Consider the following 226,676-nt stretch of genomic DNA (forward strand, 5'->3'; position numbering starts at 1 on the left):
AGGTTGGCGGCCTTGCGCAGGCGCAGGGTGCGCAGCTCGGCCGGTACCGGACTGTCCTCCAGGCTGAGGGCGGCGGCCGACAGGGTGTCCGCCATGTTCTCCACCCAGGTCCCGCTGAGCGGGGGTTCCAGCAGGGTGAGACCGCTGACGAGTCCGGGCCGGGCCAGTGCGGCGTGCAGGGCGAGGGTCCCGCCGTAGCTGTTGCCGACCAGGTGTACGCGGCGGTGCCCCAGGCCGAGGGCGCCGAGCAGGGCGAGCAGGTCGCGTACGGCGGTGCGGCTGTCGTAGCCGGTGGCGGGGCGTTCCGTGCGGCCGTGGCCCCGCAGGTCGTAGAGGACGGCCTCATGGCCGGCCCTGGCCACCGGTACGGCCAGCGGGCAGTAGAAGGAGGAGAGGTTGTCGACGACCAGGCCGTGCAGGAACACCACGACGGGACGGTCGGGCGCGTCGGCGCCGGCGGCGGCCGGGAGCCGCTGGACATGGAAGCGGAGGGAGTTGGCGAGGACGACGGCCATCGCGCGCTCAGCCCGCTGTCGCGGACGGGCCGCCCGCCGCCACCCGCGCCAGGGACGCCTGGGTGACCCGGCCGATGTGGGAGACGAGTTCGCCGACGGACATGGCCAGGATGGCATCCATGTCCTTCTCCGCGAGGAAGCCCATCAGGTCCACGTCGGCGCCGTAGCGATGGTGGAGCAACTCGGCGAGGGCGACGAACTCCACGCTCTCCAGGGCGAGGTCCTCGTTGAACGTCGTCTTCATCGTGACCTCCTCCGCGAGGAGGTACTCGTCGCCGACGATCTCCACGAGCATGCCGGTGATCTCGGCGAGGATGTCAGGTGCCATGGCGGGTCTCCGTGAGGTGGAAGGGGGCGGCGGGCGGCGCCGCCGGGGGGCGGGGGGTCCAGGCGACGACGTGGTCGGGCGCGGTGTCGGCGAGCGGGGCGGGGGAGCCGGGAAGCATGGTGGTGCGGACCGGGTACGCGGTGCCGTCGGGAGACGTCACGACCAGCCCGCCGGGATCCGGTTCGCCGGCCACCCGCCAGTCGCGGGGGCGGCCGCCCAGCCCGGTGCCGGCCGCCTTCGCCGCGGCCTCCTTGGCGCACCACAGCGCGGTGAGGGCGGCGGAGTGCCCGTGCGCGGCGGGCCGTTCGGCGTGCTGTCCGGCCAGGCGTTCGGCGAGCCTTTCGGCGAGGCGGAGTTCGCCCGGTACGAGGGCGATCCGGACCAGCGCGTCGGGGTCCGCGGTCACCGATTCGACGTCGATGCCGACCGGGCGGCCGCCGGGGTGGGCGAGGGCGACCGCGATCCGGTCCTTGTGGGAGATCGACAACCGGAAGCCGCGGGTCAACGGCCCTTCGGCCACCGGCCTGCCGGCCGGATCGCTGCCGACCGGCACCTCGGCCGGGAACACCGGCCCGGCACCGGCGTCCCAGAGCAGCCCGCGCAGCGCGTCCTTGGCCGCGATCCGGCCCAGCAGCCAGGGCGCCCGGGCCCGCGGCGTGAGCCGCTCGTACACCTCCCGCTCGGCGGCGCCCAGGTACCGGCGCATCACCAGCTCCTGCGAGGCGGGATCGCTCCAGCGGCGCCGCGCCAGGCACCAGCCCTCCGGCCGGGGCTCGCCGATGCCACAGACCTCCGGGGTGAACTTCATCGGCCAGACCCGCTCGTCGGCGCCGAAGCGACGGTACGTCCACCCCTCGATCCGGGCCCACACCTCCCCGCCGGGCCGGCACAGCTCGACGTCCCCCCGTACGGTGACGTCCTCCACGGCACGGATCCGGGCGGTCGCGGACACCAGCTCCTGGGGCGCCGGAGGCGCCCCGTGGAACCGGACGCGGTCCACGGCGGCCGGGAACACCAGCCGGTCCACCGGGAGCCGCAGCTGCATCCAGTGCCCGAAGAGCTGCCCGGCGGCGTCGAGGAGCGCACCCGGGTCGGGCAGGGCCCGCAGCACGCCCTGGATGCCGTCCGAGCCGACCGTCCGGACCTCGTGCACCCCGGCGAAACGCGGACCGTGGAACATCCACCGGTCGCGGTAGAGAGCCGCCGCGCTCACGGGGGCCGGCCCGGCGTCGCGCAGCGGCGTGCCGTCGGGGGAGGGCGGCGCCCCGTACCGGTCGGCGAAGAGCACGACCACCGAGGCGTATGCGCCGAGCGTGACGCGCACCCGGCCGGGCCCGTCCGGGCGGACGGAGACCCGGACGTCGACGGCCGGCTCGACGGCGAGCCAGCGCAGGGCCCGTACGTCCTCGAAGCCGACGACGGCGAGGCTGGCCGGGGCGTACCGCCGGGCGGCGTCGGCCGCCAGCTCCAGCATGGTGGTCATGGGCACCACGGGGAACCGGTCGGAGTCCTCCGCCCAGCCGTCGGGCTGCAGGTACACGCAGTGGTCGCGGACGTAGGGCAGCGCGGCGAGGGAGAGCCGCAGCGTCCGCGTCCCGCCGACGCCCGCCCCGGGGCCCGGCCCCGCTCCCGGCCCGGTCACCCGCTCAGGCGCGGGGTTCAGCCCCGTGCCGGGGGTCTCCGCCTCCGGTTCGGGCCTCCGGCCCGGTCCCGGCTCGGCGGCCGCGCCCGTCTCGGCCCAGGCCTCGGCCACGGCACGGGCGGCCGCGTCGGTGTCGGCCAGGACCGCGTCCAGCGCGGACAGCAGCACCGGCCGGTCCGCGGGCGGGGCCGCCGGAGCCGGGGTGAGGAGTCCGGCCAGGGAGGCCCGGGCCGGGCCGCCCAGCCGTACGAGGGGCGACCCGAGGTCCAGCGGAACGGTACGCCCCTGGCCGGCGCCCAACGGGCTCTGCCCGCCCCCGCCCTTCGGTGCCCCGATCCCGGCTGCGGCACCGGCCCGGGACCCCGCCGAGCCCCCCGCGGGGAACGGCGCGCGGCCCTCCGTCCAGAGGGCGGCGCGGGCGCGGTCGAGGGCCGCGAGCCCGCTCAGCCGGGGCGAGGAGGCCGACACCGACAGGTGGGGGCGGTCGCGGAGGGTGTCCTCGACGAAGCCCGGCAGGCTCCCCGGGCCCAGGGTGACGAAGGTCCGCACGCCCTCCTCCTCGTACAGGGCCGTGACGAGTTCGCGGAAGCGGACCGGCTCCAGCAGGTGACGCACCACCAGGGAGCGGACGTCCTCCGGGGCCGACGGGAACGGCGCGCACGTCGTCGCCGACCACACCGGGAGCGAGCCGGGCCCCGGCGGCAGCCGGTCGAAGGCCGCCCGGACCTGGCCGAGGTACGGCTCCCACATGGGGGTGTGGAAGCCCGAACGGAACGGCAGCTCCTGCCCGAGGACCCCGTCGGCGCGCAGACGGGCCACCACGGCCGCCACCTGCTCCGGATCGCCGCAGACCACCGACTGGTGCGGGCAGTTGTCATGGCTGACCACCACCCGGTCCATGCCGTGCAGCGCGGCCCGCGCCCGCGCCGCGCCGCACCCGAGCGCCGCGTACACGAGGTCGGGGACCCGCAGGTCGTCCGGGCGGAGCGAGTCCAGGAAGGTGTCGGCCGCCTCCTGCGGATACATGCCGGCGGCCACCATCGCCGCCCACTCGCCCAGGCTGTGGCCCGCCAGCACGTCGGCCTCGACGCCGAGGGCCGGCAGGACCCGGGCGAAGAAGCGGCCGGTCCCGATCGCGTCCAGGGCCCGCTCCACCAGCGACTCCCCGCGGGTGAGCCGGGGCGGCGCCAGCGCCAGCCGTGCCGCGACGTCGTCGACGACGGGCGCGAACTCCGGCTCCAGACCGGGGAACAGGAACGCCGCCCGGCCGCCCAGCGGCCGCGGCGCGAACCACACGTCGCCGCGGCCCCGCCACGGGCGGCCGCGCGCCACCGCCTTCGCCGCCAGCGCGAGCCGCTGCGGTGTCGGCCCGACGATCGCGACCCGGCAGGGCCCCTCGCCCCCGGACACCGGGGAGGCGGCAGCCAGCCGCTCCACCAGTTCCGCCGCGCTGTCCGCGCCGATCAGGAGTACGTCGCCGGGCGTGCCAGGGCCCGCCGGCGCGGCGGCTCCGCCCAGGGGCAGGAACCGCCGGACCGGCAGCCGGGGCCGGACGGCCGCCGGGGACTCCTCCAGCACCACGTGGGCGTTGATCCCGCCGAAGCCGAAGGCGTTGACCCCGGCCCGGCGGGGCGCCGGACCCGGCTCCCACGGCTGCGCCGCGGTCACCGGCCGCATCCGGGTCCGGGCCAGGTCCGGGTGCGGCTCCTCCAGGTGCAGCGTCGGCGGCAGCACCCCCTCGTGCACCGCGAGAGCGGCCTTGATCAGGCCGGCCATGCCGGAGGCCTGCATGGTGTGGCCGAGCATCGACTTCACCGAACCGAAGCCGATCCCGGGCCCGTCCGATCCGGGCGGCCCCTCCGGCCCGGGAGGGCCGAACACCTCTGCCAGGGTTGCCAGTTCGGCGGCGTCACCCACCGGTGTGCCCGTGCCGTGCGCCTCCAGCAGCCCCAGCGCGCCCGCCTCCCGCGGGTCCAGGCCGGCCTCCCGCCAGGCCCGCTCCAGCGCACCTACCTGGCCCGCGACCAGCGGGCTCATCAGGCTCGCCGCGCGGCCGTCCCCGGCCACGCCCGTCCCGCGGACCACCGCGTACACGCGGTCGCCGTCCCGCTCGGCGTCCGCCAGCCGCTTGAGGAGGACCACGCCCGTGCCCTCGGACAACAGGGTCCCGTCGGCCCGGCGGTCGAAGGGCCGGATGCGTTCGCTCGGGCTGAGCGCCCGCAGCTGGGTGAAGACGCTCCACAGCGTCGCGATGTGGCAGTGGTGCACCGCCCCCGCGACCACGGCGTCGCAGCGCCCGGCCGCCAGCAGTCCCACGGCCTGGTCCACCGCCAGCAGGGAGGAGGCGCAGGCGGCGTCGAGGGTGTAGGCGGGGCCGCGCAGGTCCAGCCGGTTGGCGGTGCGGGCCGCCGTGAAGCTGGGGACCAGCCCGATCGACGCGTCGGGCCGTTCGGGACCCAGCGCGTCCTGGAACGCCGCACGCACGGCCGCGATGCGCCGCTCGCCCAGCTCCGGCGCCAGCTCCCGCAGGGTCTGCGCCAACTGGTGTGCCGTGCGCACCCGTTGGTCGAGCCTGGCGGTGGCCACTCCCATGAACCCGCCCCGGCCCAGCACCACCCCGACGCGCGAGCGGTCGGCCGGCAGCCGGTCCTCGCCCCCCGCGTCGGCGATCGCCTCGGCTGCCGCGTGCAGGGCCAGCATCTGGTCCGGCTCGGCACCCTCCACCGCGGCCGGCATGATCCCGAACCGCACCGGGTCGAAGACGGCGAGGCCGTCGACGAAGCCGCCGCGCCGGCAGTAGAAGCGGTCGCCGGCCGCCGGTCCGGTGGCCGCGTCCGGGTCGAAGTAGACGTCCGGATCCCAGCGTTCGGGCGGGACCTCGCCGATGCAGTCCGTACCGGCGAAGAGATTGCGGCGGTAGGCGGCCAGGTCCGCGGCCCCGGGGAAGACCGCGCCCATCCCGACGATCGCGGCGTCGGTGGGGCGGGGGCCCGCGCTCCGTCGCTCACTCACCGCCGCCCCCCTCGGCCGGCGCCGCTGCCATCAGGACGACCTGTACGTCGGCCCCGCGGGCCAGCTCGTCGAGGAACGCGGACGTGCCCGCGTCCGGCGCGAGGAGCGGGACACCACGCCGGGCGTAGGCGCGCTCCAGCTCGGGGGTGACCATCCCGCCCGCCTCGGCCGCCCAGGGCCCCCAGTCGATGCACAGCACCCGCCCGGGGAAGGACTCCGCCCAGCTGTGCGCGAGGACCGCGAGGGCGTCGTTGGCGGAGGCGTAGTCGCTCTGCCCGCGGTTCCCGTACACCCCCGCGACGCTCCCGAACAGGGCGAGGAAACGGGGCGCGGGGCACGATCCGTGCTCGGCGGCCGCGGCGGCCAGGTGTCGGGCGCCGGACACCTTGGCGGCGAACACCTCGGCGAAGTCCGCCGGCCGCTTGTCGCGCAGCAGCCCGTCGCGCAGGACGCCGGCGCCGTGCACGATGCCGTCGAGCCGTCCGTGGCGCTCCCGTACGTCGGCCACGACCGCCCGTACGGCGCGCTCGTCGGTGACGTCCGCGCAGTGGTAGCGGACGGAGGCCGCCGCGTCGGCGAGGACGTCGAGGGAGGCCCGTACCTCCCGCTCGGCGAGCACCCGGGAGGCCGCGGCCTCGATCTCGGCGGGCTTGCGCAGGCCGGAGGCGATCAGGGCGGCGCGCAGGGCGACGCGGTCCTGGGCCTGTCCGAAGGCTTCCCCGGCGGTGGAGGACAGGGGGGTGCGCCCGACGAGTTCGATGTGGCATCCGGTGGCGCGGGCCAGGGCGAGCGCGGTGCGGGCGGTGATCCCGCGGGCCCCGCCGGTGAGGAGGACGACCGAGCCCGAGTCCAGGAGGGCGGGCCGGGGGCCGGGGCCGTCGGCGGCGGGCAGGGGAGCGGGCACCGGGCGGCGGGCGACGCGGGCCCCCTCGGGGGTGTAGCCGACGGAGGCGGGGCCGTCCGGGCCGGCCGAGGCGAGTTCGGCGACGAGCTGCGAGGCGACGCGCTCCGGGTCCTCCTTGGGGTGGACGTCCACCGAGCGCACCAGTGCGGCGGGGAATTCGAGTGCGGCGCTGCGGGCGAAGCCGTGCAGGCCGGCGCCGCCGGGGCCGCCCGAGGCGGCGACGAGCAGCAGCCGGGGGATCCCGCCGGTCAGGGCGTCGCGCAGGCTCGGGAAGGCTTCGGGCAGAACCGGCTCGGCGCCTGCCCGCAGCGAGGACAGGTCCACGACCCCGTCGAGCCCGGCCCCGGCCGCCCGCAGGACGCGCGGCTCGGCGCCCACGGCCTCCAAGGCGGCGGCGACCGCGGGCGCGAGCCCCTGGTCGTCCTCCACGATCCCGATCCGCAGGCCCGCCAGGGACGCCGGGTCGCCGTCGGGGGGCGGGACGGGGGACAGGTCGACACGGAGCCGGGCGACGGACGGGACGCGGCCGGCCGGCTCCGGATCCCAGGCCGGCGTCGGGGCCGCCGCGGGGGCCGTTGCCGGCGCCGGTGCGCTGGGGTGCGGCTCGGCGGTCGGGGCGCCGGGGGCGTGGGCCACGACCCAGTCCACGATCGCGCGCAGGGTTTTGATCCGGGACAGCTCCTCGACCGCGGACTCGGCGGAGCCGCCCGGGTCCTGGGGGAGGCCGATCCGGTCGGCGAGGGCTCCGATGATCTCCACGCGCTTGATGGAGTCGATGGAGAGGTCGGCCTCCAGGTCCAGTTCGGGGTCGAGCATGTCCAGGGGGTAGCCGGTCCGGGTGTGGACGATCCCCAGGACCACGTCCATGACGTCTTCGGCGGAGCGGACGGAGGGGGGCGGGTCAGGGGACATGGCGGGGGACATGGCGGGGGACATGGCGGGGGACGGAGCGGGGTGGGGCGCCGAACGGTGCCCGGCGCCGGAGAGCCCGGCGGTGGCGCCTGCCGCGGTGGCTGACGCGGCGCCCGTCGCGGCGCCTTCGGCGGTGCGTCCGGCGGCGGTACGCCCACCGGCACCGCCTTGCCCGTCGGCGGGCCCCGCGGAGCCCAGGTAGGCGAGCAGGATGTCGCGCTGGGACTCGACCAGGGCGCGGGTCCCGCGCAGGTACTCCAGCACCGCCTCCTCGCGGCCCGGGCTCTTCCTCTCATCGGCCATCGCCGTCTCCTTCTGCTTCTCCTCGGCCGGATGGGTGTGGACGCGTCGGGCCGGGCGGAGGCCGCCCGGGACCGGGGTGCCGTCCGACGCGCGGACCAGGTGGCCGTCGACCAGCCAGCCCGGCCGGCGCGGAGGCAGGTCGGGCAGGCGCGAGGTGCGCCCCCGGAACAGCGCGTCCGGCTCCACCGGCACGCCCGCAGCCGCCAGTTCGGCCAGTGCCGTGACCAGCCGCACCAGGCCGTGCTCGCCCGGCACGTCGAGCGGCACCACCGTGTGGGGGCGCTCGCTCAGGATCCGGCCGACGAGTGCGGTCAGGACCCGGCCGGGCCCCGCCTCCACGAAGGTGCGCACACCGGCCGCGTACATGGCCTCCACCTGCTCCACGAAGCGGACCGGCTCCGCGACCTGGCGTGCGGCAAGGCCCCGTACGCCTTCGGCCGTCGCCGGATACCGGTCGGCCGTCGTGTTCGACCAGACCGGGACGCCCGGAGCGGTCACCGCCGTCTCCTCCAGCTCGGCGGCCAGCGCGGACGCCGCCCCCGCCACCACCTCGCTGTGGAACGCGCAGGCCACCGGGATCGGCTCCGCCGACAGCCCTGCCTCCCGTAGCGCGGCCACCGCCGCGGCGACGCCCGCCGAAGGGCCGGAGATCACGCACTGCCGGGGCGCGTTGTGGTTCGCGACCACGCAGCCGGACCGGGCGGCGAGATCCCGTACCTCCCGCGGCGCGGCCGACACCGCCGCCATCGCCCCCGGATCCGCACCCGCCGCCGCCAGGATCGCCGTGGCGCGCCGCTCGCTCAGCCGCAGCAGGCTCGGCATGTCGTAGGCCCCGGCCGCCCACAGAGCGGTGAGCTCCCCGTACGAGTGCCCCGCCACGCAGTCCGGCCGTACGCCGAGCCGGCCGAGCAGCAGGTGCGCCGCCGCTCCCGCCAGGCCGAGGGCCGGCTGGGCCACCCGGGTGTCGGTGACCGCGGCCCGCTGCGCGGCCCGCCCCTCGGCGGTGAACGCGGCCGGCGGGAACATGGCCGACACCACTTCCGGCGGAGCGGTCTCCAGCAGGCCGCGCAGCGCGGGGAAGGAGGTGAACAACCCGCCCAGCATGCCGGGGCGCTGGCTGCCCTGGCCGGGGAAGAGGAACGCCACGCCGCCCGGCTCCGCTCCCTCCGGCCTTACGTGGACCCCGTCGCCCGGAGTGAAGGACCGGGCCCGTTCCAGCCGGGCCGCCAGCTCGTCCAGGCCGGAGGCCACGACGGCCACCGCCACCGGGCCGGTCCCGTCGGAGGCCGTCTCCGCCGCGAGGTCCCGCAGGGCCCACGGCCGCCCGGCCGTGTCGTTCTGCTCCAGGCGCGCCGCGAGCCGCGCCATCGCGCGGGCCGCCGACCGCCGGTCCGTGCCGCGGAAGCAGAACACCTCGGCCGGCCACTCCTCCAGCCCGTGCCGGGGCTCGTCCGCGCCCCCGTACCCGGCCAGCACCGCGTGGTAGTTGGTACCGCCGAAGCCGAAGGCGCTCACCCCAGCGACACGGCGCCGCGCGGGCACGGCCCAGGGCCGGGCCTCGGTGTCGAAGGAGAAGGGGCTGCTCTCCGGCCGCCAGGCCGGGTTCGGGGTGTCGATGTGGAGGGTGGGCGGGCGGACGCCCGCGTGCACGGCCCGGGCGGCCTTGATCAGCCCGGCCAGTCCGGCCGCGCATTTGGTGTGCCCGACCTGTGACTTGACCGAACCCAGCGCGCAGGCCCCGGCGGTGGCCCCCGATGCGGTGAACAGGTCGCCCAGCACGGTCAGTTCGGTGCTGTCGCCCACCACGGTGCCGGTGCCGTGCGCTTCGACGAGACCGACGTCGGCCGGAGTGACGCCCGCTCGGGCGTACGCCCGTTCCAGGGCCCGCCGCTGGCCCTCGGGGCGCGGGGCGGTCAGCCCCAGGGACCTGCCGTCACTGGCGGCTCCCACCGCCTTGACCACGGCGTAGACCCGGTCGCCGTCGCGTTCGGCGTCCGCCAGCCGCTTCAGCACCACGGCGCCGACGCCCTCGCCGAGGGCGATCCCGTCGGCGGCGGTGTCGAAGGGCCGGCAGCGGCCGCCGGGGGACAGCGCGCGGACGGACGCGAACATCAGGTAGTCGTTGATGCCGTTGTGCACGTCGGCTCCGCCGCACAGCACCATGTCACTGTCCCCGTCGCGCAGTTGGCGGCAGGCGAGGTCGAGCGCGGCGAGGGAGGAGGCGCAGGCGGCGTCGACGGTGCAGTTCGCGCCGCCGAGGTCGAGCCGGTTGGCGACCCGGCCGGCGATGACGTTGGCGAGGATCCCGGGGAAGGAGTCCTCGGTGAGTCTCGGCAGCTGCTCGTCCAGCCCGGCCGGGAGGCCCCCGAGGTAGGCGGGGTACAGGGCGCGCAGCCCGTAGGCGCCGGCCAGTTCGGTGCCGGCCTCCGCGCCGAAGACCACCGACGTCCGGGAGCGGTCGAAGGCGCGGTCTCTTCCGTAGCCGGCGTCGTCGAGGGCCCGCGCGGAGATCTCCAGGGCCAGCAGCTGCACCGGCTCGATCGCCGGCAGGGAGGCGGGCGGGATGCCGTGCGCGAGCGCGTCGAAGGGCACGGGGGCGAGGAAGCCGCCCCAGCGGGAGGGCGTGCGCTCCCCGGCCCGGGCCGGATCGGCGTCGTAGTAGAGCGCCGGGTCCCAGCGTTCCGCCGGCACCTCGGTGACCGCGTCCGTCCCGGAGAGGACCATCGCCCAGTAGGCGGCGAGGTCCGGCGCGCCCGGGTACGCGCAGGCCATGCCCACGACGGCGATGTCGAGGGGGTCCGCCTCCGCCCGCGGTCCGCCACCCGCGGACAGTTCCCCGGCCCGCCGTTCCAGCCACGCGGCGGCGCCCTCGGTGACCTGGCCGTGCAGCTCGGCGACCGTGGTGGTCCGCGTGCGCAGGGCCGCCGCCTGGCCGAGCATGAACAGCCCGTCCGAAGCCTGCAGTTCCTCCGACACGGGGTGCGGTTCGCCGCCGCCGGGCGGCCGCCGCAGGCCCTTGCTCGCGATCCGCAGCCGGCCCAGGTTGAGCCGCTCCAGCTCCTCCCACATCTCGCGCGGTTCGGCTCCGCTCTCGGCGAGCCGCCGCCGGGTCGCCTCGAACGTCGCGGCGTACGGGGTGGACGCACAGCGGGTGGCGTGCCCGGGCGCGGTGTGCAGCAGCACGGTGTCCGTGCACTCCACCGCCGTCCGCTGGAAGCCGGGCAGTACCGCGCCCGCCGCCACGGCCTCCTCGGTGAACAGGTACGCGGTACCCATCAGCACCCCGACCCGCGCTCCCCGCGCGGCCAGCGGGGCCGCGGCCGCCACCGCCATCGCGGCGGACCGCTCGTCGTGGATGCCGCCCGCGAGCAGCACGTCCAGGGCGGCCGGGTCGGGGCAGGAGCGCAGCAGCAGCTCGATCTGCTCGTCCCAGAGGGGGAAGGAGGCACGCGGTCCGACATGCCCGCCGCACTCCAGGCCCTCGAAGACGAACCGCCGCGCCCCTTCCGCCAGACACCGCTCCAGCAGGCCCGGTGAGGGCACGTGCAGGTGCGTGCGGATTCCGGCCGCCTCCAGCGGGGCGGCCTGCGCCGGGGTGCCGCCGGCGATGACCGCGTACGGGGGGCGGGCCTCGGCCACGGCCGCGAGCTGCTCCCGCCGCAGCTCGGGCGGGGCGAAGCCGAGCAGGCCCACGCCCCACGGGAGGTCGCCGAGCCGCTCGGCGGTCTCGGCGAGGAGCCGGCGTACGTCCGCGCCCGGCGTCACGGCCAGCGCGAGGTAGGGGACTCCGCCCGCGGCGGCGACCGCCTCGGCGAAGGCCGGACGGTCGCTCACCCGGGTCATCGGTCCCTGCGCGACGGGCAGCGGCTGCCGGAGGGGCGCGGCCCGCACGGCGTCCGCCAGATGCCCGGTCACGGCTTCCCGTACGGCTCGCAGCACGCCCCCGGTGCTGCGGTGGCGGGCGGCCAGCCGGGCCGCGAAGGCGCCGTCCTGCCCGACGGGCAGGAGCTGCGTGCGCAGGTTCCGGGCGCCGAGCAGGGCGGGTACCGCCCCCTCGGGCGGGGTCAGGTCGGGGCGTGCGAACACCCGGTGCCCGTCCAGGAGCCGGGTCTGTGACCCGTCCATCGACCGCAGCGCCGAGGCCACCTCGTACGGCAGATCGGCCTCGCCCTCGACGGTCAGGGCCAGTTGTACGTCGAGCAGTACCCCGGCGGCCCCGCCCGCGACGGCGGCGGCCGCCGTGTGCGGCCCGATCCCGCCGAGCGCCAGCACGGGCACCGCGATCGCGGGATCCCCGAGGAGCTGCTGGAGCAGTACGAAGGTGGTGCTCCCGCCGACCCGGCCGCCGGCCTCGTGCCCCTTGGCGACGAGCGAGAGCGCGCCCGCCGCCGCGGCGGCGGCGGCCTCCGCCGGGCCGGTGACCTCCGCCCAGACGCGGGGCCGGCCCGCCGCGGCGGCCCAGGCGGCCACCTGCCCGGGCGTGAACGACGCGGGGTCGGCGAGCAGCACCGTGTCCACCTGCGCGGGGAGGTCCCCGGGGCCGAGGGGGCAGTGGGCGGGGATCCGCACCCCGTGCCGGCCCGCGCTCGCGCCGGGGGCGCCGGAGGCACTGCCGAGCCGGCGGCCCGTCTCGGCGAGCGCGCGTCGGGCGGCGTCCGCGTCCCGCCCGAGATCGAGCAGCCCGAGGGCCCCGGCCCGTTCGGCGGCGGTGACGATCGCCGGGCCGGGCTCCTCGAAGGGGGAGACCGCGACGACCAGGTCGCGTGCGGCAGGGGGCTGTGGGGGGTGGGGTATCACAAGCGCTCCTCTTCCAGTGCTGTGTGACATGACGCATGGCAGGACGGAAGAACGGGAGAACGAACGAGCCGGCGGACGGCGAACCGCGGGCGGCGGGCTGCGGGCGGCGATCGGGCGGGCGGGGCGGCACGGCCGGGTGGCGCGAAGGGTTGAACAACGGTCAAATCCCCGGGCGCCGCGATGCATCGTGCGGGGCCCGCTGTGCACTGTCAACAACCATGCGGAGTAAGGCAGTTCGCATTATCGGCACCCCGGGACCGCCCCGCGTGCTCCGCCCCCGGGCCTACGCCCCGCCCCCGCCGAGCCGGTGACCTGCGGCGATCAGAGACCCGTCGGGGCCGGACCACCGCCCGGGCCGACGTGCCGCGAACGCGGGGGCATGCCGCACCGGTATGCGTGGCCGCCCCCCGGGCATGGACGGCACGCCCACTTCGGGAAGTTGTTCACGGGACGGGCCCTTACGGGTACGGCCCCGCGAGGTTACCGTCCGGTCATGACGCCCACCCTCGCGCAGCTCCGGTACCTCGTCGCCGTCGCGGACTGCCGGTCCATCACCGGCGCCGCCGCCTCGGTCTTCGTCGCCCAGTCCGCCCTCTCCCGGGCCGTCCAGGCCATGGAACGGGACCTGGGCGTCGAGCTCCTCGCCCGCCGGGGAAGGGGGGTGGACCTCACACCGGAGGGGGCCCGGGTCGTCCGGCTGGCCCGCACCGTGCTCAACGCGGTGGAGGCCATCGACGACATCGGGATCTCGCACGGCAGGGACACCGGATCGGTGCTCACGCTCGTCAGCACGCCCACGCTCGCCCTGGACCTGGCCGCCGACCTGATCGTCGCCTTCACCGAACGACATCCGAACGTCGACGTACGCCTCCAGCAGCACAGCAGCCGGGAGGCGCTGGTCGAGGCGCTGACCCAGGGGCGGTCGGAGCTGGCCCTCGTCGACCTGCCCGTCGACCAGGAGCTCTCCAGCCACTTCATCCAGGAACGCGAGGTGGTACTGATCTCACCGGCCGGCTCCCGGCTGCCCGACCCGGTCCCGCTGCGCATGCTCGACGGCCTCCCGATGGTGCTGCCCACCCCGGGAACCGGCCGGCGCACCGAGATGGAGGCCATGTTCAGCTGCCTCGGGGTGCGGCCCGTGCCCTCCCTGGAGGTCGACGAACGCCTCGGCTGGGTCACGGGAGTGACGGACGGCCGCGGCTCACTCATCTGGTACCGGGACGTGGTGGTGAGGGCCTTCGGGGACCGGGCCGAGATCCGCTCCTTCACCCCGCCCCTGCTGCGCCCGGTGGGCATTGCCCACGCACGGCGGCCGCTCAGCCGAGCCGCCCGCGCCTTCATCGCACAGGCCGGGCACAAGGCCCCGGTCCGCGAGCCCGTGCGCTGACGCGCACGCGCCGGGACATGCCCTGACGGACTCAGCCCAGGCTGAGGGGGTGCTCCGGGGCGAGGTGGGCCGCGATCGCCTGGAGCACGTTCGTGCCGGCGTTCTGGACGGTGCTGCCGAGACCCTGCGTCGCCACCGTCGCGATGGCGAGCTTCCGGGACGGCAGGTAGCCGACCGTGCCCGCGTAGCCCGCGAAGGACGGATTCTGCAGGAGCCAGGTGTTCACCACGGGCAGCCCGAGGGCGAAGGCGGCGTCCCCCTTGACCGTGACGACGGGCGTCAGCTGGAGCTTGTGCGACTCGGGCGTCAGCAGCCTCCCCTCGCCGATCGCCGCGAAGGACTTCGCCATGTCCTCCAGCGTCCCGGTCATCACCGCCCCCTCCGCCATCGTCCACGACGGATCCCAGTAGGTGGAATCCTCGAACACGCCCCGCTCGTTGTCGAAGCCGTGCAGCACCGGTGCGGGGATCTCCGCCCTGGAGGAGATGGCGGTCCGGGTCAGGCCCATCGGTTCGAGGACCCTCTCGCGCATCACCTCGGCCAGGGGCCGCCCCTCCACCTTGGAGATGACGTCGCCCAACAGCACCCAGTTGGCGTGCGAGTAGGCGAATCCCGAACCGGGCGGCCGCGCCATCGGCCGGGCGACCGCGATGCGTACGAGCTCGTCGCCGGTCCAGTGCCGGAAGGGGTTCTCGTACAGATCGGCGATGAAGCCCTTGTCCGTGACGTAGTCCGCGTATCCGGAGGAGGCGGACGCCAGCATCCTCAGCGTGATCTCGTCGGCGTGCGGGAGCTCCGGGCGCCAGCGGGAGAGCTTGTCGTCGAGCGTGACCCTGCCCTCGTCGACCAGCCTGAGCAGCGCGGTCGTCATATAGGGGATGGCGACCGAGCCGATGCGGAACCGCATGTCCACCGTCGCCGGAAAGCCCGTCATGGTCTGCCCGGCCGCGGCGGTCGCGACCCGCTGCCCGTCGACCCACACTCCGGCCATCGCCGCGGTGAGCTTGTACTTCTTCAGCGCGTCCGCCACCTGCCGCGCGGTGAACTCCTCCGTGTCACCCGGCAGGCACGTGCCACCCCGGGAAACCTGCCCCACCGGGCACTGGGGGCCGGCGACCGGCGAGGGGCCGGCGGCGGCTCCGCCCGCCAGCGAAGCGGCCAGCATGAGGCCGCCCAGACAGGTGAGCGTGAAGGTCCTGGACTGTCGCACGGCGTGCCTCCACGCGGCTCGAAGGCGAAGGTCCCCCCGCCTCCCGACGGCAGGCCCCGTCCCGGACGCTAACCGCCGGCCCCGGCCGCCGCATGCCGGAACCACCGCACGGGTGACCTCCGCCGGCACTCAGCCCAGGGCCCGGACCTGGACCTCCACCGCGTGCCATCCGGTCGCCCCGTCCGGCACCGTCCCGGTACGGACCCCCGTCTGTAGGTCGCCCGTCCCGTCCGTCGCGCGGACCTCCAGCGTGTGCGGCCCGGCCGCCGCCTCCCACTCCCACACCCACTGCCGCCAGGTGTCGACGCCGTCCGCCGCCCCGAGCCGCGCCTCCTGCCAGGGGCCGCCGTCCACCCGCACCTCGACCCGCCGGATCCCCCGGTGCTGCGCCCACGCCACCCCCGCCACCGCCACCGGGCCGGGCCGCAGGGCGGCGTACGGGCGCGGGGTGTCGATCCTCGACTGCGTCTTGACCGGGGCCCGCTGCGCCCAGGACCTGCGCACCCAGTAGGCGTCGTACGCGGCGAAGGTGGTCAGCCGCAGGTCGGTCAGCCATTTGCAGGCCGAGACGTAGCCGTACAGGCCCGGTACGACCATCCGGACGGGGAAGCCGTGGGCGAAGGGAAGCGGCTCGCCGTTCATCCCCACGGCCAGCAGCGCCGCCCGGCCGTCCATCACCGTCTCGACGGGCGTGCCCAGCGTCATGCCGTCGACCGAACGGGCCACGAGCTGGTCGGCCGGCCCGCCCCGGGACGGCGGCCGCACCCCGGCCTCGCGGAGCAGGTCCGCCAGGGGTACGCCGAGCCAGCGGGCGTTGCCCGCGTACGGGCCCCCGACCTCGTTCGACACGCAGCACAGGGTGACGTCGTGTTCGACCAGGGGCCGGGCCAGCAGCTCGCGCAGGCCGAGGGTCAGGGGCCGCGACACCCCCTCGCCGTGGATGCGCAGCCGCCAGGAGTCGGCGTCCACGCGCGGCACGACCAGGGCGGTGTCCACCCGGTAGAAGTCCCGGGCGGGGGTGAGGAACGGGGACAGCCCGGGCACCCGCAGGTCCGCTCCGGCCGGCACCGGCGGTGCGGGCACGGCGGGCGGCGGCAGGACCAGGCCCGCCCGGGAGGCGGTCGCCCCGGCCGAGCCGTGGGCGCCGAGGCGCCGCCCGGCGAGACCCGCCGCGGACGACACCGCCAGGACCCCGACGACCAGCCGGCCGAAGCCGCGCCGGTCCATCGTCCACGCGCCGCCCGGCGGCGCCCCGGCCGGCCGGGGCCGGGCGGCCGCCGTGGCCAGCAGCGCCAGCACCCCGGCCGCGGTCAGGCCGCCTGCGAGGGAGGGCAGCGCGTCCTGCCAGGACCCCGCCGGCCGGCTGAGCGCCGCGGCCGCCCCCAGCAGGCCGAAGCCGCCCGCCACCGCGACCCCGGCGGGCGGGCGGCGTACGGCGAGCAGCCCGGCCCCGGCGGCGACCGCGGCCAGGACCACGACGATGCCGACCGCCAGCACCGCCTTGTCGGCGGTCCCGAACAGGCCGATGGCCCACTCCCGGACCGCCTGCGGCGTCAGGTCGACAGCAGCCGCCCCGACGGCGGCCACCGGGGAGGCCTCGGGCCGGACCGCCGCCGTGACCAGCTCGGCCACGGCGAGGCCGGCGAACGCGGCGACGAGCCCGCAGGCGGCGCCCACCACTCGGCGCGGCCCCCCGGAACGGCTCGGATCTGCCCTCACACCGCCAGTGTGCCCCCGGCCCGGGGGCTGTGGGCGCAGCCACGGGGCAGCGGCGCGTTCACACGCAGGTCAGTGCACGGGCGCCGGCGGTACCCAGCGCCCGGTGCGCGGCGCCTTCACCCCGAACTCGTCCTTCAGCTCCGCCGGGATGGCGTGGTGCATCACCCGGCCACGGGTCAGCGAGGCCAGCTCGAAGCCCGAGAGCAGCGAGCCCGCCTTGTCGAGCGCCCACTCCGCGTACGGGCTGCTGTCCTCGATGGTCTCCAGCAGCCCGAGGAACACCGGAACCGCCTTGGCCGCCGTGTCCCAGGCGGTGCGGGGGATCTCCAGCCAGTCGCCGATGGTGTCGCCGACGAGGAACCGGACGGTGGCGGGGACCATCGGGTCGAAGAGGGTGCCCGGCACCACGTCCTCGTACATGCGCATCAACTGGGCGTTGAGGCGGACCCCCTCGGGCGAGGGGCCCAGGTTGCGCAGGAGGTAGAGGTCGCAGTAGTCGCGGGCCTCGGCGAGGGTGTGCGGTACCGCCGACATGTCGCAGCCGAGCATGGCGCCCACGACCCGCCAGGCGTAGAAGTAGGCCTCGGCGCCGTCCTCGCTCATGTGGATGCCGAGCCGGTGCATCGCGTCGAGGACGAGGAGGGAGAAGCAGATCTGCCCCCCGATCATGTCCTCCTGGCAGATGGGCAGCCCGTCCTGCTCGACGTCCCAGTGGCCGCCGTGGCGCAGGTGGTGGCGGACCGCCGCGTGCAGCAGCCGCACCTTCTGCGCGGCGGGAATGAACTTGCTGCCCTCCGCGAAGGAGTTCGTCTGCATGAGGTAGGTGACGAACTGCCCGGTGTTGGCCATCCGCCGCGAGGGGTAGGCCAGGGAGTGCGTCGAGGCGAGCAGCCGGGACAGCCGGGGGATGGCGTACGTCGCGGGCATGGCCGCGAAGGACAGGCCGGTGTTGATGTGGGCCGCGTTGTCCATGAAGAACAGCCGGGCCTGCTCCATCACGTCCCAGTCCACCCAGCTGGGCGGCATGGCGGTCGCCTCGAAGTAGGAACGGGCGGACTGCGGCAGCTGCTCGGGGAGCTTGTCGCCGGTGGTGGTGAAGAACCGCATGAGGGTGTTGAGGTCGCCGACCTCCTCACGGCGGAACATCTCGGCGACGGTCTCGTCGGCGAGCGGATCGCCCTGCATGCGCAGGGCGTCGAGCGCGGCGTGGTCGTAACGGGTGCGCGCCGGGGCGGTCTTGGTGGCGTTGGCGTTCACGTCGGTCGTCCTTGTCGTGTCGTGGGGTGCGGGACCGGCCGGGCCGGTCCCGGGCGGCCTCCGCGGCGGCGGGAGCCCGGTGGCGGCGCCGGCGAGGGGGCGGTGCCGGGGCGCGGTGCCGGGGGCGCGGTGGTGGGGGGGCGCGGTGGTGGGGGGACGCGGTCGCCCGGCTACAGGGAGCGGTCGGCGGCCGTCGCGGCCAGCTCCCTCAGCGCGGACCGGGCCTCGGCGGGCATCGCCGCGAGGTCCAGCGCGGCCCCGGCCCGGCCGATGCGCTCGCGGATCATCGCCTCGACCTGCTGCCTGGCCCCGCAGCGCTCCATCAGCTCGCGGACCGAGGAGGCCTCCTCCTCGCCCAGCTCCGGATTGCCGACCAGCTTCGCGAGCAGCCGGCGGTCGTCGGGTCCGGCCGCCGCCACGGTCAGCGCGAGCAGCGCCGTGGGTTTGGCGTCCCGCAGGTCGTCCAGGTTCGACTTGCCCGTCCGCGCGGGCTCGCCGAAGGTCCCGAGCAGGTCGTCGCGCAGCTGGAAGGCCTCGCCGAGCGGGAGGCCGTAGCCGGAGAAGGCCTCCAGCAGGGCACGGGAGCCACCGCCGAGAGTGGCGCCCAGGTGCAGCGGCCGCTCCACCGTGTACTTGGCCGTCTTGAAGCGGGCGACCTCCAGGGACTCCGCCACCAGCGGCTCCCGCTCCGTACGCGCCTGGGTGCGCAGCACCTCCAGGAACTCGCCGGCCATCGTCTCGCGCAGCAGGGTGGACCAGAGCGGAACGGTCCGGGCCAGGTAGGCCCCGGGCAGTCCGCAGGAGGTGAACACGTGCCCGGCGTACCCCATCAGCAGGTCGCCGAGGATCATGGCGAGGGCGGTGGAGCGCTGCCCGTTCGCGGCGAAGGCGGCGTGCGCGGTGAGCTGCCCGTGCCGCATCCGGCTGTCGTCGATGATGTCGTCGTGGGTGCAGGCCGCGGCGTGGACGAGTTCCATCGCGGCCGCGGCCCGGATGACCCCCTCGCAGTCCGGCTGGCCGGCCGCCCGCCACCCCCAGTACAGGAAGGCGGCCCGGATCCGCTTGCCGCGGGCCAGGGACCGGCGCAACTGCTCGGACAGCGGGGTGAGTTCGGCGTGCAGGCCGAGCAGGGCCTGCTCCTCCTCGTCGGCCAGCCGGACCAGCACCTCGTCGATGCGTTCCTTGAAGCCGGTGTGGTCATGCACAGGGGCGGCCCTCGGAGGTGGTCTGCTCCGCGACGCGCCGGGCCATGGTGTCCAGGTAGTTCTCGTTGCCCATGCCCGCCCGGCGGGTGGCCAGTTCGCCGCGCTTGCGCAGCTCCACGACTCCCTCGGTGAGCAGTTCGCGCAGGTCGGCGCGGCGTAGCGCGTCCTGCGCGCGGTCGGCGGTCTGCCGCAGGTGGTCGAGGGCCAGATCGGCCGCTCCGGCGGCGAGCAGCGTCAGGAGTTCCAGGGACGCGCCCGCGGCGCCGGCGCCCCCGGGCCGCTCCTGGCGCTGCCGTTCCTGTTCCCCGTGGTATGCGGTCTGGTCGTGTTCGGTCTGGGACATGCTCGGGTGCACTCCTGGTCGCGTCGCGCCTCGTGGTGTCGGCGAAGGCGGCCGCCGGTCGCTCCGGTGGCCGCCCCTGGTCCTGCGGAGCCAGTCAACCCAGTACCGTCCCCGCGCGGCGAACCGCGACCGGTGATCTCCCCCGCACGAGCACGGAGTTTCCACCGGGAGAGTGATCATCACCGCTACGGACGATCACCACCGCCGCCTGAGGTGTAGGGGGTGTCCGGCGGATCAGGGCCGGGCCCGGGCTGTCCGGCACCGCGCGTTGCCGCGTTGTCGTCGGTCGCCGACGCTCCGCGTCGACTCCCTCCTCCGCCTTGCGATCCACGGCACCGGACAGCCCGAGCTGTCCGCCCCTGACCGCCGGACACCCCCTAGGGGTGTCCGGCGGTCAGCCGGCGGCCGCCGGAGGAAGGGCCGCCGCCACCGCCGCGGCCAGCCGGTGGGGGTCCCCGCCCGGCCGGTCCGGGTGCCGGGTGGTCCGCCGGGCCCACTCCTCCTCGAAGGCGTGCCAGTCGATCTCCCTCGGCTGGGCCTTGCGGACCAGCGCCTCGTCCAGCGCCGCGAAGTAGGCAGCCCACCGCCGGGCGTACAACTCCGAGACCAGACCGCTCCATTCACGGTTGGCGTAGTCGTGCAGGAAGCCGCCCTCGCTGGTGCTCCGCCGGCCCCACACGCTCAGCAGCGAGCGGGCGTCGTACTCGTACCGGTCCTGCTCGGCCCGGTCCGCGCCCTGGGAGCGGGCCCTGGCGAGCCAGGTCCCGAGGAGCAGGTTCGGGTCGGAGCCGGTCACCTGGTCCAACAGCCGCATGGTGTCCTGCCATTCGGCCGTCAGCGTGCGGAAGCGGGCCAGGTCCTTGGCCTCGTAGGCCGCCTTGATCCTCGGAAGCAGCACCCGCGAATGGTTGGCGAGGGCCTGCCGCGCGGTGTCCACCAGGTCGAAGCGGTAGGCGCTGGAGCCGCGCAGCGCCGGGTCCACCTTCAGCAGGTGGTCCAGGGCCCGGCGTACCGAACCGGCCGGATAGCGCATGGACTTGGGGCTCCAGTGCGCCGCCCCCGCCGCGGACAGGCTCGGCCGGGCGCTGAAGAGGCTGTCCTGCGACTCCGACCACAGCCCCGAGGAGGTGCTGTACGGGCCCTTGCGCAGCTCCTCCCAGGCGGCGGCGGCCTCGGCGTCGGGGCGGCCGTAGCGGCGGGCCGCGAAGCCGGCGAACCACGCGCGGTGGTCGATCGGCCCGGCGTCCCAGGCGAGGTCGGTGAAGAGGTCGAACGCCGCCGGATTGGTCCCGGTGGCCTCCGGCAGGTAGGCGATGCCGGCCAGCGCGCTGTTGCCCTTGGCCCGCCAGGGGCCGAAGCGTTCGAGCCACACCGAGGTGTTCGCACCGACCGTCGTGTGCCCGCCGAAGTTGTAGATGGTGCCCATCGCGTACGGGGCGCCGCCCCAGCGGGTCTCGCGGTCCAGCCGGTTGTACCGGTCGGACAGCCCGTCCAGGATCAGCAGCCGGGAGGTGTCCACCCCGGCCAGCAGCTCCGGCGTCGGGTCGTCCTGCCAGCCCAGCACGGCCCACAGCGCCCCCGGGTGCGCGGCGTGCAGCGCGGCCTGGATGGCGCCCGCCGCCGCGCCGACGTCGACGGAGCCGGTCTGCCCGCCCTCGTGCAGGGGGCTCATCCGGTACATCGTGCTGTCCCCGAACACCGCGCGCTGCTCCGCGTAGTAGGCGGCGGCCAGCTTCGCGAAGACGGGCGAGGCGGGATCCAGCCAGTCGGGGCGGTCGAAGCCCGCCCAGTCGCCCTGGGCGACCGTGGCCGCACCCGCGTTGCGGGCGGCGAAGCCGGGCGGCACGGTGCCGAAGTAGCCGGGCAGCACCGGCGTCATGCCGAGCCCGCGCAGCTGGTCGGCGATCCGTCCGCCGAGCTCGGCGCGTTCGCGCATCAGCCGCTCGGAGACCGGGCCGCCGAAGCCGCTGAGGTTCTGCAGCAGCCACCAGCTCTGGTGGGCGGGTCCGGGGATCCACTGCCGCAGTTCCTCGGCGGAGTACCCGAAGCGCTGGAGCGCCCGGTGGTACGGGTACTCCGCGCCGACCTGCACGAACACCTCGTTGATGCCGTGCAGGGCCAGCAGGTCGATCTGCCGCTGGTGTTCCTCGAAGGTGCGGTACGGGCCCGAGTACCCGTCGTCGGTGTCGTTGAGTGCGTAGCGGTGCGGGACCAGCGCACTGCGGGTGACCGGCGCCGGTACGGCCGGCAGCCGGGCGGGCAGTATGCCGATGCTGTCGCCGGGCCAGCCGATGTCGGCGCCGGCGACGTGCTGGAGGTACCAGCCCACGCCCGTGAGCAGGGTGGCCCCGGTGCTGCCGCGCACGGTGATCGCGCCGGCGGTCCCGGAGACCGTGAAGGTGTCGGCTCCGGCGGCCGGATCGGCCACCAGGGTGAACTGGCGGGCGTGCCGCGGGAGCAGCCGCTCCAGGGCGGCGCGCGCGGGCGCGGTGTCGAAGGTCGCCCCCGGCAGGAGCCGTACGCCGGCACGCGCGGACGACCCCGCGCCCGGGGCGGTGGCTCCGGGCGCGGGGGCCGCGCAGACCACGGCCAGCAGCGTCGCGCAGAGCGCGGCGAGGGCGACCGGGCGGGCGACAGGGCGGATGGCGGGCAGGTGGGTGCCGGGCAGGCGGCGCCCGCTTCGGGGCATCGGGTTCGTCATCCGTTCGCTCGGGCCGTCAGACCGGCAGGGACCAGGCCTGGTCGACCCGGTGCTCGCCGCAGGGGGTCAGCCGCAGCCGCTCGGCCGGGGCGTCGGGAGTGGCGGCCCGGGCGGGCGCGGTCAGGCACATGCCGCTCGCCTCCTCCACGAGGGACCCGTCACGCCGGTGGTGCCAGCTCTGGCCGGGCTGCCCGCTGTGCCGCGGCGCGCAGTCGGCCAGCTCCACGGCGCCGTTCTCGCCCGCCGACAGGCATTCGCCGGCCAGCCGCAGGCGGTTGTCGTCACCCAGGAACCACCGCTGGTCGGGGGCCCCGGTGCAGCCCGCCATCACGACCGCGCCGACACCGCTGGTGTTGGCCCCGTCCGCGCACCGGACGCCGTCACCGACGATCTGCCCGGTCGGAACGGCCTCGGCGCAACCGCGCGGGCTGAGCCGCCACACGGCGGTGTCATGGCCGGCCAGCTTCCCGGTCAGCGCGTCGGAGACCTCGGTGCGCGCGCCGCTCCACAGGTCCTGCGCATCGGCCGTGCACGCGTTCAGGCCGATCTCGTCCAGCGGCACCCTGATGTCGCGGGTGTTCGACGAGCGGTTGAGGACGGCCACCGCCCGGTCGCCGTTCGCGAGCGGGCGGACCAGGATCTCGAAGGTGGCGTTGGAGGAGACCACGGCGCCCTGGCGGCCCATCGGGTCCTGGTCCAGGGCGATCAGCCGGGTGTTGCCGAGGGCGTCGAGGCCCGCCGGGGTCAGCTTCGAGACGTCGGAGGACAGGATGAAGGGGGCCGCCATCATGGCCCAGAGGGCCACCTGGCTGCGGCTCTCGGCCGCCGTGAGGCCGGGGGCGCCCGCGATCAGGAAGTCGGGGTCGTTCCAGTTGCCGGGGCCCGCGTACCGGCCGAGCCACCGGTTGTAGCCGTAGTTGCCCATCACCGAACTCCACCGCGAGGTGGCGGGCGAGGCGGGGTTGTGGACCTTGATGTCCTTGCCCTCGCGCCACAGCTGGCCGGTCTCGCCGACCCAGCCGAGCACCTTGTGCCAGTCGGAGCCGCCCCACTCGCCCTGCTGGAAGTAGGCGGGGGCGGAGGCCGACAGGACCATGTCCCGGCCGCTCTCGCGCAGGGCCTTCGCGACGGCGTTGTAGGCGTCCCGGTAGGCCTGCTCCTTCGTGCGGCCCTCCGGCACCCACAGGTTGCAGCCGTCCATCTTGACGTAGTCGACCTTCCAGGACGCGAACTGCCGTGCGTCCCGGGCGTAGTGGTCCGGCCCGCCGCCCTCGGGGGCGCCGCTGCCGGGGTACTTCTCGCACGTGAGGGAACCGGCGTCCTGGTAGATGCCGAACTTAAGGCCCTTGGCGTGCAGGTACTCGCCCAGCCAGGCCATGCCGTGCGGGAACTTCGCGGTGTCGACCACCAGGTTGCCCCGCGCGTCCCGGCTCCTGGTCATCCAGCAGTCGTCCACGGTCACCGTGTCGTAGCCCTTGGCGGCGAGCCCCGTCGAGACGAGGGCGTCGGCGTTGGCGACCACCTTGGCCTCGTCGATGTCGCACATGTAGTGCGCCCAGTTGTTCCAGCCCATGGGAGGGGTGAGCGCGAGCGGGGTGTCCGAGGTCGCCCGGGGCTCGGCCGCCACCGGGGCGGGGGAGAGCGCGAGGGCGAACAGGGCGGCCGCGGTCAGGCAGGGGAGCGTTGCGCGCAGGCGAGGCGGCACGGGGTCTCCTTGACGTGGGGGCAGTCGTGCGCCCAGTGCAGCGACGCCGCTACGCAGTGTCAACGCAAGTCGCTGGTTGTCGGCTGATGACCAGCAATATGGCTGCAATCGATGTCACACGAAAGAGGAGATACGGCGTATGATACGATGTATCTTATGCCGAGGAGTTCCGACGCCCTGGACCGCGCCACCCCCGGGGCCATCGCCGCCGCCGCGCTGCGGATCCTCGACGAGGAGGGGCCGCAGCGCCTCAGCTTCCGCACCCTCGCCGACCGGCTCGGCGTCTCCCACGCCACCGTCCAGCGCCGCTGCGCGGACCTCGCCGGACTGCTCGACCTGTGCACCGAGCACCTGGCCGCACAGCTCCCCGAGATCCCCGCCGGAACGGACTGGGCCGAGGCCACCGAGCAGCGCTTCCGCGCGCTGTACCTGCTCCTCACCGCCCACCCCGGCCTGCTCGTGCTGCGCGGCGGCCGGCCCTGGCTCGGGCGGCAGCTGCTGGCCCGCCTCGTCGAGCCCGCCCTCGCCGACAGCGTCGCCGCGGGGATGACCGTCACCGAGGCGATCAGCGCGTACCGCCGCATGTACCTGCTCACCCTGGGCAGCGCCGCCTTCGTCGACCACCGGGATCCGGCTGCCGCCACCTCCGCCTCGCGCGCCGCCCTGGCCGCACTCGACCCCGAGGAGTTCCCCGTGCTCTCCGGCGGACTGCCCGACGTACTGCCGGCCCTCACGGACCACGAGGTGTACTACGGCGCCCTGCGCCAGCTGATCCAGGCCGCCCGGCCCGCCACCTGATGGGGAGACCGACCATGAAGCGACCGCAGAACGCGCAGGACACGCACCCGCACCCGCACGGGGGGCACCCGCACCGGCAGCACCCGCGGCGGCTCGACTACGCGGCCGTGCGGGCAGCCGCCGCGCGCATCGCCGGCGGGGTGCGGCCCGTCACGGTGGCTCCCGCGGCCGACGGCGTCTGGTACGCCCTGGAGTACCTCCAGCACACCGGCACCTTCAAGGCGCGCGGCGCCCGCAACTTCCTCGCCGCCCACCACGAGGCCGGCACCCTCCCGGCCGCCGGCGTCACCATCGCCTCCGGCGGCAACGCCGGGCTCGCCTGCGCCTGGGCCGCCCGTGCGCTCGACGTACCCGCCACGGTGTTCCTGCCCGCCAACGCCCCCCGCGTGAAGGTGGACCGGCTGCGCGGCTACGGGGCCGGCGTCCGCCTCGTCGGCGACCGGTACGCCGAAGCACAGGCCGCCTGCCAGGAGTTCGCCGCCGCGAGCGGCGCGCTCAGCAGCCACGCCTACGACCACCCGCTCATCGCGGCCGGCGCCGGGACCCTGCTCGACGAGATCCGCGAGGCCCTGCCCGGGCTGGACACCGTGGTCGTGGCGGTGGGCGGCGGCGGACTGTTCGCGGGAGTGGCCACGGCCGCGCGCGAGCACGGCGTACGGGTGGTGGCGGCCGAACCGGAGAACTGCCGGGCCCTGAACGCGGCCCTGGAGGCGGGCCGGGTCGTCGACGTCACCGTGGACTCGGTGGCGGCCGACTCCCTGGGGGCCACCCGCGTCTCGGCCGACGCGCTGGCGGCGGCGCAGGAGAAGAACGTCACCTCGGTCCTCGTGGCGGACGAGGCGATCACGGCCGCGCGGCGCGCCGTGTGGGAGGAGCACCGGATCGTGGTCGAGGCCGGCGCGGCCACCGCCCTGGCGGCGTACCACGGCGCGCCGGAGCCGCTGGGGGAGCGGGTCGCCGTCGTCCTCTGCGGGGCCAACACCGACCCCGGGGACCTGACCGGCCCCGTCGCCTGAAGCCGGGGGCCGCGGTCGGGCGGTGGCGGCCGGGCGCCGAGGGACTGAGGCCGGGTCAGGCGCTGCCCCCGCCCCCGCCCTCGCGGCTCTCACCCTGGCCCTCCCCGGCCCCGCCCTCCTCAGCCCCGCCCTCCCGGCCCTCGTCCTCCCGGCCCTCGTCCCGGCTCTCGCGGACGACGACCACCGTGCAGGCGGCGTACTGCACGACCTGCTGGCTCACCGAGCCCAGCAGCGCGCCCTTGAAGCCGCCGTACCCGCGGGTCCCCACCACCATCAGCTCCGCTTCCTTCGAGGCGTCCACCAGGATCTGCGCCGGCGGACCCTGCTCGACGCGGCGGAAGACCGGCACGCCGGGGGAGGCGCCGACGGCCGCGGTGACGGTGTCCGCCAGCTTCCGGCGGGCCGCCTCCTCGGCCGTCGACGCAACCTGTTCGGCGAACTGTGCCTCCGCCATACCGAGGGCGAAGGGGTTGCGGTTCCAGTCCCAGGCCATGACGGCGTGCACCCGGCCGCCGATCAGCCGGGCCTGCTCCACGGCCCAGCGCACCGCCCGCCTGGAGTGGCCGGAGCCGTCCACGCCGACGACGATCAGAGGCTCGATGGGGGGCTCACTCACGGTGGGTTCCTCTCGCTTCGCCCGGAAGGTCGTTCTTGTCCCTGTATACACGCCCCGCGGGGGTCGGCCTCGAACGACGATCGTTGCGGCGGGTGACGACTTTCGAGGACAGCCCGCACCCCCTGCCCCTTGCGAGGGTGTGAGCGTCCAGGCGATCGCCGCCGGACGCGAAGCGACTTGGAGGAACGGGCGTGGCTCAGCGCAAGGGTTGTCTGATCGGCTGCGGAATAGCGCTGGTGCTGGGCATCGGCGTGCTCGCCGTAGTGGTCTTCGGCATGGGCAAGGTCCTCGACATGGCCGAGAAGACCGTGGTCGACCCCGCGGTCTACGAGGGCGTGAAGGTCGGCGACGCGGAGAACGACGTCCGCGCGAAGCTCCCGTCGGGCGAGAGCTTCGTCAAGGAGGCCCTCAAGGAGGGTGGTCCGGCCGAGCCCGAAGGCAGCACCTGCGCCTGGTACATCTCCGGCGCCGACACCGAGCTGGGCGCGGAAACGGTGTTCCGCTTCTGCTTCAAGGACGGCAAGCTCGCCGAGAAGACCAAGTACCCCATGAAGTGAAGCAGGACCGGGCGGCCGGTCCCGTCGATCCGGCAGGCACGGCCAAGGGTGCGGGCGTCGGCCGCCCGCGGCGGCCGTCAGCCGCCCGGGGCCGGCGCGGCGGCTCCCGCCGCGTTGCGGATGTCCCGGGGCGCCCGCCCGTCCCACCGCCGCACCGCCCGCCGCAGCGCGCGCAGGTCGCTGTACCCGACCTGGGCCGCGATCAGGTGGAGCGGCAGGTCGGTGCCGCGCAGCAGCTCCATCGTCCGTTCCTGGCGCACGGATTCGACCTCCTCGCGCCAGGTCGTACCCAGCTCGCGCAGCCGCCGCTGCAGCGTCCGCGGGCTCATCGCGAGCCGCCCCGCCACGTACTCCAGGTTCACGCTGCCCTCCCGGAAGGCACCGGCGAGAACCATCCGGAAGCTGTCCTGCCAGAGCACCACCGGCTGCGCGGCCGCCAGGGTCAGCCGCGCCTGGTGCGCCAGGAGGCGGTCCAGGCCCGGCTGCGCCTTGGGCAGCGGCGCGCGTACGTCGTCGTCGTGGAAGGTGATCGAGTTGTACGGGGCCCCGAAGTCGATGCGGGTGGTGCCGAACAGCTCCGCCAGCCGGCGGTACGCGCGGGGCGCGCCGTGCGTGACGCCGACGCGCAGCGGGACCAGAGCGCGGCCGGTCGCGGCCCGCGCCCGGGTCAGGAACATCGCCAGCGCGAACCAGTCGATGGCCTCGACCACGTCCGGCCCCCAACTGCCCGTCGCGTGCCGGATGGTGAAGGTCCGCCCGTCCTCCTCGACGAGAAGCTTCTCGTTGGCCGGGTCGGCGATGACGGCGTTGTACTCCACCACCTGGCGCAGCGAGTCCCGAAGGCTGGGGCCGCTGGTGACCAGGTAGTCCCACAGGCCGAAGGTGCCGATCGGCGCCTCCTCGGCGAGCAGCGCGCCGACCGCCGTCCCCGCCTCGGAGAGCGTCAGCTCCTCCCACACGGCGAGCGCCGACGGGGTCGAGACCCGGGCCAGGTCGTTGCCCAGCACCTCCGGGCCCAGGTCGTGGAACCGGGCCAACCTGTCCGTGCCCGCGCCCGTGCCCGTGCGGCGCACGGCGCCGACGACGAAACGGGCGAGGTGCACGGAGACGGTTCCGCGGGCGTGATGAGACTGCATGGTCGGGTGACGCTACCAGCCGGCCGGACCAGCGGGCCCGTCCGGCCCGCAGCACGGCGCGGGGGGCCCGCCCCGGCGGCGCGAAACCGCCCCCACCTGGCGGGAAGCCGCTCCGGGATGGCGTCGGTGGTCCCCTCGCTGACGCGTGCAGGTCCTTATGGCCGCCCACGGCACCTGCCTACGGTGGCGTGGACCACGGCATGACCGACCGAGTCGAAGGACCCGACGTGACGTTCTCACCTGCCCACTGGCAGAGCCGCCTCGACGCGTTGCGCGCCGCCCACCACGTACCCGGCGCCACCCTCGCGGTGTTCACCGACGGGCGGATCCACGAACTGGCGAGCGGCCTGCTGCACCGCGGAACAGGCGTGGAGGCCACCACCGACTCGGTGTTCCAGCTCGGCTCGATAGCCAAGGTCTACACCGCCACCCTGGTCATGCAGCTCGTCGACGCCGGCCAACTGGACCTGGACACGCCCGTCTGCGAGATCCTGCCGGAGTTCCGCCCGGCCGGATCCCCCTCGGCGGTCAGGGCGATCACCGTGCGTCGGCTGCTCAGCCACACCAGCGGCCTGACCGGTGACTTCACCCACGACGGCGGGCGCGGCGACGACTGCCTGGCCGCATACGTGAGCGCCGCCCGCGACATCGCGCTCGACTGCCCGCCGGGCACCGCCGTCTCCTACAGCAGCGTCGGCTACAACGTCCTCGGCCGCATCGTCGAGGTCGTCACCGGACGCACCTGGGACCAGGCGCTGAAGGAGCGGATCGTCGCCCCCCTGGGCCTGACCCGCACCATGACGCTGCCCGAGGAGGCGCTGGCCTTCCGTACGGCGATGGGCCACCTCCCGGGCGACGGGCCGGAGCCCGAACCGGCGCCGGCCTGGGACATGATGCCCCGCTCGGCCGGACCGTACGGACGTGTCCTGGCGAGCGCCGGCGACGTGCTGCGGCTGGCCAAGATGCACCTCGACGGCGGCGCCACCGCGGACGGCACGCAGGTCCTCGGCGCCCGCGCCGTCGCTGCCATGCAGCGGTGGGAGGTCGACGTCCCCGACCGGTGGACCGTGAGCGCGGACGGCTGGGGGCTGGGCTGGTCGCTCTACGACTGGAACGGCGTCCCGGGCTACGGCCACGACGGCGCCGCCACCGGCCAGTACGGCTACCTGCGCGTCGTCCCCGGCGCCGACGTCATCGCCGTCCTGCTCACCAACGGCGGCGGCGCCCGCCGCCTCTACACCGACCTGTTCCGCGAGCTCCTCGCCGACCTGGCCGAAGTCCGGACGCCCCCCGCCTTCGCACCGCCCGCACACCCGCCGACGGTCGACATGACCCCGCTCCTGGGCACCTACCGGCGCCAGGGCGTCGTCATCACGGTCTCCGCCGGACCCGGCGGATCCCCCCACCTGCGCTACGAGTTCGCCGACGGCATGCGGGACTTCTCGCCGCCCCTGGAACTCGACCTCGTGCCCCTCAGCGCGACGGTCTTCGCCGCGGCCGGCCCCGGCCCCTCCATCGGCGAGAGCTGGCTGCCGGTCGTCTTCGCCGCCCTCGTCGACGGCACCCCCTGCTGCTACATCGGCATGCGCTGCGCCCCCCGCACCTCCCCCCGCTGACGCGCACGGGCGGGGTCGGGGAGACGGTCGGCAAGGGGTCGAAAGCAGCCGGGCGCGAAGGTCCGCCGGTGGATCGGCGCGCCCCGCCGCGCCCTTCGTGCTGAAGCGCATCAGTCCAGCTCACAGGGGGTGAGAGCGGCCGGGTTTGGGGGTTGTCCTCCCGGCGGTGCGGGGATCCGGGCCCGTGCGTCCTCGGCCAGGGGCGGCTCGGCCTCATTGACGGGGTCCTGGCCTCTGGCGACCGTGGGCACCGCCTCCGGCGACGAGGCCGGACTTCTGCGAAGGCGGCGAGGATGACCCGTTCGAACCCGTTCCGTACGGCCGTTGCCGCGCTGGCGGCCGGCGCCCTGATGTCGACCGCCGCGTGCGGGCTCGGCGGCGCCGGCGCGGGGGAGGCGAAGGAGGCCGAGAGAACGGGCAAGGCGGCCGGGGAGATCACCTTCCGCACCCTCCAGCTCAAGCCCGCCTTCACCGGCTACGTACAGGCCGTCATCGACGCCTTCGAGGAGAAGTACCCCGAGGTGAAGGTCGACTGGGAGGACGTGCCGGGCGACGGCTACAACGAGAAGCTCGTCGCCGACGCGCAGGCGGGCACCCTTCCGGACGTCGTCAACCTCTCGACCGACTCCTTCCAGCTGCTCGGCGACCGCGGCCTGCTCGCCGACGTCGCGAAGCTCGGCGGGGACACGGCCGGGGAGTACGTACCGGGAGCCTGGGAGCAGTTCAAGCTGCCCGGCAGGGGCGACAGCGTCTACGCCTACCCCTGGTACGTGACCCCGGAGATCCTCACCTACAACAGGGAGCTCTTCGAGAGGTCCGGCCTGGATCCGGCCGCGCCGCCCACCAGCGTGGAGCAGTTCTTCGACTACGCCGAACAGATCGCCGCCCGGTCCGGCGGCCGGTACTCCGCCTTCATGGCCGACCCCAAGGGCCGCCTGCCGGGCGACTGGCAGAAGATGGGCGTCCCCCTGCTCAGCCCTCGCAAGGACCGGTTCACCTTCGACACCGACAAGGCCGTCGAATGGGTGGAGCGGATGAAGGACCTCTACGCCAAGGGCGCCATGCCCAAGGAGTCCCTCCTGAAGTCCGACGACATCAACCAGCTCTACGGCGGCGGCAAACTCGTCTTCGGTCCGGGCTCCCCGGGATTCGTCAAGGACATCAAGCGCAACGCCCCGCAGGTGTACGCCAAGACGCAGGTCGCGGGAGCCGTCACCGGCCGCCTCGGCCACATCGGCATCTACGCCCAGTCCCTCGGCATCCGGAAGGACACCGAACACCCGGACGCGGCCGTCGAGTTCGCGAAGTGGGTCACCAACGGCCCGAACCAGGTGGAGTTCTCCAGGAAGGCCACCATCTACCCCTCCAACGCGCGAGGCCTCGCCGACCCGTTCTTCGCCGACAGGGGCGACGGCAGGGACGCCGAGACGCTCGCCCGCGCGGTCGGCGCCGAGCAGCTGAAGAGCGCCGCCCTCGACGCCAACACCCCCGTCCAGTGGACCAACCAGGTCGGCGACGCCGTCGTACGCGAGGTGCAGAAGGCCATCAAGGGCGAGCAGGACGCCCGGACGGCGGTGAAGAGGGCCGAGGAAGCGGCGAACCGGCTCCTCGCCGACGCGGCCCGCCCGTGACGGCCGGCGGCGGCGACACCGGACTGCCCCACCGCACGTGGTGGACCCCGTACCTCTTCCTCGCCCCCGGCCTGGTGATGGTGCTGCTGTTCAGCCTGTGGCCGTTCGTCAACACCGTCGTCCTCTCCTTCACCGACGCCCGGATCCTGCGCGGGGGCGGCTACGTCGGCCTCGACAACTACCGGCGAGCCCTCGCCGACCCCGGCTTCTGGGTCGCGACCGGCAACAGCGTGCTCTACCTCGTGGTCGTCGTCCCCTGCCTGGTCCTGCTGCCGCTGGCCCTCGCCGTCCTCGTCCAGGCAGAGATCCCCGGCATCGGATTCTTCCGCTCCGCCTTCTACACCCCGGTGATCGCCTCCGCCGTCGTCGTCGGGCTGATCTGGCAGTGGGTCCTGCGCAGCGACGGCCTCGTCAACACCGTCTTCCGGCGGCTCCACCTGGTCTCCGAGCCGGTCCCGTTCCTGACGGACAGCACGATGCTGCTGGTCTCCGCGATGATCGTGACCGTGTGGAAGGGCCTGGGCTACTACATGGTCTTCTACCTCGCGGCCCTCGGGAACGTCCCCGCCTCCCTCCACGAGGCCGCCGCGATCGACGGCGCCGGTCCCGTCCGCCGCTTCTTCAGCATCACCGTCCCCCAGGTGAAGCCGATGATGCTCCTCGTCGGAACCCTCTCCGCCATCTCGGCGCTACGTGTCTTCACCGAGATCTACATCCTCGGCGGGGAGGGCGGCGGGCCCGGCGGCGGAGCCCGCACCCTGCCGTTCCTCATCCGCCAGGTGGGCCTCGGCTTCTCCGGCGAGACCGGCTACGCCTGCGCCGTGTCGATCCTGCTGTTCCTCCTCACCCTCGTCTTCAGCCTGCTGGGCCGCCGCCTGACCAAGGGGGACGAGGCATGACCGCGCCCCCTCCGCCCCGGCGCGGCCGCGACCCGGTACGCCGCCGGCTCGGCCCGGCCGCCCGGTACGCCACGCTGCTGCTCATGCTCGTGGTCATGCTGGGTCCGATCGCCTGGCAGTTCCTGACCTCGATCCGCGGCCGCACCGAGAACGTGTACGACGGCGTACTGCCCACACAGCCCACCCTCGACAACTACGTCCGCGTCGCCGAGTCCTTCCCACTGCTCCAGTACGCCGGCAACACTCTCGTCGTCGCGGCCCTCGCGGTCACCTCGAACCTGGTCTTCGCCGCGATGGGCGGCTACGCCCTCTCCCGCGCCGCCTGGAAGGGCCGCGAGGTCGTCTTCACCGTCCTCGTCGCCACCCTGATGTTCCCCTTCGAGTCCGTGATGATCTCGATGTTCCTCACGGTCCGTGAGATGGGCCTGGTCGACACCCTCGTCGGGGTCTGGCTGCCCGGCGCGGTCTCCGTCCTCAACATCATGGTCATGCGCGCGGCCTTCCTCGCCGTGCCCAGGGAGGTCGAGGAGGCCGCCGTCCTGGACGGGGCGGGCGAGTGGACCCGCTTCACCCGGGTCTTCGTCCCTTCCGCCAAGGGCGCTCTGGCCGTCGTCTGCATCACCAGCTTCATGGGTGCCTGGGACGACTTCCTGTGGCCGCTGCTGGTCCTCACCGACAGCGACCACTACACCCTCCAGCTAGGCCTGAAAACCCTGGCCGGCGCCACCACCGTCAACGACCAGCGGCTCATCGCGGCGGGCGCGATGGCGGCGCTCCTGCCGATGATGCTGCTCTTCTTCGCCCTCCAGCGTTTCTTCTTCAAGGGCGTGGGCGAGGGAGCCGTCAAGCTGTGAACCGTACCGCCCGACCCGCCCGCGCCCGCATGCCCTCCGTACCGACGACCACCACCTCCGGGAGCAGGAGCAGCTGTCATGCATGACGACCGCAGCATCACCGAGCACCGCCTCCGCCGGGTCCTCCACGAGCGCATCAGGCCCGCCGTCCACTCCAGCCCGCTCCCGCTGACCGTCGAGCGCTGGGACGCGCCGGGCGAGCCCGTACCCGTCGCCGAGGGCCTGGCGGCACCCTACGAGCCCTGCGCACCCGGCGACACGTGGGGTCCGGCCTGGGGCACCACCTGGTTCAAGGTCACCGGAACGGTCCCCGCCGCATGGGCCGGACGGACCGTGGAGGCCGTCCTCGACCTCGGCTTCGACCGGATGATGCCCGGCTTCCAGTGCGAGGGCCTGGTCCACCGCGCCGACGGCACCGGGATCAAGGCGCTCAACCCGTACAACGACTGGGTACGCGTGGCCGACCGCGCCGAGGGCGGCGAGCGGATCGAATGGTACGTCGAGGCCGCCGCCAATCCGGTCCTCGTCGACCACCGCGCCACCTACGAGGGCGACCTGCGCACCAGTGGTGACCGGCCCCTCTACCGCCTCGCCCGGATGGATCTCACCCTCTTCGAGACCGAGGTCTGGGAGCTGGTCCAGGACCTCGACGTGCTCTACGAGCTCATGACGCAGCTCGACACCGGCGACGCCCGCCGGTACGAGATCCTGCGCGCCCTCGGCGCCGCCCTGGACGCGGTCGACCTCTCCGACGTGCCCGGCACGGCGGCCGCCGCCCGCGCACACCTCGCCGACGTCCTCGCAGCCCCCGCCAACGCCTCCGCGCACCGCATCAGCGCCGTCGGCCACGCCCACATCGACTCCGCATGGCTGTGGCCGCTGCGCGAGACGGTACGCAAGGTGGCGCGGACCGTCTCCAACATGGTCCACCTCATGGACGGCCACCCCGACCTCGTCTTCGCGATGTCGCAGGCGCAGCAGCTCGACTGGATCAAAACCCACCGGCCCGAGCTCTTCGAACGCGTCAAGAAGAAGGTCGCGGACGGCCAGTTCGTGCCGGTCGGCGGCATGTGGGTGGAGTCCGACACCAACATGGTCGGCGGCGAGGCGATGGCCCGCCAGTTCCTCTACGGCAAGAAGTTCTTCCTCGACGAGTTCGGCATCGACACGCACAACGTCTGGCTGCCCGACTCCTTCGGCTACACCGCCGCCATGCCGCAGCTCGTCCGGCTCTCCGGCTCCCGGTGGTTCCTGACCCAGAAGATCTGCTGGTCCCAGGTGAACGACTTCCCCCACCACACCTTCTGGTGGGAGGGCATCGACGGCAGCCGCGTCTTCACGCACTTCCCGCCCGTAGACACCTACAACTCCGACCTCGGCGGCGCCCAGATGGCGCACGCCGCCCGCAACTACCGCGAGAAGGGCCGGGGTTCACGATCGCTGGTGCCCTTCGGCTGGGGCGACGGCGGCGGCGGCCCCACCCGCGAGCACCTCGCACGCGCCCGCCGCCAGCGCGACCTCGAAGGCTCGCCGCGCATCGAGATCGAACGGCCCGACGCCTTCTTCGAGAAGGCCCGCGCCGAGTACGAGGACGCGCCCGTATGGGCCGGCGAGCTCTACCTGGAGCTGCACCGCGGCACCTACACCTCCCAGGCCAAGACCAAACAGGGCAACCGGCGCAGCGAATCCCTGCTGCGCGAGGCCGAGTTGTGGGCGGCGACCGCCGCCGTCCGGGTGCCGGGATACGCCTACCCGTACGAGGACCTGGAGCGCATCTGGAAGACGGTGCTGCTCCACCAGTTCCACGACATCCTGCCGGGGTCCTCCATCGCCTGGGTGCACCGCGAGGCCCGCGAGACGTACGGACGGGTGGCGCAGGAGCTGCGGGACATCACCCTCGCCGCTCAGCGGGCGCTGGCGGGGGAGGGCACCGAGGAGCTGGTCTTCAACTGCGCCCCGCACGCCCGCCGCGGCATCCCGGCGGGCGGAGCGGGCCGCCCGGCGCAGCCGCCGGAGCCGGTCACGGTGGAGGAGCGGCACGGCGGCGGACACGTCCTGGCCAACGGCCTGCTGGTGGTGGAGATCGACGCCCGCGGACTGGTCGTCTCCGTCCACGACCTCCGGGCGCGCCGCGAGGCGGTCGCCCCGGGGCGCGCGGCGAACCTGCTGCAGATCCACCCCGACTTCCCCAACATGTGGGACGCCTGGGACGTCGACGAGTTCTACCGCAACAACGTCACCGACCTCGACGACCTCGACGGCCTGGACGGTTTGGAGGTCGCCGAGAGCGGACCCCGGTCGGCGACGGTACGGGTGACCCGCTCCTTCGGGCGCTCCCGGGCGGTCCAGCAGATCACGCTGAGGGCGGGGGCGAAGACGCTCGACATCGTCACCGACGTCGACTGGCACGAGACGGAGAAGTTCCTGAAGGCAGCCTTCCCGCTGGACGTGAAGGCCGACCGGACGGCGTCGGAGACGCAGTTCGGGCACGTCTACCGGGCCACCCACACCAACACCTCGTGGGAGGCGGCCAAGTTCGAGATCTGCGCCCACCGCTGGATCCACGCGGAGGAGCCCGGTTGGGGCGTGGCCCTCCTCAACGACTCCACGTACGGGCACGACGTGACCCGCGACGTACGGCCCGACGGCGGGCAGACCACCACCGTACGGCTCTCCCTGCTGCGGGCCCCGCGCTACCCGGACCCGGAGACCGACCAGGGCGCCCACACCCTGCGGTTCTCGCTGGCGCCCGGCGCGGGGATCGGCGACGCGGTCCGTGAGGGCCACGCGCTGAACCTGCCGGAACGCACCGTGCCAGGTGCCGGCCCGGTCGCCCCGCTGCTGGCGGTGGACTCGGACGCGGTGGTGGTCGAGGCGGTCAAGCTCGCCGAGGACCGCGGCGGCGACGTGATCGTCCGCCTCTACGAGTCCCGCGGCGGCCGTGCCACGGCCACCCTCACGGCGAGCTTCCCGATCACGGGCGCGGTCGAGAGCGACCTGCTGGAACGGCCCCTCGCGGGATCGGCGGTGGGCGTTCCCACCCCGGCCGACACCGTCCCGCTGACCCTGCGCCCCTTCCAGATCGTCACCCTCCGCCTCCGCCGCCCCTGACCGCCCCGGCGGACCCCGGCCCGACCCCCTCGGGCCGGGACACCGCCGCCAGCGCGTCGCGCAGTGCCTGCAGGCGCTCGGTGGTCGGCGCCGGCGCCAGCCGGTCGAGCAGGTCGAGCAGGTCGAGCCCCTGGGCGGGGTCGACGCTCCCGTAGCTGTCGTGGTGCCCGCGCAGGACGGCACGGAAGACGGCGTGGTGGAGGGCGGGCACACGGGCGGCCGCCCGCAAGGTGGCGACCTTGTCGCCCCAGGGCACGGGGCCCGAGTGCTCCAGCACCCGCCGGGCCCGGCGCAGCAGGGGTTCCGGGGCGCCGGGCAGCAGCCGCTCGCGGTCGTCGCCCAGCACCTCGGCGAAGGCCTCGGCCGCGGTGGGGGCGTACTCGAACCAGTCGAACCAGAGCGAGCAGGTGATCGCCTCGTGCTCGCGCTCGGACTCCAGCCGGCGGCGGTAGCCGCCCCACAGCAGTTCCGCCGGTAGCGGACCCTGCGGGCCCAGGTGCGCGCTGTGGATCTGATGGGTCACCAGCGGATGCCACCCGAGCAGGTCCATGAGCCCGAGGGCCACCCGCAGCCGGCCCGGGACATCGAGCGAGTCGTCGGTGAAGGCGAGACAGCCGAGGTGGTCGCACACGTCCCGCGTCGTGAGCACCCGGGCCGGCGGCTCGGCGTCGTACCAGGTGTCCGGGCCGGTCTGCGTGACGCCGTCCTCGGCGAGCCAGCGCCGGGCCAGCTCTGCGTCGGACACGCCGTCGGGCGCGTGCCCGGGGGAGTCGGTCATCCGGCTCACGCTACGCGGGGCGGCGTGAACTCCGCCACAGGGGGGCGGGGCGCCCGGGCCCAGGAACGGGGAAAGGGGCCCCGCTGCCTCCCAGCTGGTTATGCACCTAGTTGCAAAACCGCGTGCGGCTCGCTAGAACAGGTTCATCACCCCGCGCGAGGAGGCACACCCGATGAGCACGCCCAGTTCCCAGAGCCGGTACCCGCACCTGCTGACCCCCCTGGACCTCGGCTTCACCACCCTCCCGAACCGCGTGATCATGGGGTCCATGCACACCGGCCTCGAAGAGCACGAGGGCGGCTTCGAGCGCCTCGCCGCCTTCTACGCCGAGCGGGCCCGCGGCGGCGCCGGCCTCATCGTCACCGGCGGCATAGCCCCCAACGACGCCGGCCGCCCCTTCGAGGGGGGTTCCCGCCTCACCACCGAGGAGGAGGCCGCCGAGCACCGGGTGATCACCGACGCCGTGCACGCCGAGGGCGGGAAGATCGCGATGCAGATCCTCCACTTCGGCCGCTACGCCTACCACAAGGACCTGGTCGCCCCCAGCGCCATCCAGGCCCCCATCAGCCCCTTCGTCCCCAACGAGCTCTCCGGCGCCGAGGTCGAGCAGACGGTGGAGGACTTCGTCCGCGCCGCCCGCCTCGCCAAGCTCGCCGGCTACGACGGCGTCGAGATCATGGGCTCCGAGGGCTACCTGGTCAACGAGTTCATCGCCGCCGCCACGAACAAGCGCACCGACCGCTGGGGCGGCGCCTACGAGAACCGCGTCCGCTTCCCGCTGGAGATCGTCCGCCGCACCCGCCAGGCCGTCGGCGAGGACTTCATCCTGATCTACCGCCTCTCCATGCTCGACCTGATCCCGGGCGGCTCCACCCTCGACGAGGTGGTCCACCTGGCCAAGGAGATCGAGGCGGCCGGCGCCACCATCATCAACACCGGCATCGGCTGGCACGAGGCCCGCATCCCCACCATCGCCACCTCCGTCCCGCGCGGCGCCTACACCTGGGTCACCAAGCGGCTGATGGGCGCGGTCTCCGTCCCGCTCGTCACCAGCAACCGCATCAACACCCCGGAGATCGCCGAGGAACTGCTCGCCGACGGCCGCGCCGACCTCGTCTCCCTGGCCCGCCCCTTCCTCGCCGACGCCGACTTCGTCGCCAAGGCCGCGGCCGGCCGCCCCGAGACCATCAACACCTGCATCGGCTGCAACCAGGCCTGCCTCGACCACACCTTCAGCGGCAAGATCACCAGCTGCCTGGTCAACCCGCTCGCCTGCCACGAGACCGAGCTCGTGCTGTCGCCCACCCAGCTGAAGAAGCGCGTCGCCGTCGTCGGCGCCGGCCCGGCCGGCCTCGCCTGCGCGGTCTCCGCCGCCGAACGCGGCCACGCCGTCACCCTCTTCGAAGCCTCCGGCCACATCGGCGGACAGCTCGACATCGCCCGCCGTATTCCGGGCAAGGAGGAGTTCGAGGAGACCATCCGCTACTTCGGCACCCAGCTCGCGGCCCACGCCATCGACGTCCGCCTCGACACCCGCGCCGACGTCGAGACCCTCCGGGGCTACGACGAGGTCGTCGTCGCCACCGGTGTCACCCCCCGCACCCCCGACATCGAGGGCGTGGACCACGCCAACGTCGTCAGCTACCTCGACGTGCTGCGCGACGGCGCCCCCGTCGGCGAGCGCGTCGCAGTCGTCGGCGCCGGCGGCATCGGCTTCGACGTCGCCGAATACCTCACCGACAGCGGCGAGGGCGCCTCCCAGGACCCGGACGTCTACTTCCGCCACTGGGGCGTGGACACCGCCTACACCGGACCCGGCGGCCTCACCGCCCCCGAGCGGCCCGCGCCGCCGCGCCAGGTCCACCTGCTCCAGCGCAAGGCCACCAAGGTCGGCGCCGGCCTCGGCACCACCACCGGCTGGATCCACCGCGCCGAGCTCAAGCACCGCGGGGTCGTCTCCGTCGCCGGAGCCTCCTACGACCGCATCGACGACGAGGGCCTGCACATCACCGTCGGCGACGAGCAGCGCCTCGTACCCGCCGACACCGTCGTCCTGTGCACCGGGCAGGAGCCGCGCCGTGACCTGTACGAGGCCCTGCGCGCGGCCGGCGTCGACGCCCACCTGATCGGCGGCGCCGACGTGGCGGCCGAGCTCGACGCCAAGCGCGCCATCCGCCAGGGCACGGAGCTGGCCGCGAAGCTCTGACCGAAAGGGGATTGTGGCGGTCCGGGCGGGCCGCCACAATCTCCCGGTGACGTTCTCTCCCGCAGACGCAGACAAGATCCTCGCCGACAACTTCGCCCCCTGGGTGCTCGCCCTCGGACTGACCGTCCAGGAGACCGGCGAGCGGCACGCCGTCCTGCGGCTGCCCTGGTCCGCGGAGCTCGCCCGCGACGGCGGCGGCCTCTCCGGTCAGGCCATGATGGCCGCCGCCGACACCGCCACCGTCATCGCGATCTCCGCCGCGCGCGGCGGGTACGGCCCGATGACCACCGTCCAGCAGTCGACGAGCTTCCAGCGCCCGGTCGTCGACGCCGACGTACTGATCCACGTACGGGTCACCAAGCTCGGCAGGCGCATGGCCTTCGCCGACATCACCCTGACCCCCGAAGGCGCCGGCGAACCGGCCGCCACGGCCTCCACCGTCTACGCCCTGCTCGGCTGACGGCCCCCGCCGCACGCGCGGACGCCCCCTGCCCCGGCCGCCTGGATCCGGCGGCCGGGGCAGGGGGCGTCGTCCCGGGCCGGACTCCCGGCCCGGATCAGAACCGCCCGGGAGCCCCCGGGAGGGGCACCGGACCGGAACGGCCCGAACCGCGCTTCCCGGCCGCGTCCGCCGGCGGGTTCTGGCAGGTCACGTCCTGGGCGGGCAGCCGGCCCGTGGCCAGGTACGCGTTCACCGGGGCGTTGGCGCAGGAGGCGGCGTCGAAGAGGTACACGCCGTGCCCCTCACCGCCGCCCGCCAGCACCATCCGCGAGCCCTTGAGCGCCCGGTGCAGGCCCTGGCCGCTGGTCAGCGGGGTCTGCGAGTCCCACTCGTTCTGCACCGTCAGCACGTTCGCCTTCTTGTGCATCGGCGTCGCCGACTCCGCCGGCCGGTCCCAGAAGGCGCACGGCTTGATGTTGGACGCGAAGTCCCCGTACAGCGGGTACCTGGCCTTGTCCTTCGCCGCGTCGCGCTCGTACTGCTCGGTGTAGCGGGGCCAGCTGCCGGTGTCCCCGCAGACCACGGCCCAGAAGACGGCCGTGCCGTTGTCCGGGGCGGGCTGCTCCGCCGCCCGGCCGAGCAGCTGCAGCTTCAGCCCCCGCACGTCCGTGCCCGCCGCCTGCGGCCTGCCCTCGGCCGCGGCCTTCAGGGCCGCGATCAGCGGCGTGGCCTGCGCCGGGTAGAAGAACACCCCGCGCGCGGACCGGATCATGTCCCCGGTGACCTTCGTGCCCTCGAAGTCGATCGGCTCGCGGTCCGCGCGCTCCACCAGCCCCCAGAACGTGGCGGAGACCTCCGCGGGGTCGTCACCGAGCCCGAACTCGCCCGACCGCTGCGCCGCCCACCGCGTCCACCGCGCGAAGGCGGGCTCGGCCTCGGTGGCCCACACCTGGATCATCCCGCGCCAGATCCGCTGCGGGTCCACCCCGCTGTCGAGCACGAAGCGGTCGGTGCGCTCCGGGTACATCTGCGAGTACACCGCGCCCAGATAGGTCCCGTACGAGTAGCCCAGATACGAGATCTTCCCCTCGCCCAGCACCGCGCGGATGGTGTCCATGTCGCGCGCCGTGTTGCGGGTGGTGATGTGGGGGAGTACCGCGCCGGACTTCTCACGGCACTTGTCGGCGACGGTGCGCGCCCATGCCACGTCGGAGGGGAAGGTCTCGGCACGGTAGGGGCGGTCGAAGTGCTGCTCGGCGTCCTCCAGCCCGCAGGTGATGGGGCTGCTGCCACCGACCCCGCGGGGGTCGAAGCCGATCAGGTCGTAGCCCTCCCGTACCTCTTTGGGCATCAACCCGTCCATCAGCAGCGGCAGATCGAGACCGGAGCCGCCGGGGCCGCCCGGGTTCAGCAGCAGGACGCCGTGCCGCTTGGCCGGGTTCTCGCTCTTCATCCGGGACATCGCGATGTCGATCGTGGGGCCCTCGGGGCGCCTGTAGTCGAGCGGGACCCTGATCGTGGCGCACTCGTACGAGGCCGGCTGCTCGGGGCTGCACCGCTGCCATGCGGGCTTCTGCCGGAGGTGCTCGGCCGCGGGGGCCGCAGCCGCCTGCGCCGAGGCCAGCAGGGGGACGGTGGTGGCGATGAGTCCGGCGGTGGCGAGCAGTGGTGTGAGGTGTTTCAGGCGCACGGAGCCAGTCCTTTCGGAGGAAGTCGCGTACACCTCAAGCCTGTTGGACAGGAAGGCTCGGCGGAATCATCCCGAAGGGCCGAGCCGTGTGCTCCTCGCGAATGAGCCGGTATCAGGACAATGGCCGACGCGCCGTCATCGCGCCGGCCGCCAACTCAGCTGCCCACGGCGGGAGTCGGCTGGTGGCCGGTGTGCTCGGAGGGCGTCGCGGCGCCGGAGGGAGCGGTGTGCCCGGGGCCGGTGTGCCCGGAGGAGGAGCCGCCGCCGTGCTCGGTACCGGTCTCCACGGATCCGCCGAGCCGTTCGCGCAGCGCGTTGAGAGCGTCCGCCGACTGGGTGGTGACGACCCACCGGTCGCCCACCAGGTAGACCCCGCCGTACGCCCGGGCCTCGTCCAGCCAGGCGCGCAGCCCCTGCTGGGCGGCGAACGTGGCCATGCGGAAGGCGCCCTGAGCGGTCTGGCAGCCGCCCTGCCGCAACTCGTCCGCCTCCACGCCCACTTCGGCGGTGCAGCCGATGGCCGTGGCGATCTCCTCGATCGAGATGCCGGGAGCGGCCGGAGTGGCAGGGGCGGTCGGTGTGGCCGGGGCGTCCGCGGCGGCCTCCTTCGCCGAGCCGGCCGGCGAGGTGGTGTCGCCCGCGCACCCCCCGCACAGCAGCACGGCGGCGCACACCGCGGCGGCGGCCGCGAGCGACGGGCGGATCCGGTGGGCGGGGCGGGCTGTGGACGGCATGGAGACCTCGCGGGCTGATCGGGAAAAGGAGTCGTGGTGCCCGGGAGGGGAGGGGCCCGGGCACCACGCGTCTTTCGGGGGTGTCGTACTGCTTCAGTGGAACGGGGAGCCCATGGGGGCGGGCCGGCCGTCCCGGCCTCAGCCGGTGGCCGTCACCTTCTTGCCCTTGTCGGACACCGCGAACCAGACGCCCTGCTTGCCCTGTCCGTTGATGTCACCCGGCTCCTTGTCGCCGGTGAAGGTGTACATCGGCCAGCAGTCGATCGTCAGCTGTTCGGTGCCGTCAGGCCGCTTGAACGTGCCCACCAATTCGGCGGGAATTCCCTTCACCAATTCCTTGTCCACAGCCGAGACGGGCTTCCACGTATTGAGGCAGGCGCCCAGGCAGTTCGTCTTCATCGGCCATGCGCTGTCCTTGTCGAACCGGTAGAGCGTGCGGCCCTCCGCGTCCGAGAGGATGGGGCCGAGCTTGGTGTTCCGGTTGACGCCGATCGGGTCCGCCTTCGCCTGCTCCTGCCCGCCGGCCTGGCCCGCGCCGGAGCCCGCACCCGCACCGCCGCCCGCGCTCGGGTCGGCACCGGAGCCCGCACCGCCGCCGGCCTTGGCGGGCTTGCCGTCCGGGGCCAGGACGTGCCAGGTGCCGCCGACGCCCTCACCGAGGGTGTCGCCCGCCTTGGTGTCCTTCGCGTAGCGGTACACCGGCCAGCCGTCCAGCGTCAACTGCTTGGTCCCATCAGCCCGTTCGACGGATCCGAGCAGGGTCTTGTCGATGCCCTCACCGGCCGAGGCGTCGTCCGCGGGGACGGCCGGCCAGGCAGTGGCGCAGTCGCCCTCACAGTTGGACTTCGGGGGCTTGGGGGTGTCCTTGTCGAACCGGTAGAGCGTGAAGCCCGCGCTGTCGGTGACCGTCGATCCGAGCTCCGTGGACGCCCTGACCTTCAGCTCCCCGGCCGGGCCGGCCTTGACGCTGTCGGCCGCCGGGACCGCGCCCGAACCGCCTCCGTATCCGTCGTAGCCGGAGCCCGCCTGTTTGCTGTCGCCCACCGGCTGGACCGAATCACCCTTTCCCGCGGAGTTGTCGCCCCCACCACAGGCGGCGGTCAGCATCAATACCGCGACGGCCGACCCGGCGAATACTCCACGACGCATCTTCTTCACGATCTCTCCTTCGAGTCAGGATTCGCGTTCTCGTGCCTTGGGTAATTTCTACGGGGCCAGTGGCGGACTATGTCGATCTCCTTGGGAATTTGTCAGATCGCGCCAACATTGAACCGGGGGAAGTTGGTTCAGTCCTGCATACGCAGCGCCAGCGCCGGGCACCGGCGCACCGCGCGCTGCGCCTTCTGCCGCAGCTGCGCGGGCACGGGCATCGAAGCCTGGGACGGGTATCCGTCCGCGTCGAGCCGTACGACGTCCGGGAGGATGTCCACGCACAGCCCGTGGCCCCTGCACAGGGTCCAGTCCACCACCAGCCGCTCCTCCGGGGTCTCCTCCTTCGGCAGGGGCAGTGCCCCCACCACCCGCCGGCCGCAGCCGCTGCCGAGCGCGTGGTCGCGGAACTCGTCCGGGAACGCCGCGAGCGCCGAGGCCACGAAGGCCGCGGTCCCGTCCGGATGGCTGCACGCGCCGCGGCGCCGTACCACCTTCATCCGGGCTTCGATGGTTTCCAGAGCCGTTCTGCCCCCGCCCCTGACCGCGTCCTCCAGTACGTCGGCCAGCGCGGGCAGCCCCCGGAAGCAGGGGCCGCACTGGCCGGCGGTCTCGTCCGCCATCCACCGGGCCACCTTGGCCACCTCACCGGCCGGGCAGGTGTCCTCCGGCAGGGGCAGCACCGCGCCCGCGCCCAGGACCGCGTCGAAGGCAGCGAGGGATCCGCGGGAGAGATCGGCGATGCGCGCCGACCCCGGATCCAGCCATTTGCCGTGGTAGCCGCCCACCAGGACACCCTGGCCCGGATCGAGGCCGCACAGTTCCAGCACGTACGCCAGTGAGGTGCCCAGGGGAGCCTCGACGACCGTCTTGCCGGCGATGGTCAGCATGACGGTGCCGGGCTCGGACGGCAGGCCGACGGACCGGTAGTCCAGCGCGCCGAGCCGTGCCGCGACGGCGAGCTGGGCGTAGGTCTCGGTGTTCGAGAACAGGGTGGGCAGGCCGCCCAGGCCCCGCTCGCTCGTCCGGATCTTCTGCCCCGACGGCAGCGTCGGCCCGCCGTTCAGGCCGTTCACCATGGAGGTGCTCTCACCTGTCACGAAGCGTTCGGGCAGAGCCTGTACGCGCACCTGGCGGCCGGCGGGTCCGCGCTCGGCGACGGCCGCGCGGAGCGACTGCTCCACGTCGGGCCGGGTGACACCCACCACGACGTCCTCGGCGCCGATCGCCGCAGCGGCCAGCAGGGCCCCGTCGAGCACCAGGTGCGGGACGTGCAGCAGCAGCGCCTTGTCCTTGAGGCAACTGGGCTCGCCCTCACTGGCGTTGACGACGACAGCGGTCCCCGCGTCGCGGCCGGCCGCGCTCATGACGGCGCGCAGCTTCCGGGCGAAGGGGAACCCGGCTCCGCCGCGTCCCCGCAGGTCGATGTTCTCGGCGAGGTCGACGAGCTCGTCCGGCCGGTAGCGCGGCATCGATCCGTGCGTGGTCAGATGCGCCACACGGTCCAGCCGGGGCGCCTGGTCGAGGCCGGCCAGCAGTCTGGGAGCGCCCACACAGCCGAGGCTTGGGCGCGGGAAGCCGCTCACAGCCGCCACTCCCGGGTGGCGAACTGGTCGCCGTCCACACCGGTGCCGCCGCCCATGCCCCGGCCGGCGTCCATGTAGGCGCCGGCCGGGTCCGCCGCGTACACGGCCGTCAGAGCGGGACCGTCGTCCGACGGCGGAGCGGCCGGACCGGTGAACTTCTCCCGGGAGCTCGACGCCCGCGCGCGCGGTTCACGCCGCGGCCGGGGGACGGCGGCCACGACGGGCTGCTGCGCAACGCCTGCCACGCCGGGGATGCCCACCGGCTCCTCGGCCATCCTGGCCTTGACGCGGAAGGCGAGCACGGCCGCGACGCCGAGCAGGCACAGGCCGTACGACACCGTGACATAGAGGTCGGCGGCGCGCCCCGCCTTCAACCCGTGGACCAGCGAGGCACCCCACGCGGGGTAGGCGGCGAAGTGCAGGGCACGCCACCACAGGGACCGGCCGTTGGTGGCGAACACGCTGCGCACCGCGCCGGAGACCGCGACGGCGACGAAGAGGTATCCGGCCAGGCTGCCGAGCCCGACCAGCACCGGCTGCCCGACGTCGGTGAACGGCAGCGCCGCGGCGGACGCGCTCGTCCGCTGTTCCGCGACCTTCACCCAGATGTGCAGGGCCAGGAAGCCCAGGCCGGACACGGCGAGACCGCGGTGCACGCCCTGAGCCAGCAGCCGGTGGCCCGACTTCAGCAACAGCCGGTCGGTGGAGACCACTCCCCACAGGACCGTCGAGGTGAGCGAGACGAGCGAGAGCACGCCCGCCCCGAAGTCGAGGAACTCCCACAACTGGGAGAAGGCGCCGGCGCGGGCGGCCACGGTGACGGAGGCGATGGCCGCGCCGACGGCGCAGATGGCGCCCGGACTCATCCGTCCGGACGTGGGCAGGAGTGAGGGCCGCCGAACGGCCCTCCGTCCGGCGGTCGGAGCCGATGCCGCGTGTCGGCTCTTACGGCGGGCCCTGTGTGGGCGAGGCATGTGCGGCTGGGGCAAGGGCATCCAGGTCTCCTGTGCGCCTGGGCACCGAGCGATCCACCTGGCGCTCGGGACCCCGGGGGTCGTTGTCGTTCTCTGCCCGGCCGCGCTGTGAAACTCCGCGCCGGCCGAGGGAACTTGGGGCCGGAGTGCAGCAGCATCGTGGAGCTGCACATCAGCTCCACAGGATTTATCGAAACGTGATAATTTCTCGCAGCGTGTCTCCGGCGCATCGAACAACACCGGAAGATTCCCCTCCAGCGGAGGTTGCGACAGGCCGCCGCTCCGCTCGCCGTCTACGCGTCCCGGAAGGCAAAAACCAGGCAAAGTCGCGGGATCGCGGGTGGCCGGACCTCTCTCAGGAGGGAGTACGAGGGCCGTAACTCTCCTGTCGAACAGAGAAGTTGACGCGAGACGCAACCTCGGCGGGTCTGCCGCTCTTCCCCGGGCAGGCCTCACCCCGGCACGAACGAGGAAAACGATGTGCGAACTTCTGAACCGCATCTGGTCCCGCCCCCGAGGCGAGTGGACGCGCGTCCTGCGCAGGGAACTCCCCGCACTGGCCGCCGAGATAGTGGAGGAGCTTCTGCATGGAATTCCGGAATTTTCCGCACTTGTCGATGACAACGATGCCATTGACGCAGAGTTGCTCCGGCAGAGGGTGGAAGAGGCACTCCTCACCACTCTCGGATACAAGGACCGATCCCTGGAACAAACGGACGAGTACGAGGATCTGGCGGAGAACCAGGTCGAAACCGAGCCCGCGCGCGGGCTCAAGACGGTGGGCCGGAGCGCGGCCGGCAGCAGGGAGGCGCCGTATGAATGCGAGATAACGCATGAGGGCCGGCGGGACGACATCCGTGAGGAGGCCCGCCCCGGCTCCCGCGGCGGTGTCCGCGACACGGCCCGGCAGCGCCTGCGAGTGAACCACGGTGAGGAAACGGAGGAGGCCGTTGAAGGCAACCGGCCGGGCGAACGGGCCCGCCAGGAGCTGTTCAGGACCCTCACCGACGACCGCGTCGCGTCCGACAGCTCCCTCACCGAACTCGCCGAGGCGGCCGGATGGCCCCTCCCGCTGGCCGTACGGGCCATTGTTCCGGCCACGCCCGGCGAGGCCCAGCAGCTCGCGAGCGCCATGGACGACGCCCTCGTCGGGATGTTCGCCGGCCGGCCGTGCCTGCTGGTCCCGAGCCCTGACCCGGAGGTGCGCGTACCGCTGGAGCACCTTCTGCGCGGGCGGTTCGCGGCCGTCGGCCACGCCGTCCCGCTCCGGGACACGGCCTCGTCCCTGCGCTGGGCCCTGCGTCTGGCGGCGCTGACGCCCAGCCGTCCGGGCCTGGAGGCCAGGCCCGTCTTCGTCGACGACCACCTCTCCACACTGCTCCTGCTGCAGGACGAACCCCTCGCCCACGCTCTCGCCGCCCGCTGGCTGCGACCCCTCGCCGACCTGACCCCGCGCCAGAGCGAGCGGCTGGAGGTGACCCTGCTCGCCTGGCTCGAAGGCGGCGGCGCCCCCGAGGCCGCCAAGGCCCTCAGCGTGCACCCGCAGACCGTTCGGTACCGCATGCGCCAGCTGGAGAAGCTCTTCGGAACCGGCCTGCGCGATCCGCGGACCCGGTTCGAGCTGGAGATGGCCCTGCGCAGCCGCCGCCTGATGGCCCAGGTGCGGCGCCAGCATTCACGCGTGACCCGTAGGACGGCACGTGTGATCCAGGCGGACTTCACCCCGGTCGTCGTCGGCCGCATGGCCCGCGTCAACGGCCTCTGACGCAACCGAAGCGCCCGGCCCGGCCCCGTCGTCACGGGGCCGGGCCGGGCGCTTTCGTGTGCCCGTACGGACCACCCACCCCACCGTCCCCCGCCGCCTCCCCACCACCACCCCGCCGCGGCCGTCTCCGTCGACGGTCCCGCCGTCCGCCGCTCACACGCCTGCGAGGGGCGGGCGGGGACGAACCGGCGGGGGTACGGCGGTGACGGCGGTGGAAAAGGTGTGAGCGGTGTGAGCGGTGTGAAGGGGCGTGAAGGGTGTGAGCGGTGTGAACGGTGGTGCGGGGGCCGTGGGTCGGCCGGGCCGGTCCTGCCGGCCCGGCCGACGGGGCGTCCAGGCCCCCTGGTCCCGCCCTCCGTAACGGGGCCGGGGGCCCGGAACGCAAAAGAGGTGCTGGTCCGAAGCCGTCTTCGGACCAGCACCTGTCCCGGGGCGGGCGCGGGGTGAGGAAAGGGGGAGCGCCCGCCCCGGAAGTGGTTGGGGGGAACCCCGCCGCGAGGGTCAGCGGCAGCGGCGCCCGTCGTTGATGCAGCGGACGGCATTGTTCATCAGGCCGTCCGACATCACGTTGATGAAGTCGCCGTGGTCGGTCACGGGCTTGTGAAGCTGCTCCGGGAAGCTGTCCACGGCGATGCGGGAGCCCGGCGCGACCCCGTACACGATGCGCTGCACCAGCTGCGGGATGGCGGTGAAGCCCTTCTGGCAGCGGCCGTTGCGGTCGGGGAAGGCCACGTGCGTGCGGTGGTTGGCACTGTCGGCGTTGCGCCCGTCCCAGCAGCTCTGGAAGGTGAAGGTGCGCACCACGTCGCTGCCCTTGGGGCAGATCGGGTACTTGTCCTTCAGCTGCCGGTTCTCGAAGCCCGTGCAGCTCCAGGAGGCGTTGGCATTGGCGTTGCCGTTCGAGAAGGCCTTGGCGTCACCCGTGATGATGCGCATGAAGCGGGGCATGGCCTTGACCTTGCCGACGGGGCTTCCCTTGAACTCGATCGTCACCTGCTTCGGCTTCAGGATCGTGCCGACGTTGCCGTCCTGGCCGCCGCCGGGCGCCTTCGCGTCCCGCTCGACCTTGCCGTCACGCAGTCGCAGCACGGGCCAGTAGTAGGAGGACTGGTCGCCGTTGGTGCACGTGGTGCCCGCCTTGGCGAGGCTGTCGTTGGTGGAGAAGGCGTCGGTGGAGACGTTGCCCACGTAGTCGTGCATGTGGTGCGCGCCGTTGGAGACGCCGGGTGCGACGATGACGTTGTCGGGGTTGAAGTGGCCGTTGTCGTTGCGGCCGCACTGGACGCTGAAGGAGCCGTTGGAGGCGCCGCCCTGGACCCTGGGCTTGTTGACGTTCGGGCGGACCTTGGTGATGTTCACGAAGTCGCTCTTGGCCGGGCCGCTCTTGCTGCCGGCCGCGGCGGACTTGGCGTCGGCACCGGCCTTCACCGCTGCCTCGCCCGCTGCGCCGTCCTGCTCGGCGGGGGCCTTCTTCATCTCGCAGGCACTCAACTGGGCGATTTCCTGAGGCGGTTGGGCCACCCGGCCGATCGCGTCCTGGACGCCCTTGATGGTCTTCTCCCGCTGCCCCTTGAGGTCTCCGAGGAGGGCGTCGCCCTGCGCTTCACCGGCGGCGAGCCGCCGGTAGGCCTCCGCCACCTGGTCGTCCAGCTTGGCCAGGTTCGCGTCGACCTCGGGCTTGGCCTGTTCGGGTACGGAGGTGAGCTTGTCCCCGACGTCGGGACAGTCGATGGTGGTCATCAACTGTGACTTGCGGTTGCCGTCCTGGCCCGCGGACGCGTTGCCGGCGATGACGGCGACGCCGCCGCCGCCCAGCACGAGCGCGGAGACCACTCCCACGAGCTTCGTCGTCAACCGGGGGCGCTTGTGGCCCTTTTGCCTCATGCGATCACTTCACTTCGTCGGTGGGACATTGTCGGAGAGCCCGTCGAAGTCGACCAGCCCGGTGTTTTCAAGGACCGTGATGTGGTCCAGCACCGTGGCGTTGGCGGACGTGGCGAGGGCTCGCACCATGGAGTTGCGGGTCTGCGCCCGGATCCCGGCCAGCAGGCTGAACACCTTCCCGTGCGCTCGGCGCAACAGCTGGGTGAACACCCGCTCGTACTCGTCTCCCTTGGCGCGGTTCATCTGGTCCAGCCACTCCTGCTGCTGAGCGCTGGGCTGGGTGGGCAGGTCGATGCCGAGGGCCTGGCCGATCTGGATGGACTGCCGGTCCAGTTCGGCGTGGCCGTCGACGAGGTGCTCCCCGGCCGTGCGGATCGCGGGGCGGGTCCCGCGCTGCTGGGCCTGCCGGCCGGCGGGCCCCTCCCACAGCCCGGCCAGGCGGACCTTGCGGACGAAGTCGCGGTCCGCGGCCGTCAACGGCCCGTACGCCGTGCTCACCGTGCCGAGGCCGTCGTCATCGCCCGCCGCGGGTGCGGTGGTGGCGGCTGTGGCCCGGCTGCCGAACTTGTCCACGGGGACCAGCAGGGCGATCAGGGTGAGCGCCAGCGCGGTGATGACGACGCCGCTCGCGATCGAGTACCGGGTGGCCATCGACCAGCCTCGGCCGTTTCTCCGTCGCGATGACAGCAATGTGCCTCCTTGCTCCGTGGGGCCGGGAAGGTGGCGGGGCAGGGAGGTTCCGCAAGCGTCGTGCGGTGCAACACCCGCATTCCCGGGGGTGTCACGGGACGGTAGTGCCCGGCGTGACGCACTTGCCGGAGGACATCACCATCGGACAAACACTCTGGCGCTTTCCCGAAAGGCTGATATCTTCACGCGCTAGCGCCCGGGGCGCGCCTTCGGGGTCCCGTCGGCCGACGGGACCGAGCGTGGTGCTCCATGGCGGGCGGCGACGGCTGCCGCGCGCGCGTGCAGGGAGTCCCGCAGCCACTGCGGGGCCAGCACCTCCGCGTCCGGGGCGAGCTGCCACAGGGCCCACTCGGCGTGCCTACGGTCCTGGAAGGCGACCTCCATCCGCAGCCGGCCGTCGGCGTCCGTGCCCGCTTCGGCGTCCGCACCCGCTTCGGCGTCCGCGCCGGCCGCGTCGGCGAGAACGGCCACCGCGCCGGCCGCCAGCTCGTCCCGGCGCGCCGCGTCCACCCGTACCAGTACGGCGACCTGTTCGGCGCCCTCCCGGAACCGCCGGCTGCGCTCCTGCCAGGCCCGGTCCAGGTCGACCCGCTCCGGCCGCCGGGCCGGTTCGGACAGCTCCTGCGCGGCCAGGACCCGCGACAGCCGGTAGGTGCGGTCCGCGCCGGCCCGCGTGGCCAGCAGGTAGCCCTGGCCGCCCACCGTGACCAGTCCGATCGGGTCCACCGTGCGCCACCGGGCTGCCTGGTCCGCGGCCTGGTAGCGGATGCGCAGCCGGTGTCCGGCGAACACCGCGCGCCGGATCGCGGCCACCACGGCGTCGGGCAGTTCCTCCGACACCAGCCGCCGCGCGAGGGCGTCGGTGTCCGGGTCGATCAGGAGGCGCCGCGCGGCGCCCGCCGCGGCGGCCCGCTGGCTCTCGGGCAGCGCGTCGACCACCTTGCGCATGGCCGAGGCGAGCGCCGAGCCGAGCCCGAACGCCTGCGCGCCGCGCCGCGAGCCGGCGACCAGCAGGGCGAGCGCCTCGTCGTGGTTCAGCCCGGTGAGCTCGGTCCGGAAACCGGGCAGCAGGCCGAATCCGCCGTGCCGGCCGCGCTCGGCGTACACCGGCACGCCCGCCGCCGACAGTGCCTCGATGTCGCGCAGCACCGTGCGGGTCGACACCTCCAGCTCCTCCGCCAGCGCGGTCGCCGACAGCCGGCCGTGCTGCCGCAGCAGCAGTACCAGGGAGACCAGTCGATCGGCGCGCACCCGGAAACGCTAGCCGAATACATGACACTCGGTGTCGTGATTGCTTGCGAGGCTTCACCACGACACAGCACGCACAGTACGTCGCACACGAGAGGTGACCCCGCATGGCACACGCCATCGTCCATCCCGACGGCCTGCACGACCCGGCCCCCTTCGGCTACAGCCACACCGCCACCGTCCCCGCCGGTACGGAACTGGTCTTCGTCGCAGGCCAGTACGGATCGGGCCCCGACGGCGCCGTCGTCTCGGCCGATTTCACCGAGCAGGTGGAGCGGACGTTCCACAACATCGGCGTGGCCCTCGCCGCCCACGGCCTCGACCTGGGCCATGTCGTCCAGCTCCGTACGTACGTCGTGAACCACGACGTCACCAGGCTGGGGCCGATCGCCGCGGCCATACAGGATCGCTGGGGCGGCAAGCCGCCGGTGCAGACCCTCGTCGGGGTCGCGGCCCTGGCCACGCCGGACATGCTGTTCGAGGTCGAAGCCGTCGCCGCCCGACCCTGACGCCCAAGGGCTGCCCCGGGCCCGGACATGCCGGGCCCGGGGCAGCCGCGTCCTTCGATCAGGTCAGGCGGACGAAGCCGCGAGCACCGCCCCGCACGCCCCCCGCGGGCCCCGACGGGGCCGCGTGGCCGGGGCCTTCGGCTCCGGCGCGGCCGTGTGGGTGTCCGACAGGAGGGCGGCGAGGGAGGTACGGGCCCGGGCCACGCGGGAGCGGACCGTGCCGATCGGGCACCCGACGGCCGCGGCCGCCTCCGCGTAGGGCAGACCCAGCAACTGCGTGAGGACGAAGGCCTCCCGGCGCTCGGACGGGATCGCGGCCAGCAGCTCCGCCAGCGCGATCCCGTCCTCGAAGCCCGGTACGCCGTACGGCTGGGCCTGCTCGGCGGCCGCCTGCCAGTCGCAGCGGTCCGACAGCCGAGGCCGGGCGGCGGCGTGGCGAAGACTGTCCACGACGGTGCGCCGGGCTATGGACAGCAGCCAGGTACGCGCGGAGGAACGGCCTTCGAACCGGTGGAGTCCGGCGAGCGCACGCAGGAACACGTCCTGGGTGAGGTCGTCGGCCGCCTGGGCGTCGGCGCTCAGATAGGCGACGTAGCGCCAGACGTCGCGGTGGAGGGCGCGTACGAAGCGGTCGGTCTTCGCGCGGTCCCCGTCGCGGGCGGCGAGCGCCAGCCGGGTCACCGCCGCGTCGGAGTCCTCCGTGTGCCGGGCGGGACGTGAGCCGGCGGTACAGGCCTGGGGGTTCAGGGCAGGAGTCATCGCCAAAGGTCCTTATGTGCAAGGGGAGTCCGGCGCCGCATGGGCGGCGGGCCGGTGAAGGGCACGGCCTGCCCGCAGGCACGGCCGAGGGCCCGATGCGCGGCATCCACGGGTCACATGCGGGTGACGAGGTGCACGAGGTGCACGAGGTGCGGCAGTGGCATGCGAGGGGTGCGCGAGAGCGGTCGCGAACGGGGACGCGGCTTCGGGTGACCAGCTGTCACAGGACAGCGGTCGCCGTCGGCGGCCCCCGTGAGGTGATGGCATGGACGAGGGACAGCCGCCGCGGTGCGCGCGGCCCGCGCCGCCGCCGTACCCGCGCACGCGTCCGGTGGGCGACGGCTGCCGGACGCAGCAGCAGGCGCAGCGGAACCCACAGCCGCGCGCCCACGGCACGCAGCACTCGGAAGAGGGCGCGCTCGCCGTGGGCGAGCCATAACCCGCACAGCACGGCAGCCGACAGATGGACGATCAGCATCCCCGTCGACGATGCCAACACTGGCGGCAGGACCCCGGATCCGTGGTGCCCGACCCCCGCCGGGTGCACGGCCGTCGGGGCGGACGCGGCATCCGACGCCCAGAGCGCGGCATGGTGCGTGTGCCCGCCCACCACATCCGGGGACGCGGCCGGTGAAGCCGGCCCGACCAGGGACTGGGCCACCGAGAACGCCGAATGCAGCACGGCCTGCACGGCGACGGCGGCCCCCGTGACACAGAGGATCCCGCGCTCGTGCCCGGCGAGGGACCAGGCAGTCGCCGCGGCCGCGCCGAACCCGAGCGGCAGGGCCCACCAGGGCACCGCCGTCCCGGACATGAGCATGTGCCCCGTCGCCGCGAGCACCACGCAGAGGGCTGCGAACATCACAGCCCTCAGGGCGCGTAGACAGCGGACGACCGGCTCCATGGCGGGGCTCATCCTCGCACCGGCCTCCCGAGCCGCACACCGGGGTGCGCACTTCCGGACAAGTTTCCGCGGACCGGCCCACGCAGCGGCCGAACCGCCTGTCTCGTGTGGTGCAGGGCACAGCGGAACCCGGGAACCGGGCCGCCACACCACCCGACTGACTACCCGTTCGACCGAGGAGTTCAACATCGGCGCGAGGGGGACTTCGTGGTGTCGGAAGGCACGGCGACGGCATCACCGACGGGCAGGGACGGCGAGCCGGGAGGCCGCCTGACGGCGCTCCTCACCTGCGCCATGGCGTTCTCGATGCTGCAACTGTTCCTGCTCGGAGCACTCGGCCCGCGCCTCGTGGACGAACTGGGCGTGTCACCGGCCCTGTTGGGCCTGACCACCACCATCGGCTTCGGAACGGCAGCCGCCCTGTCCCCGGCCGGCGGCCGGATCGTGGACCGGATCGGCCCCCGGCGCTCCCTCGTGGCACTGCTGCTGCTCTCCGCGGCCGCACTCGCCCTGATCGGCTCCGCACCCGGCGCCGGCCTGCTGCTCGGCGCCGTCGCACTGGGCGGCGTACCGCAGGCGCTCGCCAACCCCGCCACCAACAAGGCCGTTCTCCGTGCCGTCCCGCCCGCCCGGCGGGGCGCCGTCACCGGCCTGAAGCAGTCCGGCGTGCAGCTGGGCGCCTTCGCGGCCGGCGCGCCGCTGGCCCTGCTCGCCGCCGGGATCGGCTGGCGGGGCGCCGTGTGGACGGGAGCGGCGGCCGCCCTGGTCGCCGGGCTGTGGGCGCTGCGGGTCCTGCCCGCCGACCTCCCGCCGCCGCCCGCCGAGCCCCGTACGGACCTCGTTCCGCGCGCGATGGTGGCCTGGCTGGCCGCGTTCTCCCTGTTCCTCGGCGCGGGCATCGCCTCCGTGAACACCTACCTCGCCCTCTTCGGCGCACAGCGCCTGGGCATGGGCCCGACGACAGCGGGCGCCCTGGTCGCCGTCCTGGGAGCGGCCGGGATCGCCGGGCGGGTCGGCTGGTCCAGGGCGGCCCGCCCCGGGCGCGCCGAATGGCTCCCGGCCGGGCTCGCGCTCGGCGCGCTGGGCGCGGCAGCGCTGCTGGGTGCCGCCCTGCTGCTGGGCCCGCTGGTGTGGGCCGGCGCGGTCGCCGTCGGCGTGTTCGCCGTATCCGCCAACGCCGTCTCGATGGTGCTGGTCCTCCAGCGGGCCGCCCCCGGCCGGGCCGGACAGGACTCCGCGCTGGTCGCGGCCGGGTTCTTCGCCGGATTCGCCCTGGGCCCACCGCTGTACGGGCTGCTCGCGCAGAGCGGGCGCTACGGCGCGGGCTGGCTGCTGGTGGCGGCGGAGTTCGCGGTCGCCGCGGCCGTCGCGTTCCTGTGGGCGCTGCGGGACCGGGCACGGCGCGGGACCACGGCGTGAGCGCGGAGACCGGCCGGGCACTGGAGGCGGCCGTGGAGCGGGTCGCGGTGACCGCGGCCGAGGTGGGCGACCGCTTCCCGCTGTACGCCGCCCCGGCCGACGGGCGGTGGACCACGACCGGCCGCGGCTCCTGGACCGGGGGGTTCTGGGCCGGACTGCTCTGGCTGCGGGCCCGGTACACCGGAGCCGAACCGGACCGCCGGGCCGCCGCCGCGTGCACGGCCCGGCTCGCACCGTGGGCGGAGGCCGACACCGCCACCCGCGGCCTCATCTTCTGGTACGGGACTGCACCGGCCGGCGGCGACGCCGAAGCCGCCGAGATCCGCGCCCGGGCCGCCAAGGCCTGCCTCGCCGCCTGCGACCCGGAGCTCGGGATCCTGCCGTGGGGCGGCGCCCTGGGCGGACCGCGGCTACTGGCCCGGGTGGACGCCGTACCCGGCACGGTTCCGCTCCTCGCGGACGCCGGACCGGGCGGGGCGGCCGCGGCGGCCGCGCACCTCCACCGGCACCTGGACCTCTGCCTCGGCCCACCCGGCGGCCCCTGCCTCGGCCCAGGTCTCCCTGGCGGCGCGGACGGGGGCGGCGCGTCCGCGTGGTTCCGGCCCGCCCTGCGCTTCGAGACGGCCACCGCCCGCTGGCGGCCGTGCGACGACCCGCCGCCGGGCTGGAGCCGGGGAAGGGCCTGGCTGCTCCTGGCGGTCGCCGACGCCCTGCTGCGCCCGGCCGGCACGGCGGGCGCAGCAGGCGACGCCGCCCGGCTCACCGAGGCCGCCGCCCTGCTGCTCACCCGCGGCGACGTACCGGCCGGCGAGCTGGTCCCGCCGGCCGACACCGCCCTCCCGGACGGCCCCCGCGACACCTCGGCCGCCGCGATCACGGCGGTCGCCCTGCTGAAACTGGCCCGGATCCCCGGCCCCCGCGCACAGCGGTACGCGCAGCGGGGCGCGGAGATCCTCGGCCACCTCGTCCGCTCCCACCTCACCGGCGGGGGCGGCGGCCGGCCGGCCGGAATGCTGCTGGACGGCTGCTACGACGCGGCCGCCCGGTCGGCGGTCCGGCACGAACTCGTCTGGGGCGACTTCTTCCTGACCCTCGGCCTGGCCGCCCTCCACGGCGTCGTGGACATCACCCGTATATAGGGGAGACCCGGCCTCAGTGCTCGCAGAGGGAGAACTCCCTCTCGTAGAGCTGCTCGTTGTGCTCGTCGACGAAGAACTTGCGTTCCTGCATGAGCTGTTCCCGGTACTCGCGGGCCTGCTCCAGCGTCATGGTCGAGGTCTCGGACCAGGGCTGCTGCGGCGGCACGTCGGATGTCGAGACGATCCTCCGCGAGGGGTCGACCAGGAAGAAGGCCAGGATCTTGCGGTGTCCCGGGCGCGTGGGGTCGGCGAGCCGGAACGAGTCGACGCGGTGCTGCAGGATGTTCGGGAACGCCAGGCACCGGCCCTCCGGGGTCGCGGCCGATCCCAGCACCTGGTTCAGCGCGTCCTCGTTCTCCAGGCCGTAGACCTCGCGCACGCCGTCGTCGTCGTTCTGTTCGTAGTCCGGGTCGTCGAGCGCCGCCCGGAAGCCCAGCCGGCTCTCGGTGATGTTCTCGCTGTCCCAGTAGTAGAGCGCGGTGGAGACGATCCGCTCGTTCACCATCCCCTCGACGTGCCAGGAACCGCCCGCGTACTCGGGCTTGTCCGGGGTGAGCTGGATGGTGGCGAGCTTGACGATGACCTGGAGGCCGCGCCCGCGCAGGTCGACCCGGGCGGCCTCCGCGGGCGGTTCGGGCGCGGTGAAGACCGGGGCGTCCGGGATGACCGGCCGGCGGTTCTCCGACCACTCCTCGTAGGCGTCCTCCCACTGGCTGCGGGCTTCGTTGTACGCGGCGTCGTCACTGTAGGAGGTCCGGCGCGGGTACTCCGGCTTCGAGTCGTACCAGCAGTAGGGGTTGACCTCGATCCGCAGCGGCCGCGGCTGGCGCAGATCCGTCAGCACGTTCTCCAGCAGCGGGCGCATCCGGGCGAACACGTCGGGGAGGACCGCGAGGAGTCCGGCGTGGGTCTCGGGGTGGACGTTGTTGACGTACGAACGGAAGGCCACCTCGCCGTCGTCACTGACGTCGACGTCCGTGGGCAGCCACTGGAACCTCTCCGAGAACTCGTACTTCGACCAGCGGTCCGTCGGGTTCTGCCAGGCGCTCTCGGGACCCCCGCTCACCTCCCGCACCAGACAGAACAGCGAGGGATGGACCAGGTCCAACACCTGCCCGTCCGAACCGGGATGCCAGTCCTTGTCCTCCTCGGGGACCTCCTCCAGCACCCGGACGGCCTCCCGCAGCCGGGACCTGAGCGTCTCGTCGACCAGCGTGTCCGACTGCCACACCCCGTCGACGCCCGACACCTCGACTCCGGTCTGCGGGTCCCGCAGGGCGGCGTAGTGGCGCAGTTCGTCCAGCACGTAGCGCACCTGCGCCTCGCTGAGGCCCTGGTCGACCGCCTCCCGCGTCCACCGGGCGACGATGTCGGCGTCGTCCATCTTGTCGAACCACCGCGGCTTCGCCCGGATGAGCGCGCTGCACTGCATCATCTGGAGTTCGCGCAGGATCCGGGGTTTGGCGAACGGTATGGAACGTGACGTGTTGAAGGGGAGCGGGAAGGCGGACATGCCGGTCAATTCTCTCGGACCTCCGAGTCGGTGTGCGGTGGCCGGAAGGATACTTCAGCGCACTGACACCGCCGCGCGGGCGGCCCTTCACACGCCGTGGCCGTAGCCCCGCAGGACGCGGCGCGCCACCGAGGTGATGTGCAGTTCGTCCGGGCCGTCGAGGATGCGCGCCGCTCGCCCGGTGCGCAGCAGCCCCGGCAGCGGCGTGTCCGGTCCGAGGCCGGCGGCGCCGTGGACCTGGATCGCGCAGTCCGCGACCTGCTGGAGCGTGCGCGCGGCGGCGACCTTGGCCAGCCCCACCTCCGTACGCGCGTCCCGCCCCGCGGCGATGAGCGCCACCGCCTCCCGGACGAGGGGACGCGTGGTGCGCAGGGCCAGCAGGGCGTCGAAGACGTGGGCCTGCACCAACTGCTGTTCGGCGAGCGGCCCGCGCGACCCGTCGTGCGCCGCCGCCCGCCGGCACATCAGGTCGAAGGCCCGCTGCGCCTGCCCGAGCCAGCGCAGGCAGCGCAGCGTACGGCCGAGCTGGAGCCGCTCACCGGCGATGGCCAGGGCCTCGCCGGGCTCACCGAGGAGGTGGTCGGCCGGAACCCGCACCCCGTCGAGGGCGATCTCGTACTGTCCCGCCGCTCCCAGTACGGGGAGTTCGCGCACCACGCGGAAGCCGGCGGAGTCCGTGGGCACGAGCAGCAGGGACAGGCCCTCGCGGTCCCCGTCCTCCCCGGAGGTGCGGGCCATGACGGTCACCAGGTCGGCGTCCGCCGCTCCCGAGGTGAACCACTTGCGGCCGGTGACCCGCCAGCCGCCGTCCGGGAGCCGCCGCGCGCGGGTGGCGGTCCGTAAGGGGGCGGTGCCGGGCACTCCCGGCTCGGTCATCGCGTAGCAGGCGCGGATCCCGCCGGCGACCAGCCGCTCCAGGTACGCCTCGCGGACGCCGGGCCGCCCGTGCCCGGCCAGCATCCGCACGTCCAGCAGCGGGGCGGACCCCAGTGCGGCAGGACCGTGGTCACTGGCTCCCTCTGCCTCGGCAAGCTCGGCGTACGCCGCCAAGGACAGCCCGCCGCCGCCCAGTTCGGCGGGGAGCGGCAGAGCCCACAGCCCCTCGCCGCGGGCCTCGGCGCGCAGCGCCGCCAGCGCCTCGGCGGCCGCCGGCCCGCCCGCGTCGAGCACGGGCTCCCGGGGGAACACCCGGCCGCGGACGAAGCGGGCGACCCGTTGCTCGCACGCGTCCACGACCGCGCCCGTGACCGTGACCGTGTCCGTGTCCGAGTCCGCGCCCGTGTCCGCGCCCGTGTCCGTGTCCGCTTCCGCGTCCGAGACCGTCATCAAGTCCGGGACCGCGTACGCCTCATGTCGTGCGGCTCCGCCACCGCCGCTACGGCGATCTTCCACCGTCCGCCTCCTCTTCCCCGGGAACGTCCGGGACGCGAGCGATCCGCCGGAAGGTTTCGGCTGACCCCGCGAACCCGCGGGAACTCGCACGAACGGCCGACCGACTGTCTGTTCGTGGAGCTGGTCGGGCGCACAGGCTCCCCGGTTCCCGAATCCCGCGAGACCCCGGCCGCGGCCACCGCCGCGCCAGGAGAGGAGAGGCATGGCGCCACAGGCGACCACGCACACGGTCCGGCCGCTCGACACACTGCGCTTCGACACCTCGGGCCCGCCGCAGATCACCAACGTCGTCAGCGACCACCTGCGGCTGCTCGGCGCCCGGACGGACCGCCCCGTCCACGTGGACGCGCCCGCCGCCGGCACCACACTCCACGGCGGCGGCTTCGCACCCGTGCACGCGGCCGCCACCTGGGCCGATCCCGCGAGCGGGCTCACCGACGAGGCCACGGTGCAGGCCGCCACCGGCATCATGGCCGTGCACGGGCGCCGCGACGGCACCCCGCGCGGAGCGGCCGTCGACTACGCCGCCACAGCCACCGCCGTCCTCGCGGTCCAGGGACTGCTCGCGAACCTGGTGGGCCAGTCCCGGGGCGCGGCGCCCGCCCAGGTCACCACCGGCGCGGACCGGGCCGGGCTGCTCGCCGTGTCCCAGTACCTCGCGGCCGCCGGCGCCGACGAGGGCGAGGCGGCCGACATCGCCCCCGGCGGACCGCCGTTCACCGCCGCCGACGGGACCGTCTTCGAACTGGAGACGCTCGACCCGGCAGCCTGGGCAGCCTTCTGGAAGGAGCTCGAAGCACCCGCCGACGCCCTGCGCAGCGGCTGGCGGCCCTTCCAGTTCCGCTACGCCACCGCCTGCGCGCCCCTGCCGGCAGCCCTCCACACCACCGCCCGCTCCCACGGCTGGGAACGGATCCGCCGGGCCGCGGCCGCCTCCGGTGCCGAGGTGTGCGCACTGCGCTCCCTCGCCGACCGGGCCGCCGAGTACGACGGCGCCGCCCCGTGGTCCCTCACGCCGTCGACAGCCCGCGCCCCCGCGGCCGCCGCCGACCGGCGGGCGCCGCTGCCGGCCGGGCCCCACCGTGCGCCCGGCGGGCCCCTGGCTGCCGGACCCCTGGCCGGGCTGACCGTGCTGGAGGCAGGCCGCCGGATCCAGGCGCCGCTCGCCGCGCACCTGCTCGGGCTCCTCGGCGCCGACGTGATCCGCATCGAACCGCCGGGCGGCGACCCGCTGCGCGGCATGCCCCCCGCCTGCTCCGGGATCTCCGCCCGCTGGCTCGCCCTCAACCGCGGCAAGCGGGCCATGGAGATCGACATCAAGGCGGAGGCGGACCGGGGACGGTTGCGGGAACTGGCGGCGCACGCCGACGTCTTCCTCCACAACTGGGCGCCGGGCAAGGCCGCGGCCCTCGGCCTCGACGCCGACGACCTCGCACGGGTCAATCCCGCGCTCGTCCACGCGTACACCAGCGGCTGGGCCGGTCGGCTCGACGGCGCCCCCATGGGTACGGACTTCATGGTCCAGGCCCGTACCGGGGTCGGCGAGGCCGTCCGCCCCGAAGGCGAGGTCCCCGCGCCCTCGCTGATGACCCTGCTCGACGTCATGGGCGGACTGCTGGGTGCCGAAGCCGTCCTGGCCGGGCTGCTGCTGCGCGAGCGCACGGGCCGCGGCGTACGGGTCGACTCCTCCCTGCTCGGCGCCGCCGACACGCTGACCGGCCCCGCCCTGCGCCGGGCGGCCCGCGGGCACAACCCCCGGCGGCCCGCCGGATTCCGCTACCCCCTGGCCACGGCCGACGGGTGGATCGCACCCGCCGACGCCGACGCCCGCGCCGCCGCCGGCCACGACCTGCGCGGCCTGCCCACGGCCGAGGCCCTGTCCCGGCTGCGTGAGCGCGGACTGACCGCGACCGCCGTCACCACCGAACTGTCCGACCTGCACCACGACCCGCGTTTCGCCGGCCGGGTCAGCCGCGACGCGCACGGCGCACCCGCAGTCCCCGACCCCTGGAGCTTCGCATGACCGCCGACAGGTTCTTACCGCGCGACCTGGTGCCCGCCGAACTCCGGCGTGCCTGGGTGGTCGACGGCACCTGCCCCGACCTCGACCTCTACAGCCTCTTCCGCGCACGGCAGATCGCCGACCTGCACCGCACCGCCGTCGTCGACGCCAAGGGAGAGCTCTGCTACACCGCACTCGACCGCAAGGTCCGGTGCCTGGCCACCGGCCTGCGCGACCTCGGGATCGGCCCGGGCGACGTGGTCGGCGTACAACTGCCCGACGCCCGGGCCGCCGTCATCGCCGACCTGGCGCTGGCCGCCCTCGGAGCGGTCTCGCTGCCCTTCCCCGTGGGGCGCGGCGCCCTGGAGGCCGAGGCCCTGCTGCGGCGCGCCGAGGCCGTCGCCGTCATCGCGGCGGTAGAGCACCGCGGGCTGCGGCACGCGGAGGAGTTGCGCGCCCTCGCCGGGGCCCTCCCGCACCTGCGGCACGTCATCGCCGCGGGGCGGCCCGGCACCCTGCCTGACGGAACGGTTCCGCTGTCGGAGCTGCTGCGCGGCGAGCCGCGCGGGTTCGTCCCCGCCCGTCCGGACCCCGACAGCGCCGCCCGCATCCTCGTCTCGTCCGGCTCCGAGGCCGAGCCCAAGATGGTCGCCTACTCGCACAACGCGCTGGCCGGCGGCCGCGGCAACTTCCTGGCCTCCCTCATCCCCGACGGCACCCCGCCGCGCTGTCTCTTCCTCGTCCCGCTGGCCTCCGCCTTCGGTTCCAACGGCACCGCGGTCACCCTGGCCCGGCACGGCGGCACCCTGGTGCTGCTCGACCACTTCACCGCGGACGCCGCGCTGGCCGCGGTGCGCGAACACCGGCCGACGCACGTCCTCGGCGTGCCCACCATGGTCCGCATGATGCTCGACCGCCTCGACGGGACGGGCGAGGAGCTGCCGTCGCCCACCGCGCTGGTCCTCGGCGGCGCACCGCTCGACGCGGCCACGGCGGCCGCCGCCGCAGGGGCCTTCGGCTGCCCCGTCGTCAACCTCTACGGCTCCGCCGACGGCGTCAACTGCCATACCGGACTGGACAGTACGCTTCCGCCCACGGACGGCCACGGCGTCGTCGCCGGCCGCCCCGACCCCCGGGTCGCCGAGATCCGCATCGCAGACCCCGACACCCACGAGCCGCTTCCCGAGGGCGCCCTCGGCGAGATCGTCTCCCGAGGCCCGATGACCCCGCTGTGCTACGTCGGCGCCCCCGAGCTGGACGCCCGCTACCGCACCCCCGACGGCTGGGTCCGCACCGGCGACCTCGGCTACCTCGACGCCGAGAGCGTCCTGCACGTCGTCGGCCGCCTCAAGGACATCGTCATCCGCGGCGGAGCCAACATCAGCCCCGCCGAGGTGGAACGCGAACTCACCACGCACCCCCAGGTCCGGGACGTGGCCTGCGTCGGCGTCCCCGACCCGCTGATGGGCGAGCGGCTCGCGGCCTGCGTCGTGGCCCGGGGGGCACAGGCCCCCACGCTCGCCTCACTCGCGCAACACCTCACGGGGCGCGGGCTGGAGCGGTGCAAGCATCCCGAGCGGCTGCTCGTCGTCGCGGAACTGCCCCTGACCGCCGCCGGCAAACCCGACCGCGCGGCCCTCCGCCGACGGCTGACCGAGAGCAGTGCTCTCGTATAGGACGGCCGTTGTCCGACCCGACCCCGGGCGGCACCATCGGCCCATGGGCCACGCAGAACGGGCACCCGAGCCGGAACACGCGCATGCACAGGCACACGCTTTGCGCGACATCGGCCGACGCCACCTCGACGAGCATGACGCCGAACGCTGGGCCGCGCTGATCCGGCCCGGCGTACGGCCCGCCATGGCGGACGAGGAGTGGGACGCCGCGGAGCTGCCGAACGGCGGTCCGGCTGGGCGGGCTGCCCTGGCTGCCGGACGGGACGGACTGGCCGGCCGGCCCCGACGGCGTCCCGCTCGCCTTCCGGGGAGCCGACGTCTTCCGCCACGCCGTCGACCGCATGGCCGCCGCCTCCCGGCAGGCCGCCGCCGCTCCCCGCTGGGATCTCGGCGACGTCGACCGGCTGGCCCCGCACCAGGCCAACCACCGCATCACCTCCTTCGTCGCCCGCCAGTTCGGCGCCCCGAGGACCGACAGCTCGGCAACGTGGCCGAGTTCGGCAACACCGGCGCGGCCTTTACCCCCGCCGCCGTCGCACTCCTTTCGGCAGGGCGCCCGCGAGGGCATCGACAGCATCCTCCACTGATCCGCCACCGCCCCGTCCGTTCCGCCGGCGCGGCGAACCAGGACCTGAGGCGCCCGCGGTCACCGGGCAGGCAGCACTCGGATGGGCACCGGCTCCGGGTCGGGGGACGCAAGGGTATTGATCAGATACTCAGCGCCAGGCATTGATGTCCACGATCCTGCCGGTCTGCAAGTCGATGCGGCCCTGGAAGTCACCTGCGTTGCGCGTGACCATGATCACGAGCGGTCGGCCGCTCTGGGGGAAGGCGGTGTAGAAGCCGTGCACGTCGTTCGGGTCCCTCAGCAGGTCGTGCGGCGGCTGCAGCCTGAACAGTTCCGTGCCGTCGGCCCGGTAGACCACCGCGTTGTCCGACGGGGTGAACGGTGCGCTGTTGATGGCTTCCACCACCAGCACCAGCGTCTCGTCGTACTCCCGCCACGCCAAGACGTCCTGTGGCGGAAGCTCGTACGACTTCTCGACGTCTCCGGCGGGGCCGCTCCAGCGGACTGTGGTGTCGCCCTGGGTCCAGGTGACCACGACGCCGGGATTTTCTTCTGTCACTTGGGGATCTCCGTGGGTGGGCCGACTGGGATCAGCCGGGCTCGGTCTCCGAATTCCATGATCTCTATCTGAGTCCCGCCGCCGGGCAGATGGCCTGGCTTCGGGTCCATCTGGGGTCCGATGATGCTCTCTTGGACGAGGATCGGATCACCGTCCGACATGGGGTAGCGCTGCAGGAGCGAGACGTCCGTCTTCCAGTCGGTGCGGACGGCCAACTGAGCGCGAACATACTGCTGGTTGGGGACGTCGTCGAAAGTGCGGAACCCGCCGGGTCGCGTCTGGCCCTGCGAGATCGCCATGTTGAACTCCTCCCCAGGCTTCGCGAATCGCGCGAGGATCGGCGACCCCTCCAGATGCGGCGGTTCACGCCTGGCAGCGCGAGCCCCGGCGGGTCGCCCACGGTAGCTGTAGCCGCGGCGAAGCACGGTCCGCTGGTCCGACCCGGTGGTGAGCCGGCCCACCGCGTCGAAAGTCTGGTGCAGCGCTGTGCTGTCGCCGATGCGCCGAGTCAGTTCACGGCCGGCTGCGTCACGCTCGAAGCTCAGCGTTCGGCCCGAGGCCGTGATCTTGCTGCAGTGGCCGCCCTCGTCATAGGCCCAGCGGGTCAGCGCCCCGGCGGGGGTTGTCAGGCCGGCCAGCCGGCTCAGCTCGTCGTACGTGTAGCGGACCGTACGGCCATCGACATGCTCCTCGACAAGCCGACCGTGCCGGTCGCGGATGCGGAGCAGCCTGGTGCCGTCGGAGGAGACCGCCGCTGCAAGCAGGTCGAAGACATCAAACTCGAACGTCGCGGTACCGGCGGGGGAGGTTTTGCGGACGATCCGCCGAGCACGTCGCGCTCGTAAGCGATCTCCTCGCCCAGCCCGTTCACACGTGAGCGCAGGCGACCGGCCGGGTCGTAGGAGTAGGTCAGCGTCAGGCCGTCGAAGTCGGTCTCTGAGATCAGCCGCCCCGCCGCATCGTACGCGTACTCCCAGATCAGGCCCTGGGGGTTGCGTACGCCCGTGAGTCGCAGCAACGCATCGTAGGTGTACTCGTGGCGTACGCCGTCAGGCCCGGTCCGAGCGGCGAGGAGGTCGAAGTGGGTGTACTCGAAGCGGGTCACCCCGCCTGCTGGATCGGTGAAGGCGGTGCAGTTGCCCTCGCCGTCGTACGTCCATGCCGACTCGGCGCCGTCCGGGTCCACCCGGCGGGCAGGACGTCCCTCGGGGGTCCACTCCATGGTCGTCACCCCGCCGAGCGGGTCAGTCACGCGCACGGGGCGACCGAACGCGTCCCGCTCGAACCGTGAGGTGGCGCCTAGAGCGTCCGTGATCGTGACCGGCAGGCCAGCCGCGTCGGTGGTGAAGCGTGTGACGGCGCCCAGCGGGTTGGTCACCGTGACGACATGACCGCGATCGTCATAGGCGAAGGTGGTGACGGCACCTGCCGAAGTGGTGAGCGACGTGCGGTTGCCGCGCTCATCGAAGGTCTGGCGGATGACCGTGCCGTCCGCGTTGGTCACTCTTGCGGGCAGGCCCGGTTCGTCGTACTGGGCCTGCCCGCTATGCGGCCGTCGGGTCGGATTGAGCGGGTAATCCTTCCCGCCTCGTCGTATTCCTGAAGCGAGGTGGCGCCCAGTGCGTCGGTACGGCTGAGCACGCGTCCGGCGCTGTCGTACTGGTAGCGGGGGACAGCGCCGAGCGGGTCGATCTCGGCAACGACCCGGCACCGCTCGTCGATCAGGTAGCGGCGGGTGTGCCCGTCGGCGGTGGTGACCGCCGTGACGCGCTCGCCCGTCGCCGGGTCGTGCTCGTCGTACGTGAGCGTGAGGGCGAGGTGTCCGTCGGCGCCGCCTTCCGCGATGCAGCGGTCCTGGTCGTCGTAGGTGTTTTCGTAGCGGCTGCCATTGGTGTCGATCCACGACGTGATCCGGCCGCGGTCGTCGTACGCCAGCCGCAGGGGCCGACCGGAGGAGCTGGTGACCTCAGTCAGGTTCCCGTCGGTGTAGCCATACGCGAGGACGCGCGGGCCGCCGGTCAGATGGAGAGCGGTAATGCGGCCCCCGGGTTTGCCGTTGCGGTCCTCCAGCTGGGCGATCGCCGCCAGGCCGTCCCCCTCGCCGTCCCAGCCCGCCGCCGGGGAGAACCGTAGGGAGGGGGCGGGCGCGTGCGCCGGCTGGTGTTTGGGGTGCCCATGACCGGTGCCCACCCCGCCGCGCCCCCGGCCCGCCGCCCCGTGCGCGCCCCGTGAACCGTTTGGCGGAGATTTGGGGAAACGATGGCGGCCCTCTCCAGGATGGACACGTCCGCATCACCCACTGATGTGAAGGAGATTCCCATGAAGAAGATCCAGGTCCGCAAGGCCGGTCCGGTCCGTCTGACCTCCTCGGCGTGTGACGTCTACACGAACCCCAGCTGATCGCTCAGTTGAGTCCCGGCACCTGATCGGCCGGGGTCGGCGCCGTCGTGCCCAGGACCGCCCGAGGCGACTCGGGCCGCCCGTCGGCACGACGGTGCCTCCCGGGCGGCGTGCCCCGCCCGCAGCCGGTCCGGACCGCAAGCCGAGGGAGGCTCCATGCCGGAGCACGGCATCCGCAATGAGGCAGACACGCCCCTGCCGTTCCACCCGCTGGTCTACCTGGAGGACGGCGAAGAGGTCACCATCGGGCGGCCCGACACGGACTCCTACGGGATCTTCCCGGTCGACGGCGCCCACCTCGTGCGCCGCCTCGCGGCCGGCGCCACCCCGTCGCAGGCCGCCGACTGGTACTCCGCCGAGTACGGCGAACAGGTCGACATCGACGACATCATCGGCGCCCTACGCGAACTCGGCTTCGTCCGCGAGGAGGGCGAGGAGCCCGCGCAGACGGGCCCGGTGCGCTGGCAGCGACTCGGCCGCGCCCTGTTCTCCCCGCCCGCCTGGGTCTGCTACGGGCTGATCACCGCCTGGGCGCTTTGGCGCATGATCCGCTCCCCGGACCTCGTACCGGCCGCGGAAGACATGCTGTTCAGCGAGTACTACGCCGTCATCAGCCTGGTCATGCTGGTCGCCGCGGTACCCCTGATCGCCATCCACGAGGCCTTCCACGCCTTGGCCGCCCGGCGTCTGGGCATCGGTTCCAAGACCAGGCTGTCGCACCGCTTCTACTTCCTCGTGGTCGAAACGGCCCTGGACGGGCTGGTCGCCGTGGAACGCCGCAAGCGCTACCTGCCGATCGTCGCCGGGATGGTCGTCGACATCGTCCTCGTCTCTCTCCTCGTCACCGTCGCCGACGTCGCCCGCGGCCCCGGCGGTGCCGAAACCACCGCCAGCCGCGTCTGCCTCGCGGTGGCCTTCGCCGCCGTGCTGCGGGTACTGTGGCAGTTCTTCCTCTACCTGCGCACCGACGTATACGTGCTGATCACCACCATGCTCGGCTGCGTGGACCTGCACACCACGTCCGTACGCCTGCTGCGCAACCGCTTCCTGCGACTGCGCGGGCGCACCGAGGGGCTGGCGGACGAATCCCTCTGGCACCCCGTCGACCGCCGGGCCGCCCGCTGGTACTCCTGGCTGATCGTGGCCGGCTACACCTTCAGTCTCAGCACCTTCCTGCTGGCCCTCGCCCCCGTCTTCGTGGAGATGGTCTCCGGAGCCGTCAGCCGCTTCGGCGGCGAGGGCTCCAGCTGGGTCGAGCTGCTGGATTCCTCGGCCTTCCTCATCATGGCCTTCTGGCAGAGCGCCCTCACGATCTGGATCGCCGCCCGGGAGCGTCTGCGCGGCCGCACCTCCCGCACCCACCACGTCATCGGCTGACGGGCGTCCCCGTGGGCTCGGCCCCTCCACCTCGACGAGCCACGCTCGCCCGGGCGTTCGCTTCGCGTCGGTGACCACCCGCTTCGCCAGGACCTTCGGCCGCGATCCTCGACCGGTCCGCCTGCCACGCTACCGGCCGCCACTGACAACGCCGCTTTGCCCAGCAGGCGAACCGGCTCCCTCTGTCCCGCAACGCGGGAGCTCCGTATCCTCCCCGGCCCGAAGGCCGCGGTATCCACGAAGGAGTCCTGATGACCGGCCACTACTGGATCGCGGCGCCCCTGCGCCGCGAACGTGACCGTCTGCGGGCCGGACTCGGCCTGCCCGCCCCCCTGGCCGTGGTCGACGCGCACCGTCGGCTGCGCGGACCTTACTCCGCGGCGGGCGCCCTGCTGCGCCAGGTCGCCCCCGAGGCGCTGCGCCGCATGCCCGAACTGGCCGCCCGGCACTACATCGAGCTCCAGGAGAGCACCCCGGAACTGGCGCCCCTCGTACCGCAGAGGATCCGCGCCCTGGAGAAGATGGCCGATGCCCCCGGCGAGGCCAGCCGCTACCCGGCCCGGCTGCACTCGCTGCGCGTCTCGCACGGGATCGTGGACTTCCTCCTAGCCGCCCTCCCCGGATCCGGGGACGGCCCGCGCACCCTCGTCGTGGAGAACGTGCAGCACGCCGACGTCACCGACCACGAGTTCCTCGCCGCCGCCCTGCGCCGGATCCCCGCCGAGCTTCTGACCCTGGTCGTCGCCACCGACACCGCGGAGCTCGGAGATCCGCCGGGCATGGTCTCCGTGTCCCTGCCCGCGGAACTCGCCGTGCGCACCACCCGCGTCCACCACCCCGGGGCCCCCGCGGGCGCCGACCCCGACGGGCCGACCCCCGACGGTGCCGGGTTCGGCAGCTTGGCCGAGGCCGCCGCCCGGTACGTTGCCGGCGACTGCATCAGCGACGAGCCCCCACTGCGCGCCGCGTACGAGGCCCTCACCGGACCCGAGCGCGCTGCCCTGCACGACCGCCGGGCCGAGGAGGTCGCCGGCCGCGCCGAGGAGGAGCCCTCGCTCCGGCTGGGCACCCTTCCCTACCACCTGCTGCGCGGCAGCGACGGCGACGGCGCCGGACTCGACGCCCTGCGTTGGGCCCAGCTCCGCTGCAAGTACCTGGGCCTCTATCACGCGGCGGCCGAGATGGGCGAGGAGGGCCGCCACCGTACGGGCCCCGACGTCCGGCCCGAACTGTGGTGGCCTTTCACCCGCGAGACGGGCGTGTGCCTGGCCGCCGCCGGACGGCCGGAGGAGTCCGCCGCCGTCCAGGAGGAGGCGCGCTCGCAGACCACCATGCCCAAACACCACATGAGCCTCGCCTACGAGACGGGCATGCTGTACGCCCGCCACTTCCCGCCGGAGCTGCGCGACGAGCGCAGGGCCCGCGCGTACGTCAACCAGGCCATCGCGATCTCGGACCTGCTGCCGGACCTGAAGGAACGCGCCTTCTTCTCCGTGTTCAACCGCAACGGCCTCGCCCTGGTCGAGGTCCGCGCCGGCCGCCCCGACGAGGCCCTGCGGCTGCTGGACGAGGGCATCGAGCGGCTCGACCGAGAGCTCGGCATCGGCGAGCGGACCTGGCACCGCGTCGGCCTGCGCTACAACCGCGCCCAGGTCAACGGCATGAGCGGCCGGCTGGAGGACGCCCTGGAGGACTACGCCTCCATCATGGACCTGGACCACGACTTCGCCGACCACTACTTCAACCGCGGAAGCATGCTCCGCCGGCTCGGCCGCATCGAGGAGGCCATCGCCGACTACGAGCGGGCCATCACTCTGGAATCGCCCTTCCCCGAGGTGCACTACAACCGCGGCGAGGCCCGGCTCGAACTCGGCGACCTCGACGGCGCGCTGGCCGACTTCGACCGGGCCCTCGAACTGGAGCCGGGCAACCTGGAGGCCCTCCTCGCCCGCGCGGGCCTGCTGGCCGACCAGGGCGAGGCCAAAGCGGCCCTGGCCGATGTCGAGGCCGGGCTGCTGGTCGATGCCGAGCACCCCCATCTGCTCTGCCTCCAGGGCCGGTTGTGGGGCGAGGAGGGCCGTACGGCCGAGGCCCGCGACTCCCTCGACGCGGCCCTGCGCCACGATCCGGAGCTGGCCGAGGCATGGGCGATCAAGGGCGAACTCGACTATGTGGAAGGCGACCTGACCGCCGCACTGGCCGATTTCAACCGAGCGGTGGAGCTGGAGGCCCGGCCCGAGTTCCGGTTCAACCGGGGTGTGGTTCACGAGGCGGCGGGCAGCCTGGTCCAGGCGGTGGCCGACTTCGACGCGGTCCTCGCCGTCACCGACGACGAAGAGGCGCGCAGCCGCCGGGAGACCTGCCTGCGCGCAGCCGAGCGGGCGCACCTGTAGGGGCCGGGATGGACCTTCGTCAGCAGGGGAAGCAGCAGGAGCGCCGGCGGGAGATCGAGCGGGAGCGCGGGACCGGCGGGGCCGTGTCCGGGGCCGCGTTCACCGAGGCCATGTCGCGGCTGGTCTCGGGGGTGGCGGTGGTCTCCGCCCGGAGGGGTGACGGCCGGCCCTCGGGGCTGCTCGTCTCCTCCGTCTGCTCGTACAGCGCGGCCCCGCCGTCGGTGCTCGTCGCGCTGGCGCGCACCTCCCGGACCTGCCGGGAGATCACGGCGGGGCCGGACGCGTACTTCGGAGTCCACCTGCTGGCCCGCAGCCACGCGGCGCTGGCGAAGACCTTCGCGGGCAGCTCCCGGGACAAGTTCGCCGACGTGCTCTGGGACTGGGACGGGACGGTGCCGCGGCTGTCGGGCGTCCCGGTGTACGCGAAGTGCCGTGCGGGGGCGGTGCTCCCGCACGGCGACCACGTGATCGTGGTGGGCGAGGTGGTCGGCTGCGCGGTGGCGGAGGACGACCCGCTCGTGTACTTCCGGCGGCGGCTCGACTGGAGCCTCGGCGGCTGAGCGGGGTAGGCGGGTCAGCAGGGTGAGTACGCCGGTACGCGGAGCGCGCATACCGGCGTACTGCTGTCTGCGTGCGCTGGTGTACGGCTGCGTGCGGGTACGGTCGTGCGAACCCGCAGCCGTACGTACCCATGGCCCTGCGGATGAGCGGCCGTGCGGCCCTCAGCCACCCAGCGCAGCGGGGTGGAGTGCGCCCGCCGGGCGGCAGCCGTCGTGCCGGGTGTTGTCGGGCCGGGCCCCGCTGAGCAGGGCCTGCTGGGCCGCGCGCAGGCCCGGTCCCGGTTCGATTCCGGTGTCCTCGACCACGGCGCGCCGGGCCCGGGTGTAGGCGTGCAGGGCCTCGGCGCGGCGGCCCGCGGCGGCCAGGGCGAGCATCAGCTGCTCGTGGAAGTCCTCGCGCAGCGGGTGGCGCGCGCACAGCTCCTCCAGCTCACCGACAACCTCGCGGGCCCAGCCGCTGCAGATGTCGGCGCCGATCCGGTCGTGGACGAGGGCGAGCCGTTCCTCTTCGAGCCGGACGGTGTAGTGCGCGGGCAGGCAGGCCGGTCCGAGGTCCTCGAAGGGCGTGCCCCGCCAGAGGGCCAGGGCCCGGTGAAACGACTCTGCCGCGGTGGTGCAGTGGCCCGCGGCCCGCAGTTCCCGGCCGCGCGCGGCCAGCGTGCGGAACCGGTCGAGGTCCAGTTCCCCCGGCTGTACGCGCAGCAGGTAGCCGTTGCCGGAGGTGAGCAGCAGCGGGTGCCTGCGGGGGTCGCCGCCCCCGCGGCTGTGCTCAGGGGCGAGCACACGCCGCAGCCCCGACACGTACATCTGCACGGTCGCCACGGCTGAGCGCGGAGGCCGGTCGTCCCACAACTCGCCGATCAGGGAGCAGATCGGAAAGCGGCGGTTGGCGTGCAGCAGCAGCAGCGTCAGCAGGGCGCGCCGCTTCAGGGAGCTGGGCGTGCACGACACCCCGCCCCGGCGGACTTCCAGGGGCCCCAAGATCCGGTACGTCGGCCCGTCGGCCGGCCCGCCCCCGCCGGTCGGCTCTGGGGCGGGCCCGGGACAACGGGGTAAGTCGGGGTCCGCCGGAGGGCCGTGGACGGGATCTGACGAGGATCTTTCGGTTCTGGCCAGCACTGGTCTGCCACCCCCGCGCTACCGGCGCCCTCGGGCGCACTGTCCTGTCGGCACGCGGTGGGGCTCACCGGCGCTCACGACAATGGATACGGGATCACGCGAGAGGGTGTCAGGGGCACGAACCAGCCAAATCCCAAATAAAATAGATGAACTGCGAACCGGCAGCCGTCTCGGCCGTATGCCCGCCGCATCTCGGCCAATAATCGGGGCGCCCGGCCCGGCTCGGATCTGCTCCTTGGCAGGGGCCCGCCGCAGGGTTAGCGTGCCTCGATCTCCTCCGACACGTACGTGCTTCCCGATCGTCGACCGACCGCCGACCACGGCCCTGCCGACCGGTCAGTTCGACCTGCCGTGAGAGGGCAACCCGCCATGTCCGCACGTCGTACCGCCGCGGCGACCGCCACCCTGGCCGCCGCCGCACTCGTCTCCCCGCTGCTCCTCGCCGGCCCCGCCGCCGCGGGCGACGAAGACCGGGGCCGGGCCGCCGCCCGCGGCGCCGCCCTGGCGGCGCAACTCGTCCGGGAGTCCACGGCCAAGGACGCCCTCCGGCACCTGCGGGCGTTCCAGTCGGCCGCGGACTACAACGGCGGCAACAGGGTGGCGAGTTCGAAGGGCCACGAGGCCTCGGCTGCATACGTGGAGGGGGTGCTGCGCAACGCCGGCTACGGGACCTCCCGCCAGGAGTTCGGCTTCGTCTACACCGAGGACCTCGCCGAGTCCCTCACCGTCGACTCGCCCACCCCGCGCGAGGTCACCGTCCAGCTCATGGCGTTCACCGCCCGCAGCCCCGAGGGCGGGGTCACCGGGGAGCTGGCCGTGGTCCCCGTCGACGCCGACAACACCCACGGCTGCGAGCCGGGCGACTTCGCGGCGGGCGCGTTCACCGGCAGGATCGCCCTGGTCAAGCGTGGGGGCTGCTCCTTCGCCGTCAAGCAGGGCAATGCCCACGCGGCGGGCGCGCTCGGCGCGATCGTCTACAACAACACCCCCGGCAAGATCAACGGGACCATCGGGGACTCCTCCCTCGCCCGCATCCCTACCGGCGGGATCAGCCAGGAGGACGGCGCGGCGCTGACCGCGGAGGCCGCCACCGGGCCGGTGACGGTCACCCTCGACATCCACGAACTGCGCGAGAACCGCCGCAGCTTCAACGTGGTGGCGGAGACCCGCGGCGGGGGCGCCGCCAACACGGTCCTCCTCGGCTCCTACCTCGACTCGCAGCACGGCACCCCCGGCATCAACGGCAACGGCTCCGGCTCGGCCGGGCTCCTCCAGGTCGCGTTGAAACTGGCCAAGTCGCAGGAGAAGGTGGGCAACAAGGTGCGGTTCGCCTGGTGGTCGGCGCAGGAGTTCGGCGTCGCGGGCTCGCATGCGTACCTCTCCGCCCTGACGCCGGAGCAACGCGCGCAGATCCGGCTCTACCTGAACTTCGAGACGATCGCCTCGCCGAACGGCGCGTTCTTCGTCAGCGACGGGGACGACTCTGACCGCGTCGGCGCGGGCCCCGGCCCGGAGGGCTCCGCCCAGCTGGAGAAGGGCATCACCGACTTCCTCGACGCGAAGGGCGTCCCGCACGAGGGCACCGACTTCATCGGCCTGTCGGACTACGCGCCCTTCCTCGCGGCGGGTATCCCCTCGGGAGGCACCTTCACCGGCTCCGACGGCATCAAGACCGAGGCCCAGGCGGCCAGGTTCGGCGGCCAGGCGGGCACCGCGTACGACGTGAACCACCACAACCCCGGCGACGACCTCGCCAACCTCCACATGCGTTCCTTCGACGTCAACATCGACGTCATCGCCGACGCGGCCGGCCGCTACGCGCACGATCTCGGGGCCTTGGCGGCAACTGACCGCCCGATGGCGGAGGGCCCCACCCCCGCGGTGCCGCCCGCGGCGTCCCGTGGGCCCTGCCGTGCCGTGCCGCACGGCAGGGCTCAGGAGGGGTGCCATCCGGTGGGGAGGACGGTGGCGTCGCCTCAGCCGGTGGTCCTGGTCGGTGAGCACGTCCCGGACGAGGCGGCGCAGGCCTCGGGGGCGTTGTGAACGTGGTGTCGATGACCTCGTAGGCGACCGGGAGGCGGCGGCCCGCCCGCAGGTCCTCCGGGTGCTGCGGCGGCGCCGCGGTGGTGTCGACGAGCCCGTAGTCGTGCCCGTAGTGGACGATGCGTCGCCGCGCGTCGCCCTCGCCCGTCCAGCCGGAGTTGGAGGCGGTCTCCTCCTGCTGGGTACGCCGCCAGATGCCCTCCTCCTCGAAGCGGGGCCGGTCGGCGTTCACCCGTTAGTAGGCGTGCCACCTGCGGAGCTGGGACTCGTCGAGCTGGTCAAAGACCGCGACGGGACACTGCATGACGTGTCCTCGGTTTTCTGCTTCGAGATGGTCCGCCTCACGGCAGGGCGTGTCAGCTCAGGGTGCCGACGGCGTCGGTGAGCGCGGCGGTCAGGAAGTCGATGTCCTCGTCGCTGGAGTTCAGCGGGGGCGCGACGACTGCTTCGCAAGGGCGTGGCCTGGCGCGATGTCCCCATTCAGGTCGTTGGCTGTTCAGGAGCGACTGCCTGGCGCCGACTCCGGGACTGGGCTGAGGCTGGCGTCTGGCCACGCCTGCACGAAGTGCTCCTCGCCGAACTGCGGAAGGCGAGTCGCGTGCCGGTCGACGATCAGGTGGTGTTTGCTGCCCGGCCGGCCCCGGCCGGGCCCGGTCGACCTGCGCAGGGCCGTTGTATTCCCTCTCATTGCCCGTCGCGGCGTCGCCCACGGTTCCGGCTTGGGCAAGTGCCGCTGGGTGGTCGAGCGGACCTTCGCCTGGCTCCACCAGCTCAAGCGCCTACGTATCCGCTGCGAGGTACGCGCCGACATGCACCTCGGCCTCCTTCAACTCGCCTGCAGCGTCATCTGCCTGAGACGACTCCGAACCTCATGCTGAAACGACCTCCAAGTGTCCCCCCGGGTCGGGCGGCCGCGTGGTGCTCGGGTCAGGTGTCGACCGCCGCCAGCCAGATCTCGATCTCCACGTCGCCGTCACCGATCACCATCCACTCCTGAAGGACCAGCCGCCGGTCGCCGGCCCGCCAGGTGACGGACCGTTCGCCGTCACCGCCACGCAGCAACACGGCCCGGTCGTCCGGCAGCGGGGGGCCGTAGCCGGCACGCAGGCGCTCCGCGACGGTGTCGTAGAGCTCCGCGAAGCGCTGCTCCGTCCAGTCCTGGAGGAAGGGGTACTCGGCCAGCGCCTCCGCCTCCAGGAAGACGCTCGCGACCACCCGTACCGCGCCGTGGCACAGGTCCTCCGCGTCGTCCTCGTCCAGTCCGTCGACGTCGTAGGGGTCCGCCGAGCCGGGGTGGAAGGGCCGCGGCGCACGGCCCAGGAGCTCGGCGGCGACGGCCACCGCGTCCCCTTCCCACGCGGGCCCGTGGTCCACGTACTGCCCGGTGTCGCGGAGCAACCGCGGCCGCGCCCGCTCGAAGGTTCCCGGCCCGGCGGCGCCCTCCCACACGGCCCGGCCGGCCGCGTCCCGCAGTACGACGGACGCCCCGTCGCCGGACGCCTCGACGCGGCACACGTCCCGGCCCCCGGCGTCGACGTGCACGACCGCGCCGTCGGCGGAGACGAACGCCGCGAGACCGGTGACGTCGTCGAAGCCGGCGACCCAGCCGTCCCCGTCGGTCAGCGGCTCCCGGTGCGAGGACGGCGTGAACGAGCCGTCCGTACGCAGCACCCCCCACCGCGGTGCGCCGTCGTCCACGCAGGCGACGGCCGCCCCACAGGGGGAGAAACGTTCCACCCAGGCGTAGCGCGGCCCGATCACCGGCAGCCCTGCCGGATCGACGAACCCCCGGGCGAAGCCGTCGCCGACCTTCAGCAGGCCGCACCACAGCTCCTCGTCCATCTCGCCGTCGCGGCGCAGCACCAGCTCGCCCCGGCAGTCCACGAAGCCGGCGAACGAGTCGCCCGCCCCGCCGCCGACGGCGTACGCCAGACCGTTCCCGTCGAAGGATTCCAGCAGCCGGAAGGACGGTTCGACGATCCATTCGCCCGCGGTGTCCACCAGCCCCCACAGCTCCCCGACCCGCACCGGCGCCGCCCCGCCCGCGCCGAACGGGCGCGCCCCGTCGAACCGGGGCGCGATCGCCGGGCGTCCCTCGCGGTCCACGTACCCGCAAGGCCCGCCGGTGACCGGCCGTACGGGCGCCAGGCCGGCGGGCCCGAAGGACCCGGCCGCGTCGAAGCCGCCGCCGATCACCAGCCGGCCCGTGGGATCCGCGTAGCCGGCGCCGCCCTCGGTACGGACCGCGGCCAGTCCGTGGTGGAACTCCTCCGCACCCGTGAAGCGGGCCGGCACGACCGGAGCGCCGGAGGCGTCCGCGTACCCGAACAGGCCCGCTCGGCGGAATCGGGACAGCCCCGCCCCGTCGAAGGCACCGGTCCACTCCAGCCCCGGTGCGTCGAGCCAACGGCCCCGCCCGTCCAGGTACCCCCACCGCCCGGCCAGGTCCGCCGCGGGCGCGACCAGGCCCCCGTCACCGTCCGGGTGGAACGGGCCGACGGCACCCAGTTCGGGCGCACGCACGAGCGCGCCCTCCGGGTCGACGAGCGCCAGCCGTGTCCCGAACGGTTCGCGCCCCGTCACGGGCACGGCGTACGGCGCGGACGGGACGGGGCGGTGCGGTGTCACGTACTGCTCCAGCTGCTCCAGGGGCGTTCGGGGGCCGGAGAACATTGTGGCGGAGCCCGCCGGGGGTTCAGGAGGAGCCCATGGCCTTCCTCAGCTCCGCCGCCGCGTTGCGGTAGACCGGCAGCAGATCGAGGTCGTCACCCGGGTAGTTGACGATCCGCACCTGCTTGGCACCCGAGTCCGGCAGCACCGCGCCGGTGGACATGTGGGCGTTGTCCAGCACCAGCGACGGCTTCTTCGCGGAGAGTTCGGCGAGCTGCGCCGGGGTCACGGCCTCCGGCCCGTAGGTGCCCACGGTGGTCGCGCCCGCGAGCTTCGCCGACCAGGCGGTGAAGACCTGGGCCACGACGGACGGGCTGCGGCCGCCTGGCCAGCCGGCCCGGAGCTCCTGGTTCAGCTTCGCGTACTCGGCGTCGAAGCCGGTCTTCCACCGCGCGGCGGCGTCCGCCGTACCGAACAGTGCGGCCAGACGGCCGACTTCGGCGGACACCTTGTCGGGGTCGTTGTCGAGTTCCACCTCGACCAGCTTCGCCTCGGAGCCCGCCGCCTCCTTGATCTTCGGGGCGTACGGCTCGAACGGCGCGTACAGCACGAAGTCGGCCTGGGCCACGGCGGCGAGGTCCGAGGGCCTGGGTTCGTAGTCGGGGGCGTGGTGGACCGACTGCGGCACGATGACCTTGATGTCCTGCGCGCCCGCCGCCTTCGCGAGGGCGCCCTCCCAGGTGGTCGTCACGACCACGGACGGATTGCCGGGGCGCGGGAGCCCCGGGCCCCCACCCGACGCCGACGAGGCGCCGTTCCCGCAGCCGGCGGTCAGGAGCAGGGCCGCGCTCAGTGCGAGGGCGGCAGGGACACGGACGCGGGTGCGCGCCATGAGCTGACTCTCCGTTCGGGTAAGAAGTGCACCGCGAGGACCAGCGCCCCGGCGGTCAGGACGAGGACCGGGCCGGGCGGCCAGTCCAGCCACAGGGCCAGCAGGAACCCCGTCAGGTTCACCACGATGCCGATGCCGACCGCCCACAGGGTGATCGACTTCAGCGAACCGCCCAGGCGGCGCGCGGCGAGTGCGGGCAGCAGCGTCAGCGCGTCGACCAGCAGCGCGCCGGTGAGTTTGATCGCCCCGGCGACCGCGATGGCGACCAGCACCAGGAGCGCGGCCGTCAGGGCCCGCACCGGTACGCCGGAGCACTGGGCCAGTTCGCGGTCGTACAGCAGCAGGCCGATCTCCCGCCGCCGCCACCGGAACAGGCAGGGCACGGCGACGGCGAGCACGCCCAGGACCACCAGGTCGGGCGTCCCGACGGACAGGATCGACCCCCACAACAGGGCGAAGGCACCGGACGCGTTGACCCCGGACACCGCCAGCAGCAACAGCGCCGCCGCGACCGCCAGGCTCATCAGCAGCCCCATCGCCCCCGAGAGGCCGTCCGGGGTGCCGGCGAGCGGAGCCACGCCCGCGCCGGCCAGCGCACACGCCACCAGCGCGCACAGCATGGGGTCGAGCCCGGTCAGCAGGCCCACGGCGATGCCCAGCAGGGCCACGTGCATCATCGCGAACCGGACCGGCATGATGTCGAGCCCGACGATGACGACGCCGACGACCGGCAGTGCGACGGCGGCCAGCAGCAGTGCCGCGCCCGCTCGTTGAACGGGCAGCAGCCGCAGGAGTTCACCGAGGTCGGCGGTGGCCAGGACGGTCACCGGACCTCCCGCAGCCGGCCCGCGGCCATCTCCAGTACGCGGTCGCACCGGTCCGCCAGGGCGCGGTCGTGCGTCACCACGATCAGCGTCACCGGCAGTGCGGTGAGCACGTCCGCGGCCTCCGCCTGCCCGTCGAAGTCGAGGGCGGCGGTCGGCTCGTCCGCCAGCATCAGCTCCGCGCCCGCCGCGACGCACCCGATCGCCCGGGCCAGGTACATGCGCTGCAACTGGCCGCCGGACAGGGTGTGCAGAGGCCTCCCGGTGAGCGCGCCCACGCCGAGCCGGTCCGCGGCCTCGGCCGCCTCCGCCGGGGCGCGGCTGCCGGCCAGCAGCTCGCTGCCGAGCAGGGGGAACCGCCCGGCGGCGGGCTTCTGCGGGATCCAGGCGCAGGCCCGGCGCCGCCACGCCCACTCGGCGGGGGAGCGGCCCTCCCGGCCGCCGACCAGGATCGAGCCCGCCATCTGGCGGTGCAGACCGAGGACGGCGCGCAGGAGAGTCGATTTGCCCGAGCCGTTGGTGCCGGTCAGCGCCACGCGTTCACCGGCGGCGATCTCCAGGTCCACGTCGGCGACGGCCTCCACCCGGCCGTGCCGGCAGACGACCCCCCGCATGCGCACGTCCATCCCGCCCATCACACGCCCCTCGATCGTCCTCGACTGCGCGGGACGGCGCGGCTCAGCCGCCCACGTGCCAGTAGTCGGATGCCGGGCATACGGGGTTCCCGCCGGTCCGGAGCCGCCCGCCCGCGGGGGCGGGGCGCTGATGCTCCGGACGGTCGTCCTCGGACGGGTCCTGGGCCGGGCGCCTCAGGCGGGCGGATCCTGGAGGTTCAGCTGCCAGGACACCCCGAAGCGGTCGTTCACCCAGCCGAACCGGGCGCTGAAACCGTACGAGCCCACGGGCATCAGCTCCTTGCCCTGGTCGGCGAGGGCGGCGTAGAGCCGGTCGAGCTCGGCCGCGGACCGGCACTCCACGAAGAGCGAGACGGCCGGGGTGAAGCCGAACTCGTGCTTGACGTAACTGTCGATGCACATGAAGTGCTGCCCGGCGAGCGAGAACGTCGCGCGCAGCACCGTGCCCTGCGCGCCGGGGCCGTCGGCGCCGTAGCGGGTGATGTCGACGACCTCGGAGTCTTCGAACAGGGAGGTGTAGAAGGTCATCGCCTCCTCCGCCCGGCCCTCGAACATCAGGAACGTGGTGATCTTCTGCGGTGCCGGGGTCATCGAGCCTTCCTCCGGGTGCGGGTACGTGCGTACACAGGCTGGTGCTGCGACCGCAAAAGTTCACCGGGTCACGGCACGAGGGGGTGTCCGTCGGCGTCCGTGTGATCCTTCTGCGTGGAGAACTTGTTCAGGAACACGTCGTACCGGCCGTCGGGGCGGCGGGTCAGGGTCGCCCCGTCCTGCCAGACGCCGTTCTCGGCCCACCACGGGCTGCCGAACGGATCGCCCTGGTTCTGGTGGATGTTGTGGACGCCCAGACCGGTGTCGAAGGGCTCCCCGAAGACCAGCACCGGACGGCCGACCACGAGCATCGGCTCGAAGGCGAGCGCGGCGTCGAGATTGGTCCCCGAGGCCCAGGGCCGGGAGGACTTCACCAGCCGTTCGAGCAGTCCCCGCACCCGGTCGGGCAGCCACGGCGGCCAGGATCGGCCGCGCCGCAGGGCCGGATGCCGGATGTAGTCGAGGGCGCCGGACCCGTCCGTACGGGGCAGTTCGTGGTAGCCCGGCGCCAGTGCGGCCACCGGGCCGAGCGCCTTGGCGTCCACCGTGAACACCTTCCACTGCACGCCGGTCGCCGACTCGTGACTGTCGACGTCGACGGCGCACTTGTAGCGCCCGTCCGGCGCGTCGACCCGGAGGTTGACATGGAACCACGCCCCCTCCGTGTCGGGGGTGTCCCGGAAGTGCCGGTGCAGGGTCCCGGAGAGGACGCCGTAGTGCGCGAAGGGCATGGTCCCCAGTGAAGCACCGGCCGGCACGACGGTCGCCGCGACGCGCGAAGCGGCGGCCCTCGGCCGGACGTTCTGGCCCTCGGCCGGGCCGGCACGGCCGAGCCGGCCGTCAGTAGGTGGGGCAGATGTTGGCCTGGACGGTGGCGAGGATGAGGGCGCTCTTCGTCGGGCCGAAGCCGCCCGGGTGGTTGGGGCCGATGAAACGCCGCTCGACCTGTGCGACGCGCTTGCCGGGGTCCCTCTCGTCCTTCATGGCCGCGCACTGGTCGCGTCCGCGGCTGATGGCCTTGTCTTCCTTGCCGTTCACGATCTCGGGGTCTATGCCGTTGAGGGTGGCGAGGTAGATGACGCGCTTCTCGCCCGTGGGCTCGGGTGGCAGGCCGGCGGTGTCCGAGGGGGTGGTGCCGGTGGGTGCGGCCGACGGCGTGGTCGCGACCGGCGTGGGTGCGGTGTCGGCCTCGGGATCGCTGGTGCAGCCGGTGAGGGCGAGGAGGGTGACGCCGGCCAGCAGCGTGGCAATCCTGTGTGTGCGCATCAGGACATGGTGGACGCCCGGGGCCGCGGACAGCGTGCCCCGTGACGTAGCTGTGACGCGCGGGCCCCCGCCCGAGCGCGGCCCTCGCCTCCTGCCCCCGCCCTGCCCGACGGGTCAGGGACGGGCCGGGGGCATGTCGTAGGTGACCCACATGGTGCGCGTGGCCACCTGGTCGTACTTGGCCCTCGCCCGGTGGTTGTCGTCCGCGGTGATCCAGCGGACCACGCTCCAGCCCCGCTCGGCCGCGAGGTCGCGCAGCGCCCCGAGCAGCAGGTCGGCGGCGCCGGAGCCGCGGTGCTCCGGGGCCACGAACAGGTCGTCGAGGAAGCAGCCGACCGTGGCCGACAGGGGCCGGGCGAAGGGACGGTAGTGGGCCAGGCCGAGGAGCCGGCCCGAAGCGTCCTCGGCCACCAGGGCACCGACCTCGTGGGCCGGGTCGGTCACCCACGACCACACCGTGGCGGCCGCCTCCTCGGTCTGCTCCACCTCGTAGAAGTCGGCGTAGCCCCGGTACAGGGCGCGCCACTGCGCGAAATCCCCAGGCTGCACGGCGCGCACGGTGGTGTCGGACATGGGGCTGGACTCCTGCGGTAGACGGAAGCGGAGAATCGATCATGCCGGAGTCCGGGCGTGGAGGCAGCTGCCGCGGTGTCGAACCGGAGGCCGCCGCATCGCCATCGTGGACGATGGCGCGGCGGCCGGGTCAGCCCTCGGGCGTGCTGATGTTGACGAGCCAGGTGATGCCGAAGCGGTCCGTGCACATACCGAAGACGTCGCCCCACATCTGCTTCTCCAGGGGCACCGAGACCGTGCCGCCCGCGCGGAGCCCGTCCCAGTAGCCGCGCAGCTCGGAGGCATCCTCCCCGCTGACGCTCACCGAGATGTTGTTGCCGGGCTCGTGCTGCGCCCCCGGGGGGTTGTCGGCGCCCATGAGCGTGAAACCGCCGGCGGTCTCCAGCATGCCGTGCATGATCCTGTCGGCGGCGTCGCCCGCGTCCGCGCCGCCGATGTCGCCGTACGTGTTCAGCGACAGGGTGCCGCCGAAGACCTCCTTGTAGAACTCCATGGCCTGCCGGGCGTCGCCGTCGAAGTTGATGTACGGATTGAGTCGCGAGGGCATGGCATGTTCCCTTCGTGGTGGTCTGCGGTGATTCAGGTTAGGCGAGGCGGAAGCGGCACGCCGGCAACCGTCGTGGACTCGGCGACGCCCCGTCACCAAGCTGTGAAGCTACGGCGGGACCCTGGTGCCAGGCCCGCCGGAACCGGCCCGGCCCAGTCCGCGCTCGCCGCGCCTCATCCAGGGGAACACCATGAGCATCGTTCGCAGGACCGCCGTCGCCCTCGCCGCCCTGTCCGCACTGGCCCTGACCGCATGCGGGCCCACCGGGGACGACGCCGCGGGCGGGACCGGCACGCCGTCCGCCGGCTCGACACCCAGCACGTCCCCGTCCGGCTCGGCCGGCCCGTCGAAGTCCGCGACACCGCCGGCGAAGCCGGCCAAGCCGTCGAACTCGGCCGTGTCCCCCGGTGCGAGCGCACCGGCCGGCCCGGACTTCGACGTCTTCCCGTGCAGCACCCACGACGTGGACTTCACCGCAAGCCTGGCCGAGCCCACGACCAGCAGCTACCTGCTGAAGATCACCAACAAGGGGACCAAGGCGTGCAGGGCGCTCGGGCACCCGGTCGTGACCTTCGGCAGCCTCGACGGACAGGCCACGGAACGGGGCAAGGCCCCCGGCATCGAGAACGCCATCCGGCTCGACCCGGGCGAGTCGGCCTACGCCGGACTCATGGGCGGCGCCGCCGACGGCACCGGCAAGACCGTCGGCTCGATCGCCATGACCATGAACACCGAGTCCGACCTCATGCAGACCCCGCTCGAAGCGGCCACACCCGGCCTGTACGTCTCCGCCACCAAGAACTCCGTGACCCCCTGGGTGGACAACGCCGAAGACGCCCTCAGCCTGTAGCCCCCACGGGTGACCCTGGGCGTGCTGCGGCGGGTCGGAAGCGGCGGCGGCGGGGAGCCGTCAGGAGACTTCCGGCGAGTGGAGCCGTCCCGGACGCAGAAGGAGCACTTCATGCTGGAACGAAAGCGTCGCAAGAACACCACCGACGTCACCTTCGTACTGCCCGGGGGCGACCCGCCCGGCCCCGTCAGCGTCGTGGGAAGCTTCAACGGCTGGCAGCCGGGCGCCCACGTGCTCCAACCCCGGCCCGACGGCATGCGGGCGGTGACGGTCGCGCTGCCCGCCAAGGCCACGCACTCCTTCCGCTACCTCGCCGCCGGCGACTACTGGTTCAACGACGCGGCCGCCGACGGGCACGACGGCGCCAACTGCCGCCTGAACACCTGACGTCCACCCGCTGACCGAACGCTCCGCCCCGGCACGCCCGCCGCTGCGGAGCGTTCGCACGACCCGGCCGAGGTCAACCCGCGGCTCCGGCCATCCCCACATCGGGGGATCCGCTCCGCGCCGCCCGCGCGTACGCGCCGACCACCCGCCCGGAGGTGCTACACAGCGGCATCCACCCGGAGCAACCCCAGGAGCGGACGGATGATTCAGAGCCCGGCGGGCCACCGCCGCACGGAAGGCGGAGCCGCCGTAGCGGACGGGTACGCGGACGAACACACGGATCCGTGCACCGCCGCGGACACCGCCGCCACCGGCACGGAGGCCGGCGACGCCGCCGCCACGGCCGCGCTCGCCGGTGCGACCGGCGTGGTGATGGCCCTGGTCCCCTGCACCGCGGAGAGCGCCCGGCGCGTCCTCGCCGAGGCAGCGCGGACGGCCGGCGTCACGCTCCACACCATGGCGCGCACCGCCGTCGCCACCGGCACCCGCCCGGCGGACGCTGACCCCGACTGCGAGCTGGCGCTGCGCATGGAGATCGCGAACGCCCGCAGCCCGCAACCCCCTTCACCACCGCCCCCCGGAACGCTCCTGCCGGCACCGGACGTTCTCCGCGGGCACCTGCACCACCTGCGGGCCGTACGCCGCCGTACGCTGGCCGCGCCCGACGACCCCGCGCTGCGCGCCGCCCTGGAGGACGCCGCGTACACGCTGTGCGTCCTGATGGGGCAGCGCAACACCCACAGCGCCCTGATCGCCGCCGAGGAGCGGGTGGCCGCTCACCGGCTTCCCCCGTACGCGGCACCGGACGGCCCCGCCTGATCCGCGCCGCCGCCCAGCCTCGCCACGGCCGCCAGCAGCCGGTCCCAGAACAGGTCGGCACGCAACCCGACGGCGACCCGGGCGTTCGCCGGCAGTCCCAGCGTGCCGTGCAGGTCCACCACGGTCGCACCGCGCGTGTGCCGGCCGTGGAGTTCCACGGCCACGTGCGCGTCCACGCAGGTGACCAGCCCCGGGTCGATGACCCGGGCGACCGCCACCGGGTCGTGCACCGGCGGTGCGGGGAAACCCCACAGCTGCCGGTAGGTGCCCGCGAAGAAGCCCAGCAACTCGGCGCAGATCCGCCCGAGGTCCGTGCCCAGGGCCTCGAAACGGGCGACGACCTCGGGTGTCGCGAGCGCCTGATGGGTGACGTTCAGCCCGCACATGGTCACCGGTACCCCGCTGCGGAAGACGATGTCCGCGGCCTCCGGATCGGTGTGGATGTTGAACTCGGCGGCCGGGGTGCGGTTCCCCCGGTCCGTGGAACCGCCCATCAGGACGATCTCCCTGATCCGGCCCGCCAGCTCGGGGTGGCGGGTCAGCAGCAGGGCGATGTTCGTCAGCGGAGCCGTCGGTACCAGGGTGACCGGCTCCGGGCGCCCGGCCAGGACCCGCCGCAGCAGTTCCACCGCGTGCTCGGGTTCGGGCGCCAGGGACGGCTCGGGGAAGCGGGGGCCGTCCAGCCCCGACACCCCGTGCACGTCCTCGGCCACCCGTAGCGGCTCCACCAGCGGTCCCGCGCACCCGGCGGCGACCGGGACGCCCGTGATACCGGCGACGGTGCACACCCGCAGGGCGTTCAGGGTGGTCTTCTCCACGGTCTGGTTGCCCGCCACCGTGGTCACGGCCAGCAGGTCCACCGCCGGGTCGCCCGCGGCGAGGAGGATCGCGAGGGCGTCGTCGTGCCCCGGATCGCAGTCGATGACGAGGGGAACGGGAACGGGGACGGGAAGGGGAACGGGGACGCTCACAACGGACACCTTTCCTCCGGCCGCCGCCTCCGCGGCACGGGCCACCGGTCCAGTGTGCGCACCCGGCAGCCCGACGCCGCACAGAATGGTCCGTTTCGTCCACTTGTGTTAGGAGTGAGTGCGGTGGGGCACCCGCCCTGCGACGGGAGCGGATGCCGGGGCGGCAGGCGGAGGAGCGGTGCGATGACCATGAGCAGTCGTGACGTGTTCGGTGTGCCCTGCTGGGTCAACCTCACCGCCCCGGCTCTCGCCGAGGCGGAGGACTTCTACGCCGCGGTGCTGGGCTGGACCTTCCGTACCACCCGGCTCGGCGAGGACTTCCGCGTCGCGCTGCTGGACGGACGGCCCGTCGCCTCCGTCGGCGCGCTCGCCCCGAGACTCGGCGTACCGACCGCGTGGACGCCGTACTTCGCCGTCGTCGACGCGGAGGTGACCTCCGCCCGCGTCCGTGAGCGCGGCGCGACGATGGCGGTCGGGCCGCTCGCCTTCGCCACCGGGAGGGCCGCGCTGGCCGCCGACCCCTTCGGAGCGGTCTTCGGCTTCTGGGAGGGCGAGGTCGTCCGGGAATGGCACGCCGGCGAGGAGGACGCGGAGGTCTGGGTCGAACTCCGCACCCGCGACGCGTTCGCCGCCGCCGTGTTCTACGGCGAGGTCCTGGACTGGGCCTGCGACCGGCCCGGATGCTGCGACGTCGCCTACGAGCACGACCACGTGGTGGTCCGCCGGGGCAGCCAGACCGTCGCGCGGATCGACGCCGGAGCCGTGGACAACGACCCCGACCCGCAGGTCCGGCCCCGCTGGCACGTCCACTTCGCCGTGGCCGACCTCGACGCCACCGTCGACCGGGCGGTCCGGCACGGGGGCGCCGCCGTGACGCCGGTCCGGTCCTCCGTGACGGACCGCCGGGTCACCCTCCGGGACCGCACCGGAGCGCTGTTCACTGTGAGCGAGCCCACGCTTCCGCTCCCGCGGGGGTAGCGGTTCGGGCGCCGGCCCGGGCCGGTGTGCTGGGGCTCCGCCCCAGGGCCCGCGCCGTTCCGCTCCCGCGGGGTGGCGGTTCGGGCGTCGGCCCGGGTCGGTGTGCTGGGGCTCTGCCGTTCCGCTTCCGCAGGGGGTGGCGGTTTGGGGGTGGCCCCCGGGCTGGTGGTGCTGGGGCTCTGCCCCAGGCCCCGCGCCTCAAGCGCCGGCGGGGCTGGTGTGGTGCGGGCGGTCGCGGGGACGGGCAGGGGTGTCTCCTCGGCTCGGCGAGCGCGAGCGATCACCACGGTGCCCGGCGGTGACGCCTCGTCCTGCGGGGACACCCCTGCCCGTCCCCGCTCCAACCGCGACGAGGAGGTTTCAGGAGGCGCCTTGGGCTGCTGCCGGGTACAGGCGAACGCACTGCCGTGGGGTGGGGACACGGCGGAGTGTCCCCGCAGGACGAGCGCGCACCACCGACCCACCTCCGCAATCCTGGGCACCGCGCGAGCCGAGGAGACATTCCGGCGGGGCACCACCCCACACCACCCAAGCCCCGCCGGCGATTGAGGCGCGGGGCCTGGGGCAGCGCCCCAGCACCACCGGCCCGGGGGCTACCCCGAAACCGCCACCCCCGCGGGAGCGGAACGGCGGGGCCTGCGGCCAGAGAAGCTGAGGTCGGGCCGACAATGTCAGTGGCGTGCGTCACAGTTGAGGGGAGTGTCGGCACGACCTTCGTCGAGGTGATCTCCATGCAGTACGCGATCCGGGCCGAGGGCCTGGCGAAGCGGTTCAAGCAGACCCGTGCCCTGGCCGGCGTGGACCTCCAGGTGCCCGCCGGCACCGTCCTCGGCCTGCTCGGTCCCAACGGCGCGGGCAAGACGACCGCGGTCCGGATCTTCGCCACCCTCCTTCGGCCGGACGGCGGCCGCGCCGAGGTCGCCGGGTACGACGTCGTCCGGCAGGCGGGCCGGGTCCGCTCGGTGATCGGCCTGACGGGCCAGTACGCCGCCGTCGACGAGAATCTGACCGGCACGGAGAACCTGCTGATGATCGGGCGGCTGCTCGGCATGCCGCGCGGCGCGGCCAGGGCGCGGGCCGCCGAGCTGCTCGACCGCTTCCAGTTGCGCGAGGCGGCGGTCCGGGCCGCCAAGACGTACTCGGGCGGTATGCGGCGGCGTCTCGACCTCGCGGCGAGCCTCGTGGGACGGCCGCGGATCCTCTTTCTCGACGAGCCGACCACCGGCCTCGACCCGCACAGCCGCGGCGAGGTCTGGGGCATGCTGCGGGCCCTCGTCGCGGAGGGGGTCACGGTGCTGCTGACGACGCAGTACCTGGACGAGGCAGACCGGCTGGCCGACAACATCGTGGTGATCGACAAGGGCAGCGTCATCGCCCACGGCACGCCCGACGCACTGAAGGCGCAGGTCGGCGGGCAGGTACTGCAGCTGCGGCCCGCCCACGTCGGCGACCTCGCCACGGCGCACGCCCTGCTCAGCGAGGCGGCGGGGCCCCTGGCCAAGATCGAGGGCGACGAGATCACCGTGCCCGTGAAGGACCCGGAGCTCATGCCCGCGGTGGTCCGCCGGCTCGACCAGGCGGGCGTGGCGGTGGCCGAGCTGACCCTGCGGCGCTCGTCCCTCGACGAGGTCTTCATGGTCCTGACCGGCCACCGGGCGCAGCCGCTGACCGCGGCCGGCGACGGTGACGACGAGCAGTACGCGACCGCCGGGAGCCTGTCATGACCACCGCCTCCGCGACCGACACCCTCGGCGGCAGCGGCCGGGTGAGCCCCCTGGCCGCCCTGCGCCAGACGGCGACGCTCGCCTGGCGCAGTCTGGTCTCCGTCAAGCACAACCCGCTGGAGCTCGTCGACTACAGCATTTCGCCGATCATGTTCGTCTTCCTCTTCACCTACGTCTTCGGCGGCCAGATGGCGGGCTCCCCCCAGGCGTACCTCCAGTACGCGCTCGCGGGGATCATCGTCCAGAACACGCTCTTCATGAGCATGTACACGGCCATGGCGTTGAACAGCGACCTCACCAAGGGTGTCTTCGACCGCCTTCGCAGCCTGCCGATCGCCCGCTCGGCGCCGCTCCTCGGGCGCATCGCCGCCGACCTCGCCAAGCAGCTCTGGGCGATGCTCCTGATGATCGCCCTGGGCACCCTGCTGGGCTTCGACATCACCGGCGGTGCCGCCGGTTTCGTCGCCGGGCTGCTGTTGCTCCTGGTCTTCGCCGCGGCCATGTCGTGGACGGCCGTACTGATCGGGATGCTGGCCGGGGATCCGGAGAAGGTGCAGGTCTTCGCGTTCACGCTGATCTTCCCGATCACCTTCACCAGCAGTGCGTTCGTGATGGTCGACACGATGCCGGGCTGGCTCCAGGCCTGGGTGAACGTCAATCCCGTCACCCAGCTATCGGACGCCTTCCGCGGGCTCCTGCTCGGCACCCCGGCCGGCGAGCCGATCATGTGGTCGCTGATATGGGCCGCGGGCATCGCCCTCGTCTTCGCGCCGCTGGCCATGCGGGCGTACCGCTCCCGGGTCTGACGGGACGGCCTTTCCGGGGTCAGTCAGACGACGGGGCCAGGACCACGAAGTCGGCGCCCGCCGGGTCCAGGCAGACGGCCAGCCGCCCGACGCCCTCCGCGTCCTCGGGCCCCATCTGCACGGTGCCGCCGCCGCGGGCCACCGCGGCGACCGCGGCGTCGCAGTCGGTTACGGCGAAGACCGGGTGCCAGTACGGCCGCCCCGCCGTGAGGGTGAGCTGTTCGGCGGGCAGCTCCATCACGCCGCCGTGCATGCGTTCCGCGGGCTGCCCGGCGGGCGTCACCATGGAGTAGGCGCCTCCGCCGCCCGGGAGCTCCATGTCGCTGTACCACCAGCCGAAGACCTCGCCGTAGAAGTCCTTGGCCGCCGCCGCGTCACTCGTGTACAGCTCCGTCCACGACAGCGACCCCGGCTCGTCCACCAGTTCCGCGCCCTTGGTGGTGCCCGGCTGCCAGACGGCGAACTGGCCGCCGAGCGGGTCGCTGTACTGGGCCATCCGCCCCCACTCGTCGAGGTCCCTCGGCGGTACGCGTACCGTGCCGCCGGCGCGCTCGACGGCCCGGGTGGCGGCGTCCGCGTCGGGGACGCTGTAGTAGATCATCCAGGCTGGGCGGGCGCCCTCCTCGGTGAGCCTGCCGAGGCCGGCGACGATCTTCCCGTCCTTGCGGAACACCCCGCCCTCCATGTCCTCCCCCTCGCCCATGGACTCGTAGTCCCAGCCGAGCACGGCGCCGTAGAACGCCGCCGCGGCGGGGACGTCGGGGACGCCGAGGTCGATCCAGCAGGGGGAGCCGGCGGCGAAGTCAGTGGTGATCATGGTGTTCCTCTCGCGCGGCACGCTGCGCGGCCGCGCTACTGGAGCTCGGACAGGTCGACGGTGTCGGCGGGCGCGGGGGGCTGGGGCCGGACGGGCTCGTCGAAGGCGGAGAAGGTGGCCTCGACGCGCTCGCCGGAGGCTTTGGCGCCCTGGATGCGCAGGAGGTACGGCTCGTCCTGCGTCGAGACCTGGTAGGTGCCCGTGTCGCCGCCGCGCTTCCCGGTGACCGTGATGGCCGGACGGCCGTCGACGGTGGTGGTCGAGCCCTTTTTCAGCTGCTCGTTCGCCGGTTTCGAGGAGAACTCCCTCTTGAAGTAGTCCAGATCGCAGAACTGGGCGAAGTCGCGCAGCATGATGTTGTCCGTGGTGCCGTGCAGATAGCGGCCGTTGATGAGCGCGATCGCGTCCTCCGCCGCGCCGCCCGGTACCTGGGCCCGCAGCAGCTCGTCGTCGAGCTTCATCCACACGTCGTTGCCGCGTTTGACGACGGTGGCCTTGCCGGAGCCGCCGGGAGGCGTGACCGAGCCGACGCAGTTGCCCGCCTCGTCGAACCGGATGTCCAGGCCGGTGGTGCCGGCCTTCTCGGTCACCTCGGCCACCATGCGCATGGAGGTGACCTCCGACATGGCCTTGCGCGACGCGTCGGCGATGGCCTGCGCGCTCTTGTCGGCCATCCCGTTGTCGTCGGCCAGGGCGGGACCGGTGCCGGTGGCGGCGAACACGATCAGACAGGCCGTTCCCGCGGCCGCGCGGCGGACCGCGGACGCTGCCCGGGGTGCGGACATCGGGCGTCACCTCCCTCGGGCCGCCGCCGGACGGTGACAGGTGTTCCCTGCCTTCCGGCGCAGCCGCTCACCGGATCAGCGTAGGTCCGCCCCGCGGCCGCCGCAGCCCGGGACGCCGGCGGCCGCGCCGACCTGCCCGCCTGCCGGCCCGTTCGCGCGCCGCCCTCTGCCCTTCGCCTTCAGCCGTAGACGGCCTTGTCCCATTCGCGGTCGACGGTCCTCGCCGCCCGCTCCTGCTGCGCCTCCGTGGGGAACACCGGCGTGCCCTCGACCGTCGGCAGCTTCTCGGCCGCGGCCTTGTCCAGAGTGCCGTTCTCCTCCATCGCCTCCATGAGCACCGGGCGCGCGTAGGCCATCAGCCGGATGTTCTGCCCCTCCGGGCTGAAGAGGTACTCCTGCCAGAGCCTCGCCGCGGCGGGGTGTGGGGCGTCCCTGTTGATCGCCTGCGCGTAGTACTGGGCGAAACTGCCGTCGAAGGGGATGGCGGTGCGCCAGTCCACGTCCGCGCCCTTCCTGCGGAAGTCGTCGGCGTATCCGAGGTTGAGGAAGTCCCAGTCGATGCTGATCGGCGTCTGCCCCTGCTCGATCGTGGTGGGGGTGGATTCGACCGGAATGAAGTTGCCGTTCTCGCGCAGTTCGGCGAAGAAGTCGATACCGGGCTGGATGTTGCGGAAAGAGCCCCCGTTCGCCAGGGCCGCCGCGTACACCCCGGCGAAGGCGGAGCCGGACTTCGTGGGGTTGCCGTTGAGCGCGACCTGGCCCTTGTACTCGGGCCTGCGCAGGTCGGCGAAGGTCGAGGGGCAGGTCTTGACGCGCTTGGCGTCGCAGCCGATCGAGACGTAGCCGCCGTAGTTGTTGTACCAGCGGGCCCGGGGGTCCTTCTGCTCCTCGGGGATGTCCTCGTACGCCGCCACCTCGTACGGGGCGAGCAGGCCCTGCCGGGCCGCGGGCGGGCCGAAGGTGCTGCCGACGTCGATCACGTCGGGCGCGGTCCCGTCGCGCCGGCGCTCCTTCAGGGCGTCGATCTCGTCCTGGCTGGTGCCCTCCGGGTTCTCCACCGTCACCCGGATGCCGTACTTCTTCTGGAAGCCGTCGATCAGCGCGCCGTAGCCCGCCCAGTCCCTGGGGAGGGCGATGGTGTTGAGCGTGCCCTCCTTCCTGGCCGCCGCGGCCAGTGCCGCCATACCGCCCGCGTCCGCGGCGGAGGTGGCGACGGCGGGCGCCCTGGGGGTGGCGGGGGACCCGTCTCCGCATGCGCCGAGGGGCCCCGCGGCGAGGGCGAGGCAGGCGGCGACGGCGGCTGTCCGGAGACGAGGTGTGGGCACAAAGGCTCCATAACGGGCGGCACGACTGATCAAGGCCAGCGTACGTGCGGCAGCCGCCCCGGCGCAGTCCCGGCGGGTCGCGCCCACCGCCTGTCCTCCGGCCGACGTACCGAAAGCCGTCCCTCAGCGCACCCCCGGCCCTTGCGGACTGCACCGCGGCCGTTGTCAGAACGGCTCGTCGTCCCAGGCGGCGAGGAGCGCGGCCCCCAGGTCCTCCCCGCCGGACGCGGGCTCGGCGTGGAGGACCTGCTCACTCCAGATGATCTTGCCGCGGGCGGTGTAGCGGGTGCCCCACCGCTCGGCGAACTGGGCGACGAGGAACAGACCGCGTCCTCCCTCGTCGGTGGCCTCGGCCCGGCGCAGGTGCGGGGAGGTGCTGGACCCGTCGGACACCTCGCAGACCAGGCTCCGGTCGTACAGCAGCCTCACCCGGATGGGCTGCGAACCGTAGCGGACGGCGTTGGTGATCAGCTCGCTGAGGATGAGCTCCGTGGTGAAGGCGATCTCCTCCAGACCCCATTCGGCGAGTCGGCGGGCGCAGGCGTTGCGCACCGGGGACACCGCCGCCGGATCGGACGGCACCTCCCATTCGGCGATCCGTCCGGGGTCCAGCCGACGGGTGCGGGCGACCAGCAGCGCGATGTCGTCGCTCTGCCCGCTGGGCAGCATCGCGCCGATCACCGCGGCGCAGGTCTCCTCCGGGGTCCTCGCGGGCCCGGCCAGGGCGGCGCCCAGCGCCGCCAGGCCGGCGTCGACGTCGCGGTCACGGCCCTCCAGCAACCCGTCGGTGAAGAGCACCAGCTGGGCGCCCTCGGGCACGGTGAGCACCGCGGTCTCCATGGGCATGCCGGCGCCCAGGCCCAGCGGCGGCGAGACCGGCAGCTCGGGGAAGGAGACGGCCCCGTCGGGGTTGACGACGGCGAGGCCGGGGTGGCCGGCGGTGGCGGCCGTCACCTGCCCGGAGACCGAGTCGTAGACGGCGCACAGGCAGGTGGCGCCGGTCAGCCCCTGCCACTCCTGCTCTCCGGAGCCCTCGTCGGTGTCGATGTGGGCGACCAGCTCGTCCAGATGGCTCAGGAGCTCGTCCGCGGGCAGGTCGAGCGTGGAGAAGTTGTGCATGGCCGTGCGCAGCCGGCCCATGGTGGCGGCGGCGTGCAGCCCGTGCCCGACGACATCGCCCACCACCAGCGCCACCCGGGCCCCCGGCAGCGGGATGACGTCGAACCAGTCGCCCCCCACCCCCGCCTGCGCGGGCATGTAGCGGTGGGCGACCTCGACCGCGGACTGGTCCGGTACGCCCCGGGGCAGCAGGCTGCGCTGCAGGGTGACGGCCATGGTGTGCTCGCGCGTGAAACGGCGGGCGTTGTCGACGGACAGGGCCGCCCGGGCGGTCAGCTCCTCGGCGAAGGACACGTCCTCCTCCTCGAACGGCGGGGACGGCTCCACCCGCCAGAAGCCCGCCATCCCCAGCAACACGCCGCGGGCCCGCAGCGGGACGGCGATCACGGAGTGCACGCCCTGGTCAAGCATGCGCTGGGACCGGGCGGGGTCCTGGGCCATCCAGTCCCGGGTGGCGCGCAGGTCCGCCACACGCACCGCGTGCTCCCCGGCCACCCCGATCGCCATGGGGCTGGTCGGCACGAACCGGATCAGCTCGCCGACCTCGTAGAGGGGGTGCGGGTGCTGCGCGGCGACGACGGCGGTACGGCGCATCTCCGTGCCCGGCTCGGGCGGCTCGTCGCCGTGCAGCACCGGGTCCAGGAGGTCGACCGAGGCGATGTCGGCGAACCGCGGGACCGCCACTTCCGCCAGTTCCCCGGCGGTGCGCTCCACGTCCAGGGTCGTACCGATGCGCACCCCCGCGTCGTAGAGCAGTTTCAGCCGCTCGTGGGCCACCTCGGCCCGACCCGACAGGGCCCGCAGCTCGGTGGTATCGCGCAGGGTGACCACGGTCCCCGCCTGGCCGAAGGGGGCGGTGGGCCGGATGTTCACCGCCAGCAGCCGTTCGGCGGCCATGTGCAGCTCGTCGGTCGCGGAGCGGCCCGACGCGATCGACGCCGCGAGTCCCTCCTCCAGTCCCAGCTCCGTGACGGGGCGCCCTTCCGCGTCCGCCGAGAGGTCCAGCAGCCGCCGTGCCTCGTCGTTGGCCAGCAGCAGGCGCCCGCCACCGCCCACGATCAGCACGCCCTCCCGGACCGCGTGCAGCACCGCGTCGTGGTGCTCGTACATCCTCGTCATCTCCGCCGGCCCCAGGCCGTGGGTCCGGCGCAGCAGCCGACGGCTCACCAGGGCCGTCCCGCCGGCGGACAGGGCCAGCACCAGGGCGGCGGTGCCGATGACGACGGGCAGCTGCCGGTTCACCATGCTCTGCACGTTCTGGACCGTGACGGGGGAGGAGACCACGGCGATCACCCGGTCCCGCTCGTCCTTGACGGGCACCACCGAGACGACGGACTGCCCCAGGGAGCCCTCGAACGTCTCGGTGAAGGACTTCCCGGCCGCCGCCTTGGAGAAGGGCCCGACCACGTGCTTGCCGATCTGGCGCGGATCGCTGTGGGTGAGGGTGAGCCCGTCCAGCGTGTAGACGTTGATGCCGTCGACCCCGGCGATCTTCCGGGCCGCCTGGGCGCTCGGCTGCAGCAGCGCGCTCGGGTTGGGGCTGCGCAGGGCGGCGACGATGCCGGGGGACTCCGCGAACGTACCCGCGGCGGCGAGCGTACGGTGCCGCGCGTCCAGCATGGCGTCGCTGCGGGCCTGCACCACGAGCGCCACCACCGCGGCGGCGACGAGCAGTACGACCACGACGAGCTGGAGCAGGAACACCTCGCCGGCCACGCTGCGCGCGCTCAGCAGCGAGGACAGCCGCTGCGGCTTGCGGACCCTGCCCGCCCAGGGCAGGGCGGGTTCCTGCTGGTCGGGCCCCTGCGGCTGACGTTCTGAGCGGGGACCTCCGGAGCCGGCGGAGGAGCGTGTGGCCGAGCCGGGCAGCTGACGCCGGAGATGTCCCAGGAAGACGCTCATAATCCATCTTCTAACCTCTCCGGCCCGTCGGCAGCGGGGAGCGCCACGCACCGACCCCGCACCGGGCGAAACCGGGGCCGACCGGGGGCTCCCGGGCGCAGCCCGCAGCCGTTCTGTGCGTGCGTGCCGCTACCGCGGCTGCGGCTGCGGCTGCGGCTGCGTTTGCGGGTCGGCGGGCGCCGGGCCGGTGAGCGCTTCGTCGTAGAGGCGGAACAGGCGGGGGCGCCCGGCGGCGTCGTCCGGATCCTCGCCGCCCAGGGCATCCCAGCACTCGGCGGCCAGGGCGCGGGCGCGGGTGCCGGGCCAGGGCTGGGGCAGCAGTTCGGGAGGCAGCAGGGGGTCGGGCTCCATGGCGGCGGTGAAGGATGCCGCCAGCTCCATCGCGTAGGTGAGCCGTTCGGTGCCGTTGAGCCGGCCGGGGGCGGACAGGCGGGCCGTCCGGTCCGTGGCGAGGGCGGCCAGCGCCTCATGGCGCTCGGCGATCGAGTCGAGCGGCCACAGGAGGGCGGCCAGCCGCGCCGGATCCCGCTCCTCGCCGACCCGCAGATCGCGGCTGGTGAGGCGGGTGAGGGAGGCCAGGATCCCGAGGTGGCGGGCGTGGGCCTCCACGATGTCACCGATCGCGTTCGCGGAGACGTACAGGCCGCCCTGGAGCGGGGCGGCGCCGAGGTGGAGGAGTGCGTCGCGCAGGGCGTCGCGGGCCTGCCGGGCGGTTTCGGGGACGGCGAAGGCGAACAGGTGCCAGACGCCGTCCCAGGGGGCGAGGCCCCGGTCCTGCCGGTAGGCGTGGCGGACGTACTCGACGTCGGGCGCGACGGCGCCCGTCGGGTCGGCCGTGGCGAGCAGGCGGGCCTTGCGGCCACGGCCCTCCTGGGTGAACCGGCCCTCGGCGACCAGCCGTTTGAGGCAGAGCCGGACCTGCTGATCGGTCATCCCGAGGGCTTCGGCGACGGCGTACAGCTCGCCCGCGTCGACGGTGCCGTCCTCGCGGACGAGGGCGAACACCAGGGTCCGGGTCCCGATGCCGGGGGTGGCGGGCCCTGCGGGCGGGCTGGTCGTCACTGTGCATGCTCCAAGGTGTGTCCGAGGGTGGGTTCGGTACCGGGCACGGCACCAGGCCGACAGGTATGAGCGGGGGCACGCCGGCGGGAAGGGCCGGGATGGCGGGACGGCCCTCAGATGGCTCGGTGCATCGTAGTCACCGCGCCGAAGCCCATGAGGCGCCCCAGGTACGGGGTCTGCTCGGTCCGTACGGCGCTGAAGCCGTGCCGCTCGTAGAGGGCGCGGGCCCTGGGGTTGACGTCGATCACGTCCAGCCGGATCCGGGCGCACCCGTGTTCGGCCGCGATGGCCGCGATCTCTGTCAGCAGCAGGCTGCCGATGCCCGCGCCGCGGTGTGCGGGATCGACGGCGATGCCGTCCATGACCAGCTCGCCCGGTTCCGGGGTGCGTTCGAGCAGTGCCAGCAAGGCCACCCGGGGCAGGCCGCGCAGGGTCCCGTAGGCGCCGAGCACGTCCAGCACGCCACCGCCGGTCAGCGCGCGCCCGCCGAGCCGGTAGCCGGCCACGCCCACGACCCGGTCACCGCCGGGGGCGAGGGCGACGGCGGCCCGGTCGTGGTGGAGATGCCCGGCGATGAACGCCCGGCCGCGTTCCGGCGGACCCAGGGCCGCGCCGAGCTTGCGGCCGAAGGCCTCCCAGTACAGCTCGGCGACCCGCTGCTCGGCCCCGTGGGGCACGCCGCGCCCGATGACGACTGCTGCGTCCATGACTCCTCGTTTCCCTTTCGCATTCTCCGTACGACCAGAGTACGGTCGAATCGTAAACGGTCGTTTGGGTTTCGATAGTTCTGGAGGTCGGATGGAGCGCATCCGGATGCGGCGCATGGCACGACGCATGACGCAGACGCCGCGTACGCCGAGCCGTCGCCGCCGCCGCGCGGTACCGGCCGCGCTCGCGGCGATGCTCACGCTGGTGCTCGTGGCGGCAGGCCTGGGCGGGCTGGTGGTGTGGCAGAACACCTACGAACTGCGCGAAGAAGCGGTGACGATACGCCAGGGAGGGCGCGTCCTGAACGGCGTACTGGCCCTGCCCGCACAGGGGAAGGGGCCCTACCCGCTGGTGGTGTTCGTACACGGCGACGGTCCCGTGGACGCCACCCACGACACCTTCTACCGCCCGATGTGGGAGGCCTTCGCCCGCTCCGGCCACGCCTCCCTGTCGTGGAACAAACCGGGTGTCGGCGGTGCACCGGGCGACTGGCTCGACCAGAGCATGGACGACCGCGCCGACGAAGCCGCCGACGCGATCACCTGGGCCCGCCGGCACCCGGACGTCGACGGCGCCCGGATCGGACTCTGGGGCGCAAGCCAGGCCGGCTGGGTCCTGCCCAAGATCGCCGCCAGGGACCCCGGCATCCGGTTCGCCATAGCCGTCTCACCCGCCGTCAACTGGCTCCGGCAGGGCCGCTACAACCTCCTCGCCGAGCTGAGCCGTGACGGCGCCTCCGACACGGAGGTCGCGGCCGCCCTCGCCCGCCGCGAGACCGGCCTGGAACTCCTAGCACGCGGCGCCTCCTACGAGGAGTACGTCCGCGCCGTCGGTGACCCGGAAGGCATGACCGCCGCCCGCTGGCGCTTCGCCTCCAAGAACCACACCGCCGACGTGAGCGCGGACCTGCCGGCCCTGCGCGCCACCCCCGTCCTCCTGGTGCTCGCCGGCCACGACGTCAACGTGGACATCGCCGAGACCGAAGCCGCGTACCGGCGGCTGCTTCCAGGACCGGCGCTGCAGGTCGCCCACTACCCCGACGCCGGCCACGGCCTGCTCGACCACGCCATCGAAAAATCCTCACTACGCCTCACCCTGACCGCGCTGTGCGCCCCCCGAGACCTGTTCGCCGAGGGATTCCTCGCCGACCAGGCCCGGTTCGTCTCCCGGGCGCTCGCCGCCGGCTCGTGAGGGCGTGCGTGCCGCGGGGGCGGCCTACGGCGTCAGGCGGTGGTAGGCCGATCGGGCGTGGGCGAGCCGGGCGAGAACGGTGCCCGCGCCGGCGGCCGCCAGAAGGCAGGCGATCCGGCCGAGGTCGTACGTCGCCTCCCAGGTGAGAGCACCCATGGGGGCGGTGGCGAAGGCGTTGATCACGAGCCAGCAGAGCAGGGCGGTTCCCGGCGCGGCGGTCAGCCGCGCTCCCGTGCTGACCGCGGCCACGGTGACGGAGACCGCGACCAGATCGAGGGTCGGGTCGCCCTGTCCGTCAAGGAGGTTGAAGACGACGGCCAGGGCGAAGGCGATGGCGGCCGAGACGGCCCACACGATCGAGGTCGCGGCCGGATCGGGCACAGGGCGGATGCCGGACGGGACCTGCTTCCATTCGAGCATGCAAAGCCTCCTTCGCGCGGTTCCCGCCCCTTTGCGGTCGAACCGACTGACGCCGCCGCTACTGTAACGGCGCGGAAAGCATGCCCAGTTCAGTGTGTTTTGGGGTTTGTGTCCGTCGGCAGGGCCGGCCGTGAGGGTTGCTGTCACCGGCTTCGCCGCTCGACGACCCGACACCCCCGCACGTCCCCGCACGTCCCCGCCCGGCCCCGGACGGGGGCGGCCGCGGGCGGGCCGGAGGCGTCCGTGAATACCTCGGAGGGAGCTGACCGGATCCACGATTGGCTGTAGGCTGCGGAGAACGCCCTTGACCTGCATAAAGCGGGCAGGGAGCCGACAATCCGGGAGTTTGTCCATGCTGCGCACCATGTTCAAGTCCAAGATCCACCGGGCCACCGTCACCCAGGCCGACCTGCACTATGTCGGGTCCGTGACCGTTGACGCCGATCTGCTGGACGCCGCCGACCTGCTCCCCGGGGAGCTCGTCCACATCGTGGACATCACCAACGGCGCGCGGCTGGAGACCTACGTGATCGAAGGCGAGCGCGGATCCGGCGTGATCGGGATCAACGGCGCCGCCGCCCACCTCGTGCACCCCGGCGACCTCGTCATCCTCATCAGCTACGCACAGGTCGAGGACGCCGAGGCGCGGGCGCTCAAGCCGCGCGTCGTGCACGTCGACGCCGACAACCGGATCGTCGAACTGGGCTCCGACGCCTCCGCGCCGGTACCGGGCACGGACCAGCGGCGCAGCCCCCACGCCGTAGCCGTCTGACAGGGGGCCCGGGAGCATGCCGGACAGCGCGAACACGCCGATCGGGTTCCAGGACGAGCGGGAGGCCGGGCGGCTGCTCGCCGTGGAGGACGGGAAGACCGTCGGGTTCATCGCCTACTTCGTGCTCGCCCGGGCGCCCCACGCCCTGGTGGCGGTCCACACGGTCGTCGAGCCGGGCCACGAGGGCCGGGGCATCGCGGGGGGACTGGTGAGGACCTTCTACGGACTCGCCGAAGCCGAGGGTGTGCCCGTCGTTCCGCTCTGCCCGTACGCGGCGAGCTGGGCCGCCAAACACCCCGACGAGGCGCCCGACGCGCCGGCCGGGGCCGTGGCTGCGGCGAAGGCGCAGCTGGCGGCCGACTCCGCCCTGTGGTGACGGTCGGCGGTCTGACCCTGCTGCACACCTCGGCCGTGCACGTGCCCGTCTTCGACGCGCTGCGCGACCGGCACCACCCGGGGGCCGTCCTGCGACACCTGGTGGTGCCGGAGCTGCTGGACCGGGCCCGCGCACACGGGCCGGCGTCCACGGCCCCGGCAGTGCGGGAACTGCTCGCCGAGGCCGGGCCGGGCCCCGTACTCGTCACCTGCTCCACCATCGGGGCGACCGCCGAAGCGCTCGCGCCGGCCCTCGGCGCCCCGGTGCTGCGCGTGGACCGGCCGATGGCGGCCGCGGCCGTGCGCACCGGGCCGCGCATCGCCGTCCTCGCGACCGTGGCGGCGACGCTCGCCCCGACGGCGCAGCTGCTCGCCGAGGAGGCGGCCGGCCGACCGGTGTCGGTCGCCACGCACCTCGTCCCCGGCGCGTGGGAGAGCTTCGAGGCGGGGGACATCCCCCGCTACCTCTCCCAGGTGGCCGCGGCCGCCGACGCAGTCACCGGTGCGGACGTCATCGTCCTCGCCCAGGCCTCCATGGCGGGCGCCGCGGAGCTGACCGCGACCGCGACCCCCGTGCTGTCCAGCCCCGCGCCGGGCCTGGCGGCCGCGCTCGCCCTGACGGCCGGAGCGTAGGGGCGTACGGGGCGAGATCGCGGGAAGGTGCCCCACATGGTGCGAAATGTGGAAGCGACGCAGCCGCCGGCCCCCGAGCCTGATCCGACGCCGGCGCCCACCCCGTTCCCGGACCCCGAGCCGATCCCGCGCCCCGTGCCGCCCGTGCCCGGCCCCGTCCCGGAGCCGGACCCGGTGCCCCCGCCGCCAGGACCCGCGCCGGTGCCCCAGCCCGGGCCCTGGAGCTGAGGCTGCCCAGGGGCCAGGGGCCAGGGCCCAGGGGCCAGGAGTCAGGGCCTGCCGATGACACCGCGAGCCGGTGTGATCGACAGGACGGCCACGCGTGTCAGTCCGTGCGGACCTCGGAGCGGTCGCCGCTCCAGAGGGTGTGGAACGAGCCCTCGCGGTCGGTCCGGCGGTAGGTGTGCGCCCCGAAGAAGTCGCGCTGGCCCTGGGTGAGGGCCGCCGGGAGCCGTTCCGCGCGCAGCGCGTCGTAGTAGGCGAGTGAGGCCGCGAAGGCCGGTACGGGAATGCCCGCGCCCACCGCCGCCGTGATCACGGAACGCCAGCCGTCCTGCGCCGCCCCGATCTCCTCGGCGAAACGGTCGTCCGCGAGCAGGCTCGGAAGGTCGGGCCGGGCGTCGTAGGCCTCGCGGATCCGGTCCAGGAAAGCCGCCCGGATGATGCAGCCGCCCCGCCACAGCGAGGCGACCGCGCCCAGGTCCACGTCCCAGCCGTACTCCTCGCTGCCGGCCCGGATCTGGTGGAACCCCTGCGTGTACGAGACGATCTTCGACGCGTACAGCGCCTCCTCCACCCGTGCGGCGAAGGCGTCCGCCGCCTCCGGCGACAGCGCCGCGGGCGCCGGCCCCGCGAGCCCGCGGGCGGCCGTCCGCAGATCCGCGTGGCCCGAGACGGCGCGGGCGAACACGGCCTCGGCGATCCCCGACACCGGGACCCCGAGGTCCAGGGCGATCTGCACGGTCCAGCGGCCGGTGCCCTTCTGCTCGGCGGCGTCGGCCACGACGTCGACGAACGCCCGTCCGGTCGCGGCGTCGGTGTGGGCGAGCACTTCCGCCGTGATCTCGATCAGGTACGAGTCCAGGCGCCCCCGGTTCCAGTCCCGGAAGGTCTCCGCGATCTTCGCGGGGGAGTACCCGGCGATCGCGCGCAGCAGGTGGTAGGCCTCGGCGATGAGCTGCATGTCGGCGTACTCGATGCCGTTGTGCACCATCTTGACGAAGTGTCCGGCGCCGTCGGGGCCCACGTGGGAGGTGCACGGCGTGCCGTCGGCGGCCTTCGCCGCGATCTTCTCCAGCAGCGGGCCGAGGGACTCGTACGACTCCTTCGAGCCGCCCGGCATGATACTGGGCCCGAGGAGGGCGCCCTCCTCGCCCCCCGAGATGCCCACGCCCACGAAGTGGATTCCCTGCTCGCGCAGTTCCCGCTCGCGCCGCCGGGTGTCCTCGAAGTGGGCGTTGCCGCCGTCGATGACGACGTCGCCCTCCTCCAGGAGCGGTGCGAACTCCCGGATCACGGCATCGGTCGGATCCCCGGCCTTGACCATGATGACGATGCGGCGGGGGCGCTCCAGCGCGTCGACGAACTCCTTGGCCGACTCGGCGGCCACGAACGCGCCCTCGTGGCCGAACTCCTCCACCAGGGCGGTGGTCTTCGCGGCGGTGCGGTTGTGAACGGCCACGGTGAATCCGTTGCGGGCGAAGTTGCGGGCGAGGTTGCTGCCCATGACTGCGAGGCCTGTGACGCCGATCTGGGCCGTGCTGGTGCTCATCAGTGCGCTCCTGCGTGCTTCGGTGTGCGGGCTGTGCCCGACGCTACCCCGCCACCGGCCGTGCGGCGCTCCGGCCCGTCGAGGGATTGTCAAGTTCCGCTGAAGTGCGCCCCGTTGCTCCCTTGTCGTGCAATGATCCCGGCGTTACGTTATGCGATTCCTGATGTCTCGAATGGGGGGCACCCATGGGCGTACGGGGCCGGCACCGCCGGTATCAGCCGAGCAGTATCAACCGGGCCTCGCTGGCCGTCACCGCGGGGGGCGCCGGGATCGCGCTCCCGTTCATGGGAGCCGGAGTCGCCGAAGCCGCCTCCGTGGACACCTGGGACAAGGTCGCCGCCTGCGAGTCGACGAACAACTGGCGCGTCAACACCGGCAACGGCTACTACGGCGGACTCCAGTTCAGCCAGAGCACCTGGCGGGCCTTCGGCGGCGCCGCATACGCTCCGCGCGCCGACCTGGCCACCAAGGACCAGCAGATCGCGGTCGCCGAAAAGGTCCTCAAGGGCCAGGGGCCCGGTGCCTGGCCGCACTGCGGCAAGGGCGCCGGACTCACCCGCGGCGGCCCGTCGCCGGCACTCGCGGCGCAGGTCCCCGCGCAGCCCGACGCGCGTACGCAGCCCCGGGCCCAGGAGCCGCGGACCCAGGAGCCGCAGGCCCAGCAGCCCCGGGCCCAGGAGGTGCGGACGACCGCGGCGCAGGGGAGCACGCCCCGCCCGACCGGGACCTCGGTCCTGCCCAATCCGTACGTCGTCGCGCCGGGCGACTCGCTCTCCGCGATAGCCACCGAGCAGCACGTCGAGGGCGGCTGGCAAGCGCTCTACGAGACCAACCGGGCCGTCGTCGGAGACAACCCGAACATGATCTTCCCCGGCCAGCGCCTCACGATGCGGGTCACCACCGCCCCGCCGGCCCCGCCCGCGCAGGACCCGCAGAAGCCGCCGCGCACCGCCGATCCGGTCAAGCCCGGCGGGCCGGCCGCGGAGAAGCCGGCGGAGCGGCCCGCGCCGAAGGCCGTGGAGAAGCAGACCCCGAAACCGGCCGCAAAACCGGCCGAGAAGCCCGCCGCGAAGCCGGCCGCCAAGTCCGACCAGCCCGCCTCAGCGCAGCAGAAGCCGGCCGCGGGCGGCTTCTCCGCTCCCGTCGACGCCGGCCTCGGCACCGCCTACCGCGTCTCGGGGTCCTCCTGGTCCAGCGGCTACCACACCGGCGTCGACTTCCCCGTGGCCACCGGCACCACCGTCAAGTCCGTCGGGCCCGGCCAGGTCGTCTCCGCGGGCTGGGCCGGCGCCTACGGCTACCAGGTCGTCATCCGGCACACGGACGGCCGCTACTCCCAGTACGCCCACCTCTCGGCCCTCGGAGTGAAGGCCGGCCAGCAGGTCTCCGGAGGCCAGCGCATCGGCCGATCCGGCTCGACCGGCAACAGCACCGGCCCGCACCTGCACTTCGAGATCCGCACCGGCCCCGGCTACGGCTCCGACATCGACCCCCTGAAGTACCTGCGCGGCCACGGCGTCCGCATCTGACCCGCGCACGTGCGGCGGCACGGCCGTGAGCAGGACCAGGCCGGCCGCCGCCAGCGCGCCGCTGGCCAGTGCCGCCGCCGTGCCCGCGGCCCCGTAGCGGAAGCCCTCGTCGAAGAGCGTGATGCCGACGGTGGCCGCGACCACCGGATTGACCACCGTCACCGTGGCCAGCGGCGCGGTCAGCCCGGCGCCCCGGTAGGCCGCCTGCGACAGCAGCAGCCCGGCCGACGCCAGCACCGCGATCGCCGCCAGATCCGCCCACAGGCCGCCCGGCGCGCCCACCGCGCCCGCCTCGACGCGCTCCGCGACCGACTTGGTGAACACCGAGGCCATCCCGAAGGCCGTACCGGCCGCCGCGGCCAGCAGCACGCTGCGCAGCACCACCCGGCGCATCCGGTGCGCCGCCAGGAACAGCGCCGCCACCAGCGCCCCGGTCACCACGAGCAGCAGGCCCCGCTCGCCGTCCGCCGGCAGCTGCTCCGCCCGGCCCGGCCCGCCGGTCAGCGCCAGCAGCCCGGCCAGCCCGACCGTGGCCAGCACCGCCCCGCGCCACGCCGCCGCGCCGGCCCGGCGCCCTACGAGGACGGCCGCCATCGGCAGCGCGAACACGATGGTCAGGGCCCCGAGCGGCTGGACCAGGCTCAGCGGCCCGTAGGCGAGCGCCACCACGTGCAGCAGCGCGCCCAGGCCGTTCAGTCCGACCGCGGCCCACCAGACGCCCCGCCGCAGCGGCGCGTACGGCCGGTCCGGCGTACTCGCCGCCACCCTCTCCTGGACGATCGCGCCACCCGCGTACGCCAGGGCGGACACGAGGCAGAGCAGGACCGACAGCGCCAGTGCACTCATAAGATCCACAATGCCCGACCCCTGCGCGCTATTCCTCCGCCCACAGGTGGTCACGGGTCATACTCCTGACGTAGTACGGGAGTACGCAGCGTGTCGTTCCGCCAGCGCAGCGCCACCCCGCCCGTTCCCCACCGTCACCGCGTCGATCCGTACGGTGACGGCCTGTTCGCGATGCGGGCGCAGTCCGGCCGCGGGTTTGGCTCGGGGCGTGCGGGATCCGTACAGTTTCCCTTTTGAGGACCTCCGCAGCAGGCGGATGCGGACGAGTGATCAAGGAACGGCAGCGGCCATGACGGTGACCGAAGACAGCCACGACCAGGCACAGGCCTACGGACCGGGCATCGACCCCGAGCGGCTGGCGCTCTGCCTCGACGTGCTCGCCGAACTGGACGGGATCGACGTCGACCACCCGGACGCGATCGCCGTCCGCCGCGCCACGGCCGGCGTCTACCGTACGGTCAAGCAGCGCCGCCGCCAGGAGCGCCGCGCCGCCAAGACCGCCAACGACAAGGCCGTCACCGAGGCGACCGCGACCGGCTCCGCCGAACGCATCGACGACGAGACCGAGGGCATCCTGCCCTCCTCCGTCACCGAGGCCGGCCGGATCGCCGGAATACTCCGGCGCCCGCGCTCCTGCTACGTCTGCAAGACGCGCTACGTCGAGGTCGACTACTTCTACCACCAGCTCTGCCCGGGCTGCGCCGTCGAGAACCGCGCCAAGCGGGAGGCCCGCGCCGACCTCGCCGGCAAGCGCGCGCTGCTCACCGGGGGCCGGGCCAAGATCGGCATGTACATCGCGCTGCGGCTGCTGCGCGACGGCGCCCACACCACGATCACCACGCGCTTCCCCAAGGACGCCATCCGCCGCTTCAAGGCGATGGAGGACTCGGCGGACTGGATGCACCGCCTGGAGGTCGTCGGCATCGACCTGCGCGACCCGGCCCAGGCGGTGGCCCTCGCCGACCAGGTGGCCGCGGCCGGCCCGCTCGACATCCTGATCAACAACGCGACGCAGACCGTGCGCCGCCTGCCCACCGCCTACGCGGCGCTGGTCGAGGGCGAGAGCGCCCCGCTGCCCGCCGGTGAGCTCCCCGCCCACCACGTCATCGGCGCCTTCAACTCCGGCGCGGTGGACGGCCTGGCGGCGCTGCCCGTCGGCGTGAGCGGACTGGAGGCGCAGAAGGTCGCCGACCTCGCGCTGGTCGCCGGCAACGCCAGCCTGGAGCGGCATCTCGCCGGCACCGCCATCGACGCCGGCGGCCTGCTGCCCGACGTCGTCGACAGCAACACCTGGGTGCAGACCATCGACCAGATCTCCCCGGTGGAGCTGCTCGAAACCCAGCTGTGCAACTACACGTCGCCGTTCATCCTGATCAGCGCACTCCGGCCGGCCATGGCGGAAGCCGCCCGCAAGGCCGCCAAGGGCCGCGCCTACGTCGTCAACGTCTCGGCGATGGAGGGCGTCTTCAGCCGCGGCTACAAGGGCGCGGGACACCCGAACACCAATGCCGCCAAGGCCGCGATGAACATGGTGACGCGGACCAGCGGCCAGGAGATGTTCCAGGCCGACGGCATCCTGATGACCTCGGTCGACACCGGCTGGATCACCGACGAGCGCCCCCACTACGACAAGCTGCGCCTGGCCGAGGAGGGCTTCCACGCCCCGCTCGACCTCGTCGACGGCGCGGCCCGGGTCTACGACCCGATCGTGCGCGGCGAGGCCGGCGAGGACCTGTACGGCGTCTTCCTCAAGGACTACGCCCCCGCGAACTGGTAGCCCGTAGCCCAGGCCCCTGGGCATGCCCGGAACCGACCCCCTCGGCTGACCGAGGGGGTCGGTCGCGTTCTCCGGGCCCGCCGGCCGCGCACCGGCTCCGCTACGAGTACGGCGTGTCGCGCTCCGTCACCCGTACGGAGCATCCGGCCGGCCTCGCGCGGCAGGCCCGCGAGCTGCGGTTCCCTGCCGGCGGGGAGCGGGCCGCCAGGCGCCGCCGACGCCCTCGGGGCGCGGTCGCGGCGGCTGCCGCACGGCCGTCCCGCCCAGCCCAACGGGCTTGCCGTGCACGGCACTTGGCCCTCCGGTGCGGCGGCCCCCTACCTCACCGGCCCCCTCCGCCGCGCCCCGCGCATCCGGCTCCGGGGGCGCCACCCGTGACGCCCCCGCCGACCCACCACTTGCCCGACTCGGGACGAAACTGAGTGGGCGCAGCGGTTTTTGCCTTCCTATCGAGCGGAGGTGCGCTCATATGTGTACTCTGGGGCATCAAGACGGCCCCCATCCGGGCCGCGCTCCACTAAGGCGCCACCGCGTCCGGAACCCTTGATCCCTTGCCCGGCTCGCGGTCAGCTGCCGGGTTACGCGACACAGAGGAGTGCGCGGTGACTGAAAAGACGCAGCCCGAACCGAAGTTGCTGGAGCGGACCGGACCTCGCGCCAAGACGCGGTCCGACGAACTCGGAAGCCTTGAGGTCTGGGCACGCTCCGCCCCGATCCGGCTGGCCGGGTACGAGGACGACCTGGCGGAAGCCCACATCCTGCCCGGCATCGACTAGAGGCGCCCGGCGGACAAGGGGCGGACACACCAAGCCGCCGGTCCGCCGACCTCCCCCCGCTACCCCACCCGCAGAGTGGTGACAAGCGCCCCCTCGTGCCACACCGGCCCCGGGGGCGCTGCCCTTGCCCGCTACGCCCTGAGCGTCATCGCCCAGAGCGATCACCGCTTCCACGGCCCGGTCCGCCGGGCCAGGCTGCTCGCATGAAGCTGCTGATGCTGGGTGGTACCGAATTCGTAGGACGCGTGATCACCGAGGACGCCCTCGCCCGGGGCTGGGAGGTGACCGTCTTCCACCGGGGGCACCACGCGCCCCCGCGGGGCGCCCGCGCGCTGCACGGGGACCGCACCGCCCCCGGCGGCCCGGCCGCCCTCGCGGAGGGGGAGTGGGACCTGGTCGTCGACACCTGGGGCGGCGCCCCCACGGCGGTGCGCGACAGCGCCCGCCTGCTGAGCGGCCGGGCCGGGAGGTACACGTACGTGTCCAGCCGCTCGGTGTACGCCTACCCGGCCCCCGCCGGGCTGGGCGAGGACGGCCCCCTCGTCGAGGGCTCGCCGGACGCCGCGGCGACCGCTTACGCCGAGGACAAGAGGGGCGGTGAACTGGCCGCGCTGGACGCCTTCGCCGACCGGGCCCTGCTGGTCCGCGCCGGGCTGATCCTCGGCCCCTACGAGAACGTCGGCCGACTGCCCTGGTGGCTGAACCGCATCGCGCGCGGCGGCCCGGTGCTCGCCCCCGGGCCGCGCGGACTCCCGATCCAGTACGTCGACGTACGCGACCTCGCGCGCTGGACCCTCGACGCCGCCGCGGCCGGGCTCGCGGGCCCCTACAACGCGGTGTCGCCGGCCGGGCACGCCACCATGGGCGCGCTCCTCGACGCCTGCGCCGCCGTCACCGGCTCGGACGCCGAGCTGCGCTGGACCGACCCGGAGGCGATCCTCGACGCCGGCGTGCAGCCCTGGACCGAGCTGCCGGTCTGGCTTCCCGAGGGTGAGCCGCACGACCACATGTTCGGCGGGGACGTGACCAGGGCGCTGGAAGCCGGCCTGCGGTGCCGCCCCGTCGAGGAGACCGTGGCCGACACCTGGGCCTGGCTGCGCACCCTCGGCGGCCGGGCCCCGCAGCGGGCCGACCGGCCGGCCCCCGGGATCGACGCCGGGCGGGAGGCCGCGCTACTCGGGCTCTGACAGCCGGGCGTCGGCGAGCCGGGTCGGCGGGAGGTACTCGCGCACCAGCGTGCGGTGCCACCAGGCCCCCGTCTCGCGCAGCTCCCGCCAGGTGGTGAAGCGGTAGCGGTAGAGCAGGGCGCGCACGTGCACCGGCGGCGCGTCCGGGAACGGGTTGTGGCGCAGCAGCCGCAGCGTGTCCCGGTCGCCGGCCAGCAGCCGCTCCACGAACGGCCCGAACCAGTCGCGCGCATAGCCGGGGGAGATCGCCGCGAACCACATCAGCCAGTCCAGGCGCAGGTGGTAGGGGGCGAACTGGCGGGGCAGCCTGCCCGGTTCGCCCGGCTTGCCCTTGAAGCCGTACTCCTTCCAGTCGCCGTCCTCGCGCGGCACCCGGTCCGCGGTGCCCTCGACCGCCACCTCCATGCGGACCCGCCCCACCGAGCCGAAGGCCCCGTAGGTGTTGACCAGGTGCAGCGCGTCGAAGGACCGGTTCATCACCTGGCGGCGCGAGACCATGTTGCGCACCGGGTGCCGGCTCAGAAGCAGCACCAGGGCGGTCGCCGCGCAGACCAGGACCACGAACCACACCGGAGCCGGCCGCGAGGCCGCGGCCGGGGGCGGTCCCGCGAGCCCGGTGAAGTCCACGGCCGAAACGGCGAGGGTGATCGTCAGCCAGTTCAGCCAGGCGAAGTTCCCCGAGAGCACCAGCCACAGCTGCGTCGCGATGACGGCCCCGGCGGCGTACGAGGCCACCGGCTGCGGGGTGAAGAGCAGAGCGGGGACCACCAGCTGGGTGACGTGGTTGGCGGCGCACTCCACCCGGTGCAGCGGCTTCGGCAGATGGTGGAAGAACCAGCTGAGCGGTCCCGCCATCGGCTGCGTCTCGTGGTGGAAGTCCAGGCAGGTCAGCTTGCGCCAGCAGGGGTCCCCGCGCATCTTGATCAACCCCGCCCCGAACTCCACGCGGAAGAGCACCCAGCGCAGCAGCCACAGCACCAGCACCGGCGGCCCGGCCCGGGCGTTGCCGAGGAACACGGCGAGGAAGCCCACCTCCAGCAGCAGCGACTCCCAGCCGAAGGAGTACCAGGTCTGTCCGACGTTCACGACAGAGAGGTACAGCACCCACAGCACGGCCCACATCGCCATCGCCGCGGCCAGCGGCACCTCGTCCCCCGCCCCGGCGGCCAGGGCCGCCGCCAGCGCCGCCCCGGTCCAGGCGCAGCCCGCGAAGAACCGGTCCGAGTAGTGCAGTTGGAACAGGCTCGGGGCGCGTCGGAAGGGCACGTACCGTACGTATCGCGGTACGGGCAGCATGCCGTGCGCCCCGATCAGGGCCCGGAACTGCAGGGCGGCCCCGACGAAGGCGACGAGGTAGACACCGGCCAGGGCCCGCTGGAAGACCAGCCGGGCGAGCCAGTACCCGGGAGCCGTGAACCAGTCCATCGCCTCCAGTATCCGGCCGGCCGGGCGGCGCCGGCCAGCCCGCCCGAACCACCCATCCCTGAACGCGTTCAGAAAATGCTCCGGTTGCGGCTCTCGCGAGGATGCGGCAGACAAGAGGGAGTCATCGGGGCGAAAAGGGAGAAATTCGTGAACGGACCGTCACTTCCGACACCTCGTCAGGCGTCGCGTCGTCAGGCACCGGCCGGCGCCGCCCTCTTCGCCCTGCTCGGGCTGCTCGCCGCGGCCTGCGGCGGACACGACGAGCCCACCAGCGCCGCCGGCCCCGAGAGCCAGGAGGTCTACCTCCAGCCGGTGGCCAACGTCGGCCCCAACCCCTTCACCGCCTCCTCGGCCACCGCCGAGTCGGCCCCCGTCCAGCCCCCGCTGCCCAACCCCACCGGTCAGGGCATCCGCACCGTCAACGCCGCCACCCCCGGCCTCTACGGGGGTACCCAGCGGCTCGGCAGCTGCGACGTGGAACAGCAGGTGAGCCACCTGACCGAGGACAGTGCCAAGGCCCGGGCCTTCGCCCAGGCGACCGGCATCGAGGAGGCCGGCATCCCCGACTTCCTGCGGGGCCTGACCCCCGTCGTACTGCGCGCCGACACCCGCGTCACCAACCACGGCTTCCGCGGCGGCCGCGCCGACGCCTACCAGTCCGTCCTCCAGGCCGGCACCGCCGTCCTCGTCGACGAACACGGCATGCCCCGGGTCCGGTGCGGCTGCGGCAACCCGCTGGGCTCCCCGCGCGCCGCCAAGGGCAGCCCCGTACACAAGGGCGACCCGTGGAACGGATACCAGCCCAACCAGGTCGTCGTCATCGAGCCCACCACCCACGTGATCAACAACCTGGTGATCGTCAACATCGCCGACAACACCTGGATCGAACGCAAACGCGGTGACGACGGCGCCCAGGACCGGACCCCGCAGGCCCCGCCCCCCTACGACCCGGCCGACGGCATCCCCGACGGCCCCGCCCTTCCCTCCGGTGCCGCCTCGGCCAGTCCCTGCCCGAGCACACCGGGCTCCGGAGCGGCGGACTGCCCCTCGAACCCGTCCTCCCCGAGGTCGCCGGGCGGCGACGCGCAGAGCCCCGGCCTGCCCCTGAGCCCCTCCACCCGGCCGCGCCAGCCGCAGCAGCCGCAGAAGCGGCCGCCGTCGGACCTCCCCTCGGACACCCCGTCCGACCAGCTGACCCAGAACCCGGACGAGCCGGTGCTCCCGCCGTGGCCGGGCGGATCGACCACGCAGCCCGGCGACCCGCAGGACCCGTACTCCGATCCCTCCGCCGACCCCTACACGGACCCGTACGCCGATCCGTACGCCGATCCGGACACGGACGCCACCACCGACCCGTACGCCGACCCCTACGCCGAACCGGACCTCACGCCGACCTCCGACGAGGGCCTTCCGCGGGAGAGCGCCTGACCGGCCCGTGTGTCATGGTGGACCGGTGCCGACCACCGTATCGCTGCCGGACGACTGGCCCGCACACCCGGACCGGTCGCTCTCGCTCAACCGCATGGGAAGTTTCGACTGGGACCTGGTCACCGGTCTCCTCCACATGGACGAGGCCGCCCTCGACGTCTTCGACACGACCCCCGAGGAGTACGACGGCCGGCCCGCGTCCCTCTCCCCGCGCGTCCCCCCGGCCGAGTCGGCCCGGCTCGACGCCATGGTCTCCTCCGCCCTCAAGAGCGAGGGCGACAGCTACGGCGCCTACTTCCGCATCCGCTGCCGGGACGGACGGCTGCGCTGGACACACACCCAGGGCCGCGTCATGCGCGGCCCCGACGGGCGGCCCCACCGGATCATCGGCATCGTCCGGGACGCCACCGAGGAGCTCAGCCACTCGGCGGAACGCCTCGGACTCGACGAGGAACGGCGCCGGCAGACCTCGGTGGTCGAGAGCACCACCGCCGCCCTCGCGCACGCCCGGACCGTGCAGGACGTCATCGACGCGCTCGGCGACGCCCACGGCCTGGAGCGGCTGGGCTCCATGGGCATGGTCATGGGACTCGTCGAAGCCGGCCGGATCCACCTGGTGGCCGAAGGCCCGGACGGCAGCTTCGTCCCCGGGACCCGCTACACCCGCATCGACGAGCAGTACCCGATGAGCGAGGTGGTCCGCTCCCTCCAGCCGCGCTTCCTGGACTCGGCGGAGGAGTTCGCCCAGGGCTACCCGGCGCTCTGGGCGAAGATCTCGTACATGCAGATCTCGGCGGCCGCCTACCTGCCGCTCATCGCCCAGGCCCGCCCGATCGGCGCCATCGGACTGCTCTACCAGGACAAGGACGGCTTCACCCAGGAGGAGCGCAACCTCCTCGTCGCCCTCGGCAGCAGCATCGCCCAGAGCCTCCAGCGGGCCATGCTGCTGGAACAGGAGCACGACCTCGCCGAGGGCCTCCAGCAGGCCATGCTGCCCCGGCGGATCCCGGCCGTCCCCGGCGGGGAGATCGCCGTACGCTACCGCTCCGCCCGCATGGGCCAGGACATCGGCGGCGACTGGTACGACGTCATCCCGCTGCCCGGCGGCCGGGTCGGCGCGGTCATCGGCGACGTCCAGGGCCACGACACCCACGCGGCCGCCGTCATGGGCCAGCTGCGGATCGTCCTGCGCGCCTACGCCGCCGAGGGCCACTCGCCCGGCACGGTCATGGCCAGGGCCTCCGTCTTCCTCCACGAACTGGACACCGAACGCTTCGCGACCTGCACCTACGTGGAGGCCGACCTCTCCACCGGCGTGCTCCAGATGGTCCGCGCGGGCCACATCGACCCACTGCTGCGCACCCGCGACGGGGACTGCCACCGGCTACCGGTGGACGGAGGCATGCCGCTCGGCCTGTCGGCGGAGTTCGGCCGGCTCGAATACCCCGTGACCACCGTGGAACTCGACCCGGGAGAAACGCTCCTGCTCTGCACCGACGGCCTCGTCGAACACCCCGGCGCCGACCTCGACGACGGCATCCACATGCTGGCCTCCCACATCCGCAGCGGCCCCGCCGACCTGCAGCTCCTCGCCGACCGGCTGTGCGAGATCGCCACCGAGCGCGGCGGCAACGACGACATGGCCCTCCTCCTGCTGCGCCGCCGGCCCGCACCCGCCCCGCCCGGCGGCGGCAGGCTGCAACAGCACGTGGCCCCCGGGGACCCGGAGGCCCTGGTGGCCGCCCGCCACATGATCGGGGCGGCGGTGCGCGCCTGGGGCGCGCGGGAGCGGGCCGACGAGATCGAACTGGTCGCCGACGAGCTGATCGTGAACGCGCTCATGCACACGGACGGCCCCGCCATCGTGACCCTGCGCATACTGGCCGGCCACCAGCGCAGACTGCGCGTCGAGGTCGCCGACCGCTCCAGCGCCCTCCCGCGCCGGCGGGAGGCCGGCGAGTCCGGGGTCTCGGGCCGGGGCCTGATGCTGGTGGACCGGCTGGCGGACGTGTGGGGAGTGGAGCCTCGCGGCAGCGGCAAGTGCGTGTGGTGCGAGTTCGTCATGGGCTGAGACCGGCGCCGGGAAAGGGGCCGGGGGCGGGTGACGGTGACGGTCTGGGGACGGGCCGGGGGAGGGGCCCGGGACGGGCCGGGGGACACCCGGGGAAAGTCCGTTGCGGGGACGGTGCCGGGTCCGTGAGGATCAGCGGCGATGACCGACACCATGGACGAAGTACGCCGACTGCTGAAGCAGGACGACCTGCCCGGAGCCGTACGATCCCTGCGGCCGCACGCCGAGACCGCACCGATCGCCGAACTCGCCAAGGCCACCAGGGCCCTCGCCGAGAAGGCCGGGTTCAAGGACCTGGCCGACGCCGCCCGCAAAGCCGCCAAGCGAAGCCACGAACCGCAGGCCCTCTACGACTTCGGGTACGCCTGCGTCGAGCGGGGCATCGCCTTCCTCGCCGTCGCGCCCCTGCGCGAAGCCCTCGGACTGCTCCCCGACTCGCGCACGCTCCTCGCCGAGCTGGTCTCCGCCCTGGAGGACGAGCACCGGCACACCGAGGCCGCCGCACTGCTCGCCGCCCGCGGGGACCGGCTGCCCGCCTGGCCCGAGACGTACCTCCTCGTGCACAACACCCTGTTCGCCGGCGACCTGGACACCGCCGAGAGCCTGCTGGTGGGTCTGCCGGCCCCCGAGGACCCGCAGTGGGCGCCCGCCCGGCAGCGCCAGACCCGCCAGGTCCTGCGCAGCGGCCAGGCCCGCCGCGCCCAGCGGAGCGCCGGACACCCCGACCCGCTCGGCCCGGCGGACCTGCGCGGCTGGCACTACGGCCTCACGGGCGGACTGCTCGGCACCCTGTCCCCGTACGGCTGGGACGCCGGGATGACCGGCCGGTACGCCTACCTCGGCGACACCCTCCAGCTGTGCCGCCAGGGGCTGGCCCGCCTCGGGCTCGCCCTGGACGCCGCCGGGCGCCGCCCCGGGTGCGTCTCGCTGCTGCCCGGCCGTTCCGACCGGATCCTCGGCCTCGCCGCCGCCGCGGTGCTCGGCCTGCCCGCCGTCCCCTACCGGCCGGACCGCGCGGACACCCTCGTCGTCGCGTACGACCTGGCCAAGGCCGACCCGGACCTCGTCCGCACCCTGCACGCGCGCGCCGACGGCCAGATCCTGTCCGAGCACGCCACCTGCTGGACCGGGCCGCCCGCGGTGAGCGCCGACTTCAGCACGCTGCTGTGCCAGGTCGTCGTCCCGCCCTGGCGGGACGACGACCGGCCCGAGGAGGAGATCGCCCGGGACGTCGCCGCCGCCGACCCCGCCCCCGACGGCGGCGACGGAGCGGCGCCGCCCGACCCGGACGAGGCCTTCCGCGCCTTCGCCGCAGGCGTCGCCCCCGGCTGGCTCGCGGCGCCGCGGGACCGGATCGCGTCACCCGGGCCCGTTCCCAGCTCGCGTTTCGCCTGAGGCGGCGGCAGGCTGGGACCATGCCGGAGCTGCCCGAGGTCGAGGCCCTGCGGGAGTACCTCGACGAGCACCTCACCGGGCGGGTGGTCGAGCGCGTCCTCCCGCTCGCGGTGAGCGTGCTCAAGACGTACGACCCGCCGCCGAGCGCCCTCGAAGGGCAGCCCGCCGGAGCCGTCGCCCGCCACGGGAAGTTCCTCGACCTGCGGATCGGCGACCTCCACCTCGTCACCCACCTGGCCCGCGCCGGCTGGCTGCGCTGGCAGGAGACCCTGCCGGCCCAGCCGCCCCGGCCCGGCAAGGGCCCGCTGGCCCTCCGCGTCACACTGGAGGGCGGAGGCGGCTTCGACCTCACCGAGGCCGGCACCCAGAAGCGGCTCGCCGTGTACGTGGTCCACGACCCGGGCGAGGTGCCCGGAATCGCCCGCCTCGGCCCCGATCCGCTCGCCGACTCCTTCGACCGGGACGCCTTCGCCGGCCTCCTCGCGGGGGAGCGCCGCCAGATCAAGGGCGTCCTGCGGGACCAGAGCGTCATCGCCGGAATCGGCAACGCCTACAGCGACGAGATCCTGCACGCCGCCCGGGTGTCGCCGTTCAAGCTCGCCTCTTCCTTCGACGAGGAGCAGGTCACACAGCTGTACGCCGCCGTCCGGGAAACCCTGCGCGAAGCGGTCGCCCGGGCGCACGGGGTCGCCGCCGGGAAGCTCAAGGCCGAGAAGAAGAGCGGGCTGCGCGTACACGGCCGGGCCGGCGAGCCGTGCCCGGTGTGCGGGGACACCATCCGCTCGGTCTCCTTCGCCGACTCCTCGCTGGAGTACTGCCCCACCTGCCAGACCGGCGGGAAGCCGCTCGCCGACCGGCGGCTCTCACGCCTCCTCAAATAGCGGGGCGCTGCGTAGACTCCCGCACCATGGCCGAGGAGCAGCAGCAGTCGCCGCCCCGGCGCGAGATCGTCACCGGGATGCCCCGGGGCGCTCGCCGCCGGGCGCCCGCGCACACCCCGGCCCGTTCGGAGATCTCCGAGCACACCACCCTCGGCGCCACCTACGTACGGGCCCTCATGCGCAGCCAGCTGCGCACGGGCCTCGGGGCGCTGGCCGCCCTGGTTTCGCTGGTCGGAGCCCTGCCCCTGCTGTTCGCCGCGCCGGGGGCCAGGCCGGGCCTGCTGGTCTGGCTGGTGCTGGGGCTGCTGGTGTATCCGGTGATGTGGCTGATCGCCCGGTGGTACGTCCGCCGGGCGGAGCGCAACGAGGCCGATTTCACGGGTCTGGTGATGGACCCGGGAGACAGGCCGTAGCCGTCAGAAGAGGTGCATCGCCAAGTGGCCCAGGGGCAGCCCGAGCTGCCAGGCGGGGGTCCACACGCGCGCGTTCTCGTCGAGTCCGGCCGGGTTGTCGGGGTGACCCTGCCGCCCCGGATCGAGGTTGGTGGCGAACAGCTCGGTGCCGTCCAGCCAGCGCCAGGCGGCCCGGGCCAGTTCCAGGTCGGGGTCCTCGCCGCGGCCGCGTTCCCGGGCCGCCTCGCCGAGGTCGAGGAAGCGGGTGTGTACCCAGTCGCGCCACGGGTGACCGTACGCCGTCAGCGACAGCCACTCGTCGAGTTGCGAGACCACACGGATCCCGGAGAGCTCGCCGGCGGCGTCGGAGAGGTAGACGGTCAGGGCGAGCGTGTCCCGTCCGGCCCGGAACTCCAGGGTGCTGACCGGGATCAGCCGGCCGGTCCGCAGCAGTTCGTCGGCGATGTACTCGGCATAGAGCCAGGCCATGGGCACCGCGAGCCCACCGTCGCTGGTGCCGTTCGTACCCTCGGGCTGCACCGTTCCACCTTCTCCCGCGCGTCGAGCGTCCCGTTCGTCAGCCCGAGCCTTCACCGCGCGGCTGACACGGCGGGGGATGTTTACTCAACTTGGACAGTGTTCTGTCGCATTCGATGCGCTTTGTGTCCGGTCCGCATCCCTTCGCGGCGATCCGGGACCCGTTCGCGGGAGACGGTGCTCAGGCGCCGAGGCCGTAGCCGTACCCCTGGAGGTCCTTCCTCAAGGCGCGCAGGGCGTAGTAGGTGCGGGACTTGACCGTCCCGGCCGGGATGCCGAGCTCGGCGGCGGCTTCGGCCACCGAACGGTCCCGGAAGTAGACCTGGAGCAGCACCTCGCGGTGCTCCGGCCCCAGGGACCCCACGGCCCGCCGGACGTCGATCGCCGTGACCGACCCGGCCACCGCGTCCTCGGCGGAGGGTGCCTGCTCCAGCCCCTCGGGATCCACTTCCAGCGGCCGTGACAGCCGGGCCCGCCGGGCGTCGATCGCGAGCCGCCGGGCCACCGTGAACAGCCAGGGGCGCATCGAGTCGTGTCCGCTGGCCAAGGCCTCCGGGTGCTGCCAGACCCGTACGAGGGTCTCCTGTACGAGGTCCTCCGCGCGCTGGGCGTCGCCGGCGGTGAGGCCGACCAGGAATCCGAACAGGGCCCGCCCGTGGTCGCGCTGGAGTTCCGCCAGGGCCTCGGGATCCGTACGCGGGAGGGGTGGGGAGAGCGGCACGAGTGGCTCCTTCCGGGGTGCGCGGGGGTCCATGGGTGGCGCCCCGTCCACCCTGACCTGCGCAGAGCCGACCCGGAACCGTTCCGCCCCGGTGTTGCGCCCAAGCACCCCGGTGGTCCGACGGGCGGCCGTGCCGGGCGGTGAACGGTCGAACGGCGCGGCGAACGGCAGGCCGCGCCGTGTCCGCCGTGGGAGTGGCTTCGCCGGCGGGCGCGGATCCGGTCCTTGACTTACCGCGTGTTGTTGTATGGATTGCAGATGATGACATGTCAGATAGTCATATAAATGGGGAGCCTGATTGATGACCACGCGCACCCGGCCGCGAGCGGCCGCCCTGCTCTCCGCCCTCCTGCTGTCCGCGGCGGCGGGATGCTCGGCCGCCGGGGACACCGCCCCGGCCCGCCTCGGGAACTCCGGCCCGCCGACCCCCTCCAGCGCCGGCGGGGCGCCCGCCGGCAAGGGCTTCACGCTGGTCGCGAGCGGCGACGTACTGCCGCACACCTCGGTCATCCGGCGAGCCGCGGACGACGCGCAGGACGACGGCTACGACTTCAGGCCGATGTTCTCCGGCGTCAAGGCCGTCGTCTCCGGGGCCGACCTCGCCCTCTGCCACATGGAGACCATCTACGGTGAGGAAGGTGGACCCTTCTCCGGCTACCCGGCCTTCAAGTCCCCGCCGCAGGTCGCCGACGGCCTCAAGGACACCGGTTACGACGGCTGCTCCACCGCCTCGAACCACACCCTCGACGACGGCGCCGCCGGGCTGGGCCGCACCCTCGACCGCTTCGACAAGGTCGGCCTGCGGCACGCCGGATCGGCCCGTACGGCGGCCGAGGCGGCCAAGACGACCACCTACACGGCCGGCTCGGCCAAGGTCGCGCACCTCGCCTACACCTACGACACCAACGGCTACCCGCTGCCCGACGGCCGGCCGTGGGCGGTCAACCTGATGAAGCAGGACAAGATCGTCGCGGATGCCAGAGCCGCCCGGAAGGCAGGCGCCGACGTCGTGCTGGTAAGCCTCCACTGGGGCACCGAATGGCAGACCGAACCGGACGAGACACAGATCGAGCTGGGCAGGGCGCTCACCGCCTCGCAGACCGCCGGCCGGCCCGACATCGACCTCATCCTCGGCACCCACGCGCACATCCCGCAGCCCTACGAGAAGGTCAACGGGACCTGGATCGTCTACGGCATGGGCGACCAGGTCGCCGGCGAGATGTTCAACCACACGGGCGCGCGCGACCTGCGCGGCAACTACGGCTCGATCGGCCGCTTCACCTTCGCCCCGCCGGCCGCGGCCGGGCAGCGCTGGCAGGTCACCAAGGCGGAGTTCGTACCGCAGATGATGGACCTGTCCGCCGGCCGCGTCGTCCACCTCCCCGACGCCCTGGCGAAGGACCCCGGCAGGGAGGACTACGAAACCGCCCGGGACGAGATCACCGAGGCGGTCCTCAGCCGCGGCGCCGCCAAGGACGGCCTGGTGGCCGCCTCTTGAAGAGGCTCGGTTCGCCTCCGGGGCGCCTTGTGCCGGGCTCACAGGTCCGTGCGTGCTCGAAAACCGCTCGTGCCTCGCGGTTTCCTCCGCGCGCTCGGACCTGTTCCCCCGGCGCGCCCCTTCGGCTCACTCGCCCGGGCCCGGGGTGGGCGTGTGGGCGACGGTCAGGGGACCACGGTTACCGGCCAGCGGCCCGCCTTGACCAGGCGGATCGCCACCGAGCCGATGATGCGGTGGCCCGCCTGCTCCGAGGCGCCCACCACCACCGCGTCGGCCATCAGCTCCCGCGCCGCGCTCACCAGGCCGGCGTAGGGGTCGCCGCGGAAGGTGTGGAACTCCCAGCGCACCTCGTAGATGCCCCTGAGCCGCTCCGCCGACTCGCGGATCTCGGCCACCAGACCCTCGGCGATCTCCCCGGTGGTGTCGGCCACGGGCGCGCCCAGCGCCGCCCCGGCCGGCACCACCGGCTGGACGTACACCAGCGCCAGCAGGGCGTTCTGCCGCCGCGCCAGGCCGGCCGCGTAGGCCGCCGCCCGCAGCGAGGACTCCGAACCGTCCACCCCGGCCAGGATCACCTTCGGGCCGTCGGTACCGCGTTCGAATCCCGTGTTCACGTGCTCCGTCACCCTGCGAGGATAGGCGCCTGCGTGCCGGCGGCCCCCGGCCGCTCGGCGCGCGCACCGGCGCACCCCTCCCTAGAGTGCGAACCATGAGTGCCACCGTGGAGGAGACACACGGAACCCGCAGCCGCTTCCTGAACCGGGTGCCCGACGGGTTCGGCGCGTTCTTCGGGACGATCGGCCTGCTGTGCGCACTGCTCTCGCTCTCCCCGGCGCTGCGACGGATCCTGCGGCACGTCGTGCGGTTCCTCGACCTGATCGTCGTACCGGTCAGCGCCAACCTCGCCTACGCCGTCTTCCTCTTCCTCTTCGCCGCGGCCCTCGGCACCCGCAAGAAGGTCGCCTGGTGGATGGTCGTCACCTATCTGGCCCTGCTGATCGTCGACGACCTCCTGGACATCGCCGTCGGCGACTACTGGATCGGCGTCTCCTCGATGGCCCTGGCCGTCGCCGCCATGGCCGTACTCATCGCCGCCCGCAGGGAGTTCTACGCCGCGTCCCGGCCGGGCGCCCTCTGGCACGCCCTGGTCGTGCTGGGCCTCGGCATGCTCGCCGCCGTCCTCCTCGGCTGGGCCCTCGTCGCGCTCTTCCCCGGCTCCCTGCCCCGCGGCCAATGGCTGGACTGGGCCGCCAAACAGGTCTTCGGCGGCCTCTTCTCGGCCCGGCAGTTCGACGGCCGCCCGCCCAGGCCCCTGTACTTCCTCCTCGGCCTCTTCGGCGCCGTCGCCCTGCTGAACGCCGCCGCGACCCTCTTCCGCTCCCAGCGCATGACCGCCGCCCTGCACGGCGACGAGGAACCCCGCATCCGGGCCCTCCTCGGCGCGTACGGCCGGTCCGACTCCCTCGGCTACTTCGCCACCCGGCGCGACAAGGCCGTCGTCTTCGCCCCCAACGGCAGGGCCGGCGTCACCTACCGCGTCGAAGCCGGCGTCTGCCTCGCCAGCGGCGACCCGGTGGGCGACCCCGCCGCCTGGACCCCCGCCATCGACGCCTGGCTCGCCGTGGCCGGCCGCTACGGCTGGCAGCCCGCCGTGATGGGCGCGTCCGAGGCCGGCGCCACCGCCTACGCCCGCTCCGGCCTGAGCGCACTCCAACTGGGCGACGAGGCCATCCTGCACGTCGCCCAGTTCGACCTCGACGGCCGCGACATGCGCGTCACCCGTCAGGCCGTCAACCGCGTGAAGCGGGCCGGCGCCACCACCCTCATCCGCCGCCACTCGGCCCTCTCCGAAGACGAGATGCGGACCATCATCGACCGGGCGGACCGCTGGCGCGACACCGAGACCGAACGCGGCTTCTCCATGGCCCTGGACCGGCTCGGCGACCCGGCGGACGGCGACTGCCTGCTGGTCGAGGCCTTCGACGAGCAGGGCGAGCTGATCGCCTTGCTCTCCTTCGTCCCCTGGGGCAGGGACGGTATCTCCCTGGACCTGATGCGCCGCGACCGCGCCGCGCCCAATGGGGTCATGGAGTTCATGGTCGCCGAACTGTGCGCCGCCGCCCCCGGCCTCGGAGTGCGCCGCATCTCCCTCAACTTCGCCGTCTTCCGCTCCGCCTTCGAGGAGGGCGGACGCATCGGCGCCGGCCCCGTCCTCAAGGTGTGGCGCAAGCTGCTGCTCTTCTTCTCCCGCTGGTGGCAGCTGGAGGCGCTGTACCGCTCCAACGTCAAGTACGGCCCCGAGTGGTACCCGCGGTTCCTCTGCTACCAGGACGCCGGCTCGCTCGCCCGGGTCAGCCTCGCCTCCGGCATCGCCGAGGGCTTCGTCTCCGTACCCAGCCTGCGCACCCTCTGGGGCAACGGCCATCCCAAGGGAGGCGTCACCGCCCCCGCCACCACCGAGGGACTGCCCCCCATCGAATCCCTGGGCCTCGACGCGGTGGAGGAGGAACTGCCCGGCGTCCCCGTCGAGCGGCTGCCCGAACAGGTACGCGTCCGCCACGCCAAACTCGACCGCCTCCGGGCCGCCGGCACCGACCCCTACCCGGTCGGGATCCGCCTGCGCACCCACACCGTCGCCCAGCTGAAGGCGGCCCACCCCGGCCACCCGCCCGGCGCCCGCACCACCGAGCCCGCCACCCTCGCCGGGCGCGTGATGCTCGTACGCGACCTCGGCGGCGTCGTCTTCGCCGTCCTGCGCGACTGGTCCGGCGACATACAGCTCATGCTCACCCGCGACGAGTCCGGCGCCGAAGTGCTCGACTCCTTCACCTCCCAGGTCGACTTCGGCGACCATGTGCTCGTGACCGGCGAGCCGGGCGCCAGCAGGACCGGCGAGCTCTCCCTGGTGGTCCGTTCCTGGCAGCTCACCGGCAAGTGCCTGCGCCCCCTGCCCGACAAGCGCAAGGGCCTCGCCGACCCGGAGGCCCGCGTCCGCCGCCGCTACCTCGACCTCGTCGCCAGCCCCGAGGCGCGCGACGTCGTACGGGCCCGCTCCAGCGCGGTCCAGGCCCTGCGCCAGGGCCTCCTCGACCGCGGATACCTGGAGGTCGAGACCCCGATGCTCCAGCAGATCCACGGCGGCGCCAACGCCCGGCCCTTCCGCACCCACATCAACGCCTACGACCTCGACCTGTACCTGCGCATCGCGCCCGAGCTGTACCTCAAACGGCTCTGCGTCGGCGGCATGGAGAAGGTCTTCGAGATGGGCCGCACCTTCCGCAACGAGGGCGTCTCCTACAAGCACAACCCCGAGTTCACGATGCTGGAGGCCTACCAGGCCTTCGCCGACTACGACGTCATGCTCGACCTCACCCGCGAACTGATCCAGACGGCCGCCACCGCGGCCTACGGATCCGCCGTCGCGCACAAGGCGGACGCCGACGGCAAGCTCGTCGCCCACGACATCTCCGGGACCTGGCCCGTCAAGACCATGTACGGCGCCATCAGCGAGGCCCTCGGCGAGGAGGTCGACGCCGACACCGAGGAGCACGTGCTGCGCCGCCTCTGCGACCGGGCCAAGGTGCCGCACCGACCGGAGGACACCCGCGGCGACGTGGTCCTGGAGATGTACGAGCGGCTGGTGGAGGAACGGACGAAACTCCCCACCTTCTACAAGGACTTCCCGACCGACGTCTCCCCGCTCACCCGCCAGCACCGCAAGGACCCCCGGCTCGCCGAGCGGTGGGACCTCGTCGCCTTCGGCACCGAACTCGGCACCGCCTACTCGGAGCTGACCGACCCCGTCGAACAGCGGCGCAGGCTCACCGCCCAGTCCCTGCTCGCCGCCGGCGGCGACCCCGAGGCCATGGAACTCGACAACGACTTCCTGGACGCCCTCGAATACGCGATGCCCCCGACCGGCGGCCTCGGCATCGGCGTCGACCGCCTCGTCATGTTCCTCACGGGCCTGACGATCCGCGAAACCCTCCCCTTCCCCCTGGTGAGGACGCGGCTGACCGCGAGCGCGGCTGGTCCGCCCGAGTGAGCGGGGCGGGGCGCGTCCGCGCCTCTCGACATCTGTGGGGATGTCGTTGATACGTAGTAATAATGAAAAATGACGAGCCGACAGTAGGGCGGCGCGTGCTCCTGCGCACCGCCGTCTTCCTCGGAGTCGCCGCAGCGGGACTGATCACCACCGGTAACGGCAGCGAGGGCGGTACGCCCGGAACGTCCGGCCTGCCGGGAGCGGGCGGCGCACCGGGGTCCGCCGCCGGGCCCGGCCCGAACCCCGCGGCGGGGGCGCCCGGATCCCTCCCCCGGGCCTTGCCCGAGAAGTCCTACCGGCTGCGCCCCATGACGGCGGACGCCCCTGCCCGCCCGGCCGCCGTGAAACCGGCGGTGCGGACCCGGCCCATCCTGGAACTCCCGGCCGAGGCGAGCGCCCACAGCGCGATGGTGCTGACCTTCGACGACGGGCCGGACCCCCGCTACACCCCGGCCATCCTCGACACCCTCGGCCGGTACGGCGTGCGCGCCATGTTCTTCGTCTGCGGGGAGATGGCCGCGGAGAACCGGGACCTGCTGCGCCGGATGGCCGCCGAGGGACACGTCATCGGCAACCACACCTGGACCCACCCGCTCATCCCGAAGCTCAGCCGGCCCGCCCTCGCCGCCGAGATCGGCCGCACGAGCGAGGTCGTACAGCAGGCCGTCGGAGAGGCGCCGCAGTGGTTCCGGGCACCCTACGGGGCGTGGAACCGGGCGGCCTTCGAGATCGGGGCCGAGCTGGGGATGGAACCGCTCGCCTGGACCGTGGACAGCCTGGACTGGGAGGAGCCCGGCGTGACCACGATCGTCTCCCGGGTCATGCGCGGAGCGGGCCCCCGCGCGATCGTCCTGTCGCACGACGCGGGCGGCGACCGGACGCAGAGCGTCCAGGCCATCGCCTCCTACCTGCCCCAACTGCTCGCGCGGGGCTACCGGATGACGCTGCCGACGCTGTCCGGCGTGGCGCCGCACTGAGCGCGGAGCGCGGCTGGGGAGGACGGGGGTGGGGCCGGGAGTGCCTCCCGGCCCCACCGTTCAGCGGACCTCGACCATCCGCGCGAAGACGACCACGTTGCCGTCGTACCCGCGCGCCTTGGAGTAGGCGCCGCCGCATGTGATCACGCGCAGTTCCGCGTGTCCGGTGTCCCCGTACACGCGGGCTCCGGGGAAGGCCTCCTTGGAGAACACCTCCACTCCGTACACCTCGAACACCGCAGTGCGCCCGTCGTAGCGCTCCACCTCGATGCGGTTGCCCGGTTTGACCGAGCCCAGGCCGTAGAAGACCGCCGGGCCCTGCGCGTTGTCCACGTGGCCCACGATCACCGCCGAGCCCCGCTGCCCCGGCGAGATGCCGTTGAGGTACCAGCCCGCGAGGTTGCGGTCCTGCGGCGGCGGGGCGTCGATCCAGCCCTCCGCGTCCAGCCCGACCGTCATCACCGGCGCGTCCACGTTGATCGTGGGGATCCGGATGCGCTGCACGGAGGAGTGCTCCAGCAGCTCCATGTCCGCGGGCGGCGTCGGCGGATTCGCCGGCAACTGGTCGGCCGTCACCGCGACGGCCGAGGCCGCGGTGGGCTGGGGCGGTCCGTCGTCGATGTCCACGCCGTTTCGCACCATGGCGAGGCCGCTGAGCATGACCAGGGCGATGACGCCCCACGGTGAGCGTTTGCGTGACTGCCCTGTCTCGTCCTCGCCCATCGTTCTCCCTTCCCGACGCGGGGGTCCCGACCCGCGTTCCCGTCCCACCCCTGTACGCCCTACGTCACGCACGCTAAGGCCGGGGCGGCAGGTCGGCGAGGGGGGAGGGGCGAACGGGTGGCCGCGGCCGCGGCGGGAGCCGGAAGGGGCCGGAAGAGGGCCGGGTGGGGGCCGGAAGGGATGCGCCCATCCAGGTAATCGTCACATGAATGCCTGACGGGTCGTGACCTGCGGATCCGTCAGCGCGGCGGCCCGTGCCTCGGCGTGTCGCTCAACCGGGCGGCCCAAAGCCGGACATGCGGAGATTGCGGTACGACCGGAGGGTTCGACGTGGGAGGCGTTCTCGTCGATCATCCGGGGCCGACGCTCCGGGGCGCTTTCCGCTGGAGGTTCCACCATGCGTGTCTTGCGCGCTCTTACCGTGACGGCGGCAGCCTGTGCCGCCCTCGGCCTCAGTGCCCCGCTCGCCTCCGCGAACCAGGACCCCGGGGGCCGGGGTGGGAACGGGGGTGGGAGGGGCCCCAGCAACGTCTCGGTGAACCCGTTCGCCGTGCACCAGGGGTCCACGATGCAGGTGAGCGCGGCGGGCTGCGGTCACGGCGGTACCGTCACCTCGCACGGCAACTTTTCCCCGGCCAACCTGTCGCCCGGATCGATCGGGTTCGCGACCGTGCGGATCTTCAACCACGCCTCTCCGGGCACCCACACGCTGTCGGTCAAGTGCAACGACAGCGACCTCATCGCGACGGCCCGCTTCCGGATCCTGCAGGGCAACCCCTCGCAGGGCGGTATCGGCGGATCCTTCGGCCCGTCCACCGCCGAGACGGCCATCGGCGCAGGCCTGGTCGGCGCCTCCGCGCTGGGCGCGGGCGCCCACGTGTTGCGTCGGCGCCGTCCGCTCCGCGGCCGGAGCTGACCGTCGGCCCTCACGGTCGGTCGCCCACCGTCCGCCCCAGCCGTCCGTCCGCGTCGGCCAACCGTCCGCGTCGGCCACTGCCCGCTCCCGCCGGTCGCCCCGAGTCCTCCCAGAGGATCCGGGGCGACCGGCGGTGGAAGGGCGGCTGCGGGGGGCTCAGTGCCCGCGGCCGGATGCCCTGCGGCGCAGGGCGTAGGCGGTAGCGCCCGCGGCGGCGAGGAAGAGTCCGGCTCCGGCGCCGAGTTCCAGCGGGTCCATGCCGGCCACGCTGCCGCCCAGGCCGCCGCGGACACCCAGGGACGCACCGGTCGTGACGGGGGCCGGGGCGGTGGCGGTGCCCGTCCGCGTGGAACTCGTCGTGGGCCTGGTCGTGCCGCCGGCGATCGTCAGGTCGGCCGAGCCGGTCTCCCCGTTGCACGTGAAGGAGACGGAGTAGAGGGCTCCGGGCCGGGCGTCCCGGTCCACGGTGACCCGTACGGTCTGGCCGCGCGCGATGCTCACGGTGTCGAAGACACCGGAGGAGGCAGTGGAGTAGGCGGCGTTGCAGCCGCTGACCGCGAGTACCACCTGGCCGCCGGGGGCGACGGTCGAGGGGGTGAGGGTGAAGCCGAACGAAGTGACCTGCCGGGCCCGCTTGTCGGCCCGCTGACCGGTGTACTTCTCGGCGTACTGCTCGGTCTCGGGTATGGCCTGGGCTTCGGAGCGGGCCCCGGCCGCGAACGCGGCGGGCGCTCCGAGGGCTCCGAGGGTGAGCACGGCGAACGTGGCGCCGGCACTCAGCAGGGCGGTGGCGGAGGTACGTATCGCACCCATGGTTGATTCTCCGGATCCCCGAGGAGCAGCCGCGGAACGGTTTCCGCACGTGGGGGGTCGTGCGCCTCGATGTCCGCCACGCTAGGTGCGGGTGCCGGGGCCCGCGATCAGGAACGGGCGAACGGGTCACGGCCGTAGGCCGAACCGGGGACGGGAGGCCCGTCCCCGGTTTGCCGGGCGGACTCAGCCGCCGAGATCCAGGTGCGAGAACTGTGTGAGGAACGGTTCGGCGGTGGCCGAGAGGCCCCGCCCGAACGGCGCGTCGAAGTCCCAGATCAGGAACAGCAGGAACGCGATCAGCGCACTGAACAGCCCGGCCAGCAGCAGCTCCCGGAACGAGCGCCTGATCTGCAGGGTGAAGATCAGGCCCACCGTGACCAGGGCTCCGGCGATCAGCCCGAACCAGACGACCCCCGGCATCGTGGCCCCGGCGCTCGCGCCGCGTGCGCTGCGGGCGTCGTCGGCCACCGCGACCTGGTCGACGAGCGGCTGGTAGGCCTGGCCCTCGTGGTCGGTCTGCGGCTCGTAGTCGGTGACGTCACGGCGGACACGTTCCAGCAGCTCCCCGCCGCGGTCCGTGAGTTCGCCCTCGTCGACCATCGCCTTCCACTCCTTGTCCACGACGTGGGTGACGTACGCGTCGACGTCGGCCCGGATCCTCGCCCTGACCTCGGCCGGGTAGACCTGCGAGCGGACGCTGATCTCGTGCAGGGCCTGCGCTTCCTGGCGTACGTACTCCTGGGCGGCTCCGCGGCCCTCCCAGACGCCCGCGATCGCCAGGCCCAGCACGATCGCGTAGATCACCCCGATCATCATCGTCATGTACTCGATGACGTCCGGGGTCTCGTTCGGATCGTCGTCCTCGCCGATCCTGCGGTGATTGAAGAAGGCGATGGACAGCACCACGGCGCACGCCGCGGCCATCGCGAGGGACAGGACGAGCCATTCCGACAAGATGACTCCAGATCTTTCGACGGTGGGCGGATCACCGGGGGCGCAGCGCGACGATCGCGAGCACCGCGGGAGCCGCGGTCAGCAGGGTGAAGGTCACCGGCGAGATGTGGTGCTCGACCGGTTTGCGGGTCGCGGCGCGGTACACCGGGCGGGCCACCGGCTTGCGCGGCGGCGCCGTCACCGCGGGGGGCGGCGGTGGCGCCGGGGGTGCCGCGGCCGCGACGGGCGGGGCGGGCGCCGGCTTCGGCCGTGGCGGTGCGGGCAGGACCGGCTTGGGCACGGGCCGCGGCGCCGCCCGGGGCGGCGGGGGAGCGGGCTTCGGCGGTGGCGGGGGCGGGACGGGCTTCGGCGTGGGCTTCGGCGGCGTGGGCTCCGGCTCGGGCGGCGGGGTGGGCTTCGGAGGCGGCTCCGGCGGGCACGGCGGTGGCGGCGGAGGCGGGCAGTCGGGGTGGCCGCGGTGCCCTCCGCCCCGGCCGCCACCGCGGTGTCCTCCGTGGTCGGAGCGGTGGTGGGAGCGGTGGACGAAGCGGTGGTGCGAGCGTTGCTCCGACCACCGCCCGGTACCGTGATGTCCGCCACCCGGGCCGCGTCCGCGGTCGTCGCCGGAGGTCGTCGCGACCACTGTGGCGGCGGTCGCGCCGTTGCCGGAGTCGGTCGTCGCGTAGGCGCTGCTATCAGCCACGGCCGGCGTGGCGGACAAGGCCGCCCACAGCAGGACCGGGACCGCCAGCAGGCGCCTGGCACAGGCTCTGTTCACCCCGGGAGCATGGGCCCGCGCGCCCGCGCGCACGTGGGGCTCGGCCCCGGTTCGCCTGAACGGGTGGAGTGCCGACCGGAAAGGTTTGAGCCAGCCGCGGAGCCCCCGCAGTCGAGTCCGATCATCCTCCGGTCAATTCCCAAAAGGGATTAGTCGGTACTGTTCATTTGCCCCGGAAGTGCCGCCGGGCGCCTTTGGTGTGTGACGAAGAACGGATCGCCAATTTCCGCTTTTGCTCGCCCTGTTGGTCAATGATCAGTACATTCGGCTCGGACAGGAGTCCGACCCCGCACGGACCGCCGCAGGAACAACGCTTGGAGATCCCGATGGAGCGCCCCGCCTGGGCCCCGCCAGGCATCGACATCTCGGTGCCGAGCGTGTCCCGCATCTACGATTACTACCTCGGCGGGTCCCACAATTTCGAGGTCGACCGCCGGGCGGCCCGACGCGCCATGGAATTCATGCCGGGACTGCCCAAGATCATGCAGGCGAACCGGGCGTTCATGCGCCGTGCCGTCCGGTACGCCGTCGCCGAGGGGGTCACGCAGTTCCTCGACATCGGCTCCGGCATCCCCACCTTCGGCAACGTCCACGAGATCGCCCAGGCCGCCAGCCCCGGCGCCCGCGTGGTCTACGTCGACCACGATCCGGTGGCCGTGGCGCACAGCCATGCCGTCCTCCTGGACGACGAGCACACCGGCGTCGTCTCCGCCGACCTGCGCAAGCCCAAGGAGATCCTGGCCGCCCCCGAGGTCGGACGGCTCCTCGACCTCGACCGGCCGGTCGCACTCCTCCTCGTCGCCGTCCTGCACTTCCTGGAGGACGCCGACCGCCCCTACGACGCCGTGGCAGAACTGCGCGACGCGCTGGCCCCCGGGAGCCTGCTGATCCTCACCCACGCCTCCTACGAGGGCATCCCGCTCACGCAGGAGGTCGCGGGCGGAGCCGTCGGCGTCTACCGCGACATCCGCAACCCCCTCGTCATGCGCACCGGGGAGCAGATCGCCCGCTTCTTCGAAGGGTTCGACATGGTGGAGCCCGGCCTGGTCTCCATGCCCGACTGGCGCCCGGACCGCTCCGAGGACGGGGCGGACGGCGAGACGCCGGAAGACCCCTACGCCTTCTCCGGCTACGGCGGCGTGGGACGCAGGGCGTGAGACTTCCGGCACAGACGGCGGGCGCGCCGAACACCGTCGCGGCGCCCGCGGCCGCACCCGAGCCGACCGCGCGATCCGCGGTGGCCCCCAACGGCGGCATCGAGGACCGTATCTCCCGCTTCGCCACGATCTGGGGACGGGCGATCTTCCCGGTCACCGCGACCTCGCTGACCCGGCCCGAGTTCGAACGGCACCTCGTACCGCTCACCCGGACGCTCACCGAAGCCCTGCACGCCCGGCCCTTCGACGCAGCCGTGGCACAGCGGGTGGGCGCCGAACTCGTCGCCGTGCACTGCACCGACCCCGAGGCGCTGGCCGGGACCCTCGGCGTCATCGAGTCCTACCTGGTGCTCTACTGCGGACCGGACGGACTGGAAGGCTCCGGGGTGGAGGCCACCGCCGAGTACCACTCGCGCTGCGCACGGCTCCAGCACGCCCTCGCCGCGGGGTACGCCCGGGCGCTGCGCGAACGGACCCTCAGCGAGCAGGAAGCCATCGCCCGCTCCGCGCTGACCGCCCGCACCGACGCCCAGCAGGCCCTGCACGCGAGCGAGGAACGCTTCCGGGCGGTGTTCGAGGGCGCGGCCGTCGGCATCGGCATCGCCGACCTCGACGGAAACGTCCTGGAGGTCAACGACACGCTTCTGCAGATGTTCGGCGGGCTGGAGGGGCACGTCCGCAGCCGCAACGTCAGCGAATGGGGCCACCCCGACGACACCCCGCACGTCTGGCGGATGTACGGCGAACTGGTGCGCGGCGAGCGCGAGAGCTACCGCGTGGAGAAGCCGTACTACCGCCACGACGGGACCGTGCTCTGGACCAACCTCACGGTGTCGCTGCTGCGCGACGCCGAGGGCAAGCCGCAGTACCAGCTGGCGCTGATGGAGGACACCACCGAACGCCGGCTGCTCAACCTGCGCCTGCGCTACGAGGCCACGCACGACGCCCTCACCGGACTGCCCAACCGGACGCTGTTCTTCGAGCGCCTGGAGAAGGCCCTCAGCGGCTCCGGGGGAGAGCGCTACGGCCTGTGCTATCTCGACCTCGACGGTTTCAAGGCGGTCAACGACAGCCTCGGGCACTCGGCGGGGGACCGGCTGCTGGTGGAGGTCGCCGACCGGCTGCAGAGCTGCGCGACCGGTCCCGGCGAGGTCGTCGCCCGGCTCGGCGGCGACGAGTTCGTCGCCCTGACCACCGGCTCCGACACCGAGCAGAAGGTGACCGACCTCGCGGTCCGTATCCTGACGGCCCTGTCCGCCCCGATCCGCCTGGAGGGCCGTGAGCTGTCGGTCCGCGGCAGCATCGGCATCGTCGAGGGCCGTGCCAAGGAGCGCACCCCCGCCGAGGTACTGCGCAGTGCCGACATCACCATGTACCGGGCCAAGGCGGCCGGCGGCAACCGCTTCGAGTTCGCCGACGCCGAGGCCGACGCCCGCGCCATCACCCGGCACGGTCTGACCAACGCCCTGCCGGCGGCGCTGGAGCGCGGCGAGTTCTTCATCGAGTACCAGCCGCTGGTCCACATGCGCGACGGCACCGTGCACGGCGCCGAGGCGCTGGTGCGCTGGTCGCACCCGCAGTACGGGGTGCTCGGCCCGGACCGCTTCATCCCGCTCGCCGAACGGACCGGGCTGATCGTGCCCCTCGGCCGGTGGGTCCTGGAGGAGGCCGTCCGCCAGGCCCGTGTCTGGCAGCGCGAGCACGGGGGCGCCGCCCTGCGGATCAACGTCAACCTCTCCCCGACCCAGCTTCACCACCCCGGTCTGGTCGCCGACACCGTGGCGGTGCTGGAGAAGTCCGGCCTCGCCCCGGGCGCCCTGTGCCTGGAGGTCACCGAGTCGGCCCTGATAGGAGCCGACGACGAACTGCTGGAGCCGCTGCGCCGGCTGGCCGAACTCGGCGTGGACATCGCACTCGACGACTTCGGCACCGGCTACTCCAATCTGGCCAACCTGCGGCGCCTGCCGGTCAGCGTGCTCAAACTCGACCGCTCCTTCACCCGGGGAATGCAGCAGCAGCCTGCCGACCCGGTCGACGTCAAGATCGTGGAGGGGATCGTGGCGCTGGCCCACAGCCTCGAACTCGCCGTCACCGTCGAGGGCGTGGAGACCGGCGCACAGGCCGCCCAGCTGCGCGCGCTCGGCTGCGACACCGCCCAGGGCTGGTACTACGCCCGCCCCGGGGCCCCCGACCGCATCCACACCCTGTCCCTCTCCGACGCCGTGCCGACGCCTTCCTGACCGCCGCCGCCCGGCCCGGGCCGGCGAGGGCGGCGGACCGGGCCCGGCTGAGCGCCGCCGCGTCCTCGACGCCGGTGCTCATACCGAGTCCGCCGGCCACGGGGCGCACGTGTGCGGCATCCCCGGCGAGCAGGAGCCGACACTCCCGTGAGGACAGCAGGTGCTGAACCCGGCCGGTGGTCGGGCCCGGCGCACTTGTGGGTCAGGGCATGGCGAGCCACCACGGCGATGGCCGCCGCGGACTCCGGTCCCGCGGAGGCCACCGCTGTGTCCGGGCCTGGGTTCTCACCCTGTTGCAGCACCCCCTGGGCTGCCCCCGGACACAGCTGGAAGGAAAGACATGACGGACGAGCAGGAACTGGCCGAGATCCAGCGGCGGCACTGGCAGGACACCTACGCCGCCCACCCGGGCATGTACGGCGAGGAGCCGTCCGAGCCGGCAGTTCACGCCGCGTCCGCCTTTCAGGCAGCGGGAGCACGCGACGTTCTGGAGCTGGGGGCCGGACACGGCCGGGACGCGCTGTTCTTCGCGCGTGAAGGCTTCACCGTGCAGGCGACCGACTTCAGCCCCGTCGGGCTGGAACAGCTGCGTGAGGCGGCTCGCTCCCAGGGAAGCGAAGGGCGCGTGGCCACCACGGTGCACGACGTGCGCGAGTCGCTGGCGCTGCCGGACGACTCGGTGGACGCGGTCTTCGCGCACATGCTGCTGTGCATGGCGCTGTCGACGAAGGAGATCCACGCCCTGGTCGGCGAGGTCCGCCGCGTCCTGCGGCCCGGCGGCGTGTTCGTCTACACCGTGCGGCACACCGGTGACGCCCACTACGGCACCGGCACCGCGCACGGCGACGACATCTACGAGCACGGCGGCTTCGCGGTCCACTTCTTCGGCCGCGAACTCGTCGACACCCTTGCCGACGGCTGGACCCTGAACGAGGTCCACGCATTCGAGGAAGGCGCCCTGCCCCGGCGACTGTGGCGCGTCACCCAGGCCCTCCCGCGATGACCGAGAGCGGCGCGCCGGTCCGCCGAACGCTTCTCACTCCTCGCCGACTGCGGCCGCGTCGCGCACGGGCCGTAGGCCGCCGGGCAGATCTGGCGGGGGAGAAGGAGTAGCGGCCCGGCATGTCGATGTGGTGCCGTACGAACGGCGAATGGCGGGCCGCGTACCGCGCCCCCCACGCTGCTCGCCGCCGCCCTGGAGGCGGAGTCCGTGCCGCCGCTCACCGCCCGGTCACGCCATCAGCATGCGCTGGAGTTCGCGCGCCGCGCGCGGGGGAGCCACGTCGGTGCGGTGGGCCAGCGCGATCGTCCGGCGCAGCGGCGACCCGGCCAACGGGGTCGTCCGCAGCCCCGGCCCCGCGCCGGCCACCACCATCGCCGGGACCACCGCCACGCCCAGACCGGCCCGCGCCAGGCCGAGCACCGCGTCCATCTCGCCGCCCTCCACCGTGAACGACGGCTCGAAGCCCTCCGCCCGGCAGGCGGCCACCGTCAGCTCCCGCAGGTCGTAGCCGTGCCGGAACATCACCATCGGCTCGTCGCGCAACGCGGCGATCGTCAGCTCCCGGCCCCCGCCGGGCGCCGGGAGCTTCGTCGACGACACCACCACCAGATCCTCCGTCAGCAGCTCCACCGTCGTCAGCGCCGGCGCCGAGGGCGGCAGCGGCAGGGCGATCAGCGCCAGGTCCAGCGCCCCCCGCGCCAGCTCCCGTACGAGGTCGAGCGAACCGCTCTCCTCGATCAGCAGCTCGATCCCCGGATGCGCCGTGTGGAAGGCGCGCAGCACCCCCGGCAGCAGGCCCGTGCACACGCTCGGCGTGGCCCCCAGCCGGATCCGGCCCCGCCGCAGCTGCGCCAGTTCCTGCACCTCCAGCCGCGCCGTGTCCGCGTCCGCCAGGATCCGCCGCGCCAGTGGCAGCAGCGCCTCACCCGCGTCCGTCAGCGCGATGTTGCCGCGGGCGCGGCTGAACAGCTCGGCGCCCAGCTCCCGCTCCAACGCCTTGATCTGCTGCGACAGCGACGGCTGGGCCACGTGCACCCGCTCCGCGGCCCGGGTGAAGTGCCGGGTCTCGGCGACGGCGACAAAGTACAGGAGCTGCTGAAACTGCATAGGCCATGTCTATCAAGATGACCGGCATCATGTCTTGGACCTTTCGGGTCCTCCGTCCCTACCGTCGAAGGCATGGCTCTGGCAACGCGTCCCCGGACGAGCGCCCCGTCGCTCTGGGGCTCCACCATCGGAAAGAAGACCGTCATGGCGGTCTCCGGGCTGATCATGCTCGGCTACCTGGTCGTGCACATGCTCGGCAACCTCAAGATCTTCTTCGGGGCGGACGAGTTCAACGGCTACGCCCACTGGCTGCGCACCCTCGGCTCGCCCTTCCTCCACTACGAGTGGGCCCTCTGGCTCGTCCGCGTGGTGCTCCTCGCCGCCGTCGTCGCCCATGCCGTGTCCGCCTACCAGCTCAGCCGGCTCGACATCAAGGCCCGCCCCGTCAAGTACGTCCACAAGCGCCGCCGCGCGAGCTACGCCACCCGCACCATGCGCTGGGGCGGCGTCATCCTCGGCCTGTTCATCGTGTGGCACCTGCTCGACCTCACCACGCTCACCGTCAACGAGCGCGCCTGGGCCGGGCACCCGTACGAGAACGTCCTCGCCACCTTCTCCACCTGGTACGGGAACACCGTCTACATCGTGGCGACGGCCGCACTCGGGCTGCACGTCCGGCACGGCTTCTGGAGCGCGGCCCAGACCCTCGGCGCGGGCAGCGCCCGCCGCGAGCGGACCCTGAAGGCCCTCGCGAACGGCCTTGCCGCCGTCCTCTTCGCGGGCTTCGTGTCCGTCCCCGTCGCCGTCATGACCGGAATGGTGAACTGACCGTGAGCAGCTACGCGCACCACACCACCGGCGAGCCCGTCGCCGACACCAAGGCCCCCGACGGCCCCATCGCGGACCGCTGGGACCGCCGCCGCTTCGAGGCGAAGCTCGTCAACCCCGCCAACCGCCGCAAGCACACCGTCATCGTTGTCGGCACCGGCCTGGCGGGCGGCTCGGCCGGCGCGACCCTCGCCGAACAGGGCTACCACGTCGTCCAGTTCTGCTTCTCCGACTCCCCGCGCCGGGCCCACTCCATCGCAGCCCAGGGCGGCATCAACGCCGCCAAGAACTACCGCAACGACGGCGACTCCGTTCACCGCCTCTTCTACGACACCGTCAAGGGCGGCGACTTCCGGGCCCGCGAGTCCAACGTCCACCGCCTTGCCCAGATCTCCGTCGAGATCATCGACCAGTGCGTGGCCCAGGGCGTCCCCTTCGCCCGCGAGTACGGCGGCCTCCTCGACACCCGCTCCTTCGGCGGCGTCCAGGTCTCCCGCACCTTCTACGCCCGCGGCCAGACCGGACAGCAGCTCCTCCTCGGCGCCTACCAGGCGCTCTCCCGGCAGATCGCCGCCGGCAACGTCGAGATGCACGCCCGCACCGAGATGCTGGACCTGATCGTCGTCGACGGCGTCGCCCGCGGCATCGTCGCCCGCGACCTGATCACCGGCGAGCTCTCCACCCACTACGCCGACGCCGTCGTCCTGGCGAGCGGCGGCTACGGCAACGTCTTCTACCTCTCCACCAACGCGATGAACTCCAACGCGACCGCCGTCTGGCGGGCGCACCGGCGCGGCGCCTGGTTCGCCAACCCCTGCTTCACCCAGATCCACCCCACCTGCATCCCGCGCACCGGCGACCACCAGTCCAAGCTCACCCTGATGAGCGAGTCCCTGCGCAACGACGGCCGCATCTGGGTCCCCAAGGCCAAGGGCGACACCCGCCCCGCCGCCGACATCCCCGAGGCGGAGCGCGACTACTACCTGGAGCGCATCTACCCCTCCTTCGGCAACCTCGTGCCCCGCGACATCGCCTCCCGCGCCGCCAAGAACGTCTGCGACGAGGGCCGCGGCGTCGGCCCCGGCGGGCAGGGCGTCTACCTCGACTTCGCCGACGCCATCCGCCGCATGGGCCGCGACAAGGTCGCCGAGAAGTACGGCAACCTCTTCGAGATGTACGAGCGGATCACCGCGGAGAACCCGTACGAGGTCCCCATGCGGATCTACCCCGCGGTGCACTACACGATGGGCGGCCTGTGGGTCGACTACGACCTCCAGACCACCGTCCCCGGCCTCTTCGCGATCGGCGAGGCCAACTTCTCCGACCACGGCGCCAACCGCCTCGGCGCCTCCGCCCTCATGCAGGGCCTCGCCGACGGCTACTTCGTGCTCCCCTCCACCATCAACGACTACCTCGCCCGCCACCCGCACCGCGACACCGTCGACGACACCCACCCCGGGGCCGTGGCCGCCGTACGCGAGACCCGCGAGCGGCTGGAGAGGCTGCTCGCCGTCGACGGTGACCGCACCCCCGACTCCTTCCACCGGGAGATCGGCGAACTCATGTGGGAGTACTGCGGGATGGCCCGCAGCGAGCAGGGCCTGCGCAAGGCGCTGGACCGCATCCCGCAGATCCGCGAGGAGTTCTGGCGCCGCATCAAGGTGCCCGGCAGCGGCGAGGAGTTCAACCAGTCGCTGGAGAAGGCCAACCGGATCGTCGACTACCTCGAACTCGCCGAACTGATGTGCCTCGACGCGCTCCACCGCGCCGAGTCCTGCGGCGGCCACTTCCGCGAGGAGTCCCAGACCCCGGACGGGGAGGCGGCCCGCCAGGACGAGGCCTTCGCCTACGCCGCCGCCTGGGAGTTCACCGCCACCGGCACCGCCCCCGTCCTGCACAAGGAAGACCTCGTCTTCGAGTACGTCCACCCCACCCAGCGGAGCTACGCATGAAGCTCACCCTGCGCGTCTGGCGCCAGCGCGGCGCCGACGCCCCCGGCCACATGGCCTCGTACGAGGTCGACGGCATCTCCGAGGACATGTCCTTCCTGGAAATGCTCGACACCCTCAACGAGGACCTCATCCTGCGCGGTGAGGACCCGGTCGCCTTCGACCACGACTGCCGCGAGGGCATCTGCGGAGCCTGCAGCCTCGTCATCAACGGCGACGCCCACGGCCCCGAGCGCACCACCACCTGCCAGCTCCACATGCGGTCCTTCGACGACGGCGACACCATCGACGTCGAGCCCTGGCGGGCCGCGGCGTTCCCCGTCGTCAAGGACCTCGTCGTCGACCGCGGCGCCTTCGACCGGATCATCCAGGCCGGCGGCTACATCACCGCCCCCACCGGCTCCGCTCCCGAGGCACACGCCACGGCCGTACCCAAGGCCGACGCCGACTCCGCCTTCGAACACGCCGAGTGCATCGGCTGCGGCGCATGCGTGGCGGCCTGCCCCAACGGCTCCGCGATGCTCTTCACCTCCGCCAAGGTCAACCACCTGAACGTCCTCCCGCAGGGCTCGCCCGAGCGCGAGACCCGCGTCCTGGACATGGTGGCCCGCATGGACGAGGAGGGCTTCGGCGGCTGCACCCTCACCGGCGAATGCGCCACCGCCTGCCCCAAGGGCATCCCGCTGCCGTCGATCGCGGCGATGAACAAGGAGTGGCTGCGCGCCGTCCGCAAGGGCCCCCGCTGACCGGCCGGCCGCCGGCCGGCCGCCGACCGGCCGACGGGCCGACCGACTGACGGGACGGCCCACCGGTCGGCCCGTCAACCTGGGGCCGCGATGTCATCCCCCCGGACTTGCGGGGCCCACCCGCCGGCCCGCAGCGCACGGATCCCCGTGGGATGGGGCGCGCAGGGGGGTGCGGCGCCCGATCCGAGCGCCGGTACGGGCGCCCCGGTACGCCGAGAGCGCCCCTGATCGGTGTCACCATGCGTCACGGACAGCGGGTCATGTGACGAGAGGTCTGCAACGTGATGCCTCAGGCGACCGGGGAGCCCACCCGGCAGTACCCCGACGGGCGGCACCAGCCCGCCCCCGGCCTCCCCAGCACCGCCGACACCGCCGCGCCGCGTACCGACACCGAACTCCTCATCGCAGCCTCCGTGCTGCTCGCGGACGCCGCCCTCGCCGCCAGACAGGCCGGAGCCGATCTCACCGGAGCGCTGACCGGAGGCCGCTTCGCCCTTCAGGCCCTACGCCGCCCCGCCTGGGCCCTCGGCGCGGCGCTGTCCTGCGTACGAGCCCTGACCAGCCCGGCCGGTCTCGGCTTCGCCCCCAACGGCGGCGTCATCGGCGAACTCGCCCGAGCCGCCGGCAACGTGACCCGCCGCCGGCCCGCCGCGGTCGCCATGGCGGTGGACGCCTTCGCCCTGCGCATCGAGGCGGCCACCGTCACCCACCCCAACCTGGACACCGCCCACGCCCGCCGCCTCACGGGCGCCGTCGTCGCCGGGGACCGGCTGGAGGCCGCCCGCGCCCTGCACGCCCTCGTGGAACGGCTCGGCGTCACCCGCGCCCTCACCACGGTCAGCCCCGTCATCATGGAACTCCTCGCCCTGACCGGCCTTCTGGACGAGAACCCCGTCAACGACGGCTTCTCCTGGGTGACCCTCGCGGGCGGGGTCCCCACCACCGATCCGTTCCTCGGCCTGCCCAGCTCGCTGCTCAAGTTCCTCAACCCCGGTCCCGGCCGCGCCGAGCGCGCCGACCCGGACCCGATCCTCGCCAAGGTCCTCGGCACCTCCCGCAACGACATCGTCAGCTACGTCAACGACATCGGCGCCCTCGGCAACCACGGCCTGGTCCTCCTGCGCCGCGTCGCCTGCACGGACGGCAGCGAACGGCACGTCCTGCTCCTGCCCGGCACCAGCTTCGCCCTGCTCAGCAACAGCACCCCGCAGGATCTGGTCGGTGCCTTCGACGGCTGCCTGCGCACCGACACCACCTACACCCGGGCGGCGAAGAAGCTCCTGCGCCGGGCCGGCGTGCCGGCGGGATCGGAGCTGATGCTGGTCGGACACAGCCTCGGCGGCCTGACCGCGATGAACCTGGCCGCCGACGTGGACGTCGCCTCCGAGTACCGGGTCAGCCACGTGATCACGCTCGGCTCCCCGATCGACGCCAAGCGGCCCGCCGACCACACCACCCGCGTCATCAGCCTGGTCAACAAGCACGACGTCATCCCGATGCTGGACGGCCGCGGCCCGGCCGCTCCCCACGACATCCCCGACCACTGGGTGGAACTGGCCTGGCTCGACGAGTCCTACGACTACCCGCTCTCGCACGCCCCCCAGGCCTACTCCGACAGTCTGCGCGGCGATCTGGCCCACTACCGCGAGCAGGTCAACGCGCTGATCCGGTGCTACGACGGCGAGATCACCGGCAACCAGCCGTACACGCTCCGCGACAGGTGACCGCCGTGCCCCGGCCCGCCCGCGCCGCCCGCGCCGCCCGTGCCCTTGCCCGTGCCTTCGTGTGACCCGAGGGAGACCGCCCCCCGATGACCACCCCCGCCACCGCCTGGCCACTGGAGAACGCAGTGTTCAGCGCGGCCATGCTCGCCCACCGCCTGCCCTGGGCCGATGCCCCCGCCCGCGCCCTGGGCCTGGACTCCCTCACCCGCGAGGGCGCCGCCCGCAACGTACTGGCGCACCTGCGCCACAGCCGTTCCGGACGCCCCGTCCGGCTGCGCACCCCCTTCGGCTCGTTCCTCGTCCCCCTCCGTCCGGCCGACACCGCCGGCCTCCTCGCCGAGGGAGCCGCCGCCGAAGCCCTCGGCCCCGCCGTCCGCCTCGACGCGGCCGGCCGCCGGCACGGCCTGCACCCCCACGCCCCGCTCCAGCCCCACACCGCCCCGCCGGCGGATGCGTTCTGCGAGCCGCTCGCCGAGGAACTGCGCAAGGTCGCGGCAGCACGCCGGGACGACAACGCCCTGCCGTGGAAGGTCTGGCGGCCCGGCATGCTGCGCGCCGCCCGCCGGGTGGTGGCGGGCGCCGCCGCAGCGGACGACACCCTCCTGACCGAGGTACTGATCCGCGCGTCCGCGGTCGCGGGCAGCCCCTCGTACGACAGCCGGGCGGCCGCCCTGAACCGACGGCTCGCCCCCTACCTGGCCGACCCGGACCCCTGCTCCGTCGCCGCGGGCCTGGACGGCGGCCGGGCCGCCGGGCCCGTGGTACCCACCGCCCGAACGCACGGCGAGCAGTCATCGGCGCAGGACCGGCCCGAGGAAGCCCTGGCGCACACATTGGCCGTGGTGTCCGAGGCAGCCGTCACCACCGCCCTCCAGGCGCTCGCCCTCACCGCCGCGGGCGTGCCGGGTGCCGCCGGCAGCCCGGCCGGGGCCGTGGCGCTCGCGCTTCGGCACTTCCCGCCCCTCGAAGCCGTCGTCCACCCGGTCCGCACCCGCTTCGCATGGGACGGGCTCGTCGTCGACTCGGGGACCGAGATCCTCGCGGCGCCGGGCTGGCTCGGCGCCCCCGCGCCATCCGCGGAGTGCGAGGACCCCGACACCGGCCGCCGGGACGCCGCCGTCCGACACGATGACGACGTACCGTCCCCCCTGTGCGGATCCGCGACCGGCTGCCGGGCCACCGCCTTCGCCGTCCAGGTCGCCGAGGAGATCGTCCGGTTCTTCACCGAGGACGCCCGGCCGGTCCTGCTGTCGCCCGCCCTCACCCCGGACCGCATGCCGTTCACCCTCGCCCCGCACACCCTGCTGGTAGCGCTGCCCGCTGTCGGCGATGTCCCGCCGGCCTTACGGGCCGCGGCCCCGGACGTCTGCGCGGCACGGGCCCGCGCCGGTGCGGACCGCCTCGACGAGTACGCCCGCAACCTCACCGCCTGCGCCGCCGAAACGGGCTGGAACGGTGACGAGACCGGCGAACGCTTCCGCATGCGGCTGCTGGAGCACGCCGAGCGGTGCACCCGCGCCGCCTCCGAGGTCCGCGCCGCCGCCCGCCACCTCGGCGGCTGAGGCGACAGGCGACAGGCGGCAGGGCTCGGCGGCCGGCGCCCGGGGCCGGCCGCCTCCCACCCCGCGCGGCACCGGAGCCCTACCGTACGAAGGCGTTCCGCCGTTCCCGTTCCCGCCCGACCATGTCCTGCAGCGTGTCCCGGACCTCGGCGCAGAGCCACCGCGCAGCCGCGGAGCGGGCACCGAAACCCCGCGGCCGGGCGGGCGGTGCGATCGGCTCACCGATCGTGATCAGCCACTTCGCCGGCAACGGGAAGGGCGAGGTCAGCGGAAAGCAGGGAACGTCCAGAAGCTTCGCGAGCGCCGGCACCCCACCGATCCTCGGGGAGGACTCCTCCGCCCCGATGACGCTGACCGGAACGATCGGCGCCCCGCTGTGCAAGGCCGCCACCGCGAAACCCGGGTTGAACGGCTGGAGCCGGTACCGGTCGCGGAACGGCTTCTCCAGCCCCGAGACCCCCTCCGGAAACACCACGATCAGTTCACCGGCGCTCAGGCGATGCATGGCCGACCTCGGGTCGATGGGCACGGCCCCCTTCTTCGCGGCGTACGAGCCCAGCAGCGGCAGACGGAAGACGAAGGGCGCGGCCAGCACGTGCAGGGAGCGCTGCAACGACCGGTGCAGAGCCTTCTGCAGGACGAACGCGTCCAGCCCCCACGCCCCGGAGTGGTTGGCGACGAGCACGGCCGGCCCGTCGGCGGGAATGTTCTCCAGCCCCAGCACGTCCAGCCGGAACCACTCGTCGATCAGCCATTCGAGCAGCCGTTCCCAAGCGTCCTCGCCGACGTCCCCCAACAGCCGCCGCAGGAAACGGACGTCGCTCCCGGCGACCCCGAAGACATCGGCCAAGCTTTCGGACACGGAGGCGTTCTCCCTTCCCATCCCGTCCCCTGCGCAACGCAAGGGCCGTCACCACCAACGGAGACGACCGCCGAATGATCACGGCGAGCCGCCGAATCCGGAATTCGATCTTCGGTTCGGTGGCGGTCCACACCCGCCCTGCGCCGATCGGCTGACCGGCCGGGCAGCCACCGCGCCGCGCCCCCGCGGCACCCGGGCCATGGGCGACAGTGGCCCCATGCCACAAGCCGCCGCCGGGACCGGACCACGCCGCCGAGCCGTACTGGCAGCCGCCCTCGCGCCGCTGGCCGCGGCCGGGTGCTCCGGCGGGGAGGAGCCCCGGCCCCCGGCCGCCGGGCAGCAGCCCGACGCCGAGGACGCCGTGATCATGGTGATCCGGCACGCGGAGAAGCCGTACGCCGGAGACTCCGGCCAGGACGAGGACGGCGAGGACGACCCCGGGTCGCTGGCCGGGCGCGGCTGGCGCCGCGCCGACGCACTGCCGCGGCTCTTCCCGCCGGCCCGGAGTTCCGTGCTGCCCCGCCCCGCCGCCGTCTTCGCCGCAGGCGGCAAGGCCCCCGCCCCCGCACGGTGCCGGCAGACCGTCACCGCCCTGGCCACCGCGCTGCGCACCCCCGTACGAGCCGAGTTCGCCGTCGGAGCCGAAGCCGCCCTGGCGCACGCCGCACTGGCCGGCCCCATGCCCGTACTCGTCTGCTGGGAGCACACCGGCATCCCCCGACTGGTGCGCGCCCTCGGCGCCCACCAGGTCCTCGGCCTCCCCGCCACCTGGCCGGACCGCTACGACCTGGTCTGGCAGTTCACGCGCCGCCGCGGCCAGTGGAGCTTCCGCGAACTGCCCCAGCAGCTCCTGCCCGGCGACGCCTGACCGCCCAGCCCGGGACCGCCCCGCCCCCGGACCGCCCGGATCACCGCGGCCGGGTGCCCGCCTCCAGGGCCCGCGCCAGATACGCCGCCGTCCGGCCCAGGCCAGCCGCCGCGACCTCCCGCGGGGTGCCGGCGGCGACGATCTGGCCGCCCTCCGCGCCGCCACCCGGACCCAGGTCGATCACCCAGTCCGCCCCCGCCACCACGTCCATGTCGTGCTCCACGACCACCACCGAATGCCCGGCGTCCACCAGCCCGTGCAACTGTCCCAGCAGCACCCGCACATCGGCCGGATGAAGCCCCGTCGTCGGCTCGTCCAGCACGTACAGCGTGTGGTCCCGGCGCCGGCGCTGGAGCTCCGTCGCCAGCTTGATCCGCTGCGCCTCGCCGCCCGACAGCTCGGTGGCCGGCTGCCCCAGCCGCAGGTAGCCCAGCCCGATCGCCTCCAGCGCCCGCAGGCTGCGCGCCGCCGCCGGGACACCGGCGAAGAACCCGGCCGCGGACTCCACCGTCAGCCCCAGCACCTGCGCGATGTCCAGCCCCCCGTACCGCACCTCCAGCGTCTCGGCGTTGTAGCGCGCGCCGCCGCAGTCGGGGCACGGGGCGTACGTACTCGGCAGGAACAGCAGCTCCACGGAGACGAAACCCTCGCCCTGGCACGTCTCACAGCGGCCCCCCGCCACGTTGAAGGAGAACCGGCCCGCCTTCCAGCCGCGCGCCACCGCCTCCGGAGCCTGCGTGAACAGCCTGCGCACCACGTCGAACAGCCCGGTGTACGTGGCCAGGTTGGACCGCGGGGTCCGGCCGATCGGCCTCTGGTCCACCTCCACCAGCCGCCGGACGGGAAACCCCGGATCGGCGATCCGCTCGCCGACCTCCCGGGCCAGTACCTGGCCGACCAGCGTGGACTTCCCCGAACCCGACACACCGGTCACCGCCGTGAACACCCCCAGCGGGAACGCCGCGTCGAGGCCCCGCAGGTTGTGCCGGTCCACCCCGCTCAACCGCACCTCCCCGACCGGCCCGCGCACCGCCCGGGCGGGCGCCGCCGACTCCCGCGCCGCGAAGAGGTGCCGCGCCGTCGCCGACTCCGCCACACCGGCCAGGGCGGCGGGCGGCCCGCAGTGCAGGACCCGCCCGCCGCGCTCCCCGGCCAGCGGGCCCACGTCCACCAGCCAGTCCGCGTGCCGCACCACGTCCAGATGGTGCTCGACGACGAAGACGGTGTTCCCGGCCTCCTTCAACCGGTCCAGTACGCCGAGCAGCGCCTCGGTGTCGGCGGGGTGCAGCCCAGCCGACGGCTCGTCCAGCACGTACACCACCCCGAACAGCCCCGACCGCAGCTGCGTCGCCAGCCGCAGCCGCTGCAGCTCGCCCGCGGACAGGGTCGGCGCGGTCCGGTCCAGGCTCAGGTAGCCGAGCCCCAGCTCCGTGACGGGCCCGATCCGCGACCGCAGGTCGTCGGCCAGGACCCGCGCGGCCTCCCCGTCCAGGGGCGCGGAGGCCAGTACGGCGTCCAGGTCCGTCAGCGCCAGCGACGCGAGCTGCGCGATGGTCCGCCCGGCGAAGGTGACGGCCAGGGCCTCCGGGCGCAGCCGGCGCCCCTCGCACACCGGGCACGGCGAGTCGGCGAGGAACCTCTCGGCGCGGGCCCGCAGCGTGGCGCTCCTGCTGTCGGAGAACGTCCGCATGACATAGCGGTGGGCGCTCATGTACGTGCCCTGGTAAGGCCGTTGGATCCGGTCCGCGTCCCGCACCGGGTGCACGGTCACCACCGGCTGCTCCTCGGTGAACAGGATCCACTCGCGGTCCTTCGCGGGCAGCTCCCGCCACGGCCGGTCCACGTCGTGGCCGAGCGTCCGCAGGATGTCCCGCAGGTTCTTGCCCTGCCAGGCACCAGGCCAGGCGGCGATGGCGCCCTCGCGGATCGACAGGCCGGGATCGGGGACCAGCAGCGCCTCGCTGGTGCGGTGGATCCGGCCGAGCCCGTGGCAGGAAGGGCAGGCGCCGGCCGCCGTGTTGGGCGAGAACGCGTCCGAGTCCAGCCGGGGCGCGCCCGGCGGATAGGTACCGGCCCGCGAGAACAGCATCCGCAGGGAGTTGGACAGCATCGTCACCGTACCGACCGACGAGCGCGACCCGGGGGAGGAGCGGCGCTGCTCCAGCGACACGGCGGGCGGCAGGCCGGTGACGGAGTCGACCTTCGGGGCGCCGATCTGGTGGATGAGGCGGCGGGCGTAGGGGGCCACCGACTCGAAGTACCGGCGCTGGGCCTCGGCGTACAGCGTGCCGAAGGCGAGCGAGCTCTTCCCGGAGCCGGACACCCCGGTGAACACGGTGAGCGCGTCGCGCGGGATGTCGACGTCGACGCCGCGCAGATTGTGCTCCCGGGCGCCCCGCACCCGTACGTAGGGATCGTGGCCGGTCCGGGCTTCGGCGGGCTGGTGCATTCCTCCCACTCTACGGCCCGGTCCGGGACAGTTCAGGAGGCCGTGCGGTCTTACGTCGAGGTCGTGACCAGGAGTTCGTGGCTATGTGGGGAGGCGGACGCGCAGGGCGTCGGGAAGGATCCCGCCATGCCGGCAGCAGTCGGCTTCTGTGGGCGTGTCCAGGCGCAGGCGTGCGGTGAACCGCTTGGTGCCGCCGGTCCCTGCCGCTTCGACGGTGACCCCCTGGGGCAGTTCCGCCAGCCCGTGGACGGTGTAGGTCTCCTCTCCGGTGAGGTCTAGGGAGTGTCGTCACCGGGGCGGAACTGCAGCGGCAGGACGCCCATCCCGAGCAGGTTGGAGCGGTGGATCCGCGCAAAGGCTACTTAAGGCAGTCCTGTGGCGATGACGCGGCCGCACCGATGCACCGCACGGCCGATCCGGCGAGGCTGTGGTGGCGCTACGGGCGGCAGCTGCCCGTCGCTTTGCGGCGTCGTCGCGGGCGGGGGAGTGTGGAGAGGTGATGCGTTGGAGTGCGGCGGCCCGTGCGCCCGGCGCGCTCATGCCATCGCGTGCTGGGAGCGGTGCCGAGTCATCTCCCCGAGGATTTCCAGCGCTGCGAGCGCGTATTCAGAGCCCGCTCCGACCGTGTGTCCACCAGGACAGGCACGACCTGCACGTGACCTACCACTGCTCGCGTGCCGCCAGTGGAGGGGTGCCCGTGACCGTGCGGCGGCCGAGCGGTACAAAGAGACATGACCGATCACCCGCGGGCCGGTGCCACCAGCCCTGCAGCAGATGGCGTCGACGACGTCACCCGCGCCGTACTCACCGCGTCCAGGTTGCTCGTCGCGGTTTCGGCGCGGTCGCTGGCTGCGATGGAGGACAAGGTCACCGTTCCCCAGTTCCGTATGCTTGTCGTCCTCGCCACGCGGGGGGCGACGAAGCTGGTCGTCCTCGCGGACCAGCTCGGGGTGAGCCCCTCCACGGCGATGAGGATGGTGGACCGGCTGATCACGGCCGGCTTGGCCGATCGCCGGCACAACCCGGAGAACCGCAGGGAGACGATGCTGACCGTGACGGACAGCGGCCGGCGGCTCGTCGAGGACGTGACCGCCCGCCGCCGGGCCGAGATCGCGGTGATCGTCGAGCGGATGGAGCCCGCCCAGCGTTCGGCTCTCGTGACGGCGCTGACCGCGTTCAACGAAGCCGGGGGCGAGCCGCCGGTGCCCCGTCCGGACGTCCTGCCTCACCCCCTCGGCTGGACCGACCCGCCTCGCTGACCGGGGGAGCGCCTTGTGTGAGGCTCCCGCCCCCCGCATCCTTGTGTGAACCTGGTGTGGGCGGCCGAACGGGCCGACAGCGCACGCTCAGCGCACCGCCCGGAGGAATGCCCGGGTACGTTCGTGCTGCGGCGCCTCGAACAGCTGCTCCGGAGGGCCCGACTCCAGGATCCTGCCGTTGTCGAACATGACGACCCGGTCCGAGACGTCCCGGGCGAACCCCATCTCGTGGGTCACGCACAGCAGGGTGACATCGGTGGACCCGGCGACGTCGCGCAGCACGTCCAGCACCTCCGCCACCAGCTCCGGGTCGAGCGCGGAGGTCACCTCGTCGAGCAGCAGGACGTCCGGTCGCATCGCCAGGGCGCGGGCGATGGCCACCCGCTGCTGCTGCCCTCCGGACAACCGCGTCGGATGGGCATCGTGCTTGTCGCCCAGGCCCACCAGGTCGAGCAGCTCCCGGCCGCGTTCGGCCGCCTCCTCCCGGCTCAGGCCCATGACGTGCACCGGCGCCTCGGTCACGTTCTCCAGCACCTTCATGTGCGGGAACAGGTTGAACTGCTGGAAGACCATGCCGATCCGCCGCCGGGGGGCGGACAGGTACTTCTCGTCCGCGGGGGCCAGGGAGCCGGCCCGGCCGGCCGGCATGTGGGAGTACGGCCGCCCGTCGAAGTGGATGACCCCCTCGGTGACCCGTTCCAGGGCCATCAGCAACCGCAGGACGGTGGTTTTGCCCGAGCCGCTCGGCCCGACCAGGGTCACGCGCTCGCTCCGGCCGACGCTCAGATCGAGCCCGTCGAGCACGGTGTGGTCGCCGAAGCGTTTCACCACCCCCTCGAATCGGACCATCTCCGGGCGATCGGCCCCGGTTTCAGCGGGCAAGGCGGTTCTCCAGACGTCGCGTCAGTACGGATGTGGGGTAGCTCGCCAGCAGGAAGACGAGCGCGGCGAGGGTGAACGCCTCCAGATAGGCGAAGTGGACGCTGCCGAACTCGTTCGCTCGGTGCACCATCTCCTGGACCGCGATCACCGACAGGAACGGCGTCTCCTTGAACATCGAGATCACGTAGTTGCCGAGTGCCGGAAGCACGTTGCGGACCGCCTGGGGCAGCACCACGGCCCGCCACACACGGCGCCGGGGCAGCGACAGCGCGACGGCGGCTTCCCACTGGCCCTTCGGTACCGCGTCGATCCCCGCCCGGTACACCTCACTGGTGTACGTCGCGTAGTGCAGGCCCAGGACCACGATGCCCAGCGTCAGCGCGTTCAGACCGGGGACGAGCACCCAGGCGGCGAAGAGCTGGATCATCACGGGGGTGGAGCGGATGAATTCGGCAGCCCAGCGCAGGGGCAGACCGATCCAGCGGGGTGAGGTGCGCTGGACCACGGCGAGCAGCAGCCCGAGCGACATGGCCACGGCCGAGCCCAGCACGGTGGCGTACAGGGTGGTTCTGAACCCGCTCAGGACCACGGGCAGCCCCTCGCGGGCCGTCTCCCAGGACCACATCAGGAGCCCCCGGTTTCCTGTCCCAGGCGGGACTTCGCAGCCGACTCCACTGCCTTCATGAGGGAGTTCAGGACGACGGCGAGGGCGTAGTAGATGACGAGGACGGCGAGGTAGGCCTGGGCCGTGTTCCCGGTCAGTGACCTCAGCTGGTCCATCTCGAAGGTGAGGTCGGCGATGGTGATCAGGGACAGGAGGGGCGTGGCCTTCAGTATCTGGACGAGGAGGTTGCCGAACGGCGGGATCATCTGGACCCAGGCCTGCGGCAGGATCACCCGCAGCATGCGCTGGCGCGGGCTCATCCCCAGAGCGAGGGCCGCCTCCCACTGGGTACGGGGGACCGCGTTCAGTGCACCGCGCACGACCTCGGAGCCGTAGGCGCCGAAGTTGAGACCGAAGGCCACGACGGCGCAGGCCATCGGCTCCAGCCGGAAGCCCAGCACCGGAAGCGCGAAGAACAGCCAGAAGAGCTGCACGTACAGCGAGGTACCCCGGAAGAACTCGACGGTGATCCGGGTGGGCCCGCGTACGAGCAGGCGCGGTGAGCGCGCCAGGAAGCCGAGGACGAAGGCCACCACGAGCGCCACCGCGGCGCTGAGCGCGGTCGCCTGGACCGTGACCCGTATGCCGTCGGCGATGTCGGGGAGCGAGCGGGTGAACTCGGTGACGAAGTCAGCCATCCGGGGCTCCGTCAGGCCTTGCACAGGTCGGCGGTACGGAGGGTGGCGGGTGGGATCTCCCGCTCTGTGAATCCGTACGCGCCGATCAGTGCGACGTACCGGTCCGGATCGCCGGTGATCTTGGCGAGCTCCGCGTTGAAGGCGTCCCGCAGTCCCGTGGCCCGGGGGCGGAAGACGGCTCCGCCGGGGCTGTACTGCTTGCGGCCGTCCAGCTCCGGAAGGAAGGGTTCGAGCACCTCCACGGCTGCTCCGGCATTCGTCCTGGCCAGCCAGCGCAGGGAGATCCCGGTCAGGGCGAACGCGTCGATGCGCCCCGCCACCAGCGCGTCCAGCCCGTCCTGCTGCTTCGCCAGCGACTTGACGGCGGGCTCCACGACCCCTGCCCCCTTCGCGTACGCCGCTTCGACCGCGGCGGTCAGCACACCGACCGTCGCCCCGGCTGCGGCGCAGGACTTCAGGTCGCTCAGCCCTTTCGGGTTGCCCTTGGGAACCATCAGCGCGGTGGGTGAGACGAACTCAGGCTCCGAGAAGATCACTTTCGCGCAGCGTGCGGGCGTGATCGCCATGCCCGCGCTGACGACGTCGAACCGGTCGGCGAGCAGCCCTGGGATCAGCGCGCCGAAGTCGGTCAGGGTCGGGCGCAGCTCGGCCACGCCCAGCGCCGTGAAGATCTCGCGGTGCAGCGTCGGAGCCTCCCCCGCGAGCCCGTTGCCGTCCTTGAAGCCGTACGGCGCCTCGCCGGCGAAACCCACGCGTACGAATCCCTGTTCGCGGAGCCTCGCCAGCAGATCGCCCTCGTCCCGCGGAGCACCCGTGCCCGCCTCGGTGCGAGAGCATGCCGTGGCCAGCCCCGGTGCCAGGGCCAGGCCTCCCAGGAGTCCGGCACGCGAGAGGAACCCTCGTCGGGAGAGGGCGCGGGGGGAGGGCATGTCGTTCCTTCCGGCAGGGCACGGGGGCGGCGTGTGAACGGTCGACGTGGCGGACCGGGCGCGGGCGAGGCGGCTGGGGCGTGTTGCGAAAGTGGCGTCGTCCGCCCGCAGAGCCAGACGGGACCTTCGCAACACGCCCTACGGGCGTCAGCGCACCGGTGTGAAGTCCTGGGACGCGATGAAGGACGGGCGGCGCACAGGAGCGGCGAAGGGTGCCTGCGGCCGGTTGTGCACGCTGTTGAAGACGAGGAACACGTTGCTGCGCGGGTACGGCGTGATGTTGTCTCCCGAGCCGTGCATCGCGTTGCAGTCGAACCAGGTCGCGGAGCCGGCGTTGCCGGTGAAGAGCTTGATGCCGCACGCCGAGGCGAACTTCGTCAGGGCGTCGTCGGAGGGTGTCCCGGCATCCTGCATCTGGAGCGACTTCTTGTAGTTGTCCTTCGGGGTCGCTCCGGCGCAGCCCAGGAAGGTCCGGTGCGACCCTGGCATGATCATCAGGCCGCCGTTGGACACGTGGTTGGGTGTCAGCGCGATCGACACGGAGACGGTCCGCATCTGCGGCAGGCCGTCCTCGGCGTGCCAGGTCTCGAAGTCGGAGTGCCAGTAGAAGCCGCTCGCGCCGAACCCGGGCTTGACGTTGATGCGGGACTGGTGCACGTACACGTCGGAACCCAGGATCTGGCGCGCCCGGCCCACCACGCGCGGGTCGGCGGCCAGACGAGCGAACACCTCGCTGATCCGGTGGACCTCGAAGACGGACCGGACCTCCCGCGACTTCGGCTCGACGATCGAGCGTTCGTCCTCACGTGTGTCGTCGTCGGCGATGAGCCGGTCCATCTCGGCCCGGTACTCGGCGACCTCCTCCGGAGCGATCAGCTGGTCCACCGAGACGAATCCGTCGCGCTCGTAGCTTTCCAGTTCGTGTGCCCAGAAGGGGCCCGCGGTGCCCGGCTCCGACCACACGACGGGATCCTTGCGGCCGATGAGAACCTCTTCGGCGCCGCGGGTGGGATACAGGTCCGTGGCGAGGGTGGGGAACGTGGTCATTGTGGTCTCTGCCTCTCCTTTTCGTCGGGCCTGTTCAGCCCTGGTCCGGCTCGGTGAGCAGCGGGTAGGTGCCGTTCTCGTCGTGGTCTTCGCGGCCGGTGACGGGTGGGTTGAAGACGCACAGGCAGCGGAAGTCGCGCTTGACGCGCAGGGTGTGCCGCTCGTGTCCGTCGAGCAGGTACATGGTTCCGGGCGTGATGGTGTAGCGCTCGCCCGTCTCCTCGTCGGTGAGTTCGGCCTCGCCCTCGGTGCAGACCACGGCCTCGACGTGGTGCGCGTACCACATCGACGTCTCGGTGCCGGCGTAGAGCACGGTCTCGTGGAGCGAGAACCCGACGCGTTCGCGGGCGAGGATGATGCGCTTGCTCTCCCAGGTACCCGACGCCGCCTTCACATGGCGTTCGGTTCCCTCGATGTCCCTGAATGAGCGGACGATCATGGTGTGGAGCCCTTCCTGGATGTGGGTCTGGGTGTGGGTGGTGGTCAGGCGGTCTCGTGGACGGAGCGGGCCAGGATGTCGAGCCCTTCGTCCAACTCGTCGGCGGTGATCGTGAGGGGCGGGAGCAGCTTGACCACTTCCCCCTCGGGGCCGGACGTCTCGACGAGCAGGCCGTGTTCGAAGGCCTTGCGGCAGACGGCCTCGGCTCGCTGCTTGTCGGTGAACTCGATTCCCCACACCAGTCCGCGGCCCCGGTACTCGGCCCCACTGCTCTGGTGGTCGGCACAGAGCCGGCGCAGGGCGCTCTCGACGCGTCCGCCGTGCACCAGCGTCTGCCGGCGCAGGGAGCCGTCGCCCCAGTACGAGCGCAGGGCGGCCGTCGCGGTCACGAAGGCGGGGTTGTTCCCCCGGAAGGTTCCGTTGTGCTCGCCGGGCTCCCACTGGTCCAGCTCCGGCTTGAGCAGGCAGAGGGCCATCGGGAGCCCGTACCCGCTGATGGACTTGGACACGGTGACGATGTCCGGGACGATGCCCGCCTCCTCGAAGGAGAAGAAGTCTCCTGTCCGCCCGCAGCCCATCTGCACGTCGTCGACGATGAGCAGCATGTCGCGTCGGCGGCACAGGTCTGCCAGGCCCCGCAGCCATGCGGCGCGCGCCACGTTGACACCGCCCTCGCCCTGGATGGTCTCGACGATGACGGCCGCGGGGTGGTTCAGCCCCGAGCCCTGGTCCTCCAGCAGCCGTTCGAACCAGAGGAAGTCGGGGACCTGGCCGCCGAGGTAGTTGTCGAACGGCATCGGGGTCGTGTGCACGAGCGGAACGCCGGCGCCGGCCCGTTTGAAGCTGTTGCCGGTCACGGCGAGAGAGCCGAGCGACATGCCGTGGAAGGCGTTGGTGAAGGAGACGACCGCTTCACGCCCCTTGACCTTGCGCGCCAGCTTCAGGGCGGCCTCGACGGCGTTGGTGCCGGTCGGGCCGGGGAACATCACCTTGTAGGGGAGGCCGCGCGGCTGGAGGACGGCGGACTGGAAGGTCTCCAGGAACGCGCGTTTGGCGGTGGTCGACATGTCCAGTGCGTGGGTGATGCCGTCGCGCTCGATGTATTCGAGGAGGGCCTTCTTCAGCACGGGGTTGTTGTGGCCGTAGTTGAGAGATCCGGCGCCGGCGAAGAAGTCGAGGTAGGAGCGGCCCTGCTCGTCGTGGAGCCGGCTGCCGACGGCGTGATCGAAGACGACCGGCCAGGCGCGACAGTAGCTGCGAACCTCTGACTCCAGGGTCTCGAAGACAGTCGGGGCCGGTGCGGTGATGGTCAACGTGAACTCCAGTACAGGTGTGTTGCGGTGCAGCGGTCGGTGGGCAGAGCCAGGCCGGCTGTGTTCAGAAGGAGAGGGGACCTATGCGGTACAGGACCTCTGCCTCGTGGCCTTCGTCGGGGAACTGGCCGCTTTCGAAAAGGACTTCGTGCCGTACCTGCCCGCCGTGCCGTTCGGCGTAGGAAGTGAACAGCCGCTCCGAGGCCGCGTTGTCGGGCGTCACGGTCGCCTCCAGGAACCGCAGGCCGTGTTCTTCGGCGACCCGCCGGGACAGCGCGTCGAGAAGCGCGCCCGCCACACCCAGCCCCCTCAGGGCCTCGTCTACGGCGATCTGCCAGATCAGCAGTGTCCGCGGCGCCTCGGGGCGCAGGTAGCCGCTCACGAAGCCGACCGGCTGCCCGGAGGCGTCCCGGGCCACCGCGGACGTGCCGGCGAAGTCGCGGCACCACAGCAGGTAGCTGTACGGCGAGTTCAGGTCGAGGGCTCTGGAATCGTGGGCGATCCGCCACAGGGCGGCTCCGTCGCCTGCGTTCGGGCGATCGAGGCGCAAGCCGGTGGGAAGGGCAAGGATGTCGTCTCGGTAGTGGGCCGGTTCTGCACGAGCGGTGGTCATGCGGGCCGAAGTTACCCAGCAAGGGATGAAATTGCATGGGGCCAACGGGTTACCTGAGGCGAGGCCTTGTGGTATTCGATCCGCCTCGTAGTGGGTGACCTGCGGAGCCGTTCGGCGAGGCAAGACGGTGTCAAACCGGACAGTCTGGCCCATATGCTTTCAAGGTAACGAGACTGCAACACATTTGCCTCATGCTAAGTTTGAGACTTGAATGTTATGGCATTGTCGGCCGCTCCAAGGTTTGAAGAGGCGACGCCCCGGTTACTGCGCCGCCGTTGGCGGCCGGAGTCCGAGGAGCGCCGGTACGCGCGCTGGTACGGAACGAAGCGGGCGGACTGCGTCCGGCGGCGGCGGGCTACTTCTTCGGCCGCCATGCCTTCCAGGTGGACTCGGGTGTGGTCGCCGTCTCGCCGACCGCTTCCAGTGCCACCCCGTGCGCCGAGCCCGCCTCGCCCGGCGCCTGGATGTTTCGCCGTCTGGCAAGGGGAGAGAACTGGACAGGTACCACTCGGCACGGGACTCCAGGGGGAGCATGTCCGACGCCACCGTCACCTTGGGCATAGGCGCCGCGGCCCAGGCGGCTGCTTCGCTCGTCAACACACAGCAGCAGATCCGGGCCGGTGAACGCGCCCGGGCCGAGCAGCACGAGTATGAACGAAAACAGGCCACCGCACGGTTCGACCGTGAGCTCCAGCTCGAAGCCGTCCGCCACCAACGCCAGTTCGAGCTCCGGCACCTTGAGTCCGACCTGCGCAGACAGGAGTCCCTCACCGCCCTCGGGACGCAGACTCTGTACTCCACCTACCCCGTCCCGGAGGGGCCCGGCCACCTCCGTGCGGGGCTCCAACTCCTCGCCGACGACCTGTCGGAGCTTCCGCCCCTGCTCCTGTTCCCTCCGCTGGCAGGCGCCATCGAACCGCAGTGGGCGGGCCTGCGGTCCGCAGTCCTTGCCGCTCTTCGCCGTACGCTGGGCAGCGGCGGGCTGGTCGAGACGTACGACCATCTCAACCTGTTCCCCTGGCCGCATGCCGGCCTGTACTGGAACGACCTCTACGGAGTTCCCACCTTCGTCGCGCAGATCACCCTGTTCCGCGACACCCTGGAACTCGGTATCGGCGGCTGCCACCTCGGCCCCGCCGCCACCCGAGCCGAACCGCTGCGCAGCGTCCTGCTGCACCGCCGGCGATCGGCGGGATCGTGGAACGAGCGAGCCGTCGCCGAACTGAACGCACGGACGCCCGCGGGGCACGAGCTTGCCTTACCGACCGGCCCCGACAGCCTGAACCGTCTGGAACTGGAGGTCGCGGCCCGCGCCGTCGCCGCCGTGATCACCGCGGCCGTCGACGTGTACTGGCTCGCCGGTGCGGTTCGCTATCGGCAGCGCTTCGACGACGCGGTCGCCCTTCTCGGCCCCGCATCCCTCGCCGACTGGCCCGCCGATCTCGGAGTCCCCCTCGACAGGGTCGCCGACCCGGCCTACCACCTGCTGACCGTGGCACGCCGGGAAGCCGGACGGGGTCGTGGCGCCGAGGCCCTGGCCGCCCTCGAACGCTCCCTCGCCGTCCTGGCCCATCCCGACTACGCCGTCGCCGGACCGCCCTTCCCACCACCGCCCGAATGCGCCGAACACGTCCGGGCCACGGACGCGCGCTACACCGAGGCCCTTCGCGCCACCCTCGTCGCCGTCACCGGCGTAGCCGGACCGCTTCCCGCCGGACCGGCCGCCGCCCAGGAGGTCCTCGATGAGCAGTGAACGACATGCCGGACCGGACGCCGAGCCCGACCTCGCGGCACTGACCCGCGCCCTGGACCACCACCACGCCCTGCTGCCTCAGCCGGAACCCGCCCTCGCGGACGCCCTGGAGGCCCTTCGCCGCTCCGCCGACCAAGCCCACCTCGCGGTACTGGGACCGGAGGCCGTAGGCAAGTCCACCCTGGTCAACCAACTCGTCGGCACGGATGTGACACCGGAGTCCCCGGGCCTGCCGGGCACCGTGGCTCCGGTGTACATCCGTCACGCCGACGTTCCCGCCCCTCGCTACCGCGTCCGGCGCACCGGTGGCGAGCCGGAGGACACGGGGGCCGAGGAGCTCGACGGCCGGAACGACTTCGACCGCTGGATGCTCCAGGAACACAACCGCGACAACGCGCTCGGCGTACTCAGCGGACATGTGGAGCTGTCCGTGCCGATGCTGTCCGGCGGACTCAGCCTGGTGGACCTCCCCGGCCTGTCAGGGGTGTCCGGCGCCGTCGCCGAGCAGACCGAACGGGACCTGGCGGGGCGCGCCTTCTCGGTCGTCCTGGTCTCCATGGGGCGCGCCAGTCTCAGATCCCTCCTCGACACGATCCGTGAGCTGAGGGAGGGGCCACGCCCGGCCCGGGTGGCTGCCGTCGTCTTCAACGAGGCCGATGGCCGGTTGCTCACCGCCGATCGGTTCCCCGCCACCCTGGCCATGCGCCGACAGAGCGTCACCGAGATCCTGGAGCCGCTGGACCGGGACGGCCGACTCGGCCTCGCATCCGCGAGCCTGCACTGCCTCAACCTGCTCCAGCCAGACGCGAAACACCTCGCCGACCTCCGTGACCGGCTTACCCGTTCGGTGCGGACCGAAGCCCGGCGAGCCGCCGCCGACACCACCCGCTACACCCTGCCCGTGCTGGACGCGGCACTGGACCGGCGGTCCCGCCGCGTCGCGGCCGTCCTGTCCGGGCAGGTCAACCGCCTTGAGATCGAACGCAGTGCCGACGAGGCGCTGGCGGGCCTCTCACCCCGGGGTGCCCTGTCCTCGCTGCTGACCGCGGGACGTCCCGGCAGCGGCCCGAGTGACGGGCTCCGCGCCATCGAGGCGGACCGGCGGGACCAGGACTGGAAGGACGTCGAACCCGTCTACCTGGAGGAATGCGCGAGGATCATGCGCACCCTGGACGACATCGACGAACCGCTGAAGAAGGAACTACTGATCACCAAGGACCGAGCCAAGGAGGTCAGCGCGGAAGTCGAAGAGGCCCTGGCGGCCTCCCGGGCACGGATCGCAGAGGCGACCTCGCCCGGCTTCCGGGCCCTCGCTGAAGCCCTCGACGCGGTCGCCCGGGAACGCGAGGCGTTCTTCGACGCGCGGGTCCCCACCGGCCTGCACCGCACCGCGGCCCAGGCGGGGGAGGACGCCGAGGTCGACGTGGGGGAGTACCGCTACCGCAGCGCCGGCGAGATGTTCGAGGACGTCACCTCCAACGCGGACAACGGGGTCACCTTGCAGCTGTTCGCCGCATTGGTGCTCCCCTCCGTCCACTACCTGGGCGGCGGCCATCTCGGTCACCTCCGCCGTGGCCTCAAGCGGTTCCGCGGACACGCCTCCACTCTGCTGATGGGGTCCGACGGAGCTCCGGCCCCCTCCTGGCTGGACAGTCGAACGGCGTTGATCGAGCGGGTCCGCACGGAGATGGTCCAGCGGATCAGTCATCTGGCCGGGACAGCCACGAACCGCACCGAACTGATGCTCGGCGCGCTGCGACGGCACCAACTGCGCATCGGCGAAGCCCGCACGGACATAGCCGACTGGGAGCGTCGACTGGGTCCCCTCCGTACGGCGGCGCCCGAGTCGGCCGGGTACCGCTGACCGACGGCAGCCCCGCCGCCTCGTACGGCCCACGCTCCGGTACCGGTCCCTACGGCCGGTACCGGAACGACAGGACACGCCGGCCACACCATCAGTCCTCGAAAGAGATGCCTCCCCCGTGGGTGGTGGTGTCGGTGACCGTGCCGTCCTCGACCGCACGGGACCGCTCCACGAAAGCCTGGGCCCCGGCCGCGACTTCGCCGTCCCCGACCCACTCTTCCGGGTAGCCGACCCTGACGGTCGCGTCGTACTCGGTCCGGTCGACAGCGGTGCCGTCGCGCAGCGTCTGCGTGGTGGTGTGGGAGAGCTCGCCGCCGATCGAGAAGTCCCCGGCCACCTGGAACGACTCGTCTCCACCCGACCCGTACGAGGGCTCCGTCCCCGTGAGCGACTCGGTCCCGGTGGTTGACTCGGTGCCGTTTACGGCTTCGGTCCCCGCCGAACTTTCCGTGCCGGCCCATACCCCGGCCCCCGAACCGTACGGGGTCTGCGCCTCCCAGCCGGACTCGGCACCGATCCCTCCGAAGTCCGCAGCCTCGCTGCCGTCAGCGCCTCCGGAGCCGTACGCTGCGTCCGTACCTCCCCAGCCTGCCCCGCTGTCGCCGTACGCATCCTCTGAGCCGGCCGTGCCGCCGGCTTCCCAACCGCTCTCGGCCCCGGACCCGCTCTCCATGCTGTACCCGTCCTCGGTAGCTGACATGGCACTCCTCCCTGAGACAGACGGCACCCCACGCCGGATCCCGCTTCCGCGGGCCTTCCCCCGAACCCGTCCCCGCACACGGCCCCGCCGAAATCGGGGGGCATGGCCGGAAGCCATGCTGATCGCCGCCGTCGGCAACCTACCGCCCGACGCTCTCGTCCCACCTGGACGGGTGGACGTCGGAACTGACGGCCGTGGCCCGCCGCTCGCACGCCACCTGCGCACCACGCCCTACGGCGCAGCCGCAGCACCGGTCCGGGCCGGGATCCGGATCGGGCCAGGCCGACGGGTGGCGCTGTGCGGAGTACAGCATCGCGGCCGCGCCGCGGAGGGCAGCGGTGTGTGGTTCCCGGACCGTGGTCACCGGCGCCCGCAGGCCGCCGACGAGCAGCGGGACGAGGTCGGGGCGCAGCCCGCCGTCGCCCGCCAGGAGTACGCCCCGGTTCAGCGCGGCAGCGGTCCTGGCGGTGCGGTCCTGGCGGAGCATGGCACGCACCATCGCCACGACCGCGCCACCGAGCTGTTCCGAAGGGCCGGCCCCGACCGGGTCGCCCGCACCCAGCGCGGTACCGCGTGCGTCGACGACCACGCCCCCGACCAGGAGGACGACCTCGCTGGAGTGCCGGCCGACGTCCGCCACCAGCAGCGGCCCGGTGAGATCGGCGTGCGCCGCGAGAGCCGCGGCACGGGCCGCGGACAGGCTCAGAACCGCCCGCGGGCGCAGCACGTCCACCACCGCACGAGCCCGCTCCCGGTAAGCCGGGCCGTGCATCACAGGCGTGGTGACCACGACCAGGGGACGAGCACGGCGCGGCACGTGAGGGCCGAGCAGCCGGTCGAGCCTCCGGGCCGTCTCAGGGACGTCCGGGATCGTGCCGGATCCGACCGGGTGGTGCGCGACCCGCGCATCCGGCACGTTGATGCCGGGCGTGTCGAGGACCACCCCGCGGCCGGGGACCCAGACCCGCGTGCGGGCACTGCCCATGTCAAGCGCGAGGCCGCCGTACTGAGGGAACAGCGGCCGGGACGGACTGCCGGGGGGGGGCAGGCCGACACCACGTCGGTGGACCGCGCTCATCGCCTGGCCTCCCGCACCTGCTGGCAGCGGCCGCAGTAGCGGGCCTGCGGCACGATGGCCAGGCGTTCCCGGTCGATCGGCCGCCGGCACAGGTGGCAGGTGCCGTAGCCGCCTTCGGCGATGCGCTGCAGTGCCGCTTGGACGTCGGCGAGGACCATGCGCGCCGAAGCGGCGAGTTTGACCTGCACCTCGACCCGCCCCGGGGAGCGGCGCCCCGGCGACTCCCCGGCGTGCGACGCGGCGGCGATCCTCCGCAGCTGCTCCTGTCGGAACAGGAGTTGTTCGTGCAGGTTCTCCTGCAGGGCCGCGAGGTCCTCGAACGACAGGTGCGCGTTCGGGCCGTTGACGGTCTGGTGGTTCACGACGACACCCCTTGGGAGCAGGGCGGACACGCGGACTCGACTGCCACATGGCAGTCAGGTGGTCAGACGGTTCTGGCAGGCGACGCAGTACCGCGTGTAGGGCAGGATTTCCAAGCGCTCCGCGGGGACGACATCGGAACAGCTCAGGCAGGTGCCGTAGGAGCCGTCGTCGAGGCGGGTGAACGCCTCCTCGATCTCCTTGAGCACCCGCCTGCTCGCTTCCGCCTGCGCCGTCAGCAGGTGCCCGTCGGCGCTCTGCCCGCCTCCGAGGAGGGCCTGGAGCTGGGCCGCCCGGCTGCTGCGGGCGTGTTCGAGACGTCGGCGCGCGTCCTGGGCGGACAGCCGGCCGCGGTGCGGGCCGGTCTGGGAAACGTCGAGAGGCACGGCAGAGTCCCTTCGGGTCGGCTCCGGGTGCAGGGGTCGCACCCGCTTCCACGGCAGCGCGCGGTCGGTGGACGGGGCGACCGACGTCTGGGGCGCTGCGGTCCTACGACTGTGCCCGTCGCTCCGCCGGAAAGACATGGGTGTCAGGCCCCATCTCATGCCCAGGCCATGACCATAGATCGCTTTTGAACCTTTGATGTGCGGGTCGAATGCCCTCGACATCTGTCATAAGTAAAGGCAGAGTGGCGCGTGCATGCTCGCAATCAAAGGGAGGGGGTCGCTCCGGTGTCGCTGTTCTGGCGTATCTTCGGGCTCAACGGCGTGGTGCTGGGCGCCGCGACCGCGCTACTGCTGTGGGCACCGGTGACGGTTTCGGTACCGGTACTCCTCACCGAGGCGGTGATCTTGGTGGGCGGTCTGGTCGTCATGCTCGTCGCCAACGCGGCCCTGCTGCGCTGGGGTTTGGCACCGCTGGACCGGCTCAGGGCTCTGATGGCCACCGTCGACCTGCTGCGTCCCGGCCAGCGCCTGCCCATGCCCGGCCCCCGCGGCGGGGCGGACGGCGAGATCGGCCATTTGGTCCGCGCGTTCAACGCCATGCTGGAGCGGCTGGAGCAGGAGAGGGCCGCATCCAGCGCGCGCGTAATCCTCGCCCAGGAGGCTGAGCGCCGCCGGATCGCCCAGGAACTGCACGACGAGGTCGGCCAGAGCATGACCGCGATCCTGCTGGTCCTGGGCCGTGCCGCGGACACCGCCGACGCACCCCTGCGCGAGGACCTCCAACAGGCCCGGGAGATCACCCGCGACAGCCTGGACGAGGTACGCCGCCTCGTACGCCGCCTGCGCCCGGGCGTCCTCGACGACCTGGGCCTGGTCAGCGCCCTGACCTCGCTCACCCAGGACTTCTCCACCCACACCGGTCTGCACGTCGTACGCCACTTCGAGACCGGCCTGCCCGTCCTGGAGCCCGAGACCGAACTCGTCCTGTACCGGGTGGCCCAGGAAAGCCTGACGAACACAGCCCGGCACGCCGACGCGCGCAGTGTCGGCGTGAGCCTGTACCAGGCCGACGACGCGGTGGTGCTGGAGATCGCCGACGACGGCCGCGGCATCGAGGGAGCCTGCGAGGGAGCCGGCATCCGCGGCATGCGCGAACGCGCCCTCCTCGCGGGAGCCGCCCTCCACGTCACCTCCACCCCCGGGTCAGGCACCCGCATCCGCCTCACCACCCCCGCCCTCCCGGAGCCTTGACCATGCCCGATCCCGCACCACTTCCCGATCCCGCACCCCTTCCCGACCCCGGCCACCCCCCGGCCCCGGTCACGCCCGGCCGACGACCGATCCGCATCCTGCTCGCCGACGACCACGCCCTCGTACGCCGCGGCATCCGCCTGATCCTCGACCGGGAACCGGACCTGCAGATCGTCGCCGAGGCGGGAGACGGAGCCGAAGCCGTTCAGGCGGCGCGGAGCACGGACATCGACCTGGCCGTACTCGACATCACCATGCCGCGCCTCACCGGCCTGCAGGCCGCCCGCGAGCTGGCCGCTCTCCGGCCGAACCTGCGGATCCTCATGCTCACCATGCACGACAACGAGCAGTACCTCTTCCAGGCTCTCAAGGCCGGCGCCTGCGGATACGTACCGAAATCCGTCGCGGACCGCGACCTGGTCAGCGCCTGCCGGGCCGCGATGCGCAACGAGCCGTTCCTCCACCCCGGCGGGGTGAGCGCCCTGATCCGCAACTACCTGGAGCGGGGTGTGCACGGCGGGGACGACCGCGACGGCATCCTCACCCCCCGGGAGGAGCAGGTACTCAAACTCGTGGCCGAGGGTCACTCCTCCAAGCACATGGCAGAGCTCCTGTTCATCAGCATCAAGACGGTGCACCGCCACCGGGCCAACCTGCTGCACAAACTCGGCCTCCGAGATCGGCTGGAGCTGACCCGGTACGCCATCCGCACCGGCCTCATCGAACCCTGACCCCGCGCGGGTCCCTCCCCCTTCCCCCGTCACCGGCACCCAGAGAGGACGGCGCATGCACTCCGCACCCCGCACCGCTCCAACCCCCTGGTACCGGATCGTGGCAGCACTCTGCCTGCTCCTCGCTCTCCTGACGACGGCCAATGCCGCCGCCGCACCCGACGCCCGGTCCCGGCCACCCCTCAGCGCCACTGCCGCCTCGGGCAGCGCGGAGCGCGCCCACGACGGCCTCCACGCCGACGCCCCACACGCAGAGAACGACCCCCTCCCGGTCGCGGCCCGAGAGACGCAGCCCGGCGAACGCCCGTCCGCCCCCGACCACCACGCCACCACTTCCCGTACCACCGCCGCAACCCTGGCCGCTGCCGTGCGCGCCCGGGAGCCCCGCACCACCACGACCTCGCCCAGTCCGCCACTCCACGACCGCAACCGGGCACCTCCGGCCCCTCCCGGCATCTGACACCCCCTGCAAACCCACCCCGCCGCGGCCGCACCTGCGGCTCCGCGGCCTGCCTGCCGGAGATCCCGTTGCCACGCCACCACAAGCGCTCGCTGCGCGCACGAGCGCTGCTCGCCCTCGCCGTCCTCGCCGCGGCACTGACCATCGCCCTCACCGTGCCGGTCCGCCTCGGCCTTGACCTCAGCGGCGGAACGCAGATCGTGCTGGAGACCCGCCCCACCCCGGCCACCGGCATCAGCCGTGAAGCCACCGACCGCACCCTGGAGGTCCTGCGCGGCCGCATCGACGCGCTCGGCCTCGCCGAGCCCACCCTCGTGCGCTCCGGCGACCACCGCATCATCGTCGAACTGCCCGGCGTACAGGACCCGGGCAAGGCCGCGGACGTCCTCGGCCGCACCGCACAGCTCACCATCCACGCCGTTCTGGGTCCGGCCGACACCAACGCTCCGGCGGTGCTCCCGGCAACCGAACGCGTCCTCCCCGACGAGTCGGGGCAACCCCTGCGGCTGAAGGCCGCCGCCCTGCGGGGGGACGACGTCAAGGGCGCCGCCGCCCGCTTCGACCCCCAGAACGGCACCGGGTGGCACATCACCGTCGACTTCACCGACCAAGGGTCCGCCCAGTGGGCCGAAACCACCGGCGAGGCGGCCTGCCGTCCGGTCGGCGACCACGGACGACGCATCGCCATCGTCCTCGACGACAGGATCATCTCCTCTCCGGGCATCGACCCGTCCGTCGGGTGCGGAGCCGGCATCGGGGGAGGGGGGACCCGGATCACCGGATCCTTCACCGACACCGAGGCCCGCGAACTCGCGCTGCTCATCTCCGGCGGCGCCCTCCCCGTACCCGTCGAGATCATCGAACAGCGCGTCATCGGCCCGACCCTCGGCGCCGCCGCCATCACCGCCGCCGCCTGGGCCGCCGCCATCGGCACCGCGCTGACCGCGCTGTTCGTCATCGCCGTCTACCGCCTCATGGGCCTGCTCGCCGCGCTCGCCCTCACCTGCTACGGACTCGTCTCCTACGCCGCCCTGGCCGCCCTGGGCGCCACCCTGACCCTGCCCGGCCTCGCCGGATTCGTCCTGACCATCGGCATGGCCGTGGACGCCAACGTCCTCGTCCTCGAACGCGCCCGCGAGGACTTCGCCACCCGCACGCGTCCCACCGCCCGCTCGGCTCTGACCGCCGGGTTCCGCGGGGCACTGAGCGCCATCGCCGACTCCAACATCACCACCCTGATCGCCGCGGCACTCCTCTTCGCCCTCGCTTCCGGACCGGTCCGCGGCTTCGGCGTCACCCTCGGCATCGGCGTCCTGGCATCCATGGTCAGCACCCTGTTGATCACCCGGGTGTTCGCCGAGTACGCGACGAGCCGCCCCTTCGTGCACCGCCGCCCCCGCATGACGGGCATCGCGGACACCGGCTGGATCCGGGACCGCCTGCTGCGCCGCAACCCGCACCTGATGCGCCACCCCCGCCGCTGGCTGGCCGTGTCCGCCGCCCTTCTCGTCGCCGCGGCGTCGGGTGTACTCATCCGCGGCCTCGACCTCGGCATCGAGTTCAGCGGCGGCCGGCTCATCGAGTACACCACCAGCCGCTCCGTCGACCCCGAACGCGCCCGCACCGCCCTGTCCGAGGCCGGCTTCCCCCGCACGCTCGTCCAGACGTCCGGCGACAACGAACTGACGGTCCGGGCCGAAGACCTGACGAACTCCCAAACCGGCACGGTCACCGACACCATCACCAGGCTCGGCGGCGACGCCCGGAAGATCCGCGACGAACTCGTCGGCCCCACCCTGGGCGAAGAACTGCGCCGCAACGCGCTCATCGCCCTCGGGCTCGCCCTCGCCGCCCAACTGGCCTACCTGACGGTCCGCTTCCGCTGGCGGTTCGCCACCGCGGCCGTTGCCGCACTCGCCCACGACGTGCTCATCCTCGTCGGCGTGTTCGCCTGGCTCGGCAAACCGATCGACGGCGTCTTCCTGGCAGCCCTGCTGACCGTCATCGGCTACTCGGTCAACGACTCCGTCGTCCTCTTCGACCGCATCCGCGAACTCCTGACCCCCAACCGGACCGCATCCCTGGCCCTCACAGCGAACCGGGCGATCCTTCAAACCCTCCCCCGCACGGTCAACACGGGCATGGGCGCGGCCCTCATCCTGACCGCCCTGGCCCTCCTCGCCGAGGACACCCTCACGGACTTCGCCCTGGCGCTGCTCATAGGCCTGGCCATAGGGACCTACTCCTCCGTCTTCACGGCCACCCCGACCGCCCTGACCCTGCACCCAGCGGCCCGACCCCGTACCCCGCACCGGGCAAGTGCAGTGGCTGGGCACCCGGATCAGCCCACGCGGTTCCGGTCGGCACAGCGCTGATGGTGACGTGGGTGTTGTGGGGCGAAGCGACGGACAGGACCGGCCGGCAGAGTGCCGTACCCGGGCCGCGCGCCCGTCGGGGGCTGCGGGGCAGCGCTTAGGCTGGCCGGATGAGTGAGAAGCGCCCCTCGCGGCCGTTGGCCGTCTTCGACATCGACAACACGCTGGCCGACACCGCCCACCGCCAGCACTTCCTGGAGCGCCGCCCGAGGGACTGGTCCGGGTTCTTCGCCGCGGCCCCGGCAGATCCGCCGCTCGCGCGCGGCATCGCCCTGGCGGTGGAGAGCGCCGCCGACTGCGAGGTGGTCTACCTGACCGGGCGGCCCGAGCGGTGCCGGGCCGACACGCAGGACTGGCTCACGCGGCACGGTCTGCCCGAGGGGCGGGTGTGGATGCGCGGCAACCAGGACCGGAGGCCGGCCCGGACGACCAAGCTGGAGGTGCTGGGCCGGATCGCCCGGGGTCGGGAGGTGCGCATGCTCGTGGACGACGACGAACTGGTCTGCCAGGCCGCGCGGGCGGCCGGCTTCCGCGTGGTCGTCGCCGACTGGGCGGCGGACGCGCCCGAGCTCAAGTCCGGCCAGGAGGTCGAGGGCCGGACCTGAGCGTCCAGGGCGGGGCCCTGGGAGTCCCGCCGTTGGGCCGGCCGCCCGTGGGGGAGGGCTCTCAGTCCTCGCCTTCGAGGCGGAAGCCGACCTTCAGTCCGACCTGGTAGTGGGCGATCTCCCCGTTCTCGATGTGGCCGCGCATCTGGACCACCTCGAACCAGTCCAGGTTGCGTACGGTCTGGCCCGCCCGGGCGATGCCGTTGCGGATGGCCTGATCGATGCCCTCGTGGGAGGTGCCGACGATCTCGGTCACCCGGTACGTGTGGTTGGACATGGAGTCTCCCGACAGTGGGTCGCTTTTGCCTGGTACTACGGTGCCCCAGTAAGTGCGGCTTCGCGAACTTTGAGCCAACAATCCCGAGCGAAAGACCCTTGACCGGCCTATTGGTCTATGCCAATTTCGAGCCATCCGAGACCGAGCCCCAGAAGGTGACCCTCTTGAAGATGCGCTTCCTCGCCGTGTGCACGGCTCTCGCGGCCGCGACCGCCCTGACGGGCTGCAGTCAGTGGGCCGACCCGGCGGCGGGGCGGCAGAAGGTGACGCTCTGGCTGATGAAGGGAAGCGCCTCCGAGGACTTCGTCGACCGGTTCACCGCGTCCTTCGAGCAGGAGCACCCCGAGGTCGACCTGGACGTGCGGATCCAGGAGTGGACGGGCATCGGCGAGAAGGTCAACGCCGTCCTCAAGGGGACCAGCAAGGAACCCGCCGACGTCATCGAGGTCGGGAACACCCAGGTCGCGCAGTACATCGAGACCAGGGGCCTCTCCGAGCTGACCCTTGAGGCACTGCGCGAGTGGGACAGCGGGCAATGGCTCAAGGGCCTCGCCGAGCCGGCCAGCGTCAACGGCGCCCAGTACGCCGTCCCCTGGTACGCCGCCAACCGTGTGGTCGTCTACAACAAGGACCTCTTCGCCGACGCCGGGATAAAGACCCCGCCCAAGAACCGCCAGGAGTGGATCCAGGCAACCCAGAAGCTCGACAAGGGCACCCAGCAGGGCATCTACCTCGCGGGCCAGAACTGGTACGTCCTGGCAGGCTTCGTCTGGGACGAGGGCGGCGAACTCGCCGTCGAGACCGGCGGCAGGTGGGTCGGCACCCTCGACGACGAGAAGGCCCTGGCCGGCATGGAGTTCTACAAGCAGCTCCAGGCCCTCGGGGACGGCCCCAAGGACGCCGACGAGGAGACGCCCCCTCAGTCGCAGGTCTTCGCCCGCGGCCAGGTCGCGCAGATCATCGCCACGCCCGGCCAGGCCGCCGAGATCGAGGCGGCCAACCCCGCGCTGAAGGGCAAGCTGGGGTTCTTCCCGATCCCCGGCAAGACCTCCGACAAGGCCGGTTCCGTCTTCACCGGCGGCTCCGACCTGATCATCCCGGAGCGGACCGGCAACCGGGAGGGCGCCGTCGACGTGATCACGGCCCTGATCAGCGAGAGGTGGCAGACCGAACTCGCCCGCACGATGAGCTACGTACCGAACAGGACCACGCTCGCGCACGTGGTCGAGGGCAACGAGGGCGCCGCGAACATGGCGCCCGGCGCCGCCCAGGGCCGGGCGACCCCGGCCTCCGCCCGCTGGGCCGAGGTCGAGGCGAAGAACCCGATCAAGCCGTACATGACGGCCGTGCTCACCGGCCAGGACCCCAAGCAGGCCGCCCGCGCCGCCTCCGAGGAGATCGGCCGGGTCCTCAGCTCGGACCGCTGACCCGGCGGCGCGGCCCGCCCGTCGGCCGCGGCCCGGATCCGGCCGCCCGTAGGATCCGGCCGGCCGCGCGCCCAGGCGGGACGCCGCGGCCGGCCGGACGGCAGGGGGCCGGTCAGACGCCCGGTCCGCCGGCGACCGAAAGCGACAGTGCGAAGCGGCCCGCCGCGTCCGTCCACCACTGGGTCAGTTCCAGCCCGGCCGCGGCGAGCTCCTTGCGTACGCCCTCCTGGCGGAACTTCGCGGACACCTCCGTCAGGATCTCCTCACCCGCCGCGAACGGCACCACCAGGTCCAGTGCCCGGACCTTCACCGTCAGCTCGGAGCGGGCCCGCAGCCGCATCTCGATCCACTCCTCCTCGCTGTTCCACACCGCCACGTGCTCGAAGTCGGCGGTGTGGAAGTCGGCGTCCAGCTCACGGTTGATCACGGCCAGCACGTTCTTGTTGAACTCCGCCGTCACCCCCCGCGCGTCGTCGTACGCCGTCACCAGAACGGCCTCGTCCTTCACCAGGTCCGTGCCCATCAGCAGCGCGTCGCCGGGCGACAGCATCGCCCGTACGGACGCCAGGAACACCGCCCGCTCCGGCGGCAGCAGATTGCCGACCGTGCCGCCGAGGAACACCACCAGCCGGGGTCCGGGAGAGTCCGGCAGGTGCAGCGCGGCGGTGAAATCGGCGAGCAGGGCGTGCACCCTCAGCCCCGGATGGCCGGCCAGCAGGGTCTCGGCCGCGCCGCGCAGGGCGCTCTCGCTGACGTCCACCGGTACGTAGGTGTCCAGCGCAGGCATCGCCTCGATCAGGTGCCGGGTCTTCTCCGAGGAGCCGGAGCCCAGCTCCACCAGGGTGCGGGCCCCGCTCACGGCGGCGATCTCCCGCGCCCGCTCCAGCAGGATCTCCCGCTCCGCGCGGGTCGGGTAGTACTCGGGCAGCCGGGTGATCTCCTCGAAGAGTTCGCTGCCCCGCGCGTCGTAGAACCACTTGGGCGGCAGCACCTTGGGCGTGCGGGTCAGCCCGTGCAGCACGTCGGCGCGCAGCGCGGTCTCCGCCGCGTCCTCGTCGAGGGTCCTCGTCAACTGGAAGCTGGTCACGGGCGGTTCTCCTTGAGCGGGGTCAGGCGGACCCGGGTGGGGGTGGCGGTCAGCAGGGTCCGGTCGGGCACTTCGCACCACCGGGTGTCGTCGTCGTACGGCTCGGACGCCACCACGGTGCGCCCGCCCGCGGGATCGGCCAGGTACCAGAGCGAGTCGCCCCAGGCGGTCGCGGCGATCGCCGCCCCGTCCGTCAGGAGCAGGTTCAGCCGGGAGCCGGGCGCGGCCGAGGACAGCTCCCGCACCGGCTCGGCGAGCGCCGTCCCCAGGTCGTCCCCGGCCCGCAGGCGGCGCCGCACCAGCGCCCACACCAGTGCCGAGTCCGTGCGGGCCGCCATCTGGAGCAGTTCCTCGGGCGGCAGTGCCGCAGCGAGCGGGGCTGCCGACGCGGGCCAGTTCCGCACCGCCCCGTTGTGGCTGAACAGCCACGGACCGTCCGTGAACGGAGCGGCGGCGGCCTCCCCGTCGGCCCCGGCCAGCGTGGCGTCGCGTACGGCGGCCAGTACGGCCCCGCTGCGTACGACCCGGGCGAGATCGGTGAAGGTCAGATCACCCCAGATCGGCCCGGCGCGGCGGTAGCGGGCGGGGACCGGGTCGCCCTCCGCGTACCAGCCGACGCCGAAGCCGTCGGCGTTGACCGTGCCGTGCCGCTGGCGGCGCGGCTCCCAGGACTGGCGCACCAGTGAGTGCTCGGGGTCGCTCAGCAGCCTCCCGAGTCCCACCACGGGTCCCACGTAGGCGAGATGACGGCACATCAGACGTCCCTCGCGGTGCGGAAGCCGGAGAAGATCTGCCGCCGCACCGGCAGGTCCCAGTTGCGGAAGGTGCCCCGGCAGGCCACCGGGTCCACCGCGAAGGAACCGCCCCGCAGCACCTTGTGCTCCGGGCCGAAGAACACCTCCGAGTACTCCCGGTAGGGGAAGGCCCGGAAACCCGGGTAGGGCAGGAAGTCGGAGGCCGTCCACTCCCACACGTCGCCGATCAGCTGGCGCACGCCGAGCGGGGAGGCCCCGGCCGGGTAGCTGCCCGCGCGGGACGGGCGCAGGTGGCGCTGGCCCAGGTTGGCGTGGGCGGGCGTCGGGTCGGCGTCGCCCCACGGGTAGCGGGCCGAGCGGCCGGTCGCGGGATCGAAACGGGCCGCCTTCTCCCACTCGGTCTCCGTGGGCAGCCGCCGGCCCGCCCAGCGGGCGTAGGCGTCCGCCTCGTACCAACTGACGTGCAGAACCGGTTCTTCATCGGGGACGGGCTCGGTCACACCGAAGCGGCGGCGCAGCCATTCACCACCCTCCCTGTGCCAGAACAGCGGCGCCTCGATCGAGTGGCGGCGGATCTGGTCCCAGCCGGGCGCCGCCCACCAGCGGGGCTCGTGGTAGCCGCCGTCCGCGATGAAGGCGCGGTACGCGCCGTTCGTCACCGGCAGAGTGTCCATCCAGAACGCCGCGGTCTCCCGCTGGTGCGCGGGCCGCTCGTTGTCCAGCGACCACGGCTCGGTGGAGGTCCCCATCGTGAAGGGGCCCGCCGGTATGAGGACTTCGCGGGTGCCCGGGGGATCGTAGGGTGCGTCCGGCTCCGGGGCGGCCAGCACGGGGGCACCCTGCCGCAGCTGATGCGTGATCAGCATCGTCTCATCGTGCTGCTGTTCGTGCTGCGCGATCATCCCGAAGGCGAAACCGTCGTCCAGGAGCGGGCTGCCCTCCAGCGGGGTGCGCTCCAGCAGGTCGAAGACCCGGCCGCGCACCTCGGCCGCGTACCGGCGGGCCTCCGCCGGACCCAGCAGCGGCAGCTTCGGCCGTTCAGCGCGCGGATGCTCGAAGGCGTCGTAGAGCGGGTCGATCTCCGGGCGCATCGACTCCCGCCCGTCGAGCCGGCGGAGCAGCCACAGCTCCTCCTGGTTCCCGATGTGTGCCAGGTCCCAGACCAGCGGGGACATCAGGGGGGAGTGCTGGGCGGTGAGGTCGGCGTCGGTCACCGCATCGGTGAGGGCCGCCGTCCGGGCCCGCGCGGCGGTCAGCGAGGCGGCCGCCCGTTCGCGCAGTCCGGGGTGGGATTCGGTGGTCATCGCAGGGCCTCCTTCCCCTCGGGCCGCGGCTGCGGCGGTTCGTCGCCCGGACATCGGCCGCGCAGCACGAAGCGCTCGTTGAACGCGCCGACGGTGTCCCGGACGTGTGTGCTCGCGCCGAGGCGGGGCAGCGCCTCGGCGGCCGCGCGGAAGCAGGTCCTGGCGGCCGCCCGCAGTTCCGGATCGGCCAGGGCGTGCCGGGCGGCGGACCGCCAGAGCGGATTGCGGGGCGCGGGCTCCGCACCATAGGCGTCGGCCAGGCCCTTGGCCACCCGGTAGGCGGTCTCGGCGGCCTCCGGGTCGTCGAACAGTGCGTGTACGACGGCCACCGGGACCAGCCAGCCGTCGTCACCGGGCTGCGCGTCGATCATGCGCAACTCCATGTGGCCGCGCGGGCGTACGGGCGGGAACAGCGTGGTGAGGTGGTAGTCGAGGTCCTCGGCGGTGGGCGCCCGCCGGGCCCGCCCGTCGTCGCCCGAGCGCAGCCAGTCGCGGAAGGTCGTACCGGGCGGGACGTCCCACGGCTCGCCCTCGTAGGACCGTACGCACATCACCTCGGTGTCCAGGGCCTGCCGCACCCAGCCGTCCCGCGGTCCCGCGTCCAGCGGCGGGGCGAGGGTGCGCCGGGAGTCCAGGTCGTTCCAGATCCCCTGGCGGGAGCAGCGCCAGTCGGCGTACGGGCCCTCGTGCGCGGGGGAGTTGGCGAAGGCGGCCACCAGGACCGCGCCCAGCAGATGGGCCATCCGCCAGCGCCGGCCGTGGCCGAGCACACCGGGCTCCTCGTATCCGGCGTCCACGCAGACCTGCACGGAGGCGGAGGCGCACATCATGGCGCGGCCGGCCGGGCCGGTGCGGTCGAAGTACGCCTCCATCGCGTCGTAGCGCGGGCTGTTCAGCAGCCGGTGGTACGGGAGGCGGGTGTCGCGGCCGAGGCCCCGCAGGACCAGTCCCTGCTCGTACAGGGCGGCGCGGACGGCGGTGAGGTCGTCCTGGAGCCCGTCCACGCAGCCGGTGAGGGAGGTGGCGGGGGCCGAGCTGAGTTCGAGCTGGCCGCCGGGCTCGACGGTCACCCGGGAGTTCAGGGTGAGCGCGCGGGCCGCGGCGTGCGCCGCCCGCAGCCGCTCGGGGGCCACGCGCAGGCCGGGCCGCTCGGCGTCCAGGACCAGCCATTCGAGTTCGGCACCGAGCAGACGGGGCGGGCCGGTCTTGAAGCAGATCCCGTGAATCAGGTGCTCGGCCTGGGTCTCGCCGAGCGCGGGGGAGGGGGGAGCGGTGCCTGGCGGGGGTTGCGGAACGGGTGGGTCGAGGGGCATGACCGGGGTCCTCTTCTCCTGTCGTCGGCCGTGACGTCACCCGTGCCTACCCCTCCCTCGGGCACAAAATCCTTTGCCGCCGGGGGAATGGAGTGCCGAGGATGGCGGTGTGAGCAGCAGATTGCGCGAGATCGCGCGGGAGAACGCGGAGATCCTGGCGGCCGGGGGGTACCGGACGCGGTCCGGACGGCAGATCCAGCTCGCCGCCGCCCTGGCGGACGCCAAGGCAGGAACCAGAATATATGGACCAAACCGTGCCATTCCAGGCGAAGCGGCCGTAGGGGGTGGCCGTGCGACGGCCGTCGAGGTCACCGGGGAGAGCAGTACGGTCGCCGCCCGCAGGCTCGCGGCGAACGCTCCGGCGGCGACCGGAACGGCCGGGGCGGACGCCGCGGTGGCGGTCCTGAACTTCGCGTCGGCCCGGAATCCCGGGGGCGGCTACGTCCGCGGGGCCAAGGCCCAGGAGGAGGCCCTGTGCCGCGCCTCCGCCCTGTACGAGACGCTGCTGGAGGCACCGGAGTACTACGCGGTGCACCGCGCGGAAGTCAGCACCTTCTACACCGACCGGGTGATTCACTCCCCCGGGGTGCCGGTCTTCCGCGACGACCGTGGCGTGCTGATGGAGTCGCCCTTCCTGGCCGGGTTCCTCACCTCGCCCGCTCCGAACGCGGGGACGATCCTGCGGCAGGAGCCGGAGCGGGTCGCGGAGATCCCCGGAGCGCTCGCCCGGCGTGCGGGGCTCGTCCTGGAGGTGGCGGCGTCGCACGGATACCGGAGCCTGGTCCTCGGCGCGTGGGGCTGCGGGGTGTTCCGCAACGACCCCGCGCAGGTGGCGGAAGCCTTCCGCGGGCTGCTCGCGGGCCGCTTCGAGGGCACCTTCGACCGCGTGGTCTTCGCGATCCTGGACCGCGATCCGTCCACCCGCGAGGCCTTCGAACGGGCCTTCGCCGCCTAGGGTCTGTATCGAGTTGCCCCGCGGGGCAACTCGATACAGACCCTAGCGGACCTGAGGGAGGCCCCGGGGACGCGGACGCCGCGGTGCGGCCCGGACCGGTGCAGTACGGCGGTGCGGTCGCGGCGGGAGCCGAACGGCAGGCTCCGTGCCGCGGCCGGAACGCCTGACGGGCCGCGGCCCAGACCCCTCAGGGATCGCGGGACAGCCCTCAGTGCCAGCCGTAGCGTTCCCGCAGACGGGTGACGACCAGGCCGAAGCGGCCCCGGTCCAGCGCGCAGGCCTCCCGTCGCATCCCCGACTCGTGGACCCGCAGAACCCGGTCGACGTCCACCCACGACTCCCGGCCCGCACTGTCCCACGGGCCCGTCCCGATCGGGACCCACTCGTGGTCGTGGTCGTGGCGCTTGCTGGACAGCTGGACGGCGAGCAGCGTGCGGCCGCCCGCCTCGCGGGCCACCACCAGTACCGGGCGGTCCTTGCCGCGGCCGTCGTTCTCCTCGAAGGGGACCCACGTCCATACGATCTCGCCCGGGTCGGGGTCGCCGTCGGGATCCGGCGTGTACTCGGTCCGTACCGGCCCGATGGCGCGCGGATCGGCCTCGGTGGTGGCGGTGGCGCCGTCGCGGCCCGGCTGCTCGGCGCGGCCGGCGTTGCTGTGGTGTGAAAGTGCCGTCATCCGGGCGAGGGTAGCGCCTGCCGGGGGCGGGCCGGCCGTCAGTCCGTGACCAGGGCCAGCACGAAGCCGTCGTAACCCTTGACGCCGACGGTCTGCAGGGCCGTGGCGGTGAGCCGGGGGTGACCGGCGATGAGCTCGGTGAACCGGCGCACCCCCGCTACCCGGGGGTCGGTGCCGGCGGGGTCGACCACGGCGCCGTCCCGCACGACGTTGTCGCCGATGATGACGCTGCCGGGCCGGGTGAGCCTGAGGGCCCACTCCAGGTACGTGGGGTTGGAGGGCTTGTCCGCGTCGATGAAGACCAGGTCGAAGGGGCCCGTTCCGGTCAGTCCGGGCAGCAGGTCGAGGGCCCTGCCGCGGCGGATCTCGACCCGGTCCTCCAGCCCGGCGCGGGCGATGTTGGAGGCGGCGGTGTCGGCGCACCGGTCGTCCGCCTCCAGCGTGACCAGCCGCCCGTCCTCGGGGAGCGCCCTGGCGAGCCATATGGTGCTGTAGCCGCCGAGCGTGCCGATCTCCAGAATGGTGCGGGCGCCCCTGATCCGGGCCAGGAGGTGCAGCAACTTGCCCTGGTTCGGCGCGACCTGATGGGCGGGCAGCCCCGCCGCCTCACTGGCCGCGGCTGCTGCCGCCAGTGCCTCGTCCTCGTCGACCAGCAGCCCGTCGAAGTACGCGTCGACCGCCGTCCAGGTCTGCGGGCCCACGGGTCCCCCTCCATCGCGTCCACGCCCGTGCGGGCTCGTCCTGCCCGCAGGTGCTCGTTCGCAGAGGGAACTTACAGGGTGCGCCCCTCCGCCTCGTGGTGTGCGCCCGTGCACAGCGCCCAGCAGACAAGGATGTTGATCGCGATGAGCACCAGCGCCCACAGCGGGTAGTACGGCAGCCACAGGAAGTTGGCGAAGGCGCCCAGACCGGCGACGGTGATGCCGAAGTAGCGGGCCCACAGGGCGCCGGTGGCGAGGAGGGAGCATCCGGCCGCCACGAGGGCGACACCCAGGATGAGGTGGACCCATCCCCAGCCGGTCAGGCTGAACTCGAACAGGTAGTGGCGCGTCACCACGAACAGGTCGTCACTGGCGACGGCGGCGATCCCCTCGAAGAACGCCATCGCCCCGCCGAAGATCATCAGGACCGCCGCCAGCAGGGTTCTGCCCGACGTTGCCGCGTGCCACGGGTCCGGATGCGTGCGGGCCGTCCGCGATCCGCCGGCGTCTGTGGCCATTTCTGTCTCCTTGGGTGCCAGGGCCGGACGGCCGGGCGGGCCGGGCCGGCGAGATCCCCCCTTCAGCGTGTCACGGGTGCTCACCGTCGGCATTCCGGCCTGGCGGCATTCCCCCTGGCCGCATTCCCATGGCGGCCTCCGACCTCAGGCCCCGCCCGCCCCCGGCCGCTGGCCTCTCAGCCCGGTCGCCGCGCCGCCCAGCCCTCCGCCGCCTCCACCTGCGCGGCCAGCGCCAGCAGCAGCGGCTCCGAGTCCGCCGGCCCGAGCAACTGGGCGCCCATCGGCAGCCCGTCCTCCGTCAGCCCGGCCGGGATGTTCACCCCGGGCCAGCCCAGCACGTTCCACGTCCAGGCGTAAGGGCATGCGGCGATCATCGCCCGGTCCGTGGCCATGGCCCCCATCCCGGCCAGCGCACCGATCCGTAGCGGCGGAGTGGCCGTCGTCGGGGTCACGACCACGTCGAAGCGGCCGAAGATCTCACCGACCCGCCTCTGCAGCAGGGCCTCCGCCCGGCGCGAGACCCGCAGCGCCAGACCGCCCAGCAGGCGGCCCGTCCGCACGGCCTCGTGCGTACGCGGATCCAGCAGCGACGGATCCGGCGTCCGCGCCGCCCAGTCCCGTACGCCGCTGGTCGCCCGCGGTACGAACGTCAGGCCGATCGGGCCGTACCGGGGGTCCTCCGCGATCACCTCGTGGCCCAGCGACTCCAGCCGCGCGGCCAGCCGCTCCACCGCGGAACGCACCTCCGGGTCGAGCGGCGTGGGCGTCGCGGTGAAGGCCGTTCCGAAGGAGAGCGCGATCCGCAGCCGGCGCGGGGGCCGCCGGGCCGCCTCGACCGCTGTGATGCGGGCCGGGCGGTGCAGGTCCCCGGGGTGCGGTCCGCTCGCGGCGTCCAGCAGGAGAGCCGCGTCGGCGACCGTGCGGGCCAGTACCCCGTTGACCGTCAGCCCGTTGAAGGACTCCGGCTCCGGCCAGGTGGAGATGCGCCCGCGCTGCGGTTTCACACCGACCAGGTGGGTCCAGGCGGCGGGGATCCGCACCGAGCCGGCACCGTCCGAACCGAGCGCGGCCGGAACCAGGCCCGCCGCCACGGCCGCCGCCGAACCGCCCGACGAGCCACCCGGCGTGTAGGACCGGTTCCACGGATTGCGGGTCGCTCCGAAGGCCTCTCCCTCGGTGAAGGGCCACTGCCCCAGCTCCGGCGTCTGGGTCTTGCCGACGATGACCGCTCCGGCCGCGCGCAGCCTGCGTACCGCCTCGCTGTCGGCGGTCTTCCGCGCGAAGGCGCCGGCGCAGCCGAACGAGGTGGGCTCACCGGCCACGTCCATGTCGTCCTTCACCGCGACCGGCACGCCGAGCAGCGGCAGCCGCTCGCCCGCGGCCAGCATCCGGTCCGCCGCCTCGGCCTCGGCGAGCGCCGCTTCGGCGCGGACCGTGCGGAAGGCGTTGAGCTCGGGCTGCGCCGCGGCGATCCGGCGCAGCGCCTCCTGTGTCAACTCACGTGCGGAGACACTGCCTTCGGCCAGTGCCCCGGCCATGTCGACCAGGCCGCGGGGCATCGAGGCTCCTGCTGTGGACTGCGCCGTCACGGCCGCCGTCCCGGCCGCCGTGACCGCTGCCGCGGCAGCACCGGATGACTCCGACATCGCGAACCCTCCCCCATTACCGATCGGTAGGAAAAGACCGTAGCGGGGAGGTGGCCCGAATGTCAGAGCAAGGACGAGACCTCCTCGCCCCAGCCGGCAAGCGTGTCGACGGCCCGCCAGCGGTACGGGCCCTCGACCAGGGCCGCGGCAAGGACCCGATCGCGGTGCCCGGGTATCAGCCCGGCGAGGGCAGGCAGCCGGAGCACGGCCAGGAGCAGCCCCAGCGCGGCCTCGCGGACCTCGGGCTGCCCGGCGTCGAGGAAGGGCCGGGCGGCCGCGCAGAACTCCGGGGCGAGATCGAGGAACGCCTCAAGGTCCTCCTCGTCGCCGTAAGGCCGCTCCCGCTGCGCCAAAGCCTCCACGACGGAGTCCCCGAGCCAGCTCAGCAGCCCGGCACGCAACGGGAACGGGGCCTGCGGACCGAGGTCGACCTCCTCCTGCGCGCAGCGGTCGGTCACCCGCGCGAGCGTCCGCGGATCCCCGAGGGCGGCGGCCACGAACCGGGCGGCGGGAGCCGTGGCCGTGTAGAAGACCTGCTGGCGCGTGTGGGCCTCGACCAGGGACCGGAAGGCCATGCCCTGCACGGCCGGGTCCTCGTCGAGCAGCTCCAACAGGAGCACGGGCGTGGCCGGCGCCACGTCCGGGCAGCAGTGCTCCACCGCGTTCCAGTCGGTCCGCAGCAGCAGGTCCCGCGGGTCCACAAAGGCTTCGTACTCGTCGGCGTCGCTCATGGCGCCAGTGTCGCGACCGCCACTGACACCCGGCGTCCTGATCCACCGCCGGCCGAACGGCCGGACGCCGGAGCCGGCGGTTCAGGAACCGGCCGTTCAGGAACCGGTGGCGCGGACCGAACCGGTACTGGCACCGCTGGTGTCGCCCAGGAAGCAGGTGACCTCGCGGTCACCGAGGGCCCAGGTGGCGGCCTGCGGGAAGTAGTAGTAGACCTCCAGCTTCTCCGAGAGCTGCGGGTCCTTGCCCACGTAGTCGGTCAGCAGCGTGCCGGAGCACTTCTCCTCGGCGAGCGAGGTGACCTTCTCCGTGCCCGGGTACGCACCGCCCTCCAGATCGAAGACGGCGTACGCCTCGCCCTCGTGCGGCTGGTCACAGGGCAGCACGCGCACCGAGAACGAGGCCTGGCCGCCGTCCTCGTCCTGGTAGTCCGCCAGGTCGCCGCCCGTGCTGAAGCAGTCCCCCTTGCGGATGTCGCTCACCTTGCTGGATCCCGAGCCGGTGACCTGGCCGCCGGTGTCGCGCTTCGGAGAGCCGGCGTCGTCCAGCGCTCCGGAGAGCCCGAGGATCAGGAGAATGCCGTAGAAGGCGATGGTCGCGCCGTGGATGACGATCGCCGCGACGGCGAGGCCCTTGCCCTTCTCTCCCCGCCGGCGGATCTGGGAGAGGGCCACGATGCCGAGGATCAGCGGGACCAGCGGGATCGCGCACACGAGCGACATGACGAACGCGACGATGGCCAGCGCGTTGTTCTTCTGCGGGGCCGGCGGATACCAGCCCTGCGGCCCGCCGAACGGCGCGGGCTGTCCCGGCGGGCCGTACGGTCCCGGCTGCGGGTACTGCTCGGGGTACGGCGGGGGGCCGGGCGGTATGGACATGCGCGTGGAGCTCCTTGCTCGGAGGATCGGAGGCCGCCGACGCCGGAGCGGCGGCGACGACGGCCCCCCGCCCCGTGCAGGCAGGCTTGATGGTCGCACGGGGCTCGGACACCCCGGGCGCCGGTATCCCCGCGGTGCGCGGCCCGTCCGTCGGCGCGGCTCCCGAAGGGGGCCGTTGACAGGCGGTGACCTGCGGACGGACACTGCGGGCGCGCCCCACCGGGCGTGCCCGGTGGCGTGCCCCGGTGCCCCTGCCGGCACCGGTGCGCCCGCGCCCGTACGGATCCGCCCAGGAGAGACCCCATGAGCATCCGCACCGTCCGCGACGTCTACGTCGTCGACGCCGTCCGCACCCCGATCGGCAAGTTCGGCGGCGCCCTCGCCGGGGTCCGGCCGGACGACCTGGCCGCGCACGTCGTGCGCGCGCTGGTGGACCGTACGCCCGACCTCGACCCGGCCCGTGTCGACGACGTCGTCTTCGGCGACGCCAACGGCGCGGGCGAGGACAACCGCGACGTGGCCCGCATGGCGGTACTGCTGGCCGGACTGCCGGTGACCGTCCCCGGCGTCACCGTCAACCGGCTCTGCGGATCCGGCCTGGAGGCCGTGATCCAGGCGGCCCGCGCCATCGCGCTCGGCGACGCCTCCGTGGCCATCGCCGGCGGCGTCGAGTCGATGAGCCGCGCCCCCTGGGTGGTGCAGAAGCCCGAACGGGCCTACCCCGCCGGGCACCAGCAGATGTGGTCCACCACGCTGGGCTGGCGGATGACGAACCCGCGGATGCCCGCCGAGTGGACCGGCTCCCTCGGCGAGGGCGCCGAGCTGATCGCCGACAAGTACGCCATCACCCGCGAGGCGCAGGACGCCTTCGCGCTGGAGAGCCACCGCAAGGCCGCGGCCGCCTGGGCCGCCGGCCTGTACGACGGGGAGACCGTGCCCTACGAGGGCGTGGACCTGGCGCGGGACGAGTGCATCCGCGACGGCTCCACGCCCGAGGCGCTGGCCAGGCTCAAGCCCGCCTTCCGCACGGACGGCCGGGGCACGGTCACGGCGGGCAACGCCTCCCCGCTGAACGACGGCGCGGCCGCGCTGCTGCTGACCGACGAGGCGGGCCTGGCCGCCACCGGCCGCGAACCGCTCGCCCGGATCAGCGCCTGCGCCGCCACCGGGATCGAGCCCCAGCTCTTCGGCCTCGGCCCGGTGGACGCCGTGCAGCGCGCCCTCGGCAAGGCCGGGCGCGGCCTCGGCGACCTCTCCGTCCTCGAACTCAACGAGGCGTTCGCGGCGCAGGCCCTGGGCTGCCTGGCGGCCTGGCCGGAGCTGGACCCGGCCGTCGTCAACCCGCGCGGCGGCGCCATCGCCATCGGCCACCCGCTCGGGGCATCCGGTGCCCGGCTGGCCGGCGCGGTCGCACACCAGCTGGCCGCGGCGGGCTCCGGCACCGGCATGGCGGCACTGTGCATCGGCGTCGGGCAGGGCATCGCCCTCGTCCTGGAGCGCTGATCCCCCACCCCAGGGCGTCGATCCTTTCCGGTCAGCATCCGTCGTCAACTGCCCGATAACTGAACAGAAGTGGCGCCTCCGGTCTGGCACGATGGCGCGTGCTGCCGCCCCCTCGCCCGGCATCCCGCCCATCCCCCTCCGGAGGCACCGCGCCATGCCGCTCCTCGACCCGATGCTCTGGCAGGACGGACCCACACTCACCGGCGGCGCGGCCCCGGTCGTCGAACCCGCGACCGGCCGCACCCTCGCCACCCTCGATCTCGCAGCGCCCGCCGACATCGCGGAGGCCGCCGTGCGCGCCCGGGCGGCACAGCGCGACTGGTCCCGCACCACCCACCCCGAGCGGGCCGCGGTGATGCGCCGAGCCGGAGACCTCTTCACCGCCCACGCCGACGAGCTGAGCCGGTGGCTGGTGCGCGAGTCCGGGTCGATACCCGGCAAGGCGGCCTTCGAGCTGCACGTCGCCGCGCAGGAGTGCTACGAGGCGGCGGCGCTGGCCTCGCGCCCGACCGGGCACGTGCTGCCGAGCGAGGCGCCGCGGCTGTCCTTCACCCGCCGGGTGCCGGCCGGCGTGGTCGGCGTCGTGGCCCCCTTCAACGCCCCGCTGATCCTGGCGATCCGCTCGGTCGCACCGGCTCTGGCGCTCGGCAACGCGGTGCTGCTCAAACCCGACCCGCGCACCGCCGTCTGCGGCGGACTCGCGCTCGCGGCGGTCCTCGCCGCCGCGGGGCTGCCCGACGGGCTGCTGCACGTCCTGCCCGGCGGCGCCGCCACGGGCGAGGCGGTGGTCGCCGACCCGCGGGTGCGGGTGGTCTCCTTCACCGGATCCACCGCCACCGGCCGTACCGTCGGTGAACTGGCGGGACGTCACCTCAAGCGCGCCCACCTGGAGTTGGGCGGCAACTCGGCCCTCGTCGTGCTCCGCGACGCCGACGTGGGGGCCGCCGTCGCCCAGGCCTCCTGGGGCTCCTTCTTCCACCAGGGCCAGATCTGCATGACGGCAGGCCGCCACCTCGTGCACGCCTCGCTCTACGACGAGTACGTCGAACGGCTCGCCGCGCGAGCCGAGGAACTGGCCGTGGGCGACCCGTACCGCGAGCAGGTCCACCTGGGCCCGCTGATCGACCGCGCCCAGCTGGAGCGCGTACACGCGCTGGTGGAGGCCAGCACCGCGGCGGGCGCCAAGCTCGTCGCCGGCGGCACGCACCGGGACCTCTTCTACCGGCCGACCGTGCTGGCGGGCGTCGCCGACGACACCCCCGCCTACGCCGAGGAGGTCTTCGGCCCGGTCGCACCCGTACGGTCCTTCGCGACGGAGGACGAGGCGGTGGAACTGGCCTCGGCGGGACCGTACGGCCTGTCCCTCGGGATCGTCACCCGCGACGCGGGCCGCGGACTCGACCTCGCGGAGCGGATCCCGACCGGGATCGCGCACGTCAACGACCAGACGGTCAATGACGAGGCCGTCGCACCCTTCGGCGGGGTCGGCGCCTCCGGGACGGGCGCCCGCTTCGGCGGCGAGGCGAACCTGGACGCCTTCACCGAACTGCGCTGGACCACGGCGCGCACCGCACCCGCCGGCCACCCGTTCTGAGAACGCGGCGGCGACGTGGCGGAATGTCCGGGACAGGTCGTTCGTTCAAGGAGCAGACGGCTCTATCAGGAGGTCTGGACACCGTGGCTACAGTCGAGCTCACCAAGGAAAACTTCGACCGGACGGTCAGCGAGAACCCGTTCGTCCTGATCGACTTCTGGGCGGGCTGGTGCCGACCGTGCCTGCAGTTCGCACCCGTCTACGAGAAGGCCTCGGAAGCCCACCCCGACCTGGTCTTCGCGAAGGTCGACACCGAGGCCCAGCAGGAGCTGGCCGGCGCCTTCCAGATCACCTCGATCCCGACCCTGATGATCGTCCGCGACCAGGTGGCCATCTTCGCGCAGCCGGGCGCCCTGCCGGAGGCGGCCCTGACCGACCTCATCGGGCAGGCCCGCGCCCTCGACATGGACGAGGTACGCGCCAAGATCGCCGCCTCCCAGCCCGGCGCGCAGGGCCCGGGCAGTCAGGGGCCCGGCGGCCAGGACTCCGGTAGCCAGGGGACCGGCGGCCAGGGGTCCGGCACGCCGGACGCCTGAGTACGTGACGCGACCGCCGGCCGGCGGTGAGACTGGGCCGCATGAATGAAGTCGTGGAGTACGACGTCGTGGTGCTCGGCGGAGGACCGGCCGGCGAGAACATCGTCGACCGGACCCGTGCGGCCGGGCTGAGCACGGCCCTCGTGGAGAGCGAACTGGTCGGCGGGGAGTGCTCGTACTGGGCATGCATCCCCAGCAAGGCGCTGCTGCGCCCGGTACTGGCACGGGCCGACGCCCGCCGGGTGCCGGGCCTGGCGGCAGCCGTCGAGGGCCCCCTGGACGCCGGGGCGGTGTACGCGCACCGCGACTACTGGGTCGGCGACTGGAAGGACCAGGGCCAGATCGACTGGCTCGACTCCGTCGGCGCCGACGTCCACCGCGGCCACGGCCGCCTCTTCGGCGTTCGCAAGGTGTCCGTCACCAGCCCCGAGGGCGAGCACCGGGTGCTGTCGGCCCGGCACGCGGTGGTCGTCGCCACCGGGACCCGGGCCGTGGTCCCCGACCTCCCCGGTATCGCAGGCGCCCGCCCGTGGACCAGCCGCGAGGCCACCTCCGCGCGGGAGGCCCCCGGCCGGCTGATCGTCGTGGGCGGTTCCGTGGTGGCCTGTGAGATGGCGACCGCCTGGCAGGCGCTGGGATCGCAGGTGACCCTCCTGGTACGCGGCTCCCGGCTGCTGCCGAGGATGGAGCCCTTCGCGGGGGAGCTCGTCGCCGACGCCCTGCGCGAGGCGGGCGCGGTGATCCGTACGGGCGTGGCCGTCGCGTCGGTCGTCCGGGACGGCCCGACCGGGCCCGTCGGCGTGGTGCTGGAGGGCGGCGAGGTCGTCGAGGGCGACGAACTGCTGATGGCGACGGGCCGGGCACCGCGGACCGAGGACATCGGGCTGGACACCGTCGGCCTGGCACCGGGCGGCTGGATCGGGGTCGACGAGACCTGCCAGGTGCCCGGCTTCGACTGGCTGTACGCCGTCGGGGACGTCAACCACCGCGCCCTGCTGACGCACCAGGGCAAGTACCAGGCCCGCATCGCGGGCGCCGCCATCGCGGCCCGCGCGGCGGGCACCCCGCTGGACACCGCCGCCTGGGGCGCCCACGCGGCGACCGCCGACACCCGCGCGCTGCCCCAGGCTGTCTTCACCGACCCGGAGGCCGCGGCGGTGGGCCTCAGCCTGGCCGAGGCCGAACAGGCGGGCCACCGGGTCCGCGCCGTCGACTACGACCTGTCCAAGGTCTCCGGCGCGGGGCTGTACGCCGAGGGCTACCGGGGTCGGGCCCGGATGATCGTCGACCTCGACCGCGAGGTCCTGCTGGGGGCGACCTTCGTGGGGCCCGGCGCCGCCGAGCTGGTGCACGCGGCCACGATCGCCGTCGCCGCGGAGGTCCCGATCGCACGCCTGTGGCACGCGGTTCCGGCCTTCCCGACCGTCAGCGAGATCTGGTTGCGCCTGCTGGAGGCCTACCGCGGCTGAGGCGGGGAGCGCGGAGCGCCCCGGCCGCCGCGGCAGGCCTCATTCGGCGATCTCGGTGCGTTCCCACCACTCGTACACCGTGAGCGGTCCCTCGGGCCCGTCCTGGGTCCGCGGCGTGCTCCTGAAGTGCTCGTAGCCGCCGCGGTGCGCGATTTTCAGGTCTTCTCCGGGAGGGGCGGCCTCGACGATCCGGTCCTGCAGATCGTCCGGGCCGCCCTCAAGGGCTGCCTTCTTCGCCATGCCCCCAGTGTTCCCATAGGCGCTTCCGCGCGCATCACGAAGGACGCCGTGCGTGCCCGCGGCCTCTTCGGACGAACCGTCACCTGGCGTGAATCAGCCGTACCCGCTTGATCGAAATTAGGTTAGCCTTACCTCACTTCGGTCGCTTCGGCTCGGTGCCGGCGACTCCCGATCTCAAGAAGGGTGTTCTCGTCATGCGTGCTGCCTCCCTGCCCCGAACCGCCGCCCGTGCGGCCGTCGCCACCGCCGCCGCCGTCGCGCTCGCCGTCGGCGCGGCCGGTTCCGCCTCGGCCGCCACCTCGACCCGTACGGTCACCGACGGCTCGACCACCTACGAGCTCACGGTCACGGCGCCCTCGTCCGCCGCAGCGGCCGGGCAGAACGTCACCGTCACCGGCGGCGGTTTCAACACCGCCAAGGGCATATACGTGGGCCTCTGCGCGGTCAGCGGGGCGCAGGGCGCGAGCAAGCCCACCCCCTGCCTCGGCGGCTCGGACCAGTCCGGCACCACTGGCGCCTCGCACTGGATCAACAACGTCTTCGGCGGCACCCTCGCCAACACCTCCGCGTTCGGCCCGGGCGGCACCTTCGGCGTCACCATCCACGTCAAGGCCGACCTCGGCGGCGGCCAGATCTGCGGCGAGACCGTCGAGTGCGCCATCGTCACCCGCGCCGACCACTTCAACTCCTCGAACCGCAAGTACGACGTCCACGTGCCGGTGTCCTTCAACTGACGGCCGCTGTCCCACGCCCGCTCTGCCGAAGCCCGCTCTGCCGAAGCGTGGTCCGCCCCGGACCCCGTCCGTCCGCAGCCGGTCCGTCCCGCCCGTCGACGAGGAACCCATGACGCCCCGACACCCCCTCATCCCCGGCCGCGCGGGAACCGCCTCCGCGGCGCTCGCGCTCGTGCTCGCCTCGGCCGCCGCGGGCACCCCCGCCTCGGCCGCCGCGGGTGAGGGCGGTGACGTGCCGCAGAGCACCGCGGTGTACCGGGCAACCGCGCAGTTCACCACGGCCGGCCGAGCCCGTGACCTGCTCCTGCACCCCGACTCGAAGAAGCTGTACGTCGGTTCGGACGACCTCCCCGAGACCGCGGCGGCCGACGAGAGCGGGCTGCACGTGCTGGATCCCGCCGACGGCAGGGTCATCAGCACCGTCAGCCAGGCGCCTGGGCCCACCGGCACGCCCGGCCGGCGGGCCGTGCGCCAGATCGTCGCGCCCCTGCCCGGCGACGGGGTCGTCTTCGTCTATCCGCTGCGCGGCATCGGAACCGCCAAGGACGGGGACGCCGCCGCGGCCGGTGCGTGGGTGACGGGCGCGCCCGTCACCGACGCCGCTCCGGGGCCCACGCCGTCGACGGCTCTGGTGGCGCAGGGATCCGTACTGTCGGAGGTCGACATCGCCACCGCGACCGTCAGGCGTTCCCTCACGCTGGAGGGCGGTGAACGGTTCGCCTACGACCGGGCGCGCGGCACGGTGTGGTTCACCGACCTCCGCAACCGCCGCCTGCACCGCGTGGACGCCACCGCCTTCCGGGTCACGGCGAGCTTCGAACTCCCGGTGGGCGACGGCTTCGGAGGCTTCACCGAGGTCGATCCCGAGACCGGCGCCGTGTGGGTCGGACTGGACACCTCTGTCGTCGTCCACGACACGGCCGGCCGACGGATCGGTGTCATCGAGGGCGCCGGCGGGGCGGACACGCCCCGCGCGGCCGGCTTCGACGCGGCCACGCACGAGGCCTTCGTGGTGTGGCAGGACCCCGGGGACACCTCCCAGCCGGGCAGCGACGGTGACGGCGCGCTCACCGTCCACCGCACGCGCGACCTCAAGGAGGCCGCGAAGCCCGTCGTACTCCCCGGCAACCATGCCCAGTTGGGCGATGCCGTCGTCGCCGTCCAGCCCGGCGGCGGCACCCTCTTCGTGTCGGATCCGGCCGCCGGCCGGATCACCCGGCTGGAGCGCTCCATGTCCCCCCGGGTCACCCGGAGTCCCGAGGACCGGACCGTCGCCGCGGGAGCCGAGGTCTCGCTGACCGCCCAGGCCGAGGGGACCCCGGCGCCCACCGTCGCCTGGCAGGTCAGCACGGACGACGGCCGGACCTGGCAGGCCGTGCCGGGAGCGACCTCCACCACGTACGCCTTCAAGGCCGCGACCACCGACAACGGCCGCCGCTACCGGGCGGAGTTCACCAACGACGCCGGCGTCAGCCGCACCGACCCGGCCGTGCTCACCGTCACCGCTGCCGACACCACGACCGGGGGTACGGCGGGCACCTCGAACGGGGCCGACGGCTCCGGCGGGTTCGGTGGCCCGGCCGCTTCGTCAGGTCCCGACGGATCCGCAGCCACCGTCGGCGGGGCCGGTGCGGCAATCGGTTCGACCGGGGGTTCGGCCGGCGGTTCGGCCGGCAGGGCATCCGGCACCACGGCCGGCGGTACGGGCACCACCCCCGCCGGCGGCGCGCTCGCCTCCACCGGAACGGCCGTGGCCTCCTTCGCGGGCGCCGCACTCGTGGTCACGGCGGCGGGGTGGGTACTGGTACGCCGCACCCGTCCGAACCGCGCAGGCTGAGCTCCGCGACGGGAACGACCGGACGATCCGGTCTCGTTGAAGGTGTCGACCGCCTATCCCGGCCAGAGACCCAGGAGGCACCGCACGTGATCGTGATCGCCCACCTCAGCGACGTCCACCTCGACGGTGGCCGGCGCGCGGCCAACCGCACCCGCGCCGTCATGGAGTACCTCGACGGCCTGCCCCACGACCTGGACGCCGTGCTCGTGAGCGGGGACATAGCCGACCACGGCGAGGACGCGGAGTACAAGGAGGCCGCCGAACTGCTGCGCTCGCGCCATCCCCTGGTGGTCTGCCCCGGCAACCACGACGAGCGCGCCGCCTTCCGCCGGGGACTACTGGGGGAGGAGACCCCGTCCGCGCTGCCCGTGGACCAGGTGCTGCGCGGCGACGGTTTCGTCCTCGCCGTGTGCGACTCGTCCGTCCCCGGTGCTGACCACGGCCACCTGGAGGAGCCGACGCTGGCCTGGCTGGACGGCGTCCTGTCCGACACCTCGCGGGAGACCCGGTCCTGGTCGCCTTCCACCACCCGCCGGCCGAGCTGCACACCCCGTACGTCGACGAGATCCGCCAGTTCGGCGAGGAGCGGCTCGCCGCGCTCGTCGAACGGCACCCCCACCTGACGGCGTTCCTGTGCGGGCACGCCCATACCGCGGCCGCCACCACCTTCGCGGGCCGGCCGCTCCTGGTGGCGCCCGGCGTCGTGTCCACGCTCCGGCTGCCGTGGGAGGGGCGTACCGGGTCCTCCGAGCACGTGCACCTCGACGAACCGCCGGCCGTCGCCTTCCATGTGCTCGGCGACGACGGCCGGCTGACCACCCACTACAGGGTGGTCGTCGACCGCCGGTAGCTGCGGCCGTCGCGGGTCCGCGTGAGCAGGCCTGACGTGATCAGGTAGCGCCGCAGCGCCGGGCAGTCGTCGTGGACGGTGCGCAGGGCCTCGTTCACCTCGGTCTCGGTGTACGTACGCCCCACGGTGAACAGGGTCTCGGCCAGGTGGGCCAGCAGCTGCTCCCGCCGGGCGGCCTTGCGCGGGATCACGGTGAGGCGGCCGCCGGAGAAGAGGTCGGTGACGTCCCGGCGGGCGGGGCGCGGGGCGGACTGCTGCGGGGGTTCGGTGCTCTGCGACATGGCAGCGAGCCTGCCGGGGCGCACCGGGTCCGGCAACGCAATTTCCCACCGGGGACAGGCCCGGGCCCGGCCGCCCGGACGACTCCGGGCGGACGGGCCGGGCTTCGTACGGCGGGGCTCAGGGGCCGACGGTGATGTCCTGGGCCGGGTCGGTGACGTCGGAGACCTTGTAGACCGCGTTGAAGACGGACGCGGTGGCACTGGTCGGGCAGCCGAACCCGCCGGTGACCTTGACCGGAACGGAGGCGTTGGTGAAGGTCAGGGTCGACGGGCTGCCGTTGACCCAGGTCCCGGCGACGCTCGCCGGGGCCGTCGGCGCCGCGGTGACGGTACAGGAGGCGAGTCCGGTGGTCTTGAGGACCAGCCCGCCGGTCGGCACGCTCATGGTGGCGGTGATCGGCGCGCCGTCCTGCATGGACACCGCCCACGCACCGCTGGTGGTGACCGTCGGGGTCACTCCCGGCATGCTGGAGGTGCAGGAGCTGTAGGTCGGCGGCGAGATCGGTGACGACACGGGCCCGGCCGGGTTGCTGTTGTCGGGGGCGGCCGGCACCGTTCCGGTGGAGGCCGAGACGGTGCAGGTCACCGTCACCGAACCGGCCTTGAGGGTGGCCTTCCCGCTCAGGACGGCCTGGAAGGCGTGGCCGGCCGGGGTCACGGTGGTCGACCCGGCCACGGGCACGGCCGCCGGTACGGGAGCGGCGGAGGCGGTGACCGAGGCGAGCGCTATGGCTCCGGCGGCGGCCGTCCCGAGGGCGAGCGCGGTGCGCGTGCGGCTCATGGCTGTGCTCCTTGGGGATCGGAGTGCGGGGTGGGGGGAAAGGGCGCGCCCCGGGGCGCGACCGGATCCGGTACCGGGTCCGGGGCGGGCTGCGGGGCGGGCTCCGGCCCGGCCCCGGGTGCGGTCCCGGGCTTGGCCCCGGGCTCGGCTCCAAACTGGGGTCCGGGCTCGGCTCCGGGCTGGGGTCCGGGCTCGGGTTCGGCCTGGGCTCCGGGTTGGGGTCCGGTTCCGCCGTCGGCGCGCTGGGCGGCGTACGGCTGCCAGGCGAACATCAGGCCGCCGCCGAGGATGCCGAGGAGGGTGCCGATCAGGAAGCCGCCCAGGTTGGACAGGACCAGCGCGGCGGTGGCGATCAGGGTGGTGAGGACCCCCGCGAGCGAGCGCTGGGGCGGTGAGAACCAGGCGGTGAGGCCCAGCACGACCATCACGATGCCCATCAGGACGGACGGGATCCCCGCCACGCCCTGCTGGAGCATGATCTTCAACGGTGCCAGTGGGAGGACGCAGATCCACGCCCCGGCCAGGATCGCGAGCAGCCCGCCCCAGAAGGGCCGGCTGCGCCGCCACCGGCGCCACCGCTGACGGCGGCTCAGAAGCATTCCTTCTTGCCCTTGCTGACGTTCATGCCGAGGCCGGAGAGCTTGAAGGTGCCCGCGTTCGTCGCCCACGCCGTCTGTTGGAGACCGGTGATGCGGACCGTGTCGGCCTGCTGGGCGAAGAGGTCCTGCATGCCCTGCGCGTCGGCCGGGCCCTTGTCGAGTGTGGAGGCGTCGCGGCCGATCTCGATGTTGCTGAAGACGGCGTCACCGGCGAGCTGGGTCGCGTCGACGAAGAGGTTGCTGGCCTCCACCGGGGTCTTCCCGCCGGCGGTGAGGTTGAGGGAGATGTCCCCGATCACCGGGAGCGTGGTGACGACGGACTGGCAGAGGTTGCTGAGCCGGGCTTCCCGGATGGCGGTGACGGCCACCGGGATGAGTTCGTCGCGGGCGTTGACGTCGACGCCGCCGTACTGGGCGAAGCCCTCGCCCTCCAGGCTGCTAGCCGACACCTTGAACTGCTGTCCCGACACGGCGAACGAGGCGGCCAGAACGCCCTGGGCGAGGGCGATGCCGAGGCCGGCGGTCACCGCGACGGCGGGTACGGTCAGGACGGCGAACCGGCGCCAGCGGACGCGGCCGGAGTCGCTGTGCTCGTCGGATAAGTGGGGGGAACCGGTCATGGGATCGTCCCTTATTTCGGCTGTGCACCGTTGTTACCGACGAGTTGAATGTAAGAGTGCCAATGGTGGTTGGCAAGGTTGTGCGAGTGCACCTTTTGAGCCGACTCCTACTGCTCCGTACGCAGCAGTTCGGCGACCTCCGCATCCACCCTCCGGGCCATCGCCCGCGCGAACTCCGTGGCCACGACCTCGCCGGCCACCGGCCGCAGGGCCTTCACCGCCGCCGTGACGTGCTGGAGCTGGGTGGCCGAAAGCGGCTCCAGCCCCTCGACGCCGATCACGTGCCGCCGGAACAGTCCGACGAACCGGTCCGCGAGCGCGGCCGCCTGTGCCTGGACGAACTCCCCGGCGTCCAGGATCTCCGCGAGCGGCACCCCCTGCCGCACCAGTGCCAGCGTGGCCTCCAGCAGCCGCCGGCTCGGATAGGTGACCAGGTCGCCGTCGACCGTGACGTAGCCGAGCGCCGCCGCCCGCCGGGTGTCCGCGGCGGTGGCCGTCGGGCCGAACAGCTCGCGCAGCGCGGCCCGGGTCAGCGTCACCGGCTCCTCCTGCACCCAGTCGCGGGTCATCTCCCGCTCCAGGCCCAGCAGTTGGGACAGGCCTCCGCCGTCCTCCCAGGCGCTGAGCAGCTCAGCGATGCCGTTGACCGTGTAGCCGCGCCCCAACAGGTCGCTGATCAGGCGCAGCCGGGTCAGGTGGTCGTCGGAGTACCAGGCGATCCGGCCCTCCCGGCGCGGCGGCGGGAGCAGCCCGCGCTCCTGGTAGTAGCGCAGGTTGCGCACCTTGACGCCGGCCGCCCGGGCCACGTCCTCCCGGCGGTAGCGCCCGCCCACGCCCGCCCCGCCCACGCCCGCCCCGTCACCGCCCGCCGCGCCACGGCTCGCCCCGTCCACGCCCGCCCTGTCACCGCTCGCGTCCCCCACCTGGCTGCCCACGCGGCAGAGTGTAGGACGTACCGGCAGGTCACATAGGGCGTGCGGAACGCGGACGGTCCTCCTTGACCGCCCGCAGGACCACGAACCTCGGCTCGCTCGCGACGACTTCGCTGTTGCCGAAGAGCCGGCGCAGGTGCGTGTGGTAGCCCATGTGCCGGTTGGCGACGACCCACAGCTCACCGCGCGGCCGCAGCACCTTGCGCGACTGGGCGAACATGCGCAGCGCCGTCGCGTCCGTCGTGGCCTGGTGGGAGTGGAAGGGCGGGTTGCACAGGATCAGGTCCACCGAGCCCGGGTCGAGCATGGCGACGCCGTCACCCACGAGGAAGTCGGCCCGCTCGCGCTCGCGGTGCACGTTGGCGCGGAACGTGGCCTTCGCCGAGGCGACGGCCTGGTAGGACTCGTCGGTGAACACGACCTCGGCCCGCGGGTCCGCGACGGCTACGGCGGTGCCGACGATGCCGTTGCCGCAGCCCAGGTCCACGACCCGGGCGCCGTCCGTGTTCGTCGGGATGCTCTGCAGGAAGAAGCGGGTGCCGATGTCGAGCCGGTCCGCGCAGAAGATGCCGGCGTGGTTGACGGCGGTCAGTCCGGCGCCCGACCCCGCGTCCTGGTCCAGCTTGTACGTCACCGGCCACGGGTCCTCGCCCCGCGCGGCCGTTGCGGCGCCGCCGGGCGTGCAGAAGATCAGCCGGGCCTTCTTCTCGGCGAGCGAGGTCCTGGTCGGCCCGAGGATCTTCTCGAAGAGGTTCAGCGTGGAGGTGTGGATCTCCTTGACCATGCCCGTGCCGACGACGACGGTGCCCGCGTGCACGTGCGGCGCCAGCCGGTACAGCTGGTCCTCCAGCAGCGCCAGGCTCTTGGGTACCCGCACGAGGAGTACGTCGATCCGCTCGGGCGGTGGGTCCTGCGTGGTCAGCAGCCGCACCGTGGACTTGGCGGTGCCGATCCCGGCCCGGTCCAGGTTGGCCGCGGTACCGGCCCGCGACAGGTACGAATCGGTGATCTGCGTCGGGCGGAACGCGGCCAGTGCCGTCGTCAGCGCCCCCCAGCGGTCACCGAGGATGGTGATCTGCCCGGCGCCGGCCAGGTCCACCGGACCGCGTTCTCCCGTACCGGAGTCGAGGTGGCGCAGCAGGTACTCGTCGGCGGCGTCCCAGGCCCGGAGCCGGTCGCGCGGGTCCTCGGGGAAGCGGGTGAGCTCGTAGGAGCCGAAAGGCGTGGTCAGACGGTTCATCGTGCCCCCAGGCTAACCGAGTCGGCCGCCCGGCCCCGCACGCGCGCGCTACTCGGGGAACTCGCCGGCCATCGCGGCGGCCATCCGCAGGTACGGGCGGGCCTCTCCGGGCCGCCCCAGCCGCTCCAGCGTGCGGCCGAGCATCAGCTGGGCGTAGTCCTCCACCGGCCACCGCTCCAGCACGGCGCGCAGCTCGCGCTCGGCACGCGAGAGCTGCGCCGAGTGGTAGTACGCGCGGGCCAGCAGCAGGCGCGGAGCCAGCTGCTCGGGCGCCTCGCCCGCCAGCGGCTCCAGGATGCGGGCGGCCGTCGTGTACTCGCGCGCGTCGAAGAACAACTGGGCGCGCGCCCAGCGCTCGGCCGCCGTCCCGTGCCCGAAATACCCCGTCGGCGCGTTCATCGCGTCCCTTCTGCCGTTCAGGTGGTTCGTCCGCAGCCTCCAACACGTCCGGCCGCCGGAACATTCCACTCACCGCGGCCACCCCCTCGGGGCTACGTTGTGCGCATGAGCAATCTCGATCGTCAGCCCGCTCTCTCCGCCTGCGGCGGCCGCGGTTTCGTCGTGGCCGAGCCGGTGCGCGAGCTCCTCAGCCCGCGCACGGTCAAGCTCGGGGAGTCCACCGAGGTACGCCGACTCCTGCCGAACCTGGGCCGCCGCATGGTGGGCGCCTGGTGCTTCGTGGACCACTACGGCCCGGACGACATCGCCGACGAGCCCGGCATGCAGGTCGCACCGCACCCGCACGCGGGGCTCCAGACGGTGAGCTGGCTCCACGAGGGCGAGGTGCTGCACCGCGACAGCGTCGGCAGCCTGGAGACGATCCGCCCGCGCGAGCTGGGCCTGATGACCTCCGGCCGCGGCATCAGCCACTCGGAGGAGAGCCCGCGCCCGCACGCCCGCTTCCTGCACGGGGCCCAGCTGTGGGTCGCCCTGCCCGACGCCCACCGCAACGTGGACCCGCACTTCCAGCACCACGCGGACCTGCCGCAGGTGACGGCCCCGGGCCTGACGGCGACGGTCATCCTCGGCACCCTGGACACGGCGACCTCACCCGGCACGGCGTACACCCCGATCGTCGGCGCGGACCTGGCCCTGGCGGCGGGCACGCAGACCCGCCTCCCGCTCGACCCGGACTTCGAGTACGCCGTCCTGTCGATGTCGGGCGAAGCCCACGTCGACGGCGTCCCGGTCCTCCCGGGCTCGATGCTCTACCTCGGCTGCGGCCGCACGGAACTCCCCCTGCGCGCAACCTCGGACGCGGGCCTGATGCTCCTGGGCGGCGAGCCGTTCGAGGAGGAGATCGTGATGTTCTGGAACTGGATCGGACGGTCCCAAGAGGATATCGCACAGGCCCGGGAGGACTGGATGAACGGCAGCCGTTTCGGCGAGGTGAAGGGCTACGACGGCGATCCGATTCCTGCCCCGGAACTCCCCCCAACTCGCCTGAAGCCTAGGGGAAGGGTGCGCTGAGCTGCGCTGATGTCATCACGGTGGAGCCGAGCGTAGTGACTGCCGTTTGGTTCCGCTTCCAGAGGTCTGTCAGAGGTCGACACGGTCTCTGGAGTAGCTTCTGGATCTTGAGGTCGAGTCTCATATGGATCAGGCTGTGGTCAGGTCTAGTCGAACGAATGCTGACCCTTTGCTGACTCTACTGACGAGTAGTTAGATTCCCGTAGGATCGCTAAGGCGGGCCTCCCAGGAGTAGCACGTCGCGCCGAGGGGCCCAGTTCTGGACCCTTCGGCTGTCGCGGACAGCGCCAGGTGAACTCTCTTGCGAGGATGCAGCGCGCTTTCATGCTGGTGCGGCGGCCAGCGCATGGCGTTGTGGGCAGCCAACAAAGCGGTGGGTGCTCGGCCGTACCAACGGCCTCCCTGACCGGGACCCCGGCAGACGCCTACCCGTTCGTCCACGGCGGGCGCTGATTAGGAGCGGTTGCGCACGGCTCTTGTGGTGGAGGCGTTGCCCGGAGCGTCGTAGGACTCGCTTTCCGTGTCCTGCTTGCTTGGGGCGGCTTGCATCGTGCCGGAGCTGGCCCTTGCCGAACCATGTGGAGATGGTTCAGCTGGTTACGTCCTCGTTGATCTCATCTGTGATCCAGTCATGTGGAACCAGGGCGTCGCCGTTACTGCGCCTCCAGCGGGCTTGAACGGCGCTGCGGAAGGGCTCCTCGTCGAGGTCGGCGTGTTCCATGACGATTACCTGGAACTCGCCTTGCAAGGCTTCGATGGTGCGCTGGATTGTCTTGTACAGGTTCAGTAGCGCGGCCCGGTCAGTCACAGGGGTGCCGTCGTTGGCGTCTTCGGGGTAATACACCTGGGACGGCTGATCGAGGATGAGGAAGCGAGGGACGGGGCTGCCCTGTTCGCAGAACCATTCGTGCAGGCTGAGCATGGTCGCCACGTGATACCCCATCGCGTTTTCCCCACCTCCGATCTCGGGCAGGCGAAGCGGCCCGCGCGTGGTGTCAGCCACGACCGTCAGTGCCCGCGGATCCAGCCGGATCGGGGATTCGCGATGCTCCAGGTCAAGTCTGATCGCCTTGTCCTTGATCTTTGCGCTGACCAGGGAGGTGGAGCTGCTCAGCCGGTCGTCTTGGACAGCTGTGCCGAGCTGCTCCTCCAGTTCCGTGATCTTCACGACGATGTCCTCGCGTCGGTCGATCACCTGGGGGCCCTGCTCATGGCGGGCGACCGTCTCCAAGAAGAGGCTGATGCGGCCTTGCACCACGGCAGCACGCCGCAGGGGGTCATTCTGGCCAGCCGTGAATCGCTGGCCTGCGGTCAGGGTGTCAATCTCCTCCTGATTACGGGCCAGAGAGGCGCGTAGTTCCTGCAGCGTGTTCTGTTCCGCGGCGATCAGCGCCGCGATGTCGGGGGTGCTGCTACCGATGGTTGTCATCTCGGAGTCCAGCCGGGCTAGGTCCTGCTGGATGAGGTCGAAGATTTGACCGGGCTGGGGTGTCGAGCTGCCGCACATAGGGCACTGCCCGCCCTGTTCCTCCTCGGTAGTCCGGGGATCTGGGAGGAGGCCGAGGGTGGCTAGGCGAGCATGCTGCTCGGTGGCCTGGCCGAGGAACTCGTCGTTCTCCTGGGCGATCCGCTTGAGGTTGGAGATGCGTGCTCGGGCGCGGCCGTGGGCTTGGCGAAGCCCCCTGCGGTGCTCAGTCAGAGCCGTCAGAGGGTCCTCGGACCCTGAAGGGCTCGCGTCGGGAACCGCGTTGACTGCTGCCCGGCGCAGTCCCATGAGCACCTGTGTGGCCGTCAGCAGGGCGTGGCCTCCCGGCAACGGGGCAAGTAAGCCTGCTTCTATGGCCTCAGTGAGCAAGGCGCGGGCTTGGCCAGAAGCCGGGCCCATGGTGCGGGCGGCGGCAAGTGCATTCTCCATGTCGGCCAGCTGCCGGCGTAGGAGCCGCAGATTGTGTTCGCGCAGCGCTCGCTCGGGGTCTACAGCACCCAGAAAGTACGGCAACATCGCCCTGATTGCCGCCCGGTGGAAGTCTTCGCTCTGCCCGTGGAAGAGCAGGTCCGGATTGGCCACCTCGTTTTGCTTCTGAAGGCAAAAGAACAGGGCGTGCCGGACGGAGGGCGGGATGGGCTTGGCGCTGCGCACCGCCGGGATTCTCAGCGTGTGGTCGATGCCTGCGAAGTCCGAGAGAAGGGCTTTGGAGATATCGAGCGGGGTCGCGAATGTAAGTTCGGGTGGAGGCGGGGGTTCTGCACCATAGGCCTGGGAGATGACACACATCGTGGTCGGGGCGCCTGCTTTGGCTGGGGGCGCCGGCCGGGCAACGAAGAGCTGTTGATCGCCCTTGACGAGAGTGATGGCGAAGACTCGTACGAAATTACGCAGTGTGGCGCCCTGGATGCCGTAGTCGTCGCTGGCTAGGCAGTAGTCGATGATGTTGAGCAGGGCGCTCTTCCCGCGTCGTGAGTCCCCGGTGATGATGTTCATCTGTCCGGCCTTGAACAGCACGGTGCGGATCCGTCCGTCTGCGCTGTAGATCGAGATGGCGCTGACCTGGAAAGTCACGGCCGAACTCCTAGCAGGGTCATCACAGTACTCATGCTTCCTGTGCTGGGTAGCCACCGACCCAGCATGTGCGCTGCCTGCTGGATGGCGATGACTTCTTCGGTCCGCCCGGTGACGACCCTCTTCAGCCGACCGGTTGGAAGGAACAGGAGCCCCTGATCGGTGCAGCGCACCAGCGCGGTTTGCAGGGCCATCAGTAGACCGGGGCGGACGACGGCAGCCAGCGCGGTGGCGTTCTGCGTCATATTCACCTTGACGGCCCTGTTCTCTTCCAGCCAGCGGTTCAGCCCGGTGCCGGTCGTCCTGGGTAGCCGGTCACGTATCGCCGGCTGCAGAGCCATGACGGCACTGAGTACGGCAATAGGAATAGGGCAGGGCTGGCTGTACTGAACCTCGTGCCCTTGTACTGCCCGGGCAGTGAGCACGGCCGTGAAAGCTGGGTTGTACAGCGCCCGCTCTTCACGGCTGAGGTTGGCGAACTTGCTCATTTCGAGGCGGCCTCCACGGGCTCCAGCACCGCCATCAGTCTGGCTCCGAAGTCGACGTGCCAGCCCACCCGGTAGTCGTCTGCCAGCATGTGAAATGAGCCTTTCGATACGAACGGCTCGTCACAGTCCGGGCGGATGCGCCTCTGCGCCTCACTCATCGCCCACCGGTAAATCTTTCTCGCTGCAGCCACCTTCTCGGTCTCTGCTGTCTCAGCACCGAGCTCGTCCTGCATCTCCTCGAAGAGTTCTTCCCACTCTTCGACGAGCCGGCGCTCGTAGCGGCTGATCTCGCCTGGCAGCAGGAGGTTCTCGTCGGACCAGCGAGAGCGCTGAGTGAAGGCTCTCATGTAGTCTCGGACGGCCCTGCTGATGCGCGAGCTACTGATGTCGATCAGAAGCAGCTGACCAACAAAGGCATGGTCGGTGTACTTCGAGAGGTTCGGTTCAAGGGTGGCGATGTCCTCGTCGATCGGCAGGTTCTCCGGTCGGAACTGATTGCGTTGGTCGGTGAACATCTGGTCGAACTCGCTGCCACTGATCGCGTCCATGTCCTGGGCCCGTAGCTGGCGGATGGTGCGCTGGAAGAACCAGCCTTCCAGCCGGCTCAGGAATGGGCGCGCGTACTGGTGGCCGACGGCCGTGACGGCCCGTTCCAGCAGCAGATCTTCAACCGCGTCCACATTGGGAGCCTTGCCGAACACTTGGATGCGGCCGACCATGCGTTGCCGTTGGCTGTCCGTCAGCTTGTCGAACGCCTCGAAGGCCTTCTTCAAGTCCTTGTTCGTCGAAGTCTCTCGCGCTGCTGCCAGCGCGGCGAGGGCACTGTCCTCGTTCCGGCAGCCAGAAGCCATGGGCTGCAGCATGTTGCCGACCGAGCCGCTGGGCAGCTCGGCAGTGGTAAGCAGAACCAGATCCGTCTCATCAAGGTCCAGTCGGTCACCGGTGATGGCGTGAGCCCAGATCCGCAGGGTCTTCCATAGGTCTGTGCTGGCATCTGTGAGGCTGACCCCCGGCGCCCTGTGCTTGAGTTGGTAGTAGACCGTGCCCGAGTTCGAGACCTCTTCTATGTCGTCCCCGGCCTCGATTGCTACCGACCACTCAAGCCCCCGTCCGTGATGACCGACGCAGAGGTGCAGAGCTTGGCGCAGCTGATACACGTAGCCGATAGCCGAGGCGGACGCCTCGAACGGGTCCACCTTCTCCGCCATGATTCCCCCTGGTGTACCCAAGCTCACCGAACGTGACACCGATCTTGGCACGCTAAGCCCACCCAGGACAGCCCCAGCAGCGCATTCCCGAATCTGAGCCGGAGGTGCGGCTCAGCTGACAAGATCCGATGCTGCGCGAGCCGCTTCCCGGGCCCGGGACTGAATGGTGCGGAGCTACCTGGAAGTCTCGGCGTGGGGACGGGCGTGCTATCCGCAGCCAGCGAGGCCCAGGGGACGGTTGGTGACAGTGCTCTCGATGACGGCGCACTTGGATTGCTCCATACGTACTGGCTGTCGGCATGTGCGGGCGCGGCCGGCCCGAGGCCAGGACCGCGCCGCGGATCGCGAGTAGATCCGCCTCGGAACCGGAGCTGGTGAACACCGTCCCGTCAGCGTCGGCCCCGATCGGCGCGGCAACCTGAGCGCGGGCCTTGGCGAGTGCCTGCTGGGGTTCGGTGCCGTACGGGTGGCTGCTGGAGGGGTTGCCGAAGAAACCGGTCAGGTGCGGCAGCATCGCCTCGGCCACCCGCGGGTCGACCGGGGTGATGGCGTTGTAGTCGAGGTAGACCGGCCCGCCGACGAGCGCGGGATGCGGCGGCAGGTCGCCGGGGAGAGTGTTCACGCCCTCGCCCCGACGTGCACCGGCATGTTGGCCAGGCGCCACTCCAGCATGCCGTCATTCAGCCGGATCGCCCGCCGCCCCTGGTCGGTCAGTAGCCGAACGGCGTCGTAAGCGAGCGCGCAGTACTCGCCGCGGCAGTACACGACGACCTCGGTTTCCTCGGACAGCTCGACGATGCGGTCGGACAGCTCGGCGGCGGGGATGCAGAGCGCGCCGGGGATGTGTCCGGCGAGGTACTCCTCCACCGGCCGTACGTCGAGCACCACCACGTTTCCGGCCTCGACGCGGGCCAGCAGTTCTTCGTGGGTGACCTCGGCGGCGCCGTCGATGCCCAGGTAGGCGTTCCGGGCGGCGGGGACGGCGGCCTGATGGCGGTCGGCGACCTTGCGCAGCAGGGCGAAGAGCTGGGCGACGTCGTCTCCGGCGAGCCGGTAGTGGATCCGTACGCCTTCACGGCGGGTGGCGACGAAACCGGCCTGTTTGAGCGTCTGCAGATGCGCCGATGCGGTGGTCAGGTTCAGCCCGGCGGCCTTCGCGAGCGCATCCACGGTGCGCTCGCCCTGGGCCAGCAGATCGAGCAGCTCCAAACGCTTCCCACTGGCCAGCGCCTTGCCGCTGGCCGCGAACGCGTCATACAGCGCGGCCTTGCTGCCGCTCTTGGTAACGTCCCGCATTGCTTCCTCCAAATATCTATGGATTACTGTAACTGAAGCCGGGCGGCGGTGACGCTCCTCTGCCCGGCGCGCGCTCCGGGAAGGACACCGTGATGGGTTTCGCCGACGATCACCTGAGCCCGCTGATCGACGAAGGGCTGGGCAACAGCGCGTACCTCATCGACCTGGGCGCCGGCCGCGCTCTCGCCGTCGACGCGAGCCGTGATCTGCGCGCCCTGCACACTGCGGCGGAGCGGCGCGGTCTGACGGTGGCCTACGCGGCCGATACTCACCTGCACGCCGACTTCCTCTCCGGCGCCGTCCAGCTCGGCCACGACCAGGGCGCGACGATACTGGCCTCTGCCGCGGGTAGGCGGGCCTTCGGCCACCGGGGCCTGGCCGACGGCGACGAGGTCGACCTCGGGGGTCTGACCCTGCGCGCGCTCGCCACCCCCGGGCACACCGATGAGCACCTGTCCTTCCTGCTGCTCGACGGCGACCGGGAGCTCGGAGTCTTCACGGGCGGCTCGCTGATCGTGAACTCCGCCGCCCGTACCGACCTCCTCGGCACCGACCGCACCGAGGAACTCGCCCGCGCCCAGTACTGGTCCCTCCGTCGGCTGACCGAGCTGCCCGACAGCACCGCGGTATGGCCCACGCACGGTGCCGGATCCTTCTGCTCCGCTCCTCCCGGGACCGCACGCACCTCCACGATCGGCGTGCAGAAGCAGGCGAACCCGCTGCTGGCCGCGCCCGACGAGGACACCTTCGTCGCCCAGCTGATCGAGAGTCTCGGCAGCTACCCCGCCTACTTCGACCGGCTCGGCGAGCTCAACCGGCGCGGCCCGGCGGTGCTGACGGCGGACCCCGCGCTGCCCGCCCTGTCCGCGCGGCAGGTCCGGGCGCTGATAGCCGACGGCGGCCACGTCGTCGACGTCCGCCCGGCAGCCGACTACGCCGCCGGTCACGTCCCCGGCTCCCTGTCGATCCCGCTGCGCGGCCAGTTCGCCACCTGGCTCGGCTGGCTCCTGCCCGACACCGCGCCGCTCGCCTTCGTCACGGGCGAGGCCCAGGACCTGGGCGAGCTCGTCTGGCAGGCGTACAAGATCGGGTACGAGCGCCTCGCCGGCCGCCTCGCTGGCGGGACCAGCGCCTGGGCCGCTGCTGGCCATAAGCTGGCCACCACGTCCTTCGTCACCGCCGACCGGACGAATAACCGCCCCTATGTCGACGTGCGGCAGGAATCGGAATTCGCCGCCGGTCACGTTCCCGGCGCGCTCAACATCGAACTCGGCGGCCTCACCCGCATGGCCGCGGACGCTCCAGAGGGCGCGGTCATCGCTTGCGGGCACGGCGAGCGCGCCATGACCGCCGCCAGCCTCCTCGAACGCGCCGGTCACACCGGTGTCGCCGTGCTCGACGGTGGACCGGCCGACTACGCCGCCGCCCATGGCGAGCAGCTCGTCCAGGGCACGGAGGACACGCACTCGTGAAGACCGCCCCCAACTCGACGGTGCCGACGAACGCCTCCAGCCGTCCGGTACGCCTCGGCCTGCGCGAGAACCGGCTCCAGTTCACCCTGCTGGTCATCGTCAACATCTGCGTCGGCGGCCTGGTCGGCCTGGAACGCACCACCGTCCCGCTCATCGGCTCCGAGACCTTCGGCCTCACCAGCGACCTGGCGATCTTCTCTTTCATCATCGCCTTCGGTCTCACCAAGGCCCTCACCAACCTCGCCGCCGGGGCCCTGACCGCCCGCTTCCGCCGCAAGCAACTCCTCGTCGCGGGCTGGCTGATCGGAATCCCCGTCCCCTTCGCCCTCGCCTACGCGCCGTCGTGGGGCTGGATCGTCGCGGCCAACGTCCTGCTCGGCCTGAACCAGGGTCTGACCTGGTCGATGACCGTCAACATGAAGATCGACCTCGTCGGCCCGTCACGCCGCGGACTCGCCACCGGCCTGAACGAGGCCGCCGGCTACACCGCCGTCGGCGTCACCGCACTGCTCACCGGCTACCTCGCGACCAGCTACGGCCTGCGCCCGGTCCCCGAGCTCATCGGCGTCGTCTTCGTCGTCGCGGGCCTCGCCCTGGCCCTCGTCGTCCGCGACACCGCTGCCCACGTCGCCCTCGAACTCGCCCACCACACCAGGCCCCTGCCCACCGACGAGGACACCGGCCTGAAGGCCACCTTCACCCGCACCTCCTGGCGCAACCGCTCCCTGCGCGGCGCCAGCCAGGCCGGACTGATCAACAACCTCAACGACGGACTCACCTGGGGCGTCTTCCCCCTGCTCTTCACCGACCACGGCCTCGGGCTCGCCGCTGTCGGCCTGATCAAGGGCCTCTACCCGATCCTGTGGGGGCTCGGGCAGATCCCCACCGGCCACCTCGCCGACCGCATCGGCCGCAAACCCCTGATCGTCTACGGGATGCTCGTCCAGGCCGGCGGCTTCGTCCTCGCCCTAGCCCTGCTGGACAACCCGCTTCTCGCAGGCGTCCTCTCCGCCGTCGCACTCGGCTTGGGCACGGCCATGGTCTACCCGGCCCTCATCGCGTCCATCTCGGACCACGCTCACCCGGCCTGGCGAGCCAACGCCCTTGGCACATACAGGTTCTGGCGCGACATCGGCTACGCCGCCGGCGCCCTCGTCGCCGGCGTCCTCGCCGACACCCTCGGCCTCAACGCCACCGTCGTCGCCGCCGCAGTCCTCACCGCCGCCTCCGGCTTGCTCGCCGCCCGCTGGATCACCGAGCACCGGCCCGAACCCCGCTGAACGGCTCTCGGACGTCGCCGGCCGCTCTAAGAAGCCTGTGTCAGTGAGGAGTGGTCAGACTCTGCGAGCCACAGCGGTGATCGCCGCCGCCACGGTTGTCCGCAGCTGCTGGGCGTCCGCGCCGGCACGGGAGCACAACGGCAGCGGCAGCTCGCCGGGGGAGTCGACCCGGATTCCGCAGCCGACATCCTGGCCCTCCTGGCAAACGGCGCGAATCTGCGCGTGATCCGCTCGCTGCAGCGGCACCGCGACGACATCACCGCCCGCGGCGCCCACCTGGTGGCCGTCTCCCCGCAGATCCCCGACGAGTCCCTCACATTCGCAGAGACGAGCTGGCGTTCGACGTGTTGAGCGACCTTGGCTGCGACACCCCACGCAGTACGGCCTCGCCTTCGACTTGCCCGAGGACCTGGGGCCGTGTACGAGGGCTTGGCATCGACCTCCACCGGTCCAACGCGGGCCATGCGCGCACCCGGCCTTCGTCGACACCGACTGCACCACTCGCGCCGAATCGGCCGGCGTCCTCGCGCAGCCCTGGACGCACTCGCCTGAGCGGGCCTGGTGCCGCCCCCTTGCCGACCGGCACCAGGTCGGTCCGTAGCCGGCGAACAGGTCGAGGGCCCCACCGATCGCGGTGGGGCCCTCGCTCATGTCTGGGCCCAGGTCAGGCGCGGCGTACGGTGAACGCGCACCAGGCGGTCCACTCGGACCCGGTTTTTCCGTCCTTGACGCGCACGCGCCAGCGGTAGTCGCCGTTGCTGAGCTTGCCGTCGGGCACCTGGTAGGCGGCGTCGTGGCTGGTGTCGCTGGTCAGCTGCTTGCGCAGGACTTGAGTGCCGTCGGCCGTGGCCACCTCGAAGGCGACCTTCCGGCGAGGGCCGGCCGAGCCGGGCGTCTCGACGGTGCCGGGCGGGGCCACCGACTCCAGGGTCGCGGCGAGCGTGGGGGAGCCGCTGGTGACCACCGGCTCGGCGGCCGCGCCGCAGAACTGGAACCCGGCGTAAGGGCCGCCGGATATCCGTGGCGCTGCCGGGGTCTGCAGCAGCAGGTCGGGCTTGTCCTTCAGGGCCTGGGCGGCCGCGCCGTTCGACGATCCGGCGAGGGCGATCGGCGCCGCCGCGCCGGCCAGGGCCAGGGCCGCGGCGACCGCGAGGGCCGCCCGGCCGGGCCGGCCCCGGAAGGGCTTGTTCCACACGCGCATGGCTGTGTCTCTCTTCCTCATGGGGGCGCTACTTGACGTAGAGGGTGTGGCCGGGCTCGGGCGGGGCGATCTGGGTGCACTGGTACGAGGCCCAGCGGTGCTCGGCGACCAGGCGCTTGCCCTGGGCCTCGCAGCCGCCGAGGTTGTTCAGGTCGTCGTACTTGACCCAGTCGGCCGCCGTGTTGGCCTTGAGCCTGTTCGCGGTGACGTATCCGGCGGCCTGGCCGCCGGCCGCGACGCCGTCGGTCCCGTCCCACCGGTAGTGCACGCCGAGCCAGACCCGTCCGACCGCGTTCTCCGTGGCCGCGGCCGAGAAGCTGGTGAACGTACGGGTCACGCCGAGTGCGTTGGGGTCCTCGGTGGTCGCGGTCCATGTCATCTGGTCGGTGTGGAACCAGTCCTGCATGACCCTGGCCCAGGCACCGGCGAAGGTGGCGTGACCGGAAATGTAGGCGGGGAACGGAGGGCTGAAGTGCTTGCCGTTGCGGTCCTGGGACAGCGGCTGCCAGCTCGTGTCGCCGACGGTGTTCGGATTGCCGTCGCCCTCCACCCGGATCGCGCTCTCCGGCCGCCACAGGTCGATATCGGTCTGGTACTTGGCGTCCCAGGCAGTCACCGCCGCGTCGGCCATGGCGAACGCTGTGAGCGCGAACAGCTTCGCGTTGCCGGCGACCGTCAGGCCCTGCTGGCGGGAGAGGATCTGGGTGTGCTCGAAGAGCTGGCCCGGCGGCTTGTACGTTCCGTCGAGGTCATTGGCCCAGAACAGTGCGGCCTGGGTCTGATCGGCCGTCCGGGCGGTGGAGTCGGCGCGGCCCAGGCTCTTGACGTCGTTGAACTGGTCCGTGTACGGCTGGCTCTTGAGCAGAGTGTCCATGATTGTCTGGCCGGCCGGTCCGGCCGGGCGGAACTGGGAACCCGCGGTCATGCCGAACGGCTTGACCGTGCCCCACTGAGGAGTAGCGCCGTTGACGGGAGCCCCTGACGGGTCGGTGCTCGTCGGACGCCAGTTGCCGGCGACCGTGCTGCCCGTGTACGGCGCGACAGGCGCCGAGCCGTCGCTCTGGCGGGCGGCGATCATCGCGGTGGCAGACTTCTGGCCCACCTCGGTGCCCGCCGCGCGCTGCTCGGCGGTGACGGCCGGAGGGATCGTGGAGCGCGCGTTCTCCAGCGCGGTGTCGAAGCCGAACTTGGGGTCCGGGTAGACGGACTTCAGGACCTCGTAGGCCGCGTGGTCGATGGCGCTGTTCACGTCCGGCAGCGCGCCGTTGGAGGCGGTCGCCTTGGTGAGGTAAGGGGCGCCGAGGCACTTGGTGGCGCCTTCGGCGCAGCGGGCGGAGTTGGCCGCGTCGTAGATCGCGCCGTGCATCATGGCGCCGGCCCGGGCCAGCGGGCCGGGGGCTCCGCCGGCCGTCTTGTACGTGGCCTGCAGCACGTCGTTCCAGTAGACGACGTGGTCCTTTACCGGGTCGGCCGGGGTCTCGTACGTCACCAGGATCGACGGCGGGTTGGCGGGCGCGTCGCCCGAGGCGAAGATCTTGAACGACTTGTAGTCGGTCTCGTCCGTCGCCCGCAGGCCGACCGTGTCCACGTCGCGCGTGATCTGGGACCACTGCTTGACGAGCGGGGTGATGTCCTCCGACAGCCAGCGCGGGCCGCAGTCACCGTGTCCGTAGGTCTGAGTGGAGGAGGTGACCTTCGAGCGCCAGGCGGGCTGGGTGGACCAGCGGGTGGCGGCGTCGGCCGTCCCGGTGTCCCAGATCTCCCAGGAGCGGGGCTCGCAGGAGTCGGACCACACCGAGTACAGGTTCAGCTCGGCGTTGAGCACGTCCTGGCCGGTGACCGACCCGTTGCGCGGGAAGTTGACGAAGGAGCGCGCCTCGGTCTTCTGCCAGGCCCGGCCGACCTCGAGCCCGATGTTAGCGGAGTTGTCCCCGGTGTCGCCGTTGCGGACGAAGGTGTCGAAGTTCTGGCCGAAGTACACCGCCGGGTCGATGGTGACGGGGTACTTGGTGGCGGGATCGGCAAGGAAGCCCTTGTCCGCCGTGACCTTGAGATCGAAGCCGGACGCCTTCTGTACGACGTCCAGCCCGACCGCGGCCCGGTTGCTCTCCGCCCGCCCGCGCTGGTCGCGCGAGGCGTCCCACATGTAGGCGCTCGGCAGCTTCCCGACCGCCTGGCCGGTCCTGCTGTCCGTGAGGGCCACGGTACGGTCGCTCTGCAGGGCGGCCTTGATGCCCGTGGCCTTCACCGGGAGGGTGAAGGTGGCGGCGGGCTCTGCCGCCGCCCGGTCCTTGACGACCAGGTACTGCTCGAAACCGGTCCGGGTTGCCTCGACGACCAGGTCGGTGGCGGGCAGGACGTCCATGTACGTGGCCTTGGGGCCTTCGAGCACCGGCTCGGACAGGGCGCCCGGCCAGCCCAGGGTCACGGCGTGCTCGCCCTGGCCCAGGGTGACGAGGTCGCCGCCCGCGGCGCCGTTCCGGCCGGCGAGCTTCAGCCCGCGTGGGTGCGCCTTGGCCCGGACCGTACCGTCGGCCGCCTTCACCAGCGAGACGTCGATGTCGACCCAACGGCCGTTCTCGCGGTACCGGACGGGACCGGCGTGGGATTCGACCGCCATGGTGCCGTCGGGGTTGGCCCACAGGGTGGTGTTCTCGGTCCGCGCGCCGGTGACCTCGATTCGGCGGCCCTGAGCCTGTGCGGGCCGGGCCAGGGCTGCTTCCCGGTCCTGGCCGGCCTGGGCAGCCGGGGCGCCGACTGCGGCCGATGCAGGGGGTGTTGCGGCCGCCGGGCCGGCGAGGCCAGCGGTGAGACCCGCTCCGGAGAGCAGGAGTAGGGAGAGGGGGACGGCCAGACGGTTGCCCCGGACGGGCCCCCGCGCCCGTCCGAGCGCTCTGGTTGATCTGCGCACGCTGTCAACTCCTGAGAACAGAGATGGTTGTACAGACGTGCGAATCGTCATCGGAGTTGATCACGAAGGCCATGACGTTTTCGGCACGAGTTCCGCTCCAAGACGGCTGAAACCCGCCGAGTGTCCGCTGTCCGGAAACGGAACCCCGAAGGCGGCCGCGGATGTAGCTGGCCGCCCCGGCGGCCCCCGGCGCCCATGCCTTCGGCCCCGGGCATAGGCTCGGCCCCCGCCTCTTCCGCACGGACACGCCGCAGACAGTGGCCCAGGGCTCCTTCATCAGTCACGAGCACCCCACCACCGGCGCCGCGAAGATCGTCGCCTCGCCGACGGCTCGCACACCCTCCGCTTGGAGGGCCTGGACGCCAGCAACGGCCCGGACCTGCGTGTCTGGTATACCGATGCCCCGGGTGAAGCCGGGCGAGGAGGGCTGGGACGTCTCCGCCAACGGCCATAACGTCAGCCTGGGCAAGCTCAAGGGCAACAGGGGTGACCAGAACTACGAGATCCCGGCCGACATGAAGCCTTCCGACTACACCAGCGTCTCCATCTGGTGCGGCCGCTTCGACGTCCCCTTCGGCACGGCGCAGCTCGCCGCCTCCTGCGCCGGCCGGGCGCTCTCCGTCACGGACAGCCAACTAGCGGATGCTCGACGTGTCTCCTCTCGGCTCGTGGCGGAAGCGTGGTGAGGGCCACGATGCGGCAGCGACCAGGAAGACCAACCCGCAACGGCTGCCCTCGCGGTCGCGAGCGCCACCCTCACCCGGGTCAGGAGCGCTGGACGCCCGTCGGCCTCCCGGTTCTTCTGCCGGCGCTGTGTCCGGGGACGTCGCCCGCCGGGTGGCCCCCTGAATGTCTACCGCTCGCCCTGTGTGGGAAGAATGCCAAGAAGAAGTAAAATTTCCCGATTGTTGGTGATCGCCATGCTGCAGGGACTGCTGATGCTGGTGGGTATCGGCGCGGTGCTGTATTTGGCGGCCGCAGCCCGGGTGATCAGGCAGTACGAACGCGGGGTCGTGCTGCGCTTCGGCCGCTTGATGGGTTCGATCCGCGGGCCGGGGTTCACCATGGTCGTTCCCGTGGTCGACCGGTTGCGCAAGGTGAACATGCAGATCATCACCATGCCAGTGCCAGCGCAGGACGGCATCACCCGGGACAACGTCACCGTGCGTGTGGACGCGGTGATCTACTTCAAGGTCGTCGACCCGGTGGACGCGATCATCCGGGTGGAGGACTACCGCTTCGCCGTCTCCCAGATGGCGCAAACCTCGTTGCGCTCGATCCTGGGCAAGAGCGACCTCGATGAGCTCCTGTCCAACCGGGAGAAGCTCAACCAGGGCCTGGAGCTGATGATGGACAGTCCGGCCGTTGAATGGGGCGTGAACATCGACCGGGTGGAGATCAAGGACGTTTCCCTGCCCGAGGGTATGAAGCGCTCCATGGCCCGGCAGGCCGAGGCGGACCGCGAGCGGCGCTCCAGGCTGATCAACGCAGACGCCGAGCTCCAGGCGTCCAGGAAGCTCGCCCAGGCTGCAGCGGTCATGTCCGAACAGCCCGCCGCGCTCCAGCTGCGGCTTTTGCAGACCGTCGTCGCCGTGGCCGCCGAGAAGAACTCGACCCTGGTACTGCCCTTCCCCGTCGAACTGCTGCGGTTCCTCGAACGAGCCGGGGACCATCGCCAGGATCAGGCCCCGCAGCAGGCCCAGCGGACGGCGGCGCAGATATCGGAGGGCCCGTCGGGCGGTGAGTCTTCGTTCCCAGCACAGCCCTCCCCCGTGGGGGCGTCTGAGGTGGTAGGGCGGAGAAGCTGAGGGGCCGACGTTGCCGTAAGCGGGACCGCCCCGTGCGAGCATGCACCTGGCCTGTTCTGCATGGGGCCAACCTCGCGGCTGCTGCCCGCCACCTGTCAGGAGACATGATGTCGCGCCCATCCCCGATCGGCCCGGCCGCACCGCTGCTGGCCTTCGGTGTCGTGGTGAGCGGGGCCGGCCTTGCGATGTACCTGGATTCGAGGCGGGATTCGCTGCAGACGCCGATGGCGGTGCTGGCCATTGCCGCGCTGCTCGCCTTGTGGGTCGCCGCGCGGCAACGCTGACCGAGCCCGCTACCCGGGGTCGTTGTTTATCCCTCCCGTGACTCGTAGCGCTCCTGCCCGCCTGACAGCAGAGAACCGGTCGGCGGGCAGACAGCAGCCGGAGAGAAGGCGGTGGGCGAAGCGCTGCGATCGGCGGTGGCTAGGAGTCGCGCTCCGTACTGTCGAGCGGTTGCTGATGCCTGACCGCCGAAGCCTTCCGTGGTCGGGGCATGGCAGGCTGGCCCTCGGCCGGTGACGGGTATGCAGGGGGCGAAGGTTGAGCGACGAGCAGCGGACGACGGACGAGTATCTGGAGGGCAGCGCGGACCTCCTCCGTGAGGCCTGTGCCACCGGCCGCCGCTTACCCGCGCCGAGTTGGAGGCCCGACGCGACGCGGGCGAGCGGGCCGCCGAGGCCGGCATTGAACGCCTGATTCCGGAACGGCGCCGACGAACGGAAGCCCCATGATGCACGCGACAGCGCTGGGTATTACGACGGTTCTGCCGCCCCTGCCCGTGGTCGCGTTGACCTGTACGGTACGTGCGGCGTCCTGCTCCCTCCGGGCGGGCCCGATGGGGAGCGCGGGCTGATGCGTTTTCGCATCTGTCGTGCAGCCCTTTACCGCTGGGTCACGGCCGAACGGCGTCTCGGCCTCGTTCTCGTTGGTCGTCGGCCTTCCGATCACCTGCCTGGGAGCGGCAACGTACGTCCTGCTGGGTCGGGGCTTTTCCCTCTTGGTGATAGGCCTGAGCCTCTTCCTGACGGGAGTCGTGACGGCTTTGGCCGGCCAGGAGGGAGAGCGATAGGGGCCTGTATGGTCCCTGTGGCCTGCTCCGATCACGAGAACCAGGCATGGGTCGACAGGTCGGGGATGAGGCCGTGCGTCGTCCGGGCGAGCAGCACCGCCGACGATATGAGCCCAACATGACTGAGCCCTTGAGGAAAGTTCCCTAGGAACGACCCGTCACCGGGTGCGAGTTGTTCCGGGAGGAGGCCGAGTTCGTTCGTGTATGTGCACAGTCGGTCGAACAACTCCACGGCCTCCCCGACCCGGCCCTGTCCGACCAGGTTGTCCACCAGCCAGAAGGAGCACAGCAGGAAGGCACCTTCCGGTCCTCCCACCCCGTCCGGGGATTCCGTGGGCAGATAGCGGTAGAGGAGCCCGCCGCCCGCGTCCAACCGTTCGGCCACCGCCTGGCACGTCGCGACCATCTTCGGGTGGTCGGCGGGCAGGACCCGGCGCAGCGGCAGCGCGAGCAGAGAGGCGTCCAGCCCCCCGTTCGGGGCGAGGTGTTCGGTCAGGGCCCGCTGTGCCGGATCCCAGGCAGCCTCCAAGATGTGACGGGTGATGGCCTCGGCGTCGGCATCCCATCCGTCGGCGTCACCGGGCAGACCCAGACGGCGGGACAGCCGTGCTGCACGGTCCAGGGCCACCTGGCACATCGCGGCGGAATAGGTGAAGGGCCGCGGCGCTGACCGGACCTCCCAGATGCCGTGGTCGGGCCGGGCCCATGCGGTGCGAGCGGCCTCCGCGAGAGCGGTGAGCCGGTGCCAGAGTCCCGGGGCGAAGGTCCCGCCCGTCGCCGCCCATTGGAAGGCGCAGTCCAGGACTTCGCCGTAGACGTCGTGCTGCGTCTGGCGGGCGGCGTCGTTGCCCCAACGCACGGGCTTCGACCCGCGGTAGCCCGCCAGGTCCGGGTCGACGGCTTCCCTGGGTGCGGGACGCCCGTCGATGTCGTAGACGACGCGCGGACCCCCGGACGCGTCCACGGCGTCCAGCACCCATGTCAGGAAGCCGCCGGCCTCCATGGGCAGGCCGATCCTGCGCAGCGCGAAGACCGTGTACGCGGCGTCCCGGACCCAGGCGTACCGGTAGTCCCAATTGCGGTCGCCCCCGATCCGCTCCGGCAGGGAGGACGTGGCCGATGCCACGATGGCGCCGTTGGCGAAGTGGTCGAGGAGCTTGAGGGTGATGGCGGACCGGTGGACGAGCCGGCGCTGGGGCACGTCCTGGACGAGGTGGCCGGACCAGGTCCGCCACCGTCGCACGGTGTCGGCGAGCGGGTCGTCGTCCACCTTCCCCAGTGCACCGGCGGGCGGGCGCCACTGGAGTGCGATCCACAGGCGCTCTCCTTCCGAGAGGGGCACTCCGGGCCGGCGCGGCAGCGGGCGGGAACTCCGGAGCACGACATCCACGCCCTGCCGAGGGCATCGCATCCGCAGCTCCTCGGCGGACCCCGCGACGACGGCCCCGCCCCGCGGCTCGAAGCGAAGGGAGACATCCGGCCGGCCGTGCAGCACGCGCACCAGACGGATCAGGGTTCCCGTGCCGGCCGGGGCATCCTCTTCCAGTATCGCGCCGTGCTTCAGACGCATACCGTCCGTGATCTCCACGGTACCGTCGGCCGACCGGATCTCCGTGACCAGAACACCGGTGCCCGCCAGATAGCGCTGCCGACTGTGGGTGGCTCCCGCGACGGTCAGCCGGAAGTCCCCACCCCGGTCCCGGTCCAGCAACGGGCACACCAGCGGCGGCGAATCGAACCGCGGTACGCACAGGAAGGCGATCGACCCGTCACGGCCGACCAGGGCGCAGGTCGTTCCGTCGCCTATGAGTCCGTGATCCTCGATCGGTGTCGGCTGCTCGGCCTGTGGCAGCGGCCGCCATCCGGGGGTCATCGGCGTACGTTCCGCGCGGTACGCGGTGCCGAAGGGCGGCTGACAGGGGGCGGGGCATCGTAGAACCGGAGCCTCTTCAGCGGGAGCCTGGAGAGCAGGGGCGCGACGACATCGTCCTTGGTGATCACGTTCCGCGGCGGTAGGTCCATGGCGACCGTGAGCTGTGACCCGCGGATCATCCGGAACACCAGGAGGATGACGGCCGCGGAGAGGACGCCGATCAGCTGCGTGCGCATCGCTCCTCCCAGGATGTATAGCGCTGGCCCACTTTCACCTTCGCACTAGGCGACTACCCGGGACCCGACGGCGTAGACCCGGAGGAGGGCGAAGACGCGCACGGCACGGCCACCGGGTCCAACGCACCTGTCCAAAAAAGAGGATCAGAGCCCAGCGTAGGAAGGACCGGGTCCGTTCGTGCTCAGGGGCTTCGAAGAACCGCTGTGGCGGTCCGGGCTCCAGGACGCGGCCGTGGTCGCACGTCAGGACCCGGGCGGGTTGACCCTGGTCGCCCGTCACCAGTCCTCGCTGACCTGGGACCTGGGGGAGACCCACGGCACGGTCGCGGTTCGGATGCCGTCCCACCCGGTGGCTCTCGACCTGCTCACCGAGACCGGGCCGATGGCGGTCTCCAGCGCCAACCTGACCGGACTTCCGTCCCCGCAGGACTGCGATGCCGCTCAGGGCATGCTCGGCGACTCGGTCGCCGTCTACCTCGACGGCGAGCCCACCGAGGCCGCCGTCGCCTCCTCGATCGTGGACCTCACCGGCTCGGTCCCCATCCTCAAGCGCGCCGGCGCGACCAGCGCCGAGCGCCTGCGGAGGGTGGCACCCGGCCTCCAGGACGCTGGGTGACCTGGCCCGTCGGCGGCGGTGCAGGGCAGCACCGTCGATCCACCGGACCACCCGTTCGGCGGGCGTCGTGATTGCGGCATCTTTGTGGACGGAGTGGCGGTCCACGGTGAACAGGGCGTCGGCGACCGGGCGCCGGACGCTGCGCAGGTGCCCGGCGCGACCTGCCCTCCCCGGGGGAGGGAATTCGCCGCGCGCTGAGGCTCCAGCTGGAAGCGGCTCTCGCCCGGCGTCTGGGGATAGCCGGTGAGATAAGGGCACCCAGCCCCGGTCTTCCACATCCCCGCCGCTTTTGGCGGACCCCGCGAAGTGATCAGGTGTGCCTGGTCGTACCCTGCGGCCATGACTGACGCACCGCCGCTGACTCCGTCCGAAGCTTCCGAGCTGCTGCTGGCCGGCAACCATCGCTTCGTAGCGGGGACACCGCAGCACCCCAACCAGGACGCCGCGCGCCGCGCCGAGACCGCACCTGTCCAGCGCCCGTTCGCCGTGCTCTTCGGCTGCTCCGACTCACGGCTGGCCGCCGAGATCATCTTCGACCGGGGCCTGGGGGATCTGTTCGTGGTCCGCACCGCGGGCCACGTGGCCGGGCCGGAGGTGCTGGGCAGCATCGAGTACGGCGTGAACGTGCTGGACTGCCCGCTCGTCGTGGTACTGGGCCACGACTCGTGCGGCGCGGTCGCCGCCGCGCGTGCCGCCGTGGCCGACGGCATCGGCACCACCGGGTACGTACGCGACGTCATCGAGCGGGTCACCCGCAGCATCCTTGCCGCCCGCGCCGCCGGGCTCACCGCGGACGACGACATCATCGCCGAGCACATACGGCACACCGTGGACCTCCTTCTGGACCGCTCCCGGGTGCTCGCCGATCAGGTCACCGCCGGGCGGACGGCCGTGGTGGGCCTGTCCTACCGGCTGTCCGACGGCAGCGCCCGAGTTGTCACTGCCCGCGGTCTGCCGGTGGAGGCGCCTGCCTCAGGCGCCTGAACCGGGCGAACGGCAATCGGGGGGATGTTGGCGTGGGCTTCGTGACACGGTGCCAACTCCACAGCGTGACGCACGTTCGTTGGAGGTGACGCGGGAGTGTGCACGCGGCGTCTGCCTTAACCACGTCGGCGTGTGGCGAACCATGAGGCGAGGAAGAAGACGGGCAGGGCGACCGCTGTCAGCAGCATGGTGCCGGTGGCCGCGCTCCACAGGAAGCGGCCCCCAAGGTGGGCGACGCCCTGGTAGTAGCAGAGTGCCACCGTTATCAGCACCGCGTATCCACCGACCGCGGTGCCTACCACTTGGCGGACCAGTGCGAGCCAGCCGTGTCTGGCCCCGCCAGGAGCGAGCCGTCGCGCCGGCACCCAGGACCGCTCGGGGCGGCGGCGGAGCATGAGCAGACCCAGGCCGAGGTAGGTCATGACCATGGCATAGCCGGTGAGCATGAGAGTGATGTTGAGGGAGACCGGCAGCATGGTTTTCCCCGGCCGGTCTCAGGAGGGTTCTTGGAGCAGGAAGTGCCAGCCGCGTACGAAGGTGTGCCAGCCGAACCACAGCCACAGGGCGAACAGGGCCCAGCGGCCCACTGGGTAGCTCATGACGGCCCTGGTCGCGTCGCTGAGGGTGGGGAAGCCGTCGTCCGGCCGGAGCAGGCCGATGCCTTCCCACGCGAAGATCGCGCCGAACAGCGCGGCCCAGACCAGGTAGCCGATCACCGGATGTTCTGCCACTGCGCTGGCCGTCCTCTCGCGCCGTAACCGGAGTGGTCGGGTCGATCATCGGCCATGGCGGACCGCCTGCCCCGGACGCGCACCGCGCGTCGGTCAGGTCGGGCCGCCCTCGACGCCCGCCGTAGGGCCTACGGGTAGTGGTGGCGCGGGGTGTGCTCCGGGTATTCCGCGTACTCGGGGCAGTCCGGATTGCGGCAGGGACCCGGCTCCCACACGGGGACGAAGACCCCGAGTGTCTTGTGTCGTCGCTTGATCACGGTGTCGACGCGATGCTTGCAGGCCGGGCAGACAAGCACGCCTTGCGGCCCAGTCTCATGCTCGTTTTTACCCATTTTTTAATGATAGTCCGTGATGGGAGGTGGCAGTGGGCTTGGGCAGCTATCTGCCGACGTACGGGCATGGGGTTCAGTGCGCCGGCCGGGGCGGGTCATCGGGTCGCTCATCCCGCTCAGCCTCGGAGTCTGGGTCGCCCCTGGGGGTGGAGGTGTCCGGGTCCGCGAGGGCTGCGGACCGTTCTTCCCTGCCGGCGCCGTCGGCCGCCTGGGCTGCGTGCGTGGCGGGCCGGCGCATGCTGAGGACGATGGATACGGCGAGGACGGCGGCGATGACGGCCAGGCTGACCGGGGAGGGGATCTCGGGGATCGCGGGGCTGATCATCTTGTGGGATGCCTGGAGGATGAGTTTGACGCCGATGAAGGAGAGGATCACCGCGAGGCCGACGTTGAGGTAGTGGAACCGGTCCAGGAGGCCGGAGAGCATGAAGTACAGGGCGCGCAGGCCCAGGATGGCGAAGGCGTTGCTGGTGTAGACGATGAAGGCGTCGTCGCTGACGGCCAGGACGGCGGGGACGCTGTCGACGGCGAAGATCAGGTCGGCTGCCTCGATGGCGGCGACCACCGCGAGGAGCGGGGTGCCCACGCGCTTGCCGGCTTCCCTGACGAAGAACTTGGCTCCGGCGTATTCGTCCCGGACGGGGATGATCCTTCGCAGCATCCGCACGGCGAAGCTGTTGCCCGGGTCGAAGGTGTCCTCCTCTTCCTTGAGGAGCTTGTAGGTGCTGTAGAAGAGAACGGCGGCGAAGGCGAACAGGACCGCGGTGAAGCGGCTGACCACAGCCACGCCGAGGGAGAGGAAGATCCCGCGGAAGACGAGGGCGCCGATGACGCCGAAGAACAGGACGCGGTGCTGGTAGGCGCGGGGGACCTTGAAGTAGCCGAAGATCACGGCGAAGACGAACAGGTTGTCGACCGACAGGCTCTTCTCCAGCAGCCAGGCGGTCGTGTACTCGGTGCCGGCCGTCGTACCGAGGACGAGGAAGACGACGGCGCCGAAGATCAGCGCGAGGCTGACCCACAGGCCGCTCCAGGCGGCGGCCTCCTTGAACCCGATGACGTGCGCGCTGCGGTGGGCCAGCAAGTCCACCGCCAGCGACACCACCACCGTCGCGGCGAAGGCTGCCCACAGCCAGAGCGGGACTTCAAGCACGTCGGCCACTCTCCCCGCGGCCGGTACCAGAAAACGCCGGCCCTTCACAGCAGTCTGCGGCATGTCACCCCACACGGCGCGGCAGCGCCGGCCGTGTAGCACCCGACCCGCGAGGGAGTCTCGGCCGCCGGACGTCCTGCAATGTGTCCTGCGCGGGAAGCGCGGACAGGCGGACGGGGGGCATGCTTCCAGTAGGGGCGGGGGAGCCGGGCAAGGAGGTGTGCGATGACCCGACCCCACCATTTCCACCTCGATGCCGTGGGCCACTCGCTGACCGTGAACATCCACGCCGGTCTCCACGGCGATGCCGAGCTGCTGGTGGACGGCAAGGAGACCGGCCGCACGGAGGTGTACGGGAACCGGCCCTTGATCATGTCCGGTGAGCTGCCGACCGGTCCTCCCCGGCAGCTCAGTGTGCGGATCATGCCCGGACCCGGGGCGCCTCGGTGTGCGGCGGTGATCGACGGCAAGGAGCAGTGGATGTCCCCCCCGCGCATTCTGAGCAAGGCACCGTCGCGCCGCGGACCTGCCGAGCTGGGTGTTGCGGGCGGGCCGTCGGGCGGCTCGTCGATCCGATCTCTGGCACGGCGGCAGCCCAGGTCATACGTGAGCGTCACGGCGGCGCCATGATGGCCGAACATCGCTACGACCAGTCCTTGCCAACCCCCCTGTGCGGCGTCGGCGCAGAACCGGCGTTCAGGGAGTCCGCGCGGGGCCGGAGGTGCCTTGGGCTCGCCGGCGTCGCCGGCGTCCCACGACCACGCCTGCCAGAATCAGCGCCGTGAACACTGCGGCGATCACCAAGATCCCCGCGGAATCGAGCACCTGGCTGATCCACCGCTGTATCGCCCCAGCTCCGTCCACGACGGGGTCGGTGCTGTCTCCACCGCGCAGGACGCGGATCTCGTACCAGCCGTAGTAGGCGACGTAGGCGCCGGCCAGAAGGAGCAGTCCACCTCCGAGGCGGGGAGCGAGTGCGCCAAATCGCCGCATCCGGGTGACAGCGGTGGAGCGGGTGAGGGCGACGGTAAGGGAGGCCGCGCCGACGATCAGGCCCATGCCCGCGCTGTATGCGGAGAACAGGGCGATGCCGCCGCCCGTGGAACCGGTGCGGAACGCGGAGACGACGATGGCGAGGAACGGGGCGATGGTGCAGCCGAGCGAGGCGGTGGCATAGGCCATGCCGAACAAGGCCATGGACGGCAGAGACCGCGTCACTTTGGGGGCGCGGCGCAGCTTCGGTGCCGGTGAGGGCAGTTGCCGGCCCGCGAGCAGCCAGGCGCCTGCCGTGGTGAGGAGGATGCCGAAGGCGATGGTGAACCAGGGCAGGTGCTGCTGTATCTGGCCGGCTACGGGCAGGACGGCGAGCCCGAAGATGCCGAAGAGGGCGGCGAAGCCCGCGGTGACGGCGGCGGTTGCGGCCAGGGCGCGGCCGACGGCGACCGTCTTGGTGGGCGAGTCGTCGCCGAGGACGAGGAGGGAGAGGTAGGCGGGCAGCAGGGCGAAGCCGCAGGGGTTGACGGCGGCGAGCATGCCGGCGGTGAGCGCGAGGGCTATGGGAAGGTCGTTCATTGCGCGGTCAGCCAGTCAGTGCGGCGAGCTTGTCAGCGAGGCCCTTGCCGCCGGGAAGAACGCCGGTGTAGGTGGTCTTGCCGTCCTTGTCGAGGATCACGTACGTGCTCTGTTCGGTGATCTTGAATCGCTTCCAGATCTCGCCCTTCTCGTCGGACAGGTGAGGGAAGGCAGCGGTGTCGGTGTCGGAGACGAAGTCGCGCATGGCGGCGTTCTTGTCGAGCCCGGCGACACCGACGACGTTGGCCCTGCCCGCCGTGGCGGCGGCGACCGTCGCGGTCTCCGCCGCCTGGGCACGGCACTTGGGGCACCACGGTGCCCAGAACCAGAGCACGGTAGGCTTCCCCGCGAGCGTGGCGGCGTCGAAGGAGGCTCCGTCGATGGTGGTGCCGGTGAAGCGCAGCACGTCGGGCACGCTCGGGGAGGCGGCCGGGCCGCTGCCCGCTGCGGAGGTGCCGGCGGGCGTGGCCGTTACGGTGCCGGTATCGGAGGTCGCGGCAGGGTTGCCGTCCGAGCCGCAGCCGGTCACGGTGAGCAAGGCGGCGGCCACGACGGCCGGAAGGGTCGTACGGGCACGCATGTCTACTCCCAGGAATCGGCTCTGGGCTCTGAATGTAGATCCACCAGCCCGGAGGCGGGCGGGGTGAGTGCTTACGGTTCGGTGACATCATCCCGCTTCGTCTTTCAGCCGCTCGGGGGCGAGGACCGTGATGTGGCCCGGCGGAGGAGCCACGCCCCACACAGGACTGGCCAGCGCCTGGGCACTGCTGGCCAGACAGTAGCCGCCCCAGACGCCGACACCCGGTGCGCCGCCCCGCGGGGGCGGGACCGGGCCGGGTGCCGAGTCCCTGGAGAGGGGGTTCATCCTCGGGCCGTGCTCGAGGGCGTGCCCGCTGCCCGGGCGATGGCGGCGAACGTCAGTCCGGCCAGGAGCCCGAAGACCAGGTGGGCGCCGAGGCTGGACGCGGTGCCCCAGCTGGTAAGGCCGGGCTCGTGATGGCTCCGGACACCTCGGCACCGGCTGGGATCCGAGCAGAGGCGTCGCCCCGGTGACGGACCGCGATCGAGATCTGGCGGGCGCACAGCGGCGCCACTGGCAGGACACGTACACCTCTCATCCCGGCATGTACGGCGAACAGCCGTCAAGCGCGGCGCTCTATGCCTCGGCGTTCTTCCGTGCGGCAGAAGCGCGGGAGGTTCTGGAGCTCGGTGCCGGGCACGGCCGCGACGCCCTCTACTTCGCCCGCGCCGGGTTCGCCGTCCAGGCGACCGACTTCAGCAAGACCGGGCTGGAGCAGCTGGTGGCGGCCGTCCGGGAGCTGGGCGTCGCCGATCGGATCACCACCATGGTCCATGACGTGCGCGAGCCGCTGCCGCTTCCGGACGACGCCATGGACGGGGGCTTCGCCCACGTGCTGCTCTGCATGGCCCTGTCTACCGAAGAGATCCATCAGGTGGTCGGCGAGGTACGCCGTGTGCTGCGGCCGGGTGGGGCGTTCCTCTACACCGTCCGCCATACCGGGGACGCCCACTACGGCGCGGGCAGCTTCCACGGCGACGACATCGACGAGCACGGCGGATTCGCCGTGCACTTCTTTCCCCGCCGTCTCGTCGACGCCCTCGCCGAGGGCTGGGTCCTGGAGGAGGTCCATCCCTTCGAGGAGGGTGACCTGCCCCGCCGGCTCTGGCGCGTCACCCAAACGCTGCTCCCGTGAGCGTCTTCGGCGGAAGCGGGCACTGCGACTCGGGTCGGAAACGGGACCGCGGGCGCGGCGTGGCAGACGAGTCCCGCCAGCACCGATGCTGTCTCATAGGAGCACCGGTAGGGTGTCGCGGCCGATCCGAACAGCGGGCGCGGCGGCCGTCTCCTCCTCCCTCGAAGCATCAGTCACGTCGCCCGAGGGCGGGGAGACGGCGCAGGAGCCCGCGAACCGGGGCCGGGGCCAGGGCGGTGCGAGGCTGCGTCCGCCTCACGTGCTGACGGCTAGGAGCGGTCGACTCCGCTGCCCAGGATGCCGACACCGGTCACGAGCATGGTTATGCCGGTGGCGAGGACGGGGAGGCCGGGGCCGGGCAGGACGTAAAGCGCGGCGCCTGCCATGGTGGTGATGGCCCCGATGAAGGCCAGGATGATGGCGGCCCAGGTCTGTGACATGCTCCCCTCCGCTGGCGGCGCGGTGGACTTTCGTGGGGGGACCGTATACCCGTTCAGCGGATGTCGCTAAGACGCCGGAGCGGGCGCCGAAGCATCGAGGCCGTGTGAATTGGCTCCGGGGCAGGCGCGGCATTGTCTGCCGGCCAAGGGTGGTCACGGGTCCTGCTGGTCGTTCTGGTCGCGGGAGTTACGGAACGCCATGCGGTAGGCGGCAAGAAGAGCCAGGGCGCCGCCGCCGACGGCCCTCCAGGTGGCGATATCGAAGTGGGGTTTCGACTTGCTTGGCGAAGACCTGATCCGATATTCAGCCGCCCGCGAAGGCGCCGACGACGCTGATGACCGTGCGGCCGGTCTCGTCGTCGGCGTCCGTTGCGGGCAGGAGGAGTTGGGTTATGGCCCCCAGCCAGCAGGCCGAGGGTCGGCCAGGTGATCAGACGCATGGCAATCCCCCGGGGTGTGGTCGCTGCGGCCTGCCCGTCCCTGGAGGAGACGAGGGTCAGCGCCGCGGGGTGTCGGTGCGGGATTCCGGCGCGGGGTGCGGGCTGATCACGGCGTCGGGTTCGACGACCCGCTTCGGGCCGTCGCCGACGTGCTCGCCGGCGGCCTGGGGCGCCGGGTCGTTCTTCATCGCCCGTGCCTCGCTCTTGAGGATACTGGCCGACTACCCCATCGAGCGTGCGAGTTCGGGCAGCTTCTTGGCCCCAAGGACCAGGATGACGATGATCAGGATGATCGCTATCTCACTGATACCGAACATGGCGTGCTGCCCTCCTGGGCTGATACGGCCTGCGGTCCTGCGCCCCCGCCCTCGTGGTTCCGGGCGTGGCACCCACGGCATGAATTCGCTGGTGGTTACAAGTGGGAGGCGATGGCGGGCAGGAGATCCTGGAAGGTGCGGCCGTTGGCCGGCTCCCCGATCGCGGACATGCTCCACGCCTGCCCGGAGCGGTGGACCTTGGCCATGACCTGTGCGGTGTAGTTGCCGCCGCCGGAGAGGGTGTAGCGGGCCAGCTCCTGGCCGCTGGTGTCGTCGATGAGGCGGCAGAACGCGTTCTGTACGTCCGTGAAGGTCTGCCCGGTGAAGGAGTTGACCGTGAAGACGATCTGATCGACGTGCACCGGCAGCCGCTGGAGGTCCACCAGGATCGACTCGTCGTCCCCGCCCTGCCCGGCGCCGCCAACCCGGTTGTCGCCGGTATGGCGCACCGAGCCGTCCTTGCTGACCAGCTGCTGGAAGAACACCACGTCCACCAGCTCCTTGCCCGCGAACAAGACGGCCGAGGCGTCCAGGTCGATCTCCCGGGCAGTCATCCGGGCGAGGAATCCCTTACGCGGGGCGGACTGCCAGCCCAGCCCCATGCGCACCACGGTCAGGGTGCCCCCGCCGGGCTTCTCCAGGCTGATCCGCTGGCCCTTGTCCAGGTTGATCCCCACTGGTGTCCTCCAGATGCTGGCTCGTCGATGTATGCCTTCGCGTAGCCGCGTTGGCGGCCACCGCGATGAATCTACAGCACTGTAGAAGCCTGGAGGGTGCGTCTCGCGAGCGAGCAGCGCTACCCGGTCAAGGGCGCGTCAGTGCCGGGCCCGGAGCAGGGGGCGGGTGAACTCCGCACTGACGTGTCCGGGGCTAGGAGTTGTCGTCAAAGTGTCACGCCCACATCAGGAGCGACGCGAGGGTGACGGCTGCTTGGTAGGACTGGGCGGTCTTGTCGTACCTGGTCGCGATGCCGCGCCACTGCTTGAGCCGGTTGAAGCACCGTTCCACCACGTTGCGGCGCTTGTAGACCTGTTTGTCGAAGGCCGGCGGCCTGCCTCCCCGGCCGCCTCGCCGGGTCCGGTTGCGGACCTGGTCGGACCGTTCAGGGATCGTGTGCGTGACGCCGCGCCGCCGCAGCCAAGTACGGATGGCCTTCGAGCTGTAGCCCTTGTCGCCGATGACGTGGTCGGGCCTGATGCGCGGTCGACCCGGCCCGATCCGGGGCACCCGTATCGCGTCCATCACGGCGGTGAACTGGGTGCAGTCGTTGGTGTTCCCGCCGGTCAGGACGAACGCGAGGGGGCGGCCCGCCCCATCGCAGGCCAGGTGAATCTTGCTGGTCAGTCCGCCGCGGGACCGGCCGAGGGCCGGGCTGCGGAGCCCCCTTTTCGGGCTCCGGCCGCGTGCTGGTGGGCACGGACAACGGTGGAGTCCACCGACACCAGCCACTCGATGTCGCCTGCCGCGTCCGCTTGCGCCTGCGCGGCCTGGAGCATCCGCTCGAAGGTTCCGTCCGCCGCCCACCTGCGGAAACGGGTGTGGAGGCTGGCCCACGACCCGTACCGGTCGGGCACGTCCCGCCAGGCGACCCCGGTCCGAAACTTCCACACGATCCCGTTCAGGATCGTCCGGTCGTCCAGCCGCGGCCGCCCCAACACGGGCCGAGGCAGCAACGGCTGCACGAGTTCCCACTCAGCGTCCGACAGTTCATGGCGACGTATCACCCAACCATGATCCACAATGCAAGATCACTTTGACGACAGGCCCTAGGGCGGCCGGCAGTCTGCTCCTGGGCTGCGGACGGCTCGGCCGCTGCCTGGCCTGTGCCGACGCGCGCGGATGCTGGAGGTACGCGTGCTCGGTGCCGGCCGCGGCGGCGATGGTGGCGGCCCCCTGGAGCGCGTGCGTGTACAACTCGCCTGCGCTTGCGGATGTTCCGACGCGGGAGAGGGTGGTGCGGATGCCGGGGGTGTTCAGCGCCTGGTGCGCCACGAGCTCGAAGTCGCCCCGGTCCTCCGGTTTGAGGCCGGCGGCTGTGTTCACTGAAGTTCCCCCGGATCGGGTGAAGTCGCTGCGGTCGCTTGAGCTGAGTGGAGCGGGGCGGGCCGGGTCAGGGGCCGGCCCGCCGCGCACGGCGGCGTGGTGGTGTGTCAGACCCCGACGCCGAAGTCGGCGGCGATTCCGGAGAGGCCGGAGGCGTAGCCCTGGCCGACCGCGCGGAACTTCCACTCGGCGCCGCTGCGGTAGAGCTCGCCGAAGACCATCGCGGTCTCGGTCGAGGCGTCTTCGGAGAGGTCGTAGCGGGCGATCTCCGTCCCGCCGGCCTGGTTGACGACGCGGATGAACGCGCCCCTCACCTGGCCGAAGCTCTGGCTGCGGGCTTCGGCGTCGTGGATGGAGACGGGGAAGACGATCTTGTCGACGTCGGCGGGCACGGTGGCGAGATTGACCTTGACGACCTCGTCGTCCCCCTCGCCCTCACCGGTGAGGTTGTCGCCGGTGTGCTCGACGGAGCCGTCGGGGCTCTTGAGGTTGTTGTAGAAGACGAAGTGCTGGTCGGAGGGGACCTTCCCGGACGCGTTCACCAGCAGGGCGCTGGCGTCGAGGTCGAAGTCGACCCCGGTGGTCGTCCGGATATCCCAGCCCAGGCCGACCAGCACGGCGGTCAGGCCCGGGGCCTCCTTGCTCAACGAGACGTTGCCGCCCTTGGACAGACTCACACCCATGTCGTGGCTCCCATTCGGTATTCCCGCGGCCCGGCTGGCACGCCGTACCGTCGGATCAAGGTGAATCTACAACACTGTAGAAATATATTGGTGGGTGTTCGGCCGGTGTGGCGGATTCGCGGGGCCGGGCTGCGCGCGGGCCGTCGAACCATAAGCCGGTGATCAGTACGATGAACCGCCACGCCGTGTCGGGTGAGGCAATAGGGCGGGAGGTTGACGGCATGACGGTGAAGGACATGAGCGGTGCTGACCCGTCCCGCCGCCGGGCGCAGGGTGAACTGGAGAGCCAGGTGCTCACGGCGCTGTGCCAGGCGCCGGGGCCGGTCACGGCGGGCTGGGTCCAGGAGCGCCTGGGCGGCGGCCTGGCCTACACAACGGTGATGACGATCCTGACCCGGCTGCAGGCCAAGGGCGCTGTGGCAAGGGAGCGGGTGGGCCGGTCGTTCGAGTGGATGGCGGTTGCCGACGAGGCCGGGCTGGCAGCTTTGCGGATGCGCAAGGTCCTGGACGCCGAGAGTGACCGGCAGGCTGTCCTGGCCAGCTTCGTGACCGCTCTCACGCCTGGGGACGAGCAGCTGCTGCGTGAATTGCTGGGCAAGGCGTCCGAGGCTGGGGAAGGCTGAGGGGCATGGGGATCTTCGTGTTCCTGCCGCTGGTGCTGCCGTTAACGGCGTGGCCGATCGCGCGGCTGGCGGGGCATCATCTGCACCCGCGTACCGGGACGTGGCTGCTGACCGGCGCCGCGGCGGTGCTGGCGGTGTGCAGCACGCTGTGCCTGGCGTTGCTGATGGTGGTGGGGACCGCGCAGCTGCCCGGCAATCCGTTGCCGGACGGCTGGTCCGATCCTGAGGTGCGCGAAGCGGTCCCGTACGACGAGCTCGCCGGCAAGGCCGCCATCCCCGCCCTCCTCGCGGTGATCGCCTCGTGTACGTCGGCGGCGTGGCGCCACCGGCGGGTGCGCCGGCGCAGCTGGCGTGCGCTTGCCGGGCTGCCCGCCACGCCGGTGGCCGTGCTGCCCGACGAGGCTCCGTACGCCTATGCGCTGCCCGGCTCGCGCCGTGACCGGGTTGTGGTGAGCACGGGAATGCTGGCTGCGCTGACTTCCCGCGAGCGCCGGGCGCTGTTCGCGCACGAGCGCGCCCACCTCACGGGAGGCCACCACCGGTTCCTGCTGGCCGTGCAGCTCGCCGCCCGCGCCAACCCGTTTCTGCGGCCCCTGCGGTCGGTGGTGGCCTACACCGCCGAGCGGTGGGCCGACGAAGAGGCCGCCGCCAAGGTCGGCAGCCGCCGTACGGTGGCGGTGGCGATCGGCAAGGCGGCGCTGATCAGTCGCGGCGCCCCGCTGGCCACGCTGCCCGCGTTCGCGGCGGCGGGGCCAGTGCCCAGCCGGGTCGCCGCGCTGCTGGAGCCCGCCCCGCTCTCCAGCCGCTGGCCGTCGGTATTCACTGCGGTGGGCATGGCCACGTGGGGTGCGGCGGCCGGCACCACGGTGTCCGCACTGTCATCGGCGAACTCCGCAGTCACCCTGTTCTTCATCCTCCACGCCGCCACACCCCTGTGACCTGGGACAGCGGTGCCTGACCCGGCTGCTACTTGTGGCGCGGGGGAGGCATGCGGGAGAAGCTGGGAAGACACGAAGCGTGCCCAGCCCCGGCAGAGGGGCTGCGGATGAGGAGAGGCGGGGCGATGCCCGGTCCGGTCGTGGTCGGGGTGGACGGCTCGCCCTCCGCCATGGCCGCCGTGGACGCCGCCGCCCGGGAGGCACTGTTCAGAGGCGCCGAGCTGCACGTGGTCCACGCCTTCATCTGGCCCGCCATGCACGTCCCGCCCGGCGCCTCGCCTCTCGGGCCGCCCGCCGGGGGCGTGCGGGAGGGGGTCGAGCACCTGCTCCACGAGGCCGTCGACCGGGCCCGGTTTGCGGCCCCGGGAGTGCGGGCCGCCAGTGCGGTGATGCCCGGTGAGGCGGTAGCGGCCCTGGAAGCGGAGTCACGGACCGCGCAGCTCATCGTGGTGGGCCACCGCGGTTCGGGGGGCATCAGAGAGCTTCTCCTGGGATCGACGGCCGTCCACCTTGCCGCGCACGGCCACTGCCCGGTGATGGTCGTACGCGGCCGGACCGAACCCGAGGGGCCTGTGCTGGTGGCGGTGGACGGCTCCCCCCAGGGCCGGGAGGCGATCGCGTTCGCGTTCGCCGAGGCCCAGCTGCGGGGCAGCGAACTGGTGGCCCTGCACGCCTGGACCACGTGGAGCGATCACGGCGAGAGCGGCCCGGGCCATCCCGTGGAACTGGTGGACATGATCGGTGACGTGGAGCAGATGCGGGCGGCGGAGGAGCGGCTGCTGGTCGAGGCGCTGTCCGGGCACCGTGAGCGGTACCCGGAGGTGACCGTACGCCCCCGGGTCCTTCGGGGTCGGACCCGGCCGACGCTGATCGAGGCGAGCGAGAGGGCCCAGCTGATCGTGGTGTGCGCGCGCGGACGTGGCGGATTCGCCGGACTGCTGCTGGGCTCGGTCGGCCAGGCCGTCCTGCACCACGCCAACTGCCCCGTCACCGTGGTGCGCTCGGGCCTGTGACGCCCATCCGCACCGGGCAGCAGGGCCAGAACGCAGCCATGGAGCGGAGGCTTGGGCCGTGAACTACATGTGGGATCTCGCCCTCATCGCCGCGCTGATCGTGCTCAACGCCCTATTCGCGGGCACCGAGATCGCCCTCATCTCGCTGCGCGAAAGCCAGCTCCGCAAACTACGCCGCCGAGGAGGCGCCGGCGTCGCCCGCCTCGCCCGCCTCGCCGCGGACCCCAACCGGTACCTGGCCACGATCCAGATCGGCATCACCCTGGCCGGCTTCCTAGCCTCCGCCACAGCGGCCGTTTCCCTGGCCGAGCCGCTTGTACCGCTGCTCGCGTTCACCGGCCGCGCCGCCGAACCGCTCGCCATCGCCCTGGTGACGCTGGTGCTGACGTTCGTCACCCTGGTGGCCGGCGAGCTGGCGCCCAAGCGCCTGGCGATGCAGTTCGCCCAGCGGTGGTCCCTGATCGCCGCAACCCCCCTGGACATGCTCGCCACCGCTTCCCGCCCGGCGGTGTGGACGCTGAGCCACTCCACGAACCTGCTCGTCCGCCTCCTCGGCGGCGACCCACGCGCCGGAAAACAGCAGCCCACCCCGGAAGAACTACGGGATATGGTCATCAGCCACCGCGGCCTGACACCCCAACAGCGCACCATCATCTCCAGCGCCCTGGAGATCCACGAGCGCACCCTGCGCGCCGCGCTCGTGCCCCGCAGGGCGGTGTTCACCCTCTCCGCATCGATGCCCGCCGCTCAGGCCCGTACCGAACTGGCGAACTCAGGACACTCCCGCGCCCCCGTCCTGGCCGCCGGCCGATTCGAGGATGTCGTTGGCGTGGTCAATCTTCGCGATGCGACCACCAGTGCAGATGACACCCCGGTGGCCGAGCTGGCCCAGCCGGCGACCGTCTTCACCGACTCCATGAAGATCTCCGATGCGCTGCGGGACTTCCGTGCCAACCGGCAGCAGTTCGCGCTCGTCGTCGACGAACACGGCTCCATCGAGGGGATCGTCACTATCGAGGATCTCCTGGAGGAGATCGTCGGCGAGATCTACGACGAGACCGACCGCGACATCGCCACCGTGGTCCCGCAAGAGGACGGCTCGTTCCTCGTCCCCGGATCGTTCCCCGTCCACGACCTCCCCGACATCGGCGTCGAACTCGACGACCTCGCCGAGGACGGCCACTTCACTACCGTCGCCGGGCTCATCGTGCACAAGCTGGGGCGCATCCCCAGCAGCCCCGGAACCCGCATCCTGGCAGGCGAGTGGATCATCGAAGTCATCGTGACCGACCGCAACGCCATTACCGAGGCGCGGCTGAGCCCGGCCGCCCGGCACCGAGACCGGCCCACCCAGGACGACCCCCCGGAAGACCAAACCGGTCCCGGCCCGCGGCGCGACTCAAGCTGACGCCAGGGGTGACCACGCGTGGGCGAGCGTGGTGCCGGCCATTCCACGCCGACAGCGACGACAGAGCCGTTTCCGCCCCTGCCCGGTCTCCTCACAGGATGCCTGCCCTGCGCCTGCGAGGCCGCGGTGCCAGGCGCATACGGCCAGGTCCGTGTGCTAGAGGTCGAATTCGTGGGGCGGGAGGTCGAGGGTGTAGCAGGCTTCGCGGACGACGGCCTGTTCGGTCTTGTCGAAGTCGCCGTCAGCGCCGCCGATGACGATGCCGATCTGGATGACGGCGCGGGCCTCGGCAGGCTTCTTCTTCGCCTTGGCGATCTCCTGCAGGATGCTGACCTTGCCGAACTCGAAGTCGGCGGTGAGGGTGTTGAGGTAATCGTCGAAGCGCTTCTGCAGATCGGCGGCCGGGAAGTTCTGCAGAACCTCGTTGGTGGCGATCAGGTGGGCCACCCGCCGGCGCTCGGAGTCGTCGATCGTGCCGTCTGCCGCGGCAACGAGGGCACACATGGCCATGCTTGCGTCGCGGAACGCACCGGACTTCAGTTCGTTCTTCTTCGCCTCGAGCTGCGTCTGCATCTGCTGGGTGGATTGCTTGAAACGGTCCCACAGGGCCATGCCAACTCCAGGGGTCGCAAGGGTGTCCGGGCCGAGGACGGACGGAGTCGGCCCGGACAGTTCATCTACACTACTGTAGAAGTTGCCGGTGGGTGACGGAGCCGCTACGCCTCCTCGTCGCCGCTCTCGTCCTCGTCGGCCTCGAAGAAGTCGCCGATCTCGTCGACGGCCTCGGCCGCCGCCACCATCCCGCCGACCACCCCGACCGCGAGTCCGGCCGCGCCGACAGCGACCACCGTGCCCATGCCCGGCCCGGACCGGTGACCGCCATGGTGCCCGTAGTCGCCCTTGTGGCCGTGGGCGTCGTGCCCGCTGCCGTGCCCGTAGGGACTGTGGGCGGTATGGGCCGCGCGGGCGCTGTGCGCGTCGATGAGCTGGCTGATCCAGGAGCCGACCACGGCATTCCAGTCCCGGTGGGCCGCGCCCTCGTGGCTGACCACGTGGCGGCCCAGCACGTCGTGGCCTGCGAATAGGCCCCCGCGCTTGTCTGCCTCTAGGACGACCTCCAGCCCGTCCGGGTTCGCCAGGAAGGTCACCTCGATCTCGCTGACCTGGTGGGCGTACTGCGGGGCGGGGGTGAGCTCGATCTCCTGGTAGAAGGGCAGCTGCTGGCCGGTGCCACCGATGTGCCCCAGTTCAAGGTCGGCGGAATTGAAGCCGAAGCCGAGCTGCCCGAACGCCTCCAGGATCGCCTCCTGGGCCGGCAGCGGGCCCACGGTGAGCTGGTCGAGGTCGCCCTTGTCCTTGGCCCCGGCGATGCCGAGCTCGGTCCGTACGCCGAGGACGATGCCGAGCGGCTGGCCGTGCAGCTGGGTGATCGGGGTCTCCCAGTGCAGCGGGACCGCGAACGGTACGTTGCGCTGCTTCGCCTCGGCGAGGCGGAAGTCGCCGCCGATGAGAAAGCGTTCGAAGGAGATGATGCCCTCGTCCTGCCCTTCGTGCGTCTCGGCCTCGACGCGGGCGGCGAGTTCGAGCGTGATGTGCTCGATGTCGAAGTCGGCCCGGCCGCCGGTGAGGCGGACTTCACCGGTCAGGGTGCCGCCGGGCACCGCGGTGGTCAGGTCGAGAACCGTGTCTACGGCGGGGCCGCCGACACCCATCGAGCCGAGCAGGCGCTTGAACACCATCGCGGCGTTCTCCTTCGTATGCGTCGCGTTGTGATCTCTTTGCGGTGCGCGCGACGGCGCCGCGAGACCAGGTCCAGCCCGCGGCACCGCGCACGCGCGAGGCGTTACTTCGCCGCGTCCAGGGCCGCGAGGGCCTGCGCCCAGCGGACGTACTTCAGCTCGGCGAGCTCGGCGACGGTCGTGACGCCGAACGCCTCCTTGAGCAGCTCACCGTCACGGTCGGAGACACCCTTGAGGGCCCCCACCGGGGCGGCCAGGATTTCGGGCAGGCTTTTGTCCGCCCATGCCTTGTCCAGCACCTTGTCCAGATCGATCGAAGCCACGTTCTGTTCCCCTCCTGACTCCACGCGCGCCCGATGGGCGTGCGTACACGCGTCTGGGCAGCACGGAATACCCCGCCCCGCCCTGGCGCTATCTACAAGCATGTAGAAGCATAGGAGCAGCGCGACCACTGTCGAGTGCGTGGGCGATGGTTGGGTGGGAAAGTCCGAAAAGACCATCCTTCCCGCCGTGTGAAACGTCACTGGCCAGGGGCTTTACTGCTCCTTTACAGTCGTCGTGCGGATACTTGAAACCGCCCTGTGCGCGGACCACGCGCCAGTCAGCCCGAGAGAAGAAGGAGCAGCAGACCCGCAATGGGTGAACCTCCCAGTCCCAGCCGTGCCACACCTTGCCCGCAGATCTTTGAGCCGGGAGCGGGGGTGGCACGGTGACCGAAGTCCTGCTGCTGCTTCTCGCGCTGGCTCTGACGCTGGCGTGCGCGGTGTTCGTCGCCGCCGAGTTCTCGCTCACCACCGTCGAGCGCAGTGAGCTCGAGCGTGCCGCCGCTGCCGGCGAGCGGGGCGCCGAGGGCGCCCTGAAGGCCGCCAAGCGCCTGACCTTCCAGCTCTCCGGGGCCCAGCTGGGCATTACCGTGACCTCGCTGGTGATCGGCATGCTGGCCGAGCCGTCTGTGTCCGCTCTGCTGCGTGGACCGCTGGAGGCCGTTAGCCTGCCGGCCGGGGCGGTTTCCACAACCGCGACCCTGCTGGGTGTCGCGATCTCGACCGTCGTCCTGATGGTGGTCGGCGAGCTGGTGCCGAAGAACTGGGCGATCTCCCGCCCGCTGGCCGTCGCGAAGGTCGTGGCCGGCCCGCAGCGTGGCTTCACGGCCGCGTTCGCGCCGCTGATCCGGCACCTGAACAACACCGCGAACCGCCTGGTACGCCGTTTCGGGCTGGAGCCCGCGGAAGAGCTGGCCTCCGCCCGTACGCCGCAGGAGCTGGTGGCACTCGCCCGGCACTCCGCCCGCCAGGGCGCGATCGAGGCCGACTCGGCCGAACTGTTCGTCAGGACCCTGCACCTGGCCGAGCTGACCGCCGAGAACGTCATGACCCCGCGCGTCGACGTCAAGGCCCTGGAGGCCCACGCCACCGCCGCCGACGCCGCGAACCTGACCCTGGCCACCGGCCTGTCCCGCTTCCCCGTCTACAAGGACACCCTCGACGAGGTCATCGGCACCCTCCACATCCGCGACGTCCTCGCCCTGGACGAGGAGAAGCGGACCATGGTCCCAGTGACTGACCTGATGACCGAACCCCTGCTCATACCGCACTCCCTGCCCGTGGACACCCTGCTGGGCCGGCTCCGCAAGGCCCGGACCATGGCCGTCGTCATCGACGAGTACGGCGGCACCGCGGGTGTGGCGACCGTCGAGGACATCGTGGAAGAGGTCGTCGGCGAGGTCCGTGACGAGCACGACCCGATGGAGGTCCCCGACCTCCTCGCAGCCCCCGACCAGGACGGCCGCACAGCGTGGGAGGCAGACGGAAGCGTCCGCCTCGACCAGCTGGAGGAAATCGGCTTCACACCACCAGAGGGTCCCTACGAGACGCTGGCCGGCCTGATCGCCACCCGCCTTGAGCGGATCCCCCTGGCCGGCGACACCCTGGACGTGGACGGCTGGGAGCTCACTGTCCTCGACGTCGAGCACCACCGCGCCGACCGGGTGGCAATCACCGCCCCGGCCGCCGCGACGATCTCCCAGGAGGAGGCCCGATGACCGCGATCCAGCTGCTGATCGGCGCCTTCACCCTGATCACCAACGCCTTCTTCGTCGGCGCCGAATTCGCGCTGATCTCCGTACGCCGCAGCCAGATCGAACCGGCCGCGGCGAAGGGCAACCTCCGCGCGAAGACTACCCTGTGGGGTATCGAACACCTCTCCGCGATGATGGCCACCGCCCAACTCGGCATCACCGTCTCCTCCCTGGTCCTCGGCGCCGTCGCCGAACCGGCCATCGCGCACCTGCTGGAGCCCCCGTTCCACGCCATCGGGGTGCCCGAGGGGCTGATCCACCCGATCGCCTTCGTCATCGCGCTCACCCTGGCGACGTACCTGCACATGCTCGTCGGCGAGATGATCCCCAAGAACATCGCGCTCGCCGCACCCGCGCCGACCGCCCTCCTCCTCGGCCCGCCCCTGGTGGCCCTCACCCGGGCCCTGCGCCCGTTCGTCTTCGGCATCAACGCCTTCGCCAACGCCCTGCTGCGACTGCTGAAGGTCGAACCGAAGGACGAGGTCGGCTCCGTCTTCACCGACGACGAACTCGCCCGCCTCGTCAAGGACTCCAGCGCCGCCGGCCTCCTCGGCCTCGACGACGGCGAACGCCTCCAGGACGCCCTCGAACTCGGAACCCGCCCCGTCGGCGAAGTGATGGTGCCCCTGGACCGGATCGTCACCGTCGGCCACGACATCACTCCCAAGGGCCTGGAACGGGCCGCCGCCGACCACGGCTTCTCCCGCCTCCCGGTCACCCAAGACGGCAGGGAGATCCTGGGCTACCTGCACATCAAGGACGCCCTCGGCGCAGCCGACCGCACAGCCCCCTTCCCGCGCACGGCGCTGCACCCGATCGTCAAGGTCGCCATCGACACCCCGCTCGACGACACCATGACCGCCATGAGGGCCGCCGGCACCCACCTCGCGGCAGTCACCGGCACCAAGGGCACCGTCATAGGCTTCGTCACCATGGAGGACCTCCTCGACGAACTCGTCGGCGCCGCGGCCGACGGAGCCTGACCGTCACAGACCGGTGGCCGGCACCCCGCCGCGCGTGCGGGTGCCGACCATCGGCACAACACGAAGCAGCCAGCCCGGGC

Annotated in this window: 200 protein-coding genes and 7 pseudogenes (1 of these 207 only partly in view); 89 read left to right on the top strand and 118 right to left on the bottom strand. The window is 72.7% G+C overall.

Annotation, left to right across the window (positions count from 1 at the left end; translation table 11 throughout):
* The 4 genes in view from BSL84_RS28855 to BSL84_RS28870 are tightly spaced (at most 7 nt apart) and all read right to left on the bottom strand, a layout consistent with a single transcriptional unit that may run on beyond the window.
* On the bottom strand, window positions 1-515 hold the 5' portion of the coding sequence (locus BSL84_RS28855; RefSeq protein ID WP_075971483.1) for an alpha/beta fold hydrolase. 355 nt of this gene lie to the left of the window's left edge; only the first 515 of its 870 coding nucleotides appear in the window; its start codon is at window positions 513-515; its stop codon lies off the left edge, out of view.
* A 7-nt stretch (window positions 516-522) separates the two neighbouring features.
* A complete protein-coding gene (locus BSL84_RS28860) occupies window positions 523-843 on the bottom strand; it encodes a hypothetical protein (protein ID WP_037663810.1) in 321 nt (106 codons plus the stop codon).
* Window positions 833-5,497: a type I polyketide synthase gene (locus BSL84_RS28865; RefSeq protein ID WP_159393576.1), complete on the bottom strand. Its 4,665-nt coding sequence runs from the start codon at window positions 5,495-5,497 to the stop codon at window positions 833-835. The genes BSL84_RS28860 and BSL84_RS28865 overlap by 11 nt, the downstream gene beginning before the upstream one ends.
* Window positions 5,490-12,413 (bottom strand): type I polyketide synthase, encoded by a 6,924-nt coding sequence (locus tag BSL84_RS28870; protein ID WP_234363546.1) that lies wholly within the window; start codon window positions 12,411-12,413, stop codon window positions 5,490-5,492. The genes BSL84_RS28865 and BSL84_RS28870 overlap by 8 nt, the downstream gene beginning before the upstream one ends.
* Window positions 12,414-12,906: 493 nt before the next feature.
* On the opposite strand from BSL84_RS28870, the gene BSL84_RS28875 reads away from it, so the two are divergent.
* Window positions 12,907-13,800 (top strand): LysR family transcriptional regulator, encoded by an 894-nt coding sequence (locus tag BSL84_RS28875; RefSeq protein WP_030031049.1) that lies wholly within the window; start codon window positions 12,907-12,909, stop codon window positions 13,798-13,800.
* A gap of 31 nt (window positions 13,801-13,831) precedes the next feature.
* Here BSL84_RS28875 and BSL84_RS28880 read toward each other — a convergent pair whose 3' ends face one another.
* The 7 genes from BSL84_RS28880 to BSL84_RS28910 form a co-directional block, all read right to left on the bottom strand.
* Window positions 13,832-15,010: a serine hydrolase domain-containing protein gene (locus tag BSL84_RS28880; RefSeq protein WP_051873344.1), complete on the bottom strand. Its 1,179-nt coding sequence runs from the start codon at window positions 15,008-15,010 to the stop codon at window positions 13,832-13,834.
* Between the two features lie 129 nt (window positions 15,011-15,139).
* Window positions 15,140-16,729: a molybdopterin-dependent oxidoreductase gene (locus BSL84_RS28885; RefSeq protein WP_199838758.1), complete on the bottom strand. Its 1,590-nt coding sequence runs from the start codon at window positions 16,727-16,729 to the stop codon at window positions 15,140-15,142.
* Window positions 16,730-16,798: 69 nt separating this feature from the next.
* Window positions 16,799-17,914: an oxygenase MpaB family protein gene (locus tag BSL84_RS28890; RefSeq protein ID WP_051873464.1), complete on the bottom strand. Its 1,116-nt coding sequence runs from the start codon at window positions 17,912-17,914 to the stop codon at window positions 16,799-16,801.
* Window positions 17,915-18,156: 242 nt separating this feature from the next.
* Complete coding sequence (locus BSL84_RS28895; protein ID WP_030029822.1) at window positions 18,157-19,191, bottom strand: polyprenyl synthetase family protein; 1,035 nt, start codon at window positions 19,189-19,191, stop codon at window positions 18,157-18,159.
* On the bottom strand, window positions 19,184-19,534 hold the full coding sequence (locus BSL84_RS28900; protein ID WP_051873258.1) for a hypothetical protein: 351 nt from the start codon (window positions 19,532-19,534) through the stop codon (window positions 19,184-19,186). Before BSL84_RS28900 ends, BSL84_RS28895 begins: the two co-directional genes overlap by 8 nt.
* 394 nt (window positions 19,535-19,928) lie before the next feature.
* Window positions 19,929-22,223, bottom strand: a complete 2,295-nt coding sequence (locus BSL84_RS28905; protein ID WP_079273334.1) for an alpha-N-acetylglucosaminidase — start codon at window positions 22,221-22,223, stop codon at window positions 19,929-19,931.
* Window positions 22,224-22,251: 28 nt separating this feature from the next.
* Window positions 22,252-23,940 carry a ricin-type beta-trefoil lectin domain protein gene (locus tag BSL84_RS28910; protein WP_234363547.1) on the bottom strand — a complete coding sequence of 563 codons (1,689 nt, stop codon included), beginning with the start codon at window positions 23,938-23,940 and terminating at the stop codon, window positions 22,252-22,254.
* 156 nt (window positions 23,941-24,096) lie between these two features.
* Between BSL84_RS28910 and BSL84_RS28915 the strand changes: the two genes are divergently transcribed.
* Both BSL84_RS28915 and BSL84_RS28920 read left to right on the top strand, forming a co-directional pair.
* The gene (locus BSL84_RS28915) at window positions 24,097-24,738 is read left to right on the top strand and encodes a TetR/AcrR family transcriptional regulator (RefSeq protein WP_045323102.1); all 642 of its coding nucleotides are present in this window, start codon (window positions 24,097-24,099) and stop codon (window positions 24,736-24,738) included.
* A 14-nt stretch (window positions 24,739-24,752) separates the two neighbouring features.
* Window positions 24,753-25,754, top strand: coding sequence for a serine/threonine dehydratase (locus tag BSL84_RS28920; protein ID WP_078849133.1), 1,002 nt, complete (start codon window positions 24,753-24,755; stop codon window positions 25,752-25,754).
* 55 nt (window positions 25,755-25,809) lie between these two features.
* On the opposite strand, the gene BSL84_RS28925 is transcribed toward BSL84_RS28920, so the two are convergent.
* Window positions 25,810-26,370: a universal stress protein gene (locus BSL84_RS28925; RefSeq protein WP_075971486.1), complete on the bottom strand. Its 561-nt coding sequence runs from the start codon at window positions 26,368-26,370 to the stop codon at window positions 25,810-25,812.
* A 191-nt stretch (window positions 26,371-26,561) separates the two neighbouring features.
* Here BSL84_RS28925 and BSL84_RS28930 point away from each other — a divergent pair, with 191 nt between their 5' ends.
* On the top strand, window positions 26,562-26,927 hold the full coding sequence (locus tag BSL84_RS28930; protein ID WP_030033640.1) for a hypothetical protein: 366 nt from the start codon (window positions 26,562-26,564) through the stop codon (window positions 26,925-26,927).
* 77 nt (window positions 26,928-27,004) lie between these two features.
* Here BSL84_RS28930 and BSL84_RS28935 read toward each other — a convergent pair whose 3' ends face one another.
* Window positions 27,005-28,063: an AraC family transcriptional regulator gene (locus tag BSL84_RS28935; RefSeq protein WP_045323103.1), complete on the bottom strand. Its 1,059-nt coding sequence runs from the start codon at window positions 28,061-28,063 to the stop codon at window positions 27,005-27,007.
* Between the two features lie 200 nt (window positions 28,064-28,263).
* On the opposite strand from BSL84_RS28935, the gene BSL84_RS28940 reads away from it, so the two are divergent.
* From BSL84_RS28940 to BSL84_RS28960, 5 genes are all read left to right on the top strand, one after another.
* Window positions 28,264-29,679: a serine hydrolase domain-containing protein gene (locus BSL84_RS28940; RefSeq protein ID WP_030026394.1), complete on the top strand. Its 1,416-nt coding sequence runs from the start codon at window positions 28,264-28,266 to the stop codon at window positions 29,677-29,679.
* 293 nt (window positions 29,680-29,972) lie between these two features.
* Entirely contained in the window at window positions 29,973-31,310 is a 1,338-nt protein-coding gene (locus BSL84_RS28945; protein ID WP_234363548.1) for an ABC transporter substrate-binding protein, read from the top strand.
* Window positions 31,311-31,333: 23 nt separating this feature from the next.
* The gene (locus BSL84_RS28950) at window positions 31,334-32,209 is read left to right on the top strand and encodes a carbohydrate ABC transporter permease (protein WP_075972292.1); all 876 of its coding nucleotides are present in this window, start codon (window positions 31,334-31,336) and stop codon (window positions 32,207-32,209) included.
* Window positions 32,206-33,063 carry a carbohydrate ABC transporter permease gene (locus BSL84_RS28955; RefSeq protein ID WP_030026389.1) on the top strand — a complete coding sequence of 286 codons (858 nt, stop codon included), beginning with the start codon at window positions 32,206-32,208 and terminating at the stop codon, window positions 33,061-33,063. Before BSL84_RS28950 ends, BSL84_RS28955 begins: the two co-directional genes overlap by 4 nt.
* A gap of 78 nt (window positions 33,064-33,141) precedes the next feature.
* Entirely contained in the window at window positions 33,142-36,174 is a 3,033-nt protein-coding gene (locus tag BSL84_RS28960; protein WP_075971487.1) for an alpha-mannosidase, read from the top strand.
* On the opposite strand, the gene BSL84_RS28965 is transcribed toward BSL84_RS28960, so the two are convergent.
* A complete protein-coding gene (locus BSL84_RS28965) occupies window positions 36,149-36,952 on the bottom strand; it encodes a hypothetical protein (RefSeq protein ID WP_075971488.1) in 804 nt (267 codons plus the stop codon). The two genes, BSL84_RS28960 and BSL84_RS28965, sit on opposite strands and share 26 nt — an antisense overlap.
* A gap of 172 nt (window positions 36,953-37,124) precedes the next feature.
* Here BSL84_RS28965 and BSL84_RS28970 point away from each other — a divergent pair, with 172 nt between their 5' ends.
* Both BSL84_RS28970 and BSL84_RS28975 read left to right on the top strand, forming a co-directional pair.
* Complete coding sequence (locus BSL84_RS28970; protein WP_075971489.1) at window positions 37,125-39,158, top strand: NADPH-dependent 2,4-dienoyl-CoA reductase; 2,034 nt, start codon at window positions 37,125-37,127, stop codon at window positions 39,156-39,158.
* Between the two features lie 46 nt (window positions 39,159-39,204).
* Window positions 39,205-39,618, top strand: coding sequence for a PaaI family thioesterase (locus BSL84_RS28975; RefSeq protein WP_030026384.1), 414 nt, complete (start codon window positions 39,205-39,207; stop codon window positions 39,616-39,618).
* A 97-nt stretch (window positions 39,619-39,715) separates the two neighbouring features.
* On the opposite strand, the gene BSL84_RS28980 is transcribed toward BSL84_RS28975, so the two are convergent.
* The 5 genes from BSL84_RS28980 to BSL84_RS29000 form a co-directional block, all read right to left on the bottom strand.
* Window positions 39,716-41,290: an alpha/beta fold hydrolase gene (locus tag BSL84_RS28980; RefSeq protein WP_075971490.1), complete on the bottom strand. Its 1,575-nt coding sequence runs from the start codon at window positions 41,288-41,290 to the stop codon at window positions 39,716-39,718.
* A gap of 155 nt (window positions 41,291-41,445) precedes the next feature.
* Window positions 41,446-42,024: a hypothetical protein gene (locus tag BSL84_RS28985; RefSeq protein ID WP_075971491.1), complete on the bottom strand. Its 579-nt coding sequence runs from the start codon at window positions 42,022-42,024 to the stop codon at window positions 41,446-41,448.
* Between the two features lie 138 nt (window positions 42,025-42,162).
* Complete coding sequence (locus tag BSL84_RS28990) at window positions 42,163-43,173, bottom strand: SCO0930 family lipoprotein (protein ID WP_075972293.1); 1,011 nt, start codon at window positions 43,171-43,173, stop codon at window positions 42,163-42,165.
* A gap of 137 nt (window positions 43,174-43,310) precedes the next feature.
* Entirely contained in the window at window positions 43,311-44,726 is a 1,416-nt protein-coding gene (locus BSL84_RS28995) for an NADH-quinone oxidoreductase subunit NuoF family protein (RefSeq protein WP_234308500.1), read from the bottom strand.
* Window positions 44,727-44,755: 29 nt separating this feature from the next.
* The gene (locus BSL84_RS29000; protein WP_075971492.1) at window positions 44,756-45,625 is read right to left on the bottom strand and encodes a hypothetical protein; all 870 of its coding nucleotides are present in this window, start codon (window positions 45,623-45,625) and stop codon (window positions 44,756-44,758) included.
* A gap of 766 nt (window positions 45,626-46,391) precedes the next feature.
* Between BSL84_RS29000 and BSL84_RS29005 the strand changes: the two genes are divergently transcribed.
* Entirely contained in the window at window positions 46,392-47,498 is a 1,107-nt protein-coding gene (locus tag BSL84_RS29005; protein ID WP_420711205.1) for a PucR family transcriptional regulator, read from the top strand.
* Between the two features lie 501 nt (window positions 47,499-47,999).
* On the opposite strand, the gene BSL84_RS29010 is transcribed toward BSL84_RS29005, so the two are convergent.
* From BSL84_RS29010 to BSL84_RS29020, 3 genes are all read right to left on the bottom strand, one after another.
* A complete protein-coding gene (locus tag BSL84_RS29010) occupies window positions 48,000-49,382 on the bottom strand; it encodes a DUF1996 domain-containing protein (protein WP_045323597.1) in 1,383 nt (460 codons plus the stop codon).
* A gap of 9 nt (window positions 49,383-49,391) precedes the next feature.
* A complete protein-coding gene (locus BSL84_RS29015) occupies window positions 49,392-50,033 on the bottom strand; it encodes a DUF4142 domain-containing protein (RefSeq protein WP_045323596.1) in 642 nt (213 codons plus the stop codon).
* A gap of 228 nt (window positions 50,034-50,261) precedes the next feature.
* Entirely contained in the window at window positions 50,262-51,323 is a 1,062-nt protein-coding gene (locus BSL84_RS29020; RefSeq protein ID WP_075971493.1) for a helix-turn-helix transcriptional regulator, read from the bottom strand.
* Window positions 51,324-51,427: 104 nt separating this feature from the next.
* On the opposite strand from BSL84_RS29020, the gene BSL84_RS29025 reads away from it, so the two are divergent.
* Window positions 51,428-51,829 (top strand): RidA family protein, encoded by a 402-nt coding sequence (locus BSL84_RS29025; protein ID WP_030029239.1) that lies wholly within the window; start codon window positions 51,428-51,430, stop codon window positions 51,827-51,829.
* Window positions 51,830-51,892: 63 nt separating this feature from the next.
* On the opposite strand, the gene BSL84_RS29030 is transcribed toward BSL84_RS29025, so the two are convergent.
* Together BSL84_RS29030 and BSL84_RS29035 are read right to left on the bottom strand one after the other, a co-directional pair.
* A complete protein-coding gene (locus BSL84_RS29030; RefSeq protein ID WP_045323593.1) occupies window positions 51,893-52,588 on the bottom strand; it encodes a sigma-70 family RNA polymerase sigma factor in 696 nt (231 codons plus the stop codon).
* A gap of 220 nt (window positions 52,589-52,808) precedes the next feature.
* Entirely contained in the window at window positions 52,809-53,504 is a 696-nt protein-coding gene (locus tag BSL84_RS29035) for a hypothetical protein (RefSeq protein ID WP_234308553.1), read from the bottom strand.
* Between the two features lie 198 nt (window positions 53,505-53,702).
* On the opposite strand from BSL84_RS29035, the gene BSL84_RS29040 reads away from it, so the two are divergent.
* Together BSL84_RS29040 and BSL84_RS29045 are read left to right on the top strand one after the other, a co-directional pair.
* Entirely contained in the window at window positions 53,703-54,911 is a 1,209-nt protein-coding gene (locus tag BSL84_RS29040; RefSeq protein ID WP_420718795.1) for an MFS transporter, read from the top strand.
* Window positions 54,908-56,050 carry a hypothetical protein gene (locus tag BSL84_RS29045; protein WP_045323601.1) on the top strand — a complete coding sequence of 381 codons (1,143 nt, stop codon included), beginning with the start codon at window positions 54,908-54,910 and terminating at the stop codon, window positions 56,048-56,050. The genes BSL84_RS29040 and BSL84_RS29045 overlap by 4 nt, the downstream gene beginning before the upstream one ends.
* A gap of 13 nt (window positions 56,051-56,063) precedes the next feature.
* Here the strand turns inward: BSL84_RS29045 and BSL84_RS29050 are convergent, their stop codons facing one another.
* Entirely contained in the window at window positions 56,064-57,563 is a 1,500-nt protein-coding gene (locus tag BSL84_RS29050) for a DUF4246 domain-containing protein (protein ID WP_420711218.1), read from the bottom strand.
* An 87-nt stretch (window positions 57,564-57,650) separates the two neighbouring features.
* A complete protein-coding gene (locus BSL84_RS29055; protein WP_234363549.1) occupies window positions 57,651-58,955 on the bottom strand; it encodes an acyl-CoA dehydrogenase family protein in 1,305 nt (434 codons plus the stop codon).
* A gap of 202 nt (window positions 58,956-59,157) precedes the next feature.
* Between BSL84_RS29055 and BSL84_RS29060 the strand changes: the two genes are divergently transcribed.
* From BSL84_RS29060 to BSL84_RS29070, 3 genes are all read left to right on the top strand, one after another.
* Window positions 59,158-60,978 (top strand): CoA transferase, encoded by a 1,821-nt coding sequence (locus BSL84_RS29060; RefSeq protein ID WP_075971495.1) that lies wholly within the window; start codon window positions 59,158-59,160, stop codon window positions 60,976-60,978.
* Window positions 60,975-62,633, top strand: a complete 1,659-nt coding sequence (locus tag BSL84_RS29065; RefSeq protein ID WP_045323590.1) for a class I adenylate-forming enzyme family protein — start codon at window positions 60,975-60,977, stop codon at window positions 62,631-62,633. The genes BSL84_RS29060 and BSL84_RS29065 overlap by 4 nt, the downstream gene beginning before the upstream one ends.
* Before the next feature lie 341 nt (window positions 62,634-62,974).
* The gene (locus tag BSL84_RS29070; protein WP_045323589.1) at window positions 62,975-63,220 is read left to right on the top strand and encodes a hypothetical protein; all 246 of its coding nucleotides are present in this window, start codon (window positions 62,975-62,977) and stop codon (window positions 63,218-63,220) included.
* Between the two features lie 129 nt (window positions 63,221-63,349).
* Here BSL84_RS29070 and BSL84_RS29075 read toward each other — a convergent pair whose 3' ends face one another.
* The 4 genes from BSL84_RS29075 to BSL84_RS29095 all read right to left on the bottom strand — a co-directional run bounded on the left by BSL84_RS29075 (window position 63,350) and on the right by BSL84_RS29095 (window position 65,950).
* Window positions 63,350-63,760 carry a hypothetical protein gene (locus BSL84_RS29075; protein ID WP_159393577.1) on the bottom strand — a complete coding sequence of 137 codons (411 nt, stop codon included), beginning with the start codon at window positions 63,758-63,760 and terminating at the stop codon, window positions 63,350-63,352.
* A complete protein-coding gene (locus BSL84_RS36635) occupies window positions 63,757-64,059 on the bottom strand; it encodes a hypothetical protein (protein WP_075971497.1) in 303 nt (100 codons plus the stop codon). The genes BSL84_RS29075 and BSL84_RS36635 overlap by 4 nt, the downstream gene beginning before the upstream one ends.
* A gap of 344 nt (window positions 64,060-64,403) precedes the next feature.
* On the bottom strand, window positions 64,404-65,264 hold the full coding sequence (locus BSL84_RS29090; RefSeq protein WP_159393578.1) for a hypothetical protein: 861 nt from the start codon (window positions 65,262-65,264) through the stop codon (window positions 64,404-64,406).
* Complete coding sequence (locus tag BSL84_RS29095) at window positions 65,261-65,950, bottom strand: RHS repeat domain-containing protein (RefSeq protein ID WP_075971499.1); 690 nt, start codon at window positions 65,948-65,950, stop codon at window positions 65,261-65,263. The genes BSL84_RS29090 and BSL84_RS29095 overlap by 4 nt, the downstream gene beginning before the upstream one ends.
* Window positions 65,951-66,316: 366 nt before the next feature.
* On the opposite strand from BSL84_RS29095, the gene BSL84_RS29100 reads away from it, so the two are divergent.
* The 3 genes from BSL84_RS29100 to BSL84_RS29110 all read left to right on the top strand — a co-directional run bounded on the left by BSL84_RS29100 (window position 66,317) and on the right by BSL84_RS29110 (window position 70,490).
* Entirely contained in the window at window positions 66,317-67,537 is a 1,221-nt protein-coding gene (locus tag BSL84_RS29100) for a hypothetical protein (protein ID WP_037662533.1), read from the top strand.
* A gap of 251 nt (window positions 67,538-67,788) precedes the next feature.
* A complete protein-coding gene (locus tag BSL84_RS29105) occupies window positions 67,789-69,930 on the top strand; it encodes a tetratricopeptide repeat protein (RefSeq protein ID WP_075971500.1) in 2,142 nt (713 codons plus the stop codon).
* Window positions 69,931-69,938: 8 nt separating this feature from the next.
* Window positions 69,939-70,490, top strand: coding sequence for a flavin reductase family protein (locus BSL84_RS29110; RefSeq protein ID WP_075971501.1), 552 nt, complete (start codon window positions 69,939-69,941; stop codon window positions 70,488-70,490).
* Window positions 70,491-70,652: 162 nt separating this feature from the next.
* On the opposite strand, the gene BSL84_RS29115 is transcribed toward BSL84_RS29110, so the two are convergent.
* On the bottom strand, window positions 70,653-71,471 hold the full coding sequence (locus BSL84_RS29115) for an AfsR/SARP family transcriptional regulator (RefSeq protein ID WP_158880141.1): 819 nt from the start codon (window positions 71,469-71,471) through the stop codon (window positions 70,653-70,655).
* A gap of 507 nt (window positions 71,472-71,978) precedes the next feature.
* Here BSL84_RS29115 and BSL84_RS29120 point away from each other — a divergent pair.
* Window positions 71,979-73,652 carry a M28 family peptidase gene (locus tag BSL84_RS29120; protein WP_075971502.1) on the top strand — a complete coding sequence of 558 codons (1,674 nt, stop codon included), beginning with the start codon at window positions 71,979-71,981 and terminating at the stop codon, window positions 73,650-73,652.
* A gap of 442 nt (window positions 73,653-74,094) precedes the next feature.
* A pseudogene (locus BSL84_RS37140) lies at window positions 74,095-74,530 on the top strand (transposase); the annotation flags it as partial.
* Window positions 74,531-74,579: 49 nt separating this feature from the next.
* On the opposite strand, the gene BSL84_RS29135 reads toward BSL84_RS37140, so the two are convergent.
* The 9 genes from BSL84_RS29135 to BSL84_RS29175 all read right to left on the bottom strand — a co-directional run bounded on the left by BSL84_RS29135 (window position 74,580) and on the right by BSL84_RS29175 (window position 81,590).
* Window positions 74,580-76,280 carry a WG repeat-containing protein gene (locus BSL84_RS29135; protein WP_159393579.1) on the bottom strand — a complete coding sequence of 567 codons (1,701 nt, stop codon included), beginning with the start codon at window positions 76,278-76,280 and terminating at the stop codon, window positions 74,580-74,582.
* A 67-nt stretch (window positions 76,281-76,347) separates the two neighbouring features.
* A complete protein-coding gene (locus BSL84_RS29140) occupies window positions 76,348-77,154 on the bottom strand; it encodes a metal ABC transporter solute-binding protein, Zn/Mn family (protein ID WP_075971504.1) in 807 nt (268 codons plus the stop codon).
* A complete protein-coding gene (locus BSL84_RS29145; protein ID WP_030028758.1) occupies window positions 77,112-77,981 on the bottom strand; it encodes a metal ABC transporter permease in 870 nt (289 codons plus the stop codon). The genes BSL84_RS29140 and BSL84_RS29145 overlap by 43 nt, the downstream gene beginning before the upstream one ends.
* Entirely contained in the window at window positions 77,978-78,613 is a 636-nt protein-coding gene (locus BSL84_RS29150; protein ID WP_075971505.1) for an ABC transporter ATP-binding protein, read from the bottom strand. The genes BSL84_RS29145 and BSL84_RS29150 overlap by 4 nt, the downstream gene beginning before the upstream one ends.
* 174 nt (window positions 78,614-78,787) lie before the next feature.
* Complete coding sequence (locus BSL84_RS29155; protein WP_045323581.1) at window positions 78,788-79,204, bottom strand: VOC family protein; 417 nt, start codon at window positions 79,202-79,204, stop codon at window positions 78,788-78,790.
* Between the two features lie 68 nt (window positions 79,205-79,272).
* On the bottom strand, window positions 79,273-79,935 hold the full coding sequence (locus tag BSL84_RS29160; protein WP_075971506.1) for a DUF2278 family protein: 663 nt from the start codon (window positions 79,933-79,935) through the stop codon (window positions 79,273-79,275).
* Between the two features lie 109 nt (window positions 79,936-80,044).
* Window positions 80,045-80,470 (bottom strand): hypothetical protein, encoded by a 426-nt coding sequence (locus tag BSL84_RS29165; protein ID WP_075971507.1) that lies wholly within the window; start codon window positions 80,468-80,470, stop codon window positions 80,045-80,047.
* 114 nt (window positions 80,471-80,584) lie between these two features.
* A complete protein-coding gene (locus BSL84_RS29170) occupies window positions 80,585-81,043 on the bottom strand; it encodes a GNAT family N-acetyltransferase (RefSeq protein WP_030028753.1) in 459 nt (152 codons plus the stop codon).
* 130 nt (window positions 81,044-81,173) lie between these two features.
* Complete coding sequence (locus BSL84_RS29175; protein ID WP_075971508.1) at window positions 81,174-81,590, bottom strand: VOC family protein; 417 nt, start codon at window positions 81,588-81,590, stop codon at window positions 81,174-81,176.
* Between the two features lie 190 nt (window positions 81,591-81,780).
* Here BSL84_RS29175 and BSL84_RS29180 point away from each other — a divergent pair, with 190 nt between their 5' ends.
* The 3 genes from BSL84_RS29180 (at window position 81,781) to BSL84_RS37145 (ending at window position 83,646) form a co-directional block, all read left to right on the top strand.
* Window positions 81,781-82,440, top strand: a complete 660-nt coding sequence (locus tag BSL84_RS29180; RefSeq protein ID WP_045323578.1) for a DUF4232 domain-containing protein — start codon at window positions 81,781-81,783, stop codon at window positions 82,438-82,440.
* Between the two features lie 111 nt (window positions 82,441-82,551).
* Entirely contained in the window at window positions 82,552-82,827 is a 276-nt protein-coding gene (locus BSL84_RS29185) for an isoamylase early set domain-containing protein (RefSeq protein ID WP_030028749.1), read from the top strand.
* Between the two features lie 201 nt (window positions 82,828-83,028).
* Window positions 83,029-83,646 (top strand): DUF5133 domain-containing protein, encoded by a 618-nt coding sequence (locus BSL84_RS37145; protein WP_234363550.1) that lies wholly within the window; start codon window positions 83,029-83,031, stop codon window positions 83,644-83,646.
* Here BSL84_RS37145 and BSL84_RS29195 read toward each other — a convergent pair.
* Window positions 83,604-84,617: a nucleoside hydrolase gene (locus BSL84_RS29195; RefSeq protein ID WP_075971509.1), complete on the bottom strand. Its 1,014-nt coding sequence runs from the start codon at window positions 84,615-84,617 to the stop codon at window positions 83,604-83,606. The genes BSL84_RS37145 and BSL84_RS29195 overlap by 43 nt on opposite strands.
* 189 nt (window positions 84,618-84,806) lie before the next feature.
* Between BSL84_RS29195 and BSL84_RS29200 the strand changes: the two genes are divergently transcribed.
* The 3 genes from BSL84_RS29200 to BSL84_RS29210 all read left to right on the top strand — a co-directional run bounded on the left by BSL84_RS29200 (window position 84,807) and on the right by BSL84_RS29210 (window position 88,125).
* Window positions 84,807-85,595 (top strand): VOC family protein, encoded by a 789-nt coding sequence (locus tag BSL84_RS29200; RefSeq protein ID WP_420711217.1) that lies wholly within the window; start codon window positions 84,807-84,809, stop codon window positions 85,593-85,595.
* Between the two features lie 731 nt (window positions 85,596-86,326).
* Entirely contained in the window at window positions 86,327-87,319 is a 993-nt protein-coding gene (locus BSL84_RS29205) for an ATP-binding cassette domain-containing protein (RefSeq protein WP_075972296.1), read from the top strand.
* Window positions 87,316-88,125, top strand: coding sequence for an ABC transporter permease (locus BSL84_RS29210; protein ID WP_030031083.1), 810 nt, complete (start codon window positions 87,316-87,318; stop codon window positions 88,123-88,125). Before BSL84_RS29205 ends, BSL84_RS29210 begins: the two co-directional genes overlap by 4 nt.
* A gap of 19 nt (window positions 88,126-88,144) precedes the next feature.
* Here BSL84_RS29210 and BSL84_RS29215 read toward each other — a convergent pair whose 3' ends face one another.
* The 6 genes from BSL84_RS29215 to BSL84_RS29240 form a co-directional block, all read right to left on the bottom strand.
* The gene (locus tag BSL84_RS29215) at window positions 88,145-88,942 is read right to left on the bottom strand and encodes a VOC family protein (protein ID WP_075971510.1); all 798 of its coding nucleotides are present in this window, start codon (window positions 88,940-88,942) and stop codon (window positions 88,145-88,147) included.
* Between the two features lie 35 nt (window positions 88,943-88,977).
* The gene (locus tag BSL84_RS29220) at window positions 88,978-89,727 is read right to left on the bottom strand and encodes a hypothetical protein (protein ID WP_030031081.1); all 750 of its coding nucleotides are present in this window, start codon (window positions 89,725-89,727) and stop codon (window positions 88,978-88,980) included.
* Between the two features lie 179 nt (window positions 89,728-89,906).
* On the bottom strand, window positions 89,907-91,052 hold the full coding sequence (locus BSL84_RS29225; RefSeq protein ID WP_030030780.1) for an ABC transporter substrate-binding protein: 1,146 nt from the start codon (window positions 91,050-91,052) through the stop codon (window positions 89,907-89,909).
* A 165-nt stretch (window positions 91,053-91,217) separates the two neighbouring features.
* Window positions 91,218-94,073 carry a SpoIIE family protein phosphatase/ATP-binding protein gene (locus tag BSL84_RS29230; protein ID WP_079273336.1) on the bottom strand — a complete coding sequence of 952 codons (2,856 nt, stop codon included), beginning with the start codon at window positions 94,071-94,073 and terminating at the stop codon, window positions 91,218-91,220.
* 129 nt (window positions 94,074-94,202) lie between these two features.
* Window positions 94,203-95,135: a PaaX family transcriptional regulator C-terminal domain-containing protein gene (locus BSL84_RS29235; protein ID WP_075971511.1), complete on the bottom strand. Its 933-nt coding sequence runs from the start codon at window positions 95,133-95,135 to the stop codon at window positions 94,203-94,205.
* Window positions 95,136-95,248: 113 nt separating this feature from the next.
* Window positions 95,249-95,842, bottom strand: a complete 594-nt coding sequence (locus tag BSL84_RS29240) for a GNAT family N-acetyltransferase (protein ID WP_075971512.1) — start codon at window positions 95,840-95,842, stop codon at window positions 95,249-95,251.
* Window positions 95,843-95,957: 115 nt separating this feature from the next.
* On the opposite strand from BSL84_RS29240, the gene BSL84_RS29245 reads away from it, so the two are divergent.
* Complete coding sequence (locus tag BSL84_RS29245) at window positions 95,958-97,034, top strand: alpha/beta hydrolase family protein (RefSeq protein ID WP_030030573.1); 1,077 nt, start codon at window positions 95,958-95,960, stop codon at window positions 97,032-97,034.
* A gap of 24 nt (window positions 97,035-97,058) precedes the next feature.
* Here BSL84_RS29245 and BSL84_RS29250 read toward each other — a convergent pair whose 3' ends face one another.
* The gene (locus BSL84_RS29250) at window positions 97,059-97,454 is read right to left on the bottom strand and encodes a hypothetical protein (protein ID WP_030030574.1); all 396 of its coding nucleotides are present in this window, start codon (window positions 97,452-97,454) and stop codon (window positions 97,059-97,061) included.
* Between the two features lie 352 nt (window positions 97,455-97,806).
* On the opposite strand from BSL84_RS29250, the gene panD reads away from it, so the two are divergent.
* The 3 genes from panD to BSL84_RS29265 are packed head-to-tail and all read left to right on the top strand — an operon-like array spanning window position 97,807 to window position 99,234.
* A complete protein-coding gene (gene panD, locus BSL84_RS29255; RefSeq protein ID WP_030030575.1) occupies window positions 97,807-98,226 on the top strand; it encodes an aspartate 1-decarboxylase in 420 nt (139 codons plus the stop codon).
* Between the two features lie 16 nt (window positions 98,227-98,242).
* On the top strand, window positions 98,243-98,602 hold the full coding sequence (locus tag BSL84_RS29260; RefSeq protein WP_030030576.1) for a GNAT family N-acetyltransferase: 360 nt from the start codon (window positions 98,243-98,245) through the stop codon (window positions 98,600-98,602).
* Complete coding sequence (locus BSL84_RS29265) at window positions 98,596-99,234, top strand: aspartate/glutamate racemase family protein (protein ID WP_075971513.1); 639 nt, start codon at window positions 98,596-98,598, stop codon at window positions 99,232-99,234. Before BSL84_RS29260 ends, BSL84_RS29265 begins: the two co-directional genes overlap by 7 nt.
* A gap of 325 nt (window positions 99,235-99,559) precedes the next feature.
* Here the strand turns inward: BSL84_RS29265 and gndA are convergent, their stop codons facing one another.
* Window positions 99,560-101,005, bottom strand: coding sequence for an NADP-dependent phosphogluconate dehydrogenase (gndA, locus tag BSL84_RS29275; RefSeq protein WP_045321186.1), 1,446 nt, complete (start codon window positions 101,003-101,005; stop codon window positions 99,560-99,562).
* 185 nt (window positions 101,006-101,190) lie between these two features.
* Between gndA and BSL84_RS29280 the strand changes: the two genes are divergently transcribed.
* On the top strand, window positions 101,191-102,534 hold the full coding sequence (locus BSL84_RS29280; protein ID WP_075971515.1) for a transglycosylase family protein: 1,344 nt from the start codon (window positions 101,191-101,193) through the stop codon (window positions 102,532-102,534).
* Between the two features lie 117 nt (window positions 102,535-102,651).
* On the opposite strand, the pseudogene BSL84_RS37150 reads toward BSL84_RS29280, so the two are convergent.
* Window positions 102,652-103,380: pseudogene (locus BSL84_RS37150) on the bottom strand (DMT family transporter); the annotation flags it as partial.
* A gap of 289 nt (window positions 103,381-103,669) precedes the next feature.
* Between BSL84_RS37150 and BSL84_RS29290 the strand changes: the two are divergent.
* The 3 genes from BSL84_RS29290 to BSL84_RS29295 all read left to right on the top strand — a co-directional run bounded on the left by BSL84_RS29290 (window position 103,670) and on the right by BSL84_RS29295 (window position 107,120).
* On the top strand, window positions 103,670-105,157 hold the full coding sequence (locus tag BSL84_RS29290) for an SDR family NAD(P)-dependent oxidoreductase (RefSeq protein WP_075971516.1): 1,488 nt from the start codon (window positions 103,670-103,672) through the stop codon (window positions 105,155-105,157).
* 602 nt (window positions 105,158-105,759) lie between these two features.
* Entirely contained in the window at window positions 105,760-105,933 is a 174-nt protein-coding gene (locus tag BSL84_RS36260) for a hypothetical protein (RefSeq protein ID WP_158879815.1), read from the top strand.
* Between the two features lie 203 nt (window positions 105,934-106,136).
* Complete coding sequence (locus BSL84_RS29295; protein WP_075971517.1) at window positions 106,137-107,120, top strand: NAD-dependent epimerase/dehydratase family protein; 984 nt, start codon at window positions 106,137-106,139, stop codon at window positions 107,118-107,120.
* Here the strand turns inward: BSL84_RS29295 and BSL84_RS29300 are convergent.
* Complete coding sequence (locus tag BSL84_RS29300; RefSeq protein WP_030027970.1) at window positions 107,106-108,545, bottom strand: lipase maturation factor family protein; 1,440 nt, start codon at window positions 108,543-108,545, stop codon at window positions 107,106-107,108. The genes BSL84_RS29295 and BSL84_RS29300 overlap by 15 nt on opposite strands.
* Window positions 108,546-108,692: 147 nt before the next feature.
* Between BSL84_RS29300 and BSL84_RS29305 the strand changes: the two genes are divergently transcribed.
* The 5 genes from BSL84_RS29305 (at window position 108,693) to BSL84_RS29325 (ending at window position 114,733) form a co-directional block, all read left to right on the top strand.
* Entirely contained in the window at window positions 108,693-109,973 is a 1,281-nt protein-coding gene (locus BSL84_RS29305; protein WP_051873140.1) for a DUF6777 domain-containing protein, read from the top strand.
* Window positions 109,974-109,980: 7 nt separating this feature from the next.
* Entirely contained in the window at window positions 109,981-112,044 is a 2,064-nt protein-coding gene (locus tag BSL84_RS29310) for a SpoIIE family protein phosphatase (RefSeq protein ID WP_075971518.1), read from the top strand.
* A gap of 141 nt (window positions 112,045-112,185) precedes the next feature.
* A complete protein-coding gene (locus BSL84_RS29315; protein WP_075971519.1) occupies window positions 112,186-113,439 on the top strand; it encodes a hypothetical protein in 1,254 nt (417 codons plus the stop codon).
* Between the two features lie 20 nt (window positions 113,440-113,459).
* Window positions 113,460-114,320, top strand: a complete 861-nt coding sequence (locus BSL84_RS29320; protein WP_045321180.1) for an Fpg/Nei family DNA glycosylase — start codon at window positions 113,460-113,462, stop codon at window positions 114,318-114,320.
* Between the two features lie 26 nt (window positions 114,321-114,346).
* Window positions 114,347-114,733 (top strand): hypothetical protein, encoded by a 387-nt coding sequence (locus BSL84_RS29325; protein ID WP_075971520.1) that lies wholly within the window; start codon window positions 114,347-114,349, stop codon window positions 114,731-114,733.
* Window positions 114,734-114,736: 3 nt separating this feature from the next.
* Here the strand turns inward: BSL84_RS29325 and BSL84_RS29330 are convergent, their stop codons facing one another.
* Both BSL84_RS29330 and BSL84_RS29335 read right to left on the bottom strand, forming a co-directional pair.
* Window positions 114,737-115,201, bottom strand: coding sequence for a hypothetical protein (locus tag BSL84_RS29330; RefSeq protein ID WP_045321199.1), 465 nt, complete (start codon window positions 115,199-115,201; stop codon window positions 114,737-114,739).
* 229 nt (window positions 115,202-115,430) lie between these two features.
* Complete coding sequence (locus BSL84_RS29335) at window positions 115,431-116,003, bottom strand: sigma-70 family RNA polymerase sigma factor (protein WP_045321178.1); 573 nt, start codon at window positions 116,001-116,003, stop codon at window positions 115,431-115,433.
* Between the two features lie 268 nt (window positions 116,004-116,271).
* On the opposite strand from BSL84_RS29335, the gene BSL84_RS29340 reads away from it, so the two are divergent.
* A complete protein-coding gene (locus BSL84_RS29340; RefSeq protein WP_075971521.1) occupies window positions 116,272-117,468 on the top strand; it encodes a CapA family protein in 1,197 nt (398 codons plus the stop codon).
* A gap of 164 nt (window positions 117,469-117,632) precedes the next feature.
* Here the strand turns inward: BSL84_RS29340 and BSL84_RS29345 are convergent, their stop codons facing one another.
* Window positions 117,633-118,094, bottom strand: a complete 462-nt coding sequence (locus BSL84_RS29345) for a universal stress protein (protein ID WP_030037326.1) — start codon at window positions 118,092-118,094, stop codon at window positions 117,633-117,635.
* 83 nt (window positions 118,095-118,177) lie between these two features.
* Between BSL84_RS29345 and lysX the strand changes: the two genes are divergently transcribed.
* Together lysX and BSL84_RS29355 are read left to right on the top strand one after the other, a co-directional pair.
* Window positions 118,178-121,513 carry a bifunctional lysylphosphatidylglycerol synthetase/lysine--tRNA ligase LysX gene (gene lysX, locus BSL84_RS29350; RefSeq protein ID WP_075971522.1) on the top strand — a complete coding sequence of 1,112 codons (3,336 nt, stop codon included), beginning with the start codon at window positions 118,178-118,180 and terminating at the stop codon, window positions 121,511-121,513.
* Window positions 121,514-121,575: 62 nt separating this feature from the next.
* A complete protein-coding gene (locus BSL84_RS29355) occupies window positions 121,576-122,490 on the top strand; it encodes a polysaccharide deacetylase family protein (protein ID WP_075971523.1) in 915 nt (304 codons plus the stop codon).
* A 60-nt stretch (window positions 122,491-122,550) separates the two neighbouring features.
* Here BSL84_RS29355 and BSL84_RS29360 read toward each other — a convergent pair whose 3' ends face one another.
* The gene (locus BSL84_RS29360; RefSeq protein ID WP_075971524.1) at window positions 122,551-123,213 is read right to left on the bottom strand and encodes a class F sortase; all 663 of its coding nucleotides are present in this window, start codon (window positions 123,211-123,213) and stop codon (window positions 122,551-122,553) included.
* A 397-nt stretch (window positions 123,214-123,610) separates the two neighbouring features.
* On the opposite strand from BSL84_RS29360, the gene BSL84_RS29365 reads away from it, so the two are divergent.
* A complete protein-coding gene (locus BSL84_RS29365; protein ID WP_030032119.1) occupies window positions 123,611-124,129 on the top strand; it encodes a hypothetical protein in 519 nt (172 codons plus the stop codon).
* Window positions 124,130-124,285: 156 nt separating this feature from the next.
* On the opposite strand, the gene BSL84_RS29370 is transcribed toward BSL84_RS29365, so the two are convergent.
* The 3 genes from BSL84_RS29370 to BSL84_RS36265 form a co-directional block, all read right to left on the bottom strand.
* Window positions 124,286-124,942, bottom strand: coding sequence for a hypothetical protein (locus BSL84_RS29370; protein WP_075971525.1), 657 nt, complete (start codon window positions 124,940-124,942; stop codon window positions 124,286-124,288).
* 183 nt (window positions 124,943-125,125) lie between these two features.
* Window positions 125,126-125,896 carry a DUF4239 domain-containing protein gene (locus BSL84_RS29375; protein ID WP_045321174.1) on the bottom strand — a complete coding sequence of 257 codons (771 nt, stop codon included), beginning with the start codon at window positions 125,894-125,896 and terminating at the stop codon, window positions 125,126-125,128.
* Between the two features lie 31 nt (window positions 125,897-125,927).
* Window positions 125,928-126,653: a hypothetical protein gene (locus tag BSL84_RS36265; protein ID WP_159393580.1), complete on the bottom strand. Its 726-nt coding sequence runs from the start codon at window positions 126,651-126,653 to the stop codon at window positions 125,928-125,930.
* Window positions 126,654-126,979: 326 nt separating this feature from the next.
* On the opposite strand from BSL84_RS36265, the gene BSL84_RS29380 reads away from it, so the two are divergent.
* Both BSL84_RS29380 and BSL84_RS29385 read left to right on the top strand, forming a co-directional pair.
* The gene (locus tag BSL84_RS29380; RefSeq protein ID WP_075972298.1) at window positions 126,980-127,810 is read left to right on the top strand and encodes an SAM-dependent methyltransferase; all 831 of its coding nucleotides are present in this window, start codon (window positions 126,980-126,982) and stop codon (window positions 127,808-127,810) included.
* Window positions 127,807-130,050, top strand: coding sequence for a putative bifunctional diguanylate cyclase/phosphodiesterase (locus tag BSL84_RS29385; RefSeq protein ID WP_420711121.1), 2,244 nt, complete (start codon window positions 127,807-127,809; stop codon window positions 130,048-130,050). Before BSL84_RS29380 ends, BSL84_RS29385 begins: the two co-directional genes overlap by 4 nt.
* 31 nt (window positions 130,051-130,081) lie before the next feature.
* On the opposite strand, the pseudogene BSL84_RS34975 reads toward BSL84_RS29385, so the two are convergent.
* Window positions 130,082-130,159: pseudogene (locus BSL84_RS34975) on the bottom strand (hypothetical protein); the annotation flags it as partial.
* 231 nt (window positions 130,160-130,390) lie between these two features.
* Between BSL84_RS34975 and BSL84_RS29395 the strand changes: the two are divergent.
* On the top strand, window positions 130,391-131,053 hold the full coding sequence (locus BSL84_RS29395) for a class I SAM-dependent methyltransferase (RefSeq protein ID WP_075971527.1): 663 nt from the start codon (window positions 130,391-130,393) through the stop codon (window positions 131,051-131,053).
* A gap of 228 nt (window positions 131,054-131,281) precedes the next feature.
* On the opposite strand, the gene BSL84_RS29400 is transcribed toward BSL84_RS29395, so the two are convergent.
* The gene (locus tag BSL84_RS29400; protein WP_030028549.1) at window positions 131,282-132,160 is read right to left on the bottom strand and encodes a LysR family transcriptional regulator; all 879 of its coding nucleotides are present in this window, start codon (window positions 132,158-132,160) and stop codon (window positions 131,282-131,284) included.
* Between the two features lie 72 nt (window positions 132,161-132,232).
* Here BSL84_RS29400 and BSL84_RS29405 point away from each other — a divergent pair, with 72 nt between their 5' ends.
* The 5 genes from BSL84_RS29405 to BSL84_RS29425 all read left to right on the top strand — a co-directional run bounded on the left by BSL84_RS29405 (window position 132,233) and on the right by BSL84_RS29425 (window position 138,909).
* Window positions 132,233-132,928: a succinate dehydrogenase gene (locus BSL84_RS29405; RefSeq protein WP_030028550.1), complete on the top strand. Its 696-nt coding sequence runs from the start codon at window positions 132,233-132,235 to the stop codon at window positions 132,926-132,928.
* 2 nt (window positions 132,929-132,930) lie between these two features.
* A complete protein-coding gene (locus tag BSL84_RS29410; RefSeq protein ID WP_030028551.1) occupies window positions 132,931-134,880 on the top strand; it encodes a fumarate reductase/succinate dehydrogenase flavoprotein subunit in 1,950 nt (649 codons plus the stop codon).
* Entirely contained in the window at window positions 134,877-135,623 is a 747-nt protein-coding gene (locus BSL84_RS29415) for a succinate dehydrogenase/fumarate reductase iron-sulfur subunit (protein ID WP_030028552.1), read from the top strand. The genes BSL84_RS29410 and BSL84_RS29415 overlap by 4 nt, the downstream gene beginning before the upstream one ends.
* Window positions 135,624-135,907: 284 nt before the next feature.
* Window positions 135,908-137,347 (top strand): lipase family protein, encoded by a 1,440-nt coding sequence (locus tag BSL84_RS29420; protein ID WP_079273337.1) that lies wholly within the window; start codon window positions 135,908-135,910, stop codon window positions 137,345-137,347.
* Between the two features lie 86 nt (window positions 137,348-137,433).
* Window positions 137,434-138,909, top strand: a complete 1,476-nt coding sequence (locus BSL84_RS29425) for a hypothetical protein (protein ID WP_075971528.1) — start codon at window positions 137,434-137,436, stop codon at window positions 138,907-138,909.
* Between the two features lie 79 nt (window positions 138,910-138,988).
* Here the strand turns inward: BSL84_RS29425 and BSL84_RS29430 are convergent, their stop codons facing one another.
* Entirely contained in the window at window positions 138,989-139,771 is a 783-nt protein-coding gene (locus tag BSL84_RS29430) for a lysophospholipid acyltransferase family protein (RefSeq protein ID WP_159393581.1), read from the bottom strand.
* Between the two features lie 217 nt (window positions 139,772-139,988).
* Between BSL84_RS29430 and BSL84_RS37155 the strand changes: the two genes are divergently transcribed.
* Window positions 139,989-140,639 carry a hypothetical protein gene (locus BSL84_RS37155; RefSeq protein ID WP_079273338.1) on the top strand — a complete coding sequence of 217 codons (651 nt, stop codon included), beginning with the start codon at window positions 139,989-139,991 and terminating at the stop codon, window positions 140,637-140,639.
* Window positions 140,640-140,679: 40 nt separating this feature from the next.
* Here the strand turns inward: BSL84_RS37155 and BSL84_RS29440 are convergent, their stop codons facing one another.
* Entirely contained in the window at window positions 140,680-143,088 is a 2,409-nt protein-coding gene (locus BSL84_RS29440) for an excinuclease ABC subunit UvrA (RefSeq protein ID WP_075971530.1), read from the bottom strand.
* Window positions 143,089-143,363: 275 nt separating this feature from the next.
* Window positions 143,364-143,435: a hypothetical protein gene (locus tag BSL84_RS37840; protein WP_075972300.1), complete on the bottom strand. Its 72-nt coding sequence runs from the start codon at window positions 143,433-143,435 to the stop codon at window positions 143,364-143,366.
* Window positions 143,436-143,819: 384 nt separating this feature from the next.
* Between BSL84_RS37840 and BSL84_RS29455 the strand changes: the two genes are divergently transcribed.
* Window positions 143,820-144,347: a MarR family winged helix-turn-helix transcriptional regulator gene (locus tag BSL84_RS29455; protein WP_030027041.1), complete on the top strand. Its 528-nt coding sequence runs from the start codon at window positions 143,820-143,822 to the stop codon at window positions 144,345-144,347.
* An 87-nt stretch (window positions 144,348-144,434) separates the two neighbouring features.
* Here BSL84_RS29455 and ehuA read toward each other — a convergent pair whose 3' ends face one another.
* The 8 genes from ehuA to ectA form a co-directional block, all read right to left on the bottom strand.
* Window positions 144,435-145,196, bottom strand: coding sequence for an ectoine/hydroxyectoine ABC transporter ATP-binding protein EhuA (gene ehuA / locus BSL84_RS29460; RefSeq protein ID WP_075971532.1), 762 nt, complete (start codon window positions 145,194-145,196; stop codon window positions 144,435-144,437).
* Between the two features lie 22 nt (window positions 145,197-145,218).
* Window positions 145,219-145,854, bottom strand: coding sequence for an ectoine/hydroxyectoine ABC transporter permease subunit EhuD (ehuD, locus tag BSL84_RS29465; RefSeq protein WP_045321169.1), 636 nt, complete (start codon window positions 145,852-145,854; stop codon window positions 145,219-145,221).
* Window positions 145,854-146,531 (bottom strand): ectoine/hydroxyectoine ABC transporter permease subunit EhuC, encoded by a 678-nt coding sequence (gene ehuC / locus BSL84_RS29470; protein ID WP_030027044.1) that lies wholly within the window; start codon window positions 146,529-146,531, stop codon window positions 145,854-145,856. Before ehuC ends, ehuD begins: the two co-directional genes overlap by 1 nt.
* An 11-nt stretch (window positions 146,532-146,542) precedes the next feature.
* Complete coding sequence (ehuB, locus tag BSL84_RS29475; RefSeq protein WP_075971533.1) at window positions 146,543-147,460, bottom strand: ectoine/hydroxyectoine ABC transporter substrate-binding protein EhuB; 918 nt, start codon at window positions 147,458-147,460, stop codon at window positions 146,543-146,545.
* A gap of 147 nt (window positions 147,461-147,607) precedes the next feature.
* Window positions 147,608-148,507 (bottom strand): ectoine hydroxylase, encoded by a 900-nt coding sequence (thpD, locus tag BSL84_RS29480; RefSeq protein ID WP_045321167.1) that lies wholly within the window; start codon window positions 148,505-148,507, stop codon window positions 147,608-147,610.
* A gap of 34 nt (window positions 148,508-148,541) precedes the next feature.
* On the bottom strand, window positions 148,542-148,946 hold the full coding sequence (locus BSL84_RS29485; RefSeq protein ID WP_030027047.1) for an ectoine synthase: 405 nt from the start codon (window positions 148,944-148,946) through the stop codon (window positions 148,542-148,544).
* A gap of 44 nt (window positions 148,947-148,990) precedes the next feature.
* Window positions 148,991-150,259, bottom strand: coding sequence for a diaminobutyrate--2-oxoglutarate transaminase (gene ectB, locus BSL84_RS29490; RefSeq protein ID WP_045321166.1), 1,269 nt, complete (start codon window positions 150,257-150,259; stop codon window positions 148,991-148,993).
* A 64-nt stretch (window positions 150,260-150,323) separates the two neighbouring features.
* Window positions 150,324-150,872, bottom strand: coding sequence for a diaminobutyrate acetyltransferase (gene ectA, locus BSL84_RS29495; protein ID WP_030027049.1), 549 nt, complete (start codon window positions 150,870-150,872; stop codon window positions 150,324-150,326).
* 532 nt (window positions 150,873-151,404) lie between these two features.
* Between ectA and BSL84_RS29500 the strand changes: the two genes are divergently transcribed.
* Both BSL84_RS29500 and BSL84_RS29505 read left to right on the top strand, forming a co-directional pair.
* Complete coding sequence (locus BSL84_RS29500; protein ID WP_030027050.1) at window positions 151,405-152,625, top strand: hypothetical protein; 1,221 nt, start codon at window positions 151,405-151,407, stop codon at window positions 152,623-152,625.
* Window positions 152,615-154,489, top strand: coding sequence for a dynamin family protein (locus BSL84_RS29505; RefSeq protein WP_075971534.1), 1,875 nt, complete (start codon window positions 152,615-152,617; stop codon window positions 154,487-154,489). Before BSL84_RS29500 ends, BSL84_RS29505 begins: the two co-directional genes overlap by 11 nt.
* A 91-nt stretch (window positions 154,490-154,580) precedes the next feature.
* Here BSL84_RS29505 and BSL84_RS29510 read toward each other — a convergent pair whose 3' ends face one another.
* From BSL84_RS29510 to BSL84_RS29525, 4 genes are all read right to left on the bottom strand, one after another.
* Complete coding sequence (locus BSL84_RS29510) at window positions 154,581-155,189, bottom strand: hypothetical protein (protein WP_075971535.1); 609 nt, start codon at window positions 155,187-155,189, stop codon at window positions 154,581-154,583.
* 139 nt (window positions 155,190-155,328) lie between these two features.
* On the bottom strand, window positions 155,329-156,174 hold the full coding sequence (locus tag BSL84_RS29515; protein ID WP_199838760.1) for a hypothetical protein: 846 nt from the start codon (window positions 156,172-156,174) through the stop codon (window positions 155,329-155,331).
* Window positions 156,175-156,263: 89 nt separating this feature from the next.
* Window positions 156,264-156,629: a TraR/DksA family transcriptional regulator gene (locus BSL84_RS29520; RefSeq protein WP_030028318.1), complete on the bottom strand. Its 366-nt coding sequence runs from the start codon at window positions 156,627-156,629 to the stop codon at window positions 156,264-156,266.
* A gap of 54 nt (window positions 156,630-156,683) precedes the next feature.
* Window positions 156,684-157,013, bottom strand: coding sequence for a TraR/DksA family transcriptional regulator (locus BSL84_RS29525; protein WP_030028319.1), 330 nt, complete (start codon window positions 157,011-157,013; stop codon window positions 156,684-156,686).
* Window positions 157,014-157,298: 285 nt separating this feature from the next.
* On the opposite strand from BSL84_RS29525, the gene BSL84_RS29530 reads away from it, so the two are divergent.
* The 5 genes from BSL84_RS29530 (at window position 157,299) to BSL84_RS29550 (ending at window position 162,435) form a co-directional block, all read left to right on the top strand.
* Complete coding sequence (locus BSL84_RS29530) at window positions 157,299-158,264, top strand: sensor histidine kinase (RefSeq protein ID WP_045321162.1); 966 nt, start codon at window positions 157,299-157,301, stop codon at window positions 158,262-158,264.
* A 2-nt stretch (window positions 158,265-158,266) separates the two neighbouring features.
* Window positions 158,267-158,995: a response regulator gene (locus tag BSL84_RS29535; protein ID WP_030028321.1), complete on the top strand. Its 729-nt coding sequence runs from the start codon at window positions 158,267-158,269 to the stop codon at window positions 158,993-158,995.
* A gap of 55 nt (window positions 158,996-159,050) precedes the next feature.
* Entirely contained in the window at window positions 159,051-159,455 is a 405-nt protein-coding gene (locus BSL84_RS29540) for a hypothetical protein (RefSeq protein ID WP_052680469.1), read from the top strand.
* A gap of 68 nt (window positions 159,456-159,523) precedes the next feature.
* The gene (gene secD / locus BSL84_RS29545; RefSeq protein WP_234363551.1) at window positions 159,524-161,830 is read left to right on the top strand and encodes a protein translocase subunit SecD; all 2,307 of its coding nucleotides are present in this window, start codon (window positions 159,524-159,526) and stop codon (window positions 161,828-161,830) included.
* A gap of 110 nt (window positions 161,831-161,940) precedes the next feature.
* Window positions 161,941-162,435, top strand: a complete 495-nt coding sequence (locus BSL84_RS29550) for a hypothetical protein (RefSeq protein WP_030028325.1) — start codon at window positions 161,941-161,943, stop codon at window positions 162,433-162,435.
* Window positions 162,436-162,496: 61 nt separating this feature from the next.
* On the opposite strand, the gene BSL84_RS29555 is transcribed toward BSL84_RS29550, so the two are convergent.
* The gene (locus tag BSL84_RS29555; RefSeq protein WP_030028327.1) at window positions 162,497-162,712 is read right to left on the bottom strand and encodes a dodecin; all 216 of its coding nucleotides are present in this window, start codon (window positions 162,710-162,712) and stop codon (window positions 162,497-162,499) included.
* A 164-nt stretch (window positions 162,713-162,876) separates the two neighbouring features.
* Here BSL84_RS29555 and BSL84_RS29560 point away from each other — a divergent pair, with 164 nt between their 5' ends.
* Window positions 162,877-164,139, top strand: coding sequence for an extracellular solute-binding protein (locus BSL84_RS29560; protein ID WP_030028328.1), 1,263 nt, complete (start codon window positions 162,877-162,879; stop codon window positions 164,137-164,139).
* Between the two features lie 112 nt (window positions 164,140-164,251).
* On the opposite strand, the gene egtD is transcribed toward BSL84_RS29560, so the two are convergent.
* Genes egtD through egtA form a run of 4 tightly spaced genes read right to left on the bottom strand, consistent with a single transcriptional unit; the run spans window position 164,252 to window position 168,598 of the window.
* Window positions 164,252-165,226: an L-histidine N(alpha)-methyltransferase gene (egtD, locus tag BSL84_RS29565; RefSeq protein ID WP_075971537.1), complete on the bottom strand. Its 975-nt coding sequence runs from the start codon at window positions 165,224-165,226 to the stop codon at window positions 164,252-164,254.
* Complete coding sequence (gene egtC / locus BSL84_RS29570; RefSeq protein ID WP_030028727.1) at window positions 165,223-165,981, bottom strand: ergothioneine biosynthesis protein EgtC; 759 nt, start codon at window positions 165,979-165,981, stop codon at window positions 165,223-165,225. Before egtC ends, egtD begins: the two co-directional genes overlap by 4 nt.
* Window positions 165,981-167,285 (bottom strand): ergothioneine biosynthesis protein EgtB, encoded by a 1,305-nt coding sequence (gene egtB / locus BSL84_RS29575; protein ID WP_030028729.1) that lies wholly within the window; start codon window positions 167,283-167,285, stop codon window positions 165,981-165,983. The genes egtC and egtB overlap by 1 nt, the downstream gene beginning before the upstream one ends.
* A complete protein-coding gene (egtA, locus tag BSL84_RS29580) occupies window positions 167,282-168,598 on the bottom strand; it encodes an ergothioneine biosynthesis glutamate--cysteine ligase EgtA (protein ID WP_075971538.1) in 1,317 nt (438 codons plus the stop codon). Before egtA ends, egtB begins: the two co-directional genes overlap by 4 nt.
* Before the next feature lie 109 nt (window positions 168,599-168,707).
* Here egtA and BSL84_RS29585 point away from each other — a divergent pair, with 109 nt between their 5' ends.
* Window positions 168,708-169,553 carry a TIGR02452 family protein gene (locus BSL84_RS29585; RefSeq protein ID WP_075971539.1) on the top strand — a complete coding sequence of 282 codons (846 nt, stop codon included), beginning with the start codon at window positions 168,708-168,710 and terminating at the stop codon, window positions 169,551-169,553.
* Between the two features lie 208 nt (window positions 169,554-169,761).
* On the opposite strand, the gene BSL84_RS29590 is transcribed toward BSL84_RS29585, so the two are convergent.
* The 6 genes from BSL84_RS29590 to BSL84_RS29615 all read right to left on the bottom strand — a co-directional run bounded on the left by BSL84_RS29590 (window position 169,762) and on the right by BSL84_RS29615 (window position 174,701).
* On the bottom strand, window positions 169,762-170,229 hold the full coding sequence (locus BSL84_RS29590) for a type II toxin-antitoxin system PemK/MazF family toxin (protein ID WP_045321155.1): 468 nt from the start codon (window positions 170,227-170,229) through the stop codon (window positions 169,762-169,764).
* Between the two features lie 38 nt (window positions 170,230-170,267).
* Window positions 170,268-170,930 carry an O-methyltransferase gene (locus BSL84_RS29595; protein WP_075971540.1) on the bottom strand — a complete coding sequence of 221 codons (663 nt, stop codon included), beginning with the start codon at window positions 170,928-170,930 and terminating at the stop codon, window positions 170,268-170,270.
* 71 nt (window positions 170,931-171,001) lie between these two features.
* A complete protein-coding gene (locus tag BSL84_RS29600; RefSeq protein ID WP_030028738.1) occupies window positions 171,002-171,448 on the bottom strand; it encodes a DUF7144 family membrane protein in 447 nt (148 codons plus the stop codon).
* 176 nt (window positions 171,449-171,624) lie between these two features.
* Complete coding sequence (locus BSL84_RS29605; RefSeq protein WP_075971541.1) at window positions 171,625-173,007, bottom strand: amidase; 1,383 nt, start codon at window positions 173,005-173,007, stop codon at window positions 171,625-171,627.
* A 149-nt stretch (window positions 173,008-173,156) separates the two neighbouring features.
* A complete protein-coding gene (locus BSL84_RS29610; RefSeq protein WP_075971542.1) occupies window positions 173,157-173,825 on the bottom strand; it encodes a hypothetical protein in 669 nt (222 codons plus the stop codon).
* Between the two features lie 96 nt (window positions 173,826-173,921).
* Window positions 173,922-174,701: a DUF4190 domain-containing protein gene (locus BSL84_RS29615; RefSeq protein WP_030028582.1), complete on the bottom strand. Its 780-nt coding sequence runs from the start codon at window positions 174,699-174,701 to the stop codon at window positions 173,922-173,924.
* A gap of 303 nt (window positions 174,702-175,004) precedes the next feature.
* Here BSL84_RS29615 and BSL84_RS29620 point away from each other — a divergent pair, with 303 nt between their 5' ends.
* The 4 genes from BSL84_RS29620 (at window position 175,005) to BSL84_RS29635 (ending at window position 179,803) form a co-directional block, all read left to right on the top strand.
* A complete protein-coding gene (locus BSL84_RS29620; RefSeq protein WP_075971543.1) occupies window positions 175,005-176,204 on the top strand; it encodes a thiolase family protein in 1,200 nt (399 codons plus the stop codon).
* A 154-nt stretch (window positions 176,205-176,358) separates the two neighbouring features.
* Complete coding sequence (locus tag BSL84_RS29625; protein WP_075971544.1) at window positions 176,359-177,798, top strand: aldehyde dehydrogenase family protein; 1,440 nt, start codon at window positions 176,359-176,361, stop codon at window positions 177,796-177,798.
* 83 nt (window positions 177,799-177,881) lie between these two features.
* The gene (locus tag BSL84_RS29630) at window positions 177,882-178,334 is read left to right on the top strand and encodes a thioredoxin family protein (RefSeq protein ID WP_045321152.1); all 453 of its coding nucleotides are present in this window, start codon (window positions 177,882-177,884) and stop codon (window positions 178,332-178,334) included.
* A 41-nt stretch (window positions 178,335-178,375) separates the two neighbouring features.
* On the top strand, window positions 178,376-179,803 hold the full coding sequence (locus BSL84_RS29635) for a dihydrolipoyl dehydrogenase family protein (protein WP_045321151.1): 1,428 nt from the start codon (window positions 178,376-178,378) through the stop codon (window positions 179,801-179,803).
* Between the two features lie 39 nt (window positions 179,804-179,842).
* On the opposite strand, the gene BSL84_RS29640 is transcribed toward BSL84_RS29635, so the two are convergent.
* On the bottom strand, window positions 179,843-180,043 hold the full coding sequence (locus BSL84_RS29640; protein ID WP_030030651.1) for a DUF5988 family protein: 201 nt from the start codon (window positions 180,041-180,043) through the stop codon (window positions 179,843-179,845).
* 194 nt (window positions 180,044-180,237) lie between these two features.
* On the opposite strand from BSL84_RS29640, the gene BSL84_RS29645 reads away from it, so the two are divergent.
* The 3 genes and pseudogenes from BSL84_RS29645 to BSL84_RS29655 all read left to right on the top strand — a co-directional run bounded on the left by BSL84_RS29645 (window position 180,238) and on the right by BSL84_RS29655 (window position 183,464).
* Window positions 180,238-180,777, top strand: a complete 540-nt coding sequence (locus BSL84_RS29645) for a hypothetical protein (protein ID WP_075971545.1) — start codon at window positions 180,238-180,240, stop codon at window positions 180,775-180,777.
* Window positions 180,778-180,886: 109 nt separating this feature from the next.
* Window positions 180,887-182,614: a hypothetical protein gene (locus tag BSL84_RS36270; protein WP_075971546.1), complete on the top strand. Its 1,728-nt coding sequence runs from the start codon at window positions 180,887-180,889 to the stop codon at window positions 182,612-182,614.
* 86 nt (window positions 182,615-182,700) lie between these two features.
* A pseudogene (locus BSL84_RS29655) lies at window positions 182,701-183,464 on the top strand (metallophosphoesterase).
* Here the strand turns inward: BSL84_RS29655 and BSL84_RS29660 are convergent.
* From BSL84_RS29660 to BSL84_RS29690, 7 genes are all read right to left on the bottom strand, one after another.
* Window positions 183,437-183,745, bottom strand: coding sequence for a DUF2087 domain-containing protein (locus BSL84_RS29660; protein ID WP_075971547.1), 309 nt, complete (start codon window positions 183,743-183,745; stop codon window positions 183,437-183,439). The pseudogene BSL84_RS29655 and the gene BSL84_RS29660 sit on opposite strands and share 28 nt — an antisense overlap.
* 118 nt (window positions 183,746-183,863) lie before the next feature.
* Entirely contained in the window at window positions 183,864-184,526 is a 663-nt protein-coding gene (locus BSL84_RS29665; RefSeq protein WP_030030656.1) for a hypothetical protein, read from the bottom strand.
* The gene (locus tag BSL84_RS37160; protein WP_234308318.1) at window positions 184,523-185,125 is read right to left on the bottom strand and encodes a DUF6114 domain-containing protein; all 603 of its coding nucleotides are present in this window, start codon (window positions 185,123-185,125) and stop codon (window positions 184,523-184,525) included. Before BSL84_RS37160 ends, BSL84_RS29665 begins: the two co-directional genes overlap by 4 nt.
* Window positions 185,116-185,745 (bottom strand): DUF6230 family protein, encoded by a 630-nt coding sequence (locus BSL84_RS29675; RefSeq protein WP_045321149.1) that lies wholly within the window; start codon window positions 185,743-185,745, stop codon window positions 185,116-185,118. The genes BSL84_RS37160 and BSL84_RS29675 overlap by 10 nt, the downstream gene beginning before the upstream one ends.
* Before the next feature lie 107 nt (window positions 185,746-185,852).
* Window positions 185,853-186,680, bottom strand: a complete 828-nt coding sequence (locus BSL84_RS29680; protein WP_234363552.1) for a MerR family transcriptional regulator — start codon at window positions 186,678-186,680, stop codon at window positions 185,853-185,855.
* Between the two features lie 28 nt (window positions 186,681-186,708).
* Entirely contained in the window at window positions 186,709-187,917 is a 1,209-nt protein-coding gene (locus BSL84_RS29685) for a methyltransferase (RefSeq protein ID WP_075971548.1), read from the bottom strand.
* Window positions 187,918-187,965: 48 nt separating this feature from the next.
* Window positions 187,966-188,316, bottom strand: a complete 351-nt coding sequence (locus BSL84_RS29690) for a tetratricopeptide repeat protein (RefSeq protein ID WP_045321141.1) — start codon at window positions 188,314-188,316, stop codon at window positions 187,966-187,968.
* 105 nt (window positions 188,317-188,421) lie between these two features.
* On the opposite strand from BSL84_RS29690, the gene BSL84_RS29695 reads away from it, so the two are divergent.
* Complete coding sequence (locus BSL84_RS29695; protein WP_075971549.1) at window positions 188,422-189,387, top strand: pirin family protein; 966 nt, start codon at window positions 188,422-188,424, stop codon at window positions 189,385-189,387.
* Between the two features lie 589 nt (window positions 189,388-189,976).
* On the opposite strand, the gene BSL84_RS29700 is transcribed toward BSL84_RS29695, so the two are convergent.
* Genes BSL84_RS29700 through BSL84_RS29720 form a run of 5 tightly spaced genes read right to left on the bottom strand, consistent with a single transcriptional unit; the run spans window position 189,977 to window position 194,939 of the window.
* Complete coding sequence (locus BSL84_RS29700) at window positions 189,977-191,947, bottom strand: DUF3732 domain-containing protein (RefSeq protein WP_075971550.1); 1,971 nt, start codon at window positions 191,945-191,947, stop codon at window positions 189,977-189,979.
* Complete coding sequence (locus BSL84_RS29705) at window positions 191,944-192,435, bottom strand: three component ABC system middle component (protein ID WP_075971551.1); 492 nt, start codon at window positions 192,433-192,435, stop codon at window positions 191,944-191,946. The genes BSL84_RS29700 and BSL84_RS29705 overlap by 4 nt, the downstream gene beginning before the upstream one ends.
* Window positions 192,432-193,643, bottom strand: a complete 1,212-nt coding sequence (locus BSL84_RS29710) for an ABC-three component system protein (protein ID WP_075971552.1) — start codon at window positions 193,641-193,643, stop codon at window positions 192,432-192,434. Before BSL84_RS29710 ends, BSL84_RS29705 begins: the two co-directional genes overlap by 4 nt.
* Before the next feature lie 52 nt (window positions 193,644-193,695).
* The gene (locus BSL84_RS29715; protein ID WP_079273342.1) at window positions 193,696-194,307 is read right to left on the bottom strand and encodes an aminotransferase class V-fold PLP-dependent enzyme; all 612 of its coding nucleotides are present in this window, start codon (window positions 194,305-194,307) and stop codon (window positions 193,696-193,698) included.
* Window positions 194,262-194,939 (bottom strand): ArsR/SmtB family transcription factor, encoded by a 678-nt coding sequence (locus BSL84_RS29720; protein ID WP_075971554.1) that lies wholly within the window; start codon window positions 194,937-194,939, stop codon window positions 194,262-194,264. Before BSL84_RS29720 ends, BSL84_RS29715 begins: the two co-directional genes overlap by 46 nt.
* A gap of 92 nt (window positions 194,940-195,031) precedes the next feature.
* Here BSL84_RS29720 and BSL84_RS29725 point away from each other — a divergent pair, with 92 nt between their 5' ends.
* The 3 genes from BSL84_RS29725 (at window position 195,032) to BSL84_RS37525 (ending at window position 198,042) form a co-directional block, all read left to right on the top strand.
* Window positions 195,032-196,411 carry an MBL fold metallo-hydrolase gene (locus BSL84_RS29725; RefSeq protein WP_075971555.1) on the top strand — a complete coding sequence of 460 codons (1,380 nt, stop codon included), beginning with the start codon at window positions 195,032-195,034 and terminating at the stop codon, window positions 196,409-196,411.
* Window positions 196,408-197,691: an MFS transporter gene (locus tag BSL84_RS29730; RefSeq protein ID WP_079273343.1), complete on the top strand. Its 1,284-nt coding sequence runs from the start codon at window positions 196,408-196,410 to the stop codon at window positions 197,689-197,691. Before BSL84_RS29725 ends, BSL84_RS29730 begins: the two co-directional genes overlap by 4 nt.
* 222 nt (window positions 197,692-197,913) lie before the next feature.
* On the top strand, window positions 197,914-198,042 hold the full coding sequence (locus BSL84_RS37525) for a hypothetical protein (RefSeq protein WP_267894054.1): 129 nt from the start codon (window positions 197,914-197,916) through the stop codon (window positions 198,040-198,042).
* 313 nt (window positions 198,043-198,355) lie between these two features.
* Here BSL84_RS37525 and BSL84_RS29740 read toward each other — a convergent pair whose 3' ends face one another.
* Both BSL84_RS29740 and BSL84_RS34990 read right to left on the bottom strand, forming a co-directional pair.
* Entirely contained in the window at window positions 198,356-198,913 is a 558-nt protein-coding gene (locus BSL84_RS29740; RefSeq protein ID WP_159393582.1) for a hypothetical protein, read from the bottom strand.
* Window positions 198,914-198,920: 7 nt separating this feature from the next.
* A complete protein-coding gene (locus BSL84_RS34990) occupies window positions 198,921-201,803 on the bottom strand; it encodes a DNRLRE domain-containing protein (protein ID WP_075971558.1) in 2,883 nt (960 codons plus the stop codon).
* 257 nt (window positions 201,804-202,060) lie between these two features.
* On the opposite strand from BSL84_RS34990, the gene BSL84_RS29750 reads away from it, so the two are divergent.
* The 3 genes from BSL84_RS29750 (at window position 202,061) to BSL84_RS29760 (ending at window position 203,895) form a co-directional block, all read left to right on the top strand.
* Window positions 202,061-202,489 (top strand): DM13 domain-containing protein, encoded by a 429-nt coding sequence (locus tag BSL84_RS29750; protein ID WP_075971559.1) that lies wholly within the window; start codon window positions 202,061-202,063, stop codon window positions 202,487-202,489.
* A gap of 234 nt (window positions 202,490-202,723) precedes the next feature.
* Window positions 202,724-203,611, top strand: coding sequence for a slipin family protein (locus tag BSL84_RS29755; RefSeq protein ID WP_079273504.1), 888 nt, complete (start codon window positions 202,724-202,726; stop codon window positions 203,609-203,611).
* Between the two features lie 104 nt (window positions 203,612-203,715).
* A complete protein-coding gene (locus tag BSL84_RS29760) occupies window positions 203,716-203,895 on the top strand; it encodes a hypothetical protein (RefSeq protein WP_075971560.1) in 180 nt (59 codons plus the stop codon).
* An 816-nt stretch (window positions 203,896-204,711) separates the two neighbouring features.
* On the opposite strand, the gene BSL84_RS29770 is transcribed toward BSL84_RS29760, so the two are convergent.
* Together BSL84_RS29770 and BSL84_RS29775 are read right to left on the bottom strand one after the other, a co-directional pair.
* Complete coding sequence (locus tag BSL84_RS29770; RefSeq protein WP_075971562.1) at window positions 204,712-206,553, bottom strand: glycoside hydrolase family 15 protein; 1,842 nt, start codon at window positions 206,551-206,553, stop codon at window positions 204,712-204,714.
* A complete protein-coding gene (locus BSL84_RS29775; protein WP_075971563.1) occupies window positions 206,550-206,789 on the bottom strand; it encodes a hypothetical protein in 240 nt (79 codons plus the stop codon). The genes BSL84_RS29770 and BSL84_RS29775 overlap by 4 nt, the downstream gene beginning before the upstream one ends.
* A 250-nt stretch (window positions 206,790-207,039) precedes the next feature.
* Here BSL84_RS29775 and BSL84_RS29780 point away from each other — a divergent pair.
* Window positions 207,040-207,405 (top strand): annotated as a pseudogene (locus BSL84_RS29780) (L-threonylcarbamoyladenylate synthase); the annotation flags it as partial.
* A gap of 339 nt (window positions 207,406-207,744) precedes the next feature.
* The gene (locus BSL84_RS29785; protein WP_075971564.1) at window positions 207,745-208,389 is read left to right on the top strand and encodes a carbonic anhydrase; all 645 of its coding nucleotides are present in this window, start codon (window positions 207,745-207,747) and stop codon (window positions 208,387-208,389) included.
* A gap of 116 nt (window positions 208,390-208,505) precedes the next feature.
* Here BSL84_RS29785 and BSL84_RS29790 read toward each other — a convergent pair whose 3' ends face one another.
* The 4 genes from BSL84_RS29790 to BSL84_RS29805 all read right to left on the bottom strand — a co-directional run bounded on the left by BSL84_RS29790 (window position 208,506) and on the right by BSL84_RS29805 (window position 210,605).
* Complete coding sequence (locus tag BSL84_RS29790) at window positions 208,506-208,865, bottom strand: DUF6256 family protein (protein ID WP_075971565.1); 360 nt, start codon at window positions 208,863-208,865, stop codon at window positions 208,506-208,508.
* Window positions 208,866-208,883: 18 nt separating this feature from the next.
* On the bottom strand, window positions 208,884-209,120 hold the full coding sequence (locus tag BSL84_RS29795; protein ID WP_159393583.1) for a DUF6186 family protein: 237 nt from the start codon (window positions 209,118-209,120) through the stop codon (window positions 208,884-208,886).
* A 128-nt stretch (window positions 209,121-209,248) separates the two neighbouring features.
* Complete coding sequence (locus BSL84_RS37675) at window positions 209,249-209,377, bottom strand: hypothetical protein (protein ID WP_324616556.1); 129 nt, start codon at window positions 209,375-209,377, stop codon at window positions 209,249-209,251.
* 148 nt (window positions 209,378-209,525) lie between these two features.
* Window positions 209,526-210,605 carry a TerC family protein gene (locus tag BSL84_RS29805; RefSeq protein WP_075972304.1) on the bottom strand — a complete coding sequence of 360 codons (1,080 nt, stop codon included), beginning with the start codon at window positions 210,603-210,605 and terminating at the stop codon, window positions 209,526-209,528.
* A gap of 225 nt (window positions 210,606-210,830) precedes the next feature.
* Between BSL84_RS29805 and BSL84_RS29810 the strand changes: the two genes are divergently transcribed.
* On the top strand, window positions 210,831-211,235 hold the full coding sequence (locus BSL84_RS29810) for a hypothetical protein (RefSeq protein ID WP_075971568.1): 405 nt from the start codon (window positions 210,831-210,833) through the stop codon (window positions 211,233-211,235).
* 66 nt (window positions 211,236-211,301) lie between these two features.
* Here BSL84_RS29810 and BSL84_RS29815 read toward each other — a convergent pair whose 3' ends face one another.
* Both BSL84_RS29815 and BSL84_RS29820 read right to left on the bottom strand, forming a co-directional pair.
* The gene (locus BSL84_RS29815; protein WP_075971569.1) at window positions 211,302-212,177 is read right to left on the bottom strand and encodes a cytochrome c biogenesis CcdA family protein; all 876 of its coding nucleotides are present in this window, start codon (window positions 212,175-212,177) and stop codon (window positions 211,302-211,304) included.
* A gap of 7 nt (window positions 212,178-212,184) precedes the next feature.
* Window positions 212,185-212,757 carry a redoxin domain-containing protein gene (locus BSL84_RS29820; protein WP_075971570.1) on the bottom strand — a complete coding sequence of 191 codons (573 nt, stop codon included), beginning with the start codon at window positions 212,755-212,757 and terminating at the stop codon, window positions 212,185-212,187.
* Window positions 212,758-213,226: 469 nt separating this feature from the next.
* On the opposite strand from BSL84_RS29820, the gene BSL84_RS29825 reads away from it, so the two are divergent.
* A complete protein-coding gene (locus tag BSL84_RS29825; RefSeq protein WP_075971571.1) occupies window positions 213,227-213,892 on the top strand; it encodes a class I SAM-dependent methyltransferase in 666 nt (221 codons plus the stop codon).
* 269 nt (window positions 213,893-214,161) lie between these two features.
* On the opposite strand, the gene BSL84_RS36655 is transcribed toward BSL84_RS29825, so the two are convergent.
* The 6 genes and pseudogenes from BSL84_RS36655 to BSL84_RS29860 form a co-directional block, all read right to left on the bottom strand.
* Window positions 214,162-214,332 (bottom strand): hypothetical protein, encoded by a 171-nt coding sequence (locus BSL84_RS36655; protein ID WP_199838761.1) that lies wholly within the window; start codon window positions 214,330-214,332, stop codon window positions 214,162-214,164.
* A 496-nt stretch (window positions 214,333-214,828) separates the two neighbouring features.
* On the bottom strand, window positions 214,829-214,960 hold the full coding sequence (locus tag BSL84_RS37530) for a hypothetical protein (RefSeq protein WP_267894055.1): 132 nt from the start codon (window positions 214,958-214,960) through the stop codon (window positions 214,829-214,831).
* A gap of 36 nt (window positions 214,961-214,996) precedes the next feature.
* Window positions 214,997-215,089, bottom strand: a pseudogene (locus BSL84_RS35000) (twin-arginine translocase TatA/TatE family subunit); the annotation flags it as partial.
* A 95-nt stretch (window positions 215,090-215,184) separates the two neighbouring features.
* Window positions 215,185-215,766 (bottom strand): TerD family protein, encoded by a 582-nt coding sequence (locus tag BSL84_RS29840; protein ID WP_075971572.1) that lies wholly within the window; start codon window positions 215,764-215,766, stop codon window positions 215,185-215,187.
* Between the two features lie 214 nt (window positions 215,767-215,980).
* Window positions 215,981-216,810 (bottom strand): annotated as a pseudogene (locus tag BSL84_RS35005) (IS5 family transposase).
* Between the two features lie 429 nt (window positions 216,811-217,239).
* Complete coding sequence (locus BSL84_RS29860) at window positions 217,240-217,815, bottom strand: TerD family protein (RefSeq protein ID WP_075971574.1); 576 nt, start codon at window positions 217,813-217,815, stop codon at window positions 217,240-217,242.
* A gap of 221 nt (window positions 217,816-218,036) precedes the next feature.
* On the opposite strand from BSL84_RS29860, the gene BSL84_RS29865 reads away from it, so the two are divergent.
* From BSL84_RS29865 to BSL84_RS29880, 4 genes are all read left to right on the top strand, one after another.
* Entirely contained in the window at window positions 218,037-218,438 is a 402-nt protein-coding gene (locus BSL84_RS29865; protein WP_075972305.1) for a BlaI/MecI/CopY family transcriptional regulator, read from the top strand.
* A 5-nt stretch (window positions 218,439-218,443) separates the two neighbouring features.
* Window positions 218,444-219,376, top strand: a complete 933-nt coding sequence (locus tag BSL84_RS29870; protein ID WP_075971575.1) for a M56 family metallopeptidase — start codon at window positions 218,444-218,446, stop codon at window positions 219,374-219,376.
* Between the two features lie 125 nt (window positions 219,377-219,501).
* Entirely contained in the window at window positions 219,502-220,389 is an 888-nt protein-coding gene (locus tag BSL84_RS29875; protein WP_075971576.1) for a universal stress protein, read from the top strand.
* A 67-nt stretch (window positions 220,390-220,456) separates the two neighbouring features.
* The gene (locus BSL84_RS29880) at window positions 220,457-221,797 is read left to right on the top strand and encodes a hemolysin family protein (protein WP_079273505.1); all 1,341 of its coding nucleotides are present in this window, start codon (window positions 220,457-220,459) and stop codon (window positions 221,795-221,797) included.
* A gap of 156 nt (window positions 221,798-221,953) precedes the next feature.
* Here the strand turns inward: BSL84_RS29880 and BSL84_RS29885 are convergent, their stop codons facing one another.
* The 3 genes from BSL84_RS29885 to BSL84_RS29895 all read right to left on the bottom strand — a co-directional run bounded on the left by BSL84_RS29885 (window position 221,954) and on the right by BSL84_RS29895 (window position 223,859).
* The gene (locus BSL84_RS29885; RefSeq protein WP_075971578.1) at window positions 221,954-222,409 is read right to left on the bottom strand and encodes a tellurite resistance TerB family protein; all 456 of its coding nucleotides are present in this window, start codon (window positions 222,407-222,409) and stop codon (window positions 221,954-221,956) included.
* A gap of 104 nt (window positions 222,410-222,513) precedes the next feature.
* Window positions 222,514-223,536, bottom strand: coding sequence for a sporulation protein (locus BSL84_RS29890; protein ID WP_075971579.1), 1,023 nt, complete (start codon window positions 223,534-223,536; stop codon window positions 222,514-222,516).
* A gap of 104 nt (window positions 223,537-223,640) precedes the next feature.
* Entirely contained in the window at window positions 223,641-223,859 is a 219-nt protein-coding gene (locus tag BSL84_RS29895; protein WP_075971580.1) for a hypothetical protein, read from the bottom strand.
* A gap of 386 nt (window positions 223,860-224,245) precedes the next feature.
* Here BSL84_RS29895 and BSL84_RS29900 point away from each other — a divergent pair, with 386 nt between their 5' ends.
* On the top strand, window positions 224,246-225,577 hold the full coding sequence (locus BSL84_RS29900) for a hemolysin family protein (protein WP_075971581.1): 1,332 nt from the start codon (window positions 224,246-224,248) through the stop codon (window positions 225,575-225,577).
* A complete protein-coding gene (locus BSL84_RS29905) occupies window positions 225,574-226,596 on the top strand; it encodes a hemolysin family protein (RefSeq protein ID WP_075971582.1) in 1,023 nt (340 codons plus the stop codon). Before BSL84_RS29900 ends, BSL84_RS29905 begins: the two co-directional genes overlap by 4 nt.
* Window positions 226,597-226,676 lie beyond the last annotated feature (80 nt).

The organism is Streptomyces sp. TN58 (assembly GCF_001941845.1).
Classification (GTDB): domain Bacteria; phylum Actinomycetota; class Actinomycetes; order Streptomycetales; family Streptomycetaceae; genus Streptomyces.

Excerpts from the sequence above, each read along its gene's own strand:
- BSL84_RS28860 (WP_037663810.1), bottom strand. The coding sequence starts at position 843 with ATGGCACCTGACATCCTCGCCGAGATCACCGGCATGCTCGTGGAGATC.
- BSL84_RS28875 (WP_030031049.1), top strand. The coding sequence starts at position 12,907 with ATGACGCCCACCCTCGCGCAGCTCCGGTACCTCGTCGCCGTCGCGGAC.
- BSL84_RS28890 (WP_051873464.1), bottom strand. The coding sequence starts at position 17,914 with ATGCAGGGCGATCCGCTCGCCGACGAGACCGTCGCCGAGATGTTCCGC.
- BSL84_RS28900 (WP_051873258.1), bottom strand. The coding sequence starts at position 19,534 with ATGTCCCAGACCGAACACGACCAGACCGCATACCACGGGGAACAGGAA.
- BSL84_RS28905 (WP_079273334.1), bottom strand. The coding sequence starts at position 22,223 with ATGCCCCGAAGCGGGCGCCGCCTGCCCGGCACCCACCTGCCCGCCATC.
- BSL84_RS28915 (WP_045323102.1), top strand. The coding sequence starts at position 24,097 with ATGCCGAGGAGTTCCGACGCCCTGGACCGCGCCACCCCCGGGGCCATC.
- BSL84_RS28920 (WP_078849133.1), top strand. The coding sequence starts at position 24,753 with ATGAAGCGACCGCAGAACGCGCAGGACACGCACCCGCACCCGCACGGG.
- BSL84_RS28935 (WP_045323103.1), bottom strand. The coding sequence starts at position 28,063 with ATGCAGTCTCATCACGCCCGCGGAACCGTCTCCGTGCACCTCGCCCGT.
- BSL84_RS28940 (WP_030026394.1), top strand. The coding sequence starts at position 28,264 with ATGACCGACCGAGTCGAAGGACCCGACGTGACGTTCTCACCTGCCCAC.
- BSL84_RS28945 (WP_234363548.1), top strand. The coding sequence starts at position 29,973 with ATGACCCGTTCGAACCCGTTCCGTACGGCCGTTGCCGCGCTGGCGGCC.
- BSL84_RS28955 (WP_030026389.1), top strand. The coding sequence starts at position 32,206 with ATGACCGCGCCCCCTCCGCCCCGGCGCGGCCGCGACCCGGTACGCCGC.
- BSL84_RS28960 (WP_075971487.1), top strand. The coding sequence starts at position 33,142 with ATGCATGACGACCGCAGCATCACCGAGCACCGCCTCCGCCGGGTCCTC.
- BSL84_RS28965 (WP_075971488.1), bottom strand. The coding sequence starts at position 36,952 with ATGACCGACTCCCCCGGGCACGCGCCCGACGGCGTGTCCGACGCAGAG.
- BSL84_RS28970 (WP_075971489.1), top strand. The coding sequence starts at position 37,125 with ATGAGCACGCCCAGTTCCCAGAGCCGGTACCCGCACCTGCTGACCCCC.
- BSL84_RS28985 (WP_075971491.1), bottom strand. The coding sequence starts at position 42,024 with ATGCCGTCCACAGCCCGCCCCGCCCACCGGATCCGCCCGTCGCTCGCG.
- BSL84_RS28990 (WP_075972293.1), bottom strand. The coding sequence starts at position 43,173 with ATGCGTCGTGGAGTATTCGCCGGGTCGGCCGTCGCGGTATTGATGCTG.
- BSL84_RS29000 (WP_075971492.1), bottom strand. The coding sequence starts at position 45,625 with ATGAGTCCGGGCGCCATCTGCGCCGTCGGCGCGGCCATCGCCTCCGTC.
- BSL84_RS29010 (WP_045323597.1), bottom strand. The coding sequence starts at position 49,382 with ATGAGGCAAAAGGGCCACAAGCGCCCCCGGTTGACGACGAAGCTCGTG.
- BSL84_RS29015 (WP_045323596.1), bottom strand. The coding sequence starts at position 50,033 with ATGGCCACCCGGTACTCGATCGCGAGCGGCGTCGTCATCACCGCGCTG.
- BSL84_RS29025 (WP_030029239.1), top strand. The coding sequence starts at position 51,428 with ATGGCACACGCCATCGTCCATCCCGACGGCCTGCACGACCCGGCCCCC.
- BSL84_RS29030 (WP_045323593.1), bottom strand. The coding sequence starts at position 52,588 with ATGACTCCTGCCCTGAACCCCCAGGCCTGTACCGCCGGCTCACGTCCC.
- BSL84_RS29035 (WP_234308553.1), bottom strand. The coding sequence starts at position 53,504 with ATGAGCCCCGCCATGGAGCCGGTCGTCCGCTGTCTACGCGCCCTGAGG.
- BSL84_RS29050 (WP_420711218.1), bottom strand. The coding sequence starts at position 57,563 with ATGTCCGCCTTCCCGCTCCCCTTCAACACGTCACGTTCCATACCGTTC.
- BSL84_RS29060 (WP_075971495.1), top strand. The coding sequence starts at position 59,158 with ATGGCGCCACAGGCGACCACGCACACGGTCCGGCCGCTCGACACACTG.
- BSL84_RS29065 (WP_045323590.1), top strand. The coding sequence starts at position 60,975 with ATGACCGCCGACAGGTTCTTACCGCGCGACCTGGTGCCCGCCGAACTC.
- BSL84_RS29070 (WP_045323589.1), top strand. The coding sequence starts at position 62,975 with ATGGCCGCCGCCTCCCGGCAGGCCGCCGCCGCTCCCCGCTGGGATCTC.
- BSL84_RS36635 (WP_075971497.1), bottom strand. The coding sequence starts at position 64,059 with ATGGCGATCTCGCAGGGCCAGACGCGACCCGGCGGGTTCCGCACTTTC.
- BSL84_RS29100 (WP_037662533.1), top strand. The coding sequence starts at position 66,317 with ATGCCGGAGCACGGCATCCGCAATGAGGCAGACACGCCCCTGCCGTTC.
- BSL84_RS29105 (WP_075971500.1), top strand. The coding sequence starts at position 67,789 with ATGACCGGCCACTACTGGATCGCGGCGCCCCTGCGCCGCGAACGTGAC.
- BSL84_RS29110 (WP_075971501.1), top strand. The coding sequence starts at position 69,939 with ATGGACCTTCGTCAGCAGGGGAAGCAGCAGGAGCGCCGGCGGGAGATC.
- BSL84_RS29120 (WP_075971502.1), top strand. The coding sequence starts at position 71,979 with ATGTCCGCACGTCGTACCGCCGCGGCGACCGCCACCCTGGCCGCCGCC.
- BSL84_RS29140 (WP_075971504.1), bottom strand. The coding sequence starts at position 77,154 with ATGGCGCGCACCCGCGTCCGTGTCCCTGCCGCCCTCGCACTGAGCGCG.
- BSL84_RS29150 (WP_075971505.1), bottom strand. The coding sequence starts at position 78,613 with ATGGGCGGGATGGACGTGCGCATGCGGGGGGTCGTCTGCCGGCACGGC.
- BSL84_RS29155 (WP_045323581.1), bottom strand. The coding sequence starts at position 79,204 with ATGACCCCGGCACCGCAGAAGATCACCACGTTCCTGATGTTCGAGGGC.
- BSL84_RS29160 (WP_075971506.1), bottom strand. The coding sequence starts at position 79,935 with ATGCCCTTCGCGCACTACGGCGTCCTCTCCGGGACCCTGCACCGGCAC.
- BSL84_RS29165 (WP_075971507.1), bottom strand. The coding sequence starts at position 80,470 with ATGCGCACACACAGGATTGCCACGCTGCTGGCCGGCGTCACCCTCCTC.
- BSL84_RS29170 (WP_030028753.1), bottom strand. The coding sequence starts at position 81,043 with ATGTCCGACACCACCGTGCGCGCCGTGCAGCCTGGGGATTTCGCGCAG.
- BSL84_RS29175 (WP_075971508.1), bottom strand. The coding sequence starts at position 81,590 with ATGCCCTCGCGACTCAATCCGTACATCAACTTCGACGGCGACGCCCGG.
- BSL84_RS29180 (WP_045323578.1), top strand. The coding sequence starts at position 81,781 with ATGAGCATCGTTCGCAGGACCGCCGTCGCCCTCGCCGCCCTGTCCGCA.
- BSL84_RS29185 (WP_030028749.1), top strand. The coding sequence starts at position 82,552 with ATGCTGGAACGAAAGCGTCGCAAGAACACCACCGACGTCACCTTCGTA.
- BSL84_RS37145 (WP_234363550.1), top strand. The coding sequence starts at position 83,029 with ATGATTCAGAGCCCGGCGGGCCACCGCCGCACGGAAGGCGGAGCCGCC.
- BSL84_RS29200 (WP_420711217.1), top strand. The coding sequence starts at position 84,807 with ATGAGCAGTCGTGACGTGTTCGGTGTGCCCTGCTGGGTCAACCTCACC.
- BSL84_RS29205 (WP_075972296.1), top strand. The coding sequence starts at position 86,327 with ATGCAGTACGCGATCCGGGCCGAGGGCCTGGCGAAGCGGTTCAAGCAG.
- BSL84_RS29210 (WP_030031083.1), top strand. The coding sequence starts at position 87,316 with ATGACCACCGCCTCCGCGACCGACACCCTCGGCGGCAGCGGCCGGGTG.
- BSL84_RS29215 (WP_075971510.1), bottom strand. The coding sequence starts at position 88,942 with ATGATCACCACTGACTTCGCCGCCGGCTCCCCCTGCTGGATCGACCTC.
- BSL84_RS29220 (WP_030031081.1), bottom strand. The coding sequence starts at position 89,727 with ATGTCCGCACCCCGGGCAGCGTCCGCGGTCCGCCGCGCGGCCGCGGGA.
- BSL84_RS29230 (WP_079273336.1), bottom strand. The coding sequence starts at position 94,073 with ATGAGCGTCTTCCTGGGACATCTCCGGCGTCAGCTGCCCGGCTCGGCC.
- BSL84_RS29240 (WP_075971512.1), bottom strand. The coding sequence starts at position 95,842 with ATGGACGCAGCAGTCGTCATCGGGCGCGGCGTGCCCCACGGGGCCGAG.
- BSL84_RS29245 (WP_030030573.1), top strand. The coding sequence starts at position 95,958 with ATGGCACGACGCATGACGCAGACGCCGCGTACGCCGAGCCGTCGCCGC.
- BSL84_RS29250 (WP_030030574.1), bottom strand. The coding sequence starts at position 97,454 with ATGCTCGAATGGAAGCAGGTCCCGTCCGGCATCCGCCCTGTGCCCGAT.
- panD (WP_030030575.1), top strand. The coding sequence starts at position 97,807 with ATGCTGCGCACCATGTTCAAGTCCAAGATCCACCGGGCCACCGTCACC.
- BSL84_RS29260 (WP_030030576.1), top strand. The coding sequence starts at position 98,243 with ATGCCGGACAGCGCGAACACGCCGATCGGGTTCCAGGACGAGCGGGAG.
- gndA (WP_045321186.1), bottom strand. The coding sequence starts at position 101,005 with ATGAGCACCAGCACGGCCCAGATCGGCGTCACAGGCCTCGCAGTCATG.
- BSL84_RS29280 (WP_075971515.1), top strand. The coding sequence starts at position 101,191 with ATGGGCGTACGGGGCCGGCACCGCCGGTATCAGCCGAGCAGTATCAAC.
- BSL84_RS29290 (WP_075971516.1), top strand. The coding sequence starts at position 103,670 with ATGACGGTGACCGAAGACAGCCACGACCAGGCACAGGCCTACGGACCG.
- BSL84_RS29295 (WP_075971517.1), top strand. The coding sequence starts at position 106,137 with ATGAAGCTGCTGATGCTGGGTGGTACCGAATTCGTAGGACGCGTGATC.
- BSL84_RS29300 (WP_030027970.1), bottom strand. The coding sequence starts at position 108,545 with ATGGACTGGTTCACGGCTCCCGGGTACTGGCTCGCCCGGCTGGTCTTC.
- BSL84_RS29315 (WP_075971519.1), top strand. The coding sequence starts at position 112,186 with ATGACCGACACCATGGACGAAGTACGCCGACTGCTGAAGCAGGACGAC.
- BSL84_RS29320 (WP_045321180.1), top strand. The coding sequence starts at position 113,460 with ATGCCGGAGCTGCCCGAGGTCGAGGCCCTGCGGGAGTACCTCGACGAG.
- BSL84_RS29325 (WP_075971520.1), top strand. The coding sequence starts at position 114,347 with ATGGCCGAGGAGCAGCAGCAGTCGCCGCCCCGGCGCGAGATCGTCACC.
- BSL84_RS29330 (WP_045321199.1), bottom strand. The coding sequence starts at position 115,201 with ATGGCCTGGCTCTATGCCGAGTACATCGCCGACGAACTGCTGCGGACC.
- BSL84_RS29335 (WP_045321178.1), bottom strand. The coding sequence starts at position 116,003 with ATGGACCCCCGCGCACCCCGGAAGGAGCCACTCGTGCCGCTCTCCCCA.
- BSL84_RS29340 (WP_075971521.1), top strand. The coding sequence starts at position 116,272 with ATGACCACGCGCACCCGGCCGCGAGCGGCCGCCCTGCTCTCCGCCCTC.
- lysX (WP_075971522.1), top strand. The coding sequence starts at position 118,178 with ATGAGTGCCACCGTGGAGGAGACACACGGAACCCGCAGCCGCTTCCTG.
- BSL84_RS29355 (WP_075971523.1), top strand. The coding sequence starts at position 121,576 with ATGAAAAATGACGAGCCGACAGTAGGGCGGCGCGTGCTCCTGCGCACC.
- BSL84_RS29360 (WP_075971524.1), bottom strand. The coding sequence starts at position 123,213 with ATGGGCGAGGACGAGACAGGGCAGTCACGCAAACGCTCACCGTGGGGC.
- BSL84_RS29365 (WP_030032119.1), top strand. The coding sequence starts at position 123,611 with ATGCGTGTCTTGCGCGCTCTTACCGTGACGGCGGCAGCCTGTGCCGCC.
- BSL84_RS29370 (WP_075971525.1), bottom strand. The coding sequence starts at position 124,942 with ATGGGTGCGATACGTACCTCCGCCACCGCCCTGCTGAGTGCCGGCGCC.
- BSL84_RS29380 (WP_075972298.1), top strand. The coding sequence starts at position 126,980 with ATGGAGCGCCCCGCCTGGGCCCCGCCAGGCATCGACATCTCGGTGCCG.
- BSL84_RS29395 (WP_075971527.1), top strand. The coding sequence starts at position 130,391 with ATGACGGACGAGCAGGAACTGGCCGAGATCCAGCGGCGGCACTGGCAG.
- BSL84_RS29400 (WP_030028549.1), bottom strand. The coding sequence starts at position 132,160 with ATGCAGTTTCAGCAGCTCCTGTACTTTGTCGCCGTCGCCGAGACCCGG.
- BSL84_RS29405 (WP_030028550.1), top strand. The coding sequence starts at position 132,233 with ATGGCTCTGGCAACGCGTCCCCGGACGAGCGCCCCGTCGCTCTGGGGC.
- BSL84_RS29415 (WP_030028552.1), top strand. The coding sequence starts at position 134,877 with ATGAAGCTCACCCTGCGCGTCTGGCGCCAGCGCGGCGCCGACGCCCCC.
- BSL84_RS29420 (WP_079273337.1), top strand. The coding sequence starts at position 135,908 with ATGCCTCAGGCGACCGGGGAGCCCACCCGGCAGTACCCCGACGGGCGG.
- BSL84_RS29425 (WP_075971528.1), top strand. The coding sequence starts at position 137,434 with ATGACCACCCCCGCCACCGCCTGGCCACTGGAGAACGCAGTGTTCAGC.
- BSL84_RS37155 (WP_079273338.1), top strand. The coding sequence starts at position 139,989 with ATGCCACAAGCCGCCGCCGGGACCGGACCACGCCGCCGAGCCGTACTG.
- BSL84_RS29440 (WP_075971530.1), bottom strand. The coding sequence starts at position 143,088 with ATGCACCAGCCCGCCGAAGCCCGGACCGGCCACGATCCCTACGTACGG.
- BSL84_RS29455 (WP_030027041.1), top strand. The coding sequence starts at position 143,820 with ATGACCGATCACCCGCGGGCCGGTGCCACCAGCCCTGCAGCAGATGGC.
- ehuA (WP_075971532.1), bottom strand. The coding sequence starts at position 145,196 with ATGGTCCGATTCGAGGGGGTGGTGAAACGCTTCGGCGACCACACCGTG.
- ehuD (WP_045321169.1), bottom strand. The coding sequence starts at position 145,854 with ATGTGGTCCTGGGAGACGGCCCGCGAGGGGCTGCCCGTGGTCCTGAGC.
- ehuC (WP_030027044.1), bottom strand. The coding sequence starts at position 146,531 with ATGGCTGACTTCGTCACCGAGTTCACCCGCTCGCTCCCCGACATCGCC.
- ehuB (WP_075971533.1), bottom strand. The coding sequence starts at position 147,460 with ATGCCCTCCCCCCGCGCCCTCTCCCGACGAGGGTTCCTCTCGCGTGCC.
- thpD (WP_045321167.1), bottom strand. The coding sequence starts at position 148,507 with ATGACCACGTTCCCCACCCTCGCCACGGACCTGTATCCCACCCGCGGC.
- BSL84_RS29485 (WP_030027047.1), bottom strand. The coding sequence starts at position 148,946 with ATGATCGTCCGCTCATTCAGGGACATCGAGGGAACCGAACGCCATGTG.
- ectA (WP_030027049.1), bottom strand. The coding sequence starts at position 150,872 with ATGACCACCGCTCGTGCAGAACCGGCCCACTACCGAGACGACATCCTT.
- BSL84_RS29500 (WP_030027050.1), top strand. The coding sequence starts at position 151,405 with ATGTCCGACGCCACCGTCACCTTGGGCATAGGCGCCGCGGCCCAGGCG.
- BSL84_RS29505 (WP_075971534.1), top strand. The coding sequence starts at position 152,615 with ATGAGCAGTGAACGACATGCCGGACCGGACGCCGAGCCCGACCTCGCG.
- BSL84_RS29510 (WP_075971535.1), bottom strand. The coding sequence starts at position 155,189 with ATGTCAGCTACCGAGGACGGGTACAGCATGGAGAGCGGGTCCGGGGCC.
- BSL84_RS29515 (WP_199838760.1), bottom strand. The coding sequence starts at position 156,174 with ATGGGCAGTGCCCGCACGCGGGTCTGGGTCCCCGGCCGCGGGGTGGTC.
- BSL84_RS29535 (WP_030028321.1), top strand. The coding sequence starts at position 158,267 with ATGCCCGATCCCGCACCACTTCCCGATCCCGCACCCCTTCCCGACCCC.
- BSL84_RS29540 (WP_052680469.1), top strand. The coding sequence starts at position 159,051 with ATGCACTCCGCACCCCGCACCGCTCCAACCCCCTGGTACCGGATCGTG.
- BSL84_RS29550 (WP_030028325.1), top strand. The coding sequence starts at position 161,941 with ATGAGTGAGAAGCGCCCCTCGCGGCCGTTGGCCGTCTTCGACATCGAC.
- BSL84_RS29555 (WP_030028327.1), bottom strand. The coding sequence starts at position 162,712 with ATGTCCAACCACACGTACCGGGTGACCGAGATCGTCGGCACCTCCCAC.
- egtC (WP_030028727.1), bottom strand. The coding sequence starts at position 165,981 with ATGTGCCGTCATCTCGCCTACGTGGGACCCGTGGTGGGACTCGGGAGG.
- egtB (WP_030028729.1), bottom strand. The coding sequence starts at position 167,285 with ATGACCACCGAATCCCACCCCGGACTGCGCGAACGGGCGGCCGCCTCG.
- egtA (WP_075971538.1), bottom strand. The coding sequence starts at position 168,598 with ATGCCCCTCGACCCACCCGTTCCGCAACCCCCGCCAGGCACCGCTCCC.
- BSL84_RS29590 (WP_045321155.1), bottom strand. The coding sequence starts at position 170,229 with ATGACGGCACTTTCACACCACAGCAACGCCGGCCGCGCCGAGCAGCCG.
- BSL84_RS29600 (WP_030028738.1), bottom strand. The coding sequence starts at position 171,448 with ATGGCCACAGACGCCGGCGGATCGCGGACGGCCCGCACGCATCCGGAC.
- BSL84_RS29605 (WP_075971541.1), bottom strand. The coding sequence starts at position 173,007 with ATGCCCCGCGGCCTGGTCGACATGGCCGGGGCACTGGCCGAAGGCAGT.
- BSL84_RS29610 (WP_075971542.1), bottom strand. The coding sequence starts at position 173,825 with ATGAGCGACGCCGACGAGTACGAAGCCTTTGTGGACCCGCGGGACCTG.
- BSL84_RS29615 (WP_030028582.1), bottom strand. The coding sequence starts at position 174,701 with ATGTCCATACCGCCCGGCCCCCCGCCGTACCCCGAGCAGTACCCGCAG.
- BSL84_RS29620 (WP_075971543.1), top strand. The coding sequence starts at position 175,005 with ATGAGCATCCGCACCGTCCGCGACGTCTACGTCGTCGACGCCGTCCGC.
- BSL84_RS29625 (WP_075971544.1), top strand. The coding sequence starts at position 176,359 with ATGCCGCTCCTCGACCCGATGCTCTGGCAGGACGGACCCACACTCACC.
- BSL84_RS29635 (WP_045321151.1), top strand. The coding sequence starts at position 178,376 with ATGAATGAAGTCGTGGAGTACGACGTCGTGGTGCTCGGCGGAGGACCG.
- BSL84_RS29640 (WP_030030651.1), bottom strand. The coding sequence starts at position 180,043 with ATGGCGAAGAAGGCAGCCCTTGAGGGCGGCCCGGACGATCTGCAGGAC.
- BSL84_RS29645 (WP_075971545.1), top strand. The coding sequence starts at position 180,238 with ATGCGTGCTGCCTCCCTGCCCCGAACCGCCGCCCGTGCGGCCGTCGCC.
- BSL84_RS36270 (WP_075971546.1), top strand. The coding sequence starts at position 180,887 with ATGACGCCCCGACACCCCCTCATCCCCGGCCGCGCGGGAACCGCCTCC.
- BSL84_RS29660 (WP_075971547.1), bottom strand. The coding sequence starts at position 183,745 with ATGTCGCAGAGCACCGAACCCCCGCAGCAGTCCGCCCCGCGCCCCGCC.
- BSL84_RS29665 (WP_030030656.1), bottom strand. The coding sequence starts at position 184,526 with ATGAGCCGCACGCGCACCGCGCTCGCCCTCGGGACGGCCGCCGCCGGA.
- BSL84_RS37160 (WP_234308318.1), bottom strand. The coding sequence starts at position 185,125 with ATGCTTCTGAGCCGCCGTCAGCGGTGGCGCCGGTGGCGGCGCAGCCGG.
- BSL84_RS29675 (WP_045321149.1), bottom strand. The coding sequence starts at position 185,745 with ATGACCGGTTCCCCCCACTTATCCGACGAGCACAGCGACTCCGGCCGC.
- BSL84_RS29685 (WP_075971548.1), bottom strand. The coding sequence starts at position 187,917 with ATGAACCGTCTGACCACGCCTTTCGGCTCCTACGAGCTCACCCGCTTC.
- BSL84_RS29690 (WP_045321141.1), bottom strand. The coding sequence starts at position 188,316 with ATGAACGCGCCGACGGGGTATTTCGGGCACGGGACGGCGGCCGAGCGC.
- BSL84_RS29695 (WP_075971549.1), top strand. The coding sequence starts at position 188,422 with ATGAGCAATCTCGATCGTCAGCCCGCTCTCTCCGCCTGCGGCGGCCGC.
- BSL84_RS29705 (WP_075971551.1), bottom strand. The coding sequence starts at position 192,435 with ATGAGCAAGTTCGCCAACCTCAGCCGTGAAGAGCGGGCGCTGTACAAC.
- BSL84_RS29710 (WP_075971552.1), bottom strand. The coding sequence starts at position 193,643 with ATGGCGGAGAAGGTGGACCCGTTCGAGGCGTCCGCCTCGGCTATCGGC.
- BSL84_RS29720 (WP_075971554.1), bottom strand. The coding sequence starts at position 194,939 with ATGCGGGACGTTACCAAGAGCGGCAGCAAGGCCGCGCTGTATGACGCG.
- BSL84_RS29725 (WP_075971555.1), top strand. The coding sequence starts at position 195,032 with ATGGGTTTCGCCGACGATCACCTGAGCCCGCTGATCGACGAAGGGCTG.
- BSL84_RS29740 (WP_159393582.1), bottom strand. The coding sequence starts at position 198,913 with ATGAGGAAGAGAGACACAGCCATGCGCGTGTGGAACAAGCCCTTCCGG.
- BSL84_RS29755 (WP_079273504.1), top strand. The coding sequence starts at position 202,724 with ATGCTGCAGGGACTGCTGATGCTGGTGGGTATCGGCGCGGTGCTGTAT.
- BSL84_RS29760 (WP_075971560.1), top strand. The coding sequence starts at position 203,716 with ATGATGTCGCGCCCATCCCCGATCGGCCCGGCCGCACCGCTGCTGGCC.
- BSL84_RS29770 (WP_075971562.1), bottom strand. The coding sequence starts at position 206,553 with ATGACCCCCGGATGGCGGCCGCTGCCACAGGCCGAGCAGCCGACACCG.
- BSL84_RS29775 (WP_075971563.1), bottom strand. The coding sequence starts at position 206,789 with ATGCGCACGCAGCTGATCGGCGTCCTCTCCGCGGCCGTCATCCTCCTG.
- BSL84_RS29785 (WP_075971564.1), top strand. The coding sequence starts at position 207,745 with ATGACTGACGCACCGCCGCTGACTCCGTCCGAAGCTTCCGAGCTGCTG.
- BSL84_RS29790 (WP_075971565.1), bottom strand. The coding sequence starts at position 208,865 with ATGCTGCCGGTCTCCCTCAACATCACTCTCATGCTCACCGGCTATGCC.
- BSL84_RS29810 (WP_075971568.1), top strand. The coding sequence starts at position 210,831 with ATGACCCGACCCCACCATTTCCACCTCGATGCCGTGGGCCACTCGCTG.
- BSL84_RS29815 (WP_075971569.1), bottom strand. The coding sequence starts at position 212,177 with ATGAACGACCTTCCCATAGCCCTCGCGCTCACCGCCGGCATGCTCGCC.
- BSL84_RS29820 (WP_075971570.1), bottom strand. The coding sequence starts at position 212,757 with ATGCGTGCCCGTACGACCCTTCCGGCCGTCGTGGCCGCCGCCTTGCTC.
- BSL84_RS36655 (WP_199838761.1), bottom strand. The coding sequence starts at position 214,332 with ATGTCACAGACCTGGGCCGCCATCATCCTGGCCTTCATCGGGGCCATC.
- BSL84_RS37530 (WP_267894055.1), bottom strand. The coding sequence starts at position 214,960 with ATGAAGAACGACCCGGCGCCCCAGGCCGCCGGCGAGCACGTCGGCGAC.
- BSL84_RS29860 (WP_075971574.1), bottom strand. The coding sequence starts at position 217,815 with ATGGGTGTGAGTCTGTCCAAGGGCGGCAACGTCTCGTTGAGCAAGGAG.
- BSL84_RS29865 (WP_075972305.1), top strand. The coding sequence starts at position 218,037 with ATGACGGTGAAGGACATGAGCGGTGCTGACCCGTCCCGCCGCCGGGCG.
- BSL84_RS29870 (WP_075971575.1), top strand. The coding sequence starts at position 218,444 with ATGGGGATCTTCGTGTTCCTGCCGCTGGTGCTGCCGTTAACGGCGTGG.
- BSL84_RS29875 (WP_075971576.1), top strand. The coding sequence starts at position 219,502 with ATGCCCGGTCCGGTCGTGGTCGGGGTGGACGGCTCGCCCTCCGCCATG.
- BSL84_RS29880 (WP_079273505.1), top strand. The coding sequence starts at position 220,457 with ATGTGGGATCTCGCCCTCATCGCCGCGCTGATCGTGCTCAACGCCCTA.
- BSL84_RS29885 (WP_075971578.1), bottom strand. The coding sequence starts at position 222,409 with ATGGCCCTGTGGGACCGTTTCAAGCAATCCACCCAGCAGATGCAGACG.
- BSL84_RS29890 (WP_075971579.1), bottom strand. The coding sequence starts at position 223,536 with ATGGTGTTCAAGCGCCTGCTCGGCTCGATGGGTGTCGGCGGCCCCGCC.
- BSL84_RS29905 (WP_075971582.1), top strand. The coding sequence starts at position 225,574 with ATGACCGCGATCCAGCTGCTGATCGGCGCCTTCACCCTGATCACCAAC.